This is a genomic window from Rhodococcus sp. B50 (assembly GCF_013602415.1).
Classification (GTDB): domain Bacteria; phylum Actinomycetota; class Actinomycetes; order Mycobacteriales; family Mycobacteriaceae; genus Rhodococcus.
The window spans coordinates 172,304-402,989 of sequence record NZ_WPAG02000002.1; the positions used below are offsets into that span (position 1 = coordinate 172,304).

212 protein-coding genes, 3 tRNA genes and 1 other RNA gene (2 of these 216 cut by a window edge) are annotated in these 230,686 nt (G+C 68.7%); 139 read left to right on the forward strand and 77 right to left on the reverse strand.

From position 1 onward, the window contains the following. Together lat and GON09_RS01085 are read left to right on the forward strand one after the other, a co-directional pair. Positions 1-772, forward strand: partial view of an L-lysine 6-transaminase gene (lat, locus tag GON09_RS01080; protein ID WP_213930226.1) — the 3' portion only. The gene continues 563 nt to the left of window position 1, outside the view; 772 of the gene's 1,335 nt are visible here — the last part of the coding sequence; its start codon lies off the left edge, out of view; the stop codon is at positions 770-772. A gap of 48 nt (positions 773-820) precedes the next feature. Beyond that, positions 821-1,651 (forward strand): tyrosine-protein phosphatase, encoded by an 831-nt coding sequence (locus GON09_RS01085; protein WP_213930227.1) that lies wholly within the window; start codon positions 821-823, stop codon positions 1,649-1,651. Between the two features lie 45 nt (positions 1,652-1,696). Here GON09_RS01085 and GON09_RS01090 read toward each other — a convergent pair whose 3' ends face one another. The 7 genes from GON09_RS01090 to GON09_RS01120 all read right to left on the reverse strand — a co-directional run bounded on the left by GON09_RS01090 (position 1,697) and on the right by GON09_RS01120 (position 7,827). Continuing rightward, positions 1,697-2,083: a VanZ family protein gene (locus GON09_RS01090; RefSeq protein ID WP_374195263.1), complete on the reverse strand. Its 387-nt coding sequence runs from the start codon at positions 2,081-2,083 to the stop codon at positions 1,697-1,699. Between the two features lie 3 nt (positions 2,084-2,086). Further along, positions 2,087-2,527 carry a DUF1707 SHOCT-like domain-containing protein gene (locus GON09_RS01095; protein WP_213930229.1) on the reverse strand — a complete coding sequence of 147 codons (441 nt, stop codon included), beginning with the start codon at positions 2,525-2,527 and terminating at the stop codon, positions 2,087-2,089. 104 nt (positions 2,528-2,631) lie between these two features. Next, complete coding sequence (locus GON09_RS01100; protein ID WP_213930230.1) at positions 2,632-3,012, reverse strand: DUF1707 SHOCT-like domain-containing protein; 381 nt, start codon at positions 3,010-3,012, stop codon at positions 2,632-2,634. Between the two features lie 125 nt (positions 3,013-3,137). Further along, positions 3,138-4,928 carry an acetyl/propionyl/methylcrotonyl-CoA carboxylase subunit alpha gene (locus tag GON09_RS01105; RefSeq protein ID WP_213930231.1) on the reverse strand — a complete coding sequence of 597 codons (1,791 nt, stop codon included), beginning with the start codon at positions 4,926-4,928 and terminating at the stop codon, positions 3,138-3,140. Between the two features lie 121 nt (positions 4,929-5,049). Continuing rightward, positions 5,050-6,516, reverse strand: a complete 1,467-nt coding sequence (locus GON09_RS01110; protein ID WP_213930232.1) for a condensation domain-containing protein — start codon at positions 6,514-6,516, stop codon at positions 5,050-5,052. A 7-nt stretch (positions 6,517-6,523) separates the two neighbouring features. Beyond that, on the reverse strand, positions 6,524-6,937 hold the full coding sequence (locus GON09_RS01115) for a SufE family protein (RefSeq protein WP_213930233.1): 414 nt from the start codon (positions 6,935-6,937) through the stop codon (positions 6,524-6,526). Continuing rightward, complete coding sequence (locus tag GON09_RS01120; protein WP_213930234.1) at positions 6,934-7,827, reverse strand: sulfurtransferase; 894 nt, start codon at positions 7,825-7,827, stop codon at positions 6,934-6,936. Before GON09_RS01120 ends, GON09_RS01115 begins: the two co-directional genes overlap by 4 nt. A 62-nt stretch (positions 7,828-7,889) precedes the next feature. Between GON09_RS01120 and GON09_RS01125 the strand changes: the two genes are divergently transcribed. Next, positions 7,890-8,306: a group III truncated hemoglobin gene (locus tag GON09_RS01125; protein WP_213930235.1), complete on the forward strand. Its 417-nt coding sequence runs from the start codon at positions 7,890-7,892 to the stop codon at positions 8,304-8,306. 13 nt (positions 8,307-8,319) lie between these two features. On the opposite strand, the gene GON09_RS01130 is transcribed toward GON09_RS01125, so the two are convergent. From GON09_RS01130 to GON09_RS01140, 3 genes are all read right to left on the reverse strand, one after another. Beyond that, positions 8,320-8,982, reverse strand: a complete 663-nt coding sequence (locus GON09_RS01130; protein WP_213930236.1) for a Maf family protein — start codon at positions 8,980-8,982, stop codon at positions 8,320-8,322. Position 8,983: 1 nt separating this feature from the next. After that, the gene (locus GON09_RS01135) at positions 8,984-9,310 is read right to left on the reverse strand and encodes an acyl-CoA carboxylase subunit epsilon (protein WP_213930237.1); all 327 of its coding nucleotides are present in this window, start codon (positions 9,308-9,310) and stop codon (positions 8,984-8,986) included. 147 nt (positions 9,311-9,457) lie between these two features. Beyond that, complete coding sequence (locus tag GON09_RS01140) at positions 9,458-11,098, reverse strand: acyl-CoA carboxylase subunit beta (protein WP_213930238.1); 1,641 nt, start codon at positions 11,096-11,098, stop codon at positions 9,458-9,460. A 116-nt stretch (positions 11,099-11,214) separates the two neighbouring features. On the opposite strand from GON09_RS01140, the gene GON09_RS01145 reads away from it, so the two are divergent. From GON09_RS01145 to GON09_RS01160, 4 genes are all read left to right on the forward strand, one after another. Next, positions 11,215-12,060 carry a biotin--[acetyl-CoA-carboxylase] ligase gene (locus GON09_RS01145; protein ID WP_213930239.1) on the forward strand — a complete coding sequence of 282 codons (846 nt, stop codon included), beginning with the start codon at positions 11,215-11,217 and terminating at the stop codon, positions 12,058-12,060. A gap of 55 nt (positions 12,061-12,115) precedes the next feature. Further along, positions 12,116-12,679 carry a PH domain-containing protein gene (locus GON09_RS01150; protein WP_213934205.1) on the forward strand — a complete coding sequence of 188 codons (564 nt, stop codon included), beginning with the start codon at positions 12,116-12,118 and terminating at the stop codon, positions 12,677-12,679. 75 nt (positions 12,680-12,754) lie between these two features. Beyond that, entirely contained in the window at positions 12,755-13,438 is a 684-nt protein-coding gene (locus tag GON09_RS01155) for a response regulator transcription factor (RefSeq protein ID WP_213930240.1), read from the forward strand. A gap of 10 nt (positions 13,439-13,448) precedes the next feature. Continuing rightward, positions 13,449-14,756 (forward strand): sensor histidine kinase, encoded by a 1,308-nt coding sequence (locus GON09_RS01160; protein ID WP_213930241.1) that lies wholly within the window; start codon positions 13,449-13,451, stop codon positions 14,754-14,756. A gap of 8 nt (positions 14,757-14,764) precedes the next feature. Here the strand turns inward: GON09_RS01160 and GON09_RS01165 are convergent, their stop codons facing one another. After that, entirely contained in the window at positions 14,765-15,298 is a 534-nt protein-coding gene (locus GON09_RS01165; protein ID WP_307854270.1) for a GtrA family protein, read from the reverse strand. 134 nt (positions 15,299-15,432) lie between these two features. Here GON09_RS01165 and GON09_RS01170 point away from each other — a divergent pair, with 134 nt between their 5' ends. The 3 genes from GON09_RS01170 (at position 15,433) to GON09_RS01180 (ending at position 17,692) form a co-directional block, all read left to right on the forward strand. After that, positions 15,433-16,707: a 5-(carboxyamino)imidazole ribonucleotide synthase gene (locus GON09_RS01170; RefSeq protein WP_213930242.1), complete on the forward strand. Its 1,275-nt coding sequence runs from the start codon at positions 15,433-15,435 to the stop codon at positions 16,705-16,707. Then, entirely contained in the window at positions 16,700-17,212 is a 513-nt protein-coding gene (purE, locus tag GON09_RS01175; protein ID WP_213930243.1) for a 5-(carboxyamino)imidazole ribonucleotide mutase, read from the forward strand. The genes GON09_RS01170 and purE overlap by 8 nt, the downstream gene beginning before the upstream one ends. Before the next feature lie 99 nt (positions 17,213-17,311). Further along, positions 17,312-17,692, forward strand: a complete 381-nt coding sequence (locus tag GON09_RS01180) for a hypothetical protein (protein WP_213934207.1) — start codon at positions 17,312-17,314, stop codon at positions 17,690-17,692. Here the strand turns inward: GON09_RS01180 and GON09_RS01185 are convergent. Both GON09_RS01185 and GON09_RS01190 read right to left on the reverse strand, forming a co-directional pair. Next, positions 17,670-18,380: a TIGR03089 family protein gene (locus tag GON09_RS01185; RefSeq protein WP_213930244.1), complete on the reverse strand. Its 711-nt coding sequence runs from the start codon at positions 18,378-18,380 to the stop codon at positions 17,670-17,672. The two genes, GON09_RS01180 and GON09_RS01185, sit on opposite strands and share 23 nt — an antisense overlap. 37 nt (positions 18,381-18,417) lie before the next feature. After that, a complete protein-coding gene (locus GON09_RS01190) occupies positions 18,418-19,911 on the reverse strand; it encodes an LCP family protein (protein ID WP_213934208.1) in 1,494 nt (497 codons plus the stop codon). A 322-nt stretch (positions 19,912-20,233) separates the two neighbouring features. Between GON09_RS01190 and rfbD the strand changes: the two genes are divergently transcribed. Genes rfbD through GON09_RS01210 form a run of 4 tightly spaced genes read left to right on the forward strand, consistent with a single transcriptional unit; the run spans position 20,234 to position 23,943 of the window. Next, a complete protein-coding gene (rfbD, locus tag GON09_RS01195) occupies positions 20,234-21,103 on the forward strand; it encodes a dTDP-4-dehydrorhamnose reductase (RefSeq protein ID WP_213930245.1) in 870 nt (289 codons plus the stop codon). A gap of 59 nt (positions 21,104-21,162) precedes the next feature. Further along, on the forward strand, positions 21,163-22,089 hold the full coding sequence (locus GON09_RS01200) for a glycosyltransferase family 2 protein (RefSeq protein ID WP_213930246.1): 927 nt from the start codon (positions 21,163-21,165) through the stop codon (positions 22,087-22,089). Continuing rightward, the gene (locus tag GON09_RS01205) at positions 22,079-23,164 is read left to right on the forward strand and encodes a sugar phosphate nucleotidyltransferase (RefSeq protein WP_213930247.1); all 1,086 of its coding nucleotides are present in this window, start codon (positions 22,079-22,081) and stop codon (positions 23,162-23,164) included. The genes GON09_RS01200 and GON09_RS01205 overlap by 11 nt, the downstream gene beginning before the upstream one ends. Positions 23,165-23,178: 14 nt before the next feature. Further along, positions 23,179-23,943, forward strand: coding sequence for an SGNH/GDSL hydrolase family protein (locus GON09_RS01210; RefSeq protein WP_213930248.1), 765 nt, complete (start codon positions 23,179-23,181; stop codon positions 23,941-23,943). A 42-nt stretch (positions 23,944-23,985) separates the two neighbouring features. On the opposite strand, the gene GON09_RS01215 is transcribed toward GON09_RS01210, so the two are convergent. The 3 genes from GON09_RS01215 to cofD are packed head-to-tail and all read right to left on the reverse strand — an operon-like array spanning position 23,986 to position 26,899. Next, positions 23,986-24,540, reverse strand: a complete 555-nt coding sequence (locus GON09_RS01215) for an NUDIX hydrolase (RefSeq protein ID WP_213930249.1) — start codon at positions 24,538-24,540, stop codon at positions 23,986-23,988. Positions 24,541-24,542: 2 nt separating this feature from the next. Next, the gene (locus tag GON09_RS01220) at positions 24,543-25,910 is read right to left on the reverse strand and encodes a coenzyme F420-0:L-glutamate ligase (protein WP_213930250.1); all 1,368 of its coding nucleotides are present in this window, start codon (positions 25,908-25,910) and stop codon (positions 24,543-24,545) included. After that, positions 25,910-26,899 (reverse strand): 2-phospho-L-lactate transferase, encoded by a 990-nt coding sequence (cofD, locus tag GON09_RS01225; protein ID WP_213930251.1) that lies wholly within the window; start codon positions 26,897-26,899, stop codon positions 25,910-25,912. The genes GON09_RS01220 and cofD overlap by 1 nt, the downstream gene beginning before the upstream one ends. A gap of 334 nt (positions 26,900-27,233) precedes the next feature. Here cofD and GON09_RS01230 point away from each other — a divergent pair, with 334 nt between their 5' ends. Continuing rightward, on the forward strand, positions 27,234-27,500 hold the full coding sequence (locus tag GON09_RS01230) for a WhiB family transcriptional regulator (RefSeq protein WP_167414258.1): 267 nt from the start codon (positions 27,234-27,236) through the stop codon (positions 27,498-27,500). 122 nt (positions 27,501-27,622) lie between these two features. Here the strand turns inward: GON09_RS01230 and GON09_RS01235 are convergent, their stop codons facing one another. After that, complete coding sequence (locus tag GON09_RS01235; protein ID WP_059382262.1) at positions 27,623-28,117, reverse strand: metallopeptidase family protein; 495 nt, start codon at positions 28,115-28,117, stop codon at positions 27,623-27,625. Positions 28,118-28,204: 87 nt separating this feature from the next. Between GON09_RS01235 and GON09_RS01240 the strand changes: the two genes are divergently transcribed. From GON09_RS01240 to secA, 16 genes are all read left to right on the forward strand, one after another. Next, positions 28,205-28,600, forward strand: coding sequence for a DUF3499 domain-containing protein (locus GON09_RS01240; RefSeq protein WP_213930252.1), 396 nt, complete (start codon positions 28,205-28,207; stop codon positions 28,598-28,600). A 77-nt stretch (positions 28,601-28,677) separates the two neighbouring features. Next, positions 28,678-30,048: a phosphomannomutase/phosphoglucomutase gene (locus GON09_RS01245; protein ID WP_213930253.1), complete on the forward strand. Its 1,371-nt coding sequence runs from the start codon at positions 28,678-28,680 to the stop codon at positions 30,046-30,048. A gap of 102 nt (positions 30,049-30,150) precedes the next feature. After that, positions 30,151-31,236, forward strand: a complete 1,086-nt coding sequence (locus GON09_RS01250; protein WP_213930254.1) for a tobH protein — start codon at positions 30,151-30,153, stop codon at positions 31,234-31,236. Further along, the gene (manA, locus tag GON09_RS01255) at positions 31,236-32,516 is read left to right on the forward strand and encodes a mannose-6-phosphate isomerase, class I (RefSeq protein ID WP_213930255.1); all 1,281 of its coding nucleotides are present in this window, start codon (positions 31,236-31,238) and stop codon (positions 32,514-32,516) included. Before GON09_RS01250 ends, manA begins: the two co-directional genes overlap by 1 nt. A 206-nt stretch (positions 32,517-32,722) precedes the next feature. After that, positions 32,723-33,967 carry an alkane 1-monooxygenase gene (locus GON09_RS01260; RefSeq protein ID WP_213930256.1) on the forward strand — a complete coding sequence of 415 codons (1,245 nt, stop codon included), beginning with the start codon at positions 32,723-32,725 and terminating at the stop codon, positions 33,965-33,967. Positions 33,968-33,969: 2 nt separating this feature from the next. Continuing rightward, a complete protein-coding gene (locus tag GON09_RS01265) occupies positions 33,970-34,137 on the forward strand; it encodes a rubredoxin (protein ID WP_213930257.1) in 168 nt (55 codons plus the stop codon). Beyond that, the gene (locus tag GON09_RS01270) at positions 34,134-34,319 is read left to right on the forward strand and encodes a rubredoxin (protein WP_016694878.1); all 186 of its coding nucleotides are present in this window, start codon (positions 34,134-34,136) and stop codon (positions 34,317-34,319) included. Before GON09_RS01265 ends, GON09_RS01270 begins: the two co-directional genes overlap by 4 nt. An 84-nt stretch (positions 34,320-34,403) precedes the next feature. Then, complete coding sequence (locus GON09_RS01275) at positions 34,404-35,009, forward strand: TetR family transcriptional regulator (RefSeq protein ID WP_213930258.1); 606 nt, start codon at positions 34,404-34,406, stop codon at positions 35,007-35,009. Positions 35,010-35,119: 110 nt separating this feature from the next. Then, a complete protein-coding gene (ahcY, locus tag GON09_RS01280) occupies positions 35,120-36,589 on the forward strand; it encodes an adenosylhomocysteinase (protein WP_213930259.1) in 1,470 nt (489 codons plus the stop codon). Positions 36,590-36,646: 57 nt separating this feature from the next. Then, a complete protein-coding gene (locus tag GON09_RS01285) occupies positions 36,647-37,312 on the forward strand; it encodes a dTMP kinase (protein ID WP_213930260.1) in 666 nt (221 codons plus the stop codon). Positions 37,313-37,317: 5 nt separating this feature from the next. Continuing rightward, positions 37,318-37,995, forward strand: a complete 678-nt coding sequence (mtrA, locus tag GON09_RS01290; protein WP_006550216.1) for an MtrAB system response regulator MtrA — start codon at positions 37,318-37,320, stop codon at positions 37,993-37,995. A gap of 68 nt (positions 37,996-38,063) precedes the next feature. After that, positions 38,064-39,713, forward strand: a complete 1,650-nt coding sequence (gene mtrB, locus GON09_RS01295) for an MtrAB system histidine kinase MtrB (protein WP_244865337.1) — start codon at positions 38,064-38,066, stop codon at positions 39,711-39,713. Further along, entirely contained in the window at positions 39,710-41,494 is a 1,785-nt protein-coding gene (gene lpqB / locus GON09_RS01300; protein WP_213930262.1) for an MtrAB system accessory lipoprotein LpqB, read from the forward strand. The genes mtrB and lpqB overlap by 4 nt, the downstream gene beginning before the upstream one ends. Before the next feature lie 76 nt (positions 41,495-41,570). Continuing rightward, on the forward strand, positions 41,571-42,215 hold the full coding sequence (locus tag GON09_RS01305; protein ID WP_213930263.1) for a ComF family protein: 645 nt from the start codon (positions 41,571-41,573) through the stop codon (positions 42,213-42,215). 235 nt (positions 42,216-42,450) lie between these two features. Continuing rightward, the gene (gene hpf / locus GON09_RS01310) at positions 42,451-43,119 is read left to right on the forward strand and encodes a ribosome hibernation-promoting factor, HPF/YfiA family (protein WP_374195264.1); all 669 of its coding nucleotides are present in this window, start codon (positions 42,451-42,453) and stop codon (positions 43,117-43,119) included. 183 nt (positions 43,120-43,302) lie between these two features. Next, positions 43,303-46,098, forward strand: coding sequence for a preprotein translocase subunit SecA (gene secA, locus GON09_RS01315; RefSeq protein ID WP_244865678.1), 2,796 nt, complete (start codon positions 43,303-43,305; stop codon positions 46,096-46,098). A gap of 64 nt (positions 46,099-46,162) precedes the next feature. Here secA and GON09_RS01320 read toward each other — a convergent pair whose 3' ends face one another. Continuing rightward, the gene (locus GON09_RS01320; protein ID WP_213930265.1) at positions 46,163-46,693 is read right to left on the reverse strand and encodes an Rv3235 family protein; all 531 of its coding nucleotides are present in this window, start codon (positions 46,691-46,693) and stop codon (positions 46,163-46,165) included. A gap of 181 nt (positions 46,694-46,874) precedes the next feature. On the opposite strand from GON09_RS01320, the gene GON09_RS01325 reads away from it, so the two are divergent. From GON09_RS01325 to GON09_RS01350, 6 genes are all read left to right on the forward strand, one after another. Then, the gene (locus GON09_RS01325) at positions 46,875-47,366 is read left to right on the forward strand and encodes an HAD-IA family hydrolase (protein WP_307854272.1); all 492 of its coding nucleotides are present in this window, start codon (positions 46,875-46,877) and stop codon (positions 47,364-47,366) included. After that, entirely contained in the window at positions 47,363-48,772 is a 1,410-nt protein-coding gene (locus tag GON09_RS01330; protein ID WP_213930267.1) for a WS/DGAT/MGAT family O-acyltransferase, read from the forward strand. The genes GON09_RS01325 and GON09_RS01330 overlap by 4 nt, the downstream gene beginning before the upstream one ends. A 3-nt stretch (positions 48,773-48,775) precedes the next feature. Continuing rightward, a complete protein-coding gene (locus GON09_RS01335) occupies positions 48,776-49,285 on the forward strand; it encodes a DUF6912 family protein (protein ID WP_213930268.1) in 510 nt (169 codons plus the stop codon). Between the two features lie 98 nt (positions 49,286-49,383). Next, on the forward strand, positions 49,384-50,514 hold the full coding sequence (locus tag GON09_RS01340) for a ferredoxin reductase (protein ID WP_213930269.1): 1,131 nt from the start codon (positions 49,384-49,386) through the stop codon (positions 50,512-50,514). A gap of 33 nt (positions 50,515-50,547) precedes the next feature. Further along, positions 50,548-51,834: a fatty acid desaturase family protein gene (locus GON09_RS01345; RefSeq protein WP_213930270.1), complete on the forward strand. Its 1,287-nt coding sequence runs from the start codon at positions 50,548-50,550 to the stop codon at positions 51,832-51,834. A 63-nt stretch (positions 51,835-51,897) separates the two neighbouring features. Beyond that, the gene (locus tag GON09_RS01350; protein ID WP_213930271.1) at positions 51,898-53,133 is read left to right on the forward strand and encodes a fatty acid desaturase family protein; all 1,236 of its coding nucleotides are present in this window, start codon (positions 51,898-51,900) and stop codon (positions 53,131-53,133) included. Between the two features lie 76 nt (positions 53,134-53,209). On the opposite strand, the gene rsgA is transcribed toward GON09_RS01350, so the two are convergent. Then, positions 53,210-54,229: a ribosome small subunit-dependent GTPase A gene (gene rsgA, locus GON09_RS01355; protein WP_213930272.1), complete on the reverse strand. Its 1,020-nt coding sequence runs from the start codon at positions 54,227-54,229 to the stop codon at positions 53,210-53,212. Next, on the reverse strand, positions 54,196-55,482 hold the full coding sequence (gene aroA / locus GON09_RS01360) for a 3-phosphoshikimate 1-carboxyvinyltransferase (protein ID WP_213934210.1): 1,287 nt from the start codon (positions 55,480-55,482) through the stop codon (positions 54,196-54,198). Before aroA ends, rsgA begins: the two co-directional genes overlap by 34 nt. 80 nt (positions 55,483-55,562) lie before the next feature. Here aroA and GON09_RS01365 point away from each other — a divergent pair, with 80 nt between their 5' ends. Further along, positions 55,563-56,321 carry an SOS response-associated peptidase gene (locus GON09_RS01365; RefSeq protein WP_213930273.1) on the forward strand — a complete coding sequence of 253 codons (759 nt, stop codon included), beginning with the start codon at positions 55,563-55,565 and terminating at the stop codon, positions 56,319-56,321. An 11-nt stretch (positions 56,322-56,332) separates the two neighbouring features. Here GON09_RS01365 and ybaK read toward each other — a convergent pair whose 3' ends face one another. Next, on the reverse strand, positions 56,333-56,830 hold the full coding sequence (gene ybaK / locus GON09_RS01370; protein WP_213930274.1) for a Cys-tRNA(Pro) deacylase: 498 nt from the start codon (positions 56,828-56,830) through the stop codon (positions 56,333-56,335). Positions 56,831-57,041: 211 nt separating this feature from the next. Here ybaK and GON09_RS01375 point away from each other — a divergent pair, with 211 nt between their 5' ends. Both GON09_RS01375 and rsrA read left to right on the forward strand, forming a co-directional pair. Then, positions 57,042-57,680 (forward strand): sigma-70 family RNA polymerase sigma factor, encoded by a 639-nt coding sequence (locus GON09_RS01375; RefSeq protein WP_213930275.1) that lies wholly within the window; start codon positions 57,042-57,044, stop codon positions 57,678-57,680. Next, the gene (rsrA, locus tag GON09_RS01380; RefSeq protein ID WP_213930276.1) at positions 57,677-57,958 is read left to right on the forward strand and encodes a mycothiol system anti-sigma-R factor; all 282 of its coding nucleotides are present in this window, start codon (positions 57,677-57,679) and stop codon (positions 57,956-57,958) included. The genes GON09_RS01375 and rsrA overlap by 4 nt, the downstream gene beginning before the upstream one ends. 86 nt (positions 57,959-58,044) lie before the next feature. On the opposite strand, the gene GON09_RS28950 is transcribed toward rsrA, so the two are convergent. After that, positions 58,045-58,119 carry a 50S ribosomal protein bL37 gene (locus tag GON09_RS28950; RefSeq protein ID WP_022597109.1) on the reverse strand — a complete coding sequence of 25 codons (75 nt, stop codon included), beginning with the start codon at positions 58,117-58,119 and terminating at the stop codon, positions 58,045-58,047. 95 nt (positions 58,120-58,214) lie between these two features. Between GON09_RS28950 and GON09_RS01385 the strand changes: the two genes are divergently transcribed. Together GON09_RS01385 and GON09_RS01390 are read left to right on the forward strand one after the other, a co-directional pair. Next, the gene (locus GON09_RS01385) at positions 58,215-58,430 is read left to right on the forward strand and encodes a biotin/lipoyl-binding carrier protein (protein ID WP_213930277.1); all 216 of its coding nucleotides are present in this window, start codon (positions 58,215-58,217) and stop codon (positions 58,428-58,430) included. A 34-nt stretch (positions 58,431-58,464) separates the two neighbouring features. Beyond that, on the forward strand, positions 58,465-59,940 hold the full coding sequence (locus tag GON09_RS01390; RefSeq protein ID WP_213930278.1) for a sensor histidine kinase: 1,476 nt from the start codon (positions 58,465-58,467) through the stop codon (positions 59,938-59,940). A 112-nt stretch (positions 59,941-60,052) separates the two neighbouring features. Here GON09_RS01390 and GON09_RS01395 read toward each other — a convergent pair whose 3' ends face one another. Then, positions 60,053-60,307: a WhiB family transcriptional regulator gene (locus tag GON09_RS01395; RefSeq protein ID WP_006550236.1), complete on the reverse strand. Its 255-nt coding sequence runs from the start codon at positions 60,305-60,307 to the stop codon at positions 60,053-60,055. Between the two features lie 259 nt (positions 60,308-60,566). Continuing rightward, positions 60,567-61,517, reverse strand: coding sequence for a diacylglycerol/lipid kinase family protein (locus tag GON09_RS01400; RefSeq protein WP_213930279.1), 951 nt, complete (start codon positions 61,515-61,517; stop codon positions 60,567-60,569). A gap of 47 nt (positions 61,518-61,564) precedes the next feature. Between GON09_RS01400 and GON09_RS01405 the strand changes: the two genes are divergently transcribed. Next, the gene (locus tag GON09_RS01405) at positions 61,565-61,987 is read left to right on the forward strand and encodes a hypothetical protein (RefSeq protein WP_374195265.1); all 423 of its coding nucleotides are present in this window, start codon (positions 61,565-61,567) and stop codon (positions 61,985-61,987) included. A gap of 6 nt (positions 61,988-61,993) precedes the next feature. Here GON09_RS01405 and GON09_RS01410 read toward each other — a convergent pair whose 3' ends face one another. Then, on the reverse strand, positions 61,994-62,479 hold the full coding sequence (locus tag GON09_RS01410; RefSeq protein WP_213930280.1) for a GNAT family N-acetyltransferase: 486 nt from the start codon (positions 62,477-62,479) through the stop codon (positions 61,994-61,996). 72 nt (positions 62,480-62,551) lie between these two features. Between GON09_RS01410 and GON09_RS01415 the strand changes: the two genes are divergently transcribed. Continuing rightward, on the forward strand, positions 62,552-63,349 hold the full coding sequence (locus GON09_RS01415; RefSeq protein ID WP_213930281.1) for a ParA family protein: 798 nt from the start codon (positions 62,552-62,554) through the stop codon (positions 63,347-63,349). Between the two features lie 12 nt (positions 63,350-63,361). On the opposite strand, the gene GON09_RS01420 is transcribed toward GON09_RS01415, so the two are convergent. Together GON09_RS01420 and GON09_RS01425 are read right to left on the reverse strand one after the other, a co-directional pair. Then, positions 63,362-64,573 (reverse strand): Rv3212 family protein, encoded by a 1,212-nt coding sequence (locus GON09_RS01420; RefSeq protein ID WP_213930282.1) that lies wholly within the window; start codon positions 64,571-64,573, stop codon positions 63,362-63,364. Between the two features lie 4 nt (positions 64,574-64,577). Beyond that, the gene (locus GON09_RS01425; RefSeq protein WP_213934212.1) at positions 64,578-66,245 is read right to left on the reverse strand and encodes a DEAD/DEAH box helicase; all 1,668 of its coding nucleotides are present in this window, start codon (positions 66,243-66,245) and stop codon (positions 64,578-64,580) included. A 207-nt stretch (positions 66,246-66,452) separates the two neighbouring features. Here GON09_RS01425 and GON09_RS01430 point away from each other — a divergent pair, with 207 nt between their 5' ends. Continuing rightward, positions 66,453-67,157, forward strand: coding sequence for a ferritin-like fold-containing protein (locus GON09_RS01430; protein ID WP_213930283.1), 705 nt, complete (start codon positions 66,453-66,455; stop codon positions 67,155-67,157). Positions 67,158-67,214: 57 nt separating this feature from the next. Then, a complete protein-coding gene (locus GON09_RS01435) occupies positions 67,215-67,445 on the forward strand; it encodes a DUF3107 domain-containing protein (RefSeq protein WP_006550244.1) in 231 nt (76 codons plus the stop codon). A 95-nt stretch (positions 67,446-67,540) separates the two neighbouring features. On the opposite strand, the gene GON09_RS01440 is transcribed toward GON09_RS01435, so the two are convergent. Continuing rightward, a complete protein-coding gene (locus tag GON09_RS01440; RefSeq protein WP_006550245.1) occupies positions 67,541-68,197 on the reverse strand; it encodes a TetR/AcrR family transcriptional regulator in 657 nt (218 codons plus the stop codon). Positions 68,198-68,391: 194 nt separating this feature from the next. Between GON09_RS01440 and GON09_RS01445 the strand changes: the two genes are divergently transcribed. From GON09_RS01445 to GON09_RS01480, 8 genes are all read left to right on the forward strand, one after another. Next, a complete protein-coding gene (locus GON09_RS01445; protein ID WP_374195266.1) occupies positions 68,392-69,450 on the forward strand; it encodes a DUF3152 domain-containing protein in 1,059 nt (352 codons plus the stop codon). A gap of 67 nt (positions 69,451-69,517) precedes the next feature. Beyond that, positions 69,518-70,750: an adenylyltransferase/sulfurtransferase MoeZ gene (gene moeZ, locus GON09_RS01450; RefSeq protein WP_244865339.1), complete on the forward strand. Its 1,233-nt coding sequence runs from the start codon at positions 69,518-69,520 to the stop codon at positions 70,748-70,750. Between the two features lie 75 nt (positions 70,751-70,825). Next, the gene (locus GON09_RS01455) at positions 70,826-71,680 is read left to right on the forward strand and encodes a TIGR02569 family protein (RefSeq protein ID WP_026061392.1); all 855 of its coding nucleotides are present in this window, start codon (positions 70,826-70,828) and stop codon (positions 71,678-71,680) included. A 122-nt stretch (positions 71,681-71,802) separates the two neighbouring features. Then, positions 71,803-73,257: a nitrate/nitrite transporter gene (locus GON09_RS01460; protein ID WP_213930284.1), complete on the forward strand. Its 1,455-nt coding sequence runs from the start codon at positions 71,803-71,805 to the stop codon at positions 73,255-73,257. A 30-nt stretch (positions 73,258-73,287) separates the two neighbouring features. After that, positions 73,288-75,804, forward strand: coding sequence for a nitrite reductase large subunit NirB (nirB, locus tag GON09_RS01465; protein WP_213930285.1), 2,517 nt, complete (start codon positions 73,288-73,290; stop codon positions 75,802-75,804). Positions 75,805-75,894: 90 nt separating this feature from the next. After that, a complete protein-coding gene (nirD, locus tag GON09_RS01470) occupies positions 75,895-76,329 on the forward strand; it encodes a nitrite reductase small subunit NirD (protein WP_213930286.1) in 435 nt (144 codons plus the stop codon). Next, positions 76,326-77,465, forward strand: coding sequence for a uroporphyrinogen-III synthase (locus tag GON09_RS01475; protein WP_213930287.1), 1,140 nt, complete (start codon positions 76,326-76,328; stop codon positions 77,463-77,465). Before nirD ends, GON09_RS01475 begins: the two co-directional genes overlap by 4 nt. Beyond that, positions 77,462-78,220, forward strand: coding sequence for a sirohydrochlorin chelatase (locus tag GON09_RS01480; RefSeq protein ID WP_213930288.1), 759 nt, complete (start codon positions 77,462-77,464; stop codon positions 78,218-78,220). The genes GON09_RS01475 and GON09_RS01480 overlap by 4 nt, the downstream gene beginning before the upstream one ends. A 1-nt stretch (position 78,221) precedes the next feature. Here GON09_RS01480 and GON09_RS01485 read toward each other — a convergent pair whose 3' ends face one another. Further along, the gene (locus GON09_RS01485) at positions 78,222-79,958 is read right to left on the reverse strand and encodes an NTP transferase domain-containing protein (RefSeq protein ID WP_213930289.1); all 1,737 of its coding nucleotides are present in this window, start codon (positions 79,956-79,958) and stop codon (positions 78,222-78,224) included. A gap of 71 nt (positions 79,959-80,029) precedes the next feature. Between GON09_RS01485 and GON09_RS01490 the strand changes: the two genes are divergently transcribed. Genes GON09_RS01490 through GON09_RS01500 form a run of 3 tightly spaced genes read left to right on the forward strand, consistent with a single transcriptional unit; the run spans position 80,030 to position 82,375 of the window. Next, positions 80,030-80,434, forward strand: a complete 405-nt coding sequence (locus GON09_RS01490; RefSeq protein WP_213930290.1) for a DUF6412 domain-containing protein — start codon at positions 80,030-80,032, stop codon at positions 80,432-80,434. Then, positions 80,367-81,020: an ABC transporter ATP-binding protein gene (locus GON09_RS01495; protein ID WP_244865341.1), complete on the forward strand. Its 654-nt coding sequence runs from the start codon at positions 80,367-80,369 to the stop codon at positions 81,018-81,020. The genes GON09_RS01490 and GON09_RS01495 overlap by 68 nt, the downstream gene beginning before the upstream one ends. Further along, entirely contained in the window at positions 81,011-82,375 is a 1,365-nt protein-coding gene (locus GON09_RS01500; RefSeq protein ID WP_213930291.1) for a DUF6297 family protein, read from the forward strand. Before GON09_RS01495 ends, GON09_RS01500 begins: the two co-directional genes overlap by 10 nt. On the opposite strand, the gene GON09_RS01505 is transcribed toward GON09_RS01500, so the two are convergent. Both GON09_RS01505 and GON09_RS01510 read right to left on the reverse strand, forming a co-directional pair. Then, positions 82,334-82,675: an MGMT family protein gene (locus GON09_RS01505; protein WP_213930292.1), complete on the reverse strand. Its 342-nt coding sequence runs from the start codon at positions 82,673-82,675 to the stop codon at positions 82,334-82,336. The genes GON09_RS01500 and GON09_RS01505 overlap by 42 nt on opposite strands. A gap of 3 nt (positions 82,676-82,678) precedes the next feature. Further along, complete coding sequence (locus GON09_RS01510; protein WP_213930293.1) at positions 82,679-83,464, reverse strand: alpha/beta fold hydrolase; 786 nt, start codon at positions 83,462-83,464, stop codon at positions 82,679-82,681. Between the two features lie 172 nt (positions 83,465-83,636). Here GON09_RS01510 and GON09_RS01515 point away from each other — a divergent pair, with 172 nt between their 5' ends. The 4 genes from GON09_RS01515 to GON09_RS01530 all read left to right on the forward strand — a co-directional run bounded on the left by GON09_RS01515 (position 83,637) and on the right by GON09_RS01530 (position 92,457). After that, positions 83,637-86,963 (forward strand): ATP-dependent helicase, encoded by a 3,327-nt coding sequence (locus GON09_RS01515; protein WP_374195373.1) that lies wholly within the window; start codon positions 83,637-83,639, stop codon positions 86,961-86,963. After that, the gene (locus GON09_RS01520) at positions 86,960-90,331 is read left to right on the forward strand and encodes an ATP-dependent helicase (RefSeq protein ID WP_213930294.1); all 3,372 of its coding nucleotides are present in this window, start codon (positions 86,960-86,962) and stop codon (positions 90,329-90,331) included. Before GON09_RS01515 ends, GON09_RS01520 begins: the two co-directional genes overlap by 4 nt. 73 nt (positions 90,332-90,404) lie before the next feature. After that, the gene (locus GON09_RS01525; protein WP_213930295.1) at positions 90,405-91,661 is read left to right on the forward strand and encodes an IS701 family transposase; all 1,257 of its coding nucleotides are present in this window, start codon (positions 90,405-90,407) and stop codon (positions 91,659-91,661) included. Between the two features lie 109 nt (positions 91,662-91,770). Beyond that, complete coding sequence (locus tag GON09_RS01530) at positions 91,771-92,457, forward strand: alpha/beta fold hydrolase (protein WP_213934217.1); 687 nt, start codon at positions 91,771-91,773, stop codon at positions 92,455-92,457. Positions 92,458-92,521: 64 nt separating this feature from the next. Here GON09_RS01530 and GON09_RS01535 read toward each other — a convergent pair whose 3' ends face one another. Continuing rightward, positions 92,522-93,586, reverse strand: a complete 1,065-nt coding sequence (locus GON09_RS01535; protein ID WP_213930296.1) for an NAD-dependent epimerase/dehydratase family protein — start codon at positions 93,584-93,586, stop codon at positions 92,522-92,524. 60 nt (positions 93,587-93,646) lie between these two features. Further along, the gene (locus GON09_RS01540) at positions 93,647-94,036 is read right to left on the reverse strand and encodes a DoxX family protein (RefSeq protein ID WP_213930297.1); all 390 of its coding nucleotides are present in this window, start codon (positions 94,034-94,036) and stop codon (positions 93,647-93,649) included. Between the two features lie 121 nt (positions 94,037-94,157). On the opposite strand from GON09_RS01540, the gene GON09_RS01545 reads away from it, so the two are divergent. Next, the gene (locus GON09_RS01545) at positions 94,158-95,246 is read left to right on the forward strand and encodes a potassium channel family protein (RefSeq protein ID WP_213930298.1); all 1,089 of its coding nucleotides are present in this window, start codon (positions 94,158-94,160) and stop codon (positions 95,244-95,246) included. 9 nt (positions 95,247-95,255) lie between these two features. After that, positions 95,256-96,155, forward strand: coding sequence for an NAD(+) diphosphatase (nudC, locus tag GON09_RS01550; RefSeq protein WP_213930299.1), 900 nt, complete (start codon positions 95,256-95,258; stop codon positions 96,153-96,155). Between the two features lie 66 nt (positions 96,156-96,221). On the opposite strand, the gene GON09_RS01555 is transcribed toward nudC, so the two are convergent. Continuing rightward, entirely contained in the window at positions 96,222-96,476 is a 255-nt protein-coding gene (locus GON09_RS01555; RefSeq protein ID WP_213930300.1) for a mycoredoxin, read from the reverse strand. A gap of 112 nt (positions 96,477-96,588) precedes the next feature. Between GON09_RS01555 and GON09_RS01560 the strand changes: the two genes are divergently transcribed. Further along, a complete protein-coding gene (locus tag GON09_RS01560) occupies positions 96,589-98,730 on the forward strand; it encodes an ATP-dependent DNA helicase UvrD2 (RefSeq protein WP_213934218.1) in 2,142 nt (713 codons plus the stop codon). 19 nt (positions 98,731-98,749) lie between these two features. Here the strand turns inward: GON09_RS01560 and GON09_RS01565 are convergent, their stop codons facing one another. Next, positions 98,750-99,109 carry a VOC family protein gene (locus GON09_RS01565; protein WP_213930301.1) on the reverse strand — a complete coding sequence of 120 codons (360 nt, stop codon included), beginning with the start codon at positions 99,107-99,109 and terminating at the stop codon, positions 98,750-98,752. Positions 99,110-99,207: 98 nt separating this feature from the next. Between GON09_RS01565 and GON09_RS01570 the strand changes: the two genes are divergently transcribed. Beyond that, positions 99,208-99,438: a hypothetical protein gene (locus GON09_RS01570; RefSeq protein ID WP_213930302.1), complete on the forward strand. Its 231-nt coding sequence runs from the start codon at positions 99,208-99,210 to the stop codon at positions 99,436-99,438. A gap of 156 nt (positions 99,439-99,594) precedes the next feature. Continuing rightward, positions 99,595-99,918, forward strand: a complete 324-nt coding sequence (locus GON09_RS01575) for a WhiB family transcriptional regulator (RefSeq protein ID WP_213930303.1) — start codon at positions 99,595-99,597, stop codon at positions 99,916-99,918. 19 nt (positions 99,919-99,937) lie between these two features. Here GON09_RS01575 and GON09_RS01580 read toward each other — a convergent pair whose 3' ends face one another. From GON09_RS01580 to GON09_RS01590, 3 genes are all read right to left on the reverse strand, one after another. Further along, positions 99,938-101,263 carry an ABC1 kinase family protein gene (locus tag GON09_RS01580; protein ID WP_213930304.1) on the reverse strand — a complete coding sequence of 442 codons (1,326 nt, stop codon included), beginning with the start codon at positions 101,261-101,263 and terminating at the stop codon, positions 99,938-99,940. After that, a complete protein-coding gene (locus GON09_RS01585; RefSeq protein ID WP_213930305.1) occupies positions 101,260-102,153 on the reverse strand; it encodes a TOMM precursor leader peptide-binding protein in 894 nt (297 codons plus the stop codon). Before GON09_RS01585 ends, GON09_RS01580 begins: the two co-directional genes overlap by 4 nt. A 95-nt stretch (positions 102,154-102,248) precedes the next feature. Next, positions 102,249-103,694: a zinc-dependent metalloprotease gene (locus GON09_RS01590; RefSeq protein WP_213930306.1), complete on the reverse strand. Its 1,446-nt coding sequence runs from the start codon at positions 103,692-103,694 to the stop codon at positions 102,249-102,251. 181 nt (positions 103,695-103,875) lie between these two features. Between GON09_RS01590 and GON09_RS01595 the strand changes: the two genes are divergently transcribed. Continuing rightward, entirely contained in the window at positions 103,876-104,901 is a 1,026-nt protein-coding gene (locus tag GON09_RS01595) for a YlbL family protein (RefSeq protein ID WP_213930307.1), read from the forward strand. Positions 104,902-104,947: 46 nt separating this feature from the next. Here the strand turns inward: GON09_RS01595 and GON09_RS01600 are convergent, their stop codons facing one another. Then, a complete protein-coding gene (locus GON09_RS01600) occupies positions 104,948-105,553 on the reverse strand; it encodes a PPA1309 family protein (RefSeq protein WP_213930308.1) in 606 nt (201 codons plus the stop codon). Between the two features lie 192 nt (positions 105,554-105,745). On the opposite strand from GON09_RS01600, the gene GON09_RS01605 reads away from it, so the two are divergent. Next, positions 105,746-108,760, forward strand: a complete 3,015-nt coding sequence (locus GON09_RS01605) for a UPF0182 family protein (RefSeq protein ID WP_213930309.1) — start codon at positions 105,746-105,748, stop codon at positions 108,758-108,760. Positions 108,761-108,853: 93 nt separating this feature from the next. Here the strand turns inward: GON09_RS01605 and GON09_RS01610 are convergent, their stop codons facing one another. Beyond that, positions 108,854-109,372 (reverse strand): transglycosylase family protein, encoded by a 519-nt coding sequence (locus tag GON09_RS01610; RefSeq protein WP_213930310.1) that lies wholly within the window; start codon positions 109,370-109,372, stop codon positions 108,854-108,856. 468 nt (positions 109,373-109,840) lie between these two features. Between GON09_RS01610 and GON09_RS01615 the strand changes: the two genes are divergently transcribed. Further along, positions 109,841-109,917: transfer RNA gene (locus tag GON09_RS01615), tRNA-Met, on the forward strand. Between the two features lie 49 nt (positions 109,918-109,966). Here the strand turns inward: GON09_RS01615 and GON09_RS01620 are convergent. The 4 genes from GON09_RS01620 to hisN all read right to left on the reverse strand — a co-directional run bounded on the left by GON09_RS01620 (position 109,967) and on the right by hisN (position 115,449). After that, complete coding sequence (locus GON09_RS01620) at positions 109,967-111,670, reverse strand: acyl-CoA synthetase (RefSeq protein WP_213930311.1); 1,704 nt, start codon at positions 111,668-111,670, stop codon at positions 109,967-109,969. Positions 111,671-111,874: 204 nt separating this feature from the next. Next, the gene (locus GON09_RS01625; RefSeq protein WP_213930312.1) at positions 111,875-113,089 is read right to left on the reverse strand and encodes an acyl-CoA dehydrogenase family protein; all 1,215 of its coding nucleotides are present in this window, start codon (positions 113,087-113,089) and stop codon (positions 111,875-111,877) included. A 28-nt stretch (positions 113,090-113,117) separates the two neighbouring features. After that, positions 113,118-114,512, reverse strand: coding sequence for an acyl-CoA dehydrogenase family protein (locus tag GON09_RS01630; protein ID WP_213930313.1), 1,395 nt, complete (start codon positions 114,510-114,512; stop codon positions 113,118-113,120). Between the two features lie 151 nt (positions 114,513-114,663). Beyond that, the gene (hisN, locus tag GON09_RS01635; RefSeq protein ID WP_213930314.1) at positions 114,664-115,449 is read right to left on the reverse strand and encodes a histidinol-phosphatase; all 786 of its coding nucleotides are present in this window, start codon (positions 115,447-115,449) and stop codon (positions 114,664-114,666) included. Between the two features lie 87 nt (positions 115,450-115,536). Between hisN and prfB the strand changes: the two genes are divergently transcribed. The 14 genes from prfB to GON09_RS01705 all read left to right on the forward strand — a co-directional run bounded on the left by prfB (position 115,537) and on the right by GON09_RS01705 (position 126,676). Next, positions 115,537-116,655: a peptide chain release factor 2 gene (gene prfB, locus GON09_RS01640; protein WP_213930315.1), complete on the forward strand. Its 1,119-nt coding sequence runs from the start codon at positions 115,537-115,539 to the stop codon at positions 116,653-116,655. Between the two features lie 21 nt (positions 116,656-116,676). Beyond that, positions 116,677-117,564 (forward strand): mechanosensitive ion channel family protein, encoded by an 888-nt coding sequence (locus tag GON09_RS01645; protein ID WP_307854279.1) that lies wholly within the window; start codon positions 116,677-116,679, stop codon positions 117,562-117,564. Next, positions 117,561-118,031: a hypothetical protein gene (locus GON09_RS01650; protein WP_213930316.1), complete on the forward strand. Its 471-nt coding sequence runs from the start codon at positions 117,561-117,563 to the stop codon at positions 118,029-118,031. Before GON09_RS01645 ends, GON09_RS01650 begins: the two co-directional genes overlap by 4 nt. Before the next feature lie 55 nt (positions 118,032-118,086). Continuing rightward, complete coding sequence (ftsE, locus tag GON09_RS01655; RefSeq protein ID WP_213930317.1) at positions 118,087-118,776, forward strand: cell division ATP-binding protein FtsE; 690 nt, start codon at positions 118,087-118,089, stop codon at positions 118,774-118,776. A 49-nt stretch (positions 118,777-118,825) separates the two neighbouring features. Further along, positions 118,826-119,731 (forward strand): permease-like cell division protein FtsX, encoded by a 906-nt coding sequence (ftsX, locus tag GON09_RS01660; RefSeq protein WP_213930318.1) that lies wholly within the window; start codon positions 118,826-118,828, stop codon positions 119,729-119,731. A gap of 69 nt (positions 119,732-119,800) precedes the next feature. Beyond that, positions 119,801-120,277, forward strand: coding sequence for an SsrA-binding protein SmpB (gene smpB / locus GON09_RS01665; RefSeq protein ID WP_026003226.1), 477 nt, complete (start codon positions 119,801-119,803; stop codon positions 120,275-120,277). Beyond that, the gene (locus GON09_RS01670) at positions 120,274-121,131 is read left to right on the forward strand and encodes a DMT family transporter (RefSeq protein WP_213934220.1); all 858 of its coding nucleotides are present in this window, start codon (positions 120,274-120,276) and stop codon (positions 121,129-121,131) included. The genes smpB and GON09_RS01670 overlap by 4 nt, the downstream gene beginning before the upstream one ends. A 157-nt stretch (positions 121,132-121,288) precedes the next feature. Further along, positions 121,289-121,657: a transfer-messenger RNA gene (gene ssrA, locus GON09_RS01675) on the forward strand. A gap of 439 nt (positions 121,658-122,096) precedes the next feature. Further along, positions 122,097-123,725, forward strand: coding sequence for a phosphoglucomutase (alpha-D-glucose-1,6-bisphosphate-dependent) (gene pgm / locus GON09_RS01680; protein ID WP_213930319.1), 1,629 nt, complete (start codon positions 122,097-122,099; stop codon positions 123,723-123,725). Positions 123,726-123,785: 60 nt separating this feature from the next. Then, the gene (locus GON09_RS01685; RefSeq protein WP_213930320.1) at positions 123,786-125,003 is read left to right on the forward strand and encodes an MFS transporter; all 1,218 of its coding nucleotides are present in this window, start codon (positions 123,786-123,788) and stop codon (positions 125,001-125,003) included. A 26-nt stretch (positions 125,004-125,029) separates the two neighbouring features. Continuing rightward, entirely contained in the window at positions 125,030-125,521 is a 492-nt protein-coding gene (locus tag GON09_RS01690; RefSeq protein ID WP_213930321.1) for a MauE/DoxX family redox-associated membrane protein, read from the forward strand. Between the two features lie 40 nt (positions 125,522-125,561). Continuing rightward, complete coding sequence (locus tag GON09_RS01695) at positions 125,562-126,311, forward strand: DsbA family protein (protein WP_213930322.1); 750 nt, start codon at positions 125,562-125,564, stop codon at positions 126,309-126,311. Between the two features lie 146 nt (positions 126,312-126,457). After that, a tRNA-Ala gene (locus tag GON09_RS01700) sits at positions 126,458-126,530 on the forward strand. Positions 126,531-126,603: 73 nt separating this feature from the next. Continuing rightward, positions 126,604-126,676: transfer RNA gene (locus GON09_RS01705), tRNA-Ala, on the forward strand. 85 nt (positions 126,677-126,761) lie between these two features. Here GON09_RS01705 and GON09_RS01710 read toward each other — a convergent pair. Both GON09_RS01710 and GON09_RS01715 read right to left on the reverse strand, forming a co-directional pair. Beyond that, the gene (locus tag GON09_RS01710) at positions 126,762-128,606 is read right to left on the reverse strand and encodes a siderophore-interacting protein (RefSeq protein WP_213930323.1); all 1,845 of its coding nucleotides are present in this window, start codon (positions 128,604-128,606) and stop codon (positions 126,762-126,764) included. An 87-nt stretch (positions 128,607-128,693) separates the two neighbouring features. Continuing rightward, positions 128,694-130,271 (reverse strand): AMP-dependent synthetase/ligase, encoded by a 1,578-nt coding sequence (locus GON09_RS01715; RefSeq protein WP_213930324.1) that lies wholly within the window; start codon positions 130,269-130,271, stop codon positions 128,694-128,696. Positions 130,272-130,411: 140 nt separating this feature from the next. Between GON09_RS01715 and GON09_RS01720 the strand changes: the two genes are divergently transcribed. Then, positions 130,412-131,689 carry a LuxR C-terminal-related transcriptional regulator gene (locus GON09_RS01720; RefSeq protein WP_213930325.1) on the forward strand — a complete coding sequence of 426 codons (1,278 nt, stop codon included), beginning with the start codon at positions 130,412-130,414 and terminating at the stop codon, positions 131,687-131,689. Between the two features lie 39 nt (positions 131,690-131,728). Here the strand turns inward: GON09_RS01720 and GON09_RS01725 are convergent, their stop codons facing one another. Next, entirely contained in the window at positions 131,729-133,501 is a 1,773-nt protein-coding gene (locus GON09_RS01725) for a cutinase family protein (RefSeq protein ID WP_213930326.1), read from the reverse strand. Positions 133,502-133,833: 332 nt separating this feature from the next. On the opposite strand from GON09_RS01725, the gene GON09_RS01730 reads away from it, so the two are divergent. The 3 genes from GON09_RS01730 to GON09_RS01740 all read left to right on the forward strand — a co-directional run bounded on the left by GON09_RS01730 (position 133,834) and on the right by GON09_RS01740 (position 136,646). Then, a complete protein-coding gene (locus GON09_RS01730; RefSeq protein WP_213930327.1) occupies positions 133,834-134,919 on the forward strand; it encodes an S-(hydroxymethyl)mycothiol dehydrogenase in 1,086 nt (361 codons plus the stop codon). Beyond that, entirely contained in the window at positions 134,916-135,551 is a 636-nt protein-coding gene (locus GON09_RS01735) for an MBL fold metallo-hydrolase (protein WP_213930328.1), read from the forward strand. The genes GON09_RS01730 and GON09_RS01735 overlap by 4 nt, the downstream gene beginning before the upstream one ends. Before the next feature lie 72 nt (positions 135,552-135,623). Further along, complete coding sequence (locus tag GON09_RS01740) at positions 135,624-136,646, forward strand: CobW family GTP-binding protein (protein ID WP_213930329.1); 1,023 nt, start codon at positions 135,624-135,626, stop codon at positions 136,644-136,646. A 15-nt stretch (positions 136,647-136,661) separates the two neighbouring features. On the opposite strand, the gene GON09_RS01745 is transcribed toward GON09_RS01740, so the two are convergent. The 4 genes from GON09_RS01745 to GON09_RS01760 form a co-directional block, all read right to left on the reverse strand. Beyond that, the gene (locus tag GON09_RS01745) at positions 136,662-138,095 is read right to left on the reverse strand and encodes a DEAD/DEAH box helicase (protein WP_213930330.1); all 1,434 of its coding nucleotides are present in this window, start codon (positions 138,093-138,095) and stop codon (positions 136,662-136,664) included. Positions 138,096-138,318: 223 nt separating this feature from the next. Continuing rightward, complete coding sequence (locus GON09_RS01750) at positions 138,319-138,732, reverse strand: molybdenum cofactor biosynthesis protein MoaE (protein WP_213930331.1); 414 nt, start codon at positions 138,730-138,732, stop codon at positions 138,319-138,321. Beyond that, the gene (gene moaCB / locus GON09_RS01755; RefSeq protein WP_213930332.1) at positions 138,725-139,723 is read right to left on the reverse strand and encodes a bifunctional molybdenum cofactor biosynthesis protein MoaC/MoaB; all 999 of its coding nucleotides are present in this window, start codon (positions 139,721-139,723) and stop codon (positions 138,725-138,727) included. The genes GON09_RS01750 and moaCB overlap by 8 nt, the downstream gene beginning before the upstream one ends. Continuing rightward, the gene (locus GON09_RS01760) at positions 139,720-140,910 is read right to left on the reverse strand and encodes a molybdopterin molybdotransferase MoeA (RefSeq protein WP_213930333.1); all 1,191 of its coding nucleotides are present in this window, start codon (positions 140,908-140,910) and stop codon (positions 139,720-139,722) included. The genes moaCB and GON09_RS01760 overlap by 4 nt, the downstream gene beginning before the upstream one ends. Positions 140,911-141,039: 129 nt before the next feature. Here GON09_RS01760 and moaA point away from each other — a divergent pair, with 129 nt between their 5' ends. Next, complete coding sequence (gene moaA, locus GON09_RS01765) at positions 141,040-142,098, forward strand: GTP 3',8-cyclase MoaA (protein ID WP_213930334.1); 1,059 nt, start codon at positions 141,040-141,042, stop codon at positions 142,096-142,098. Then, positions 142,091-142,369, forward strand: coding sequence for a MoaD/ThiS family protein (locus tag GON09_RS01770; protein WP_213930335.1), 279 nt, complete (start codon positions 142,091-142,093; stop codon positions 142,367-142,369). Before moaA ends, GON09_RS01770 begins: the two co-directional genes overlap by 8 nt. On the opposite strand, the gene nadE is transcribed toward GON09_RS01770, so the two are convergent. Next, positions 142,366-143,202 (reverse strand): ammonia-dependent NAD(+) synthetase, encoded by an 837-nt coding sequence (nadE, locus tag GON09_RS01775; protein WP_213930336.1) that lies wholly within the window; start codon positions 143,200-143,202, stop codon positions 142,366-142,368. The two genes, GON09_RS01770 and nadE, sit on opposite strands and share 4 nt — an antisense overlap. A 74-nt stretch (positions 143,203-143,276) precedes the next feature. On the opposite strand from nadE, the gene GON09_RS01780 reads away from it, so the two are divergent. Together GON09_RS01780 and GON09_RS01785 are read left to right on the forward strand one after the other, a co-directional pair. Further along, complete coding sequence (locus GON09_RS01780) at positions 143,277-144,053, forward strand: fructosamine kinase family protein (RefSeq protein WP_213930337.1); 777 nt, start codon at positions 143,277-143,279, stop codon at positions 144,051-144,053. Next, positions 144,050-144,598 (forward strand): nucleosidase, encoded by a 549-nt coding sequence (locus tag GON09_RS01785; protein ID WP_213930338.1) that lies wholly within the window; start codon positions 144,050-144,052, stop codon positions 144,596-144,598. The genes GON09_RS01780 and GON09_RS01785 overlap by 4 nt, the downstream gene beginning before the upstream one ends. A 6-nt stretch (positions 144,599-144,604) precedes the next feature. On the opposite strand, the gene GON09_RS01790 is transcribed toward GON09_RS01785, so the two are convergent. Genes GON09_RS01790 through GON09_RS01800 form a run of 3 tightly spaced genes read right to left on the reverse strand, consistent with a single transcriptional unit; the run spans position 144,605 to position 146,477 of the window. Then, a complete protein-coding gene (locus tag GON09_RS01790; RefSeq protein ID WP_213930339.1) occupies positions 144,605-145,021 on the reverse strand; it encodes an META domain-containing protein in 417 nt (138 codons plus the stop codon). A gap of 24 nt (positions 145,022-145,045) precedes the next feature. Further along, on the reverse strand, positions 145,046-145,834 hold the full coding sequence (locus GON09_RS01795) for an META domain-containing protein (RefSeq protein ID WP_213930340.1): 789 nt from the start codon (positions 145,832-145,834) through the stop codon (positions 145,046-145,048). 4 nt (positions 145,835-145,838) lie between these two features. Then, positions 145,839-146,477, reverse strand: a complete 639-nt coding sequence (locus GON09_RS01800) for a TetR/AcrR family transcriptional regulator (RefSeq protein WP_374195374.1) — start codon at positions 146,475-146,477, stop codon at positions 145,839-145,841. Between the two features lie 134 nt (positions 146,478-146,611). Here GON09_RS01800 and GON09_RS01805 point away from each other — a divergent pair, with 134 nt between their 5' ends. From GON09_RS01805 to GON09_RS01820, 4 genes are all read left to right on the forward strand, one after another. After that, positions 146,612-147,169: an NAD(P)H-dependent oxidoreductase gene (locus GON09_RS01805; RefSeq protein WP_213930341.1), complete on the forward strand. Its 558-nt coding sequence runs from the start codon at positions 146,612-146,614 to the stop codon at positions 147,167-147,169. A gap of 201 nt (positions 147,170-147,370) precedes the next feature. Continuing rightward, positions 147,371-147,964 carry a 2Fe-2S iron-sulfur cluster-binding protein gene (locus tag GON09_RS01810; RefSeq protein ID WP_213930342.1) on the forward strand — a complete coding sequence of 198 codons (594 nt, stop codon included), beginning with the start codon at positions 147,371-147,373 and terminating at the stop codon, positions 147,962-147,964. Beyond that, positions 147,961-148,962 (forward strand): FAD binding domain-containing protein, encoded by a 1,002-nt coding sequence (locus GON09_RS01815; RefSeq protein ID WP_213930343.1) that lies wholly within the window; start codon positions 147,961-147,963, stop codon positions 148,960-148,962. Before GON09_RS01810 ends, GON09_RS01815 begins: the two co-directional genes overlap by 4 nt. Further along, a complete protein-coding gene (locus GON09_RS01820) occupies positions 148,959-151,082 on the forward strand; it encodes a xanthine dehydrogenase family protein molybdopterin-binding subunit (RefSeq protein ID WP_213930344.1) in 2,124 nt (707 codons plus the stop codon). Before GON09_RS01815 ends, GON09_RS01820 begins: the two co-directional genes overlap by 4 nt. Here GON09_RS01820 and GON09_RS01825 read toward each other — a convergent pair. The 5 genes from GON09_RS01825 to GON09_RS01845 are packed head-to-tail and all read right to left on the reverse strand — an operon-like array spanning position 151,062 to position 155,997. Continuing rightward, entirely contained in the window at positions 151,062-151,529 is a 468-nt protein-coding gene (locus tag GON09_RS01825) for an ATP-binding protein (RefSeq protein WP_213930345.1), read from the reverse strand. The genes GON09_RS01820 and GON09_RS01825 overlap by 21 nt on opposite strands. After that, the gene (locus GON09_RS01830; protein WP_213930346.1) at positions 151,519-151,854 is read right to left on the reverse strand and encodes an STAS domain-containing protein; all 336 of its coding nucleotides are present in this window, start codon (positions 151,852-151,854) and stop codon (positions 151,519-151,521) included. The genes GON09_RS01825 and GON09_RS01830 overlap by 11 nt, the downstream gene beginning before the upstream one ends. Continuing rightward, on the reverse strand, positions 151,851-153,806 hold the full coding sequence (locus GON09_RS01835; protein WP_213930347.1) for a glycosyltransferase family 2 protein: 1,956 nt from the start codon (positions 153,804-153,806) through the stop codon (positions 151,851-151,853). Before GON09_RS01835 ends, GON09_RS01830 begins: the two co-directional genes overlap by 4 nt. Continuing rightward, on the reverse strand, positions 153,803-155,041 hold the full coding sequence (locus GON09_RS01840) for a PP2C family protein-serine/threonine phosphatase (protein ID WP_213930348.1): 1,239 nt from the start codon (positions 155,039-155,041) through the stop codon (positions 153,803-153,805). Before GON09_RS01840 ends, GON09_RS01835 begins: the two co-directional genes overlap by 4 nt. Continuing rightward, positions 155,038-155,997 (reverse strand): glycoside hydrolase family 26 protein, encoded by a 960-nt coding sequence (locus GON09_RS01845; protein ID WP_213930349.1) that lies wholly within the window; start codon positions 155,995-155,997, stop codon positions 155,038-155,040. The genes GON09_RS01840 and GON09_RS01845 overlap by 4 nt, the downstream gene beginning before the upstream one ends. Before the next feature lie 393 nt (positions 155,998-156,390). On the opposite strand from GON09_RS01845, the gene GON09_RS01850 reads away from it, so the two are divergent. The 5 genes from GON09_RS01850 to GON09_RS01870 all read left to right on the forward strand — a co-directional run bounded on the left by GON09_RS01850 (position 156,391) and on the right by GON09_RS01870 (position 163,877). After that, complete coding sequence (locus GON09_RS01850; RefSeq protein ID WP_016933773.1) at positions 156,391-156,621, forward strand: redoxin NrdH; 231 nt, start codon at positions 156,391-156,393, stop codon at positions 156,619-156,621. 106 nt (positions 156,622-156,727) lie between these two features. Beyond that, positions 156,728-157,180 carry a class Ib ribonucleoside-diphosphate reductase assembly flavoprotein NrdI gene (nrdI, locus tag GON09_RS01855; RefSeq protein WP_213930350.1) on the forward strand — a complete coding sequence of 151 codons (453 nt, stop codon included), beginning with the start codon at positions 156,728-156,730 and terminating at the stop codon, positions 157,178-157,180. Positions 157,181-157,347: 167 nt separating this feature from the next. Then, complete coding sequence (gene nrdE, locus GON09_RS01860; RefSeq protein WP_244865706.1) at positions 157,348-159,429, forward strand: class 1b ribonucleoside-diphosphate reductase subunit alpha; 2,082 nt, start codon at positions 157,348-157,350, stop codon at positions 159,427-159,429. A gap of 50 nt (positions 159,430-159,479) precedes the next feature. Beyond that, positions 159,480-160,481 (forward strand): class 1b ribonucleoside-diphosphate reductase subunit beta, encoded by a 1,002-nt coding sequence (gene nrdF / locus GON09_RS01865; RefSeq protein ID WP_213930352.1) that lies wholly within the window; start codon positions 159,480-159,482, stop codon positions 160,479-160,481. 120 nt (positions 160,482-160,601) lie between these two features. Next, positions 160,602-163,877 (forward strand): arabinosyltransferase domain-containing protein, encoded by a 3,276-nt coding sequence (locus tag GON09_RS01870; protein WP_374195267.1) that lies wholly within the window; start codon positions 160,602-160,604, stop codon positions 163,875-163,877. On the opposite strand, the gene GON09_RS01875 is transcribed toward GON09_RS01870, so the two are convergent. Genes GON09_RS01875 through GON09_RS01885 form a run of 3 tightly spaced genes read right to left on the reverse strand, consistent with a single transcriptional unit; the run spans position 163,871 to position 166,503 of the window. After that, positions 163,871-164,344: an NUDIX hydrolase gene (locus tag GON09_RS01875; protein WP_213930353.1), complete on the reverse strand. Its 474-nt coding sequence runs from the start codon at positions 164,342-164,344 to the stop codon at positions 163,871-163,873. The two genes, GON09_RS01870 and GON09_RS01875, sit on opposite strands and share 7 nt — an antisense overlap. A gap of 49 nt (positions 164,345-164,393) precedes the next feature. Further along, positions 164,394-165,452, reverse strand: a complete 1,059-nt coding sequence (locus tag GON09_RS01880) for an iron-siderophore ABC transporter substrate-binding protein (RefSeq protein ID WP_374195268.1) — start codon at positions 165,450-165,452, stop codon at positions 164,394-164,396. 40 nt (positions 165,453-165,492) lie between these two features. After that, positions 165,493-166,503, reverse strand: a complete 1,011-nt coding sequence (locus tag GON09_RS01885) for an ABC transporter substrate-binding protein (protein ID WP_213930354.1) — start codon at positions 166,501-166,503, stop codon at positions 165,493-165,495. 272 nt (positions 166,504-166,775) lie between these two features. Between GON09_RS01885 and ctaD the strand changes: the two genes are divergently transcribed. The 3 genes from ctaD to GON09_RS01900 all read left to right on the forward strand — a co-directional run bounded on the left by ctaD (position 166,776) and on the right by GON09_RS01900 (position 170,764). Then, positions 166,776-168,536, forward strand: coding sequence for an aa3-type cytochrome oxidase subunit I (ctaD, locus tag GON09_RS01890; protein ID WP_213930355.1), 1,761 nt, complete (start codon positions 166,776-166,778; stop codon positions 168,534-168,536). Between the two features lie 172 nt (positions 168,537-168,708). Then, positions 168,709-169,938: a phosphoserine phosphatase SerB gene (serB, locus tag GON09_RS01895; protein ID WP_026003575.1), complete on the forward strand. Its 1,230-nt coding sequence runs from the start codon at positions 168,709-168,711 to the stop codon at positions 169,936-169,938. Positions 169,939-169,954: 16 nt separating this feature from the next. Beyond that, positions 169,955-170,764 carry a peptidyl-tRNA hydrolase gene (locus tag GON09_RS01900; RefSeq protein WP_213930356.1) on the forward strand — a complete coding sequence of 270 codons (810 nt, stop codon included), beginning with the start codon at positions 169,955-169,957 and terminating at the stop codon, positions 170,762-170,764. Between the two features lie 27 nt (positions 170,765-170,791). On the opposite strand, the gene glgX is transcribed toward GON09_RS01900, so the two are convergent. Further along, a complete protein-coding gene (glgX, locus tag GON09_RS01905) occupies positions 170,792-172,924 on the reverse strand; it encodes a glycogen debranching protein GlgX (RefSeq protein ID WP_213930357.1) in 2,133 nt (710 codons plus the stop codon). Between the two features lie 73 nt (positions 172,925-172,997). Between glgX and GON09_RS01910 the strand changes: the two genes are divergently transcribed. Genes GON09_RS01910 through GON09_RS01930 form a run of 5 tightly spaced genes read left to right on the forward strand, consistent with a single transcriptional unit; the run spans position 172,998 to position 177,698 of the window. Beyond that, positions 172,998-173,828: an ABC transporter ATP-binding protein gene (locus GON09_RS01910; protein ID WP_213930358.1), complete on the forward strand. Its 831-nt coding sequence runs from the start codon at positions 172,998-173,000 to the stop codon at positions 173,826-173,828. A 44-nt stretch (positions 173,829-173,872) separates the two neighbouring features. Continuing rightward, positions 173,873-174,706, forward strand: a complete 834-nt coding sequence (locus GON09_RS01915; RefSeq protein WP_213930359.1) for an NUDIX hydrolase — start codon at positions 173,873-173,875, stop codon at positions 174,704-174,706. A gap of 24 nt (positions 174,707-174,730) precedes the next feature. Then, positions 174,731-175,510: an enoyl-CoA hydratase-related protein gene (locus GON09_RS01920; RefSeq protein ID WP_213930360.1), complete on the forward strand. Its 780-nt coding sequence runs from the start codon at positions 174,731-174,733 to the stop codon at positions 175,508-175,510. 52 nt (positions 175,511-175,562) lie between these two features. After that, entirely contained in the window at positions 175,563-176,540 is a 978-nt protein-coding gene (locus tag GON09_RS01925; RefSeq protein ID WP_213930361.1) for a class I SAM-dependent methyltransferase, read from the forward strand. Then, positions 176,541-177,698 (forward strand): THUMP-like domain-containing protein, encoded by a 1,158-nt coding sequence (locus tag GON09_RS01930; protein ID WP_213930362.1) that lies wholly within the window; start codon positions 176,541-176,543, stop codon positions 177,696-177,698. A 15-nt stretch (positions 177,699-177,713) separates the two neighbouring features. On the opposite strand, the gene GON09_RS01935 is transcribed toward GON09_RS01930, so the two are convergent. Continuing rightward, positions 177,714-179,030: an outer membrane protein assembly factor BamB family protein gene (locus tag GON09_RS01935; RefSeq protein ID WP_213930363.1), complete on the reverse strand. Its 1,317-nt coding sequence runs from the start codon at positions 179,028-179,030 to the stop codon at positions 177,714-177,716. 93 nt (positions 179,031-179,123) lie between these two features. Here GON09_RS01935 and GON09_RS01940 point away from each other — a divergent pair, with 93 nt between their 5' ends. Continuing rightward, the gene (locus GON09_RS01940) at positions 179,124-179,882 is read left to right on the forward strand and encodes an acyltransferase (protein ID WP_213930364.1); all 759 of its coding nucleotides are present in this window, start codon (positions 179,124-179,126) and stop codon (positions 179,880-179,882) included. A 32-nt stretch (positions 179,883-179,914) separates the two neighbouring features. Beyond that, positions 179,915-181,417 carry an amidase gene (locus GON09_RS01945; RefSeq protein ID WP_213930365.1) on the forward strand — a complete coding sequence of 501 codons (1,503 nt, stop codon included), beginning with the start codon at positions 179,915-179,917 and terminating at the stop codon, positions 181,415-181,417. 13 nt (positions 181,418-181,430) lie between these two features. Here GON09_RS01945 and GON09_RS01950 read toward each other — a convergent pair whose 3' ends face one another. From GON09_RS01950 to GON09_RS01965, 4 genes are read right to left on the reverse strand one after another with little or no spacing between them, the layout of a single operon-like run. Continuing rightward, a complete protein-coding gene (locus GON09_RS01950; protein ID WP_213930366.1) occupies positions 181,431-181,970 on the reverse strand; it encodes a GNAT family N-acetyltransferase in 540 nt (179 codons plus the stop codon). Further along, positions 181,967-183,214 (reverse strand): glycosyltransferase family 4 protein, encoded by a 1,248-nt coding sequence (locus tag GON09_RS01955; protein ID WP_213930367.1) that lies wholly within the window; start codon positions 183,212-183,214, stop codon positions 181,967-181,969. Before GON09_RS01955 ends, GON09_RS01950 begins: the two co-directional genes overlap by 4 nt. Continuing rightward, on the reverse strand, positions 183,211-184,731 hold the full coding sequence (locus GON09_RS01960; protein WP_213934224.1) for a 1,4-alpha-glucan branching protein domain-containing protein: 1,521 nt from the start codon (positions 184,729-184,731) through the stop codon (positions 183,211-183,213). Before GON09_RS01960 ends, GON09_RS01955 begins: the two co-directional genes overlap by 4 nt. Before the next feature lie 26 nt (positions 184,732-184,757). Further along, the gene (locus tag GON09_RS01965; RefSeq protein WP_213930368.1) at positions 184,758-185,558 is read right to left on the reverse strand and encodes a class I SAM-dependent methyltransferase; all 801 of its coding nucleotides are present in this window, start codon (positions 185,556-185,558) and stop codon (positions 184,758-184,760) included. A 223-nt stretch (positions 185,559-185,781) separates the two neighbouring features. Here GON09_RS01965 and GON09_RS01970 point away from each other — a divergent pair, with 223 nt between their 5' ends. The 8 genes from GON09_RS01970 (at position 185,782) to ligA (ending at position 194,954) form a co-directional block, all read left to right on the forward strand. Then, entirely contained in the window at positions 185,782-186,567 is a 786-nt protein-coding gene (locus tag GON09_RS01970) for an electron transfer flavoprotein subunit beta/FixA family protein (protein WP_213930369.1), read from the forward strand. 45 nt (positions 186,568-186,612) lie between these two features. Then, the gene (locus GON09_RS01975; RefSeq protein ID WP_213930370.1) at positions 186,613-187,569 is read left to right on the forward strand and encodes an electron transfer flavoprotein subunit alpha/FixB family protein; all 957 of its coding nucleotides are present in this window, start codon (positions 186,613-186,615) and stop codon (positions 187,567-187,569) included. Positions 187,570-187,715: 146 nt separating this feature from the next. Beyond that, the gene (locus tag GON09_RS01980) at positions 187,716-188,546 is read left to right on the forward strand and encodes a GNAT family N-acetyltransferase (protein ID WP_213930371.1); all 831 of its coding nucleotides are present in this window, start codon (positions 187,716-187,718) and stop codon (positions 188,544-188,546) included. Next, entirely contained in the window at positions 188,543-189,418 is an 876-nt protein-coding gene (locus GON09_RS01985; RefSeq protein WP_213930372.1) for a lysophospholipid acyltransferase family protein, read from the forward strand. Before GON09_RS01980 ends, GON09_RS01985 begins: the two co-directional genes overlap by 4 nt. 56 nt (positions 189,419-189,474) lie before the next feature. After that, entirely contained in the window at positions 189,475-190,710 is a 1,236-nt protein-coding gene (locus GON09_RS01990) for a cysteine desulfurase family protein (protein ID WP_213930373.1), read from the forward strand. Beyond that, positions 190,707-191,786 (forward strand): tRNA 2-thiouridine(34) synthase MnmA, encoded by a 1,080-nt coding sequence (gene mnmA / locus GON09_RS01995; protein WP_213930374.1) that lies wholly within the window; start codon positions 190,707-190,709, stop codon positions 191,784-191,786. Before GON09_RS01990 ends, mnmA begins: the two co-directional genes overlap by 4 nt. Further along, positions 191,783-192,808: a methionine synthase gene (locus GON09_RS02000; RefSeq protein WP_213930375.1), complete on the forward strand. Its 1,026-nt coding sequence runs from the start codon at positions 191,783-191,785 to the stop codon at positions 192,806-192,808. Before mnmA ends, GON09_RS02000 begins: the two co-directional genes overlap by 4 nt. 37 nt (positions 192,809-192,845) lie before the next feature. Then, on the forward strand, positions 192,846-194,954 hold the full coding sequence (ligA, locus tag GON09_RS02005) for an NAD-dependent DNA ligase LigA (protein WP_213930376.1): 2,109 nt from the start codon (positions 192,846-192,848) through the stop codon (positions 194,952-194,954). Between the two features lie 33 nt (positions 194,955-194,987). Here ligA and GON09_RS02010 read toward each other — a convergent pair whose 3' ends face one another. Next, entirely contained in the window at positions 194,988-195,629 is a 642-nt protein-coding gene (locus GON09_RS02010) for a hypothetical protein (RefSeq protein ID WP_213930377.1), read from the reverse strand. A gap of 172 nt (positions 195,630-195,801) precedes the next feature. Here GON09_RS02010 and GON09_RS02015 point away from each other — a divergent pair, with 172 nt between their 5' ends. From GON09_RS02015 to GON09_RS02035, 5 genes are all read left to right on the forward strand, one after another. Next, positions 195,802-197,082 (forward strand): metal-dependent hydrolase family protein, encoded by a 1,281-nt coding sequence (locus GON09_RS02015; RefSeq protein ID WP_213930378.1) that lies wholly within the window; start codon positions 195,802-195,804, stop codon positions 197,080-197,082. Positions 197,083-197,140: 58 nt separating this feature from the next. After that, on the forward strand, positions 197,141-197,932 hold the full coding sequence (locus tag GON09_RS02020) for a hypothetical protein (RefSeq protein WP_307854282.1): 792 nt from the start codon (positions 197,141-197,143) through the stop codon (positions 197,930-197,932). Between the two features lie 3 nt (positions 197,933-197,935). After that, positions 197,936-199,921, forward strand: a complete 1,986-nt coding sequence (locus GON09_RS02025) for a YhgE/Pip domain-containing protein (RefSeq protein ID WP_213930379.1) — start codon at positions 197,936-197,938, stop codon at positions 199,919-199,921. 70 nt (positions 199,922-199,991) lie between these two features. Further along, the gene (locus tag GON09_RS02030) at positions 199,992-201,371 is read left to right on the forward strand and encodes a glutamate decarboxylase (protein ID WP_244865346.1); all 1,380 of its coding nucleotides are present in this window, start codon (positions 199,992-199,994) and stop codon (positions 201,369-201,371) included. Positions 201,372-201,686: 315 nt separating this feature from the next. Beyond that, positions 201,687-204,176 carry a LuxR C-terminal-related transcriptional regulator gene (locus GON09_RS02035; RefSeq protein ID WP_244865347.1) on the forward strand — a complete coding sequence of 830 codons (2,490 nt, stop codon included), beginning with the start codon at positions 201,687-201,689 and terminating at the stop codon, positions 204,174-204,176. Between the two features lie 55 nt (positions 204,177-204,231). Here the strand turns inward: GON09_RS02035 and GON09_RS02040 are convergent, their stop codons facing one another. Next, positions 204,232-204,882 (reverse strand): amino acid-binding protein, encoded by a 651-nt coding sequence (locus GON09_RS02040; protein ID WP_213930381.1) that lies wholly within the window; start codon positions 204,880-204,882, stop codon positions 204,232-204,234. Between the two features lie 366 nt (positions 204,883-205,248). Between GON09_RS02040 and gatC the strand changes: the two genes are divergently transcribed. Together gatC and gatA are read left to right on the forward strand one after the other, a co-directional pair. After that, a complete protein-coding gene (gatC, locus tag GON09_RS02045) occupies positions 205,249-205,548 on the forward strand; it encodes an Asp-tRNA(Asn)/Glu-tRNA(Gln) amidotransferase subunit GatC (RefSeq protein WP_213930382.1) in 300 nt (99 codons plus the stop codon). After that, a complete protein-coding gene (gene gatA / locus GON09_RS02050; RefSeq protein ID WP_213930383.1) occupies positions 205,545-207,020 on the forward strand; it encodes an Asp-tRNA(Asn)/Glu-tRNA(Gln) amidotransferase subunit GatA in 1,476 nt (491 codons plus the stop codon). The genes gatC and gatA overlap by 4 nt, the downstream gene beginning before the upstream one ends. 69 nt (positions 207,021-207,089) lie before the next feature. Here gatA and GON09_RS02055 read toward each other — a convergent pair whose 3' ends face one another. Continuing rightward, positions 207,090-208,361, reverse strand: a complete 1,272-nt coding sequence (locus GON09_RS02055; RefSeq protein ID WP_213930384.1) for an alpha/beta-hydrolase family protein — start codon at positions 208,359-208,361, stop codon at positions 207,090-207,092. Continuing rightward, on the reverse strand, positions 208,361-208,969 hold the full coding sequence (locus tag GON09_RS02060; RefSeq protein WP_213930385.1) for a hypothetical protein: 609 nt from the start codon (positions 208,967-208,969) through the stop codon (positions 208,361-208,363). The genes GON09_RS02055 and GON09_RS02060 overlap by 1 nt, the downstream gene beginning before the upstream one ends. A 134-nt stretch (positions 208,970-209,103) precedes the next feature. Between GON09_RS02060 and GON09_RS02065 the strand changes: the two genes are divergently transcribed. The 5 genes from GON09_RS02065 (at position 209,104) to GON09_RS02085 (ending at position 214,906) form a co-directional block, all read left to right on the forward strand. Next, positions 209,104-210,303, forward strand: coding sequence for a sensor histidine kinase (locus GON09_RS02065; protein ID WP_213930386.1), 1,200 nt, complete (start codon positions 209,104-209,106; stop codon positions 210,301-210,303). A gap of 11 nt (positions 210,304-210,314) precedes the next feature. Beyond that, complete coding sequence (locus GON09_RS02070; RefSeq protein WP_213930387.1) at positions 210,315-210,992, forward strand: response regulator; 678 nt, start codon at positions 210,315-210,317, stop codon at positions 210,990-210,992. Between the two features lie 103 nt (positions 210,993-211,095). Beyond that, a complete protein-coding gene (locus GON09_RS02075; protein ID WP_213930388.1) occupies positions 211,096-212,124 on the forward strand; it encodes a 6-phosphofructokinase in 1,029 nt (342 codons plus the stop codon). A gap of 42 nt (positions 212,125-212,166) precedes the next feature. Further along, positions 212,167-213,675: an Asp-tRNA(Asn)/Glu-tRNA(Gln) amidotransferase subunit GatB gene (gene gatB, locus GON09_RS02080; protein WP_213930389.1), complete on the forward strand. Its 1,509-nt coding sequence runs from the start codon at positions 212,167-212,169 to the stop codon at positions 213,673-213,675. Between the two features lie 25 nt (positions 213,676-213,700). Then, entirely contained in the window at positions 213,701-214,906 is a 1,206-nt protein-coding gene (locus tag GON09_RS02085) for a cation:proton antiporter (RefSeq protein WP_213930390.1), read from the forward strand. Here GON09_RS02085 and GON09_RS02090 read toward each other — a convergent pair whose 3' ends face one another. Then, entirely contained in the window at positions 214,907-216,052 is a 1,146-nt protein-coding gene (locus tag GON09_RS02090) for a PQQ-dependent sugar dehydrogenase (protein ID WP_213930391.1), read from the reverse strand. It lies immediately after the preceding gene. A gap of 77 nt (positions 216,053-216,129) precedes the next feature. On the opposite strand from GON09_RS02090, the gene GON09_RS02095 reads away from it, so the two are divergent. Further along, positions 216,130-216,885 (forward strand): DoxX family protein, encoded by a 756-nt coding sequence (locus GON09_RS02095; protein ID WP_213930392.1) that lies wholly within the window; start codon positions 216,130-216,132, stop codon positions 216,883-216,885. 81 nt (positions 216,886-216,966) lie between these two features. Here the strand turns inward: GON09_RS02095 and ilvD are convergent, their stop codons facing one another. Both ilvD and GON09_RS02105 read right to left on the reverse strand, forming a co-directional pair. Continuing rightward, a complete protein-coding gene (gene ilvD / locus GON09_RS02100; protein WP_213930393.1) occupies positions 216,967-218,808 on the reverse strand; it encodes a dihydroxy-acid dehydratase in 1,842 nt (613 codons plus the stop codon). 141 nt (positions 218,809-218,949) lie between these two features. Further along, positions 218,950-219,471 carry a PH domain-containing protein gene (locus GON09_RS02105; protein ID WP_213934227.1) on the reverse strand — a complete coding sequence of 174 codons (522 nt, stop codon included), beginning with the start codon at positions 219,469-219,471 and terminating at the stop codon, positions 218,950-218,952. 265 nt (positions 219,472-219,736) lie between these two features. Between GON09_RS02105 and GON09_RS02110 the strand changes: the two genes are divergently transcribed. From GON09_RS02110 to GON09_RS02135, 6 genes are all read left to right on the forward strand, one after another. Then, the gene (locus GON09_RS02110) at positions 219,737-221,677 is read left to right on the forward strand and encodes an acetolactate synthase large subunit (protein ID WP_213930394.1); all 1,941 of its coding nucleotides are present in this window, start codon (positions 219,737-219,739) and stop codon (positions 221,675-221,677) included. Next, positions 221,674-222,177 (forward strand): acetolactate synthase small subunit, encoded by a 504-nt coding sequence (ilvN, locus tag GON09_RS02115; RefSeq protein WP_006554535.1) that lies wholly within the window; start codon positions 221,674-221,676, stop codon positions 222,175-222,177. The genes GON09_RS02110 and ilvN overlap by 4 nt, the downstream gene beginning before the upstream one ends. A 50-nt stretch (positions 222,178-222,227) precedes the next feature. Continuing rightward, on the forward strand, positions 222,228-223,229 hold the full coding sequence (gene ilvC / locus GON09_RS02120) for a ketol-acid reductoisomerase (protein ID WP_213934228.1): 1,002 nt from the start codon (positions 222,228-222,230) through the stop codon (positions 223,227-223,229). A 133-nt stretch (positions 223,230-223,362) separates the two neighbouring features. Beyond that, positions 223,363-225,135 (forward strand): SulP family inorganic anion transporter, encoded by a 1,773-nt coding sequence (locus GON09_RS02125; RefSeq protein ID WP_213930395.1) that lies wholly within the window; start codon positions 223,363-223,365, stop codon positions 225,133-225,135. Positions 225,136-225,263: 128 nt separating this feature from the next. Then, complete coding sequence (gene serA, locus GON09_RS02130) at positions 225,264-226,856, forward strand: phosphoglycerate dehydrogenase (RefSeq protein ID WP_213930396.1); 1,593 nt, start codon at positions 225,264-225,266, stop codon at positions 226,854-226,856. A gap of 80 nt (positions 226,857-226,936) precedes the next feature. Beyond that, entirely contained in the window at positions 226,937-227,947 is a 1,011-nt protein-coding gene (locus tag GON09_RS02135) for a 3-isopropylmalate dehydrogenase (protein WP_213930397.1), read from the forward strand. 72 nt (positions 227,948-228,019) lie between these two features. On the opposite strand, the gene GON09_RS02140 is transcribed toward GON09_RS02135, so the two are convergent. Then, a complete protein-coding gene (locus tag GON09_RS02140) occupies positions 228,020-229,216 on the reverse strand; it encodes an MFS transporter (RefSeq protein ID WP_213930398.1) in 1,197 nt (398 codons plus the stop codon). Between the two features lie 110 nt (positions 229,217-229,326). Here GON09_RS02140 and GON09_RS02145 point away from each other — a divergent pair, with 110 nt between their 5' ends. Continuing rightward, positions 229,327-230,103, forward strand: a complete 777-nt coding sequence (locus GON09_RS02145) for a fumarylacetoacetate hydrolase family protein (RefSeq protein WP_213930399.1) — start codon at positions 229,327-229,329, stop codon at positions 230,101-230,103. Positions 230,104-230,169: 66 nt separating this feature from the next. Beyond that, positions 230,170-230,686: the 5' end (the start) of a glutamate--tRNA ligase gene (gene gltX / locus GON09_RS02150; RefSeq protein ID WP_213930400.1), read on the forward strand. Its footprint extends 956 nt past the window's final position; 517 of the gene's 1,473 nt are visible here — the first part of the coding sequence; it begins with the start codon at positions 230,170-230,172; its stop codon lies beyond the right edge, outside the window.

The following is a 230,686-nucleotide window of genomic DNA, read 5'->3' on the forward strand; positions in this document are numbered from 1 at the left end:
GTTCGACTGGCCGCGGATCGACGCGCCCTATCTCGCCGAGGACCGCGACGTCGCCGCGGCCGAGGAGAAGGCCCTCGAGCAGGCGCGACGCGCCTTCGCCGACCGTCCCCACGACATCGCGTGCTTCATCGCCGAACCGATCCAGGGCGAGGGCGGCGACCACCACTTCCGCCCCGAGTTCTTCCGCGCGATCGCGCAGCTGTGTCGGGAGAACGACGCCCTGGTCGTCTTCGACGAAGTGCAGACCGGCGCCGGCGCGACCGGCACCGCATGGGCCTACCAGCAACTCGGTGTCACCCCCGATATCGTCGCCTTCGGCAAGAAGACGCAGGTCTGCGGGATCATGGCCGGCGGCCGCATCGACAAGATCCCCGACAACGTGTTCACGGTGAGCTCGCGGATCAACTCCACGTGGGGCGGCAACCTCACCGACATGGTGCGGGCCCGCCGCATCCTCGAAGTCGTCGAGGACGGCCGGCTCATCGACTGCGCGCGATCGAGCGGAGCGCACCTGCTGTCCGGGCTGCAACAACTCGCCGCCCGGCAGCCGCTGGTCGCCGAGCCGCGCGGACGCGGATTGATCTGCGCCGTCGACCTCCCCACCCCGGAGATCCGCGACGAGGTGCTGCGACGGCTGTACCGCGACGAGCACGTCCTCGTGATCGGCACGGGCACGCGGGGCATCCGCTTCCGGCCCCCGCTCACCGTCACCACCCACGAGCTCGACGAGGCCCTCGCCGCACTCGACCGGGTGACGGCGCAGTGCGAATGAGGGGCCGGATCACCCTGTTCCGCGCCGGACGACGGTAGCTTGTCGGATATGGCCGATGCACTGGACGAGACCGTAACCGGCGGCGAATCCTTCGCGATTCCGTCGCTGGTCAATCTGAGGGACATCGGCGGTTGCCCGAGTTCGTTCGGCGGCGTGGTCCGCACCGGAGTGGTGTTCCGCTCGACCGATCTCAGCCGACTGACCGACACCGACGTCGAGACCCTCGACGCCCTGAGCATCACGACGGTCCTGGACCTGCGCACGTTCGCGGAACAGGAGCGCCGTCCCGACCGCGTACCCGACGGCGCCCGGCATCTCGGGCTCGACGTCCTCGCCGACCGAGAGCGAGGCTCGATCGCGGCCGCCCTGCCGGAACTCGTGTCCGACCCGGAGTTGGTGGCGCAGACGCTCGGCGACGGTCGCGCCGTCCAGTACCTTCTGGAGAGCTACCGCGAGTTCGTTACGCTGCCGAGCGCTGTGGCGTCGTACCGGACCCTGGCGAGCACCGTCGCGCACGGGGCCGTCCCGGCACTCGTGCACTGCAGTGCCGGCAAGGACCGCACGGGCTGGGCGGCGGCGTCGCTGCTGATGTTCGCCGGAGCGGACGAGGAAGCTGTATTCGCCGACTACTTGCGCACCAACGACGAACTCCTGCCGCACTTCGACGATTTCTTCGCCCGCTTCGCGTCGCTCGGGGGCGACCCGGACCTGATCGTGCCCCTGCTCGGGGTGCGCCGTGAGTATCTCGAGGTGGCGATCGACGAGGCGCTGGGCAGGTACGGAACCATCGAGCAGTACTTCGCTGCCGGACTCGGGCTCGACGACGACACCCTGCAGGCCCTGCGGACCCGGCTCGTCGATCCGGACGCGACCGCCTGACCGTAGCGTCGCCGCCGGCGCGGAGGAGGCTACCAGCGACGGTGATTACGACGAATCACGGGTTGCTGGTTTCGGCCTCGACCCCGCGCGGAAACGTGATCCGGCGACCGCCGCGACGGCCAGACCGATCGCGACGCCGACGAGGTCGGCACACCAGTCCCAGAACGAACCGGAGCGACGCACGGCCACCGTGGCCTGAAGAATCTCCGTGAGCACGCCGTACAGACCCAGCCACACGACGGTGAGCACCGGGGAGATCCGGGCGTAGCGGGAGCAGAGCGCGAGTGCCACGAACATCAGCGCGTGCGTGACCTTGTCGGCATGAGGAGGACCGCTCGGCACGGTGCCGCCGGGGGAGAGCAGCATCGCGGTGATGACCACGACCGCGACGATCAGGGGCAGGGCGTGGTGCCTCAGAAGCATGGCCGGCACGAGTCAGGCATTCCGCTTCTCGTCCGGACGGGCGTCGAGGCCGCGTGTGTCGGTGCTGTGCCCGTCCCGGTCGCGGCCGGCGAACAGGACGATGCCCACCGCGGGGATCAGCAGGAAGAACAGCCACGTGTCGAAGGTGAAGAACAACACGAGCGCGACCAGCGGCGTCAGTCCCATCACGACCTCGCGCCAACGCGCGGGACCCTTGTTCGGAGTGATCACCGGAAGGTCGTCCCGGGTCGTGGCGGAGGAATCCGTGACGTGGGCGGGCAGGTCGGTGAACAACACGTCGAGATCACCGCGCGTCGTGGCCGCCGACGCCTTCGCGCTGCGCTCGTCGAACTCCGGCAGCGTCAGCCGGCCGAGCGCGAAGTGTTCGCCGAGCAGGTCGAGCGCCCTGCTGCGTTCGGCGTTGCCGATCCGGATGGCGGGATGTTCGGACATGCCGGTCACACTAACCTGTGGCGTCGGACCGGCGACAGGCACGGGCATCCCTCGCAATGCTGTGATATCCGCGACAGTGAAAGGCGTGGTCCGGCACCGCACGGTCAGGACGGGCCGCGTCCCTCACCGAGGAGCCGGTAGGCCCGGCGACCCGCGACGAACAGCACTCCGAAGGCGATGAGCAGCGCGATCGGATGCCGGAAGACCACGATCACGAGGAGCGCGACGAGCACGAACGGAACCAGCGTGAGCAGTTGTTCCGCGAGATCGCGGGGGCCGGGCGAGGAGGCCACCACGGCCGGTGCCGAGGGCAGGTCGGCGAAGAGGGGAACCAGATCGCCCCGCACCGTGGCCTGCGTCGCGAGCGCGACCCGCTCGTCGAACTCGGCCAGACCGAGGCGTCCCGCGGCGAAGTGCTCACCGAGCAGCGCTACGGCTTCTTCACGCTCGGCGGTGCCGATGCGGATCTCGGGGCGGTCGGCCATGTCTCCAGGCTAATCGCTTTCAGGCGGACCGTGACGCAATGTGATACCCCCGGATACGGCGAGGTCCCCCGCACCGGGAGCGATGCGGGGGACCGTCGGGGATCTGCCGTTGTTCGATCGCCGTGTTACTTGATCTCGGTGAGGACGGTGCCCTGGGTGACTGCGGCACCCGGCTCGACCGCGAGGCCGGTGACGACGCCCGCCTTGTGGGCGTTGACCGGGTTCTCCATCTTCATGGCCTCGAGCACGGCGATGAGTTCGCCCTCGGCGACCTCCTGGCCCTCTGCGACCGCAACCTTGACGACGGTGCCCTGCATGGGTGCGGTCACCGCATCGCCCGACGCCTTGCCGGCGCCGCCGCCACCGCGCTTGCGGGGCTTCGGCTTCTTGCGGATCGCACCGGCGCCACCGCCGTTACCACCGAGCGAGAACTGACCGGGCAGCGACACCTCGACGCGGCGTCCGCCGACCTCGACGACCACGTTCTGGCGCGGCAGTGCCTCGTCCTCGTCCTCGATGGGGGCACCGCCGGTGTACGGCTCGATGGTGTTCTCCCACTCGTTCTCGATCCACTTGGTGTAGACGTCGAACTTCTCGCCGTCGCCGACGAAAGCCGGGTTCTCGACGATGTGGCGGTGGAACGGGATGACCGTCGCCAGGCCGTCGACCTCGAACTCCGCCAGCGCGCGGGCGGCCCGCTGCAGCGCCTGCTCGCGGGTCTCGCCGGTGACGATCAGCTTGGCGAGCATCGAGTCGAACTGGCCGCCGATGACGTCGCCCTGGACGACACCCGAGTCGACGCGGACGCCGGGGCCCGTGGGCTCCTTGTAGACGGTGATCGGGCCGGGGGCGGGAAGGAAGCCGCGACCGGCGTCCTCACCGTTGATGCGGAACTCGAAGCTGTGGCCGCGCGGGGTCGGGTCCTCGGTGAGCTCGAGCTTCTCGCCGTTGGCGATGCGGAACTGCTGGCGCACGAGGTCGATACCGGCGGTCTCCTCGGTGACCGGGTGCTCGACCTGCAGGCGGGTGTTGACCTCGAGGAAGGACACAGTGTCGCCCTGCACGAGGTACTCGACCGTGCCGGCGCCGTAGTAACCGGCCTCGCGGCAGATGGCCTTGGCGGAGTCGTGGATGCGCTTGCGCTGCTCGTCGGTCAGGAACGGCGCGGGGGCCTCCTCGACCAGCTTCTGGAAGCGGCGCTGCAGCGAGCAGTCGCGGGTGCCGGCGACGATGACGTTGCCGTGCTGGTCGGCGATGACCTGGGCTTCGACGTGACGGGCCTTGTCGAGGTACTGCTCGACGAAGCACTCGCCGCGACCGAAGGCGGCGACGGCCTCACGCGTGGCCGACTCGAACAGCTCGGGGATCTCCTCGATGGTCTGCGCGACCTTCATGCCGCGTCCGCCACCACCGAAGGCGGCCTTGATCGCGACCGGCACGCCGTACTTCTTCGCGAACTCGACGACCTCGTCGGCGTTCTTCACCGGGTCCTTGGTGCCGGCCGCCATCGGGGCCTTGGCGCGCTCGGCGATGTGGCGGGCGGTGACCTTGTCGCCGAGGTCGCGGATGGACTGCGGCGAGGGGCCGATCCAGATGAGGCCGGCGTCGATCACGGCCTGCGCGAAGTCGGCGTTCTCGGAGAGGAAGCCGTAGCCGGGGTGGATGGCGTCGGCGCCGGACTTGGCCGCGGCGTCGAGGATCTTGTCGAACACCAGGTAGGACTCGGCCGAGGTGGTGCCGCCCAGTGCGAACGCCTCGTCGGCGAGCTTCACGAACTGTGCGTCTGCGTCCGGTTCGGCGTAGACGGCGACACTGCCGTAGCCCGCGTCCTTGGCGGCTCGGATGACCCGCACAGCGATTTCGCCGCGGTTCGCGACGAGCACCTTCGTGATCTGCGCGCTGGCATGACTGGGCACGGAGCCTCCTGTTGATCGATCGTTAGGTTATTTCCGTCGACGGGCAGTCTAAGCGCCAATCGGATCGACTATGTAACCGGATGGTCCTTGTACATTACGGCGGGCATTCGAGCGCGCAATGCTACTCACCGGTAGGTGGGACCGTGGCCGTTTCGGGCTGCGCGCTCCACGGCCCGCCGACCGCGACCTCGTGCATCAGCTCGCGGGTGCGGGTGATGAGGCGGGGGACGTTCTCGCCCGCGACCGTGTTGTCGGGGAATCGCGCCGACATGTTCACGCCCTCGGGGGTGCGGTTGATCCAGACGTACACGTCGTGGGTGAAGCTGCGGCTGCGCAGGGCCTGGGCGTTCCATTCGGGCCACTGGGCTGCCATGGGAACGAACCGTACGTCCATGTAGGACACGACGAACCGAGGACGGATGGGGACGCCGAGGAGTTCGCCCACCCGCACGAACGGCACCCGCGCACTCGCCCGGGTGCGGTGCAATTCGTCGCCGGCCCGCATCGCCAGGGTGTCGAAATCCGTTGTGCTCGTAAGGTTCAGATCGATCGGTCGAAGACCGACGAACCAGCCGAGCGAACCCGCCCAGATCGGCCCGGCACGGGTGTGCGCGGGCGCGACGGTCCGGAACCGCTCGGCTCCGGTGATCTCCGCGGTGGCCCGGCCGAAACACGCCAGCACGCCGGCGAAGAAACCCGTCCCCGCACGACGGCAGCACGCGGAGAAGGCACTCGCCTCGTCGTCGTCGAACCAGCGTTCGGACAGTCGCTGCTGAGGTGTCGCGTGCGGGGGTCGCGCACCGATGGGAAGGGGGAAGGCCGGTGGCTCGCCTCCGCATTCGGTCAGGGTGCGCCGCCAGATCTGCACGGCCTCGTGATCGTCGTCCAGATGTGCGGACTCGTCCCGTTCGGCGGCGCCGAAGTCGATATAGCTCCCCACCGGGAACAGGTCGGCCGCGCGACCGGTGCGCTCCTCCTCGTAGAGCGCCGAGATCTCGTGCGCGACGAGCACAACGGAGTACCCGTCGATGATGGAGTGGTCGGCGCCGAAGAAGACCGTGAATCGCTCGTGCGCGCCATCGGTACCGCCGGCGTCGTCCGTGCCGTCCGGGTGCTCGTCCGCTGTGCGTTCGAGCGTCGCGAAGACGTAGGAGGGCCACAGATGCGGCGTCGTGTAGTCGTCGAACAGGCCGAGCAGGTGGTCGCGGATCGTATCCGGATCGGCGGGATCGTGCCGGATGGGCCGCACCGACACCCTGCCCGGCGGTGCGGTGCGCCGCACCAGGCCGCCGCTCTGCTCCTCGGCGAGGTGGGCATGGCTGCGCAACGGTTCGTGCCGGTCGATCCAGCGTTGCAGGGCCCGCCGGAACCGCTCGGTGTCGAGCGGCCCGGCGACCTCGAAGGCCGTGCCGAGCCAGGAGTCGCGGCCGCCGCCGTACCGGATCCCCGAGGTACGCCTCAGATGCGCCTCGTGGATGTACGAGGCGGGACGGGGGTCCTCGCGCCAGTCGTCCTCGGCCGCGCAGGGCAGCCATTCGGTCAGAACGCCGGGCGGGATCCGGTAGTCGGCGAGCTCGGTGAACTCCATGACCGCGTCAGGTTCGGAGGTGCCGCTTGATGCGCGTGAGCATCGCGCTCATCCCGCGCAGCCGCAGCGGGCTGACCGCCTCGGCGAGGCCGAGCGACGCGTAGAAGTCGTCGGGCACGTCGAGGATCTCCTGCGCGCTGAGGCCGTCGAGTCCCTGGTGCAGGATCGAGGCGAATCCGCGCGTGGTCGGCGCCTCCGGGGGTGCACTGAAATGGAGCTTCACCTGCGACCGGTCGGATGCGTCGACGGACAGGAACAGCGGCGACTGGCACTCCGGCACCGGCTCCATCGCCGCTTCCTCCAGTTCGGAGGGAAGCGGCGGGAGCTCGCGGCTGAATTCGAGCAGCAACTGCAGCTTGTCCTGACCGTCGACGGCAGCGAAGTCGTCGACGATCTCGGCGAGCGGGGCGGGGATGCTCATGCGGCCGGCACTTCTCCGGGCTCGTCGCCCTTGGCGATGGGCACGCGGACCGCGTTGCCCCACTCGGTCCACGAACCGTCGTAGTTGCGCACGTTCGAGTACCCGAGCAGATGGGTGAGGACGAACCAGGTGTGGCTCGACCGCTCGCCGATCCGGCAGTAGGCGATCACGTCGGCGTCCTTCGCGATGTCGCCGTAGATCTCGTCGAGCTCGGCCCGCGCACGGAACCGGCCGTCGGGCGCTGCGGCCTTCGCCCACGGGATCGACACCGCCGTGGGGATGTGGCCGCCGCGCAGTGCCCCCTCCTCCGGGTAGTCGGGCATGTGGGTGCGCTCGCCCGTGTACTCCTGGGGCGACCGCACGTCGACCAGCGGACCCGTGCCCAGGTGTGCGAGGACGTCGTCCTTGAACGCGCGGATCAGCGCGTCGTTGCGCTCGACGACCGGGTAGCCGCTCGTCGTGGCGGACGGGATGTCGAGGGTGGTGTCGCGGTTCTCGGAGATCCACGCGTCGCGGCCACCGTCGAGAAGCCGGACGTCCTCGTGACCGAAGAGGGTGAAGACCCACAGCGCGTAGGCGGCCCACCAGTTGGACTTGTCGCCGTAGATGATCACGGTGTCGGTGCGACGGATGCCCTTGCGGTCCATGAGCGCGGCGAACTGCTCGCCGTCGATGTAGTCGCGGGTGACGGGATCGTTGAGATCGAGATGCCAGTCGATCTTCACCGCACCGGGGATGTGCCCCACGTCGTAGAGCAGGACGTCCTCGTCGGACTCTACGACCTTCACTTCGGGATGGCCGAGATGAGCGGACAACCACTCCGTCGACACGAGACGGCTGGGATCCGCGTATGCGGCGAACGAAGGGTTGCTATCGGGTGCGACGGGCACATGGGCTCCTGAGGCTGTGGTGGCAGGTGCGCCGTCGATTCTAGGCGGTACCGTGACGGGACGTGACCCGCAGCAACCCCCACGCCGACCGGCCGGCCCGCGCCGAGCTCGCATCGCGGGAGCACATCGACCTGCTGGTCCGGCGGTTCTACGAACGCGCACTCGACGATCCCGTGCTCGCGCCGGTCTTCGACGTTCTCGCCGTCGTCGGACTCGACGACCATCTGGTGGTCGTCGGCGACTTCTGGGAGCAGATCCTCTTCCGAACGGCCCGCTACCGCGGCGCGTTCGTTCCGGTGCACGGGGCGCTGCACGGACACCACGGACTGACTCCCGCGCGATTCGAGCGGTGGTTGCAGTTGTGGTGCGAGACCGTGGACGAGATGTTTCACGGGGTGGACGCGGACCGTGCGAAGACCAAGGCCGAGGCGATGGTGGTCTCGTTGCAGAAGTCCCTGTACGGCCGCGCGACCCGATAGGGCCGGATACGGCCTAGTTCTCGAGCGCCTCGACGGGGATCGCGGCGTTCTCGGTCCACAACCGCGCCACGGAGATGCCCACCTCGGCGAGCAGACGCCGCACCAGCGGGAGCCCGATGCCGATCACCGACGACGGATCGCCCTCGATGCGCTCGATGAACCAGCCACCGTGACCGTCGAGCGTGAAGGCGCCGGCCACGTCGAGCGGCTCACCGCTGTCGAGATACGCCTCGAGTTCCTCGTCGGTGGGGGTGCCGAAGTACACGACGGTGCCGCTGTGGTCGGCGGTCTCGGCGACGACCTCGTCGTCCCGGATGCGGAGCACGGCATGACCCGTGAGCAGCTCGCCGCTGCGACCGGCGATCGTCCGCCAGCGCTCGCGGGCAGCCTCGACGGTGCCGGGCTTGCCCTGCAGGTCGCCGTCGATCAGGAGCATCGAGTCGCAGCCGATGACGACGGCGTCGCGCAGACCCTGCTCGCGCAGGACCGGCAGGACGTCGGTGGCCTTGGCGCGGGCGAGTTCGGTGACGATCTGCGCCGGTGGGGTGTCGGGGCCCAGGGACGCGATGAGCGCGTCCTCGTCGACCTCCGACACCTGCACCAACGGCTTCACGCCCGCCGCGTGGAGAACCGCGAGGCGGGCGGGTGAAGCCGAGGCGAGCACGAGCCGCGGCATGTCAGCCGCGGTTCGGGTAGGAATACGGCGAGAACGGCGCCCACCGGCGGTGCATCCGCGTCGGATCACCCCAGGTCTCGGGCGGCCGGGTGTCGCTCACGTCCTCGCCGGCCGACGCAGCGGCAGCGGCGAGCACGGCGACGAGAGCCGCGATCTCCTCGTCGGTCGGATTGCCCTTGACGATGCGGAGGGCGGCCGCGGTCTCGGCGACCGCGGGACTCTCCTGGGCAGCTTCGGTCGCTCCGTCGTCGGGCGTTGCCTCGACCGTGGGCGGCTGCTCGTCGACGTCGAACTCGGTGATGATCTTGTCCTCTGTCGTCGCTGTCACAGGGCACCCCCCGGATACGCGTCCACACGGGCATCGGATGCCCACCGGGTCGCTGTCATGTCGATCCCTCTCTCGGGTTCATCGCACGTCGTCGGCGACGTGCTACGCCGTGCAGGACCGGGCTGCGCCCGGTCCTGCCGCGGAGCGTCACAGCGGAATGTTTCCATGCTTCTTCGGCGGGAGCGAAACCATCTTCCGCTCGAGCAGGCGCAGCGCGGAGACGATCTGGCCGCGCGTGTGCGACGGCGGGATGACCGCGTCGACGTAACCGCGCTCGGCGGCGACGTACGGGTTCACCAAGGTGTCCTCGTACTCGTTCTGCAGTTCGAGGCGCAGCGCGTCGACGTCCTCACCGTTCTTCGCGGCCTCGAGCAGGCGCTTGCGGTAGACGAAGCCGACGGCGCCGGAGGCACCCATGACGGCGATCTGCGCGCTCGGCCACGCGAGGTTGACGTCGGCACCCATGTGCTTGGAACCCATGACGTCGTACGCGCCACCATAAGCCTTGCGGGTGATGACGGTGATCTTGCCGACCGTGGCCTCGCCGTAGGCGTAGAGCAGCTTGGCGCCGCGGCGGATGATGCCGTTGTACTCCTGCTCGGTGCCGGGCAGGAAGCCGGGCACGTCGACGAGCGTGATGATCGGCACGTTGAAGGCGTCGCAGGTGCGGACGAAGCGAGCGGCCTTCTCGGAGGCGTCGATGTCGAGGCAGCCGGCGAACTGCGTGGGCTGGTTGGCGACGATGCCGACGCTGCGGCCGTCGACGCGGCCGAAGCCGACGATGATGTTCTTCGCGCGCTCGGCCTGCACCTCGAGGAACTCGTCGTCGTCGAGCAGACGACGGATGACCTCGTGCATGTCGTACGGCTGGTTCGGCGAATCCGGGATGAGCGTGTCGAGCTCGATGTCCTCCGCGGTGAGGGAGTCCTCGATCGAACCGACGATCGGGTCGGTCGGCGCGAGACGCGGCGCGGCGGCCTGATTGTTGCTCGGCAGGTAGGACAGCAGATCCTTGACGTAGTCCAGGGCGTCCTGCTCGCCGTCGGCGACGTAGTGCGCGACACCCGACTTGACCATGTGGGTGTGGGCGCCGCCGAGGTCCTCCATCGTGACGTCCTCGCCGGTGACGGTCTTGATGACGTCGGGGCCGGTGACGAACATCTGGCTGGTCTGGTCGACCATCACGACGAAGTCGGTGAGAGCGGGGGAGTAGACGTGACCACCGGCGGCGGGGCCCATGATCAGCGAGATCTGCGGAATGACACCGGAGGCCTGCACGTTGCGGTGGAAGATCTCACCGTAGAGGCCGAGGGAGACGACACCCTCCTGGATGCGCGCACCGGCGCCCTCGTTGATGCCGATCAGCGGACGGCCCGTCTTGATGGCCAGGTCCATGACCTTGACGATCTTCTCGCCGTAGACCTCACCGAGGCTGCCGCCGAAGACCGTGGCGTCCTGCGAGAAGACGCACACGTCGCGGCCGTCGATCGTGCCGTAGCCGGTGACGACGCCGTCGCCGAGCGGACGGTTATCGGCCAGGCCGAAGTTGGTGCTGCGGTGGCGCGCGAGGGCGTCGAGTTCGACGAACGATCCTTCGTCGAGCAGCGCCTGGATGCGCTCGCGAGCGGTCAGCTTGCCCTTGGCGTGAACCTTCTCGACTGCGGCCTCACCGACCGGGACCCGGGCCTGGGCTTGACGGTTGCGCAGGTCGGCCAGCTTGCCGGCGGTGGTGTGGATATCGGGCGTACTCGCCGCCTCGGGCGCGGACGGCTCCTGGACAGTGGTCATGGCCAGTCAGCTTAGCGATCGTCATACAAGGCCGCTGCATCGAGGTCCCGAAGGCCGGACGACGCATCCGGACCTACCGGCGGGTAGGGAGAGAAGGCCCACTTTAGGCTGTGTACATGGCATCCGACCGGCCCACGACCGATCTTCCCACCCTCCGCACACCGCTCGACGAGGCAGCGCTGCGCGATGTCCTCGTCGGCGCCGAGGGCGAGGGCTTCTACACCCGCCTCGACGTCGTCGCAGACACGGCCTCGACCAACGCGGATCTGCTCGCCGTCGCCGCTACCGGCGACGACCGCCGCGTGCTCCTCGCCGAGTTCCAGCACGGAGGCCGCGGCCGCCACTCGCGCACCTGGAACGGAGTGCCCGGCGCGCAGGTCATCGTCTCGGTCCTGCTGCGCCTGCCCGAGTGCCCGCTGCAGAATCTCGGATGGCTCCCGCTGCTGTGCGGCGTCGCCACGGTCGACGCCGTGCGGTCGGTCACCGGCGTCGAGGCACAACTGAAGTGGCCCAACGACGTTCTCGTCGACGGCCGCAAGCTCGCCGGCATCCTCGTGGAGGTCGCCACCACCTCGCCGGTGCCCACGGTGGTCGCCGGGATCGGCATCAACGCCACCCTCGGACGCGACGAGCTGCCCGTGCCCACCGCCACCTCGCTGTTGCTCGAAGACGCCGCCGAACTGGATCGCACTCCGCTCGCGCGGGCGCTGCTGGCCGATGTCGGCGAGCGGATCCGGGCGTGGGCCCGCGCGGGATGGGACACCACCGAGCTGGCCGCGGCGTACCGCGACCGGTGCAGCACGATCGGGCAACGCGTCCGCGCGATCCTGCCCGGCGACACCGAACTGCACGGTGTCGCGACCGACGTCGACGACCAGGGGCGCATCGTGATCCGCCCCGACGGCGGGGGAGACGCCGTGTCGGTCGCTGCGGGCGACATCACGCATCTGCGTCCGGTCTGATCACCGTGTGACCGCTCACATCGGCACGACACCGACATATGCCATCGTGGGCGCTATGGGATATCCGGAGGACGCCCTCGCACCCGAGGAAGAGCTGCTGCTGCATCGGCATCCGCACTGGAAGGCGCTCGTGCTGCCGACGGTGACCTTCCTCGCGGCCACGATGATTGCCGGATTCCTGCTGGGCACGATCCAGGCACGCCTCGACGGCGCGGCCGCGACCGCGTGCGCCGTCGCCGTGGCCGTCGCGTGGATCGGCATCGTCGGCTGGCGGTGCGTCCCCCGCTTCGTCGGGTGGCTGACGACGCATTTCATCGTCACCGACCGGCGCGTCCTCGTCCGCACCGGCGTCCTCACCCACACCGGTATCGACATCCCGATGGGCCGGATCAGCAACGTCCAGTTCCGGCACGGTCTCGTCGATCGCATGCTGCGGACCGGCACGCTGGTCGTCGTTTCCGCGGCCGACGATCCCATCGAGTTCGACGACATCCCCGACGTGCAGGAGGTGCATGCCCTGCTCTACCGGCAGGCCTTCGACGCGCAGAATTCGCATCCCGACGACCGCCACACCACCCGCTACCGGCGCGACGAACACGAGCACCGGAAGGCGTGGTGACGACGAGCGGAACGACCGTCGACACGACCCGCTCGTAATCCCGACAAAGCGAACCCCGATCCGTAGGCTGGCGTGGTGACTGCCGTTCTACTCGCCGAAGACGACGACGCCATCGCCGCACCGCTGTCCCGCGCGCTGGGACGTGAAGGGTACGACGTGACCGTCGAGGACAACGGTCCGGCCGCGCTCGAACAGGCACTGTCGGGCAGGTTCGAACTGCTCATCCTCGATCTCGGTCTCCCCGGAATGGACGGACTCGAGGTGTGCCGCCAGATACGGGCGAGCCGCTCCGATCTCGCCGTCCTCATGCTCACCGCCCGCACCGACGAAGTGGACTTCGTCGTCGGTCTCGATGCCGGTGCCGACGACTACGTCGGCAAACCCTTCCGCCTCGCCGAACTCATGGCGCGTGTGCGTGCCCTGCTGCGCCGGCGCGGCGGTTCGGAGAACGACGACGTCGTGGACGTCGCCGGGATCCGGCTCGAGCGCGCCGCGCGCCGGGTCCTCGTGGACGGCTCGGAGGTGACCCTCGCCAACAAGGAGTACGAGCTCCTGCGCGTGCTGCTCGAGCACGCCGGGCAGGTCGTCTCCCGCGACGCGATCCTCGAGGAGGTGTGGGGCGACGCCGACCTGCGCGGTTCGAAGACTCTCGACATGCACATGTCGTGGTTGCGCCGGAAGATCGGCGACGAGGGACCGGCCGGGGAACGCCGCATCGCCACGGTGCGCGGTGTCGGTTTCCGGCTGAACACCGACTAGCGTCTCCGGCGTGCGCAGCCGCATCCTCAACGCCGTCCTGGCGACCGTGCTGCTCGTCGCGCTGTTGCTCGGCGTGCCCCTCGCCTACACGGCCTTCCTGTTCGTCGAGGACACCGCCCGGCGCGACCTGCAGACCCGGCTCGAACGCATGGCCGACGAGATCATCGCCCAGGAGGGAACCGACGGATTCGTCGTCGGTGGGCTCGACACGAGTTCGCTGCGCCTGCTCGTCCCCACCGACGGACGGGCCGTCGTGGTCTATCCGACACCCGAGAACGTCGCGGCGCGCCTGGACATCGGCACGCCGGTGCTCGGGGCGTCGATCGTCGAGTCGTTGTCGATGGGCACGTCGGGCTCGCTGCTCATCGAGGTTCCCTCGGAGAGCATGCGCACTCTGCAGCAACAGGTGCTCGCCGCGGTGAGTCTGCTCGTGTTGCTGTCCGTCGCGGCCGGAGCGCTGGTCGCGGTGGCGACCGCCCGGAGACTCGCCGACCCGCTGCGCGACGTGGCGAACCGGGCGGCCCGACTCGCCGAGGGGGATTTCCGGCCGGTGGCCCGGCGGCACGGCATCCCCGAGCTGGATCGCGTCTCGGACGTGCTGGACTCGGCCGCTGTCGAGATCTCGCACCGCCTGCAACGCGAGCATGCGCTCGTCGGCGACGTGTCGCACCAACTCCGTTCCCGGATGACCGCGATCCGGCTGCGCCTGGACGAGCTGTCCACCCACGAGGATCCCGCCGTGGTGGAGGAGGCCGACGCGGCCATGGCCCAGGTGGACCGGTTGACCACCGCGATCGACGGGCTCGTCCGCCAGTCCCGCGACAGCAGCGCCGACCAGCGCACGGACGTCTCGGTGGTCGGCGAACTCACCGGCGTCATCGCCGACTGGCGTGGACCCTACGAGGAGGCCGGACGGGAACTGGTGCTGCGCGGCGACCCGTCGCTGCGGGCGGCGGTGACCGGTTCGCGATTGCGCGAGGCGGTCGCGGTGCTCGTCGACAACGCACTAGTGCACGGAGGCGGCACGTGCACGGTCTCGGTGCGGCACGTCGCCACCCGCGGCGACGTCACGGTGTGCGTCGAGGTCGCCGACGAGGGAGAGGGCGTCGGCGACGAGGTCGCCCCGTACGTCTTCGATCGCGGATTCTCCGGGGGTGGTTCGACCGGGGTGGGACTGGCGCTGGCGCGTGCTCTCGCGGAGGCCGACGGCGGCCGGCTCGAACTGCAGCGACGCCGGCCCGCACTGTTCGCCTTGTTCCTCGGGGCGCAGCGCGATCGGGACATGCAGTCGGCGAGCGGGACACGCGAACCGCGCTGACCCGGCGATCAGGACCGGTCGAGCTGCCCGGTGTGCTCGTCGGCGGGCGTGTCCGGAACCATCTCCTCGGGAAAGACGAACTTCCGGAAGCAGTAGAACCGGAAGATCATCTGCAGCAGGTTGCCGATGACGTACGCGCTGACGAAGTCGGCGATGTTCTCCGTCGCGAGGCTCACCTCGGGAACTCTCAGGTCGAAGACGTAACTCGAGATCCACAGTGGGATGAACGAGAGCACGACGCCGATACCGCTGACGAAGAAGAACAGGAATGCCTCGTGGGCGCGCTCGCGGCCACCGCGATTACGGAACGACCATTCGCGGTTGAGGATGTACGAGCAGATCACCGCGACGACGCCGGCGATGATCTTCGCCGTCACGGGTTTCTCGGAAAGCACTGTGAGCTTGAGCGTGTAGAAGATCGCCGAGTCGATCACGAAGGTCGTGCCACCGACGATGGCGAATTTGATCAATTCGCGATGCCGGAGCAACAGCCCCCGCAAAGGCTGGGGAACTCTGCTCAACGCTTCATCGACGACGGCCACTTGGAGAAGTGTACGAAACGGAGAGGTGAATTTCCGAAACCCGACCGCACATGTCGGCATTGCCACACGTCTCCGCCGCCGGACCGTGGTGCCCCGGGACGGCGTGACGACATGCTGTGACACCATGGACAGCCGTGACAGGCAGACCTGATTCGTCCCCCCGATCCGATACCCCTCGCACCCTGACGACCGGCATGCCCGTCGTCACGATGATCGGCGGAGGCCAGCTCGCGCGGATGACGCATCAGGCGGCCATCGCCCTCGGTCAGACGCTGCGCGTGCTCGCGGGCAGCCCGGACGAACCCGCCGCGCAGGTGAGCCCGAACGTGGTGCTCGGCAGCCACGACGACCTCGACGCCCTCCGCCGCGCCGCGACCGGTGCGCACGCGCTCACCTTCGACCACGAGGGCGTCCCCACCGAGCACCTCGAGGTCCTGCAGCGCGAGGGTGTCGCCGTGCTGCCGCCCCCGCAGGCCCTGATCTATGCCCAGGACAAGATCGCGATGCGTCAGCGGCTCGGTGCGCTCGGCGCGCCGATGCCGAAGTTCGCGGAGATCACCTCGGTGGAGGACGCCCGCGCCGCCCTGGGCACGCTCGGCGATCCGTACGTGCTCAAGGCCGCGCGCGGCGGCTACGACGGCCGCGGTGTGTGGATTCTCGACGATCACGCCGAACTCGACCGGGTCGTCGCCGAGCAGCTCGCCGCCGGTGTCCCGCTCCTCGCCGAGGAGAAGGTCGAGTGGACGCGCGAACTGTCGGCGATGGTCGCCCGGTCCCCGTTCGGTCAGGGTGCATCGTGGCCGGTCGTCGAGACCGTCCAGCGCGACGGCCAGTGTGCCGTCGTCATCGCACCCGCCCCGGATCTGGCCGAGGACGTCGCGACCGCCGCCGAGCAGCTCGCCCTGCGGATCGCGGGAGAACTCGGCGTCGTCGGTGTCATGGCGGTCGAGCTGTTCGAGACCCGCTCCGGTGAGCTCGTCGTCAACGAACTCGCGATGCGTCCGCACAACTCCGGCCACTGGGGCATGGACGGTGCGCGCACCGGCCAGTTCGAACAGCATCTGCGGGCCGTGCTCGACTATCCGCTCGGCGACACGAGCCCGATCGCCCCGGTCACGGTGATGGCGAACGTGCTCGGCGCTCCCGAGGCGCCGGAGATGAGCATGGACGAGCGTCTGCACCACCTCTTCGCCCGGATGCCCGATGTGCACGTGCACCTCTACGGCAAGGGTGAGCGCAAGGACCGCAAGATCGGCCACGTCAACGTGCTCGGCGCGCCCTCCGGATCGATCGAGGATCCCGAGTACGTCGCCGCCGTGCGCGAACGTGCGGAACGCGCGGCGCACTGGCTGTCGCACGGGGTGTGGACCGACGGTTGGAACGAACACACGGGAGAAAGCGGTGAGTGACGTGGCGCAGGGCGCACAGGTCGGCCTGATCATGGGTAGCGACTCGGACTGGCCGACCATGCAGGCCGCGGCCGAGGCGCTGGTCGAGTTCGGGATCCGCTTCGAGGTGGGGGTCGTCTCGGCGCACCGCACGCCTCAGCGGATGCTCGACTACGCGAAGGACGCCGCCGGCCGCGGCATCAAGGTCATCATCGCGGGTGCCGGCGGAGCCGCCCACCTGCCGGGCATGGTCGCCTCGGCGACCCCGCTGCCGGTGATCGGTGTTCCGGTACCGCTGAAGTACCTCGACGGCATGGACTCACTGCTGTCGATCGTGCAGATGCCGGCCGGTGTTCCCGTCGCCACCGTCTCGATCGGCGGCGCCCGCAACGCGGGTCTGCTCGCGGCGCGCATCCTCGGCGCCTCCGATCCGGCCCTGCGCGAACGGATGGAGCAGTTCCAGGCGGGTCTCGAGCAGATGGTGCTCGAGAAGGACGAGGCGTTGCGGCAGAAACTGCTCGGCTGAGTGCCGACGAATGGGGTAACGCCGTTCGCGCGCCGAACCGGGACTCGCCGCAGCTGTAGAGGCCGCACATCCCGGTTCGGCGCGCGAGGTTCCCGAATGATGCGCGCCTCGCGGGGTGTTCCCTCCGCGCGATTCGTCACCGCACTTGCACTGGTGTGGGGCAGAGCCTGGGGCGGATCGGTGTCCTTCGACGACGAGTTCGGCCTGTTCGTCTGTGCTGGCCTGCGCGGTGGATTCGCCCGCGGCGGCACGACCGTCGGCGGTGTCTTCCTCACCCGGAAGCCGCCCGCGCGCCCCTTACTGCGCCACGAAGCCGTGCATGCCGACCAGTGGGCCCGCTACGGCATCGGCTTCGCAGCGCGCTATCTGTGGGAGGAACTCCGTAACCCGGGTTCGCGCAACAGGTTCGAGATCGAGGCGGGACTCGCCGAGGGTGGTTACCGCGTGGACCGCGGGATCACTCGCCGAGACGAACCGTGATCTTCTCGCTCGCGACGCGGCGTTCGACGGAGTCCGGGTCGGGATTGCTCACCTGGACCAGCGACGCCCGAGCCGCGAGCACCGCGATCAGCCCGTCGACAAGCTCGTCGGGTTGCGACCAGGAACGGGACGACAACACGCGGTCGCCGGTGCCGATACCCGCACGCGACGCCGAATCCGTGGCCGCAGCAAGCACATCAGAGAGGGACCGGCCGTCGAGTGCCGCGTCGCCTGCGCCGGAGGACCGGAACTGGTCTCCGTGCATCCGCACGTCCGTCGCATAGTCCGTGATTCCGGGCGGTAGGTCGCGCACGGGGGCGCCGAAGGCGTCGAGCGACAATGCCGCGACCTCGGCGATCGCGTCGACCTCGTCCAGCCGGTCGGGAGTGACGAGAGCGAGATCGGCATCCGGATCGGCCTCGAGCACGACTTCGGTGCCGGCCCACCACGCACCGAGCAGCACCGCGGCACTCTGCCAGTGCGCGGGCAGCAGCACAGCGACGCGACCGCCGGGAAGGACACCGAACTGGTCGCGGATCATGTTGGCCGTCTTGGCGGCCCAGTTCGCAAGGGTCAGGGCCGACAGTTCGATACGCGCACCGGTCGCGTCGTCGTACCAGGTGATCCGCGGACCCGCCGGGTCTTCGGCGAGGATCGGGTCGAGCAGGGCGTCGGTCAGGTTGGTCACGGTTACCTTCTTCTCGGATCTCGGGTTCGCGCAGTTGTCAGTTCACGCAGCGCGGGCCGTCGGAACCCGCATCGATGGGCGGTGCGGCGGGAGCCGGAGTGGCGGTTCCACCGGCCGGGCTCACGCCGATCTCGGCAGCCGAGGCTGCGGTGGACGCCCCCGTATAGGACGACGAGCCCGGACCGGTGTAGTCGCCGGCGAGCACCACCCGCACCGTGCCGGCGGGGAGCGAGGGATCGGACTCGGTGTCGAGGCCGCCGAGTGCCGCGGCCACCGCGCGGGTCTCGTCGGAGTCCTCGTCGGCCCCGAAGACTGTCGAGGTCCCTACACCGGAACCGGTGTAGTTGCCCACCTCGCCCTCGACGTATCCCTCGGCCGACAGAGCCGCGGAGACCTCCGAGGCCAGACCGGACACCGACCCCGCATTCGCGACGTCCACCGTGACGGTCGACGCGTCGATGTCGGGGGCGGGCATCGGTGTGGAGGTGGTCTCGCTGCCGTCGGGCTCCCGGCCGATCAATTCGGCGACGAAATCACGCACCTCGTCCGGGTCGACCTGCACCACCGATTCGCCGTAGTCGGTCATCGCGTTGATGTCCTCCACCGGGATCGTCGAGAACTTCACGTCGCCCCCTGCCAGACCCTGCAACTGGGTGGCGAGCGCCATGATGTCCCAATCGGAGTCGAGCACCACGGACCGCTGTACCGCGGCGGTCAGCTGACTCACCTTCGACGGGTTGGACAGGGTCTTGGCGCTGAGCACCTTCTGCGCCAGCGACGCCATGAACACCTGCTGCCGCACGATCCGGTCGAGATCGCCACGGGGCAGGTTGTGACGTTGACGGACGAAGCTCAAAGCATCCGAACCCTGCAGGGTCTGCACACCGGCATCGAACTCTGCTCCCGAAAGTGGTTCGTCCACAGGCGCGTTCAGACACACGTCGACACCGCCGACGGCGTCGGTGAGCAACACGAACCCGAGAAGCCCGACCTCCGCGTAGTGGTCCACCGTCACCCCGGTGAGGTCGGCGACCGACTCGATCAGGGCTTCTCGGCCGGCCTGCGTCGACTCGGCTTCGAGCTCGGCCTCGCTCGTGTCGGCGTCCGCCTCGACGAGTTCGGTGCGCCGGTTCGCCTTCGTGGCGCCGTACGCCGCATTGATCTTCGACATCCCTATCTCGGGAACCTCGACGTAGGTGTCGCGCGGGATCGACATCGCGGTCGCCGACCGGCCGTCGTTCGGCACGCGGATCAGGATGATGGTGTCGGTGTTGTTCGCCACTTCCTCACCCGCGCGCAACGCGTCGAGTTCGCGCTGGGAGAGGGGATTGCCGTGTGCGTCGGTGCGACTGTCCGTGCCCACCAGCAGGATGTCGACGGCGCCGTCCTCTCCGTCGCCGAGCGCCAGTCCGCGGACCGACGCGAGCGACGACTGCAACGAGTCGATGCTGCGCCACGCCACACCGGTGACGACGAGAACGAGGCACGCCACGATCGCTACGGCGAGTTGCCACGGCCTGCCGCTGTACACCCGGACTTCTTGTGTCGCGGCCGCGACAGGAGGGGGCGGTTCGCGCCGGGCGGTACGCCGGGACTGCCCGGCAGCGGACTCGGGCCGGGACTGCCCGGCGCGCGGTTCGCGCCGGTACCTGCCGTCGGCAGCTGTCGGATCGCCCGCACGGGTGCGGCGTCCTGTCGAACTGGGACGCCTTCCGGTGCGGCGACGCGGCTCTGGCGGCACCTGGTGCTCCTCCTGTGGGTGTTACGGGTCGATGGTCGAGGCTCTCGATTGAAGGCTACTGGTGGGTGCGCTCGCTCGGCGCGCACCACTCCGGCGTGCCAGACTTCTTCGGGTGCGTAGCGTTCTCGTCACCGGAGCCCGTGGCCAGCTCGGCCGTCATCTCGTGAACCGTGGTACGGCGGCGGGAATACCGATCCGCGGTGTCGGGTCGTCCGAGGTGGACATCACCGATCCGCAGGCCGTGGCCGAGGCGGTCGAACCCGGGTCCGTGGTCGTCAACGCCGCGGCGTACACCGCCGTCGACGCCGCCGAGACCGACGAGGGCCGGGCCGCTGCGGTCAACGGCACGGGCCCGGGCGTGTTGGCGGCGGTGTGTGCCGACAAGGGCGCACATCTCATCCATGTCTCCACCGACTACGTCTTCGCCGGCGACGCGACCGAGCCGTACCGGGTGGACGCGTCGACCGGCCCGCGCACCGCCTACGGCCGCACCAAACTCGCCGGTGAGCGGGCGGTGCTGGAGTCGCTTCCCACCGCGCACGTCGTGCGCACCGCCTGGGTGTACACGGGCGACGGCAACGATTTCGTCGCCACCATGCGGCGGCTCGAGGGTGAGCGGGAGACCGTGCGAGTCGTCGACGACCAGCGTGGTTGCCCCACCTACGCGCGAGACCTGGCCGACGGACTGCTCGAACTCGCCGCATACGGCGACCGGATCCCCGGTGGGATCCTGCACGCCACGAACACCGGGGAAGCGACGTGGTTCGACCTGGCCCGGGCGGTCTTCGAGGAGATCGGCGCAGACCCGCAGCGGGTGCAACCGTGCAGCAGCGACGAGTTCGTCCGGCCCGCGCCGCGGCCGGCCTATTCGGTGCTCGACGACAGTGCCTGGATCGGTGCCGGCCTGACTCCTCTCCGTCCGTGGCGGGAGGCGCTGCACGAGGCGATCGCCGGTGACGGAACCGCGCCGCCCGCGCGATGACATGTGAGGAAGCGGCCCGTGAGATGTCGCACACCGCCGAGGTCGCTAAGGTGACCGGCGTGGATTCGACGCTGGCCGTGGTGACGGTGACCTACTCGCCCGGCGAGCACCTCGAGAACTTTCTCACCTCGCTCACCTCCGCGACCGTTCTGCCGACGCAGGTGATCCTGGCCGACAACGGTTCGACCGACGGTGCTCCCGAGGCCGCCGAGGCGGCACACGAGAACGTGCGACTGCTCCGGACCGGCGGGAACATCGGATACGGCGGGGCGATCAATCGCGCGGTCGCCGAGATCGACCCGTCCGCGGAGTTCGTGATCGTCGTGAACCCGGACGTCCGGTGGCATCCCGGTTCGATCGACGAACTGCTCGACGCGGCGCGTCGCTGGCCGCGCGCCGGCTCGCTCGGGCCTCTGATCCACGAACCGGACGGCAGCGTCTACCCCTCGGCGCGCACCGTCCCCACCCTGGCGTCCGGTGCCGGCCACGCGCTGCTCGGCACCGTCTGGCCCGCCAATCCGTGGACGCGCCGCTACCGCCAGGAGAACGAGGAGATCAGCGAGCGCCCTGTCGGCTGGCTGTCCGGATCGTGCCTGCTGCTGCGGCGCGCGGCGTTCGATTCGATCGACGGCTTCGATTCGCGATACTTCATGTACATGGAGGACGTGGACCTGGGCGACCGGCTCGGCCGGGCGGGTTGGCTCAACGTGTACGTGCCGTCCGCTGTGGTCACCCACGCCAAGGGCCACGCGGCCGGACGGCACCCGGAACTGATGCTCCCGGCACACCACGAGAGTGCCTACCGCTTCCAGGCGGACCGCCACCCCCATCGGTGGCAGGCGCCGCTGAGGTGGGCGTTGCGGGCCGGGCTCGCGGTGCGATCGCGGGTCGCGGTCGCAGCGGCCGTGCGGGAGCGTCGGAACGGGAGGACCGACCAGAACAGTCCGGTCGGCACGACAGTGAACAGGGGAGACGATGACGAGTGAGTCTGCACCGCACACCGATGCGGTGATTCTGGTCGGTGGACAGGGAACGCGGCTACGGCCGCTCACGCTGTCGGCACCCAAGCCGATGCTGCCCACCGCAGGCGTGCCATTCCTCACCCACCTCCTCGCGCGGATCCGTGAGGCAGGCATCAAGCACGTCGTGCTCGGCACCTCGTTCAAGGCCGAGGTCTTCGAGGAGCACTTCGCCGACGGCTCCGACTTCGGCCTCGAGATCGAATACGTCACCGAGACCGAGCCGCTCGGCACCGGCGGCGGTATCCGCAACGTGCTGCCGAAGCTGCGCGCCGACAACGTGATGGTCTTCAACGGCGACGTGCTCGGCGGCACCGATCTCGGCGCGGTGCTCGACACCCACATGCGGACCGAGGCCGACGTGACCCTGCACCTGGTGCGGGTGAGCGATCCGCGTGCCTTCGGCTGCGTCCCCACCGACGACGACGGCCGGGTGACCGCCTTCCTCGAGAAGACCCAGGATCCGCCGACCGACCAGATCAACGCCGGCTGCTACGTCTTCCGCCGCGAGATCATCGAGCAGATCCCCGAGGGCCGTCCGGTCTCGGTGGAGCGGGAGGTGTTCCCGGCGCTGCTGACGGAGGGCAAGAAGGTCTACGGGCATGTGGACGCGGCCTACTGGCGCGACATGGGCACCCCGGAGGACTTCGTCCGCGGCTCGGCCGATCTGGTCCGCGGTATCGCCCCGTCCCCGGCGCTCCCGCCGCAGCGTGGCGAGTCGCTCGTGCATCCGGGTGCCTCCGTGGCCCCGGGCGCGCTGCTCATCGGCGGCACGGTCGTCGGCCGTGGCGCCGAGATCGGGGCGGGTGCCCGCCTGGACGGCGCGGTGATCTTCGACGGTGCACGGGTCGAGGCGGGTGCGGTGGTCGAACGGAGCATCATCGGTTTCGGTGTACGGGTCGGTCCGCGCGCACTGATCCGCGACGGTGTGATCGGTGACGGCGCCGACATCGGTGCGCGGTGCGAACTGCTGCGCGGGGCCCGGGTGTGGCCTGGAGTGAAGATCCCCGACGGCGGTATCCGGTTCAGTACCGACGTGTGAGTCGAGAGGTCGAAGTGAGTTTCGAAAGGTACGTGGCCCTCGGTGATTCGTTCACCGAGGGAGTGGGCGATCCGGATCCGTCCCGTCCCAACGGGTTACGCGGCTGGGCCGATCTCGTCGCCGGCGAGTTGGCGCGCCGATCGGAGAACTTCGCGTACGCGAACCTCGCAATCCGGGGCAGGTTGCTGCGACCGATCATCGACGAGCAGCTCGAGACCGCCGTGGCGATGCGTCCCGATCTCGTGACGATCTACGCCGGCGGCAACAACCTCATGCGTCCGAAGCTCGACCTCGACGCACTCGCGGCGGAATACGAGGAGGCGGTCGGCAAACTCGCCGCAACCGGCGCCCGCGTCCTGATGTGGACGGCCTACGACGGCAGCTGGGCGCCGGTCTTCGGGATCCTGCGCGGCCGCTGGGCCGTGTACAACGAGCTCGTCCGGGAGATCGCCGACCGGCACGGCGCGACCATCGTCGACTTCTGGCGTTTCGACGAGTACCGGGATCTGCGCATGTGGGATTTCGACCGGCTGCACATGTCCGCGGCCGGTCACCACAACATGGCGATCCGCGTGCTCGACCTGCTCGGTGTCGAACACGATCTCGGGCCGGTGGAGTTCGACGAGGCACCCGTCGTCACCCGGGCCCAGGAACGTGCCGCGGACCGCGCGTGGATGCGCGAGTTCCTCGTCCCCTGGATGGGACGGCGACTGCGCGGAGTTTCCTCCGGCGACGGCGTCACCCCGAAGTACCCCGAGCTCGGACCGGTCCGGTTCTGACCTCCGCTCGTCCCGGCGGCTCCGCCGGGACGAGCGTGGGTCTCACGCCCGCCGGGCCGCCGCGAGCCGGACCATGTGCGCGATCGTCTCGTGCTCGGCCTTCTGCGGCAGCGCGTCGACCGGCCACCACTGCAGGTCGGTGGACTCGTCGCTGCGCACCGGCCGGGCGCCTACGGGTGCCGTCACCAGGAATCGCAGGTCGAGGTGCCGGGTGGGCACTCCGAGCGAGCACGTGATCGGATGGGTGTGCGCCGAGAGCAGGTCCGGATCGATCACCAGATCGGTGATGCCCGATTCCTCGGTCGCCTCGCGCAGTGCCGCGTCGACGACCGTCTCGTCCGACGCCTCGCAGTGACCGCCGAGCTGGATCCACCGGCCCACCCGCGGATGCAGGGTGAGCAGCACATTGCGGTGATCGGCGTCGAGGACGATCGACGACGCCGTGATGTGCCCGGGCACGTGCTCGCGCAGGCACCCGTCGGGCGCGGAATCGAGGAACGCCAGCATGGTGTGCCGCAGTGACTCTGCGTCCTCGGAGTCGGTGCGCCAGGCGGTGAGCCGGTCGATCGCGGAGGCGTGCAGGGAACGCGCCGACACGACTACAGCTCCACGAGGGCGTCGCCCGGATCCGCGGGTTCGCGCGGCTCCGGTTCGGTCAGCGGGTAGCCGACGGCAACCGCCCCGAGCGGCGACCATTCGGCGGGCAGCCCGAGCTCTTCGCGGACCACCTCGGGCGCGAAGATCGTCGAACCGATCCAGCAGCTGCCCAGCCCACGAGTGGACAGGGATACCAGCAGGCCCTGGACCGCGGCGCCGGCAGCGACGGTGAACATCGTTGCCTCCGCTGCGGTGCGACGCGCGTCGGGGTAGTGGTGTGCGCCGTCGGGCACCCAGAACGGGACGATCACCTCGGGTGCGTCGTAGAGGATCGCGCCGCGGGCGAGCCGGCGTTCGACGGCCACGGGGTCGAGTCCGTCGCCGTGGAGATCCTCGGCCCACTTCTCGCGCATGCGATCGAGGAGCCGCCGCCGGACCTGTTCGGTCCGCACCCACACGAACCGCACCGGGCGGGTGTGATGGGGTGCGGGGGCGGTCAGGGCCTCGGCGATCGCCTCGCGCAGATCCTCGGGATCGACGGGTTCGGCGGCGAACTGCCGTACCGAGCGGCGCAGCAGAAGTGCCTCGCGCCGGCCGCGTTCGAGGGCCTCCTCGGTACCGAGCCAGAACAGGTCGTCCTCGCCGCTGCGGATCAGGGCGCGGGCAGCGGAGCCGTCGTCCGGCAGGTCGAGTCCGCGCACCACGGCGACGGGTACACCGCCGAGCTTTCCCTTGACCAGATCGCCTGCCGCGGCGATCTCGTCGGCCACCGCCACGGACGTCACCTGCAGTTCGTTGCCCTGCGAATCGTGCGACCCGGCGTAGGCGTGGAGGACGGGGAGCCCGGACGATCCGATCGCGGCGTCGGTCTGGCCGTTGCGCCAGGCGCGACCCATCGTGTCGGTGACCACCACGGCGACCCGGACGCCGAGCAGCGCTCCGATGCGCTCGCGGAGGGCAGATGCGCTCGCGTCGGGATCCTCGGGCAGCAGCGCGAGTTCGGCGCTGTCGACGTTCGATCCGTCGATCCCGGAGGCTGCCTGCACGATGCCCAGCTTGTTCTCGGTGATGAGGGTGCGGCCCTTGCGGGCCAGCACGCGCACGGCCTCCTCGTTCACGAGGCGCCGGCGCAGTGCGTCGCGGGCATCGGGATCGGTGGGCGCGGCGACGATCCGTCCCTCGACCTTCGAGACCACCTTGCTCGTGACGACGAGGACGTCCCCGTCGGTCAGCCACGGTGCGGCCTGTGCGACGGCCGCGGCCAGATCGTCGCCCGGGCGGAACTCGGGAAGCCCGGGGACGGGCAGGATCTCGATCGGGCCGCCCGGCGCGTGATCGCGCACTGCGGGGTCGGCGACGGCGTCCGGCATCACAGGGTCACTCCGGCGAGCTCGAGGGCGACGCGGGCCATGTCGGCCGTCGCGTCGGTGTCGGTCATGAGCAGGGGAACGGACCGGACCTCGACGCCCGGAACCTCGGCGCGGTCGGTCGAATGCACGAGCCACCCGTCGAGAATGCCTGTGCCGGAGCGGGCACCGTAGTACCGGCCGACGGCCTCGGCGGTGGTCTCCACCCCGATGACGTCCAGGCATGCATCGGCCATCCCGCGCAGGGCCTTGCCGTCGATGACGGGGGAGAGACCGACGACCTTCGCGGAGGTGGTGCGCAGCGCGCCCCGGATACCCGGAATCGCGAGGATGGCGCCGACGCTCACGACGGGATTGGACGGGGCCAGCAGGACGGCATCGGCGTTCTCGATCGCCTCAACGACTCCGGGAGCCGGCTTCGCCTCCTCCGCACCGATGTGCGCGAAGCTGTGGGTCGGAACCTGGGCGCGGTGGCGGACCCACCATTCCTCGAAGTGCACGGCGCGCTGGTCACCGTCCTCGGGATCGGTGATGACGACGTGTGTCTCGCTGCGATCGTCGGAGACGGGAAGCAGGGTCACTCCGGGCTTCCATCGGGTGCACAGTGCTTCGGTGACGGCCGAGAGCGGATAGCCGGTCCGCAACATCTGCGTGCGGATGAGGTGTGTGGCTATGTCGCGGTCGCCGAGACCGAACCAGTCGGGGATCGCACCGTAGGCGGCGAGTTCCTCCTTCGCGTTCCAGGTCTCGCCCGCCCTGCCCCAGCCGCGTTCGGTGTCGATCCCACCGCCCAGGGTGTACATGCAGGTGTCGAGGTCCGGACAGATCCTCAGACCGTGCATCCAGACGTCGTCGCCGACGTTGACGATCGCGGTGATGCGGTGTGCCGCGTCCGGATTCGGCTCGACGCCGGGGGAAATATCGAGAAGCCGGCGCAAACCTGAGAGAAAACGCGCCCCACCGACACCTCCGACCAATACAGTCACATTCACGGCCCAAGCCTAAGCGGTGCGTCATCTACCCGGTCGCGCGCCGTCCGAAACGCGTTTCGGCAAAGCGGCCGATGATATGTGAACAACGCCGCTCCGCTTGACCGCGACACACCCGAAGTGTCTAATCACATACATGTCATTCGATAATCGAATTCGAGATCCCTTGCGGTGAACCCGCATTCGAACGAGTATTCGAGGGATGGCAGCGGGTTGATCCCCGGTCATGATTCGGCGCTGCAGGTGAGGAGGGACAATGGCCGGCGAGCGCGACAGCTTCGAGCTCATTCGAAGCGATACTGCAGTCGAGGCTGTCTGTGACTACCCGGACGTCGGGGTGCCCGTCCTGAGTTTGATTTCGGGATTCGGCGACCCTGCGGATGGCGAGGAGCAGTGGCAGGAGCGTGCGCTCTGTGCGCAGACCGATCCGGAGGCATTCTTCCCCGAGAAGGGTGGATCCACCAGAGAGGCCAAGCGCATCTGCATGGGGTGTGAGGTTCGGGACGAATGTCTCGAATACGCCCTCGCTCACGACGAGCGGTTCGGTATCTGGGGCGGGCTTTCCGAGAGGGAACGCCGTCGCCTCAAGCGCGGAATAGTCTGACGAGGAGTTCGGCCCGGTACGGGGAGTACGGGACCGAGTGAAACACCGAGTCCGACGACGAAGGTCGGGTTGCGGCCGTGGGGGACGAGCAACCCGACCTTCGTCATGTTTCCGGACGGTGTTCAGTCCTCGTCGTCCTCGCCGAGCGTCGGATCCACGACTTCCGGCTCGACGCCGAGATAGGTGGCCACCTGGTGCACGAGGACGTCGTGGACCAGGTCCGTCAGATCGTCCGGATCCTTCGCGCGCACCTCGAGAGGGCGACGGAACAACACGATCCGCGCCCGGGTGGCGGCGCCTCGTCGATCGATCCCCGCGGGTACGAGGCGGGACAGTGGCACCGGCCCGTCGGCGACCACTTCGTCGGGCCAGTTCACCGAATCGGGATCGCGCGCCCGGATCTTCGGGACCTCGTCCACGGCGATGTCGAGCTTGGTGAGCCGATCGTGCCAGCGCGCGTCGATCGGCGCGAACGCGCCGAGTACGAGCAGGTCGAACTTCTCGGCGCGGGTCTTCCAGGCCGGCAGGCTCTGCGGGAACAGGGGGCCGCGGATTCCTCTGCCGCGGCGTGCCACGGAACGGGACGACACAGGGCGGGAACGTCGTGCGCGGACCATGCCATGGACACTACGACACGAAAATCCGCCGCCCGTTTCGGTGTGTCCGAATAGTCCTGGAGCGCTCGGCGCGCTACGCTCCCAGTCGTGAGAACACTGCGTCGATGCTGCCGGCCTGGGTGCAAGAACCCTGCTGTTGCGACGCTGACCTACGTGTACTCGGACTCCACCGCCGTGGTCGGCCCCCTGGCGACCGTCGCGGAACCGCACTCGTGGGATCTCTGCGAGATGCACGGTTCACGCATCACGGCCCCCAAGGGATGGGAGCTCGTCCGGTACGAGGGAGCGTTCTCGTCGGCCACCCCCGACGAGGACGATCTGACCGCCCTCGCCGAGGCCGTACGCGAGGCCGGCCTGGGTGAGCGCTCCCGCTCCGACTCGGGCGACGACGATGCCGAGGAGCCCCAACGGGCCGTCGTGCCCCCCACCGCGCGCACCGGCCGACGCGGTCACCTGCGTGTTCTTCCCGATCCCACGTCCTGAGCCGTTCGCACTAGGCTGAGCGGGTGCGATGTCGCGGAGGACGGCATCGCACGAGTCGAGGTTCAGGAGTCAATACAGTGGCGAGAGCTGCCGAGTCGGTGTCAGCGGTCATCAAGGCGTACGACGTCCGGGGAGTCGTCGGGGAGCAGATCGACGAGGAGTTCGTCCGCGAGGTCGGAGCGTCGTTCGCACGTCTGTTGCGCAGCGAGGGCAGCGCCGACCGTGTGGTGATCGGGCACGACATGCGCGCCTCGTCCCCGTCGTTGTCCCAGGCTTTCGCCGACGGGGTCACCGCACAGGGACTCGACGTGGTGCTCATCGGACTCGCGTCCACCGACCAGCTCTACTTCGCGTCGGGTCTGCTCGACGCACCCGGCGCGATGTTCACCGCGAGCCACAACCCCGCGAAGTACAACGGCATCAAGCTCTGCCGCGCCGGTGCCAAGCCCGTCGGACAGGACACCGGTCTGGCGCAGATCTCGGCCGATCTCGTCGAGGGTGTACCCGGATACGACGGCGAGCGTGGCAGCATCACCGAGCGCGACGTCCTCGAGGACTACGCCTCGTTCGTCCGCGGTCTGGTCGACCTCGCGCAGATGCGGCCGCTCAAGGTGGCGGTCGACGCCGGTAACGGCATGGGCGGCCACACCGTCCCCGCCGTCTTCGGTGCCCTGCCCGTCGACCTCGTCCCGCTGTACTTCGAACTCGACGGCACCTTCCCGAACCACGAGGCGAACCCTCTCGATCCCGCCAACCTCGTCGACCTCCAGCGTCTGGTCGTCGAGTCCGGCGCCGACGTGGGCCTGGCCTTCGACGGCGACGCCGATCGCTGCTTCGTGGTCGACGAGCGCGGCGAGCCGGTCACGCCGTCGGCGGTGACGGCGCTCGTCGCAGCACGCGAGCTCGCCAAGGACCCCGGCTCCACGATCATCCACAACCTGATCACCTCGCGGGTGGTGCCAGAGCTCGTCACCGAGCAGGGCGGCAAGCCCGTCCGCACCCGGGTCGGCCATTCGTTCATCAAGCAGCAGATGGCCGAGACCGGCGCGGTCTTCGGCGGGGAGCACTCGGCACACTATTACTTCCGCGATTTCTGGGGCGCCGACTCGGGCATGCTCGCGGCACTGCACGTACTCGCCGCGCTGGCCTCGCAGGACGGTCCGCTCTCCGGGCTGATGAGCTCCTACAACCGGTACGCGGCGTCGGGGGAGATCAATTCGACGGTCGCCGACGCGACCGAGCGCACCGAAGCGGTCGTCGCGGCGTTCGCCGATCGCGCGGTGTCGATCGACCGGCTCGACGGTGTCACCGTGGACCTGCCCGACAACGCATGGTTCAACCTGCGCGCGTCCAACACCGAGCCGCTGCTGCGGCTCAACGTGGAGGCGCGCACGGACGGTGAGGTCGAGGCATTGGTCGAGGAGATCCTTTCCGTCGTTCGTGCGTAGACGGAGGGACAACGGGAATAATCGAAGTGCCGGTGCATGGCGTGCCGGGCTCGGTCAGGTGGCTCGCCGAGGTCGCGGCGGCGGAAGGAAGGTGATGCGGTCGTGACGGCACCCTCACCGCTGTTCGACTTCGACGATGCGGGCGGCCTGCTCGCCGCCGATGTCGACGGCATCCTCAGGAGCGCGGCTCTCGGCGGCGCTCAGATCCGCGCGGTCGCCGCGGCGGTCGACGAAGGTCTGCTCGGACGCCTCACCGACATGCATCCCCGCAGTGTCGTTTTCGTCGGCACCGATGCCCGCGCCAGATCGGCCGCCGAATTGATCGTCGCGATGTTCGGCGGCCAGGCCGGTGTACCGCTGGTCGCCGCTCCGGCCACTCCACCCTGGGTGGGTGCGCTCGACGTCGTGGTGGTCTCGGGAAACGATGCCGGCGATCCGGAATTGGCTCGCAGCATCGACGCCGGACTACGGCGCAGCGCGGAAGTCGTCGTCGACGCCCCGGACGAGGGTCCGGTGCGGGCGGTCGCGGCCGGTCGCGCGATGTCGTTGCCGCCTCGGGTCCGCGTCCAGACGCGGTACGTGCTCGCCCGGCATGTCGCGGTGTTCTGCGCGGTCCTCGGTGTGCTGCAGCGGGCCGTGCGGATCGCCGGTGTGCCGCTGCTCGCCGACGTGGCCGACACGGCCGACGAGGAAGCGGCGCGTAATCATCCGGAGAACGAGGTCTTCCACAATCCTGCGAAGTCGCTCGCGGTGCGCATGCAGTCGCGCCGGGTGGTGTTCGCGGGTGATTCCGCCGCGACAACGGTGCTCGCCCGGCACGCGTCGGAGTCCTTGCTGCGGGAGGCGGGCGTGGTCGCGGGCGCCGCGGCGCTCGGCGACGTTCTGGTCGCCCGCGATCGGCTCACGGCCGTCGTTGCCGCGAGCGGTGAGAACTACGACCCGTTCTTCCACGACGAAGAACTGGACGGGCCGGCGCCGATCGCACCGGCGCGGGTGTTCGTGCTCAGTACGGACCCCGACCGGTCGGCGGCGCAGCGGAGGACGGCGGCACTACCGGATGTGGAATTGATGTCCGTGATCGGAGAATTCGAGTCGAGCACGGTACCGACCGTGCTGGAACAGGTGGCAGTGTTGACTGTCCGCACAGAAATGGCGGCCGCATATCTCGGATTGGCGGGGGGGAGATAGTGCACCGACTCGAAGGGGCGGTGCGCTCGTACGCCTGGGGATCGCGGACCGCGATCGCCACTCTGCGTGGCCGGACTGTGCCGTCCCATCATCCCGAGGCCGAGTTGTGGCTCGGTGCGCACCCGGCAGATCCCGCCCGGCTGGTGGATTCCGACGGCGACGAGCACTCGCTGCTCGACCTGCTGTCGGCCGATCCGCAGCGACACCTCGGCGACCGCACGGTGGGGGCGTTCGGGCCCCGGCTGCCCTTCCTCCTCAAGCTCCTGGCGGCGGAGGAGCCCTTGTCGTTGCAGGCGCATCCCAGCGCCCGTCAGGCGGCCGAGGGGTTCGCTCGCGAGGAAGCGCTGGGAATCCCGATCGACTCGCCGGTTCGCAACTACAAGGACGCGAGCCACAAGCCCGAACTCGTGGTGGCGCTGACGCGATTCGAGGCGCTCGCCGGTTTCCGTGATCCGAAGCGGACCGTGGAGCTGTTCGAGGCGCTGGCGGTCCCGGAGCTCGACCCCTATGTGGGGCTGCTCGCGGGGCAACCCGATTCGAGTGGCCTGCGGGCGTTGTTCACCACCTGGATCACGTTGCCTCCGCCCGCTCTCGCGGCGCTGCTGCCGCGCGTGCTCGACGGCTGCGTGACCTATCTCGCCGCCGGCCGGGACGGCGAACGCGACTTCGTTCCGGAGGTGCGCACGGCTCTGCAGCTGGCGGATTTCTATCCCGGCGATGCCGGGGTGCTGGCGTCGCTGCTGCTCAACCGCATCACCCTGCAGCCGGGGGAGGGGCTCTACCTCGACGCGGGGAATCTGCACGCCTATCTGCACGGCATGGGTGTCGAGATCATGGCGAACTCCGACAACGTGCTGCGCGGCGGTCTCACGCCCAAGCACGTGGACGTGCCCGAATTGCTGCGGGTGCTCGACTTCGGCGCGGCGTCGGTGCCGGTCCTCGACGCTGTGCCGGAGGTCTCGGCGGAGACCGTTTCGGGCCAGGCCGGTCCGGTCGAACGCCGCTACCGCACTCCGGCGCCGGAGTTCGCGTTGTCGCGCATCGATCTCGGTGCCGGCGACGCCCTCGGGGTCGGTGCCGATGGTCCCCAGATCCTGCTGTGCACCGCGGGCGATGTCCGGGTCGAGTGCGAGGGCGAGTCGGTGACGCTGAAGCCCGGTGACTCGGCGTGGCTGTCGGCCTGCGATCGGCAGCCGACCGTCCACGGCTGTGCCGCGGACACACAGGTCTTCCGGGCCCGTCTCGGTGAGGTGCCGGCATCGGTGGTCGACGAGTCCTGATCGGGGTCCCGGTCGGGACCGATTCGAACGGAAGGCGAGCCCGCAGGGGCTCGCCTTCGTCGTTTCGGCCGCATGTCGTGAGATTTACAAATACCTCCAAATGTCTAGACCTCGGACGAATAGCGTTCTAGAGTCAAGGTATGAGTGGTGTGCGTCACCGAAGGGTGGCGTACCCGGCGTCATCGACGGTGATGAGGAGACCCGACATGAGTACGGCATCGGCGGATTCGGTGGATCGGCCCGATCTCCACTGGCGCGACCGCAAACGCCATCTGTGGCTTCTGGGATTGGTGCCTCCGACGGCACTGTTCGTCGCCACCGCGCTGGTGTGGGGCGGTAACGAACTCGGTCTGCAGAGCATCACCCCGGTCCTGTGGTGGATCGGCCCGCTGCTGATCTACGTCCTCGTGCCGATGCTCGACCTGTTCATCGGGCCCGACGGCGAGAACCCTCCCGACGAGTTGTTCGAGCAACTCGAGAACGACCGCTTCTACCGCTACTGCACCTACCTGTATCTGCCCTTCCAGTTCGCGTCGCTGATCTTCGCCTGCTATCTGTGGTCGGCCGACGATCTGTCCTGGCTCGGCATCGACGGCGGCCTCGGCGCGATCTCGAAGATCGGTCTCGCCATCTCGGTCGGCGTGGTCGCGGGCATCGGGATCAACACGGCGCACGAACTCGGCCACAAGAAGGTCGAATTCGAACGGCGGCTGTCGAAGTGGGCGCTCGCCCCTGCCTTCTACGGCCACTTCTACATCGAACACAATCGCGGGCACCACGTGCGCGTTGCGACTCCGGAGGATCCCGCCTCGGCGCGGTTCGGGGAGAGTTTCTGGCGTTTCCTGCCGCGCAGTGTGGTCGGCAGCCTGCGCTCGGCATGGCGTCTCGAGCGGGCCCGCCTCGAACGGCTCGACAAGCCGGTGTGGAGCGTGCACAACGACGTCCTCAACGCCTGGGCGATCTCGGTCGCGCTGTACGCGGTGCTGTTGGGTGTCTTCGGCCTGTCCATCGCGCCGTATCTCGTGATCCAGGCGATCTTCGGGTTCTCGCTGCTCGAGGTCGTGAACTATCTCGAGCACTACGGCCTGCTCCGGCAGAAGGCCGGTAAGGGACGCTACGAGCGCTGCTCGCCCGCGCACAGCTGGAACAGCGACCATCTGGTGACCAACATCTTCCTGTACCACCTGCAGCGGCACAGCGATCATCACGCCAATCCCACGCGGCGCTACCAGACCCTGCGCAGCATGGAGATCTCCCCGCAGTTGCCGGCCGGCTACGCGACGATGATCACCCTCGCCTACATCCCGCCGCTGTGGCGCAAGGTCATGGATCACCGTGTGCTCGACCACTACGACGGCGACATCACCCGCGTGAACATCGAGCCGCGTCGGCGCGAGAAGATCCTCGCCCGCTACGGAGTAGTGGATCACGCTGCCGCGGAAGGGAAGTGATCGTGTCGTCCTACCGCTGTCCCGTCTGCGAGTTCACCTACGACGAGAGTGCCGGCGCCCCGCGGGAAGGTTTCCCGCCCGGCACTGCGTGGTCCGAGGTGCCGGACGACTGGCCGTGCCCCGACTGCGGAGTCCGGGAGAAGATCGATTTCGAGGAGTACACCCCATGAGTACCGACTACCGCTTGTTCCGTTGTCTCGTGTGCGGTTTCGAATACGACGAGGCCGAGGGATGGCCCGACGAGGGCATCGAACCGGGCACCCGGTGGGAGGACATCCCCGACGACTGGTCCTGTCCGGACTGCGGTGCCGCCAAGGCCGACTTCGAGATGGTGGAGATCGTCCGCCGGTGAACCCCTGTCCGGTGAAGCCCTGCCCCGTGAACGGCAGCCTGCGTTGCTTTGACGAGCACATCCGGGCGTGAGAGCGTTCCCACCATGTCGAACGCGCGGGTTCCCTTCCACGAGGCCAGTCGGGTGCTGTTGCGCTCGACGATCCTCGACGCCATGCGCGAGCTGTTGCACGAACGCGACTGGTCGGCGGTCACGATGAGCGACGTCGCCCGGACCGCCGGAATCAGCCGACAGACCCTCTACAAGGAATTCTCCTCGCGGCAGGGGCTGGCTCAGGGCTACGCGCTGCGCCTGGTCGACGAGTTCGTCGACGCCGTGGCCGACTCGGTGTACGCGCACGTCGGGGACGCGCGCACCGCTCTCGTCGACGGCTTCGCGTTCTTCTTCGAGGCCTCCGCCGCCGACCCGCTCGTGCAGTCACTGCTGAGCGGTGAGGCCAAGCCCGACCTGCTGCGGTTGATCACCACCGACGCCGCCCCCATCCTCGAGCGGGGCGCGGGTCGCCTCACCGAGACCTTCCATCACAGCTGGATCGCGGCGTCCGAATCCGACGCGGGGATCCTGGCGCGCGCCGTCGTGCGGGTGGCGCTGAGTTTCGTCTCCATGCCACCGGCGTCGGGGCGCGACGTCGCCGCCGACCTCGCCGATCTGCTCGTGCCGTTCGTCGAACGGGCCGCCGTCCGCGGCTGACCGCCGGGCGGCCGGGCGGAACCGTCGTGAACGATCTGCTCGGCCGATCCTTGCGCAGGTTGTATAGCCTGGAACCAACATTGTCTGCCGACAGGAAGAGGCATCTGCACGTGTCTGACACCACGCTCGTCGCCGACCGGGTCAACGGTCTCGATTTCAAGGTCGCCGATCTGTCCCTCGCCGAATTCGGGCGCAAGGAGATCCGGCTCGCCGAACACGAGATGCCGGGCCTGATGGCGTTGCGTCGCGAGTACGCGGAGGTGCAGCCGCTGAAGGGCGCACGGATCTCCGGCTCGCTGCACATGACGGTCCAGACCGCTGTGCTCATCGAAACGCTCGTCTCCCTCGGTGCGCAGGTGCGCTGGGCGTCGTGCAACATCTTCTCCACCCAGGACCACGCCGCCGCGGCGATCGTCGTCGGCCCGCACGGCACCCCCGAAGAGCCCAAGGGCGTCCCGGTCTTCGCCTGGAAGGGCGAGACGCTCGAGGAGTACTGGTGGGCGGCCGAGCAGATGCTCACCTGGCCCGGTGAGCCCGCCAACATGATCCTCGACGACGGCGGCGACGCCACGATGCTCGTGCTCAAGGGCGCCCAGTTCGAGAGGGCCGGCGTCGTCCCGCCGATCGACGAGGAGCAGGACTCCGCCGAGTACCAGGTCTTCCTCGAACTGCTGCGCCGCTCGCTCGCCGCCGACTCGAAGAAGTGGACCACCGTCGCCGAGTCGGTCCAGGGCGTCACCGAGGAAACCACGACCGGCGTGCTGCGTCTGTACCAGCTGTCGGCCGCCGGTGAGCTCGCGTTCCCGGCGATCAACGTCAACGACTCGGTCACCAAGAGCAAGTTCGACAACAAGTACGGCACCCGGCACTCGCTGCTCGACGGCATCAACCGCGGCACCGACGTCCTTATCGGCGGCAAGGCCGCGCTCGTGTGCGGTTACGGCGACGTCGGCAAGGGCTGCGCCGAGGCGCTCCGCGGCCAGGGTGCACGCGTGTCGGTCACCGAGGTCGACCCGATCAACGCGCTGCAGGCCATGATGGACGGCTACGACGTCGTGACGGTCGAGGACTTCATCGGCCGGGCCGACATCGTCATCACCGCGACCGGCAACAAGGACATCATCACCTTCGAACACATGAAGGCGATGAAGCACCAGGCCATCCTCGGCAACATCGGTCATTTCGACAACGAGATCGACATGGCCGGCCTCGAGCGGGCAGCCGACGTCACGCGGATCAACATCAAGCCGCAGGTCGACGAGTTCACCTTCGCCGACGGACATTCGATCATCGTCCTGTCGGAGGGCCGCCTGCTCAACCTCGGCAACGCCACGGGCCACCCCTCCTTCGTGATGAGCAACTCGTTCGCGAACCAGGTGATCGCCCAGATCGAGCTGTGGACCAAGCCCGACGAGTACGACAACGAGGTCTACCGCCTGCCCAAGCATCTCGACGAGAAGGTCGCGAAGATCCACGTCGAGGCGCTCGGCGGGCAGATCACGAAGCTGACCAAGGAGCAGGCGGAGTACATCGGCGTCGACGTCGAGGGCCCGTACAAGCCCGAGCACTACCGCTACTGATCCCGGGCACTCGACGGGAAACGCGGAGCGCATGAGTGATCTGGAATCACAGGGCGCATGGGTGATCTGATCGTCGTCGAGGGTCTCGACGGGGCCGGCAAACGGACGTTGTCCGCCGGTCTCGTCGAGACCTGGCGCGAAGCCGGACGGAGGGTCGCGACACTGGCCTTCCCGCGTTACGGGCAGTCGATCCACGCCGATCTGGGTGCGGAGGCATTGCGCGGGCAGCACGGCGACACCGCCTCGAGCGTCGAGGCGATGGCGCTGCTGTGGGCCCTCGACCGCCGTGATGCGGCCGACGAACTGCGGAAGCTGCTCGCCGACAACGACATCGTGTTGCTCGACCGGTACGTCGCGTCCAACGCCGCGTACACCGCGGCCCGCCGGAACGAGGACGCGACGGGCCCGGCGGTGGAGTGGATCCGCCGGCTCGAGTTCGAACGGTTCGGGCTTCCGGTGCCCGATCTGCAGGTGCTGCTCCGCGTTCCCGTCGAACTGGCCGCGGAGCGTGCCCGTCACCGAGCCGCGACCGAGGCGGACCGCGACCGCGACGCCTACGAGCGCGACGCCGGTCTACAGGAACGCACGGGCGCGGTGTACGACGGGCTCGCGCAGCAACAGTGGATGTCTCCCTGGGAGGTCGCGGGCCCGCAGACCTCCGCGCGACAACTCGCCGTTCACATCTCAAATCTGCTTCACGACGGTGAAGGGGTGACACGATAGAGGCTATGAAGCCGAGGATTCTGGTAGTCGACGACGACACCGCGCTGGCCGAGATGCTCACGATCGTGCTGCGCGGCGAGGGATTCGAACCGTTCGTGGTGGGGGACGGCACGCAGGCGCTCGGTGCCGTGCGCGAGATCCGACCCGACCTCGTCCTGCTCGATCTCATGCTCCCCGGCATGAACGGCATCGACGTCTGTCGCGTGCTCCGCGCGGATTCGGGTGTGCCGATCGTGATGCTCACCGCCAAGTCCGACACCGTCGACGTCGTCCTCGGTCTCGAGTCCGGCGCCGACGACTACATCGTCAAGCCGTTCAAGCCGAAGGAACTCGTCGCGCGCGTGCGGGCCAGGCTGCGCCGCACCGAGCAGGAACCGGCCGAGGTCCTGACGATCGGCGACATCACCATCGACGTCCCCGCCCACAAGGTCACCCGCGGCGACGAGGCGATCTCGCTCACGCCTCTCGAGTTCGATCTGCTCGTGGCGCTCGCGCGCAAGCCGCGCCAGGTGTTCACACGTGAGGTCCTGCTCGAACAGGTCTGGGGCTACCGGCATGCCGCCGACACCCGGCTCGTGAACGTCCACGTCCAGCGCCTGCGCGCGAAGGTCGAGAAGGATCCCGAGAATCCCGAGGCGGTGCTCACGGTGCGGGGGGTCGGCTACAAGGCCGGACCGCCGTGATCCGAACCTACCGGCTTCGGCGGCGTATCACGCGTAGGACGCTGCCGCTGGTGAGGTGGTCGCGGTCGATGAGCAGCCGACTCGCGCACACCTGGCGACGATCGCTGCAGCTGCGGGTCGTGACCTCGACCCTCACGCTGTCGTTGATCGTCATGTTCGTGCTCGGAGTGGTACTCACGAGCCAGATCACCGATCGTCTGCTCGAAGTGAAGATCGATGCCGCGACCGAGGAGATGGAGCGCTCGCGCGCACTCGTCGAGGGACAGCTCGCAGGCGCCGACGACTCGGGCTCGCTCGCGGTCCGTCTCGACGGTGCCGCGGCGATCCTCACCAGCCGCGGCAGCGACGGGGGACAGGACACCGGCGTCGCCGGAACCTTCGACCCCGTCCTCATCGTCCCCGGCGACGGTCCGCGGGCCCCCACCTCGAGCGGGCCCGCCGACCAGATCCCGCAGAACCTGCGCGCGTTCGTCCAGAACGGGCAGATCGCGTACCAGTTCGCGACCGTCGCCGATCCCGACGGTTACACCGGGCCGGCCCTGATCATGGGTAGTCCCACCGACTCCGACATCTCGACGCTCGAGCTGTATCTCGTCTTCCCGCTCGGCGGTGAGGAACGCACCCTCGCCCTCGTCCGCGGCACTCTGCTCGTCGGCGCCGTGGTCCTGCTCGTCCTGCTGGCAGCGATCTCCATGATCGTCGCGCGGCAGGTCGTGCTCCCCATCCGGTCGGCCTCCCGAATCGCCGTGCGGTTCGCGGACGGGCGGCTCAAGGAACGCATGCCGGTCCGAGGCGAGGACGACATGGCGCGCCTCGCGATGTCGTTCAACGAGATGGCCGAGAGCTTGTCGCGGCAGATCACCCAGCTCGAGGAGTACGGCAACCTGCAGAAGCGGTTCACCTCCGACGTGAGCCACGAACTGCGCACCCCGCTTACGACGGTGCGCATGGCCGCCGACCTCATCCACGACGGAAGCGACGACCTCGACCCCGTCCTCAAACGGTCCTCCGAACTGCTCGTCGCCGAACTCGACCGTTTCGAGAGTCTGCTCAACGACCTGCTCGAGATCAGCCGGCATGACGCAGGTGTCGCCGAACTCGCCTCCGAGCGTCTCGACCTGCGGATGTGCGCGCGTGCCGCCGTCTCGACCGTGCGTCACCTGGCCCGCGAGACCGCCACCGAGCTCATCGTCGACATGCCGGACGAGTCCGTCGAGGCCGACGTCGACCCGCGTCGTGTCGAACGCATCCTGCGGAACCTCCTCGCCAACGCGATCGATCACGGTGAGGGCAAACCCATCCTGCTGCGGCTGCGCGCCGACGACACCGCCGCGGCCTTCGTCGTGCGTGATCAGGGCGTGGGCCTGCGACCGGGGGAGGAGAAGCTCGTCTTCAACCGCTTCTGGCGTTCGGACCCGTCGCGGGTCCGGCGCTCCGGTGGCACCGGACTCGGACTCGCCATCAGCGTCGAGGACGCCAACCTGCACAACGGCAAACTCGAGGCGTGGGGCGAACCGGGACGGGGTGCCAGCTTCCGGCTGACCCTGCCCCGCGAACGCGGCCGTAAAGTGGGTCGCAGCCCCCTTCCGCTCGTCCCCAGCGCAGCGAAGGCCGTGCAGGGCAAGCCCCCGTCGGGCGACGGCACCTCGGAGGAGCCGTCGAGCGGAAGGGCCCCGACCGACTCTGCGACCACACCGTCCGAAGGAGCCAGTACATGAGCCGCTCGACTCCGCGTGCAGCGGGCGTGCTCCTCGTACTCCTGACGGTGGCCGGACTTGTGCTGTCGGGATGTGCCACCCTGCCCGATTCGTCGTCCCCGCAGGCCATCGGAACCCTCGAACGCGGCCCCTCGACCACGGAGGTCGCCGCACCGGTACCGGGTCGCGAACCCGACCTGCTCCTGCGCGACTTCCTCCAGGCCAGCACGGATCCGACCAACCGCCATCGCGCGGCCCGCCAGTTCCTCACGCCCACGATGTCCGACACCTGGGACGACGCCGCGAGCGCGACGATCGTCGACAAGGTCGACGTCCTCGTCGAGGAGCGCGACGGCGACAGCGCCACCTACGTGGTGCGGGCGAGCACCGTCGGCTATCTCGAGGAGGGCGGCATCTACCGCCCCGCCGACGGGGAGTTCGAGGCGCGTTTCTCCCTCGTCCGCACCGACGGGGAGTGGCGCATCGACCGGCTGCCGGCCGGCGTCATCATGGACCGCCCCCGCTTCCTCAACACCTATCAGCGTCGCTCGCTGTACTTCCTCGACCCGACCGGCAACGCCGTCGTCCCCGATCCCCGGTGGATCACGGGCACACCCGAGCAGACGGCCTCCCAGCTGATCGGGTTGCTCGTCGAAGGTCCGAAGCAGGTACTCGCCCCCGCGGTGAAGAACCTGCTCGAGGACGTCACCGTCATCGGATCGGTGACGAAGGCCGACGGCCGCACGACCGACGTGGGGATCGGACTCGGCGGTATCCGCATCGACTTCCAAGGGGTCGGCTCGATGGGCCGGCAGGATCGCGAACTGCTCGCCGCACAGGTGATCTGGACCCTCGCCAATGCCGACATCAGCGGTCCGTACCACCTCCTCGCCGACGGCCAGCCGCTCGACGAACGCTTCCCGAACGGGTGGACCACCGCGGACGTGGCGTCGATGAACCCACTCGCCGCGTCGAGCGTGACGGTGGGTCTGCACGCCCTGCTCGACGGGGCACTGGTGAGCGTTGCCGAGACGGGCGTGACACCCGTCCGCAGCTTCTTCGGTGCGTCCGACGACCTCCAGTCGGTCGCCCTGTCGCTGGACGGCGAACTCGTCGCCGCGGTCGAGAACACCGGGAAACCGGAACCGGAACCCGCCGTGCAATTGATGGTGGGGGCCTACAGCGAGGGCGGTGCCGAGCCGGCGGTCGACGGCGAGTCGATCACGCGGCCGTCCTGGTCGCCCAACAACAATTCGGTGTGGGCGGTCGTCAACGGGACCGCGGTGGTGCGCGCGGTGCGCGAACCCGGCACCGGGCGGGTCACCGTCGTCGGGGTCGAGGCGGGGGCGATCCGCGGTCTCGGCGGCCGCATCACCGAGCTGCGCCTGTCGCGCGACGGTGTCCGCGCCGCCATGATCATCGATGGGCGAGTCTTCGTCGCGACCGTCGTGCCGACCACGACCGGCGAGTACTCGCTCACCAATCCGCGGGAGATCGGGTTCGGTCTCGGCGGTCCCGCGCTCGCCCTGGACTGGAGCACGGCCGACACGATCGTCGTCTCCCGCGCGTCGGCCGACGTGCCTGTCGTGCAGGTCGCGGTGGACGGCTCACGCATCGACGCACTGCCGAGCCGCAATCTCACGCCTCCGGTGGTGGCGGTCGAGGCATCGACGGCGAGCGAGTTCGTCGCGGATTCCCGGACGGTCTTCCAGCTCAACAACCGCGACCCCGCCGGTGACCGGTACTGGCGTGAGGTGCCCGGCCTCGCCGGGATGGCCGCGATTCCCGTCCTGCCGGGCTGAGCACGGTGCCGGTGGCACCGGCTGCCGGTGTCGGCGTCGATACCCGACTGTCGGTGACGTCCGGCACACTCCCGGTGTGCTGACGGCCCTTCTCGATCTCGTCCTGCCTGCCCGGTGCGGTGGATGCGCCGCTCCTGGGGTGAACTGGTGCCGGGCATGCGCGCGGGAACTCGGGGACCACCCCGTGGGGGTGACGCCCCGCGTCGATCCCGGGGTTCCGGTGTGGAGTCTGGGCCCGTATTCCGGTCCCAGGCGTCGCGCGGTGATCGTCGCCAAGGAACGCGCCCGGCGGGATCTCGCGGATCCTCTCGGGCTCGCATGGGCGGTTGCGATCACGCGGCTGCGGAGATGGGGCGAGCTGCCCGGCGGACCGCTGATCGTGGCGCCCGCCCCCACCCGGGCGCGGGCGGCGCGGGCACGCGGAGGCGATCCTGTCGCGCGTGCCGCCCGGGCCGCCGCGATGCACGACCGTCACCTCCACGTGCATCCGATCCTGGGCGTGGCAGCGGGTGTGCGCGACTCGGTGGGGCTCACCGCAGCCGACCGGCAACGCAATCTCGCCGGTCGCGTGACGGTGAGCGCCGACGGGTTGTCGCGAACGGTCCCGGTGCTCGTGGTCGACGATGTGCTCACCACCGGCACCACTGCTCGCGAGTCGGTCCGGGCGCTCCGGCATGCAGGTTTTCGTCCCCTCGGTGTCCTCGTGATCGCTCATGCGTGAGCCGTCGTCGAAGCCTCCGACGGGCCTCGACGCGGGGTCGACCGGCGACACGAAGTGAAATAGAGCGGGAACGGTGGCAGACCTCCGCGTTACGTACTACCGTCGCCATCAGACCCGGAAACAACAAGGTAGACGGGTGGAAACGCCTGTTCATCCCTTTCCGGGCGAGCGCCTTTTCGCGCTCATCGCTCACGCCGGCGCGCGGGCTGCGTCGGCCGTAACTCGGGAGGTACGCGTGACGACCCCTTCGAAGTCCAGAGGTTCCGTTGCAGAGGCCGATGCCGGCATGGAAGGTCCCAATGCCGACGTTGTCGTGAAAGGACGCAACGTCGAGGTCCCCGATCATTTCCGGATCTATGTCTCCGAGAAACTCGCTCGGCTCGAGCGTTTCGATCCGACGATCTTCATCTTCGATGTCGAGTTGCAGCACGAACGCAACAGACGTCAGCGGAAGAGCGCTCAACGAGTCGAGATCACAGCCCGCGGGAAGGGACCGGTCGTACGGGCCGAGGCCAGTGCCGACAGCTTCTACGCCGCCTTCGAGTCGGTGATCAGCAAGCTCGAATCGCGCCTGCGAAGGACGAAGGAGCGCCGCAAGGTTTCCTACGGTGAGAAGACGCCCGTGTCCGTGGCGGAAGCCACCGCGGCCCTCGCCCAGGACGACGAACTCGCGATCTCGCCCGACCTGTCGCTCGGCGACAGCGAGAAGGAACCCCAGGACGGTCCCGGTCGCATCGTCCGCACGAAGGAACACAACGCTGTGCCGATGACCGTCGACGACGCCCTCTACGAGATGGAACTCGTCGGTCACGACTTCTACCTGTTCCACGACAAGGAGACGGACAAGCCGTCCGTGGTCTACCGGCGCCACGCCTTCGACTACGGTCTGATCAGGCTCGTGTGACACTGCCGGGAGTGACCGAAGGCACTCGCCATCGCGGTCACTCCCGCGCAGCGCCTACCATGGAATCCGGCCGGGGTCCGACAAGGCCTCGGCCGGATTTCTTGTCCGTGCAGGTACCCGAGATTGAGGACGAACACACCAGTGCTGTCGCTGACGAAGCTGCTCCGGATCGGTGAAGGTCGCATGGTCAAGCGGCTCAAGCACATCGCCGAGCATGTCGATTCCCTCTCCCCGGACTTCGAGGCCCTGACCGACGCCGAACTCCGGGCCAAGACGGAGGAGTTCCGGAGCCGCTACCAGGACGGCGAGACACTGGACGATCTGCTCCCGGAGGCCTTTGCGACCGCCCGGGAGGCGTCCTTCCGTGTGCTCGGGCAGAAGCACTATCTCGTCCAGATCATGGGTGGCGCGGCGCTGCACTTCGGCAACATCGCCGAGATGAAGACCGGTGAGGGCAAGACCCTCACCTGCGTGCTGCCGGCCTACCTCAACGCGATCTCCGGCGACGGCGTCCACGTCGTCACGGTCAACGACTATCTCGCCAAGCGTGACGCCGAGTGGATGGGCCGTGTGCACCGTTTCCTCGGGCTCGAGACCGACGTGATCCTGTCCGGGATGACCCCGGCGCAGCGCCGCGCGGCCTACGCCGCCGACATCACCTACGGCACCAACAACGAGTTCGGTTTCGACTACCTGCGCGACAACATGACGCACTCGCTCGACGACCTCGTGCAGCGCGGACACAACTTCGCGGTCGTCGACGAGGTCGACTCGATCCTCATCGACGAGGCCCGGACGCCGCTCATCATCTCGGGTCCCGCCGACGCGTCGAGCAAGTGGTACTCCGAGTTCGCACGCATCGTGAAGCTGCTCAAGCCCGAGGTGCACTACGAGATCGACATCCGGAAGCGGACCGTCGGCGTGCACGAAGCCGGCGTCGAGTTCGTCGAGGACCAGCTCGGCATCGACAACCTGTACGAGGCGGCGAACTCGCCGCTGGTGAGCTACCTCAACAACGCCATCAAGGCCAAGGAGCTCTACGCCAAGGACAAGGACTACATCGTCCGCAACGGCGAGGTCGTCATCGTCGACGAGTTCACCGGCCGCGTCCTGTCGGGCCGCCGCTACAACGAAGGCATGCACCAGGCGATCGAGGCCAAGGAAGGCGTCGAGATCAAGGCCGAGAACCAGACCCTCGCCACGATCACGCTGCAGAACTACTTCCGTCTGTACGACAAGCTGTCGGGCATGACCGGTACGGCCGAGACCGAGGCCGCCGAGCTCCACCAGATCTACAGCCTGGGCGTCATCCCGATCCCGACGAACCGTCCGATGGTGCGCGTCGACCAGGGCGACCTCATCTACAAGACCGAGGAAGCGAAGTTCGCAGCCGTCGTCGACGACGTCGTCGAGCGTCACGAGCAGGGGCAGCCCGTCCTCATCGGCACGACGAGCGTCGAGCGGTCGGAGTACCTGTCGCGCCAGTTCACCCGGCGTGGTGTCGCGCACAGCGTGCTCAACGCGAAGTTCCACGAGCAGGAAGCGCAGATCATCGCGCAGGCCGGTCGCTCGGGCGCGGTGACGGTCGCGACGAACATGGCCGGTCGCGGTACCGACGTCGTGCTCGGCGGCAATCCCGACATCCTCGCCGACATCGAACTGCGCAAGCGCGGCCTCGACCCGGTCAACACGCCGGAGGAGTACGAGGCGGCCTGGGACGAGATCCTCGAGCGGATCAAGGCCGAATCGAAGGCCGACGCCGAGAAGGTGCGCGCGGCCGGTGGCCTCTACGTGCTCGGCACCGAGCGGCACGAGTCCCGTCGTATCGACAACCAGCTGCGCGGCCGTTCCGGCCGTCAGGGTGATCCGGGCGAGTCGCGGTTCTACCTCTCGCTCGGCGACGAGTTGATGCGGCGCTTCAACGGTGCGGCCCTCGAGTCGATCATGACGCGGCTGAACCTGCCCGATGACGTGCCGATCGAGGCGAAGATGGTCTCCAAGGCCATCAAGAGTGCCCAGACGCAGGTCGAGCAGCAGAACTTCGAGATCCGCAAGAACGTCCTCAAGTACGACGAGGTGATGAACCAGCAGCGCACCGTCATCTACGAGGAGCGTCGCCGGATCCTGCGCGGCGAGGATCTCGAGGGGCAGGTGCAGCACATGCTCACCGACGTCGTCACCGCCTACGTCGACGGCGCGACCGCCGAGGGATACGTCGAGGACTGGGATCTCGAGCAGCTGTGGACGGCGCTCAAGACCCTCTACCCGGTGGGTGTCGACCACAAGACGCTCGTCGCCGAGAACGAGGACCTCGACCGCGACGGACTGCTCGAGGTCCTGCTCGAGGATGCCCGCGCCGCCTACGCGCGCCGCGAGGCCGAACTCGAGGCCATCGCCGGTGAGAACGCGATGCGCGAACTCGAGCGTCGCGTGCTGCTGTCGGTCCTCGACCGCAAGTGGCGCGAGCACCTCTACGAGATGGACTATCTCAAGGAGGGCATCGGCCTGCGTGCGATGGCGCAGCGTGATCCGCTCGTCGAATACCAGCGCGAAGGTTTCGACATGTTCACCGCGATGCTCGAGGGTCTGAAGGAGGAGTCGGTCGGATTCCTGTTCAACCTGCAGGTCGAGGCTGCGCAGCAGCAGCCGTCGGCGGGTGTGGCGGTCACGGCGGCCTCGGCGGCAGCGGCCGCGCAGGCGGCTCCGAGCCTGGCCAAGGCGGCTCCCGCACAGACTGCGCGTCCGGCTCCGGCGCAGCCCGCGCACGCGGCACAGCCCGCACCGGCCGCGCTGCAGGCGAAGGGACTCGACGAGACCGAACGGCGCTTGACCTACAGCGGTCCCGACGAGGACGGCCGCGCCCACGTCGCGCGGACGACCGCCGGTTCCGATGCGGGATCCGCCCCGAAGCAGGCGGGCACCCGCAAGGAGCGTCGTGCCGCCGCGCGGCGCGACGCGAAGACCAACCGGCGCCGCTGACCCGGCCCGGTAAGGGCCGTACCGCGTAGCCGGCGCCCTACGTCCCACCTCACGACCCTGTGACTCAGCCGAGCCACAGGGTCGTGATCGTCCAGCGGTGCGGTGCGCGCGGACGGGGACGTTTGCGCACCATCCGCCCGGCGAATGCGAACACGCGCTCTCCGCGGGCGTAGCTGCCGAACAGTTCCACGGTGTCCGCGTCGACGGGGCGCACGCGCGTGCGCAACAGGATCGCGGTGCTGCGACCTGCGCGCAGCGTGCGGTGCGTGGTGATCGTGGAGACGAGCCGTGGGTCGAGGACGGTCGCCGACTGCACCGCGGGTCGGCGCCCGTCGACGACCTCGAGGACGAGGCGCACGGCCGACTCCGCCGCCCGTCCGACAGCCGGATCGACGGGGATCCCCGGCTGGTCGTTCGTGTTCACAGCTACGCCGGGACGCTCGGTTCCCTCGTGGTGGAACAGGATTCGTCCGGAGCGACCGTCGTGCGGGGTGGCCCGGCGGGTCGCGTGGCTGCGGGAGCGAACGCAGTTCTCCTCGACCGGAGGTTCGAGGTGGGTGAGGCGGCGCACGTAGCGCCCGGTGTGATGTGACATGGGCTCTCCCGAGAGTCGTGACGGCGGATCGGCACGGGTGACACCGTGACAGGGATCGGCACGGGTGGACCGGTGCCGAGGAATCGGTTCGGGAGAGGACGAACCGCGCACATGATGTCACACCTCCGGGGCGCCGGCGCGACACGACGCGATCGGGGTGCCCGGGACATACGGTGGTGTCGTGCTACGAGGACTCGTACTCGATGTCGGTGGCGTCCTGGTCGGGCCGGGAAGCGACCCCGGCACGTTCGGCGCGGTCGTGGCATTGCTGCGCCCGCGGGGTGTGCGGACCGCTCTGCTCAGCAACGACCCCGGTGGCCCCGGTGCGCAGTGGCTGCGCGATCTCGAAGGGGCCTTCGTCGACCGCGTGGTGCTCTCGGGCGACGCGGGCGTCGCCAAACCCGAACCCGAGAGCTACCTGCTGGTCGCGCGACTGCTCGACCTCGGGCCGGGCGAGTGCGTCTTCGTCGACGATGCGGTCGGCAACGTGCGGGGTGCTGCCGCTGCGGGGATGGTCGGCGTCCACCATGATGGTTCACACGACGCATCGGGCGAACTGGCCGTACTCTTCGATCTCGATCCCGAGGAGATCGGGAGCGGAGCCGCGGCCGGCGCCGAGCCGTGGTGGCGATGCTCGGGAGGTTCGGGTCAGGAGGGGGAACGGGGTCGATGACGAGCCGGATGACTGCGCAGGACGCGTCGTACTACTACCTGGAGACGAGCAACACGCCGATGCACGTCGGTTCGCTCGCGATCCTCGAAACCTCCGAGGGCGGCCTCGACTACGAGAGCGTGCTCCGACTGGTCGAGCAGAGGCTCCCCGAGGTGCCTCGGTACCGGAAGAAGGTGCGAGAGGTCGCATTCGGTTTGTCCCGCCCCGTCTGGGTCGACGACCGCGACTTCGACATCACCTATCACGTGCGCCGCTCCGCGCTGCCGAAACCCGGCTCCGACGAACAGCTGCACGACCTCGTCGCGCGCCTGGTCTCGCGGCCGCTGGACCGTACGCGGCCGCTGTGGGAGATGTACCTCGTCGAGGGGCTCGCGAACGATCGGGTCGCATTGTTCACGAAGTCGCATTCGGCTCTCGTCGACGGCGAGGAGGCCCTCGACATCGTGCAGGTGCTCTTCGACAAGGAGCCGGTGCCGCGTGAGGTTCCCGAGGAATTGTGGATGCCCGAACGTGAACCGTCGGAATCCGCTCTGCTCGTCGGGGCGTTCGCCGAACTCGTCGCGCGCCCGGGGGAGGGGGTTGCCGCCCTCCGCTCGGCCGTGGGGGACCTGACGGCGACCCTCACCGAGACCGTCGACGCCGTCGGCCGGCTCGCCCGCACGGCCGCGCAGTCGGCACCGGAGACGCCGTTGAACACGCAGATCTCGAGGAGCCGCCGATTCTCCGTGGTGCGGTCCGAACTGGAGCCGTACCGCAAGATCCACTCGCGCTACGGCTGCACGATCAACGACGTCGTGCTCGCAGTTCTCGCCGGAGCATTGCGCTACTGGTTGCTCTCCCGTGGGGAACCGGTCACCGAGGCCACCGTGGTGCGGGCGATGGTCCCGATGTCGGTGTACACCCAGGATCCGGACGACTGCGCCGACAACGACACGATCCAGGTCCATCCGCAGGGCGAGGTGTCGTCTTTCCTGCTGGACCTGCCGGTGGGGGAGCCGAACGCGGTGGTCCGGTTGTCGCATATCGCGCACGCCGGTGAGGCCTATTCGCGGCAGCGGCGGCGCGTGGCTGCCCAGACGATGGTCCGGTTGTCCGGCTTCGCTCCGGCGACGATGCACGCGGTGGGTGCCCGGGTTGCGATGGGCTTCTCGCAGCGGATGTTCAACCTCATGATCACCAACGCTCCGGGTCCCCAGCACCCGCTCTATCTGACCGGGGCCCGTCTCCTGGAGATCTATCCGGTCTCGCCGTTGCTGAAGAACCAGGCCCTGAGCATCGCGTTGACGTCCTACGACGGCAAGATCTACTACGGTTTGAATGCGGATCGTGATGCGATGCCCGATGTGGACGTGGCAGCGACGCTGATCCAGGAGTCTCTCGAGGAGTTGACGGATGCCGGCAGGTGAGAAGTGACGCGTGTCTATGTACCGGCAACGCTCGCGATGGTGCAGCGACTCGTCGCCGACGACGAGGTCGATCCGGTGAGCAGGACGGCCTTCGCGGTGACCCCCGCACTACGGGAGGCCTACACGGCGGGTGACGACGAGGAGCTCGCCGAGGTCGCGATGGCGGAGGCGGCACGCGCGTCGCTGAGATTACTCGCCTCCGAGGAACCGGGTGACCATCCGTCCTTCGCGTCCCGCCGCGTGGTGATCGCGGCCGACGTCGACGAGGTGACACCGCGGCCGGATCTCGACGATGCGGTCGTGCGCCTCACCGGCCCGATCCCGATGCGTGCGGTGGCCTCGGTGCACATCGACCTGCAGGAGGCGGAGACCGACGTCGCGCGGGCGCGCGAGGTCGTCGACGCGGCCGAATTGGGCGACGAGGAGGCGGAGTTCGTCCTCGGCGACGCGGAGGACCACGAACTGGCCTGGTACGCGGCCCAGGAACTGCCCTTCCTGCTCGAACTGCTCTGACCCCACCGTCGGTGTGACGGCAGTCTCGTCCCCAACCTACGCTTCCGTAACCTCTGGTAACCTACGGAGGCGTAACCGGAGTGAGGAGAAACGGTCGGATGGGCCTGAAGGAATGGATCGAGAAGCCCGCGGCACACGTCGCGCCAGGAGAGAAATCACTCTCCAACGTCCTGCGTGGCGCGGTAGCCCGGCTGACCACCCCTCTGCTCCCCGACGACTACCTGCACTTGGTCAACCCGCTGTGGTCCGCCCGTGAACTGCGTGGGCGCATCGTGTCGGTGCGCCAGGAGACACCCGATTCCGCGACGATCGTCATCCGTCCGGGCTGGGGCTTCGACTTCGGATACGCCCCCGGCCAATATATCGGGATCGGCCTGCACATCGAGGGTCGCTGGCACTGGAGGTCCTACTCGCTGACCTCCGCGCCCACCCGGGACGACAAGGTCATCTCCATCGCGGTGAAGGCGATGCCCGAGGGCTTCCTGTCGAGCCACCTCGTGGGCGGCGTCCCGGAGGGGACCGTCGTGCGCCTCGCCGCACCGCAGGGCGATTTCGTCCTGCCCGACCCGCCGCCGGCGAAGATCCTCTTCATGACCGCCGGCAGCGGCATCACTCCGATCATGTCGATGCTGCGCACGCTCGACCGACGTGCGGTCGCGCGCGAGATCGACCTGCCGGACGTCGTGCACATCCACTCGGCGCCGACGGCCGAGAACGTGATGTTCCGCTCCGAGCTCGAACGCTTCGACGCCACCCACGACCGGTTCCGGGTGCACGTGCGTCACACGCGCGAGAAGGGCAAGTTCGCGCTGTCCGAGCTCGACGAGGTGTGCCCCGACTGGCGCGAGCGCCAGACCTGGGCGTGCGGTCCACAGCAGATGCTCGACGACATCACCGCGTACTGGACCACGGAGGGAATCGAGGACCGGGTCCATCTCGAGCGATTCGCCGTCAGCCGCGCCGACACCTCGGGGTCGGGCGGAACGATCACGTTCGCGAAGTCCGGTAAGACCGTCACCGTGGACGGTGCGACAACGATTCTCGAGGCCGGTGAGAGCGTCGGCGCGCTGATGCCCTTCGGTTGCCGCATGGGAATCTGTCAGACTTGTGTTGTGCCGCTCGAGAAGGGGCACATCGTCGATCTGCGATCCGGCAAGGAACACGCAGAGGGCGAACGCGTCCAGACCTGCATCTCCGCTGCGGCCGGCGACTGCACGCTGGATGTGTAGTAGACACCGACAGCAACCTCCGAAGGATCCCGCTTGGCCATCACCGACATCCGCGCGTTCTCACATCTGACCGAAGACGATATCGTTGCTCTAGCAAACGAATTCGATGCGATCCGACGGGATGTGGAGAATTCGCGCGGCCCGCGGGACGCGCGTTACATCCATTCCGTCATCCGTCTGCAGCGTGTGCTGGAGGTGGCCGGACGCTGCGCGCTGTTCGGTTCCCGCCGCCGGTCGCGCTGGCTGATCGGTACCGCCGCGCTGTCGCTCGCCAAGATCATCGAGAATATGGAACTCGGGCACAATGTGATGCACGGCCAGTGGGACTGGATGAACGACCCGGAGATCCACTCCACGTCGTGGGAATGGGACCAGACCGGCCCCTCCGAGCACTGGAAGCGCGCACACAACTACGCGCATCACACGTATACCAACATTGTCGGGATGGACGAGGATGTCGGATTCGGCATCCTGCGCATGACCCGCGACGAGAAGTGGCGCCCGATCAACCTGCTGCAGCCGTTCGCCAACGTCGTGCTGGCGCTGACCTTCGAATGGGGAATTGCCCTGCACGACCTGTCGGCGAAGAAAGAAGCCGAAGGCGTCCCGCCCGCGCAATGGAACTCGGGACCCAACAGGGAATTCGCAGTGAAGGCCGGTCGGCAGGTCGTCAAGGATCTGGTGTTCTTCCCGGCGCTCACCGGCCCGGCCTGGCGCAGCACGCTGTCGGCGAACCTGACCGCCAACGTGATCCGCAACATCTGGGCCTATCTCGTGATCTTCTGCGGCCATTTCCCGGACGGCGCAGAGAAATTCACTGCCGAGCACTACGAGAACGAGACGCGCGGAGAGTGGTATCTGCGTCAGTTGCTCGGCAGCGCAAACATTTCGGGTGGGCGTGCGATGGATTTCCTCACCGGGAATCTCAGTTACCAGATCGAGCATCATCTGTTTCCCGATCTGCCGAGCAACCGCTACCCGGAGATCGCCGCCCGCGTGCGGGCGCTGTGCGGGAAGTACGACCTGCCGTACACCACCGGCTCGCTCGCGCGGCAGTACTGGCTCGCCCTGCGCACGATCCACAAGCTCGCGGTACCCGACCGATTCCTGAAGGCGACCTCCGACGACGCTCCGGAGACCTCCTCCGAGCGCAAGTTCGACAGGTGGCGCCCGGACGTGCCGGCACCGGCGACCGAAGCGTCCACCGGTCGGCACCGGGGATTGCTCACGGCCCTCCGCGTCCATGCCGAGCATGCGGTAGCAGAGCGTCGACGTCGCCGTGGCGAATCGCGCCGCCGACAGCGTTCCGCGGCTGTGTGATTCGCGCCACAGCCCCGAATTCGACTAACCTACGGAGCCGTAACCTACGGTAGGGTAGCTCCCATGGCGATATCGGATGTCAAGGAGTACGCGCACCTGACGGATGCGGACGTCGAGGCCATCGGCCGCGAACTCGACGCCATCCGGCGCGATATCGAGGAGTCCCGCGGTGAGCGCGACGCTCGATACGTCCGCAACACGATCCGGCTGCAGCGCGGCCTCGAGATCGGCGGGCGCCTCGTGCTGCTCGGCTCGAACAAGCGCCCCCTGTGGCTGCTGGGCACGGGCATGCTCTCCCTGTCGAAGATCATCGAGAACATGGAGCTCGGGCACAACGTGATGCACGGGCAGTGGGACTGGATGAACGACCCCGAGGTGCACTCGGCCAACTGGGAGTGGGACAACGTCGACCCGTCGGCGCACTGGAAGATCACCCACAACTACCTGCACCACAAGTACACCAACATCCTCGGCATGGACGACGATGTGGGATACGGCCTGCTGCGCGTCACCCGCGACCAGCGGTGGAAGCCGTTCTATCTCGGCAACGTCGCCTACAACGCGATTCTCGCGGCCCTGTTCCAGTACGGCATCGCCATCCAACTGCTCGAGCTCGGCAAGGTCATCCAGGGTCGCGACGACCGGGAGCTGACCAAGGCGCGCGGCAAGGAGGTGCTCGCCAAGCTCGGCAAGCAGCACCTGCGCGACTACGTCGTCTACCCGGCGCTGAGCGGTAAGTCGTGGAAGTCCACGATGAAGGCCAACGCGACGGCCAACTTCGTGCGCAACATCTGGACGAACGCGGTGATCTTCTGTGGTCACTTCCCCGACGGTGCGGAGAAGTTCACGAAGCAGGACATCGAGAACGAGACGCGGGCCCAGTGGTACCTGCGGCAGATGCTCGGGTCCGCGAACATCTCCGGCGGCAAGGTCATGGACTTCATGACCGGCAACCTGAGCTACCAGATCGAGCACCACATCTACCCCGACCTGCCGTCCAACCGGTACGCCGAGATCGCGGTGCGCGTGCGCGAACTGTGCGAGAAGTACGACCTGCCGTACACCACGGGTCCGCTCGCGGTGCAGTACTGGAAGTCGTGGCGCACCATCGCCAAGCTGTCGCTGCCCGACAAGTACCTCAAGGACGACCGCGACGCCGCCCCGGAAACCGCCTCCGAGCGGGGCTTCGGCGGAGCGCCGGAGATCGATCCGGCCACCGGTCGCCGCGTGGGTCTGGCCACCACCATCGAGAAGACCCGCAAGCGCGGATTCATCCGCCGCGCGCTCGGCATGCGGTAGCGACCACGAGAACGAGAACTCACCCCGGTACCCGAGGACGGTGCCGGGGTGAGTTCGTTCGATCGCCTCGGTTCGATCACCAGGATTCGTTGGATGCCAGAGCCGCGAGCAGTTCGCGCACGGCCATCGCGCGTCGCAGCGACTTGCCTTCCAGGGCGTCGAAGGCACACTCGGGGTCGGCCGGCGGACCGAGATGCGTGCATCCGCGCGGACAGTCCTCGACCGCCTCGGCCAGGTCCGCGAACGCCGCGACGACGTCGTCGGGGCCGATGTGCGCGAGCCCGAACGACCGGATGCCGGGGGTGTCGACCGCCCAGCCGCCCTCGGGGAGATGCAATGCCACCGACTGGGTGGAGGTGTGCCGTCCCTTGCCCACTCCGGAGACCTCGCCGGTGGCCCGGTCGGCGTCGGGGACGAGCCGGTTCACCAGCGTCGACTTCCCGACCCCGGAGTGCCCGATCAGCGCGGTCAGGCGACCGTCGATCCGGTCGTGCAGGGCGGTGAGATCGTCGTCCTGCCCGACGAGCAGTACCGGGATGTCGAGATCCGCGAAGTGCGCGGCGAACTCGTCGGGATCGGCCAGGTCGCTCTTGGTGAGGCCCAGCAGGGGAGCGAGTCCGCCGGCGTAGGCCGCCACGAGTGCGCGTTCGACGAGTCCGGTCCGGGGCGGGGGATCGGCGAGCGCGACCACGATGAGCAACTGTTCGGCATTGGCGACGACGATGCGCTCGAACGGATCGGTGTCGTCGGCGGTGCGGCGCAGGACGGTGCTGCGGTCCTCGACCCGGACGATGCGCGAGAGCGTGTCGGGACGGCCGGAGAGATCACCCACGACACCCACCTGATCGCCCACCACGATGGGGGTCCGGCCGAGCTCGCGTGCCCGCATCGCCGTCACGATCCGATCGGGATCGCCGCCGAGCGCAACACCCCACCGACCCCGGTCCACGGACACGACCATGCCCTCCTCCGCGTTGCGGTGGGCGGGACGGTCCTTCGTGCGCGGCCGCGAGCCGCGCCCGGGCCGGACCCGGACGTCGGACTCGTCGTACTCGCGCCGCCTCAGGAGTCGCTCCCCGTCAGCAGCGACTCCCACAGTGCCTCGAAATCGGGCAGGGTCTTGGCGGTGGTGCCGATGTCCTCGACCTCGATCCCGTCGACGACGAGTCCGAGGATCGCGCCGGCGGTGGCCATCCGGTGGTCGGCGTAGGAGTGCCAGATGTCGCCGTGCAACGGAGCCGGTTCGATGTGCAGTCCGTCCTCGGTCTCGGTGACCGAACCGCCGAGGCGGCCGATCTCGGTGGCGAGAGCGGCGAGTCGATCGGTCTCGTGACCGCGCAGATGCGCGATGCCGCGCAGGTTCGACGGCGAGGTGGCGAGTGCCGCGAGGGCCGCCACGGTCGGCGTGAGCTCACCGACGTCGTGCAGGTCCACATCGATGCCCGTCAGCTCGCGGGGTCCGCGCACGGTGAGCGTTCCGTCGACCCAGGACACCTCCGCGCCCATCTGCTCGAGGATTCCGCGGATCGCGTCACCGGCCTGTGTGGTCGACTCCGGCCAGAGGGGCACCGAGACGACACCTCCGGTGACGGCCGCGGCCGCCAGGAAGGGGGTGGCGTTCGACAGGTCCGGTTCGACGGTGACGTCGAGTGCCTTGATCGTCGACGGCGGTACGCGCCAGGTGTTCGCCTCGGACGTGTCGACGGGGACTCCGGCTGCCCGGAGCATCTCGACGGTCATCTCGATGTGCGGCATGGACGGCACCGGCTTGCCGTCGTGGTGCACCACCACGCCCTCGTCGAAGGCGGCGCCCGAGAGCAACAGACCCGAGACGAACTGCGAGGAGGCCGACGCGTCGATCGTCACCGCACCACCCCTCAGACCACCGCGACCGTGCACGGTGAAGGGGAGCCGGTCACCGTCGATGTCGGCACCGAGAGCGCGCAGCGCGTCGAGCACGGTGCTCATCGGACGGACGCGTGCCTGCTCGTCGCCGTCGAACCGCACGTCGCTGTCGGCCAGGGCCGCCAGCGGCGGCACGAATCGCATGACCGTGCCGGCCAGTCCGCACGCGACGTCGCCTCCACGCAGCGGCCCGGGGGTCACGTCGAGGGTGGTGCCGCCGTCCCGCTCGGTGACGGTCGCGCCGAGTGCGCGCAGGGCGCCGATCATCAGGTCGGTGTCGCGGCTGCGCAGCGCGCCGGTCACGGTGGACGGCCCGTCGGCGAGTGCGGCCAGGATCAGGGCACGGTTGGTGATCGACTTCGATCCCGGCAGCGTCACCGACGCTCGAACCGGGGACACGGCGCGGGGTGCTCTCCACAGACTCACCCGACCATCTTCGCCCATCCGGACCGGTGCGGGCACCCTCGCCCACCCGGCGTGCGCCGGTGTCGGTTCCGTCACCCGCCGATGCCACACTCGACGGCATGTGTGGAAGGTATGTCTCCACGGCCGACCCGGCGATGCTCGCCGTCGAACTCGACGCACTCGACGAGACCGGCGACGACACCGGTGCGGACAGGCGTGGGCCCGATTACAACGTCGCTCCGACCACCGAGGTGCTCACCATCGTCGCCAGGCACGACGGTGAGGGCCCCGACAGTCCCGTCCGCCGCCGTGTCCGCCGTATGCGCTGGGGTCTCGTCCCTCCCTTCGCCGAGGAGATCGGCAGGACCGCGCCGCTGATCAACGCGCGATCCGAGTCGGTCGCCACCAAACCGAGCTTCGCCCGGTCGCTGCGCTACAAGCGGTGTCTCGTCCCGATGGACGGCTGGTACGAATGGCAGCTCGAGCCGGCACCGGACGGCAAGCCCCGCAAGGTTCCGTACTTCATGTCGCCCGCCGACGGATCGCGGATCTGCACGGCCGGACTGTGGGCCGTGTGGCGCGACCCGCGGAACCCGAAGGCACCCCCGTTGTCGAGCACCGCGATCCTCACCGCGCAGTCGGTCCGGCAACTCGGCAACGTGCACGAGCGGATGCCGCTGATCCTGCCCCCGGAGCGATGGGACGCGTGGCTCGACCCCGACAGTCTCGGTCACCCGGATCTGATCGTGCCGAGCGTCGAGGCGATCTCGGCGATCGAAATCCGTCGCGTCTCGGCGAAGGTCAACAGCATCCGCAACAACGGTCCCGACCTGCTCGTGCCCGACGACGGGGCCGGTGATCAGATGGTGCTGCTGTAGGCAGTGCAGCCCTACGGTCCCGCCGTGATCGGGCAGACGGTCGCGGCGGTCAGCCGGATCAACTCGCGCGGATCCAGTTCGATCTCGAGTCCGCGCCGTCCCGCACTGCACAGCACACGGTCCCATTGCTCCGCGGAGGCGTCGATCACCGTGCGCAGGCGCTTGCGCTGCCCGAGCGGGGAGATACCCCCGACGACGTAGCCGGTCGCGCGTTCGGCGGCGGTGTGATCGGCCATCACCGCTTTGCCGCCCCCCAGTACCCCTGCCACAGCCTTGAGCGACAGTGTCGCAGGCACCGGGATCACCGCAACGCCGAGCGTGCCGTCCGACAGCGACACCACCAGCGTCTTGAAGATCTGCTCGGCGGAGACCCCGAGGCGCGCGCCCAGTTCCTCCACGGCCTCGGCGCCGAAGGACGCGGCCCTCGGGTCGTGCGCGTACTCGTGGACCCGGTGCGCGACCTTCTCGCGCTTCAGCAACACCGTCGCGGGCGTGGATGTCGAGGCCATCCGATCACTCTAGAAACGAGAGGTGGGGAACAAGCGGGGAGGGTGCGACGTTGCATTCCGACGGGTGGGTCCACCGGCCACCCGACACCCGACGATCGGAGAATTCGTGGCAGTGCTGTGCCCGCCTCGACCGGACGCCGTCCGACGTCCCCCCGATCCGGACGCCGTCGTACCGGTAGCCTTCTCGACAGACGTCGATGAAGGGATCGGTGTGGTCGAGGAGTCTGTGGAAGAACTGACCGAGCGGTTCGAGCGGGATGCGCTTCCCATGCTCGATCAGCTCTACGGCGCGGCGCTGCGGATGACCCGCAACCCCTCCGACGCCGAAGATCTGGTGCAGGAGACGTATATCAAGGCGTTCTCCGCCTTCCGGTCGTTCCGGGAGGGCACCAACCTCAAGGCGTGGCTGTACCGGATCCTCACCAACACCTACATCAACTCGTACCGGAAGCGGCAGCGGCAACCCGCGCAGTATCCGACCGACGAGATCACCGACTGGCAACTCGCCGCCACGGCCGAGCATTCGTCCACCGGTCTGCGGTCCGCCGAGGTCGAAGCGCTCGACGCGCTTCCCGACGATGACATCAAAGCGGCGCTGCAGGAACTTCCCGAGGAGTTCCGCATGGCCGTCTACTACGCCGATGTCGAAGGGTTCCCCTACAAGGAGATCGCAGAGATCATGGGGACGCCGATCGGCACGGTGATGTCGAGACTGCACCGGGGACGCAAGCAGCTGCGCGGCCTGCTGGCCGACGTTGCGCGCGATCGCGGATTCATGCGGGGGAAGGCCGTGGACGCGGCAACCGGAACAACGGATTCGACCGAGAGCGGAAAGAGAGCAGCGCAGTGAGCGAACCCGACTTCGATCGACTCGACTGCTCGGCGGTGATCGCGGACGTCTATCTGCTTCTCGACTCCGAGTGCGACGCCGGTTCCCGGGAGAAGCTGCAACGGCACCTCGACGAGTGCGGCACGTGTCTCGAGGCCTACGGGATCGAGGAGAAGATCAAATCGCTGCTGAGCCGCAAGTGCGGAGGCGAACACGCACCCGAGGGGCTGCGGGAGCGACTGATGCTGCAGATCCGCCGCACCGTGGTGGTCACCGAAACCGACATCAGGGAGTCGTAGCGGGACGACGCACGGGTTCCTGCCCGGGACGGCGCCGAACGTGACAGGGGCCGGAAAGCTGCTGCTTTCCGGCCCCTGTCCGCGTCTCAGGCGTTGGGACGCTTGCCGTGATTGGCGGCGTTACCCTTGCGGCTGCGCTTCTTGCGACCTCGCTTACCCATGGTGGGATCTCCTTTCTCGTTCATTACAGTGTTTCACGTGTGGTCGAGTGGTCCTGTCGGCAGGTCCACCGCCGGAGCGTGAAACGAGGTGTTCGATGGCGGAAGACATACGCGCGGAGATGGTATCGACCGTGTTCGAGGTCGTCGTGCGAGAGGGTGACGTGGTGGCCGAGGGCGACACGCTGGTGATCCTCGAGTCGATGAAGATGGAGATTCCGGTGCTCGCCGAGACAGCGGGCACGGTGACCTCCGTGGGCGTCACGGTCGGGGATGTCATCCAGCAGGGCGACCTCATCGCCGTCATCTCCTGACGACGGATATCTCCTGAGTACGAAAGCGGTTCCCGTGTCCACACTCAGTTCGTTGCTCGCGAGATACACCGATCTTCCGGGCGCCGCCGTCGATCATCTGCAGCGTGTCGTGGGCGAGTGGCAGTTGCTCGCCGACCTGTCGTTCGCCGACGTCCTCCTCTGGGTCGATGCCGCGCCGTCCGGAATCGTGTGCGTTGCGCAGTGCCGGCCCACCACCGCGTCCACCGTGATCCCCGAGGACGCCGTCGGCACGCTCGTCTCCGACAATGAACATCCTTACGTGCGTGAGGCTTTCGAGACCGGCACGATCGTCGACGTCAAGTCGTCGCCGGGTGCCGGGATCAACATCCGTCAGGCCGTGCCGGTGCGCTGGAACGGCCGGGTCGTCGCGGTGCTCAGCCGCGACGCCGCGCGCGTGTCGCGGCGGTCGGCCAGTGCTCTCGAAACGGCCTATCTCGGATGCGCCGACGACCTCTATCGCATGATCAGCGAGGGCACCTTCCCCACGCCCGAGGCCCGCTCCGACACCAAGTCGAGTCCGCGGGCGGGCGACGGGTTCATCCGGCTCGATCGGGAGGGCAAGGTCGTCTACGCCAGTCCCAATGCGCTGTCGGCCTATCACCGGATGGGTCTGAACTCCGACCTGATCGGCCAGGATCTCGTCGAGACGACCCGCGCGCTGGTCACCGACCCCTTCGAGAGCCGTGACGTCACCGACTACCTTCGAGGGGCCGTGGAGGGGCGCCTCGGGCAGCGCATGGAGGTCGAGGCACTCGGTGCCACGGTTCTGATCCGTGCGCTGGTCCTGAATCCGGGAGGGAAGATCCGGGGCGCCGCGGTGATCGTCCGCGATGTCACCGAGGTCAAACGTCGCGACCGTGCACTGCTGAGCAAGGACGCGACCATCCGGGAGATCCATCATCGCGTCAAGAACAATCTGCAGACGGTCGCCGCTCTGCTGCGACTGCAGGCGCGCCGAACCGGAAACACGGAGGCCCAGCAGGCCCTCGGGGAGGCGGTCCGTCGTGTCACGTCCATCGCACTCGTGCACGAGGCGCTGTCGATGTCGGTGGATGAGGAGGTCGACCTCGACGGTGTCTTCGACCAGTTGATCCCGATCGTCGTCGACGTGTCGACGGTGGGCAGTCAGATCCGGGTGGTACGGGAGGGGAATCTCGGTGTGTTCCCCGCCGATCGCGCGACGCCCCTGGTGATGGTGCTGACCGAGCTCGTCCAGAACGCGGTCGAGCACGCCTTCGATCCGGGCGTCAACGGCACGGTCACCGTCACTGCGCAGCGCTCCGCCCGCATGCTCGACGTGGTGGTGCGCGATGAAGGGAAGGGTCTTCCCGAGGGTTTCAGCCTCGAGGCGTCGAACCGGCTCGGTCTGCAGATCGTCCGGACGCTGGTGGCAGCGGAACTCGGCGGGTCGCTGGAGTTGACGGCCAACGCCACCGGCGGAACGGATGCGCGCCTGCAGCTACCGCTGGGCAAGGTGTCGCTCGCCTGAGGTTTCCGGCGACCGGCCGGTGATGTCCGGGCGGCTCGATGTGTGCAGGTCAGACGTTCGAAGGCCCGGTCTCCGTGAGGAGGCCGGGCCTTCGAACGTATGTCGGAGTTGCTCAGACCGCCGTGCGAGCGCGGGTGCGAGCGTTGCGACGCTTGAGGGCGCGGCGCTCATCCTCGCTCATGCCGCCCCACACGCCGGCATCCTGGCCGGACTCGAGTGCCCACGAAAGGCATTCGGCGGTGACGGGGCAACGGTTGCACACGAGCTTGGCATCCGCGATCTGCGCGAGAGCCGGGCCGCTGTTCCCCACGGGGAAGAACAGTTCCGGATCCTCGTCGCGGCAGATGGCCTTGTGGCGCCAGTCCATGCTTCTACTCTCCTTCGATGGTGCGGGTGCACCGGCTGATTGGTCAATGCGTGTTCACGCCTGCGGCACGGAGTGTTTCCGCGCGGTTACTTGTGAATGCTTTCACGAACGAGCGTGGAGTCAATAGAATCGACCACGATCGTGGGGAAGCTCACGCTGGTGTGAGCTACGAGTTCGCCAATCCCTCTTCCTACTCCCTTTCGGCCGAGAAGGTAGTGGTAATCACAGAATTCGTGCTTCTTTTTCGATCGCTGCCCCGCTATGGAGACTGTGGACGAGGCGCGACGACATCGAGGATCGACGGCACGGCCACGAACTCGACCTCGGTGCGGAGTCCCAGGTAGTCGCCGTCGACCTGAAGTCCGATCGGGCGTGATGCCCGGGCGCGCACGCGCGCGACATCGTCCGCACGCACCAGGTGCGGGGACGCCGGCTCGCCACGAGCGGCCAGGAGTTGCCTCACCACCCGCAGGCTCGGAAGTACCCGGGTCGTGGTCATGGCAAACACCCCGAGTCCGGTATCGAACGATGTGCCGGGATTCGTGTGCACCGGACGGGACTCGAGATAGGTCCACGGACTCGAGTTCGAGACGAACGCGTAGTGCACCCCCGGAACCGGATCGGATCCGGGCATCTCGAGCGTGAGCGTCGGCTCGTCGCGTTTCGCCGCGAAGAACCGGGTCACCGCATGTCGCACGTAGCGCGCCGTGGTCACCTTCTTGCCCTCCGCGCGGCTGACGTCGATGGCCTCACACACCTGGGCGTCCAGGCCGAGCCCCGCGTTGAAGGTGAACCATCGCCCATCGCAGTGTCCGAGGCCGATGCGGGTGCTCCTGCCCTCCCGCAACGACTCGAGCACCTGTCCGGTCGCCTCGAGCGGATCGGCCGACAGGCCCAGGGAGCGTGCGAAGACGTTCGCCGAGCCGCCCGGCACCACCGCGAGCCGGGGGAGTGTCGGGTCGGCGGAGCGGTCGGGGGAAGGACCGAGCAGGCCGTTGACGATCTCGTTGACGGTGCCGTCACCCCCGTGCGCGACGACGACGTCCATTCCGTCGCTGTGCGCCGACTGCGCGAGTTCGGCGGCGTGCCCTCGGTGGGTGGTGTGCGCGACGGTCAGGGCGAGCCGGTCTCTCAGTGCGTGAGCGAGGCGGTCGCGACCGGCAGGAGTGGTCGTCGTCGCATTCGGGTTCACGATCAGGAGGGCGCGCACGGAACATCAGCCTAAGTGGTGCCGGGCGGGTCCACTACGCTGGACGGGTGCCTCTCGAAACACCTCGCAGCAGCGTTCCGTCGACCGTGCGTGCCGCCGGCTGGCTTGTCGTCCTCGAGGGTCTGGTCGCGATGGGGTTCGCGGTGTACTCGATCATCCGCGCCGCCTCGGGCGAGCACGATCAGTCGGTGACGAACGGCTACGGCTTCGCGCTGTGGCTGATCGTCCTGTTCGGCGGGGTCCTGGCCGGCGGGATCGCGCTCGTGCGGGGCGTGCGCTGGGGGCGTGCCGTGGCGCTGCTCGCGCAGTTGCTGTTGCTGCCCGTGGTGTGGTCGCTGCTGACCGACTCGCACCAGCCGGTCGCCGGCACCGCGCTGGCGCTCGTGGTGGTTCCCACGCTCGTGCTGCTGTTCAGTCCGCCCACCTCGCGGTGGCTGGCGCACGAGTATGCGCCCGACGCCGACGAGTGATCCCGCTCAGCTCCCCAGAGCGCGCAACGCGGGCCCGCTGAGCCGGAACGTCGTCCACTCGTCCTGCGCGACGGCTCCGAGCGAGCGGTAGAAACCGATCGACGGCTCGTTCCAGTCCAGGACGGACCAGGACAGACGGGTGTAACCGCGTTCCACGCACTCGTGGGCGAGTGCCGCGAGCAGTGCACGTCCGTGCCCCTTGCCGCGGTGCTCGGGTAGGACGAAAAGGTCCTCGAGATAGATGCCGTGCACGCCGTCCCAGGTGGAGAAGTTCCGGAACCACAACGCCACCCCGACGACATGTGCCGGTCCGCCGTCCTCACCCGGCTCCTCGGCGACGTGCGCGTAGACGGCGGGCTGCGGGCCGAACAGGGCCTCCTGGATCTGCTCGGGGACCACTGTGCACTCGTGCCGGGCCTTCTCGTATTCGGCGAGGTCGTAGATCAGGCCGGTGATCGCGGGGACGTCCTCGGATATGGCTCTGCGGATCACGGCGGGCTGCCTCCTGGGTCTCGTGCGCGGATTCACCTCGCGCTGCGTCGCCGAGTGCGCGAGGATCGGGTCGTGGCAACGGTACTTGCAGTGGCAAATCAGAAAGGTGGCGTCGCCAAGACGACCACCGTCGCGTCGTTGGGTGCCGCGTTGTCGGCGCTGGGCCGACGGGTGCTCATCGTCGATCTCGATCCCCAGGGATGTCTGACCTTCTCACTCGGACACAACCCCGACAAGCTCGAACAATCCGTGCACGAGGTGCTCGTCGGCGGTGTCGAGACGAAGGACGTCCTGCTCGAGACGGCAGAAGGGATGTCGCTGCTGCCGGCGACCATCGACCTCGCGGGTGCGGAGGCGATGCTGCTCATGAAGCCGGGACGCGAATACACCCTCAAGCGGGCGCTCGCGTCGGTGGAGGACGATTACGACGTCGTCATCATCGATTGTCCGCCCTCTCTCGGCGTCCTCACCCTCAACGGGCTGACCGCGGCGCGGTCCGTGCTCGTTCCGCTGCAGTGCGAGACGCTCGCGCACCGGGGAGTCGGGCAGCTGCTGCGCACGGTCAGCGAGGTGAAGCAGATCACCAACCCGGATCTCGAGCTGCTCGGCGCGCTGCCGACCCTCTACGACTCACGGACCACGCACAGCCGCGACGTGCTCGCCGACGTCTCCGATCGGTACGACCTTCCGGTGCTGGCGCCGCCCGTGCCGCGCACGGTCCGCTTCGCGGAAGCGTCCGCATCGGGTGCCACGGTGCTGGTGGGACGGAAGAACAAGGGGGCCGAGGCCTACCGTGCGCTCGCCGAGAATCTGTTGCGCTACTGGTCGGGCGAGGCGGAACTCTCCACCTTCGAAACCGTCACGGACTGAACCGCCCCGCCGTCAGCGCAGCGCGACGAGTTCGTCGCCGCGCTGCTCGACGACGACGTCCCCTGCGACGGCGATATTCACCGACGACGCCGCGCCGCGCTCGATGTCTATGCGCGGTCCGCGCTCGCCGGTCCGTGAGTCGACTCCCACGAGGGCGTCCTCGACGGGGAGCAACAGTGAGCCGGCCATGATGTCGCCCGTGCCGAGTGTGTCCTCGACGGTCCACTGCGGAGCGAAATCGGTGGTGGACAGTGCGACGGTGTCGCGGCCGGTCCACCACACGAGTACACCGCCGCGTTCGAGTGCGGGAGCCGTGGAGGTCCCGGCGGGACGTGGCAGGGCGTGCGTGTCGACGAGGGTGCCCGCGCTGTCGAAGACCTCGATGCGCGGCCCGCCGATGTCGTCGGGCGCCAGGTAGACCGCCGTGCGGTCGCCGACCACGGCGACGACCCGGGCGTCGGAGTCGCGGTCGGCCTCCGGCAGCACCGACGAGGCGAACTCCTCGGGCTTCTGACTGTCCTCGGGGGTGGGATCGAGGAGTGTGAGCCGAGCGGTCGGCTCGTTCGCGCACTGTTCGAGGACGGCCAGCACTTCGGCTCCCGCACTTGCCGAGCGCAGTTCACAACCCGACCGGGGCTGGGCGTTCGGGTTCACCGGGGCGTCGACCCGCCCGTACTCGACGGTGCGCACCAGATCGGAACGCCACATCTCGAGGCGCGTGTCGCCCAGAGCGATCAGGTGTGAACCGGTGTCGATCAGCCGGATCGGATCGTCGGCGTCGCTCGACCGCTGCGCACCCCGAGCACCGCTACCGGCATCGAGCGCGGTGACCTGCCCGCATCCCCGCGGGTCGCGGTACACGGACACCACATCACCCCAGGCCTCGGTGGCCGCGCACAACGCCCGGTCGCGGTCGTACCGCCAGCGCTCCTCACCCGAATGCGGGTCGCGGCCGACGACCGCACCACCGTCGGCCGTGGCAATCGTGCCCCCGGACACCAACGGTGCGATCGTCGCGGCGCTCGGAGCGCGCCACAGTTCGGCGAGGGTCCGGGGAAGTGACCGGGCGGCCGCGGGAGTGGGGACGGGACCGTCCCAGGTCGTCGACGTGGTGCCTCGCGCATCCGAGGTCAGCCAGACGGCACTCGCCGCCACCAGAGCGGTGACGACGAGTGCGGCTGCGACGAGTACGTCGGTGCGGGTGCGGCGCTCGGGCGCTAGCACGTGGTTATGGGCTGGACGACGTCGAGACCGCTTCCACGTTCGACGTGTCCTGCTCTGCGCGACCGGCCGGGCCCTCACCCGAACGAGTGCGACGGCGGCGACGGCGACGACGCGCCGGAGCTGTCGCCCCGGTGTCCTCGCCCGTCTCCGGCGCGGCCGGCTGTGCCTCGGTCGCCGCCGCGTCGTCGGCGCCGGTAGGAGCGACGTCCGTCGCGGAACCGTCGGCCGACCTGCCGCGCACGGTGCGGCGGCGTACGCGGTTGCGCTTCGGGCGGGATCCCGCCTCGCGACCGGCGCGCTCGCGCTTCTCGCCGTCCTCGGTGGGAGGTGCGGCGGGGGTGGCCTTGCGGACACGCCCGGTGGCGTCGGTCGGGATGTTCAGCTCCTCGAACAGGTGCGGGGAACTCGAATACGTCTCGATCGGATCCGGGATGCCGAGACCGAGCGCCTTGTCGATGAGCTGCCAGCGCGGCACGTCGTCCCAGTCGACGAGGGTGATCGCGATACCGGTACGTCCGGCGCGACCGGTACGGCCGATGCGGTGGACGTAGGTCTTCTCGTCCTCGGGGCACTGGTAGTTGATGACGTGGGTGACGTCGTCGATGTCGATACCGCGGGCGGCGACATCCGTCGCGACGAGCACGTCGATCTTGCCGCTGCGGAACTTGTCGAGTGCCTTCTCGCGCGCGATCTGACCGAGATCGCCGTGCACCGCGCCGCACGCGAAGCCGCGCTCGACGAGATCGTCGGCGACCTTCTGCGCCGTGCGCTTGGTGCGCGTGAAGACCATGGTGGCGCCGCGGCCCTCGGCCTGCAGCACGCGGGCGACGAGTTCGGCCTTGTCGAGGGCGTGCGCACGGTAGACGAACTGCTGGGTGCGTTCGTGCACGGCCGACGATTCGGCCTCCTCGGCGCGGATGTGCGTCGGGCGGTTCAGGAACGTGCGGGCGAGGGTGATGATCGGGCCGGGCATCGTGGCCGAGAACAGCATCGTCTGACGGCGGTCGGGGACCATCGTGAGGATGCGCTCGATGTCGGGCAGGAAGCCGAGGTCGAGCATCTCGTCGGCCTCGTCCATGACGAGGACGCCGATCTTGCCGAGGATCAGATGACCCTGGTTGGCGAGATCGAGCAGTCGACCCGGCGTACCGACGACGACGTCGACGCCCTTCTTCAGCTCGTCGATCTGCTGCTCGTAGGGGCGACCGCCGTAGATCGACAGGACCTCGAGGCCGGACTTGCGGCTGCCGGGCAGGTACTTGGACGCGTTCACGAGGTCGTTCGTGACCTGGATGCACAGTTCTCGGGTCGGGACGATCACGAGCGCGCGGGGGGTGCCGTCGAGCGTGGTCGTGCCGGATCCCTCGGTGGCGATGCGGTGCAGGAGGGGAACGCCGAAGCCGAACGTCTTGCCCATACCCGTGCGGGCCTGACCGATGAGGTCGTCGCCGGCGAGGGCGAGCGGCAGGGTGAGTTCCTGGATCGCGAAGGTGCGTTCGATGCCGACCTCGGCGAGGGCGCGGACGATCTCGTCGCGGACACCGAGTTCGCCGAAGGTGGGGGGTACGTGGGTGGAATCGAGTTGCGCGGAGACGGTCGTCTCGCTCGCGTCGTCTTCGTGGTCGATGGTGATCTTGCTCAGGGGTCTGGCCTTCCTGGTCTCGGCACGCACGCACGAGGGGGAAAGGCGACCGGCCTGCACCTCAGCACGAGCGGTGTCGAACCGGGCTCGGCGAAGCGCGGCAGCGATCCGCAGTTCGGGTGCGCGCACATTATCTGGGAAGCTCGCGGGCCACTGTCGGCGGCTCGAAGCGCGGGCTTCCCGGACCATTGTACCGGTTCCAGCGCATTCCACGAGGTAGTACTACGCTTCGTCGCCATGGGAGCCGAAAAGTCGCCGTCCACAGCAGAGCCCGACCGGGCGCCGGAAGGGGCTGCAGTCCCCGCCGATCATCCCGGTGTGTCCGAGTTGTTCGCCGTGCTCGCGTACGGCGAGATCTCGGCGTTCTACCGTCTCGCCGAGGACGCCCGGTTCTCTCCGTCCCTGCGCGGCCGGGTCGCCCTCGCGAGCATGGCAGCTGCGGAGATGAGCCATTTCGAGACGCTCCACGACGCCCTCACCGAGCGCGGAGCCGAGATCTACGCGGCGATGGAGCCCTATCGCAAGGCGCTCGACGCGTACCACGCGTCGACCACCCCGTCGACCTGGCTCGAGGTGCTGGTCAAGGCGTACGTGGGCGACGGCATCGCCGCCGATTTCTACTGTGAGATCGCCGACATGCTCGCGCCCGAGGTGTCCACGGTGGTCCGGGAGGTCCTCGCCGAGACCGGCCACTCGGAGTTCGTGGTGCAGGAGGTCCGCGAGGTCGTCGAGCGGAGCCCGCTGCAGAAGGACCGCCTGATGTTGTGGGGACGCCGGCTGCTCGGTGAGGCCATCACGCAGGCGCAGTACGTGCTCGCCCAGAACGAAGAACTCGCCGAACTGGTGATTCTCGCGTCCGGCGACCTGACGAACATCGCGGCGCTGTTCGATCGCATGCAGGTCGAGCACGCCGAACGGATGTCGGTGCTCGGACTGCATTAGCCTGGGGCGGACAGCAGTACCCGCTCGGTTTTCATGCATGAGATTCGGAGGTCCACCGTGGAGGTCAAGATCGGCGTCGCGGACAGCCCGCGCGAAGTTGTCGTCGTCAGCGACCAGACGCCCGACGAGGTGGAGAAGCTCGTCCGGGCCGCGTTGAACGGCGCCGACGACGGAGTGCTCGCCCTTGTCGACGAGAAGGGCCGCAAGGTTCTCGTGCAGGCCGCCAAGATCAGCTACGTGGACATCGGTCCTGCCACGCTGGGCAAGGTCGGCTTCGCCGCCAACTGAGATCGACCGACGAAGAACGGGCCGGGGCTTTATCGCCCCGGCCCGTTCTTCGTTCGTACGGTGTGTCGTCAGCGCCGACGGTATTTGCTGTGTCGTCAGCGCCGACGGAGTTCGGGCTGCAGCGGCACGTGCTTGAGACCGCCCCAGGCGAGAGCGACCGTGGTGTCGACCGCATCCTCCTTGGGGATCGGGCGTGCGGCATCGAGCCAGTAGCGTGCGGTGAACTGACTCGTTCCCACGAGACCCACCGCGAGGATGCGGGCCCGGTACGGATCGAGCCCGGAGTCGTGGCTGACGAGGTCGAAGACGGCATCGACACACGCCTCGGTGGCCTGCTCCACGCGCCGCGACACCTGCGGTTCACCCATCAGATCGGATTCGAAGACGAGCCGGAATCCCTGGCTGTCGTTGTCGACGAAGTCGAAGAAGGCCTGCACCGCGGCGCGCACGCGCTGACGGTTGTCGGTGGTGGACCGCAGGGCCTGGCGTACGCCGTTGATGAGCGTGTCCACATAGTTCTGGAGCACGGCGCAATACAGTTCGAGCTTGCCGGGAAAGTGCTGGTACAGGACCGGCTTGCTCACTCCGGCGCACTCGGCGATCTCGTCCATTCCGGCGGAGTGGTAACCACGTGTGACGAAGACCTCGCTGGCAGCCTCGAGCAACTGGGCACGACGTTCGTCACGCGGCATCCGGGCGCCCCGTTTGCCGTTGGAACCCCGGCCGGATGCTCGTTCGGTGACGTCGGTCATGCTTGCTCCCAATCTGCACTACATCCGAACGTGGCCTGTACCACCTCGGCGCTCCTCGTCTCTGCACGTTACAGGTGAAGCCGCGTGTCGAACGGATCGGCCTACCGACCAGTATCCGTTCTCTGCGCACGGTTGGGGGTGCAGGTTCGGCGCTTCGGATATCGAAATGGTCTCGATATGACATCCTGACATCCGTGATCGAGCGTGGAGGAGTGCGCGAGAGCAGGGGTCCGCAGGGGTCCTCGCCGACAGATTCTTCCCCGACGCTGTCCGGTTCGTCCCGGTCGCGAGGAACGGAACGACCCGAGGCGGGCCGCCGGTCGCATCAGCCTCTGCGTGCCGTGTGGGATCCGGTGGGACGGCCGGACCGGCCGCCCCGCCGGCCGCGACCCGAACGGGACGTCCGCAAGCAGACCCGTGTGGGCAGGTTCGTCGCCACCTACGGCTGGCGCGCCTATGCCGTACCGATCCTCGCCGTCGTGACCCTGGTCGTGCTGTGGGACGCCGTACGTGGGGGAGGCGAGGACGTGCCCGCCGCGGCGGCCGTCGCGGGCGAGGTCACCGACATCGTCGTCGAAGTGCCGCGGCCCGAGGGGACCTTCCCCGAGTCGCTCGAGTCCGGCGCCCTGCCGGCCGGCGGCCCGTTCACGGAGGTCGGTGCCCGGCAGTGGCGGATCCTTCCCGGCACCACCGGACAGGCCGGTGCGGGGCAGACCCGCGTGTTCACCTACACGGTGGAACTGGAGGAGGGGATCGACACCACCGGCTACGGCGGCGATGCGGCGTTCGCGACGATGGTGGATCGGACCCTCGCCGATCCGCGCAGCTGGATCGGCGACGAGGCCCTCGGCTTCCGCCGGGTCGACACCGGTGAGCCGGACTTCCGGATCTCCCTCACCTCGCAGATGACCATCCGCGAAGGATGCGGCTACGACATCCCGCTCGAGGGTTCGTGTTTCAATCCCTCGATGAAGCGGGTGTTCGTCAACGAGGCGCGGTGGGTGCGCGGTGCTGTCGCCTTCCAGGGCGACATCGGGTCGTACCGCCAGTACCTCATCAACCACGAGGTCGGCCACGCCATCGGCCTGGCGCAGCACGACGCCTGCACCACCGAAGGTGGTCTCGCGCCGATCATGATGCAGCAGTCGTTCGGAACCGCCAACGACGACATCGCCCGCCTCGACCCGGACGGCGCCGTCCCGGCCGACGGACTGCGGTGCCGGTTCAATCCCTGGCCGTACCCGCGGGCATAGCTGTCGGGCACAGTTGCGGGCACAGCCGTCGGGAGGGCCGTCGGGGGACGCTTCCGCGAATGGCACGATGGACGGTGACGCACGACGCATCGCGACAGGAGAATCCGTGACCGCAACGACACCGTCAACGCGCCCGTCCCTTCCGCCTCTGGTGGAACCCGGCGCGGAGCTCGGTCGCGAGGAGGTCGCCCGGTACAGCCGTCACCTGATCATCCCGAACATCGGCGTCACCGGCCAGCGCCGCCTGAAGAACGCGCGGGTGCTGTGCATCGGCGCCGGCGGCCTGGGTTCGCCCGCCCTGCTGTATCTCGCGGCGGCGGGAGTCGGCACGCTCGGCATCGTCGAGTTCGACGACGTGGAAACGTCCAACCTGCAGCGTCAGGTGATCCACGGCCGATCCGACGTCGGACGGCCCAAGGGGGAGAGCGCCCGCGACAGCATCCTGGCGATCAACGACGGTGTGACCGTGCGCCTGCACGAGACGCGACTCGAGTCGAGCAATGCGGTGCAGCTGTTCGAGCAGTACGACCTGATCCTCGACGGCACCGACAACTTCGCGACCCGCTATCTCGTCAACGACGCCGCGGTCCTCGCGGGCAAGCCCTACGTGTGGGGATCGATCTTCCGTTTCGAAGGCCAGGTGTCGGTGTTCTGGGAGGACGCCCCGGACGGACGCGGCCTGAACTACCGCGATCTCTACCCCGAGGCACCGCCGCCAGGGATGGTTCCCTCCTGCGCCGAGGGTGGGGTGCTCGGCGTCCTGCCCGGCACGATCGGCACCGTCATGGCGACCGAGGCGATCAAGCTCGTCACCGGGATCGGCGAGCCGCTGCTCGGTCGCCTCATGATCTACGACGCGCTCGCGATGTCGTTCCGGACGGTGACCCTGCGTCGGGATCCGGGACGGGTGCCCGTCACCGAACTCGTCGACTACGAGGCCTTCTGCGGGATCGTTCCCGATGTCGCCGCGTCGGCCCGCTCGGTCGTCACTCCCACCGAGTTGCGCCGGATGCTCGACGAGGGTCGCGACATCGCGCTGATCGACGTGCGCGAACCCGTCGAGTGGGAGATCGTCCGCATCGACGGTGCCCGGCTCGTACCGAAGGACCGCATCCTCTCCGGCGAGGCCCTCGCGGACCTGCCGCAGAACACGCCGATCGTGCTGTACTGCAAGACGGGCATCCGATCGGCCGAGGCACTCGAAGTGCTTGCGCGAGCCGGATTCTCGGACGCGACACATCTGCACGGCGGTGTGATCGCGTGGGCGCAGCAGGTGGATCCCTCTCTGCCGGTGTACTGACGGTGACCTCGTTGTGACCTGAAACAGCGGAGTGCCTTCCCGATCCGGGCGGTGTGCGGAGGTAGGTTGAGCTGCGTGAGCTCACCCGAACCGCCCCAGCACGTGTGCTCCACATTCGGTCTCCGCGACGTCGAACCGGTCCCGCTCGGGCCCGACTGGGACGGAGGTTTCAGGTGTGGGGACGTCGTGCTGTCCCGAGTCGCCGATCATGCTCGCGCGGCCTGGTCCGCCAAAGTGCGGGAGACTCTGACCGTCGACGGGGTGCGGCTGGCCCGTCCGGTGCGGTCCACCGACGGTCGCTATGTGGTCTCCGGATGGCGTGCCGACACCTACATCGTCGGCACGTCCGAACCCAGGCACGACGAAGTGGTTTCGCTGTCGCTGCGGCTGCACACTGCCACCGCGCAGCTCGAACGCCCCCGTTTCCTCATGCAGCCCCCGGTCGCACCCTGGGAGGACGTCGACGTCTTCGTTGCGGCCGATCGCGCGGCCTGGGAGACCGTGCCGTTGCGCAGTGCCCGCGCGGCCGGGGCGCCCGAGACGGTGACACCCGACGGCCGCAAGAGCCTCGACCTGATCAACCAGCTCGCGACCTTCCGCAAGCCGGTGCACCTGCCCGACCAGCTCGTCCACGGCGACCTGTTCGGCACCGTCCTGTTCGCCGGGCGCGCGGCCCCCGGCCTGACCGACATCACCCCCTACTGGCGTCCGGCCTCGTGGGCGGCCGCTGTCGCCGTCGTCGACGCACTGTCGTGGGGCGGCGCCGACGAAGGCCTCATCGGCCGCTGGGAGGACCTTCCGGAATGGCCGCAGATGCTGCTGCGCGCCGTGATCTTCCGGCTCGCCGTGCACGCGCTGCACCCGCGCTCCACCGAGGACGCCTTCCCCGGCCTGGCACACACCGCCGACCTCGTGCGCTTCCTCCTGTAACACCTCACAGGGCGGCCGGGGCCGGGGTGAGCAACTCTTGACGCGACGGTCACCGCGGGCAGCACCGTAGCAACACCCGTTTCCTACCTTGGGGATCGACACGGACCCGAGGAGGAACGGCGATGACGACCTTCATCGAAAATGAAAGTCTCCAAGACAAATTCGCGCGCAAGCACAACATCGAGCGGTGGGACGCCGAGGATGTCGAGGCGTGGGAGGCCGGCGGCAAGCGGGTCGCCAAGCGCAATCTGATCTGGTCGGTGATCGCCGAGCACGTCGGCTTCTCCGTCTGGTCGATCTGGTCGGTCATGGTCCTGTTCATGCCCACCGAGGTGTACGGCATCGACGCCGCCGGAAAGTTCTTCCTCGTCGCGGTCCCCACGCTCGTGGGCGCGATCCTGCGCATCCCCTACACCGTCGCCACCGCCCGCTTCGGCGGTCGCAACTGGACCATCTTCAGTGCCCTCGTGCTTCTGATCCCCACCCTCGGGGCGCTGTACCTGATGTTGAACCCGGGCCACTCCTACACCACCTTCATGCTGGTCGCGGCACTCGCCGGGGTCGGCGGCGGCAATTTCGCGTCGTCGATGACCAACATCAACGCTTTCTACCCGCAGCGCCTGAAGGGCTGGGCCCTCGGACTCAACGCAGGTGGCGGCAACATCGGTGTCCCGGCAGTCCAGCTGATCGGTCTGCTCGTCATCGCCACCGTCGGCAACACCGAGCCCTGGATCGTGTGTGCGGTCTACCTGGTCCTGTGTGCCGTCGCAGCCCTGGGCGCCGCACTGTTCATGGACAACCTCGGTGATCAGAGGGCCGACCTGCGGGCCATGGGCGCCGCGCTGAAGTTCCGTGACTCGTGGATCATCTCCTTCCTCTACATCGGCACCTTCGGTTCGTTCATCGGTTTCAGCTTCGCCTTCGGCCAGGTGCTGCAGATCAACTTCCTGGCCGGCGGCGACACCCCCGCCCAGGCCGCACTGCACGCCGCGCAGATCGCCTTCATCGGCCCGCTCCTCGGATCGATCTCGCGCCCGCTCGGCGGCAAGCTCGCCGATCGCATCGGTGGTGGGAAGATCACCCTCTACACCTTCGTCGCGATGGCACTGGCCGCCGCGGTGCTCATCGTCGCCGGCACCCTCGACGACCGCACCACCGGCGCCGCGAGCGGCGGTGTGCTGACCGCGATGGTGCTCGGCTTCATCGCCCTGTTCCTGCTCTCCGGGCTCGGCAACGGCTCGGTCTACAAGATGATCCCCTCGATCTTCGAGGCTCGTGCGCAGGACCTCGACGGACTCGACCGCGACGAGAAGGCCGCCTGGTCGCGCAGCATGTCCGGTGCCCTCATCGGATTCGCGGGTGCCATCGGCGGACTCGGCGGCGTCGGTATCAACCTGGTCTTCCGCGCCTCCTACGGCGGGCAGGCCCAGTCCGCGACGATGGCCTTCTGGGTCTTCGCGATCTTCTACCTCGTGTGCATCGCGGTGACCTGGTTCGTCTTCCTCCGCCGCCCCCATCCGACCCTCACGAGCGAACCGTCCACCGAGGCTCCCGCCCCGGCCCGCGTCGCAGTCTGACCGATCCCCGGCACGAAGGAAGAGAACATCATGAGCCGCAAGAACGTCGTCGTCGTCGGACACGGAATGGTCGCCCACCGCTTCGTCGAAGCCCTGCGTGTCCGCGACGAGCAGGACAACTGGTCGGTGACCGTGCTCGGTGAGGAGGCCGACGCCGCCTACGACCGCGTGGGACTGTCGTCCTACGTCGGGTCCTGGGACCGCAAGGAACTCGCCCTCGCCGGAAACGACTACGCAGCAGACGATCTCGTCGACCTGCGTGTCGGCACCCGCGCCGTGGGAATCGACCGCACGGCCCGCACCGTCACCACCGCCGGCGGCGACGTTCTGCGCTACGACAGCCTCGTCCTCGCGACCGGCTCGTATCCCTTCGTCCCGCCGGTGCCCGGACACGACCTGCCGGACTGCTTCGTCTACCGCACCCTCGACGATCTCGACGGCATCCGCGCCGCAGCCGAACGCGCCGAGGCCACCGGCCGCGCCGGTGTCGTCATCGGTGGCGGTCTGCTCGGACTCGAGGCCGCCAACGCGCTGCGCCTGCTGGGCGTGACCCCGCACGTCGTCGAATACAACAACCGGCTGATGCCCGCCCAGGTCGACGAGGGCGGCGGCCGCGTCCTGGACCGTCTCGTCACCGACCTCGGACTCGTCACCCACCTCGGTGTGGGCACCGAGAAGATCGAACCCGGGCCGGAGGGGCTGCAGGTGAGCCTGTCCGACGGGAGCGTCATCGACGCTGGGCTCGTCGTCTTCTCCGCCGGTGTCCGTCCCCGCGACGAACTCGCCCGGGAGGCCGGACTCGAACTCGGTGGTCGCGGCGGTGTGCTCACCGACCGCGCCTGCCGCAGCACCGCGGACGAGGCCGTCTACGCGATCGGCGAATGCGCCGCCGTGGAAGGCACCTGCTACGGACTCGTCGCCCCGGGCTACAGCACCGCCGAGGTCGTCGCCGACCGGCTCGTCGGGGGCTCCGCGGAGTTCCCCGGCGCCGACCTGTCCACCAAGCTCAAGCTGCTCGGCGTGGACGTCGCGAGCTTCGGCGACGCACACGCGACCACCCCGGGTGCGCTGGAAGTCGTGCTGTCCGACTCCGCGAAGGGCACCTACGCCAAGCTCGTCGTCTCCGACGACGCGAAGACCCTGCTCGGCGGCATCCTCGTCGGCGACGCCTCGGCCTACGGCACGCTACGCCCGCTCGTCGGCCGCGAGCTGCCCGGTGATCCGGCCACACTGATCTCCCCGGCGGGGGAGAAGCCGGGCGCCGGCTCGCTGCCCGACGACGCCGAGGTGTGCTCGTGCAACGGCGTGACCAAGGGTGCGATCTGCGGGGCGATCGCCGAGGGAGCCTGCGACATCGCGCAGATCAAGTCGTGCACGAGCGCCGGCACCACCTGCGGCGGCTGCCTCCCGAGCGTCAAGCAGCTGCTCGCCCAGTCGGGTGTGCAGATGTCGAAGGCCCTGTGTGAGCACTTCGAACAGTCCCGGGCCGAGTTGTTCCAGATCGTCCAGGCCACCGGAATCCGCACCTTCTCCGCACTCATCGCGCAGTACGGCACCGGGCACGGTTGCGACATCTGCAAGCCGGTGGTCGCCTCGATCCTCGCCTCCACCGACTCCGACCACATCCTGCACCCGAAGCAGGCCGGCCTGCAGGACACGAACGACCACTTCCTCGCCAATATCCAGAAGAACGGCACCTATTCGGTCGTGCCGCGTATGCCGGGCGGCGAGTGCACGCCCGAGCAGCTCATCGTGATCGGTGAGGTGGCACGCGATTTCGGTCTCTACGTCAAGATGACCGGCGGCCAGCGCATCGACCTGTTCGGTGCCCGCGTCGAACAGCTCCCGCAGATCTGGAAGCGGCTCGTCGACGCCGGCATGGAATCCGGTCAGGCGTACGGCAAGTCGCTGCGCACCGTCAAGAGCTGCGTCGGTTCCACCTGGTGCCGCTACGGCGTGCAGGACTCGGTGGGGATGGCCGTCGCCCTCGAACTGCGGTACCGCGGACTGCGATCGCCCCACAAGCTGAAGATGGGTGTGTCGGGCTGCGCCCGCGAATGCGCGGAGGCGCGTGGCAAGGACGTCGGGGTCATCGCCACGGAGAACGGCTGGAACCTGTATGTGTGCGGCAACGGCGGCCAGTCGCCCAAGCACGCGCAGCTTCTTGCCGGTGGTCTCGACGACGAGACCCTCATCCGTTACATCGACCGGTTCCTGATGTTCTATGTGCGCACCGCCGACCGGCTCCAGCGCACTGCCCCCTGGCTCGAGGCGCTCGAAGGTGGGCTCGAGCACCTGAAGGATGTCGTGTGCAACGATGCCCTCGGTATCGCCGACGATCTCGAGGCCGCGATGGCCAAGCATGTCGGCGGTTACAAGGACGAGTGGGCCGGGGTCCTCGAGGATCCGGAGAAGCTGGCGCGGTTCGTGTCGTTCGTCAACGCCCCCGAGCAGCCCGACCCCACGGTCCGCTTCGACGACAGCGGCCCCCGCAAGGTGCCCGTCCTCGTGGGAATGCCGGGTATCGGACCCGGAGCAGGGGCCTGACGACCGCTTACCCCGAGGGAACGAGCGGGTAACGCGCTCGAAACACCAGGCACCCAAACTTCAGGACAGCAGTTTCAAGGGAGGACAATGATGACCGTCATCGAGACGCACACCGTAGGGGGGTCGACGCGCGACAGCGTGTTCGACGGACGGCTGGAATGGACCTCGGCGTGCCCGCTCAGCCATCTCATCCCGGGCTGTGGCGTGGCCGTGCTGCTGCGCGGCGGCGAGCAGGTCGCCCTGTTCCTGCTCGACGACGGAACGCTGAGGGCAGTGGGCAACTTCGATCCGTTCGGCCGCGCCGCGGTGATGTCGCGCGGCATCGTCGGCGACCGGGCCGGCGAGCCCACTGTGGCGTCGCCACTGCTCAAGCAGATCTTCTCCCTCGACGACGGCCGCTGCCTCGACGATCCGTCGGTGCGGCTGCCCGTCTACGAGGTGCGCGTGTGGGCGGGAGTCGTCCAGGTCCACAGCCTCGTTCCGCGCGACCAGCGGCACGAGGGCGCGACCGGAGAGGGTTCGTGAACGACGACACCGCACCGCTGCGGGGATTCACCATCGGCGTGACCGCGGCTCGACGCGCCGACGAGTTCGCCACGCTCCTCACCAGGCGCGGAGCCGAGGTCGTGCACGCCCCCGCCATCCGCATCATCCCCCTGTCCGACGACGACGAACTCGAGCGAGTCACCCGCTGCATGGTCGCGCAACCCCCGGACATCACGATCGCCACCACTGCGATCGGCTTCCGCGGCTGGATGGGGGCAGCGGAGGGATGGGGACTCGCCGACGACCTCGCGCAGGCACTCGGCACGAGCCGGATCCTTGCCCGGGGGCCGAAGGTGACCGGCGCGATCCGGGCCGCAGAACTCCGCGAGGAGTGGTCTCCCTCCTCGGAATCGTCCGCCGAGGTGCTCGAACTCCTGCTGAACGAGGGCGTCGCCGGCCGCCGCATCGCAGTGCAGTTGCACGGTGAGCGCACCGAATGGGAGCCCGGGACCGATGTGTGCGAGGCACTGCGCGCTGCGGGTGCCGACGTGGTGCCGGTCCCGGTCTACCGGTGGACGCCCCCGGAGGATCTCACGGCGCTCGACCGGATGATCGAGCAGATCGTCGAACACGGACTCGACGCCGTGAGCTTCACCAGCGCACCGGCCGTCGCGTCGATGCTCATGCGAGCCAAGGAGACCGGTTGGCTCGAGCCGATGCTGCGGTCGCTGCGCACCGGCGTCACCGCCGTGTGCGTCGGTCCCGTCACCGCGGCACCGCTCACCGAACTCGACGTGCCCGTGAGCATGCCCACCCGCTCGCGGCTGGGTTCGCTCGCCCGGCACATCGCCGAGGAACTGCCCCGGCGGGCCGTGCGGATCGAGGCCGGCGGCCACGTACTCAGCCCGCGGGGACGCTGCGTGATCGTCGACGGCACCGTCCGGTGCCTTCCCCCTGCCGGGATGGCCCTGATGCGCACGCTCGTCGCGCGCGCCGGTCTCGTCGTCTCGCGGGAGGAACTCCTCGCGGCGCTGCCCGGCGGGGGTGGCGACACCCACGCCGTCGAAACCGCGGTCGCGCGGGTGCGCTCGGCTCTCGGTGCACCGGCGATCGTGCAGACAGTCGTCAAGCGCGGCTACCGCCTCGCCGTCGACCCGGAAGGAATGCACCCATGACCGGTACACCTACCGACCCGGCCCTGCTCCTCGTCGCCCACGGCACCCGCAATCCGCGCGGTGTGGACATGATCGCAGCGCTCGCCGACGCCGTTTCCTCCCGTGTCGGCCCCACCCGCGTCGCCTTCGTCGACGTCCTCGGCCCGTCGCCGTCCGAGGTCCTGCGCGATACCGACCGTCCGACCGTGCTCGTTCCGGCCTTCCTCGCCTCCGGCTATCACGTGCACACCGACGTTCCGCGCGAGGTCGCGGCGGGTGGGAACGACGCGGTGACGATCACCCCCGCGCTCGGTCCCGACCCGGCCCTCGCCCGCGTTCTCGTCGAGCGGCTGCGGCAGGCCGGCTGGACCGAAGGCGACGAGGTCGTCCTCGCGGCCGCCGGTTCGTCGGATCCTCGTGCCTGCCACGATGTCCATGTGACGGCCCGGATGGTCTCGTCCCTCGTACGTACCCCGGTGCGGGTCGGATGGATCGCCACCGGCGAACCGCGGGTCGCGACCGTGGTGGACGAGGTCCGCGCACGTGGCGCACGCCGCGTGTTCGTGGCGTCCTGCCTGCTCGCCGACGGCCTGTTCCATCGCCGCCTGTCCGAGGTCGGTGCCGACGGTGTCGCCGCACCGATCGGTGTGGCCGAACCCGTCGTCGACCTCGTCGTCCGGCGCTACCGCTCCGCCGTCGACGCGATGCGCGCGGTTGCGCCGAACGAGGCGCTGCGCCACGCCGTGCCGGTGGGAGCGGCTCGCCACCGCGACTGAATCAGCGGGGGAGCGGTAACAACTCGACGCGATCGCCGTCCACGGCTCCCGGAGGCACCACCGCGATCGCGCTGCGCCCGATGAGACCGGCGAGATGCGCTGTGCGAATCGTGTTGTCGCACAACCACCGACCCTGTTCGTCCTGGCGGGCGGGAAGCAGACGTGTGATGTCGCCGACGACGTCCGAAGCATTGGCCAGCGGAGCCGTCACGGGCGCGGCGGGTGTGCGGAGCGTGCGGCCGTCGGCGATCGCGGGCAGCATCACCAGCAGGGTCGACACCGCCGCCACCGGGTTTCCGGGCAGCCCCAGTACGGCGCGGCCGTCCGGCAGCGTCGCCGCGACCTGCGACCCGCCGGGCTTGCACCGGACCCGTTCGACGACCACCTGCGCGCCGGCCCGTGCCAGCGCCCCGCGCAACTGATCGGCGGCGCCACCGCCCGTCGCACCCACGATGACGATGGCATCGGCATCGGTGCCCGCGAACAACGCGTCGAATCCGTCTGGGGTGTCGCGGAGATGCCCTTCGCCGACCACCACCGCGCCGCACCAGCGGACGAAATCGGGGAGCACCGGCCCCAGGGAATCCCGCGTCTGCCCCTCGCGGAGCGGCCCGGTGCGACGGATCTCGTCACCCGTGAGCGCGATGTGCACCCGCACAGGACCGCGCACCTCCATTTCCGTGACCTCACCGCTGGCAGCCGCGGAGACGACCGCGGGGCTCACGGCGGTACCGGCCGGGGCGAGAGTCGTTCCCGGCTCCCAGTCCTCGCCGCGGCGACGCGCGTCGTCGCGGACCGGCGTATCGGGCAGGCGGGCGACGAGACCGCTCTCGACACGGACGAATTCGTCGCGCACGACGGCGGTCGCGCCGGTGGGCAGGTGGGCGCCCGTCGCGATCCGGGCCGCCTCCCCGTCGTGCAGTGCGAGCGACCCGCCGTCGCCCGCATAACGGATCTCGTTGCGCAGCGACCACGGTCCGTCGCCGGCCACTGCGTAACCGTCCATGGCCGAGGTTCGCACACGAGGCAATGCCTCTGCCGCGACGAGCGGTGCCGCCAGCGTGGCGCCCCGCGCGTCCTCGACCGGAACGATGCGAGACGGCAACGGCGACAATGCTTCCCGCAGTATCCTGCGCGCGTGGCCGGGGTCGGTAGCGACCTGGACGGTCGTGGATCCGGCGCGCGCCGCCCGAAGATCGTCCGGGGTGTCGCAGTCGGTGGCCTCGGGCACCGCGACAGTGACGTACCGCTCGGGAACCAGTGCCTTCATGGGCCGATTCGCGACGTCGCCGCCGAGAGCGGTCACACGTGCGGCCAGTGCCGGTGTCCGCCATGCGGCGAGCAGGAACTGCACCCGCCCGGTCTCGTCCACCGCGAAGGCGGCCTCGGCCTTCGTGTCCTCGTTCAGGGCCTCGAGCAGCGCAGCGACGGTCTTCGGGGTGATGAACGGAAGATCGGCGGCGAGGGTGACCACGAGATCCGCGACCGGATCCGCGGCAGCCAGTGCCGCGACCGGACCCGCACCGGGCGGTGTCTCCTGGATCTGCAGCACGTGCCGGTCGAGATCGTCACGGTGCGGGCCGATCACCGTGACCCGTGCGCAACCCTCGACCGCAGCGAGTGCGGTGTCCAGCATCCTCCGGCCACCGACCGTCAGAGCGGGCTTGTCGACGCCTCCCATACGGGTCGCGCGGCCTCCCGCGACGATCACGGCTTCGACGTGCGTGAGCGTGCTCATGCCTTCATGCTGCCTCATCCGCCCTCACACGACCGCCCCTGCGCCCGTACTGCGCGGATAGACTGCCGGTCATGTTCTTCGGATGGCGGAACGGTGCAGCGATATGCGTCGTTCTCCTGTCCTGGCTCGTCACCACCGTCGTGCCGGTCACCGCGGTGTCCGCCGGCGAGACCGCCGGACTGCTCGTCGGACTGCTGGTGGTGGTCCTCGCGACGCTCGCGTTCGTCGCCGCCCCGTCGTTCGCCTTCGGCCGCAGTGTCCGAGGGCCGATCTCCGAGGAACGACGCCTGCGCGGCGGGTTCCGTCGCCACTCCCACCCCGACACCGCCGGACGGCCACGTCCACGCTCACCCGGTTCCGTCCTCGCCCTCGACACTTCGTCCGACGAGGACCACCGGGAGACCTTCCATGTCCGAGCCCATCCGATGCGGCGCACCCGCCGTGTCCGTCCGGAACGCTCGCCGTTCGTTCGGTGACCTGACCGTCTTCGCCGGGGTGAACGTCGACGTCGCCCCGGGCCGATGCTGTGCTGTGATCGGAGCGAACGGCACCGGCAAATCCACCCTGCTCAGATGCATCGTCGGCGCGGACCGGCTCGACGAGGGCGTCGTCGAGATCGACGGCGTCCCCGTCGACGAGAGCTCCCCGGCACTGCGCCGACGGGTCGCCGCAGTCCTCGGCGACGTCGCGACGTTCGCGCATCTCACCGCGCACGAGCACCTGCAACTCGTCGCGACCGGTCACGGTGTGACCGACCCGTTCGCCGCCGCGACCGGGGTTCTCGAGGAGGTCGGTCTCGCCGCGTCGGCGGATCGACTGCCGGTGACCTTCTCGAGCGGGCAACGCCGCCGGCTCGCCCTGGCCTCCGCGCTGGTACGACCGCGACGGCTGCTCGTGCTCGACGAACCCGAGCAACATCTCGACGACGCCGGTCGCCGGTGGCTGGCGTCCACGCTCACGGCCGAGAAGCATGCCGGCGGCACCGTGCTGATGGTCTCGCACGATGCCGGGCTGGTGGACGCGATTGCCGATCCGGTCGTGGAGGCGGACCGATGGCACTGACCGCGAGTGTCCCCAACGCGCGGGATCTCCGCGCGCTCCGGCGCAGCTTCGAGCGTCGCCACGCCCCGTTCGCGGATCGTCCCGCTGCGGTCGTGCTGATCCTCCTCGGCCTGTATGTGGGTGGGGGACTGGCGTGGTGGTTGTTCTCCCTGCCGTCGACGACGGTCGCCTGCTCGGCTCCGATCGAACGTGAAGCGGCGTGCACCTCGGCGTGGGGATGGGCGGTCGTCGCGGTCGCCGTCGCGGTGGGGGCGGCGTCCGCCCGGGCCGCCGGGCCGGTGACGTGCGGCGCCGAGACGGAGTTCTGGCTGCTGTCCACACCGATGGATCGCGGAGCGGTGCTGCGGCCCAGGGTCGCAGCGATCCTGATCGGTGGTGCGGTTGCGGGTGCCCTCGTGGGGCGGCTCGCGACCTTCGTGGCCGCCCCGCCGGATCGGATCACGTTTACGCTGCTCACCGTCGCACTCGGTGTCGGTGCCGTCGCCCTTCCGATCCTCGCGCAGTGCCGGGTGCTCCCGCCCGCCGTCGTGAGCGTCATGATCCGGCTGTGTTTCCTCGTCCTACCGGGCGTGGTGCTCGCCGCCGCCGCCGACGTGCCGGTGCCGCCGCCGGGCCCGGTGCTCGTCGCCGTCGTCTGGACCGTCGTTGCGGCACCGGTGATCTCGTCGCTGTTCGGGTGCGGCAGGATCGCCGCACCCGAGTGGAGGGCGGGAGCGGACACCGCGGTGGGTGTGTCGGCCTCGCTGACCGTACTGGACCCGGCACTGCTGGTCGACGTGGTCGAGCACAAGGCGTGGGTCCGCATCGGATCCCGTCGTTCGCGGGCACTGCCGCGCGGCCGGATCCCGGCGCTCGTCCGCTCCGACCTGCTCCGTCACGCCCGCCGGCCCGCACCCGTGCTCGTCGCGGGCGTCGCTCTGCTCGGCGTCGCGGTGCTCGTGTCGGTCGTGTCGCCGCCCGCCGCCGCGATCGTGCACCTCGTCACCGTCTTCGCCGTGGCTGTGGCATTCGGTGCGGGCCTGCGCGACGTGTGCCGCGACCGCGATGTCGCCGTTCTGCTCGGCGCGAGCGACTCGCAGCTGCGTCTCGCCCTCTCGGTGGTCCCGGGGTCGGTCGCGGTGATCGCCGTCGTCGTGACGACTCTCGCCGGGAGTGCATCGGTGGTGAGCGTCGCGATCGGGCTCGTCGGCGGATGCGCGGCCGCCTACCGGATGCGCACGCGACCTCCGATCGGGTACGACGGTCTGATTCTCGAGACGGCGGTCGGGCAGATCCCGGTCGACCTGCTCCGGCAGTGGGCCCGGGGACCGGACCTACTCGTCGTCTGCGCGTGGCTCGTCGCCGTGCTCGCCTGAGCCGCGCGGGAACCGGTGCCGTGCCCGGGACAGATCGACCCTGTCGCCGGAGATCGGGACGCCTTCGAGTTCGAGGCGTGCAAGCTGCCGTCGGGCGATGTGCGCGGCCGGTCGTCCGGAGGCCGGGACCACGCGATGCCACGGCAGGTCGGCGGAATCGGTCCGCATGATCCAGCCCACGGTCCGCGCACTCGACAGGCCCGCGGCGCCGGCGATGTCGCCGTAGGTCACGACCGTGCCCGCGGGCACCGAGGCCACGAGCTCCCGGACCCGCTCGATCTGCTCGTCCGTGGTGACCACCGGCTACACCATCCGGGCCACGAGCTCGGCGGTCTCGGCGGGACGCGCCTGATCGATCATGTGGTCGCAGTCGAATTCGAGCACGGTCAAGTCGTCGCCGAGCCGCTCCGCGAGGTCACGACGGAAATCCGCCGTGGTGTACGGGGGCTGCACCTTCCCGGCCCGCACGAAGATCGTCGGGATGCCGGACGGCGGCAGGACGGGTTCGCGGGCGAGCTCGCCCCACGAGGTGACCAGGGCCGGGACGCACAGCCGCCAGTTGACGCGCCCCGAGTCCAGCTCGACGAGGTGTTCGGCGATCTCCTCGTCGAGCAGCTCGGGTGCCACCTCACTCCAGTCGCCGTGGACCTTCTCTGCCCGGGCTTCGGCCTCGTCCGTGTAGTCGGGATGACGGTAGGTGAGGTCGGCGATCTCGAGCATCCGGTCGGCCGGGAGACCGATCGCCGGATCGAGGAGCACCAGGGCCCGCACCCGGTCGGGCGCCGCGGCGGCGAGGTGCAGTGCGAGTGCACCGCCGAACGAGTGCCCCACCACTGTGACGGGACCTGTGGTGTGCGCGTCCAGCACCGCCGTCAGGTCGGCGACGTGGGCTTCGAACGACCACGGGGGCGTCCACGGCGATCGTCCGTGCCCGCGCAGGTCGGGAGCGACGAACCGCAGGTGGGGCAGGTGTCGGTCCGCGAGGTTCCGCCAGCGCCGGCCGTGACCGGTGAGGCCGTGCAGCGCGAGGACCTGAGGTCCGTCGACGGGGCCGAACAGATGGGTGTGCAGAAGGTCCGTGGCGCTCACGCCGACCACTATCGCAGTCGTCGTGGCACTACGCACCGTCCACTACGCGCTGTGGACCGGATCTGTCGTACCGGTCTGGTGGGATGGGATCATGCTCGACGTCGATACCGGCACCCCCGGCCTGCACCCACCACGGGCGCAGGTCACCGACCTGCCTGCCACCGTCTCGCGCATGTCCGAACCCCAGGTCCCCGATCGTGTCCGTCGCCCGGCCGCGCGCCTGGTGCGCAGGTCCGGCGAGGCACCGGTGGCACGCGAGTGGCCCGACGACGTGCGCGTGGTGTTCGCCGACGCCCCTCCTGCTCTCCGCTGGCGGCCGTGGCAGGTCCTCGGCGGGCCCGGCACGGGCAAGACGTCCCTGCTCGTCGATCTCGCGGTCCATCGCATCGCGAACGGCGCCGATCCGGAGTCGGTGCTGATCCTCACCCATTCGCGGCGGGCGGCCACTGCCGTGCGCGAGGCGATCACGGCCGGCCTGATCGCGCTCGGCGACGGTGCCGTGCCCCGCGCCACGCGGGAGCCCCTCGTCCGTACCGTCCACTCGTATGCCTTCGCGGTGCTGCGCTTGCAGGCGTCGGCGCACGGCAACCCGCCACCCCGTCTGATCACCGGCGCCGAACAGGACGCCGTCCTGCGCGAACTGCTGCGCGGCGACATCGACGACGGCGCCGGCATGTGGCCCGAACGGTTGCGTCCGGCGCTCGGCATGACGGGTTTCGCCGTCGAACTGCGCGATCTCATGCTGCGGGCGAACGAGCGCGGTCTCGGTCCGGAGGATCTGGTCGCGCTCGGCGAGCGGCGCGGTCGTCCGGAGTGGGTCGCGGCCGGGCGTTTCGCGGAGCGGTACGAGCAGGTGATGCTGTTGCGCGGCGCCGTCGGGCTCGAGGCTCCCGAGGCCACCGCTCCCGCGCTCGACGCGGCCGAACTCGTCGGTGCGGCGCTCGCGGCGTTCGCCACCGATCCCGATCTGCTCGCCTCAGAGCGCGGCCGGATCCGCCATCTGCTCGTCGACGATGCCCAGCATCTCGATCCGCAGGCTGCCGATCTCGTCCGCGTGATCGGTACCGGTACCCGCACGAGCACGATTGCCGGCGACCCCGACCAGGCCGTCTTCGGATTCCGCGGCGCCGACACGTCTTTCCTCGAGAGCCTCGGCGAGGCCGACGGATCGCGCCGGATCGTGTTGGGCGTCAACCATCGCGCCGCTCCCGAGGTGGCGTCCCTCGCCGACGGTATCGCGCGCCGGCTGCCGGGTCTGCCGCCTCACCGCGGCATGGCCGCCCACCGCGAGCCGCAGGGCGATCCCGGCCGGGTGCGGGTGGCGGTGTGCTCGTCGCAGGCCAAGGAAGCGGCGCTGGTCGCCGACACCTTGCGTCGATCCCACCTGGTCGACGGCGTGCCGTGGTCGCGGATGGCGATCGTCGTCCGGTCCGTGCCCCGGGTGCTCGCACCGCTGCGCCGCGCGCTGCTCGCGGCGGGTGTCCCGATGACGACCGCCGCATCCGAACTGCCGCTGGCCCGCCAGCACAGCGTCGCGGGGCTGCTGCTCGTGCTGCGCGCGGTGTCCGGCAGTGGCTTCGGAGGCGAGGAAGCGCTGGCCCTGCTGTCCGGGCCCATCGGCGGCGCCGAACCGGTTGCGCTACGGAGGCTGCGGCGTGGTCTGCGACGGGTCGAGCTCGCGTCGGGCAACGACCGCGATTCCGCCGAACTGCTGCGCATCCTGCTCACCGCGGCCGACGACACCGCCGAGAACGCGCACCTCGTACGGGGGCTGACCGATGTCGAGGCGGCACCGTTGAAGAAGGTGCTCGGTGTGCTGCGCAAGGCCCGCTCGGCGGCGCTGCGCGGGGGTGGCCTCGAGGACGTGCTGTGGGAGGCATGGCAGGCCACCGGACTCGAACGGCGATGGGCCGTCGCGTCGGCCTGGGGCGGACCGATCGGTGCGCAGGCCGACCGCGATCTCGACGGGGTCGTGGCGCTGTTCGACGCCGCCGCCGACTACGTCGACCGTCTGCCCCGCGCGCATATCGCGGGATTCGTCGACTACCTCACCGAGCAGGAGATCCCCGCCACGTCCCGTACCCGCGTGGCTGCCGAATCCGAAGCGGTCACGGTCGTCAGCGCGCACTCCGCCGCCGGTCGCGAATGGGACGTCGTCGTGGTCGCCGGCGTCCAGGAAGGCCTGTGGCCGAGCCTGCGGGCCCGCGGCACCCTGCTCGGCATCGAAGCCCTACTCGACGCCGTCTCCGGTGCCGATGGTGGCGACGACGCTGCTGCGCGGCTGTCCCGCACCGCCCCGCTCCTCGCCGAGGAGCGGCGCCTTTTCCTCGTCGCCTGCAGTCGCGCCCGCACCCACCTTCTCGTCACCGCCGTCGACTCGGTGAGCGGCGACAGCGAACTCGTCCGCTCCCGTTTCGTCGACGAATTGCGCGGTGGCGACACCGATGACATCGACGCACCCGACGATCTCCCCGCAGACCCGGTGCCCGACGAGGTCCGCACCCGGGTGCTGGCCCTGCCTGCTCTCGTCGCCGAACTGCGCAGCGTGGTGTGCGATCCGGAGATCGCCGACACCGAACCCGAACGGCAGCGGCGGGCCGCCCAGCAACTCGCGCGGCTCGCACGCGCCGGGGTACGCGGCGCCCACCCCGACGAGTGGTACGGCACCGCCGACCCCAGCACCGCCGACCCGCTGTGGGATCCCGACGACGACGCGGTGCGGTTGTCTCCGTCCACGGTCGAGCAGCTCACGGCCTGCCCGCTGCGGTGGATGTTCGAGCGGCACGGCGGTTCCGACGGCGAGAACAGCCACGCCGTCACCGGCACCCTCGTGCACACCCTCGTCCAGGCGCTCGCCGGGCGCATCCCGCCCGACCGCATCGATCAGGCGCTCGAGAAGGCATGGGACTCGGTCGATCTGGGGGCCGACTGGTATGCGCGACGCGAACTCGAACGCACCCGCCGCATGCTCGACACCTTCTCGACCTGGTTGCAGGGCACGCGCGGAGAACTCACGGAGATCGGTGTCGAGGTCAAGGTCGACGGCATTCTCGAACCCGACTCCGACGACAAGCCTCGGGTACGGCTCCGCGGCCGCATCGACCGGCTCGAACGCGACGCCGAGGGCCGCCCGGTCGTCATCGACGTCAAGACTGCGAAGAACCCGGTGTCCAAGGACGCCGCGCGCGACCACGCCCAGCTCGCCGCCTACCAGGTGGCCGCGGCGGCCGGCGCGATCGAGGGCGAACCGGCCGCGACACCCGGCGGCGCGCGCCTGGTCTTCGTGGCGAAGCCGCACAACAAGGAAGGCGCGACGCAGCGTGTGCAGCCGCCCCTCGACGAGGAGGGTCTCGTGCAGTGGCGGGAGATCATCCACGATGCCGCGGCCGCGACCCGCGGCCCGCGCTTCGTCGCGAGGGTCAACGACGGGTGCCGGCACTGCCCGGTGCTGTCGAGCTGCCCGGCGCACGACGAAGGCAGGCAGGTGACCGGAGAATGAGCGCACCACGGGTGAGTGCGAGGCGCCTCGCGGAGGCACTGGGGCAGTTGCCGCCCACGACGGAACAGGCAGCGGTCATCGAGGCCCCGCCCGGACCGATGCTGGTCGTCGCCGGAGCCGGCGCCGGCAAGACCGAGACGATGGCGGCCCGGGTGGTGTGGCTCGTCGCCAACGGGCTCGTCGAACCCGAGCAGGTACTGGGCCTGACCTTCACTCGCAAGGCCGCGCAGCAGCTCACGGCCCGCATCCGGGCGCGTCTCGCCAAGCTCGCCGGGTCGGCGCTGCTCCGCGACCTCGACCCGAGCGGTGGGTTACGGGGCCGGATCCTGGGCAGCGAACCCGAGGTGAGCACGTACCACGCGTACGCAGGTCGTCTGCTCGCCGAGCACGGTCTGCTGCTGCCCATCGAACCGTCGGCGACCCTGCTGTCCGAGACAGAGCTGTGGCAGGTCGCGCACCGAGTGGTCAGCTCGTGGGACGGCGAGCTCGACACCGACCGCAATCCCGCGTCGGTGACCGAGGCCGTGCTCGCCCTGTCCGGTCAGCTCGCCGAGCACCTCGTCGAACCGGATCGGCTGCGCGACGCCCACATCGAACTCGAACAGCTCGTGCACACCCTCCCGCCCGGCCCGGGGCAGCGGGGAGCGCCGTCGAAGACCCTGCTCGGATACCTCGACACCCAGCACGCGCGTCTACAGCTGCTTCCGCTCGTCGAACGGCTGTCCGAGACCCTGCGTCGCGAAGGCGCCCTCGACTTCGGCAGCCAGATGTCACTCGCCGCGCGGGTCGCCCGCGATCATCCCGAGGTGGGCGTCGGTGAGCGGAGCCGGTACCGGGCCGTGCTGCTCGACGAGTACCAGGACACCGGGCACGCCCAGCGCGTCCTGCTCGCCGCGTTGTTCGGCGGCGGCGCCGATCCGGGCCTGGCGGTGACCGCAGTGGGCGATCCGATGCAGTCCATCTACGGCTGGCGCGGGGCCTCGGCCGCCAACCTGCCGCGCTTCGCGAGCGACTTCCCGGCGTCCGACGGAGCACCGGCGCCCACCCGTGAGCTGCTCACCAGTTGGCGCAACCCGCCGCAGGCCCTCGAACTGGCGAATGTCTCGTCCGAACCACTGCGCGATCGAGGCGTGTCGGTCAGCCGGTTACGTCCCCGACCCGACGCGACCGCCGGCGACGTCCGGCTCGCGGTGCACCCCGACGTCGCGACCGAACGCGACTGGGTGGCAGACCGGATCGCCGCCGAGTACGCCGCCGCACGCGAGGACGGGCGGAAGCCGCCGACGGCAGCTGTCCTGGTCCGCCGTAACGCCGACGCGGCGCCGATTGCCGAGGCACTGCGCGCCCGCGACCTTCCGGTGGAGGTCGTCGGCATCGGTGGGCTGCTGCACACTCCGGAAGTCGCCGATGTGCTCGCGATGCTGCGCCTGGCGGCGGACCCGCTCGCCGGAAGCGCGGCGGTGCGGGTACTCACCGGTGCCCGCTGGCAACTCGGTGCCGCCGACCTGAAGGCACTGTGGGAGCGCGCCCAGGAACTGGCCATCGCGGGCCGCTGGGGTGTCACCGGTGCGGTGACCGATCCCGACGCCCTCGACGACGCCCTCGATTCGGCGCTGCCCGGCGAATACGCCGACCAGGCCGGCCTCGCCGACGCGATCTCCGATCCCGGCGACAGTCACCGTTATTCGAAGTTCGGTCATGCGCGCATCGTCGCGCTGGGTCGCGAACTGACCTCCCTGCGGGAACGTCTCGGTCAGCCGCTCACCGAGCTCGTCGCCGAGGTCGAGCGGGTACTCGGTATCGGCATCGAGACCGAGGCCCGCGTGGGCAGCCGGCGCGGCGTCGCCGGCCGCGAACATCTCGATGCGTTCGCCGGTGTGGTCGCGTCCTATGCGGGACGGACGAACGCGACCCTTCCGGGTCTGCTGTCCTACCTCGCGGCGGCGGAGGAGATCGAGCAGGGTCTCGCGCCCGGTGAAGTGGAGGTCGACCCCGACCGCGTGCAGGTCCTCACCGTCCACTCGGCGAAGGGCCTCGAATGGGAGGTCGTCGCGGTCCCGCACGTCGCCGCCGGAGTCTTCCCGTCGTCCACGGCCGCCGCGACCTGGCTCGGATCCACGAGCGAACTGCCCCCGCACCTGCGTGGCGACCGGGTGCTGCCCGACGACGATCCGGGTAGTACCGACGGTGTTCCCGTGCTCGACCTCGGCGACGTCGCCGATCGCAAGATGCTCGAGCGGACCATCGACGCCCACAAGGACGCACTCAAACGGCGCAAGCTCGACGAGGACCGCCGCCTGTTCTACGTCGCCCTCACCCGCACCGAACGAGCCCTGTTCGTCTCCGGCCACCACTGGGGCGACACCGGATCCGAACCGAAGGGACCCTCGCCGTTCCTCGAGGAACTGCACGAGATCGTCACGGCGCGGCCCGAGCTCGGTTCGATCGACCACTGGGCGCCGGAACCCGAACCCGAGGACGAGAACCCCCTCACCGCGTCCCCCCGCAGCGCGCTGTGGCCGCGCGACCCGCTCGGTGCCCGGCGTGGGGACGTCGAACGCGGCGCAGCGCTCGTCCTCGCCGAGTTCGACGGCCCCGACCTCCCGACCGGGTACGACGACGATCCGGACGAGTGGGCAACCGACGTCGACGCATTGCTGGCCGAACGCGAACAGCGCGCCGAGCAGAGCGCCGAAGTGGTGTTGCCTGCGCAGCTGTCGGTGAGCCAGCTCGTCGACCTCGCTACCGACCCCGACGCTCTCGCGGCCCGGTTGCGACGCCCGTTGCCGTTCCGGCCCAACCCGCTCGCGCGTCGCGGCACGGCCTTCCACGCATGGCTCGAGCGCAGGTTCGGCGCGACTCGCCTGCTCGACCTCGACGAGCTTCCCGGCGCCGACGACGAGGACGGCGACGATTCGCACTTCGACCGGCTCCAGGAGGCGTTCCTGCGGTCGAAGTGGGCGTCGCGCAACCCCGTCGAGGTCGAGGTGCCGTTCGAAACTGCTCTGGGCGGCACCGTCATCCGTGGACGCATCGATGCGGTCTTCGACGATCCGGACGGAGGCTGGACGGTCATCGATTGGAAGACCGGCGCCGAGCCGGAAGGGGAGAAGCTCGCCGCGGTGGGAGTGCAGCTCGCCGCCTACCGTCTCGCCTGGGCGCAGTTGATGGCGGCACGCACCGAGCGGCTCACCGGCCGACCGGCCGAACTGCCGCTGCACAAGGTCCGAGCGGCCTTCCACTACGTCCGTACCGGACGCACCGTCGCACCCGAAGAGCTGCCCGGTGCGGCGATGCTCGAACGGCTCGTTCTCGAAGCGGGAAACCTGCGGCGCGAATCCACCGCGGATTCCGAGGCGGGCTACTAGTAGGACTTTGTTAGGTTTTTCACTTCGGGTGTGAGGGCTCGAGATTCGGCGTGATTCTCGAGACGATGACGGGGTGGATCCCGCAACCCTGACCGCTGTCGGTGAATGTCTCGATGCGTTTGTCGAGGAGGTGTTCTCCTCGCTCACACGCAAGGACCAGCGGGCGACAGCAGGGGTGTACACGCGGGGATTGATGCTCGACGGGCGCCGCAAATCGATGCAACCCATGGCCGAGCGACTGGGGGTCGATCACCAACGCCTGCAGCAGTTTGTGACCACGTCACCGTGGGACGTGGTCCCCGTCCGGAAAACACTGTCCCGCAGAACATGTGATCTGATCGAACCGGACGCGTGGGTCATCGACGACACCGGATTCGCCAAGGACGGCGACCGCTCCCCGGGCGTGGCCCGACAGTACTCGGGCACCCTCGGCAAGGTCGGCAACTGCCAGATCGCGGTCAGCGTGCACGCCGCCACCGACGTCGCCTCGGCCCCGTTGGATTGGCGCCTGTTCCTGCCCGAGAGCTGGGACGATCGGTCCACCACCGATCCGGACGCGGTCGCCGCGATCACCGCCCGCCGGACGCGGTCGGCGATCCCCGACACCGAGCATCATCGCCGCAAGTGGGAAATGGCGATCGAGATGATCGACGAGATGCTCGAGTGGGGCAGGACCCCACCGACGGTGGTCGCGGACGCCGGCTACGGCGACGCCACCGCCTTCCGCCTCGCGCTGACCGAACGGGGTATCGGCTACGTCCTCGCCGTCAAGGGCGCCACCACTGCGCATCTCGGCGACGCGACCGTCGAGACGGTGCCCTACCGTGGCCGGGGACGCCCACCGACACCCCGCTACGGGCCGCCATCGACCTGCAAGGACCTCGTTCTGGCGGCCGGAACCTCGGCGCTGACCGAGGTGACCTGGCGCCGTGGCAGCAAGGCCGACCCCGGCAACCGGACCGCGGCGATGCGCTCGCGGTTCGCCGCCATGCGGGTCCGCCCGGCAAACCGTGACATCACCCGCGCCGAGGACGGCACCCTGCCGCAGGGGTGGTTGCTCGCCGAATGGCCCACCGGCGCCGACGAACCCACCGATTTCTGGCTCGCCACCCTGCCGGCGGACACGTCCCTCGAAGAACTCGTCCGCCTCGCCAAGATTCGCTGGCGTATCGAGCACGACTACCGGGAGCTGAAAACCGGTCTCGGGCTGGATCATTTCGAGGGCCGCTCCTGGCTGGGCTGGCATCACCACGTCACCCTGGTCACCGCCGCGCATCTGTTTCTGACCACCTTGCGGTTGACCGGCCCAAAAGTGAATGGGCAGGACTGACCCTGTACGGAATCGTGCGCGAACTCCAACGCGCACTTGCCCGTTGGATCGGTACCTGCCCACTTTGTCACCACACCTTCCCAACCTAACAAAGTCCTACTAGGAACGAATCGTGGCGACCTTCGTGCTGCTCCCCGGAGCCGGATCCGACTCGTGGTACTGGCATCGGGTGATCCCGCTGCTCGAACGCCGCGGGCACCGCACGATCGCGGTGGACCTGCCCTATGCGGACGGGTCGATGGACCAGTACGACTACGCCGATGTCGTCGTCGATGCCGTCCCGGAGGCGTCGTCTCCGCTGGTGGTGGTGGCTCAGTCGATGTCGGCCTTCACGGCGGTGCTCGTCGCCGAGCGGTGCACCGTCGACGAACTCGTCCTCGTCGCGCCGATGATCCCGGCGCCCGGCGAGTCGCCCGGCAGGTGGTGGGGGAACGTCGGGCACGAGGACGCGAGGCGGGAGCAGGACGTCGCCGCGGGTCGCGATCCCGATGCCCCGATGGATGTGCGCGAGTTGTTCTTCCACGATGTGCCCGAGGACGTCGTCGCCGACGCGTTCACCCGTGACGCATCCGCCCCGGCCGATGCGGCCTTCGAGCCTGCCTGGGACGCCGATCGGTGGCCGAGCGTGCCCGTGCGTGTCGTCGCCGGGCGCCACGACAGATTCCTTCCGCTGTCGCTCGTGACGCGCCTGTCGCACGAGCGCCTCGGTGTCGAACCCGAACTCGTCGACAGCGGTCATCTGCCGGCGCTGGCACGGCCGGCCGAACTCGCACAGATCCTGTTGTCGTCGCGGTGATGGAGTTCAGGGGCACGGCCCGAATCCGTTCGGGCTCAGGGGCACGGCCCGAATCCGTTCGGGCTCAGGGGCGCTGCCCTACGCCGGTGGCCATTTCGTGAGCCCGGCGCCCGGCGGTGTCGGGTGCCAGTGGAGCGGTGGGCATTCCGGCTCCCTCCCGCAGACCCGACAGGAACTCCTCGAGGATCTCGGGCGGCGAATACCGGGGTTCCCAGCCCAATTCGGTGCGGGCGCGGGTGCTGTCGAGCAGCGGAAGTTGCAGCACGGTGTCGAGCAGGCCGGGCGAGGCCGGGACGAGGTGCGCGTGCCACGCCGCCCGCACCGCCGCGCGGAGGGCCGCACGCGGCACCGGAATCTTCCTGGCGGAGAACATCTCCGACAGGAAGGCGCCGTCCACCGGCGGCTCCGTCGCAAGGTTGAACGCGCCGCGGACCGGCCGGACCGTCGCGCGGACGAAGGCATCGGCCACATCGCTCGTGTGCAACACCTGGGCTCGCAGATCCTCGACCAGCGGCATGAGGGGCAGCAATCCGCTCCGCAGCAGATTCCCCGGCAGCAGGGGGCCCACGAACAGGCGCCGCTGCGAGGTCGCCGATTCGCGCTTGAAGATGAAGTAGGGCCGCATCCGCACGATGCGGGTCTCGGGCGTCCGCAGTTCGAGCGTGTCGAGACAGCGCTCCAGATACGACTTCTCGCGAGGATAGGCGGCGCCCGGCCACCCGTGCGTGGGCCAGTCCTCGGTGACACGATCCGTCGAGCGGCCGGGCGAATAGGCCGCCACCGACGACGAGTAGATCAGTGCGGGAACCCTCTCGGCGGCCGCCGCCTCGAATACCGAGATCGCGCCGAGCACGTTGTTCTTCCAGGTCACCTCCGGGCGGTGGGTGGGCTGGAAGAGCCACGCCAGGTGGATCACCGCGTCGGCGCCCCGCACGATCGGACGGAAGTCGTCGGTGGTGGTGTCGGCGACTGTGAAGGTCGCCTTGGGGGAGGTCCACTCCGTCGGCCGTCGCGCGACGCCGACGATCTCCGTGACGGCGGGCTCCCTGCCGAGCGCCTCGACGATGCCGGTTCCCAGATTGCCGGTCGCGCCGACGACGACCACTTTCAGACCACGTCCGGTGTCCATACCGACGCATACCCGCTCGCTGTGACCTCAATCACTGCGAGTGGTCGATCGGTGGATCGCTCAGCGGGCCGAGGTGCGGCGGATCTTCAGGGCCTCGGTGACGAGCGGGATCTGCAGCGGCAGCCGGGCGAGGGACAAGGCCTTGGCGGCAGGGGAGAGCTTCGGACTGCGCAGCCACGTCACGGCCATCTGCAGGTTGGCGGGGAAGACCGCCAGGAACAACGCCGCGGCCAGGGAACCGCCGAGGCGACGGGTGCGGGGCACTGCGAGCGCGCCGGCGACAGCGATCTCCGCCACTCCGGAGGCGTAGGTGTAGGTACGGGCATCACCCGGCAGGGCGTGGGGCACGATGCCGTCGAAGGGTTCCGGTCGCACGAAGTGCAGGATCCCGACGCCGAGAAGAAGACCTGACAGCCGGATCGCAGAACGCTGCGCCGCTTTCGTGGACATGCGTGCCACACTAGCGCGCGGCGGTACGCTGCGATCCGGTATCGGGCGCAGTCCGTTCGGTACCGCGACGACCGAGGGTGGCCGCCAGTAAAGGCCGACAGCAGGAAGGTGGGACACCGCGATGCCCGGGAGGTTGCGTGCGCGGTTCAGCCGCTCCGATCAGCTCACCGAGCGCCCCGACTTCGCGCTCGTCGGTGTGCTGCGCGTACCCCAGGAACAGACCAGTCCCGGACTCGCGATCGCCCGTCGCATCGGCTACGCGTTCGCGGCGCTGTTCCTCGCGGTCGTCGTGGTCTACCTCGATCGCGACGGCTACCGCGACGCCCAGGGCGACGAGCTGTCGCTTCTGGACTGCGTCTACTACGCCACGGTCTCGCTCTCGACCACCGGCTACGGCGACATCACCCCGTTCACACCCGAAGCGCGTCTGATCAACATCCTGCTGATCACCCCGCTCCGGGTGTTCTTCCTCATCGTGCTGGTCGGCACCACTCTGTCGGCACTGACCGAGAGTTCCCGGCAAGCATTCAAGATCCAGCGTTGGAGGCGCCGCGTGCGTAATCACACCGTCGTCATCGGTTACGGCACCAAGGGCCGTACCGCGGTCGACGCCATGCTCGGCGACGGAGTACCTCCGTCCGAGATCGTCGTGGTCGACACCGATCCGGTGGTTCTCGAGTCCGCTGCCGGGCAGGGCCTGGTGACGGTTCAGGGTTCGGCGACGAAGTCCGATGTGCTCCGACTCGCCGGGGTGCAGCACGCGTCGGCGGTGATCGTCGCGGCGAACCGCGACGACACTGCGGTGCTCGTGACCCTCAGCGCCCGCGAGATCGCCCCGCGCGCGAAGATCGTCGCTGCCATCCGCGAATCGGAGAACACCCACCTGCTGCGTCAGTCCGGTGCCGACTCCGTGGTCATCTCGTCGGAGACGGCGGGTCGCCTGCTCGGTATCGCCACGACCACCCCGAACGTCGTCGAGATGATCGAGGACCTGCTCACGCCGGAAGCGGGATTCGCCATCACCGAACGCGATGTCGAGCCCAGCGAGGTCGGGGGATCCCCACGGCATCTGAAGGACATCGTCCTCGCCGTCGTCCGCGACGGGCGGATGTGGCGGATCGGTTCGCCCGAGGTCGACGCGCTCGAAGCGAACGACAAACTGCTCTACATCCGGCTGGTGGGTTCGCCGCCGGGCGCCATGCGTGGCTAGGGTGCTGATGTGACCGGTTTCGCTCTGTCGGGTACCCCGCTGCTCTCACGTACCGTCGTCGACCGGGCGGAGGAACTGCGTTCGGACGAGGACGCCCTGCGGTCCGGATGGGCCGACGCGAAGCTTCTGCGGGTCGATCGGCGGAACCAGGTCCGCGTATCCGACGGCGCGCTCGTGCTCGGCGAGGCGTCCGAGCTCGGTCCTGAGCCGGTCGCCGGCGCGATCTTCCTCGGCATCCGCGACGGACACCACGTCTGGGCCACGCGGGTCCTCGCCCAGACGGGCACGGTGGCCGACCTGCGGCGTGTCGGCGAACACCTCGACGATGCCGACGCCGACCTGATGGTCAGCGCGGTCGCCTTGCTGAACTGGCACGACAACGCCGGCTACAGCGCGGTCGACGGATCGCCCACCCGCCCGACGATGTCCGGCTGGTCGCGGATCAGCACCGAGACCGGGCACGAAGAGTTTCCGCGCACGGATCCGGCGATCATCTGCCTCGTGCACGACGGGCACGACCGTGTCCTGCTCGCCCGGCAGCCGGTGTGGCCCGAGCGGCGCTTCTCCGTCCTCGCGGGCTTCGTCGAAGCCGGTGAGTCCCTCGAATCGTGCGTGGTCCGGGAGATCCGCGAGGAGGTCGGCGTCGATGTACGCGACGTGCGGTATCTCGGCAGCCAGCCCTGGCCGTTCCCCCGGTCGCTCATGCTGGGCTTCGCGGCGGTCGCCGATCCCGAGCAGGCGCTGGACTTCCGCGACGGCGAGATCACCGAGGCGCGGTGGTTCACCCGTGAGGAGGTCCGCGCGGCACTGGCGACAGGCGACTGGGCCTCGGCCGACGACGCCCCGCTGCTGCTGCCCGGCTCGATCTCGATCGCGCGCGGGATGCTCGAGGGCTGGGCCAAGGAATGAACCGGGTTCGGGAATGAGAGAAGGCCGGCCGCGACGAACGCGACCGGCCTCCGAACGAGCGAGAATCTACAGACCCAGAGCGCGCTGGACCTCGGCGAGCGACGGGTTGGTGGCGGTGCTGCCGTCGGCGTACTTGACGGTGGGCACCACATGGTTGCCGTTGTTGACGCTGCCGACGAACTCCGCGGCGGCCGGATCCGATTCGATGTCGATCTCGGTGTACGCGATGTCGTTCTGGTCGAGCTGGGTCTTCAGCCGCCTGCAGTAACCGCACCAGGTGGTGGAGTAGACGGTGAGGGCGGGTGCGTCGGTGGGGGTCATGCCTTCGAGAACACCACAGTTGCCGTGCATGTTCCGCGACCGGGGCGAGGTGTGAGGCGCACCACGCCCTCGGCGTCACCGGTGGCCTGCACTGTCGGCGGCCACTGTCATGATGGAGGCCATGTGTGCGGATGTGGTGGAGGGTCTGGATCCCGAGCAGGCAGCAGCAGTACTCGCCCCACGAGGACCGGTCTGTGTGCTCGCCGGTGCCGGCACCGGCAAGACCCGCACGATCACCCGCCGCATCGCGCACCTCGTCTCCGCCGGCCACGTCTCGGCGAGCCAGGTCCTCGCCGTCACCTTCACCGCCCGCGCGGCGGGGGAGATGCGGTCACGCCTGCGGGCCCTCGGCATCGGCGGCGACGGCACGCAGGTGCAGGCACGCACCTTCCACGCGGCCGCCCTGCGACAGTTGCGGTACTTCTGGCCGCAGGTCGTCGGCGACACGCCGTGGCAGTTGCTCGACCGCAAGTTCGTGGCCGTCTCCCAGGCGGCGCACCGCTGCGGTTTCCCGACCGACACCGACACCGTGCGCGACCTGCTGTCGGAGATCGAATGGTCCAAGGGCACGCTCGTCGCACCCGAGGACTATCCCGCCGCGGCCGCCCGCGCCCACCGCACCCCGCCGGCCGATCCCGAACGGGTCGCCCGCGTGTACGACACCTACGAGCAGCTCAAGAACCGGTCGGGCGACGGAATGTATCTCGACTTCGACGACCTGCTCCTGCACACCGCCGCCGCCCTCGAAGACAACATCACGGTGGCGCAGGAGTTCCGTGACCGCTACCGCTGCTTCGTCGTCGACGAGTACCAGGACGTCACGCCCCTGCAGCAGCGCGTCCTCGATGCGTGGCTCGGCGACCGCGACGATCTCACGGTGGTCGGCGACGCCAACCAGACCATCTACTCGTTCACCGGCGCCACCCCGAAGCACCTGCTCGACTTCTCCCGCCGGTTCCCCGATGCCACCGTCGTGCGCCTCGAACGCGACTACCGATCCACCCCGGAGGTGGTCGACCTCGCCAACCGCGTGATCGGTGCCGCACGAGGTCGCATCGCCGGAACACGCCTCAAGCTCGTCGGTCAGCGTCCGCCCGGTCCGGAGCCGACCTTCGCCGAGTTCGACGACGAGCCGGCCGAAGCGCAGGCAGTGGCGAAGGCCGTCGCCAAGCTGATGGGCAAGGGGGTGCCCGCTGCCGAGATCGCGGTGCTCTACCGCATCAACGCCCAGTCCGAGGCCTACGAGCAGGCCTTCACGCAGGCGGGTATCCCGTACCAGGTGCGCGGTGGTGAGGGTTTCTTCAACCGTGCGGAGGTCCGGCAGGCCGTCAGCGCCCTGCGCCAGACGGGTACGCGCGACGATCTCCCGGAGGACGCCGGGCGCGGCGCCGGGCTGCTCAGTCTCGTGCGGGCCACCCTGGTGCCGCTCGGCCTGACCGACACCGAGCCGGTCGGCACCCAGGCACGCGAACGATGGGCGTCGCTCGTCGCGCTCGTACAGCTCACCGAGGAACTGCTCGAGCACGAACCGGAACTCGACCTCCAGGGCCTGCTGCGCGATCTCGCCGCCCGTGCCGAAGCGCGACAGCCACCGACCGTCCAGGGCGTCACGCTCGCGTCCTTGCACGCGGCCAAGGGCCTCGAGTGGGACGCCGTCTTCCTCGTCGGACTCACCGACGGCACCCTGCCCATCACCCACGTCACCGGCGACAAGGACACCCCGCCCGACGAGGCCGGCATCGAGGAGGAGCGGCGACTTCTTTACGTCGGCGTCACCCGTGCCCGCGTGCACCTGCAACTGTCGTGGGCGTTGTCCCGCACCGCGGGCGGACGCCGGTCGCGGCGACGTTCCCGCTTCCTGCACGGGCTCATCCCCGACAGCTCACCCGCGTCCAAGATCGCCGAACCGGCCTCCCCGCGGAAGAAGCGCCCGCAGTGCCGCGTCTGCGGTAAGCCGCTGATGGGCACCACCTCGACCATGCTCGGCCGCTGCGAGGCGTGCCCGTCCGACCTCGACGAGAACCTGCTCGTCGCGCTCAAGGAATGGCGTCGGGAACGGTCGAAGGAGATGAAGGTTCCGGCCTACGTCGTCTTCAGCGACAACACCCTCGTCGCGATCGCCGAACAGCAACCGCGCGACGACCGCGCGCTCGTCGCCATCCCGGGGATCGGTGCGAAGAAACTCGAGCAGTACGGCGCCGACGTGCTCGCGCTCGTGCGGGGCGAGCGCACTGCCGACACCCTCGATCTCTGACGCCTGTCTTCGTCCGAATTCAGCAGGCGCACAGGCAGAAATAGTGCCCGGCCGGGTCGCGGAACACCCGGAACGTGCTCTTGGCCGACCCGTCGTCGGCGCGCAGTGCGTCGAGACCGAGGACGAGGCGTTCGGCCTCGTCGAGGTCGGGTACGTGGAAGTCGAGATGGGCGTGCACCCCGTCGGCCGGCCAGTGACGCGGCGTGAAGTCGGGGTCGCGCTGGAACGCGATGGCGGTCGAGTCGTCCCGGGTGAGTTCGACCCAATCCTCCCGGTCGTCGGTGATCGTCCATCCCAGCAACCGGCGATAGAAGTCGGCGAGCGCGCGCGGATCCGGGCAGTCGAGCACGGGCAGGAATCTCGTGGTCGCGAGGGCCATGCTGTCCGACTGTAGTCCCGAGACGGGAGGCGCGACATGAAACCGCAGGTAGAAAATCACTTGTGCCGATCGTGCCCGCGAATCTAGGCTGGATGACGATGTCACGGGAGACGGCCCGTGCGCGACGAGAAAGTGAGGTGGCCCCGATGCTCGGCTTCGACGCTCGTGCAGCGGCAGCGGCCCCTCGTGTCGCTGCGGCCGCCGCTGTCACCCGCACCGCCACACCTGTGGCTCTCGCGGTGGCCGCCGCGCCGCGTGCACGCCGTCGTGTGTACGCCGCCGCCGTCTCGTCCGTGGTCGGAAGTCGATCGGGAAGTATCTCCCGGTAGACCTTCGTCTCCTCCAGGCCACGGACCCCGCCCAGCGGACCGTGGCCTTTCTCGTTTCCGGGCCGGGTTCGCATCGCATTCCCACGAACCAACGAAGGAGCTCACGTGCCGAGCGAAAACCCGTCGAGCCTGTCGAACCGACCGGAAGGAGACGAGATGCGTCGTACCGACACTCTTCTGCCGTCTCACGGCGGTACCGACCTGCCGTCTCACGGCGGTACCGATCTGCCGTGCCACGACAACGACCCCGACCTGTGGTTCGCCGAGACCCCGGCAGAACTCGAGTACGCCAAGACGCTGTGCGCGGGCTGTCCGGTGCGGACCCGATGCCTCGATGACGCTCTCGAGCGGGAGGAACCGTGGGGCGTGTGGGGCGGGGAGATCATCGACCGCGGTGTCGTCGTCGCACGCAAGCGGCCGCGGGGCCGGCCACGGAAACATCCGGTGCCCGAACCCCGCAAGGAACTGGTCTGTGCGTGAATCCGGTTGCCCGGCTTCGTCACTCCTCGACGAAGCCGGGTAGCCATTCGCTCAGGATGCGCATGTACGGCGCCTCGGCGTCGAGTTGGGCGCAGATTCCGACCGACCCCAGCAGTACCCGGAACACACTGACGTATTCGGGCGGCAGGTTCAGCGTCCGAGCAGTCTTGAAGGTGGAACTCGAGAAGTCCGTGGCCGTTCCTGCCACCCGCTGCAGCCAAGAGCGGGTGAAATGGAACGACTCGGTGTGGATCGGATCGGTGAACGGCCGCAGGTAGTCGGCGATCTCCTCGTCGGTGACGGTACGGCCGGGCAGGACGAACTTGTTGTCGTAGAGGAGCCGGGTGAGCTCGTCGAATCGTTCGTCGAGGGCGAGCCGGACCATCCGACCGAGCACCGGCGGGAACCCGTCGGGCATCGCCGCGGTCGCGCCGAAGTCGATGACCCCGAGGCGGCCGTCGTCGAGAAGCATGAAATTGCCCGGATGCGGGTCGCTGTGGAGCAGACCGGCGCGTGCGGGCGAACAGAAATGGAACTCCGCGAGCAGTGCGCCGGCGCGGTTGCGCTGCTCGCGCGTACCGCCTGTGATGATCGCCGACAGCGGTGTGGCCGAAAGCCATTCGGTCACGACGACCTTCGGTGCGCTGGCCACGACGCGCGGGATCACGAACTTGTCGTCGCCGGCGAAGACCTTCGCGAAGGCCCGTTGGTTGTCGGCCTCGATCCGGTAGTCGAGTTCTTCCTCGGTGCGTGCGGACAACTCGTCGAGCAGCGCGCGCACATCGGCACCCGGCATCATCGTGGCGAACAATCCGGCGAACCGGGACAGCGTGCGCATATCGGCGCGCAGTGCCTCGTCGGCCCCCGGGTACTGGACCTTCACCGCGACCTCGCGACCGTCGGACCATACGGCCCGGTGCACCTGGCCGATGCTCGCCGAGGCGACGGGCACGTCGTCGAACGATTCGAAACGCTCGCGCCACTTGGTGCCGAGCTGCTGGTCGAGCACCCGGTGCACGGCCCGGGCGGGCAGGGGAGGGGCCTCGGCCTGAAGCTTGGTCAGCGCCTCCCGATACGGTTCGGCGAACTCCTCGGGGACGGCGGCCTCCATCACGCTCAGGGCCTGCCCGAATTTCATGGCACCGCCCTTGAGCTCACCGAGCACGCTGAACAACTGCTCGGCGGCCTTCGCCGTCATCTCGGCGTCGATCTCCTCCCGATCTCCGCCGGCGAGCCGACGGCCGAAACCGACGGCCGCGCGCCCGGCGATTCCCAAGGGGATGCTCGCGAGCTTGGCAGTGCGGGACGAGCTTCTGCGAGGGATGTCTGGCACGCCCCCCATCATGCCTGACCGACCGGAGCGATGGCCGAGCAGTCGCAATGGGGATGACGGAACCATCGCCGCGTGACGATGCGGTGGGTTCGCAGGTCGAGTTCGAGCGTGCGGTCGACTGCCGGAGTGACGGACGCATCGCCGGAGAGGAACGCTTCGACCTGGCCGACGGCCATCGCCGCGGTCGCCGATGTCACGACGCGACCCGCGTGACCCTGTCGTCCGTACAGTTGGCTCGCCAACCGCGGCCAGGACGGATCGAGATCGGTCCGCACCAGATCGGCGCAGCGCAGGCAACTGCTCCGCCCCGGAAGCACGAACGGGCCCACGACGCCGCGTCCGTCCCGGATCCGCACCGCGAGATGGGGGACACGGGCGCGCACGAGCGTGCTCACGAGGTGTGGATCGGGCACCTGCCGGTCGGCGAGCACGACACAGTCGGCGGGGCCCTGTGGTTCGTCGCCGGACGGCGACCGCACCCACCGCACGTCCCATACCGGAAGATCCTCGACGATCGCCGCGGCAAGCGGACCCGAGCCGTGCACCCGCACCCGACGCGGGCGCGTGGCACCGGCCGCGGGCACCGGGATCCGGTGGACGACGCCCGTCGCGGTGAGTTCGTCGAGCACCTGCCCGACCGGTTCTGGCGGGAGGCCGCGCACCGCGGCAGCGTCCAGCACCTCGTCGAGCGTGAGGCGCCCGTCGAGCAGTCGGACGAGGACGCCCAGGTCGAAGCTGTCCATGCCCTGTGGTGGAACGACGACCGTCGCGGTGTCGGGACCCCAGCCGAGCTGGATGGATCCGTCGGACCGTTCGAGCACGGCCAGTTCCGGATCGACCCGGACAACCGCTCGCTCCGGCGGTGCAGGGATCGTGGTCGTCTCGTGCGGTGCGGCGATCATGGAGACAGCCTGACAGCGCCTGCACCCGCGGACCGCTCACGAGGAGGAGTTGTCCACAGGGCGGGCGTGTCGGTCGCCCACCGGCGAGGGCCGATCTACGAGGTGCTGTCGTCTCCGGGACGATCCTCGCCGGGTCCGTCCTCGGCGGCCCGATCGCGTTCGGCCTGCTCGCGTTCCATCGTCGCCTGCAACTGGGCGATCGGATCCTCGAAGGCCCCGGTGCCGCCGCCGATCACGCGGTCGACGAAGGCCGCCGGGTTGTCGAGATCCGACGAGTCCGGCAGCAGGTCGGGGTGTTCCCACACGTGGTCGCGAGCGTCGGTGCCGGCGTCGGTGGTCAGGCGGCGCCAGAGCGCGGCGGCCTCGCGAACCTTCCGCGGCCGGAGTTCGAGACCGACGAGCGTGGCGAAGGTCTGTTCGGCCGGTCCGCCCGTGGCACGGCGCCGCCGCAGCGTCTCGGTCAGCGCCGATGCACCCGGCAACCGCTCGCCGAGCGCGTCCGCGACGACCGTTTCGACCCACCCTTCGACGAGCGCGAGCATCGTCTCGAGCCGTTCGAGTGCGGCCTTCTGTTCCGGGGTGGTCTGCGGTTCGAAGGCGCCTTGCTTGAGGATCTCCTCGAGTTTGGACGGGTCGCTGAGCGCCGACGGGTCGAGGCCCTGCGCGAGATCCTCGATCGACGACATGTCCATTCGGATTCCGCGCGCGTACTCCTCGACGGTTGCCAGCATCCGCTGACGCAACCACGGCACGTGGCTGTAGAGGCGCTGGTGAGCGGCTTCGCGTGCGGCGAGGAAGACGAGCACTTCCTGGGCGGGCTGCTCGAGTCCCTCACCGAAGCTCTCGACCGCGGCCGGCAGCAGAGCGGCGGTACCTTCCGGCCCGAGCGGGAGTCCGATGTCGGTGGAGGTGAGCACTTCCTTCGACAGCTGACCGAGTGCCTGGCCGAGCTGGGAACCGAAGGCGACCCCGCCCATCTGGGAGAACATGCCCATCATGGGTCCGGCCATCGCGCGGGCCTCCTCGGGCAGACCGCTCAGCATCATGCCGTTGACCTGTTCGGCGATCGGGTCGCACAGGCGCTTCCACGTCTCGAGGGTGTTGTCGAGCCAATCGATAGGTGTCCATGCGACGGCCTTCGACGCACCCGCGGGCAGCGTGGTGGCCGCGTCGAGCCACAGTTCGGCGAGACGCGCGGCGTCGGCCACGGCGTCGGCGGTGCGGGGGGAGACCGGTGTCACGGACCCGATCTGCTGACGTGCGAGTTTCGTCGCGATGTCGTAGTTGACCGGACCCGAGCCGCCGCCGGAACCCATGGCGCTGCCCATACCGGAGAGCATCTGTCCGAACTGGCTGAGCATCTGACCGAACTGCGCGGGATCGAAGCCCTGACCGCCGAACGGGTTGTCGCCTCCGCCACTGCCGGGAAGTCCGAATCCGAAGGGGATACCGCCACCGGAGCCGCCGCTACCGGATCCCTCGTCCTTCTTGCGGTCGGGGTCGTCGTCGGGATTCGAGAATCCGAAGGGCGTGTCGCTCATGCATCCAACGGTACAAGGCCTGCGGAGGCGGGACCGGCCTCGTGGTCACGCTGACGGCGAACACGGCGTGGTACGCCCTGATACTGCGGCGTGGTACGTCCTGATACTGCGGCGTGGTACGCGAGGGGACACGGCGTGGTCACGCTGAGGGTGGGTGTCGGCCGACCGCTACCCTGGCCGGGTGAATCGTCGCTACGTCCTGCCGCTCGCGCTCGTGCTCCCGATCCTCGTCATCGTGGTCGTGGCGTTCAACGTCCGGGCGCCGTACGTGGCGCTCGGCCCCGGCCCCGTCTTCGACACACTCGGCGAGGTCGAGGGCACGCCGGTCGTCGCGCTCGACGGGATCGAAGCGGACGAGACCGAGGGCAGTCTGTACATGACGACGGTCGGGGTGACCGACAATCTCACCCTCGCGCAGACCGTCACCGCCTGGCTCAGCGGACGGTACGGTGTCGCTCCGCGCGAACAGGTCTATCCGCCCGACCGCAGCAAGGACGAGGTGCAGGCCGTCGACCAGGCGCAGTTCGCCCAATCGGAACGGTCCGCCGAACTCGCCGCCCTGCACTATCTCGACCTGCCGGTGACCCTGCGGATCGCCGAGGTGGGCCAGGACGCCCCGGCCTCCGGGGTGCTCGAACCGGGCGACCGGATCGTCGCCGTCGGCGGCGAAGCGATGCGCACGGCCGGCCAGGTCCAGCGCGCGGTCGGCGAGGTCGCGCCGGGCGAGTCGGTGGACATCACCGTCGTGCGCGGCGACGCCGAGGAGTCGTTCGACGTTCCGGTCGGTCCTCGGCCCGGCGACGCGGACAAGGGTTTCCTGGGTATTGCGACCGAGGAGGTTCCCGAGGTGCCCTTCGAGGTCACCTTCAACCTGGCCGACATCGGGGGCCCGTCCGCGGGCCTGATGTTCAGTCTGGCTGTCGTGGACAAGCTCAGCCCGGGTCTGCTCAACGGCGGACTCAGCGTCGCCGGTACCGGCACGATCGACTCGGACGGTGTCGTCGGGCCGATCGGCGGGATCACTCACAAGCTCACCGCGGCGTCGGAGGACGGCGCGACCGTCTTCCTGGTTCCGGCCGAGAACTGCGCGGAGGCGCTGAGCGGCGCCCCCGAGGGGGTTCAGCTCGTGAAGGTCGACACGCTCGAGGGTGCGATCGACGCGCTGGAGGCGATCACGGACGGGCGCGACGCGCCGGCCTGCAGCTGATCCCACCGGTCGCCGGGGAGGACCGACAGCCCGAGCAGGCGACAGCTCAGTAGTCGTCGTCGCTCGCCTCGAGCGTCGCGTACAGCGCCGCCACGATGTGTGGGGCGAGGTTGTCGTAGGTCCGCAGTTCGGCGCCCGCGAACGGATCGTCGTCGTCGAGGGGACGCAGCTGGAGGAGCGAGAGCGACGGCCCGTCGCGCAGCACTGCGGAGATGAGTCGGGCGGCGCGGCGTTCCGGGTGCCTGTGCGCGGCGAGTCGTGCCGCCTCGTCGGCTGCGTGGGCGTCGGCGAGCAGCGGCGCGAAGGCGTCGTCGAGTTCGTTCTCGGCGCTCGGCGGTAGCACGACCACCTCCTGTACGAGCGCGCACCCGGCGACCGAGCCGGGCCAGGTGGTGGTGGCGAGGAACTCCTCGAGTGCGGGACTGCCGCCCTCGACGTCGTCGGGGAACGATTCCTGCGCGATCGGGGTGTACTCGTGACCTTCGTCGAGTTGCTCGGCGAGGGTGGGTTCGGCCGCTGCGAGAAGCACGGTCGGGACGAGCGCGAACATCACGGGAGGGCGGTCCCAACCGTCCGCATCCGCGAAATCGATGATCTCGTGGACGGCGCGCGCGAGTGCTTGTTCGGAAGGTACGGGAAGACGTTGGCTCACCGGCCTATCCTGGCACCCGTACGCGGGTGTGCGCTGCCGGACCTGCGTCGTGCGACCCCCGCTACGAGGATTCCGTAGAGTGGGGCGAAACGGTCACTCCGTGAGAACGAGGCGTGTTCGCACACGTTCGTCGAGCGCGAGATGTACAGATGCGGTGCGTTCGCGCCGCCGGACGAGTTGGGAGCGTGGCACGTGGGCATGAGGCCCCCGACCGGAGTACCTACATTGTCGAAGCGGAGCAGAGTTCTGCTGATCCTGGCAGTGGTGGCGGCTGTGCTGCTCCTGCTGGGACCGCGGTTGGTGGACACTTACACCAACTGGCTCTGGTTCGGCGAGGTCGACTTCCGGGACGTTTACGTCAAAGTTCTCCTGACCCGGATCGCACTGTTCCTGGTGGTCGGGTTGTTCATCGGCGGTGTCGTCTGGCTCGCGATGCTGCTCGCCTACCGGTCGCGCCCGGTCTTCGTGCCGACTACGGGTCCCAACGATCCGGTGGCGCGCTATCGCACCACCGTGATGACCCGCATGCGTGCCTTCGGGATCGGCATCCCGGTCGTCCTGGGTGTGCTGTCGGGCCTGGTCGCCCAGGCCGGCTGGGTCACCGTGCAGATGTTCTTCAACGGCGGCGATTTCGGCACCACCGATCCGCAGTTCGGCCTCGACGTCGGCTTCTACGCCTTCGACCTGCCGTTCTACCGTTTCGTGCTCAACTGGTTCTTCGTCGCGATCGTGCTCGGGTTCATCGCGAACCTGGTCACGCACTACATCTTCGGCGGAATCCGTCTCGCCGGTCGCGGCGGAAGCATGTCGACGGCCTCGCGTGTCCAGCTCGCCGTCCTCGCCGGTCTGTTCGTCGCGTTCAAGGCGGTCGCCTACTGGCTCGACCGCTACGAATTGCTCTGGAGCAGCCGCAAGGAACCGACCTTCACAGGCGGTGGCTTCACCGACATCAACGCGGTCCTGCCCGCCAAGCTGATCCTCCTCGCGATCGCCGTCATCTGCGCGATCGCATTCTTCGCCGCGATCTTCCTGCGCGACCTGCGGATTCCTGCGCTCGCGACAGCGTTGCTCGTGCTCTCGTCGATCCTCGTCGGTGCGGTGTACCCGCTCATGGTCGAGCAGTTCTCGGTCCGCCCGAACGCTGCCGACAAGGAGAGCGAGTACATCGAGCGCAACATCGCCGCGACCCGCGAGGCGTACGGCATCACCGACGACAAGGTGACCTACGAGGACTATCCGGGCGTGGGCACCACCTCACCCGAGAGCATCCCGGCCGACATCACCACGATCGCGAACGCCCGCCTGCTCGACCCGAACGTGCTTCCCCGTACGTTCACGCAGCAGACCCAGCTGAAGAACTTCTACGGCTATCCCGAGTCGCTCGACATCGACCGGTACGAGCTCGACGGTCGTATGGAGGACTACATCGTCGCGGCGCGTGAGCTCTCACCCACGAGCCTGACCGGCAACCAGACCGACTGGATCAACCGCCACACCGTGTACACGCACGGCAACGGTCTCGTCGCAGCGCCGGCCAACCGCGTGAACGCCGCCGCGAGTGCCTCGGCGGAGGAGGCCGCGAACAGCAACAGCGGCTATCCCGTCTACTTCGTCAGCGACCTGGCGTCGCTCGCCGCGGAGAACCAGGTCATCCCCGTCGAGCAGCCCCGCATCTACTACGGCGAGGTCATCGCGGAAGCCGATCCGGACTACGCGATCGTCGGCAACAGCGCCGATTCGTCCGGACCGCGCGAGTACGACACCGACACCGAGAAGTACACCTATACAGGTTCGGGCGGCGTCGACATCGGCAACTGGTTCAACCGCCTGGCTTTCGCCGCGAAGTACGGCGAGCGCAACATCCTGTTCTCGAGCGCCATCGGCAGCGATTCGAAGATCCTCTTCAACCGCGACCCGCGTGAGCGCGTGACCAAGGTCGCCCCGTGGCTGACCGCCGACGGCGACGCCTACCCGGCGGCGATCGACGGCCGCATCAAGTGGGTCGTCGACGCGTACACCACGCTCGACTACTACCCCTATGCGCAGCGTGCGTCGCTCGAGGGACTCGTCGAGGACAGCATCGACCAGAACACCGGCAGACTGCTTCCGCGCAAGGAGGTCTCCTACATCCGCAACTCGGTCAAGGCCACGGTCGACGCGTACGACGGCACCGTCACGCTCTACCAGGTCGACGAGCAGGATCCGGTCCTGAAGGCGTGGATGGGGGTCTTCCCCGATGCGGTGACCCCGCAGGACCAGATCTCCGACGAGTTGCGCGCGCACTTCCGGTACCCGGAGGATCTGTTCAAGGTGCAGCGCGAGATGCTCGCGAAGTACCACGTCGACGACCCGCGCGAGTTCTTCACGAACAACGCGTTCTGGTCGGTGCCGGCCGATCCGACGGTCGACACCAGCGCGAACCAACCGCCCTACTACCTGTTGATGGGCGATCGTGAGACGGCGGATCCGCGGTTCCGCCTCACCTCGGCGATGGTGGGCTACAACCGGCAGTTCCTGTCGGCGTACATCTCGGTCGAATCCGATCCCGAGGACTACGGCAAGTTCACGATCCTGCAGCTCCCGACGGATACGCAGACCTTCGGTCCGGAGCAGACCCAGAACGCGATGATCTCCGACACCCGAGTGGCCTCCGAACGGACCCTCCTCGAACGGTCCAACCGGATCCAGTACGGCAACCTGCTCACCTTGCCCATCGCGGACGGCGGCATCCTGTACGTCCAGCCGATGTACACCGAACGCAACGCGACGGCGGGCAGCACGTCGACCTTCCCGCAGCTGTCGCGTGTGCTCGTCAGCTATCGGGAGCCGGGTGCCAGCGGCGGCGTCCGGATCGGTTACGCGCCCACTCTCGCAGGGGCACTCGACCAGGTCTTCGGATCCGGTGTCGGCGACGCGGCCACCGCTCCCGGTGGTGAGGCGCTGCCGACGGCCGAGGTCGAGGACGAGACGCGGGGTGAGGTGATCGAGGGCACCACGGACGAGAACCGGCCTGCCGATCAGCAGCAACAGCAGCCGGCTGCGCCGGCTCCGACCGCGCCGGCGAACCGCGATGCTGCGGTCGCCGAACTCGACTCGGCGCTCGCGGAGCTGTCCAACGCTCAGACCAGCGGCGATTTCGAGGCCTACGGGCGTGCGCTGCGACGGGTGCAGCAGGCGGTCGACGCCTACGAGTCCACCGGCGGCTGATCCGGGAACGAATCGGACAGGACGGAATCGGATACGACGAAGGCCCGCGGTTCGCACCGCGGGCCTTCGTTGCGTTCGTCGAGGCGGTCGGTGTCAGCGACCGGCCAGCGTGATGTCGACGATCTGCGCGAACTCGGCGCCGAGGCCGTACTGCTCGGCGAGCTGGTTCGCGGTGTCGACGGCCTGGGTGACCTCGGCCGGCAGTGCGGGGGCCGGAGCGGCGGGCGCCGGGGCCGGAGCCTCGGGGGCGGGCGCCGGAGCCTCGGGCGCGGGCGCCGACTCGGTGGTCAGGTATTGACCGCAGACGGGCCACGCACCCGGACCCTGTGTCTTCAGGGTGTTCTCGGCGACGCGGATCTGCTCGGCCTTGGAGGCCTGGTCGGCGCGGCCGCTGCCGCCGTTGGCCTCCCAGGTGCTCTGCGAGAACTGCAAACCGCCGTAGTAGCCGTTGCCGGTGTTGATGGCCCAGTTGCCCCCGCTTTCGCACTGGGCGACGCCGTCCCAATTGTGCGAGGCGGCGGACGCGGTGCCGGTGGCGAGCGCGAACGGAACCGCGGCGAGTGCACCGGTGACGACGGCAGTGCGGAATGCACGCGTGCTGAAGATGGTCATGCTGTGGAGTCCTTCCCGCGCTCGCGGAAGCGCGACGGCCCTCGTCGATCTCGGACGACGGAGAGTGTCTCCGTCCGGATCGGGGACCGTGTCGATCGCGTCCCTGCCCCTCGGGTCTTCGTAGGCACCGGATCCCGCGGGGCAGAACTGGCGGCGGCGGGCCGGTGGTGGCTCGGCTGTTTCGAGCCGGGACCGACAGTACAAAGCCCGTCGCGGCTCGTCATCCCGCAACGTGAAGCCCCGGTGTCCACGTTGTGGGATGGGACCGTTGTGTTTGCGCTGCTCAGGGCGTAGATAACAGCGGGAGATGCATGATCGTTACACCTCCGTTATGTGGCGATAGTCATGACGGAACTGTGAACCGGGCCACCCGCGGGGGTCTCGATGCGAGTTGTGGACGCGGCGGATCCACGTCCGACGAGGCGATTTGCTTTCCGTTTCTGCGCTCGTGTAAGTTCGTTCATGCAACGCGGGGTGGAGCAGCTCGGTAGCTCGCTGGGCTCATAACCCAGAGGTCGCAGGTTCAAATCCTGTCCCCGCTACCACCACGAAGGCCGGTCGTCTCGGACGACCGGCCTTCGTTCGTTCGAGGGCTCACGCCCCGGCGGTGGTGTACTCGCTCTCCGGATCTTCCGGCACATCCATCTCCACCAGCACCCGGCGCAGCAGCTTGCCCGTCGCGTTGCGGGGCAACTCGTCGAGGAACACCACCTCGCGCGGAACCTTGTACCGGGCGAGATTGGACTTCACGAACGCTTTGATGTCCTCGGCATCGCGGGTCGACTCGGGGGAGGGGACCACGAAGGCGCGCAGGCGCTGCCCGAACTCGGGATCCGGAACGCCCACCACGGCGGCGTCGAGCACGTCCTCGCGTTCGGCGAGCAGGTTCTCGACCTCGAGTGGATAGACGTTCTCCCCGCCCGAGACGATCATGTCGTCGTCGCGGCCGTCGACGAACAGCAGTCCGTTCTCGTCCCAGTGCCCGATATCGCCGATCGACAGCAGCCCGTCGATGCGTTCCTTGTCGCGACCGTCGGTGTAACCGGCGAAGGACAGGCCGCTCGAGACGAAGATGCGACCGGGGACGTGCGGTTCGGTGATGCGGTTGCCGTCGTCGTCGAACAGGACCACGCGGCAGGTCACCGGTGGGCGCCCCGCCGTGCCGGGTGCTTGCCGGACGTCGCCGGGAGTCGCCACTGTGGCGACGGCGCACTCGGTGGATCCGTACAGGTTGTACAGCACGTGCCCGAAGGCCTCCGTCGTCCTGCGGCACACGTCGGGCGACAGGGAGGATCCAGCTGAGAAGACGATCCTCAGGCTCGAGGTGTCGTACTCGGCGATCTTGTCCGGTCCGAGGTCGAGGATCCGCTGCAGCATGGTGGGCACGACGACCAGTACGTTCGCGCCGTGCTGCTCGACGAGGCTCAACGTGTCGACGGGGGAGAAGCGCCGCATCATCACCACGGTCTGTCCGAGTGCGAGGGCGAGCGCGAACTGCGAGACGCCGGTGCCGTGGAAGGCGGGCGCCGCCATCAGCATCGTCTGTCCGGGTCGCAACGGCACGCGATCGAGGAACTGGGCCGACGCGAACGGCGACGTGCGACCGCGCGGCGCCCCCTTGGGGGTGCCGGTGGTGCCGCTCGTGAGCAGCACGAAGCCGCCGAAGACCTTCGGGGCGGGCAGGGACGAGCCGTCCAGTCCCTCGAACGAGTCGTCCAGCGTCGGGATGCCGGGAACCTCGTCGTCGACCCACGAGACGTACCGGCGCACGTTCTCCGGGAGAGCGGACACGACGTCGGCGAACTCGCTGTCGAAGACGAACGCCGAGACCTGCTCGCGGGCGGCGACGTCGACCAGCTGCCGGGGTGCGAAACCGGTGTTCATCATCACGAGCCGCACCCCGAGTTTGGCCGTGGCGAGCATCGTCAGCACGAGTCCGCGGTGGTTGCGGGCCATGATCCCCATGACCGATCCCGCTTCGATCCCGTCGCGCTGCCACGCGCGCACGAGGGCGTTCGATCGGGCTTCGAGTTCTTTGTAGGTGACATCGCCGGCCTCGTCGACCAGTGCGACGGCGTCGAGGCCGCGCTCGGCCTGCGCGTGTACGGCTCCCGCGAACGGCCCGTACTTGTTGGCCGCGAGGATGGTCCCGATGCTGTGGTCCACGCGTGGGAAATGCAGCAGACCGGCGCGATGGAGTACTGCGAGTGATCCGACGGTGTCCTTGACCTGGCCGATCGTGTCGTCGAGCGTGATCCGCCCGCCGGTGATCCTGCCGAGAATGTCCTGACCGAGCATCCGTCCCCCTAGCTGTGTGTCGGCGTCAGGACACACAGTAGCGGTGACGTAGCTCACATTCCAGGCATTCCTCCCGGCACGGAAGAACCCCCGCCGCGCGCGGCGAGGGTTCGTCCCCCGATGGATCCTCCGAAACACCCGGTTCCGTCGTCGGCTCGGGCCCCATCCACCCGGAGTGCGCCGACGGAACCCATGACCCGAGTGCTATTTCAGTTCGGAGGACGACTTGCCGAGCACCCGTCGAGCGACGATGAGCTGCTGGATCTGCTGGGTGCCCTCGAAGATGTCGAGAATCTTGGAATCGCGTGCCCACTTCTCGAGCAGCGGCCGCTGCGAGTAGCCGTAAGTGCCGGCGAGTTCGACGGCCTTGAGCGAGACCGCGGTACCGGTACGGCCGGCCTTCGCTTTGGACACCGACGCCTCGAGGGAGTTGGGCTTCTTGTTGTCGGCCATCCACGTCGCGCGCAGCGCGAGCAGGTAGGCCGCCTCCCAGTCGGCCTCGAGTGCGAGGAACTCGGCGGCCGCGGCGTGCTGGTTGTTCGCGGGGATGTCGTAGGAGACCTCCACACCGGCGTCCTTCAGGATCGACCGCAGTTCCTCGAGCACCGCGCGGCCGAGACCCACGGCCATGCCGGCCACGATCGGACGGGTGTTGTCGAAGGTCTGCATGACCCCGGCGAACCCCTTCTCGGTGTGCACCTCCGGGGAGCCGAGGATGTTGTCCTTCGGGATACGGCAGTTGTCGAGCACCAGCACGGCGGTGTCGGACGCCTTGATGCCGAGTTTCTTCTCGAGGCGCGCCACCGAGAGTCCGGGAGCCTCGCGCGGCACGACGAACGACTTGATCGCGGCGCGGCCCTGCGACCGGTCGACGCTCGCCCACACGACGATGTGCGTCGAACGCTCACCGGCGGTGACGAAGATCTTCTCGCCGTTGAGGACCCACTCGTCGCCGTCGAGCACGGCCGTGGTCGTCACGGCTGCGGAGTCGGATCCGAAGCCGGGTTCGGTGATGGCCATGGAGGCCCACACCTTGCCGAACCGCTCGAGCTGCTCGTCGGTGGCCACTGCGGCGATCGCGGAGTTGCCCAGACCCTGGTACGGGATCGACAGGGTCAGGCCGACATCGCCCCAGCACGTCTCGATGACGTTGAGGAGTCCGGCCATGTTGCCGCCGTTGGCATTTCCGGCGGGACCGTCGTGCTTGACCTTGCTGTCGCGGCCGAGCGTGGCACCGGCCGCGCCCTGACCGGAGTCGTTGAGTCCCTCGACCATCGCGGCCATCGTGTCGAGTTCGACGGGGTATTCGTGCTCGGCGAGGTCGTACTTGCGGGAGATCGGCCGGAAGATCTGCGCGGCGACCTGATGGGCCTGGTTCGCGGAAGCCTTGAGCTTCCTGGGAAGTTCGAGATTGATCATCACAGGTTCCTTGTTCGGGTCGGGCCGATCAGACGAGGACGACGCCCTCGGCGACTCCGATTGCTCGCAGGTCGCGGTACCAACGTTCGACGGGGTGTTCCTTGGTGTAGCCGTGGCCGCCGAGCAGCTGGACGCCGTCGAGGCCGAACTGCATGCCCTTGTCGGTGGCGAGCTTGCGGGCCAGGGCCGCCTCGCGGGCGAACGACAAGCCCTGCTCGGCCCGCGACGCACCGCGCAGCGTCACCAGGCGCAGACCGTCGAGCTCGATCCTGATGTTCGCGACCATGAACGCCACCGCCTGCCGATGACTGACGGGCTCACCGAACGCCTCGCGCTCGTTGACGTAGGGGACCACGTAGTCGAGCACGGCCTGTCCGGTGCCCGTCGCCAGAGCGGCCCAGCCCAGACGCGACAGCCGCACGGCGTCGGCGTACTGCTCGGCGCGCACGTCCGCGTCGTCGTCGCCCAGGCGCGCCGATGCCGGCACCGCGACATCCTCGAGCAGCAGGCGGCCCAGGCCGGCGGCGCGCAGGCCCATGCCCGGATCGGCTTCGATGACGACACCCTTGCTCTTCGCCTCGACGAGGAAGAGGGACGGCTTGCCGTCGAGTTCGGCTGCCACGACGAAGAGTTCGGCGCTACCCGCGGCCGGGACGAACGACTTCACACCGTTGAGCCGGTATCCGCTGGGGGAGCGCACGGCCTTGGTCTGCAGCGCGAAGGGATCGAACAGGGCGCGCGGCTCGGCGATCACGACGGATGCCTGGGGGACATCGTCGCCGGCGAAGGCCGGCAGGTAGGTCTTCTGCTGTTCCTCGGTGCCCCACTGGGTCAGCGCCACGGCTACACCGCTCGGCGCGAGGATCGGCAGGGCCAGGCCCATGTCGCCGTGGGCGAGGGCTTCGGCGACGAGCACGTTGGTGACCACGCCGCGCTCGTCGGCGGCGCCGTCGAATGCTTCGGGCACGTTGACCATGGTGATGCCCAGTTCGGCGGCGCGGGCGAGGAGATCGGCCGGAGCTGCGGCTGCCTCGTCGGCGTCGTGCGCGGCGGGCCGGAGGATCTCGGCGGCGAACTCCCGCACCGTCTCGGTGATCATCTGCTGATCGTCGGTGGGGGTGAGGTCGAAGAAGTCGGCGTTCTTCGCGGTCGCGAGACGCTGCGGGCCGTTCGCGCCGCCCGACATCTTCTTGAAGGTGCGCGTCGCGGCGCCGAGAGTCTTGAAACCCGTCTTCGTGGACTGGTACGTGATCCGGTCGATCGTCTCGCGGATCTTGTACCGATCCGCGAGCTCGGAGCCCGTGATGCGGGTGAGCACGCGCATGGCGGCGCCCATGGCGTCCCGTCTGATCGGGTTGAGGCCGACGGCGGACGTGTCGCGAGGCGTGTGGCGGGCCACGCTGTCTTGCTTGCTCATGATCACCAGAAGTCTCTCGATGCGGCAGCGGACGACACCCGATCTTACTCCCGAGTAAGGTTGCTGTCTACCGTGCGGTAAGTTCCGGCCACGCGCACGACGCGTTCGGTGGGTCCGGCCCCGCCGAGCGAGGTCGAACCCACCGACCGCGGCCGGATCAGGAGAGCCGTGAGAGCACCTCGTCGTGCAGCGTCCCGTTGGTCGCGACCGCACTGCCACCGTGCGGACCGGCCGCACCGTCGAGGTTCGTGAACCGTCCACCCGCCTCGCGCACCAGGACGTCGAGCGCCGCCAGGTCCCACAGCGACACCTCGGGTTCGAGCGCGATCTCGAGGGTGCCCTCGGCGAGCAGGCAGTACGAGAAGAAGTCGCCGTAGGCGCGCACCCGCCACACGTCGTCGGTCAAGGCGACGAAACGGTCGCGGATGCCGCGGTCGAGCCAGCCGCTCAGGCTCGAGAAGCTCAGCGACGACGATGCGAGATCGGCGACCTGCGACACCGAGATGCGGCGCGGCTGCTCACCGTCGTGCGAGACCCACGCCCCGCTGCCCGCGGCTGCCCACCACCGACGGTTCAGTGCCGGGGCGCTGACGACACCGACGACGGGCACGCCGTCCTCGAGCAACGAGATCAGGCTCGCCCACACCGGCACGCCGCGCACGAAGTTCTTCGTGCCGTCGATGGGATCGACCACCCACTGCCGTCCGCGGAAGACCGCGTCGCCACCGAACTCCTCGCCCAGCACCGCGTCGTCGGGCCGCTGCTCACCGAGCATCTCGCGGATGGTGCGCTCGACGGCGAGGTCGGCGTCGGAGACCGGGCTCAGGTCCGGCTTGTCGTCCACCTTCAGATCCAGCGCACCGAAGCGGTCGCGGGTGATGGAGTCGGACGCGTCGGCGAGTCGGAGGGCGAGGTCCAGGTCGGCGGTGTAGTCGGTGGTCATGACGGAAACGCTAGCCGCCGCCGGTCGGGGTCGAGCAGCTTGCCGCCCACGGCGGGGCGGTTCGTCGCTCCGGTAACCTGTTGAATCGTGCATCCCGATGTTTCCGCAGCCCTGGCCGAGCTCGACACGACCCTCCGCACCGTGGAGTCGGTCCTCGACGTCGAGGAGCTGCGACGGCGCATCGACGAACTCGAGCACCAGGCTGCCGATCCCGAGTTGTGGAACGACCAGGAGCACGCCCAGAAGGTCACCAGCGAGTTGTCGCACGCGCAGGGTGAACTGCGTCGCGTCGAGGGGTTGCGCCAGCGGCTCGAAGATCTGCCGGTGCTCTACGAGCTCGCCGAAGGCGAGGAGGGCGAGGACCGCACGGCGGCCATGGCCGACGCCGATGCCGAACGTGAGAGCCTGCGCGCCGACATCGAGGCGATGGAGGTGCGCACGCTGCTGTCGGGCGAGTACGACCAGCGCGACGCGCTCGTCAACATCCGTGCCGGTGCCGGTGGCGTCGACGCCGCCGACTGGGCCGAGATGCTCATGCGCATGTACATCCGCTGGGCCGACAAGCACGGCTACGGCGTCGAGGTCTACGACACCTCCTACGCCGAAGAGGCCGGCATCAAGTCCGCCACCTTCGCCGTCAAGGCGCCCTACACCTACGGCACCCTCTCGGTCGAGATGGGCACGCACCGGCTCGTCCGGATCAGCCCCTTCGACAACCAGGGTCGCCGCCAGACCTCCTTCGCGGAGGTCGAGGTGCTGCCCGTCGTCGAGACCACCGACCACATCGACGTCGACGAGAACGACGTCCGCGTCGACGTCTATCGCTCGTCCGGTCCGGGCGGCCAGTCGGTCAACACCACCGACTCCGCCGTGCGCCTGACACACATCCCGACGGGCATCGTCGTCACCTGCCAGAACGAGAAGTCCCAGCTCCAGAACAAGGTTGCGGCCATGCGCGTGCTGCAGGCCAAGCTCCTCGAGCGCAAGCGTCAGGAGGAGCGTGCCGAGATGGACGCGCTCAAGGGCGACGGCGGTAGCTCGTGGGGCAACCAGATGCGGTCGTACGTGCTGCATCCCTATCAGATGGTCAAGGATCTGCGCACCGAGTACGAGGTGAACAACCCGTCGGCGGTGCTCGACGGCGACATCGACGGATTTCTCGAATCGGGCATCCGCTGGCGTATGCGGGAAGAGCAGACATCGTGATCGGAAACTGGAGAGGGGCCTGTGCCGTTTCTTCCCGGAGCTAGACTGCTCGACTGGTTGTCGACGAGCGGGCTGCAGATCGCGCTCACGATCCTGGGTGCGGTTCTGATCGCCCGGTTCGTCTCCTGGATCGGCAGCCGCATCACGCGGCGCATCGACGAGCGCTACACGCAGTCCGACGATCTCGTGCGGTCCGAAGCGACGAAGCACCGTCACTCGGTCGCCCAGGTGGTCACATGGATGGCGATCTCGTTCGTCTACATCGTCGCCACTCTGAAGGTGTTCGACTACCTGCAGCTGCCCATCGGCAGCCTGGTCGCGCCGGCGACCGTGCTCGGCGCGGCACTGGGCTTCGGTGCCCAGCGCATCGTGCAGGACATCCTGGCGGGCTTCTTCATCATCACCGAACGCCAGTACGGCTTCGGCGACACCGTCCAAATCTCCGTGACCGGTGCGTCCGAGGACGCGATCGGCACCGTCGAGGACGTCACGCTGCGCGTCACCCGCGTGCGCAGCACGGCAGGCGAGGTGATCACCGTCCCCAACGGGCAGATCAACAAGGCCGTGAACCTGTCGAAGGACTGGGCGCGCGCCGTCGTCGACGTCCCGATCCCGGTGACCGCCGACATCGCCGACGTCACCGAGATCCTGCGCGAACTCGGCGTAGCCGCCTACAAGGAACCCCGCCTGCGCGAACTGCTGCTCGACGAGCCGAGCGTGATGGGCGTCGAGAGTCTCGAGGTGGATCAGCTCAGCGTGCGCATGGTCGCGCGCACTCTGCCCGGCAAGCAGTTCCAGGTGGGCCGGCTGTTGCGCGCGCGCATCGCGGGTGCGCTGCGTGAGCAGGGCATCACCGTCACGCCGCAGCTCGACACTGCCAGTGTCGTCGATCGTGTGGAGGCGCAGTGAGCGAGGAGAGGGAGCCGCACCGCAGGCGTATCCCGTCGCACCTGCTCGGTGGGCGGATGAGGACCACGACCTTCGCGTTGTGCAGCCTGTGGGTGGGGATGTGGGTGCTCTATCTGTTCCTGAACCAGCCCGAGGACACGCCAGCGGCACCGTCGAGCGCGGTGATCATCTCCGAGACCCCGTACGTGCCGTATGTGCCGCCGGCGGCAACCGTGCCACCTCAGGAATTCGCGCCGGAGATCACCGACACGCCCTACCCGCCGACGACCTCGTCGACGTTCCCGCCGACGACGCCGACGGGTGTTCCGGGCTCGCAACAAGGCGTCTCGCCCCCGCGCGTACCCACGACCACGGCACCTCCGACCACGACGACCAGGCAGCTCCCGTTCGACCTGCCTCGGATTCCCGGGCTGAACGAGGAGCAGAGCCGGACGGTCCCGCAGAACACCGATGCACCGTCCCCGTAGGGCTCGGACATGCCGCTGCCGTAGGTCACCGAACGGTAACGGTTAGCATGTCCACGTGATCCGGCTGGAGAATGTGTCCAAGTCCTACAAGACGTCCACGCGACCCGCACTCGAAGGGGTCTCGGTGCACGTCGAGAAGGGCGAGTTCGTCTTTCTCATCGGTCCCTCCGGATCGGGGAAGTCGACCTTCCTCCGGTTGCTCCTCCGCGAGGAGAAGCCTACGACCGGCGACATCCACGTGGCCGATTTCCACGTCAACCGGATCCCGGCGCGTCGCGTACCGAAGCTGCGGCAGAACCTCGGGTGCGTATTCCAGGACTTCCGGCTGCTCCAGCGCAAGACGGTCGCCGAGAACATCTCGTTCGCTCTCGAGGTGATCGGCAAGCCGCGCGGGGTCATCGAGCGGACGGTGCCGGAGGTCCTCGATCTGGTGGGGCTGTCGGGCAAGGCCGACCGGCTACCCGCCGAACTGTCGGGTGGTGAACAGCAGCGCGTGGCGATCGCGCGCGCGTTCGTCAATCGTCCGCTGGTGCTGATGGCCGACGAGCCGACCGGCAACCTCGACCCCGAGACGAGCCAGGACATCATGCTGCTGCTCGAACGCATCAACCGCACGGGCACGACGGTGCTCATGGCGACCCACGATCACCACATCGTCGACTCGATGCGGCGACGGGTCGTCGAACTCGATCTCGGACGCGTCGTGCGCGACGAGGCGCGCGGCGTCTACGGCGTCGGCCGGTAGATCCCGTCACCCGAGCACTCCCACCAGGCAACCGAAGGATTCCCACCCGATGCGTGCCAGCTTCCTGTTCAGCGAGGTCACCACCGGCCTGCGCCGCAACCTCACCATGACCATCGCGATGATCCTCACCACGGCGATCTCCCTCGCGCTGTTCGGTGCGGGTCTGCTCGTGGTCCAGATGGCGGGCAAGACGGAGCGGATCTTCCTCGACCGCGTCGAGGTGCAGGTGTTCCTGACCGAGGACATCTCCTCGCTCGATCCGGAATGCGAGCAGGACCTCTGCTCCGCCCTGCGCAGCGACCTGGAGAACACCGACGACGTGGTGTCGGTCCAGTATCTGAGCCGCGACGACGCGGTCCTCGACGCCACCGAACGCGTCTTCGCCGATCAGCCCGAGCTCGCCGAACTGGTGAGTGCCGACAGCTTCCCCGCGTCGTTCAAGATCAAGATGTCCGATCCGGATCGCTTCGCCGCGATCCAGGACGACTTCGGCGCCAGGCCGGGTGTCGACAGCGTCCTGAACCAGCAGGATCTCGTCGAGCGCCTCTTCGGTGTGCTCGGGGGCATCCGCAACGGTGCCTTCGCCATCGCCACGATCCAGGCCGTCGCGGCCGTGCTCCTCATCGCCAACATGGTGCAGATCGCGGCCTTCACCCGCCGCACCGAGGTCGGCATCATGCGACTGGTCGGCGCGACCCGCTGGTACACGCAGCTGCCCTTCCTCCTCGAAGCGGTGATCGCCGCCATCGTGGGCGCCGCGCTCGCCATCGGCGGCCTGTTCGTCGCCAAGAGCATGTTCGTCGACGACATGCTCACCGACGTCTACGACGCGAACATCGTCGCCCGCATCACCGACAGCGACATCCTTCTGGTCTCGCCGTTCCTGGTGCTCGTGGGGGTCGGAATGGCCGCGTTCACCTCGTACGTGACCTTGCGTCTGTACGTGCGTGAATAACGTGTTGTGCGAGGTTCCTATGCTGGACGGTGTTCTGTTCGATCGATCGTGGACCGGAAAGGCCTGCACGTGAAGGAAAAGGGCCGGAAGGTCATCGCGACCAACCGCAAGGCGCGCCACAACTACACCATCATCGACACCTACGAGGCGGGAGTCGCACTCGTGGGCACGGAGGTCAAGAGCCTGCGCGAGGGCAAGGCATCCCTCGTCGACGCGTTCGCGACGGTGGACGACGGTGAAGTATGGCTTCGCGGGTTGCACATACCCGAATACGGGCACGGCACGTGGACCAACCACGCCCCTCGTCGTACCCGCAAACTGCTGCTGCACCGACGGGAGATCGACGCGCTCGTCGGCAAGACCCGTGAGGGCAACCAGACGCTCGTGCCGCTGTCGATGTACTTCTCCGATGGCAAGGTCAAGGTCGAGCTCGCGCTCGCCAAGGGCAAGCAGGACTACGACAAGCGTCAGGATCTCGCACGCCGGACCGCCGAACGCGAGGTGACCCGCGAGCTCGGCCGGCGGGTGAAGGGCATGAGCCGCTGATCGCGGTCGCGCTCGCGCTGCTCGCCGCGGTCGGCTACGGCCTGAGCGATTTCGCGGGGGGCGCGGCATCGCGGCGCGCGAGTGCGCTCGGTGTCGTCGCGGTCACCTACCCGGTCTCGCTCGTCGTCTCCCTCGTCGCGGCGTCCGTCGTCGGTGGCGACATCACCGCCGAGTCGCTGGCGTGGGGTGCAGCAGCGGGCGTGGCCGGCGGGATCGCCGTCTGGTGGTTCTACCTCGCGCTGGCCGACGGGCCGATGTCGGTGGTCTCTCCGGTCACCGCGGTGGTCGTGGCGGGAATTCCTGTGCTCGTCGGCATTGCATTGGGGGATCGCCCCGGGCTGCTCGCCTATCTCGGCATCGTCGTCGCCGTCGTGGCGGTCGGGCTGGTCAGCCGCGAGTCCGACGAGACCGTCACGGGTGTCGGACACTCGCGCTTCACGTCGACGATCGCGTGGTTGACCGTCGGATCCGGTATCGCATTCGCGTTGTCGTTCGTCGGGCTCGGCCAGGTCGAGACCGGCACGGGGCTGTGGCCGCTCGCGGCGTCCCGCGCCACCGCCACGCTGGTGGTGTGGCTCGTGATCGCGTTCTCGTGGCGCGCGGTGGTGTGGCCGATCGGGTCCCTCCTGCCGATCCTCGTGGGGATCGGCATGATCGACGTGATCGCGAACGGTGCCCTGCTCTTCGCCTACCAGCACGGTCTGCTGTCCCTCGTGAGCGTGATCGCCGCCCTGTATCCGGCGGTGACGGTGCTGCTCGCCGTCATCGTGCTCGGTGAGCGGGTGAGCCGGGTGAAAATTCTCGGGCTGGTAGCGGCAGGATTCGCCGTCGCGCTCGTCAGCCTGCCGGGCTGATTCGCCCCGGAGGGGGTGACGCCGAGCCGGTACCGCGGCTGGAGAGGAGATGTGAGCAGGCTCATGACCCGGTCGCGAATCGTTTCGAGAAATGGGAATGACATCGTGCCTCGAGGTCGTTACAGTAGGTAGTCCTGCGACAGTCGCAGGTGCGTACGGGGCTGAACGGTTTCGACTGCGTACGTTGAGCAAGGGGAAGCGTGTCGGTGCAGGCAAGAGACCACCGTAAGCGTCGCTGCAACCAATTAAGCGCCGAGTCCACTCAGCGCGAGTACGCCCTCGCTGCCTAAGCGAGCGCGTCTCTGTCAGCCCGGGTTTGCTCTCGACCCGGATCCTGGCATCGACTAGAGAGCTCTACCGTGCGGCTCGGTCGCGGAGACGTACGGGACAGCAAACAGCGACTGGGATCGTCATCTCGTCTTGTTCGCGAGAACGGGAGATCCGAGTAGAGACATAGCGAACTGCACACGGAGAAGCCCTCGCAAGGCGGCGGAGGACCCGGGTTCGATTCCCGGCAGCTCCACCATCGACCCGGGTAGGAGATCGACATTCGATCACCTACCCGGGTTTCGTCGTTCGGGGATCGTTCCCGGCGGAGATGAGCGGCGACAGTGCTCGGTAGAAGCGGCAGGGCCTTGAGAAGAAACAGCAGTGCCCGCCGCCGAGACTCCGGTGTGAGAGTTGTCGACGGCGGGCACGGTCGCGCTGTCGGTCCCGGACGACGCCGAGACAGCGAGAGCGAAACGAAGGAATGTCCTCCCCGGCACGGCCTTCATTTCGATGTCTGAAGTTAGCCGACCGAATTATCGGTCGCCAACATGACTATTGAGTCAGATACTTTGGTCCCATCGATGTGATGACCTTTTCGTCCGGATCCGTATCGAAGCCGAGATCGGGGTACTCATCCCGCGCGTGCCGACAGGTCGGCGGGCAAGATGAGGACACATCGTCGACGAGGAGAACACATGGCGCACGAACGAGCGGGACAGCCGGCCACGGCAGCGGATCTCGAGGACCTCGCACATCTGGTCACCGCCTACTACACCGTGCAGCCCGATCCCGAGAACGTCTCCCAGCAGGTGGCATTCGGCACCTCCGGTCACCGAGGCTCGAGTCTCGACGGTGCGTTCAACGAACACCACATCCTTGCGACCACCCAGGCTATCGTCGAATACCGCGCGCAGCAGGGCACCTCGGGCCCGCTGTTCCTCGGCCGCGACACGCACGCGCTGTCCGAACCGGCCTGGGCGAGCGCACTCGAAGTGCTCGTCGCGAACGGTGTCGAGGTGGTGGTCGACTCCCGCGACCGCTACACCCCGACACCCGCGGTCAGTCACGCGATACTGCAGCACAACGCCGGATCCGGGGCCCGTGCCGACGGCATCGTGGTCACCCCCTCGCACAATCCGCCCCGCGACGGCGGGTTCAAGTACAACCCGCCGTCCGGTGGACCGGCCGACAGCGATGCGACCTCGGTCATCGCCACCCGCGCCAACGAACTGCTCGCCGCCGGACTCGACGGGGTGAAGCGGGTGCCGCTCTCCTCGGCCCTCGCCTCCGCCGGACGGCACGACTTCCTCGCCGCCTACATCGACGACCTGCCGAACATCGTCGACCTCGACGTCGTCCGTGCCGCGGGGGTACGGATCGGTGCGGACCCCATGGGCGGTGCGAGCGTCGACTACTGGGGCGAGATCGCCGAACGGCACGCGCTCGACCTCACCGTGGTCAATCCGCTCGTCGATGCCACCTGGCGGTTCATGACGCTCGATACCGACGGCAAGATCCGCATGGATTGCTCGTCGCCGAACGCGATGGCATCGCTGATCGGCAACCGGGAGGCCTACGACCTTGCGACGGGCAACGACGCCGACGCCGACCGGCACGGCATCGTCACCCCCGACGCGGGTCTGCTCAACCCGAACCACTATCTCGCCGTCGCGATCGACTACCTGTTCCGCAACCGGCCCGGCTGGGCGGAGTCGAGCAAGGTGGGCAAGACGCTGGTGAGTTCGTCGATGATCGACCGGGTCGCCGCCGGAGTGGGCCGCGACCTGCTCGAGGTGCCGGTCGGCTTCAAATGGTTCGTGCCCGGCCTGAGCGACGGCTCGCTGGGCTTCGGGGGGGAGGAGAGCGCCGGTGCCTCCTTCCTCCGGCGCGACGGCTCGGTGTGGACCACCGACAAGGACGGCATCGTGCTCGCCCTGCTCGCAGCGGAGATCACCGCGGTGACGGAGAAGAGCCCGTCCCGGTACTACGCAGAACTCGTCGACCGGTACGGCGACCCCGCCTATGCACGCGTGGATGCCCCTGCGACCCGCGAGCAGAAGGCGGTGCTGTCGAAGTTGTCGCCCGAGCAGGTCGGTGCCACCGAACTCGCCGGGGAACCGATCATCGCGACGCTCACCGCGGCGCCGGGCAACGGGGCCGCGATCGGTGGGCTCAAGGTCACCACCGAGAACGCGTGGTTCGCCGCCCGCCCCTCCGGCACCGAGGACGTGTACAAGATCTACGCCGAATCGTTCCGTGGCCCCGACCATCTCGCCGAGGTCCAGCAGGCGGCGCGCGAACTCGTCTCGTCCGTCCTGTCCTGAGCGCGGGCGCCCACCGCGCTGACCGGCGAGGTCGTGCGCCTCGCTAACATCGTGGGCATCATGCGGACACGTGACGCGGCGTTGCCGCGGGAAATCTGGGTTCTGGTCGTCGCGAGCTTCGTGATCGCGCTCGGCTTCGGTCTCGTGGCTCCCGCGCTGCCGCAATTCGCGCGCAGCTTCGACGTCGGTGTCACGGCGGCGACCGTCGTCGTGTCGTCGTTCGCGGCGATGCGACTGCTGTTCGCACCCGCGAGCGGATCGCTGGTGCAGAAGCTGGGGGAGCGGCCCGTCTACATCACGGGTCTGCTCATCGTCGCCCTGTCGACCGGGGCGTGCGCGTTCGCCGCGAGTTACTGGCAGCTGCTCGTCTTCCGGGCCCTCGGCGGTATCGGGTCGACGATGTTCACCGTGTCGGCGCTCGGGCTGCTCGTGCGGATCGCACCTGCCGATGCCCGCGGGCGCGTCTCGGGCCTGTATGCGACGAGCTTCCTCATGGGCAACATCCTCGGCCCGCTCGTCGGTGGTGCGCTGATCGGACTGGGTCTGCGCGCACCCTTCCTCATCTATGCCGTGGCGCTGCTCGTGGCGGCCTCGGTCGTGGGGATCAGCCTGCGCTCGTCCCATCTCGCCCGCCCCGACGCCGGGGACGGTGTGCCCGTCATGCGGCTGCGCGATGCGCTGCGCTCACCGGTCTACCGCGCGGCGCTCGGATCGAACTTCGCCAACGGCTGGGTGGTGTTCGGGGTCCGCGTCGCGATGGTGCCGTTGTTCGTCGTCGAGGCCCTCGACGAGGGGGAGGCGTTCGCGGGTGTCGCGCTGACGGCGTTCGCGGTGGGCAACGCACTCGTCCTCATCAAGTCCGGCAAGCTGTCCGACAGGTTCGGGCGACGGCCCTTCGTCCTGGCCGGCCTGGTGGTGTGCGGGGTCAGCACGATCGCGATGGGATTCACCGAGAGCGTCGTGTGGTTCCTCATCACCTCGTTCGTGGCGGGCATGGGCTCGGGACTGTCGAACCCCTCGCAGCAGGCCGCGGTCGCCGACGTCGTGGGCAGCAAGGCACGGGGCGGGCCGGTGCTCGCCGCCTTCCAGATGGTCGCCGACGTCGGCGCGGTGATCGGTCCGATCGCGGCCGGTTTCCTCGCGGACCGGTTGTCGTACTCGACGGCCTTCGCGGTCACGGGCGTGATCATGCTCGCGGCGACCGTGCCGTGGTTCGTCGCCGGGCGCACCCGCGTCGCCGAGCAGGCCGCACCGGTGACCGGCGACACGGCGCGGTGAGTCGACCGCCGAGTATTGTCGCCGGCATGTGGGTCGGTCTCGTCTCCACGCTCGCCCGATTCGGTCTGGCAGCGGTGTGGCTCGTCTCCGGTTGGGTGAAGTTCTCGGACCCGACACAGACCGTCGTGGCGGTACGGGCGTACCAGATCCTGCCCACCGACTGGGTGCGGCCGTTCGCCGCGGCCTTTCCCGTGCTCGAACTGGTCCTGGGGCTGGTCCTGCTGGTGGGATCGGCGACCCGCGTCGCAGCGCTCGTCAGCGCACTCGGGCTGGTCGCGCTCGTCGTCGCGATCGCCTCGGCGTGGGCGCGCGGTCTGTCGATCGACTGCGGCTGCTTCGGGGGAGGTGGCATGGTCGAGGGTGTCGACGGCCGCGACTACGCGATCGAGATCGCCCGGGACGTCGGCTTCCTGGCGATGTCGATGTGGCTGGTCGTCCGACCGCGCACCTGGTTCGCGCTCGGTCCGGGCTCGCGGACTTCCCTCTCAGCGGCCCCTCAGCCGTCGATGGCAGAGTGAGATCGTCTATCCCACCGACGAGCAGCAGAGGGCAGCATCCGTGAGCGCGAAGAAGGTCCCATCCGCCAAGTACACACCGGAGCCGACGTCGAACAGGTTCACCTACATTCTCGGCGGCATCGCGGTCCTGGTGATCGGTGCGCTCGTCGTCGGCGGTGTCCTGTGGTCCTCGGGTGGCAGCGACCCCCGCAACGACGGCTACGGCACCGTGCAGAACGCCGCGGTGGAGGTGTCGATCCAGGACGACGGTGCGATCCTGCTGGGCCGCCCGGACGCCATGAGGACCATCGACCTGTTCGAGGACCCGATGTGCCCGTACTGCGCCGAACTCGAGCACAAGCACTCGCAGGAGCTCGCCCAGGCGATCGACGACGGGCAGCTGGCGGTGCGGTATCGGATGCTCGCCTTCCTGGACGGGGCGTCGAGCAGTGGTGACTACTCGACCCGCGCGGTAGCAGCGGCGCAGTGCGTCGCCGAGAGCGGGGACGCCCGCGCGTTCTCCGCCTTCCACGACGCGTTGCTCTCGCCCGACAACCAGCCTGCCGAGGGCGGCAACGGCGACATCGACAACGCCGGTCTCGCGCAGATGGCCCGCGACGCGGGTGCTTCCGAGGACGTCACGCAGTGCATCACCGACGGCGCCCGGGTCGAGGAGGCCTCGGCCGACGCGGAGGCGGGACGGCAGTTGCTCGCAACGACCGGAGCGGCCGGCACCCCGGCCGTCGTGTACGAGGGAACCGTCGTCGACGCCCTCGGCAACGAGAACTGGGTGACCGAACTCGTCGGATAGATCGCACGGTGACGGGAGCGCGCGTCGGGCGCGTGCTCCCGTCACCATCGCGTCGTCTACCAGGCGATTTGTTGGCGCCGAGCGCGATGGTGTAGTTTTCTTTCAGCGCGAAGGGGTCACCGGAGCGCGACGGTACAACCGAATACGGGGCTATGGCGCAGCTGGTAGCGCACCACACTGGCAGTGTGGGGGTCAGGGGTTCGAGTCCCCTTAGCTCCACAAGATCGCTACAGGCGAGAGTTCACGCTCTCGCCTGTAGTCTTCGGTGGCGGTCCCCGTCAGGGCCGTGCAAGGGGCTATGGCGCAGCTGGTAGCGCACCACACTGGCAGTGTGGGGGTCAGGGGTTCGAGTCCCCTTAGCTCCACTCTTCGATAGAACTTCTTCGCACGAAGTTCCTCGCAGCGCTGCAGCGGCCCCGCCGGTCGCGAGGCCGCCGCAGTCGCACTGTCTCAGTCTGTCGAGCCGGCGGACGTGTACAGCGTCAGACCCCAGCCCACGGTCGTCCGCTCGGGTTCCGCGAGACCGGCGGCCTCGAACAACGCCAGGTGGTCCTCGTGCGTACGCCCCCCGCCACCGCTGAGCGCGAAGTCGATGAGGTCGTCCTCGTAGTCGTGCTCACCTGCGGTCTCGTCGAGAACGTTGCCGAAGACGAGGATCCGGCCACCCGGGTTCAGTCCGGCCGCCGCCTGCTGCAGGACGTGTACGGCATCGGCATCGGGAAGTTCGTTCAGCCGCCCGGTCAGCAGTACCGCGTCGACCGGTTCGGGCCGGGCGCCGAGCATGCTGCCCGGCGCATACGCCACGCGCTCGTGCTCGCCGTGGATGCCGCGCAGGACCTCGATCTCCGACGGCGCGGCCACGACGGTCACTCGTGCCGACGGATTCGCCGTGACCAGCGCGTGGGCGTAGGAACCGGCGGCCTCACCGGTGACCATCACGGTCGAGATGTCGGTGGGCACCTTCGCGGCGAGGGCGCCGGCGAAGTAGACCGCCATCTCCGCTTCCTGCTCGTACCGGTCCGTCAGCAGCGCGGTGTCGTCCGCGACACGCTGCGCGAAACTCTTCCCGAATCGCTGCGCATCGTCCCCGCGGCCCGTGCGGACGGCGGCGAGCAGCGCGAGCATGCCGGCCAGCTCCCGCTGCGCGTGCACGCCGTCGAGGCGGAGTTCCTCGATGTGGTGGTCGTCCTCGAGTTCACGGCCGACGCCGGTGAGGCGGAACCGGCTCTCACCGAGATCCTCGGCCACCCCGACTGCGGCAAGATAGCGCAGCAGTCTGCCCAGGCCGGCGCGGTCCGTCCCCGTCTTGGCGACGAGTTCGTCGAGGGTGCGCGGAGAGGCGTCGAAGGCTGTCGCCAGGCCGATGGTCGCCGCGACCCGCAGCGCGAAACCCGGTGCGATCTCGGCCAATTCGTCGAAGCGGTCACGCTCGTCCTCGGTCGCCTCGAAATCGGGCAGGGAGGCGTCGGTCTCCGATACCGCGACCTCCTGGCGACGCCAGTATCCGGTGACCTCCACCTGTTCCTTGGGCAGGCCCTTCTCGTTGCGCAGCCACCGCCGGATCGGGGTGAGCGTGAGGGTCTCCCCGGCCACCCAGGCGAAGACCTTTCCGTCCCACCACTCGGCGCCTTGGAGAGCGTCGAACAACAGGGTGGTCGTGCCCGGCTCGGCGCCGTCGCGGCTGAGCCAGGTCAGCTCGACCCCGTCGGGAACGGGCAACTCCTGACGATGCGACTCGTCGGCGATCTCGACGAAGACCTGACCGCGTGCCCCGTGCGGCCAGTTCTCGAGCCAACGCCCGATGGCCGGCAGTGCCGTCTCATCGCCCGCCACGAGCGTCCAGTCCACACCGACCGGGTGCCCGGCCGACGACTTCGGTCCGGCGATCTGGATCGTCTCGCCCGGCTCCGCACGGTACGACCAGCTCGACGCGGGACCCACGCCGTGGCGTACGAAGTCCACGTCGATCTCACCGGCGACCGGATCCCAGCGTCGCACGGTGTAGGTGCGCATGAGCAGCTTCGGATCGCGCGGCCAGTTCACCACGCCGTCGGCCTGGGTCGGGCCGAGGGCCTCGTCGAGATCCGGATGCTTGAACATCAACTTGAACTCGTCGTCGAGGCCGTCGGACCGGAACGCGCCGACCGGGCAGCCGTTCGGTGCGACGTGGGCCTGCAACTGTTCGCCCCCGAGGGTCACCCGCCGCATCCCGGGGCTCACGTCCGTCACGCGGAGCACCGTCAGATACCGCGTGGTGATCGGGAAGACCTCGATGGGGCGAAGACTACGGGCCATGTGTGTGTTCTCCTCGGCAAGGGATCGGGGTGGCGGGACGACCGGTCGTCCGGTCGTACGGCGACCTGCGCTTAGGCGAACCTTACTTCAGACGGCCTTCGATTGCCGCGTCCCGTCCTGCCCCGCGCGGCGGCCGTTCGCGTACAGCTCGTCGACGAGACGGGCGTACCGGGCGAGCACGCGATCGCGGATCGGGTGTCCGGCCGAGTCGAGATCGGCGTCGTCCGGTGGTGTGCCCACCGTGGCGAACCGGCGGACGCGTTCCCACGGATCCGAGCGGGCGTTGAGCTGCTCCACCGCCGCTGCAACCACCGAGTCGGGCGCCGTGGTGAACACGAGGCCGACGCAGTACGGACGCAGCTCCCCGGCCACGACGAGTTCACTGCCGGGGCAGACCCGCCGCCAGCGGTCGGCGAGTGCGGTCGGTCCGACGTATTTTCCGGTGCTGGTCTTGAAGGTGTCCTTGCGGTGGCCCGTGACGGTGACGAAGCCGTCGGCGTCGATCTCGGCGAGGTCGCCCGTGTGGAACCAGCCGTCGGCGTCGAGTGCGGCAGCGGTATCCGCAGCATCGTCGTGGTAGCCGGTCATCACCCCGGGACTGCGGATGAGGAGCTCACCGGTGTCGGCGATCCGAACCTCGGTGCCCCGCAGTGGCCGGCCGACGGTGCCGGGACGGCGCGCGTCCAGCAGGTTCACACACGACGGCCCGGAGGTCTCCGTGATCCCGTAACCCTCGAGCACCGGCACGCCGAGCCGTTCGAGCCGCTCGGCGATCGCATCGGGCAGCCGTGCCGAACCGGAGATGAGGAAGCGTAGTCGGCCCCCGAGTTCGTCCCGCTCGAGCCGGGCGATCTTCTCGAGGACGTGCGGGACCGATCCGAGGAAGGTCGGACGCACCCTCCGCAGGTTCGCGGTGACCCTGTCGGCGCGACCGTCGACGGCAGTGGTCGCACCCGCGTGCATCGCCATGAGCAGGAGCGACCGGCCGAACACGTGCGCGAGCGGGAGCCACAGCAGTTGGCGGTCGGAGGACGAGATCATGCCCGTCTGCGCCACGGCGCGGGCACCGTAGGTCGTGCTCCGATGGGTCAAGCACGCACCCTTCGTGCGTCCGTCCTCGCACGCGGTGTAGATCAGCGCGGCCGGATCGTCCGGAGACAGCGCCGCGATACGTCGCTCGACGACGTCGGGTGTGGTGTGCAACAGACTGCGACCCTCGGCGGCGAGCTCGTCGAGACGGTCGAGTCGCTGCAGGGAGGTCTCGAGGACCGGTCGATCGGCGATCGTCAGCACGGCGTGAGCACGCCGGATCTGGGCTCGCGCCTCGTCGTCGCGTGTCGCCGGATAGATCGGGACGGAGACGCCGGCCGCGCACGCCACGGCGAGGTCGGCGACGACGGACCGGTAGCAGGTGGTCGCGCAGATCGCGACGCGCATCCCGGGTTCGACACCGCGAGCGATCAGGCCGGCCGCGAGCTCGAAGACCTCCCGGCGCACCTCGGTCCACGTCGAAGGACGCCACCGATCACCCTCCGGACGCAGGTAGGCGACGGATTCGGGGGAGCGGGCGACCCGGTCGAGCAACAGATCCGGCACGGTGGTCGGAAATTTTTCGCGAGCGTCGGCCGGGGTCGTGCTTCTCGTCGCCGAGCGGGGGTTCGCCACTGTTCGCAGCACCTCCCACGGACGAAGAATCGGGGTCGCCCGGTACCCGCGGGCGCGTTGCCGGGTGTCGGAAATGTTACCGCCGGTCGAACCCCGAGGGGCGCAAGTGCGCAGTACACGGGCGCCGATATCGTGGGCACGTGAGTCCCACTGCCCGTCGTCCCGAGGTCCTGATCGCCGAGTTGCGCGACGTCCTGACCGGTCCGCTCGCGGAGATCGCTCAGCGCTTCTCCGTCTACGTCGGCGACCTCGCTCCGCACAGCGCCATGGTGATCTTCACGAGGGAATGCACCGGCCGGCCACGGAAGGTGGCGGGCGACCCGTCGATCGTCGACCGGGTGACCATCGCCGAACTCGATCGGGTGCGGAGCGAGCTCGCCGTGGGGGAGATCCGCCGCGGCAGCTTCCGTGTCGCGGGACGCGATCGCGAAGTGTGCGCGATCCTCGACAGCACCGACACACTGTTGCTGTTCGTGCCGCGCGGCACGCGGGCGACCGCCGCAGCCCTCGAACTCGTGCGCGCGGCGTTCGGCGTGGTCGCCACCGGAATCCGGCTGCAGGTGCACACCGCGAGTCCGGCATATCTTGCGGAGTCGAGGGCCGCCTCGGCGGAGCGGGCCCGCACCGTCGCCGAACTCACCGAGTCCCATGCCGTGACCCTCGAGACGATCCTCGCGACCCTGCGATCGAAGGATCTCGACGACACCCGAGCCCGGACCACGGCACGGGAGACGGCGACCGAGGCGCTGATCGGTCTGCGATCGGCGGTGGATCTGCACCGCGAACTCGCGGAGGAGGCGCTGACCACCGCGTTCGCCCGACTGCACGGCGAACTGCGCGATCTCGTGCGGCACCGGCCGCTCGACCTGCAGATGGTCGCCCCGCCGGTGGGTGGACGGGGACTGCCGGGCGAGGTCGCGCACGCGGCCCGCGCGATCGCCCGGGGGGCGGTGCTGGCGCTGTCGGGCCAGACCGACGTGACACGGGTCCGGGTCGCGTGGAGCTGCGACAACTCGACTCTGCTGGTGGACGTGCGCGACGACGGCACCGGCGAGATCGAGGTCGCCGAACTCGAACGTCAGCTCCGCGATCGTGTCGAAACCCTGGGCGGGGGAATCGAATCCGAATCGACTCCCGGCTGGGGGACGCGGATCGCGGTGAGCTTTCCGCTCGACCTGCCGGTTGCTGCGACGGACGGGCAGGCGCTCGATGCGCTCGCCGCTCTCGCGCCCCGGGAGATCGAGGTGCTCGAACATCTGGTCGCGGGACGCCGCAACCGCGTCATCGCCGAACGTCTCGGCGTGAGCGAGTCGACGGTGAAGTTCCACGTGGCCGGCGTACTACGAAAACTCGGCGTCAGCACTCGCGGCGAGGCCGCGGCTCTCGGTGCAGAGGCCGGGGTCCGCGCCGCGGGCTGACGCCGAGTTCTCCGTCGTCGGGTAGCCCGTCGAGGACGATCAGGCAGCCGGTGCCGGCGACGTGGTCGTCGTGGGGGCGACGGTCGTCGTGGGCGTCCCGGAGGAGGTGGTCGATCCGGCGGTGGTCTCGCCCGTCGCCGGAGTCGTGGTATCCGACGGTGCGGGGACCGCGGCCGTGGTGGTCACCGGGGTGGGCGTGGCTGCCGGCGCACCGGCTTCGGGTGCGAGCGGGGCCACCGGCGCGGCGGGATCGCCCGCGGGGGCCGGTACGCCGTCGACGGGGGCGGGCACGCTGCTGTCGACGACCGCCACACCGTCGGTCTCGGTCGCGGACGGTGAGGTCTCCGGTGCCGTGGACGCCTCCGCGGTCTCGGCCTTCGTCGTCTCCTCGGCGATCATGAGCACCGCGGCCCGGTCGACCTTCTTCGGATCGACCTTCTTGCCCTCCTTGGCTTCCTTGGCCAGGTGTTCGAGCCATGCGGCGGCGTACTCGACGGTGGACGTGCCGTTGCCGTCGATGTCGTCGTCCCAGTAGTCGAAGTGGTGACCGTAGTGGTCCCGGGTCTCCTCGTTGTAGCCGAAGGTCTGGTCGTAGGGGTCGGCGAGCACCACCGCGAGGGTGTTCTGGTTGCTCCGGATGAACCCGACGACCTCCTTGACGATCTTCTCCGGCAGGTATGCGAGATTCGACAGACGCTCCGCGGGGATGGGCGCCTCGGCACCGTCCTCTCCGGTGGCGTCGGCGTCGGCCGCCACAGGCGTGGTGGGGCGTGCGGTAGCGGGGTCGTAGCTCGGATCGGAGACCTTGATCAGCACCTCGAGGAAGGTCTCGTCCGACCGCATCCAATCCGGGTCCGCCGAGATGTCGGCGAGGGCGAGCAGCGCGACCCGACCGATGACCTGGGCCAGGTCGGCGCCGGTCGCGGGGGTGAGGCCCTCGCGCTCGAGCGCGTCGCCGTTGACCTGACGGCCGACGTTCGCGAGCAGTTCGATCAAGGCGATGTTCTCGGGTGCCGAGCAGGTGAAGTCGCCCTCGGAACAGAACGACGCGACCTTGCCGTCGAGGAGACCGAAACCGCCGTTCGTGTCGGGGAGGACGCCGCGGCCGGGAACCGCGGGGCTTCCCGGCTGGTAGGGGCGGTCGAAGCCGTCGGGATTGGTGCCGTTCTCCGCGCCGGGGAAGAAGCCGTCGCCTTCCTTGCGGCCGGCGTCGGAGAGGATGACGACGCCGCTGACGGCGTCGGGATCGATGATCTCCCAGGAACCGTCCTCGCCCGGCTCCTGCGCACCGATCTGCATCGCGGCGCGGCGCGCGACGTCGGCGCCCTCGCTGAACCCGACGATGGCGAACTGGGTGTCGGGGCAGGACCGCCGGATGGCCTTCATCACCTCGATGGTGTTCTCGGCACCCTTGTTCACGGCGTTCTCGTAGCTGGCGAGGTCGGCCGGGTACTCGATGTAGATGGCCGCGTAGCCGTCGCCGGCCTCGTGGTTCGCGAGCGGCGCGCTGATGACCGGCTCGACCCAGTGGCTGCTGTAGGCGCCCTGTTGGGCGGCGGGAAGCCGGTTGCCGTTCTCGTCGACGAGCATCATCGCCTCGTCGCGAGGGATGTCGCCACGACCGCCGATGCCCAGGCTGACCATGTCGTGACATTCGGTGGTCTTCGCGAGGCCGGCGAGATACGGGTCGGCAACGGTGGGGGTGTCCTGTTGCGGAAGCACGATCGCGGCCGCTGCCACGACTCCGAGTGCGGTGGGAGCGAAGACGCCGGCGAGAATTCGCCGACGCGACAGCGACTTTCGAAGTGCCATGGGCCTCTACCAATCCGTTTCTCACCGAGGAATTGCCGGCCCGCCGAAGTGCGGCGGGTCGTAACGGATTTCGTGAAGGTCGGTCGGAGCGTTACATCGACACAGGTTTGCCGAGGTGGCGACGGAGAATGCCGTCGCGAACAGCGGACCGCACAATGCAAGAGAAATACGCCGATCGGACAATTCGACGTCGGCGGGGTGCGACTGGCCGTTCGGCGGGGTCGGACCCGTCGAACGATCAGGAGCAGAGCGTCGCGGGAGTGGCTAGGGTCGGAATCACCGGAAGTCGGAATCACCGGACATTGCCGGTCGCATCACGAAACGGAGACATCATGTCGCAAACAGTCCGCGGAGTCGTCGCTCGCTCGAAGGGAGCGCCTGTCGAGGTCGTGCCCATCGTGATCCCCGATCCCGGACCCGGTGAGGTCGTCGTCGCGATCGCCGCGTGCGGTGTGTGCCATACCGACCTGCATTACCGCGAGGGCGGCATCAACGACGAGTTCCCGTTCCTGCTCGGCCACGAGGCCGCCGGCGTCGTCGAGTCGGTCGGCGAGGGTGTCGACTCCGTCGCCGTGGGCGACTTCGTCGTCCTGAACTGGCGCGCGGTGTGCGGCCAGTGTCGCGCCTGCAAGCGCGGTGAGCCGCAGTACTGCTTCGACACCTTCAACGCCACGCAGAAGATGACGCTCGAGGACGGCACCGAGCTCACCCCGGCGCTGGGCATCGGCGCGTTCGCCGACAAGACCCTCGTGCACGCCGGCCAGTGCACCAAGGTCGACCCGAGTGCCGATCCGGCCGTCGTGGGCCTGCTCGGCTGCGGTGTGATGGCCGGTCTCGGTGCTGCCGTCAACACCGGCGGGGTCACCCGCGGTCAGTCCGTCGCGGTCATCGGCTGCGGCGGTGTGGGCGACGCCGCGATCATGGGGGCCCGTCTGGCGGGTGCCGGCACGATCATCGCCGTCGATCGCGACGACAAGAAACTCGAGTGGGCCACCGATCTCGGCGCGACCCACACCGTCAACTCCACCTCGGTCGACGCCGTCGAGGCGATCAAGGAACTGACGAACGGTTTCGGCGCCGACGTCGTCATCGAGGCCGTGGGCCGTCCGGAGACCTACAAGCAGGCCTTCTATGCCCGCGACCTCGCCGGCACCGTCGTTCTCGTGGGTGTGCCCACCCCGGACATGACCCTCGAGATGCCGCTGATCGATTTCTTCTCGCACGGCGGTTCGCTCAAGAGCTCGTGGTACGGCGACTGTCTGCCCGAGCGCGACTTCCCGACCTACGTCGATCTGTACCAGCAGGGACGTCTGCCGCTCGAGAAGTTCGTCACCGAGCGCATCGGCATCGACGACGTCGAGAAGGCGTTCGAGACGATGCACCGCGGTGAGGTGCTGCGTTCGGTGGTGGTCCTGTGAGCACTTCGCCGATCCGCGTCGACCGGGTCGTCACGTCGGGCACCTTCGCGCTCGACGGCGGCGAATGGGAGGTCGACAACAACATCTGGCTCGTCGGCGACGACTCCGAGGTGGTGGTGATCGACGCCGCGCACACCGCGCAGCCGATCATCGACGCCGTCGGTGGACGGAAGGTCGTGGCGATCGTGTGCACACATGCCCACAACGACCACATCACCGTCGCGCCCGAACTGTCCGAGAAGCTCGACGCGCCGATCCTGCTCAACCCGGCCGACGACATGCTGTGGGAGATGACCCACCCGGGTGTCGCGCACGGCACGCTCGAGGACGGGGAGCGGATCCGGGTGGCCGGCACCGACATCCGGGCGATCGCCACCCCGGGGCATTCACCGGGTTCGACCTGCCTGTACCTGCCGGAAGCGGGTGAGCTGTTCACGGGCGACACGCTGTTCTCCGGCGGACCGGGTGCGACGGGCCGCTCGTTCTCGGACTTCCCGACCATCATCGGGTCGATCCGCGACAAGCTGTTCGCGCTGCCCGCCGAGACGAAGGTGCACACCGGTCACGGCGACGGCACCACCATCGGCACCGAGTCGCCGCATCTCGAGGAGTGGATCAAGCGCGGCAGCTGATGCCGCCGGTGCGCGGTTCCGGTAGCAGGCGCTACCGGAACCGCGCACGAGGGCACCGCTACTCTCACCTTCATGGCGAAGAAGCAGATCCCGGTGATCGTGGTGGCCGGATTTCTCGGCGCGGGGAAGACGACGCTGCTCAACCACCTGCTGCGCAACACCCGCGGTGCGCGGATCGGCGTGATCGTCAACGACTTCGGTTCCGTCAACATCGATTCCATGATGGTGGCGGGTCAGGTCGATTCGATGGTCTCGTTGAGCAACGGATGCCTGTGCTGCGCAGTCGATGTCAGCGACATGGACGCGATGCTCGACAAGCTCGCCCACCGCGCGTCCGATCTCGACGTCATCGTCGTCGAGGCGAGCGGACTCGCCGAGCCCCGTAATATGATTCGGCTCGTCGCCGGCTCGGAGAACGAATACGTCACCTACGGCGGCATCGTGCTCGTCGTCGACGCGGTGGAGTTCGACGCGACCGCAGCGCAGCATCCCGAACTCGAGCAGCACGTCGCTCTCGCAGATCTGGTGCTGATCAACAAGACCGATCGTATCGACGGCGACGCCCACGACGATCTGCTGACCCGCCTGTGCCGGCTCAACTCCCGCGCGGCGGTCGTCTCCACCGACCACGGTCGCATCGATCCGGCGCTGTTGTTCGACATCCCGGAGCGTCCCGGTCCCCGGCCCGGGGAGCAGCTCACCCTCGACGAGCTGCTCTACGAGCAGGACGAGCACGACCACACCCATCTGCACGAGGGCTACGACGCGATCACCTTCGAAGCCGCCGACGCACTACACCCCCGCGTGCTGGTCGATTTCCTCGAGAACCAGCCCGCAGGGGTGTTTCGTATCAAGGGATACGTGCATGTCACTGCCGGGTTGCACACCGCCACCTATCTGGTGCACACCGTGGGCGATCACATCCGATTCGACACGGTGGGTCGCGGGGACGATGTGCCCGGCGGGACGCAGCTCGTCGTCATCGGCGCCGATCTCGACGCCGACGACGTACGGGAGCAATTACGCCGCTGTGTGCCGACCGAACCGGTGTCCGCGGACGCGATGTACGCGATACACCGATTCACGCCTCGCTGACGCGGACGGTCGGGCTCAGCGTGCAGCAGAGGTGCGGCGCTGGGGACGGCGCCGACCACCGGTTGCGGCTGCGGCACCCTGACCGGCCGAACGCCGGCCTCCGGCCGCACGCTGTCCTGCCGAGGAGCGCTGTCCATCCGCGGAACGCTGTCCGCTCGAGGAGGAACGCTGCCCCGAACCGGAGCTCTGAGCGGAACCCTGACGGGGAGCCGACGAACGTCGACCGCCGCCGTTGCGCTGCGGACGCGACGGCGCGGCAGCCTGCTTCGGTGCCGGCGGAACGTGCGGCGCGATCTCGCCGACGAGCTTCAGCACATGCTCGGAATCCGCCGTCACTTTCACCGGGGTGACGTCGATCGCGGCCTTGCGCATGATGGCCGCGAGATCCCTGCGCTGGTCGGGCAACACGACGGTGACGACGTCGCCGGTGCTGCCGGCGCGGGCGGTACGGCCCGAGCGATGCAGGTAGGCCTTGTGCTCGGCCGGCGGGTCGACGTGCACGACGAGTTCGACGTCGTCGACGTGGACACCGCGCGCCGCGACATCCGTCGCGACGAGCACGCGGGCCTCACCCGACGAGAAGGCCGCGAGATTGCGGTCGCGGGCGTTCTGCGAGAGGTTGCCGTGCAGGTCCACCGCCGGAATACCGGAGTCGGTGAGCTGCTTGGCCAGCTTGCGGGCCTGGTGCTTGGTGCGCATGAACAGGATTCGGCGACCGGTACCCGACGCGAGGGTGCGGACGAGGTCCTTCTTGGCATCCATACCCGCGACGTCGAAGACGTGGTGGGTCATCGCGGCGACGGGGGAGGTGGCCTCGTCGACCGAGTGCATGACCGGGTTCTTCAGGAACCGCTTGACGAGCTTGTCGACGCCGTTGTCCAGGGTGGCCGAGAACAGCAGCCGCTGACCGTCTTTCGGCGTCGCCGTCAGGATCCGGGTGACGCCCGGGAGGAAGCCGAGGTCGGCCATGTGGTCGGCCTCGTCGAGCACGGTGACCTCGATGTCATCGAGCGCGACGAACTTCTGGCGCATGAGGTCCTCGAGGCGGCCCGGGCAGGCGATGACGATGTCGACGCCGCGACGCAGGGCCTCGACCTGACGCTTCTGCGATACGCCACCGAAGATCGTGGTGACCTTCAGCCCGGACGAATGCGCGAGCGGTTCGATCGCCGCGGCGATCTGGGTCGCCAGTTCGCGGGTGGGGGCCAGGATCAGGCCACGCGGCCGGCCGGCCGCCCGGGTGCTCCTGCCGGCGAGACGGGCAGCGAGCGGGATCGAGAAGGCCAGGGTCTTACCGCTACCCGTGCGGCCGCGTCCGAGGACGTCGCGGCCGGCGAGCGTGTCGGGGAGGGTGTCCACCTGGATGGGGAAGGGGCTGGTGATCCCGGCGTCGTTCAGTGTGGCGACGAGCGGGCGGGGCACCCCGAGATCGGAGAAAGATGTGGTCATGGAACAGCGCTGCCTTTCGATGCGGCGTGTGTGCACTCGGCGGGTCGTGCCCGTGGTGCTGTGCGATCGCCGCAAGGAAAGCCGGTGCATCTGTGCGTACTGCAGCTGCGCGTGCGGGCCGGGCACGATCCCGGGCCGCCGGTATCCCACGACGGTGGGCGTCGTCGTGACGCCCGAACCATGTCACCCTACCGCACGGGGTGCGTGCCTATCCTCGTCCCGGCTACAGACCCACCCATTCCGAGGCGCCCTCGGTGAAGTGCTGCCGCTTCCAGATGGGTACCTCGGCCTTGATGCGTTCGACCAGCTCGGCGCAGGTGGCGAAGGCTTCTGCGCGGTGCGGGGCGGCGACGGCCGCGACCAGCGCGAGATCGCCGATGGTGAGATCGCCCACTCGATGCACCGCCGCCACCGGCAGTCCCGATTTCGCCGCGACGTCCTCGCAGCACCGCCGCAGGAACGCTTCGGCATCGGGATGTGCCTGGTACTGCAGGGCGGTCACCGACTGCCCGCCGTCGTGGTTGCGGACGACACCGGTGAAGACCACCACGGCACCGTGTTCGGCGCCAGCCACCGCGGCGTCCACCGCCGCGGGATCGAGTGGCTCCGACGAGATCCTGGCCAGTAGTTCACTCATGAGCGCCGCCTCCTGCGACTTGGGCCAACAGATGGTCGAGGATCGGGTCGAGGGCGGCGAGACCGTCCTTGACCCCGCCGGGAGAGCCGGGCAGGTTCACGACGACCGTGCGGCCCGCGAGACCGGCGATCCCGCGTGAGAGCACCGCGTGCGGAGTGGCGGCGAGTCCGCGCTGCCGGATCGACTCCGCGATGCCGGGCAGCTCGCGATCGAGCAGTGCGAGAGTCGCTTCGGGGGTGGCGTCGGTGGGCGACGCTCCGGTACCGCCGGTCGTGACGACGAGGGCCGGACCCGGACGGACCGCGTCGGCGAGACCGGCGGCGATGTCGGCGTCCGCATGGACGAGGGGGCCGCGGACTGCGAATCCCTTGTCTTCGAGCCACGATCGGATGAGCGGGCCGGTGCGGTCCTCGCGGGTGCCCGCCGCGACACCGGTCGATGCGACGACCACCGTGGCGGAACGCCCCGACTGTTCCGGCAGTTGCTCCTCCCGCTCCGGCTTCCCGTCCCGGTGGGGAGCGTCGTCGCGGGTCCAGTGGCCGCGCTTGCCGCCCTCCTTGGAGACCAGCCGCACGCCGTCGAGAACGGCGGCCGGATCGACGGCCTTGACCATGTCGTGCAGGGTCAGGCCCGCGACGGCGACCGCGGTGAGCGCCTCCATCTCGACTCCGGTCGGGCCCTTGGTCTTCGCGGTGGCCTCGATCGTGATCGAGGTGTCGGTGAAATCGAACATCACCTTCACCGACGACAGCGCCAGCTGATGACACAGGGGGATGAGCTCCCAGGTGCGTTTCGCCGCGGCGATACCCGCGATGCGGGCCGTGGCCAGGACGTCGGCCTTGGGCATGTCATCGGCCCGGACGAGCGCGATCACCTCGGGGGTGGTGACGAGTTCGCCTGCCGCCACGGCGATCCGTGTGGTGTCGGTCTTCGCGGAGACGTCCACCATGCGGGCGCGTCCCTGGTCGTCCAGGTGGCTGAGATCGGTCACAGGATCCGTACTTTCACGAGGTCTCCGGCTTCGAGGGAGGTGGTGTCGGCGGGGATGTCGAGGAGCACGTCGGCGGCGGCGAGTCCGGCGACGAGATGCGATCCGTGCCCGCGGAAGGGGGTCACCCCGTTCTCGTCGAGCCGTCCCCGCAGGAACTGGCGGCGCCCCGGGATCGACGTGAGATCGGTGGTGAGCGGCAGCTTCTCGCACACGACCGGCGGATAGCCGGCGGCGGCCCGCAGCGCCGGTCGCGCGAACACCTCGAACGAGACGAGGGCGCTGACAGGATTACCGGGGAAGGTCAGGATCGGGACACCGTCGACCACCGCGGTGCCCTGGGGTCCGCCGGGCTGCATCGCCACCGACACGAACTGCCCGCCCTGGGGGCCGAGCGTGTCCTTCACGACCTCGAAGTCACCCTTCGACACCCCACCCGAGGTGAACACCACGTCGGCGACACCCACGGCGTGTCGGAGCATCGTCACGAATTCCTCGGGATCGTCGTGGCAGTGGTCGATGGTCACGACGTCCGCGCCGTTGGCCGTCGCGCTCGCTGCCAGCGCCGGTCCGTTGGAATTGAAGATCTGGCCGGGGCCGAGTTCGCTCCCGGCCGTGACGAGTTCGCTTCCGGTGGAGATGATCGCGACGCGCGGCCGTGCACGGACGGGAATCGAGGTGAGACCGACGGCGGCGAGCGCAGCGATGTGGCGGGCGGCGAGGACCGTGCCGGCCGGGAGCAGCAGATCGCCCTTGCGGACGTCGGTGCCCGCCTCACGCACGTAGGTTCCGGGCGCCACGCTGCGCTCGACGGTGACGGTGTCCGGGTCGGGGGAGCGGGTGTCCTCGACCGGGACGACGGCGTCGGCGCCGTCCGGGACGGGTGCGCCCGTCATGATCTTCAGCGCGTGACCCGGTTCGAGCGCCGCGACGGTGTCGCCCGCGGCCAGCACGCCCTGCACGGGCAGATCCGTGGGGGCCGACGCGAGGTCGTGTGCGCGTACGGCGTAACCGTCCATCTGGGAGTTGCGGAAGGGCGGCAGGTCCAGCGGGGACTCGATGTCCTGCGCGAGCGTGCGGTGCAGTGCGTGGGCGAGCGGCACCCGCAGCGGGCTCTTCTCCCACAACGGGCCGAGCAACTCCGCCACGTGCTGTTCGTGTTCCTCCACGGACCGCTTGCCGCTCGTCATGCCGCCATCCTAGGCACACGAGTGGCGCGCCCCACCCTCGACGACGCGCCGTGGGTGCCCCGTCTGTCCGGATGCGGTGTCACGATCATCGGTTGTGGGCATACTGGGCTGTATGAAAGCGATGGTCGTATGACAGCCGTGGACATGGGCATCCCGGTCGTGCGCGATCGCGCAGACGACGTGTCCGATCGGCCCGACGTGCCCGAGCTCCTCGACCGTTTCGGTCGTGTCGCACGAGACCTGCGGGTATCCCTCACCGAGAAGTGCTCGCTGCGCTGCACCTACTGCATGCCTGCCGAGGGACTTCCCGAGATCCCCCGCGACAAACTGCTCACGAGCGCCGAGATCGTGCGTCTGGTGGGCATCGCGACCGGTCGGCTCGGTGTCCACGAGGTGCGCTTCACCGGCGGGGAACCGCTCATGCGCCGAGATCTCGAGGACATCGTCGCCGGATGCGCGGAGCAGACGCCGGGCCTGCCGATCGCACTGACCACCAACGCGGTCGGTCTCCGACATCGCGCGCAGGCACTGGCGGACGCCGGACTGACCCGGGTGAACATCTCGCTGGACACCATCGACCGCGAGCACTTTGCGCGGCTCACGCGCCGCGACCGGCTCGATTCGGTGCTCGACGGCATCCGGGCTGCGGTGACCGCCGGGTTCGGACGGGTGAAGGTCAACGCCGTCCTGATGCCGGAGACCCTCGAGGGTGCGGCAGATCTCTTGGCATGGTGCCTGGACGAGGGCGTCGAGCTGCGGTTCATCGAGCAGATGCCCCTCGACGCCGATCACACCTGGGCCCGTTCGCAGATGGTGCCGGCGGAGCAGTTGCTCGACGTGCTCGGTCGACGGTTCACGCTCACCGCGACCGAACGGGAAGATCCGTCCGCGCCGGCCGAACGCTGGCTCGTAGACGGCGGCCCGGCGACCGTCGGGATCATCGCTTCGGTCACCCGTTCGTTCTGCAGCGACTGCGACCGCACGCGCCTGACGGCCGAAGGGACGGTCCGGTCCTGCCTGTTCAGCGACCGGGAGACCGACCTACGCGCAGCCCTGCGGGGCGGCGCCACCGACGACGAACTCGCCGCGGTGTGGCGCGGGGCGATGTGGAACAAATGGGCCGGACACGGAATGGACGCGGCGGACTTCGCGCCGCCGCAGCGGAGTATGGGAGCTATCGGTGGCTGATGTGACGACCGGAATCGAGGTGCGGTACTTCGCCGCGGCGGCGGACGCGGCCGGACGTGAGAAGGACACGATCGACCTGCCGGAGGACGCCGATCTCGGTGCGCTGCGTGCCGTTCTCGTCGATCGCTACGGACCCGGTATGGAGCGCGTCCTGTCCGTGGCGGCATTCCTGCTCGAGCCCGGCGACGGCGGTACGGGCGAACTCACCCGGGACCTCGGCCGCCCGGCCGGGTCCCGAGTGGACGTCCTGCCGCCCTTCGCGGGTGGTTAACCCTCGCGCCACCAGGTATCGAAGGGCGCCACGGGCATCACGCGCTTGTGCCGCGTGTCGAGGAACTTCGTCTCGAGCCGCTTGGCGAGGTCGTCGGTGACGTCCTTGCCTTCGAGATAGTCGTCGATCTCGCTGTAGGTCATGCCGAGCGCTTCCTCGTCGGGCAGCGCGGGGCGGTCGTCCTCGAGGTCGGCGGTGGGGATCTTGATCCAGGTGCTCTCGGGCGCCTCGAGCTCGCGCAGCAGCGCCGCGCCCTGCCGCTTCGTCAGACCGGCCAGGGGAGTGATGTCCACGCCGCCGTCGCCGTACTTGGTGTAGAAGCCGGTCACCGCTTCGGCGGCGTGATCGGTGCCGACCACGAGGTAACCGAGCTCGCCGGCGATCGCGTACTGGATCATCATGCGCTCGCGGGCCTTGATGTTGCCGCGCACGAAATCGCGCAGACGCGTCTCGGTGCCGTGCAGCGCGCGGGCCGCCTCCGAGGCGGTCGCGTCGGCTCCGGGCTTGACGTCGACGCCCAGCGTGCGGTCGGCACCGATGAACTCGAGTGCGACGAGGGCGTCGTGCTCGTCGGCCTGCTTGCCGTAGGGCAGACGCACCGCGACGAACTCCGCCGTGTGGCCCTCGGCGCGGAGCTTCTCCGCTGCGAGCTGGGAGAGCTTGCCGGCGAGCGTGCTGTCCTGCCCGCCGCTGATGCCGAGCACGAATCCCTTCGCGGGAGTGCTACGGAGGTAGTCGGCGAGAAACTGCACCCGCGCGTCGATCTCGGCGCGCGGGTCGATGGAGGGCTTCACCCCGAGTTCTTCGATGATCCGATCGCGAAGGTTCGTCATCTGCACGACACTAGCGTTCCCGTGTTACTGCTGCGATACAACGGCGAAGAGCGCGGGCAGGCAGACTCTTCGGCGTGAGCACCGGAGATCTCTTCCGCAAACACGACCCGCACGCGAACCCGGATTTCTTCCGGGCCGAGGCGGCCGGTCTGGCGTGGCTCGCCGAGGCCGGTATGCCGGTGGCGGCGGTGCGGTCGGTGAGCGAGCACCACATCGAACTGGACCGGATCGCCGAGACGTCCCCTTCCGCCGAGGCCGCACGGAACTTCGGCGCGGCACTCGCGCGGATGCACGACGCCGGTGCCGGCGGTTTCGGCGCGGCACCCGACGGTTACGACGGGCAGCTGTTCATCGGACGCCGTCCCATGAGCCGCACCGTGCACGACACCTGGGGATCGTTCTACGTCACCGAACGGGTGCTGCCCTTCCTGCGCATCGCGGTCGACGCGGGCAGCGTCACCGGCCACCAGTGCCGCGACATCGACGCCGCCTGCGATCTCGTCGCGGCGGGAGCCTTCGACGACGACGATCCACCCGCGCGGCTGCACGGAGACCTGTGGAACGGCAACGTGCTGTGGTCCCCGCAGGGCGTCGTCCTGATCGATCCCGCCGCGCACGGCGGACACCGCGAAACCGACCTGGCGATGCTCGCACTCTTCGGCTGCCCGCACCTGCGCCGGGTCGTCGAAGGCTACGAATCGGCGCATCCGCTGGGCGTCGGATGGGAGCGGCGGGCGCCCGTGCACCAGCTGCATCCACTGGCGGTACATGCCGCGGGATACGGTGCCGGGTACGGGCGGGAGCTGCACCGGGCGGCACTCGCGACCCTCGAACTCGGAGGCAGTACGTGAACGGGATCCTCGTCGTGTCCGCAACCCGCGCCGAGGCGGCGCACGTCCCGGAGCGCTACGAGACGGTGATCACCGGGATCGGGAAGGTGGACGCGGCGGTCGCCGTCACGGCGGCGCTCGCGGCGTATCCGGCCGACGCGCGGCCGCTCGTCGTCAACATCGGTACCGCCGGCGCGTTGCGCACGCATCACTCGGGGTTGTTCCTCCCGTCCGCCGTGCTCAACCACGACATCAGCAGCGAGATCCTGAAGAGCCTCGGTCATCCGGTGCGGGACGTTGTCGACATCGACGACGGGGACGGCAGTGTGCTCGCGACCGGTGATTCGTTCGTCTCGGACGCACAGATCCGCGACGCGCTCGCCGCCCGCGCCGATCTGGTGGACATGGAAGGTTTCGCAGTCGCCTACGCCGCTCGTCGTATGGGCGCGCGGTGCCGGCTCGTCAAGCACGTGAGCGATCAGGCCGACGACTCCGCGCTCGATTGGCCGAAGCAGGTCGACCGCAGCGCACAGGAACTCGCGCGGTGGCTCGTCGAGCGCTACTGACGCATCTCAGCGCCCATTCGTGCGTTCGGTGAGTGTGACGGTGACCGAACCGGTGGTCAGAGTGAGGATCTCCCCGTCGAGCGTCCACCGGGGTGCGCCCGCGAACAGCGTCCGCACCCAGTCGTCGGCGCCGTCGCGCGGGGGAGGGCACGCCATCCTCGTGGACGCCAGGGTTCCGGCACGGATCTGTCCTCCGGACAGGTCGGCGGTGCCGGTGAACCGGTTGCATCCGGCGGATGCGGCGAGCCGCTCCCGGGCGGGGAACGACAATTCCAGCGGGCCGCCTCCGGGGATGGGCCGCCCCGTGACCTCGGTGGAGACGTAGCGGCGGCCGATCGGATCGGACGGCGATGCTCCGATTCCGCATCCGGACAGCACCGCACCCAGAGTGAGGACGGCGACGACACGGACTGCTCCCGGCATGCGTCTCACGGTACCGAGAACGGATCAGCGGGCCGTGAACTCCAGTCCGTCGGTGCCGTTCGCCGCGATGAGCGTCATCGACGATCCCTCGATGCTGTAGGTGGTCTCACCTGCGAGCACGGTGAGGATGTGTGTCTCGATGTCGGTGACCTCGGGGTCGGCGCAGGCGGCACGGGTCATGGTGAGCGGTTCGAACAGGACGACGTCGTCACCGACTTCGGCGGTGCCGCCGAACTCGTTGCAGCCCGTGTTGCCGGTGACGGTGCCGTCCTCGGAGAACACGAGCGTCGGCGCGGCGCTCTCGAGTGCCACCGAGGTGGTTACGGCATCGGCGGTGCGCAGCGACGTCACCACCCAGTCGGTGCCGGCGATCGGACGGTCGGGGTCGACGACCTTCTCGTCCTCGAGAAAGACCGTGATGTCGTCGCCGGTCAGGGTGACGGAGTTCCCGTCGAGCGACCACCGGGGTTCCACGCCGAACAGGGCCGTGAGCCAGGCGTCGGCCTCTTCGCGCGCGGGCGGGCAGGCCATCATCGTGCTCGCCAGGTTCGATGTCTTCACCGTGCCGCCGGACAGGTCCACGCCGCCGACGAAGCGATTGCATCCGGCGGTCGCCGAGATACGTCCGTCCTCCGGGAACGCGACCACCAGCGGCCCGGCCCCGGGGATCTGTGCACCCGTCACGTTCGTCGACACGAAGGTGCGACCGGTGAGGTCGTCGGCCGAGTTGCCGGCCGAATCCGAATCGGTGCTGCACGCGGCGGCCACGGCCGCCAGGCAGATCAGCGCGCATACCCGGAATGTGCGAAACATGCCGTTACGGTACGGCGCTCGATCCGGATTCGTGGGCACCTCGGCCGGTGACGACGCGGTGTGCCAGTTCGGCCCAGTTGTCGGCGAGTCGGCGCAGCGGATAACCGAGTTCGCGCCACTGGTGGAGCACCAGCGTCGCCTCGAGCGACGCCATCAGCGAGGTCGCCAGCAACCGGGTGTCGCCGCCGATGTCGGCAGCGCGCAGTAGGGCGTCGACGTGGGCGAGCGAGACCAGGTGGGCGGGGGCGGAGTAGTGGGAGTCCCCGGCGGCCTCGGCCGCGCGAAGCAGTTCGCCCTGCACCTCGACGAGTTCGATGCGCGCACGGCCGAAGGCGATCAGCCGGTCGAGGGGTTCGCCGTCCGGGCCGAGCGGGGGCGGGCCGAACAGGAAACCGTGCTGGAACTCGCGCTCGCTGTGGTCGAGCAGTGCGCGGACGAGACCGGCGCGGGAACCGAACCTGCGGAAGACGGTGCCTTTACCGACCCCGGCCCGCGCCGCGACGGCATCCATCGTCACGGCGTCGACGCCGCGCTCGGCGACGAGCAGGGCGGCGGCGTCGAGCAGACGAGAACGATTACGTGCGGCGTCACCCCGTTCGGAGAGTTGCTCCTCCGCCAGGGGTAGCGCCCGAGCGCTCGCCAGGGGCAGTGCTCGACCGTCCGCGTCCGGCAAGGGGCGAGTGTTCACAAGGTCACACTCTAGCGGGGCGAGGAATAAAGCGGACCGCGGTCCGTTTAACCTTGCGTAGTCAACCACTTCGACCCGAGGATGTTCCCATGACCCGAGTTCTCGCCCTCGTCGGCAGCCTGCGCGACGGCTCCGTCTCCCGTCAGCTCGCCGAGACCGCCGCGGCGGTCGCCGCCGAGAACGTCGAGGTGACCCTCTACGAGGGCCTCGCCGACGTTCCCTTCTACAACGAGGACCTCGACGGCGAAGCGGCTCCCGCTGCTGCCGTGGCCCTGCGTGACGCTGCCGCCGACGCCGATGCCGTACTGGTCGTCACCCCCGAATACAACGGCACCGTCTCCGCAGTGCTCAAGAACGCCGTCGACTGGCTGTCCCGCCCCTACGGTGCCGGCGCGCTGAGCGGCAAGCCCGTCGCCATCGTGAGCCAGTCGCCCAGCCAGAACGCCGCGAAGTGGGCCCTCGAGGACGCGGTCAAGGCCGTCGGAATCGCCGGCGGCACGATCGTCGACGGTGGTTCGCTGTCCGTCGGTGAGACCTTCGGCAAGTTTGCGGGCGTCCACGCCAAGGAGCACGCCGAGACCGCGCAGCAGGTCGCTGCGGTTGTCGCGGCACTCGCCGACGCCACCAAGGTGCTCGCCAACGCCTGATCGGAGCGTCCGTCCTCCGGCGGACCGACCGGCCCCGACACCCGCGGTGCCGGAGACTCCCGAGGTCTCCGGCACCGCGGGTGTCCGCGTCTCTGCGCGTCCGTCGCATCGCCGGAAGTTCGGCTCGTCGCGCTCTCGACGGTTCGATACGGCCTGCAGCGGGAATGCCCCGGACACAGCCCACCGTTCGGAGGTTTGCCCATGACAACCGGGGACACGAGGACCGATCCCGGCCACCGACCCGATCTCGACATAGTTCTCCACGTCGACGGGGTGGAGCATCGCGTCCCGATCGACGTCCGCACCACCGTGCTCGACGCGCTGCGCGACCGCCTCGGGATCACCTCCCCGAAGAAGGGATGCGATCTCGGTCAGTGCGGAGCGTGCACCGTGCTGATCGACGGCCGCCGCACCCTCTCGTGCCTTTCCCTCGCCGTCTCGCACGGCGGCGCCGAGATCGTCACCGCCGCCGGACTCGCCGACGGCGAACTGCACCCGCTCCAGGCGCGGTTCATCGAGGACGACGCCTTCCAGTGCGGCTACTGCACTCCCGGCCAGATCTGCTCCGCTGTCGGGATGCTCGACGAATTCGCCGACGGGGCACCGAGCCACGTCACGGCGGACCTCGAACACGCGCCGGAACTCGACGACGACGAGATCCGGGAACGCATGAGCGGAAATCTGTGCCGCTGCGCCGCCTATCCCAACATCGTCGCGGCGATCCGCACCGTCGCGAGCAGCGACAGCCGGATCGTCGACGGCGACAGCCGGGTCGATACGGAGGAGGCGCGATGAGCTCCCTGCGTTACGAGAGACCGGCCGATCCCGCCGCTGCGGTCGCCGTCGTACACGAGACCCCGGGCGCGGTCTTCCTCGCGGGCGGAACGAATCTGGTCGACCACCTCAAACTCGGCGTCGCGGCCCCCGATCTCCTCGTCGACGTCTCGCATCTGCCTCTCGACATCGTCGAGGAGGCGGCGGACGGAGGAATCCGAGTGGGCGCCAACGTCCGAAACAGCGACCTCGCCGCCCATCCGTTCGTGCGGCGCAACTACCCGATGCTGTCGCGTGCATTGCTGTCCGGTGCCTCGCCCCAACTCCGGAACACCGCGACCACCGGTGGCAACCTGCTCCAGCGCACGCGCTGCTCGTACTTCCGGGATGTGACCACCCCCTGCAACAAGCGCGAACCCGGCACCGGTTGCTCCGCGATCGGCGGATACACCCGTTACCACGCGATACTCGGTGCGTCGGAGCAGTGCGTGGCCACCCACCCGTCCGACATGGCGGTCGCGCTGCTCGCGCTCGATGCCGAAGTCCTCGTCCTCGGCCCGGGCGGTGAACGTGCGATCGCGGTGGAGGACTTCTACCGGCTTCCCGGCGACACTCCCGAGCGCGACACCGTGCTCGAACGCGACGACCTCGTCGTCGGTGTGCGGATCCCGGCATCGCAGAGTTCGCTGTCCACCTATCGCAAGGTGCGCGACCGGGCGTCCTACGCCTTCGCGCTGGTCTCGGTCGCGGCCGAGATGACCGTCGCGGACGGGACGATCACCGGATGTCGCCTCGCGTTCGGAGGGGTGGCACACCGCCCGTGGCGGGCGCATCGGGCGGAAGCCGCACTTCTCGGGCAGCACCCCTCCGACGACGTCTTCGCCGCCGCGGCCGAGGCGGAACTCGCCCAGGCGAGCCCCCTCGACGGCAACGCCTACAAGATCCCGCTGCTGCGCCGAACCGTGGTGGCGACCCTGCGCGAACTCGACGAACGACGGGAACGAGGTGAATCCGCATGAGCCCCGAGCCGATCCGAGCGGGCGGACGCTCCACCGCGCGAATCGACGGACCGGCGAAGGTCGCCGGGACGGCGCCGTACGCCTACGAGCACCCGGTCGACGATCCCGTCTTCCTCGTGCCGCTCACCTCCACCATCGCCCGGGGGCGGGTCGAGCGGATCGACACATCCGCCGCCGAAGCGGTACCCGGGGTGCTGAAGGTGCTCACACCTTGGAACGCCCCGAGACTTACCGACGAGGCCGAAGGTGAGTACTCCGTCCTGCAGACACCCGACGTGCTGTACCGGGGGCAGATCATCGGAGCGGTCGTCGCGGAGAGCTTCGAAATCGCCCGGGAGGCGTGCTTCCTGCTGGAGGTCGAATACAGCGAGGAACCACACGATGCACTCTTCCGCGCCGACCATCCCGATGCCTACACGCCCGAGACGGTCAACGGCGGCTACGAGACCGATTCCGAGCGAGGTGATGTCGACGCCGCATTCACCCGTGCCGACACGGTGATCGACCAGTGGTATTCCACACCGGAGGAGCACAACAACCCGCTCGAACCGCACACCGTCGTCGCGGTGTGGAGGAACGACGTGGTTCCGTCGAACGGTGCGGACGACGAGTACGCCCTGACGCTGTACACCTCGACGCAGCATCCGCACGGTGTTGTCGAGACCCTCGCCCCGGTCTTCGGTCTGGACCCGGATCGGATGCGGGTGGTGTGTCCGTACATCGGCGGGGGATTCGGCTCGAAGGGTGGCCCCCACGCGCACGATGTGCTCGGCGGACTGGCGGCGCGGTCCCTCCCCGGAAGGCCGGTCAAGTTCGCGGTCTCCCGACCCGACATGTTCGCTTACGTCGGCTACCGGTCCCCGACGGCCTCGCGGGTCCGGCTCGCGGCCGACCGCGACGGCAGGGTCACCGGTCTCGTGCACGAGGTGTTCGCACAGTCGTCCCGGGTCACCGAGTTCGTCGAACAGGCGGCGGTGCCGTTGCGCAATCTCTACGACGTCGACAACGCCCGCACGTCCCACCGCGCGATTACACTCGACGTTCCGGCGCCCTTCTGGATGCGCGCTCCCGGCGAGGCCCCCGGCATGTTCGCGGGTGAAGTGGCGATGGACGAACTCGCCGCCGAACTCGGCATCGACCCGATCGAACTGCGCATCCGCAACGAACCCGAGGCCGATCCGGAGACGGGAAAGCCGTGGTCCTCACGGCGTCTCGTCGAATGCCTCCGCGAGGGCGCACAGCGATTCGGATGGGACCCGTCCGATCGCGAACCCGGCACCCGCCGGCAGGGCAACACGCTCATCGGTACCGGTGTGGCGGTCGCGACCTATCCGCACATGGTCAATCCCGGTTCGGAGGCACACATCCGGCATCTCGGGGAGGGCCGCTACTCCGTCCGCATCGGAGCGACCGACCTCGGCACCGGTGCGTGGACGGCCCTGACGCTCATCGCCGCCGACGCCCTCGGACGTCGACCCGAGGACGTGGACCTCGAGATCGGCGACAGCGCACTACCCAACGGTACCGTGGCCGGTGGTTCGTCGGGTACCTCGTCCTGGGGTACCGCGATCGTCACGGCCGCAGAGCAATTCGGCAAGCGATTCGGCGACGACCCGCCGGTGGGTGCCGAGCTGTCCGCGACCGCAGCCGAGAACCGCGAACTGGAGCACTACACCGCGCAGTCCTTCGGCGCGCACTTCGCCGAAGTACACGTCGACGCCGACACCGGGGAGATCCGGGTGCCCCGGATGTTCGGTCTGTTCTCCGTGGGACGGGTCATCAATCCGCGGACGGCACGCTCGCAGTTCATCGGAGGGATGTCGTTCGGGATCTCGATGGCCCTGTTCGAGGAGAGCATCCGCGACGCGCGCTTCGGGCACGTCGTCAACCACGATCTGTCCGAATACCACGTGCCGACCCACGCGGACATCCGTGGGATCGAAGCGGATTGGCTCGACGACGAGGATCTGCACGCCACGCCGATGGGCTCGCGGGGGATCGGTGAGATCGGGATCGTCGGCAGCGCCGCCGCGGTCGTGAACGCCCTGTGGCACGCGACCGGGGTGCGGGTGCGGCACCTGCCGGCCCGGCTCGACGACCTACTGGTCGGCTTGCCCTGACCCGTCGGACCGATAACAGACGAGTGTCCAGCGATTGATGCCCGCCTGACGGCGGTAACGCAGTTCGTCGAGCGCGGCGAGGGCGATGGCGAGCCCTCGACCGCGCTCGGCGAGTGCGTCGGGGAGTTCGACCGAACGCAGATCGACCCGGGCCGGGGCGCCGTCGTCGACGAACACGGCCTCGAGGCGATCGGGGTGGAGTTCCAGGGTGAGCGCGACCGAGACCGCGTCTCCCCGGCCGGCATGCTCGATGATGTTCGCGCCGATCTCGGCGACCGCGATCTCGAACTGCATGCGATCCGAGTCGTCGAGCTCCTCGGCGGCGAACATCTCGGCGGCCAGGTCCATGATCCGGTCGAGGGTGCCTTCACTCGTGGTGGCGGACAGCTCCCACCGTCTCGAAGGGCGCTCGGCGGGTTGTGCTTCGGGCGGCCGGTCAGTCGCCATCGAAAGCCGCGTCCGCGGAATCGTGTGTCGTCAGCACCCGGTCGAGCCGGGTGAGCGCGAGAACGCTCTGCACCTGGGCGGTCGGTGCGGCGATCCGCAGGTCGCCGCCCGCCTGACGGGCGGCCTTCAACCCGGAGACCAGTGCGCCGAGACCGGAGGAGTCGATGAAGTCGGTCCGGCTGAGGTCCACCACGAGTCGGCTGGATCCGTTCTCGACGAGACCACGTAGCTGCTCACGAAGGCGCGGTGCCGCAACCATGTTCAGGCGGCCCGTGGGCTGCACGACCGTGCTCGTTCCCACCTGGCGGGTTTCGTAGTGGCTCATCGATCTCCTTCGCTTTCGGGTCCACGGTAGCGAGCTGCCTGGATCACTACCGAGAGAATGAACAGGTCGAACACGACCCAGACGAGGTTCGCGGTGACTCCCAGCACCGAGATATCGCCGAGGAACAGCCGCACGGTGCCGGTGATCGCTGCGATCACCAGTAGCGCCATGACGAGCAGCTGCTGCCGGAACAGATACCACGGGACACCCTCACCCCCTTGGCGTGTCTTCGGAGTGACCGCGAAGTCCAGCGGCTTGTCGAAATAGACGTTGAGGAAGGCGGTCCAGCACGCTCTGATCCACACCGGGAACAAGGCGAGGCTGTACTGCTGGCCACGCCAGGTCGGCGTCCCACGGCCCACGATGAAGAACAGCAACTGACTCAGGATCAGGAATGGGACGAGTCGCGAGAAGAAGTCGAGGCTGTACGCCTCGACCGGCAGGATCCCGAAGACGAGATAGATCACCGGCGCCGCGAAATAGGCGAGCGCGGCGAAGCCGGAGAGATAACTCCACATCGTCGACCAGTACATCAGGCGCTGCGCGACGGTCATGCCCTTCTGGACGAGTGGGTTCTCCCGCAGCATCACCTGGATCGTGCCCTGCGCCCAGCGAAGTCGCTGGGTGACCATCGTCTTCGGATCCTCCGGGGCCAGCCCGTACGCGAGGATCTCGTGGTGGTAGACGGACTTCCAGCCGGCGCCGTGCAGACGCATCGAGGTGGCCATGTCCTCGGTCACGGAGATGGTGGCCAACGCGAGCATCGGCTCGGCCTCCTCCGCGCGGTCGACGTCGACCGCGCGGATCATCGCGCGGATGGATTCGAGCGCGCCGAGCGGTGACCACTCGCGGTCGGCGAGCCGTTCGAGGACGGTGTCGTCGATCGTGAGGGCGTCGGAGCCGTGTGCGTCGAGCGCTGCGATCTCCTCGAGATCGGCTCGGATGCTGCCGAAGTCGGCGTCGACGATGCTGCGTGCGGCGGCGTCGACCGTCTGCTGGAAGCGGAAGGTGACGTCGGCGAGTGCCGCATCGGTCCGGAGTTCGCCACGTGCGGTGCGCACGGCCCGGCGCACCGAGTCGAGTGCCGCGGCCACGTCCGGCTGGTCGGCGGGCACTTTCCGGCGTGCCCGGTCGACCACCCTTCCCGCGGTGCGCAGGGTGCGTTCCACACCGTCCTCGACGGCCTGGACATAGCCGGCGATGCCGAGCTGCATGAGTGCTTCACGTCGCAGGATCGCGTTGGACCCGCAGAAGAAGGCCGCGTTCCAGCCGTCCTTGCCCTGCTGGATCGGGCCGTAGAACAACGGGGCCTGACTGCCGAGCGGATCGGAGTCGGGGACATTGGTGAAGTACTGCGGGGTCTGGACCAGGGCCATGCTGTCGTCGGTGAAGTATCCGAGTGTGCGGTCGAGGATCTCGGGTTCGGGTACCTGGTCGGCGTCGAGGATCAAAAGGAACTCGCCGTCGGAGTGCAGCAGGGCGTTGATGAGATTGCCGGCCTTGGCATGACGGGGCTTGTTCGTCCAGCTCGCCGACCGCGTCATGTAATCGACGCCGAGTTCGGCTGCGGCCGCGGCGAGTTCGGGCCGGGCTCCATCGTCGAGGATCCACGTGCGGTGCGGATAGCGTATGCGTTGCGCGGCTGCTGCCGTGCGCAACACCAGATCCACGGGTTCGTTGTAGGTGGTGATGAAGACGTCGACCGTCATACCGGCGGGGGCGACGGGCGGCTCGGGACGTCTCCTCAACCGCCACATCGTCAACGCGAACAGCAGTGAGTCGATCAGGCTGTACGTCTCGGCGAGAACGAGCGGGACCGCGATCCACCACGCATCCCAGTTCACGGAGAACAGCCAGCGCCAGACGATGTAGTTCAGCCCGACGATCACGGTGAGGACGATGAGTACGCGCAGGAACGGGGACGGGTAGCCCGCCTTCGTGACCGCGTTCACGGCGCCACCCTTCGTCGTACCGCGACCACGGTGACGTCGTCGAGCGGCGGATCGCTCTCCGTCAGGGCTCGTGCAGCGGCCACCAGGGCCTCCGGGGTGGTGTGAGCGGCCACGAAACGACACAGGGCCGCCGGGTCGCTCTGTTCGTCGAGCAGGTCGAGCAGGCCGTCCGAGCAGACCACGAGCATGTCGCCCGGATCGAGCTGCGCAGTCTCGGACGTCCAGGTGGTCGCCGGGAAGATTCCGAGCGGAGGACCGCCGCCGTGGAGCGGTTCGACCTCACCGTCGGCGCGACGGATCGCAGCCAGACCGTGCCCGGCGTCGGCGTAGTCGACCTGTCCCGTGGAGAACTCGACCGCGGCGACGAAGGACGTGACGAATGTCCCGGTGTGCTCGAAGTCGTCGGCGAGATGTTCGGCACCGAGGGTCAGAACCATCCCGGTGTCGAGGACGCTGACGGGACGGCGCCCGAACCGATCGAGCACCCGACCTACCCCGCGCAGCGAGGAGCGCACGGCCGAGGACAGGATCGCGGCGCCGAGCCCCTTGCCCATGACGTCGGCGACGGTGATCACCAGACCCTCGCGGAGCCGATAGTGGTCGTAGAAGTCGCCGCCCACCATGAAGGCGGGCAGGCACGTCGTGGCGATCTCGTAACCGGGAAGATCCGGTAGCGGCCGGGGGAGGAGCTGGTTCTGGATCTCGGCGGCCCGGTCGAGTTCGTCGGAACGATCGAGCTCGCGTTGAGCCCACTCGGCCAGCTCCGCGAACGTGTCGAGCTGATCCGGGTCGAGGTTTCTCTCCTCGGTGTCGTAGATGCAGAAGGTGCCCACGGGGTGTCCGGTGGGGCCGAACAGCGGATAGCCGGCGTAGAACCGGATTCCACCTGCACCACCGATGCCGGGGATATCCATGAATGCCGGGTCGGACGCGGCATCGGGGATGACGAGTGCAGGGTCTTCCGGTTGTTCGTAGGCTCGAGCGATGGTGGTGCGGCACACCGTCCTTTCGCGCGGAACGTCGGAGAGCTCCAGTCCGAGGATCGATTTGAACCACTGCCGGTCGTGGTCCATCAGCGAGAGCGAGGCCATCGGGACGCCGAACACGCGGCACGCCATGCGGGTGATCTTGTCGAATCGCTCTTCGCGTGGAGTGTCGAGCAGTTCGAGCCGTTCCACATCACGCATGCGTTCGTCCTCGAGATGCTCGGGGAGCAGCGACGCCTCGGGTGTCATCGTGCGGTGTATCTCCTGTGCAGAGCGTCGCCCAGGGCCGCCGCGGACTCGGCCGTGCTGGTCAGGCGCCAGTCGGTTTCCTTGTTGTGATGGAACCACACGAAGGTCGTGACCGCGGGATGACTGTCCAAGTAACCCACCAGATCCCGGATCCAGTCCGGCTTGGATCCACCGGACTCCGCACTCGCGACCTCGGTGACAGCGAGGGGACGCCCCGGAGCGAGCCGGCCGAGTTCGTCGAAGGTCGGACCGAACAACTCCTCGGGGGACTGCCAGCGACTCCACGGTCGGGTGGTGCCCCAGTTGTAACCGTCGATCCCGAGGACGTCGACGTAGTCGTCACCCGGATACAGGGGAGCGACGGCGCTGCTGCCCTCGTGCGGGACGTTGACCGTCCAGATCCAGTGCACGTTGTCCGCCCCCTTGGACGCGAACAATTCGTGCACGTGCCGCCACGCCGCGACATACGTCTCCGGTGAGGTTCCACCGCCGGGACCCCAGGGGTACCAGTCCCCGTTCGGCTCGTGCGCGAACCGCAGGAAGACGGTGCCGCCCCACGCGGTGAGTTCGTCCGCCCAGCGATAGAGGTAGTCGTCGTGCACGCCGGCGGCGATGTCGCTCATCGTCACAGAGGTCCGGTCGTACGTGCCGTCGCCGCGCTGTATCCAGGGCTCCCACGTCACGATCGGGTCGGCACCCGACGCGCGGACGATGTCGAGGGCCCCGATGGGCGGAGGTGAGCGGAAATCGACGAACCACAGCACCGCGCCCGGGGCGGTGCCGACGGCCTCGGTGACCGCGCGGTACTCGTCGACGGCCACCGGGCCACCGGGGGTGCTGATGCCGAAGCGGGGGCACGCGGTGCTCGTCTCGTCGAGCGGGGCGACGATCGGTTCGCACGCGCGGCGCGAGTCGCAGGCGGTGCACAGAGACAGTGCCAGCAGGATGGCGGCCATCGCACGAACCGGGAGCACGAGGAGCCATTCTTCCCGCCCGCGGCCCCTTGCGCAGGCTGTCCTGAGAGGTCCCCACGGTGACGACCCGAAGTTGTCGGTGGCACCCGCCACACTTGTGCTCGAGGTCTCTCTCGGGCGCTCTGCGGCGACACGCCGCGACACACCCGAAACGCCGTGGAGGGAGGGTGACGACCTGGGAATATCACCTTTGTAAGTCACAACATCCTGGGTTCTGTGTATCCGGTGGGCACAAGGTGTAGTGTCTAGACCGCTGGAAGGCCACAAGTGCCGACGATCTCTCGGGGAAGCGGGATCGGACGGATTCGTGGGTTTCCGGGTAACGCACAGCAGTCAGTCGTCAGGCCGCCCACGGCCGTCGGAAAAGGGGCATTCATGAACATCACCGTCTACACCAAGCCTGCCTGCGTCCAGTGCACCGCCACCTACCGTGCCCTCGACAAGGCCGGCATCGAGTACGACGTCGTCGACATCAGTGAGAGCCCCGAGGCCCGCGACTACGTCATGGCGCTGGGTTACCTCCAGGCGCCCGTCGTCGTCGCCGGCGACGACCACTGGTCGGGCTTCCGCCCCGATCGCATCAAGGCTCTCACGGTCGCTGCCTGAGTCCGGGCCGCGTTCGCAGCGGCCCGATCGTCGTCGTCTCCGGGCGGAAATGTGCCGTGTCCGCCCGGGCCGGTCTTCGCAATCGAATGAAGAGTGGTGACTACCGATGGCTTCGCTGGTGTCGATCCAGGGAACGTCGCTGGTGTACTTCTCGAGTACATCCGAGAACACCCACCGATTCGTGCAGAAGCTCGGGATTCCGGCCAGCCGGATCCCACTGCACGATCGGGAGGGAAATTTCGAGGTCCACGAACCGTACGTGTTGATCGTGCCGACCTACGGTGGCGGGACGACCGCCACCGGTCGCGATACCCGCTACGTTCCCAAACAGGTCATCCGGTTCCTCAACAACGAGCACAATCGGAGCCTGATCCGCGGTGTCATCGCGGCGGGTAACACCAACTTCGGCGACTCGTACTGTTTCGCGGGCGACATCGTCGCGCGCAAGTGCAAGGTGCCGTATCTGTACCGATTCGAGTTGATGGGCACGACCGACGACGTGGAGCGTGTCCGCGACGGTCTCGCCCGATTCTGGGAGTCCGTTCTCCAGAACGCCTGAGCCACATCCGTATCCGTATTCGACGCGCGTCGCGGACGTGACTGCGCGGCCGTTTCCTAACTCCGACAAGTGGGGACAGCACTGTGACCATTACCGATCCCGCTCCCGCCACGAGCGCACACCTCGACGATTCGATCAAGGATCTCGACTACCACGCGCTCAACGCGATGTTGAATCTGTACGGCCCCAACGGCGAGATCCAGTTCGACAAGGATGTGGCCGCCGCTCGCCAGTACTTCCTGCAGCACGTCAACCAGAACACCGTCTTCTTCCACAACCTCGACGAGAAGCTCGACTACCTCGTCGAGGAGAACTACTACGAGCCCGAGGTGCTCGACAAGTACTCGCGTTCGTTCGTCAAATCGCTGTTCGACCATGCGTATTCGAAGAAGTTCCGGTTCCCGACCTTCCTCGGTGCGTTCAAGTACTACACCTCGTACACCCTCAAGACGTTCGACGGCAAGCGTTACCTCGAGCGGTTCGAGGACCGGGTGTGCATGGTCGCCCTGACCCTCGCCGACGGCGACGAGATCCTCGCCCGGCACCTCGTCGACGAGATCATCTCCGGCCGCTTCCAGCCGGCCACCCCGACCTTCCTCAACTCGGGCAAGAAGCAGCGCGGCGAACCCGTCTCGTGCTTCCTGCTCCGTATCGAGGACAACATGGAGTCGATCGGCCGCTCCATCAACTCCGCGCTGCAACTGTCCAAGCGCGGTGGCGGTGTCGCCTTGCTGCTCAGCAACATTCGTGAGCACGGCGCACCCATCAAGAAGATCGAGAACCAGTCCTCCGGCGTCATCCCGATCATGAAGCTGCTCGAGGACTCCTTCTCCTACGCCAACCAGCTCGGGGCCCGTCAGGGTGCCGGCGCGGTCTACCTGCACGCGCACCACCCCGACATCTACCGCTTCCTCGACACCAAGCGCGAGAACGCCGACGAGAAGATCCGCATCAAGACCCTCTCGCTCGGCGTCGTCATCCCCGACATCACGTTCGAACTGGCGAAGAAGAACGAGGACATGTACCTGTTCTCGCCGTACGACGTCGAGCGCGTCTACGGGAAGCCCTTCGCCGACATCGACGTCACCGAGAAGTACTACGAGATGGTCGACGACAAGCGCATCCGCAAGTCGAAGATCAAGGCGCGCGAGTTCTTCCAGACCGTCGCCGAGCTGCAGTTCGAGTCGGGCTACCCCTACGTCATGTTCGAGGACACGGTGAACCGGGCCAACCCGATCGCCGGCAAGATCACGCACTCGAACCTGTGCTCGGAGATCCTGCAGGTCTCGACCCCCTCGGAGTTCAACGACGACCTGTCCTACAGCCATGTGGGCAAGGACATCTCGTGCAACCTCGGCTCGCTGAACATCGCGAAGACGATGGACTCGCCCGACTTCGCCCAGACCATCGAGGTGGCCATCCGCGGCTTGACGGCGGTCTCCGACCAGACGACGATCTCGTCCGTTCCGTCGATCGAGCGTGGCAACAACGAATCCCATGCCATCGGCCTCGGTCAGATGAACCTGCACGGTTTCCTCGCCCGCGAGCACATCTTCTACGGGTCCGAGGAAGGCGTCGACTTCACGAACATCTACTTCTACACCGTGCTGTTCCACGCCCTGCGCGCGTCGAACAAGATCGCGATCGAGCGCGGTACGTACTTCAAGGGCTTCCCGGAGTCGAAGTACGCCTCGGGTGAGTTCTTCGACAAGTACACCGATCAGGTGTGGGAGCCGGCGACCGAGCGGGTCCGCCAGCTGTTCGCCGGGTCGAACATCGAGATCCCCACTCAGCAGGACTGGCGCGAGCTGAAGGAGTCGGTGCAGAAGCACGGCATCTACAACCAGAACCTGCAGGCGGTTCCGCCCACCGGTTCGATCTCGTACATCAACCACTCGACGAGCTCGATCCACCCGGTCGCGTCGAAGATCGAGATCCGCAAGGAGGGCAAGATCGGGCGTGTCTACTACCCGGCGCCCTACATGACGAACGAGAACCTCGAGTACTTCCAGGACGCGTACGAGATCGGTTACGAGAAGATCATCGACACCTACGCCGCCGCGACGCAGCATGTCGACCAGGGCTTGTCGCTGACGCTGTTCTTCAAGGACACCGTCACCACCCGCGACGTGAACAAGGCCCAGATCTACGCGTGGCGCAAGGGAATCAAGACGCTGTACTACATCCGCCTGCGGCAGATGGCGCTCGAGGGCACCGAGGTGGAGGGTTGCGTTTCCTGCATGCTGTGACCCGATCCACGACAGTCCTTGCATCAGCACACAATTCAGGTAGGTAACCGATGACTGCATCAGCACATTCGCCGGCCGACGGCGTGCGCGTCAAACTCATCGATCGCGTGTCCGCGATCAACTGGAACCGCGTCCCCGACGACAAGGACGCCGAGGTCTGGGATCGGCTCACCGGCAACTTCTGGCTCCCGGAGAAGGTGCCCGTGTCCAACGACATCCAGTCGTGGGGCACGCTCACCGAGTACGAGCAGGAATTGACGATGCGGGTCTTCACGGGCCTGACGCTGCTCGACACCATCCAGGGCACGGTCGGCGCGGTCTCGCTCATCCCCGACGCGATCACCCCGCACGAGGAAGCGGTGCTGACGAACATCGCGTTCATGGAGTCGGTGCACGCGAAGAGCTACTCGCAGATCTTCTCGACGCTGTGCTCGAGCCGTCAGATCGACGACGCCTTCCGCTGGTCGGAGGAGAACGAGCACCTGCAGCGCAAGGCGCAGATCATCCTCGACTACTACAAGGGCGACGACCCGCTCAAGCGCAAGGCCGCCTCGACGCTGCTCGAGTCGTTCCTGTTCTATTCGGGTTTCTACCTGCCGATGTACTGGTCGTCGCGGGCGAAGCTCACCAACACCGCCGACATGATCCGCCTGATCATCCGCGACGAGGCCGTCCACGGCTACTACATCGGCTACAAGTACCAGCGTGGCCTCGAGACGATCACGCAGGCCGAGCGCGACGAGCTCAAGGACTGGGTCTTCGAACTGCTCTTCGAGCTGTACGACAACGAGACCCACTACACGGCCGACCTGTACGACCAGGTCGGGCTCACCGAGGACGTCAAGAAGTTCCTGCGTTACAACGCGAACAAGGCTCTGATGAATCTCGGCTACGAGGCGCTGTTCCCCAAGGACGAGACGGACGTCAACCCGGCCATCCTGTCGGCGCTGTCGCCGAACGCCGACGAGAACCACGACTTCTTCTCGGGCTCCGGCAGCTCCTACGTGATCGGCAAGGCCGTCGTCACGGAAGACGACGACTGGGACTTCTGACGTAGACGGTGTGCATCACCGTCTACGAACGCATCGATCCCGTACACCGGCGCTGGAGCGCTCGGGTACGGGATCGCGTGTTTTTCGCGGCCCGGCCGGTCACCGATAGCATCGCTCCTCGTGACCGAGACAAGAGAAGCGTCGGGCTCGCCTCGGCCGGTGACATCGGAACGCTCGCCGTCCGGCGGGCGGGCGGTGGAGCAGCGGATCCGTCTGTGGGCGGTGCTCGCCGCCGTCGTGGGGATCGTCGCGTCGATCGCGATGCCGTTCCTGCCCGTGACCCAGACCACTGCGACCATCGACTGGCCGCAGAGCGAGAGCAATGCCGGGATCTCGGCGCCGCTGGTGTCCTACGCACCGGTCGATCTCGAGGCCACGATCGAGTGCCGTTCCGTGCGCGATGCGCTGCCGGACGGCGGCACCGTCTTCTCCACACTTCCCGCAGGTGCCCCCGACCGTGAGGGCTACGGGCTGATCGCCCGCGTCCGGCCGGCCGGTGACGACGGGCGGGCGATGTTCGAGGTGATCTCGCGCAACACGCTGCTCTCCTCGGCGCCGGTGGACGAGCTGACCGGGGACTGTGCGGTCACCCTGTCCTCGAACTCGGAGCGTACCGTTGCCGCGATCACCGGGTCGACCGCCGCGGCGGGGGAGCGGACCTTCGACCGCGACCTGCGACCCCAGCTGGTCGGCATCTTCACCGACCTGCCCGGTCCCGCGCTCGACGGCGTCTCGGTCACCGCGACCGTCGACACCCGATTCACGACGTCTCCGACGATGCTGAAGATCGTCGTGATGATCGTCGCGGTGCTGGCAACGGCATCGGCGTTGTGGACTCTCTCCCGGCTCGACCGCGCCGACGGCCGTCGTCACCTCCGCCTGCTGCCGGCGTCGTGGTGGTCGTTCACCCGGATCGATGCGCTGGTCGTCGGAACACTGCTGCTCTGGCACGTGATCGGGGCGAACACCGCCGACGACGGTTACCAGCTCGGAATGGCCCGTGCCGCGGGCGACGCCGGGTACATGGCGAACTACTTCCGGTGGTTCGGTGTGCCCGAAGCGCCGTTCGGCACCCCCTTCTACGACGTCCTCGCCTTGATGACCCAGATCTCGACGGCGAGTATCTGGATGCGGCTACCGGCCCTGACCGCCGGGATCCTGTGCTGGTGGGTGCTCAGCCGCGAGGTCGCTCCGCGTCTCGGCGTGGCGCTACGCCGCAACCGACTTCCGTTGTGGACCGGGGCCCTGGTGTTTCTCGCGTTCTGGCTGCCGCTGAACAACGGATTGCGTCCGGAACCGATCGTCGCGACCGGTGTCGTGCTGACCTGGTGTTCGGTCGAACGCGCGATCGCCACCCGGCGTCTGCTGCCGGCCGCGGCGGCGATTCTGATCGCCGCGCTCACCGTGACCGCCGGACCGTCGGGCATCATCTGTTTCGCCGCGCTGATCGCCGGTGCCCGCCCGATCGCCCGCATCCTCCATCGACGCGCGCTCAGCCTGGGATGGCTGCCGGTTCTCGCTCCCCTGGTCGCGGCCGGACTGGTGATCCTGGTTCCGGTCTTCTCCGACCAGACCCTCGCGGCGGTACTGGAGATGCAGCACGTGCACGGAGTCGGCCCGAACGTGCCGTGGTTCCAGGAGTACCTGCGCTATCAGTACCTGTTGCAGATCACCGTGGACGGCTCGCTGGCCCGCAGGTTCGCGGTCTTCACCCTGGTGCTGTGCCTGGTGGTGGCGATCGTGGCGATGCTGCGCCGCGGTGGGCGCATCCCGGGCACCGCGCAGGGCCCGTCCCGGCGCATCGTCGGCATCACCCTCGGTGCGCTGGTGCTGATGATGTTCGCGCCCACGAAGTGGACCCACCACTTCGGTATCTACGCCGGCCTTGCGGCTGCGGTGGCGATGCTCGCCGCCGTGGCCACCGGCCCCGCGGTGTTGCGTTCGCGACGCAACCGGGCGCTGTTCGCGGCGGCCGTGTCGTTCGTGGTGACCATGTCGTTCATCGGCCCCAACGGCTGGTGGTACGTCTCGAGCTACGGGGTGCCGTGGTGGGACAAGCCGCCGTCGGTCGCCGGATTCGGTTTCTCGACCGTCTTCTTCGCCGTGACGGTCGCCGCCTTGCTGCTCGCCGCTTGGTGGCACATCCACCCCGTCGCCTCGAGACGCACCGACTCTCCGTCCCGCTGGTGGGCGGTGCCACCGTTGACCGTCGCCGCCGCCGCGATGGTGGTGTTCGAGGTGCTGTCACTGGCCAAGGGTGCGATCGCGCAGTATCCGGGCTATTCGGTGGCACGATCCAATCTCGACACGCTCACCGGCAACTCGTGTGCGCTGGCGAACGACGTGCTGCTCGAAACGGATCCGAACGCCTCGGTACTCGCTCCGATCGGGGCCGACACGGCGACCTCCCTCGACGCCGGGGGAGGGGAGGGATTCACGCCGGGCGGTGTCGCTCTCGATCTCACCCCGGACGACGACTCGGCGTCGGCGGGCACCGCCAACACCGTCGATACGAATGACGACCAGGGCTCGACCGGTGGCACCGGGGGCACCGGCGGCGGTACCGGCAGTGTCGGGATCAACGGCAGCACCGTCGCATTGCCGTTCGGTCTCGACCCGGCGACCACCCCCGTGCTGGGTAGCCACGGCTCGACCCTCGGCGACGTCACGAGCGCGTGGTTCCGGCTGCCCGAGCCGGACGCGAACGGCTCCCGCGGGGATCTAGTCACCATCGCTGCGGCCGGACGGATCTTCTCGGTCGACGCCGACGGCACCGAAACCTACGGCCAGCGACTCGAACTCGAATACGGAACCACCACGGCGGATGGCAGCGTCACCGCGCTGGGAAGGGCGTTGCCGATCGACATCGGTCCGGCGCCGTCGTGGAGGAATCTGCGTGTTCCGATGCAGACGCTGCCCGGCGAGGCCGACGCGGTGCGGATCGTCGCCTCGGACAACGATCTGGCGCCGGAACAGTGGCTGGCGTTCACCCCGCCGCGCGTACCGCAGACGCGAACGCTGCAGCAGGTCGTCGGGAGCGACACACCGGTCCTGCTGGACTGGGCAGTCGGACTCAACTTCCCGTGCCAGCGTCAGATGATGCACCGCAACGGCATTGCCGAGATTCCCGAATACCGCATCCTGCCGGACCGGATCGGTGCCATCTCCACCGATTTGTGGCAGGACCATCACGGTGGTGGTCCGCTCGGCTGGACCGACCAGTTGCTGCGGGCCCGCACGATCCCGTCGTATCTCGATCACGACTGGGACCGCGACTGGGGAGCGATCGAACAGTACACACCGATCGACTCGGCCACGGAGACCGCGGAACTCGACACCACCACGGTCACGCGCAACGGGCTGTGGAGTCCGGGTCCGATCAACACCGCCTACTGACGGAACCATGCCTCCGCACGACCGGCGAGGGCCTTCCCGAGCCGCAGGCGCGACGTCTCGGTGAGCGGTTCGGGGAGCTCGTCCGTCGCGAACCACGCCACTTCGAGGTTCTCGTCGTCGGCGACACGCGCGTGCCCGCCGATGGCGCGCAACAGGAAGCACACGTCGAGGTACTGCGCGACGTCGCCGTTGGGATAGGTGATGGGCGCCGTGACGTCGACGCTCGTCAGCCGCACGAGTTCGGCGGTGATACCCGTCTCCTCGAGCACCTCGCGGACCGCGGCGACCGCCGGTTCCTCGCCGGGTTCGAGGATGCCGGACACCACCGCCCACATGCCGTTGTCGGCGCGGCGGGTGAGCAGGACGCGATCGTGCTCGTCCGTGACGATCGCGCTCACCCCCGGCAGCCACAGGGGAGCAGTTCCTACGTGTGAGCGGAGCTGGACGACGAAATCGGGTATCGGCACGCCTTCGTTTCTATACCGGCAGGCGTGCTGCCGCCGGACGAGCCGGCGATCAGTTGGAGTAGCCGTTGAGGGTGTAGGTCAGGTCGGTGAGGATCGCCCGCGCGGCAACCGGTCCGGGGGTCGACCACACGTCGTCGCTCATGGAGAACAGACGGCCGTCACGAACGGCCCCGAGATCGAGCCACTCGTCGGTCTGCATGTATTCGGTGCCGGCCCCCAGTCCGTCCTCACCGGCGAAGCGGACGAAGATCACATCGCCGTCGGCGGCCGCCGGGTCCTCCGCGTCGACGGCCTGCCACGGCCGGCCGTCGATCACCGCGAACCGCTGGGCCGGCGGACGGGCCGCTCCCACGTCTCCGAGCACCTGCCCCGCGAACGACGCGGAGCCCTCCACCCTGGGACCGTCGGCCGTGAACCGGACGATGGACGCCTGGGTCTGGGACGAGGCCAGCTCACGGCCCAGATCGCGGGCAGCCGTGGTGTAGTCGTCGAGGACGCGCCGGGCCGCCTCCGTGCGCCCGAGCGCCTCACCGACGCGCACGAACTGGTCTCTCCAGAACACCGGATCGGACCCGACCAGCACGGTGGGTGCGACCGTGCTCAGTGAGGTGTAGACGTCGGGATCGGCGGAGGAGCCGAGGATCACGTCCGGCTGCGCGCGCTCGATCGCCGCGACGTCCGGGGCGCCGGCAGCTCCCACGGCCGGCAACTCGCCGATCCCGGTGCCGAGGTATTCCGGTCGCCCGGAGATTTCGGCGCTCGCTCCCACGACGCGCTCCCACAGTCCCAGGGCGCACACCGCGTCGAGCGCCGCGGAGTCGAGGACGACGATGCGCTGGGGGTCGGCGGGCACATCCGACCGGCCTGCGGTGTGCAGGACCGGTCGGGTGCCGTTCGTGGGCTGTCCCGGATCGAGCGGGGAGGGGAGTGGGCACGCGGTCGACGTGTCCCGGTCGATACCCACGACCGAGGCCCCGGCGATGCGCGTCGTGGTGCGCACGATCTCGGATGCGTCGTCGTCGGGTGGTGTGGAGCACCCGGCCAGGGCTGTCGTCACTGCAGCGACGGCTGCGACGAGCACTGCTCGTGACCGGTGCACGGAAATCACGTCGGACCACTCCTGTAGGACGCTGCTCGGATCGGACGGCTCAGGCTATCGGGTCGTGGCGGTCGACTCCGAAGGTGTCCGCGAGGTCGTCGAGGATGCGGTGGGCTCCCTGGATGCTCACCGGCATCATCCACACGCTGTCGTCCACCTCGACCTTCCGTCCCTGCAGGTTCTGCCACAGGGGGTTGGTCACGAACGGCTGGGCGGCCGCCTGTGCCTTGCCGTCGCCGAGGTCGTAGGTGGTGACGAAGATGACGTCCGCCTCGGCCTCGGTGATCAATTCGGGGCTGACGGCGTTCATGATGCTCGACGGATCCGAGGGATCGGGTCCCTGGCTCGCCGGCCGGGCGAGACCGGCGTCCTCGAGCACGATGCCGCTGAACGAGGTGGTGCGGTACAGCCGGGCCGTCGGCTCGCCGGCGAAGCGGACGATCGAGATGGTGGGGTCGCCGGCCTTCGCGTTGATGTCCGCACCGATGGCCGCGGCGCGTTCCTCGTATTCGGAGATCTTCTGCTCGGCGAGGTCCTCCTTACCCAGAGCCTGCGCGACGAGCCGGATGTTGTCCTTCCACGTCGGTCCCGTGGATTGGGAGAAGACGGTCGGGGCGATGGCCGACAGTTCTTCGTAGTTCTCTCCGTCACGCACCTCCGCCGAGAGGATGAGATCCGGCTCGAGCGCGGCCACCTGTTCGAGGCTCACGTCCGCGGTCTTCCCGACCGACACGGCGTCGGTCGCGTACTCACGCGAGTCGCCGAGATAGTCGGGGAAGTCTTCGGTGCGGTAATCGACGTATCCCACGAGAGGTGCTTCGAGGAGCAGCACGGCGTCGGAGTAACTCGTGTCGAGCGCGACGATGCGGGTGGGCTCGCTCTCGATCGTGGTGGAACCGCGGAAGTGCTCGACGGTCCGGGGGAAGCCCGTGGCCGCGTCGGCTGCGGTGGCGGCGGAGGAGTCCTCGGAGCTGTCGGTCGAACTGCAGCCGGCGACGAGGAGTCCGGCGGTCAGCAGGGTGGCGGCGAACCGGGCGCGTCGGGAGGGGAATGGAGACACTGTCGTCCTTCTGTGGTCCTGCGGGGGGGAAGTGAACCCTAACCTGTGCTGCTCGCGCACGGTGTGAAGACGTCTCGCCGAGCCCGATTGTGAGGTGTGGCACAGGCGCCGATTGTGGTTGTCGGCTCCGCTGCAGGTAGCGTCGCAGGTCGAGTACGACAGTGAGTAGGACCCGGAGGGCGACCGTTTCGGGGAGGGTCTACGATTCGATGAGCGCAAGCCAGAGACCGTTCGCCTCCAGCCCGAGGTCGAGCGCGCATTCAGGAGGATTAGTGACTGCCGTAGCGCCCCAGCCAGTCCCAGAGATAGCTGCAGCAAGGCCGTACCCGCCGCGGCAGGGACCCAAGGGTTCGTTCATCCACAAGATGATCACGACCACAGATCCCAAGATGTTGGGGATCATGTACATGGTCACCTCGTTCGCCTTCTTCCTCATCGGCGGCCTGATGGCCCTGCTGATGCGCACCGAGCTCGCGGTCCCCGGCCTGCAGTTCCTGTCGAACGAGCAGTTCAACCAGCTGTTCACCATGCACGGCACGATCATGCTGCTGATGTACGCGACGCCGGTCGTCTTCGCCTTCGCGAACTACATCCTGCCGCTGCAGATCGGCGCTCCCGACGTCGCCTTCCCCCGGTTGAACGCCTTCAGCTACTGGCTGTACCTGTTCGGCGCGACGATCGTGATGCTCGGCTTCGTCACCCCCGGCGGCGCTGCGGACTTCGGGTGGACGGCCTACACGCCGCTCACCAGTGAGATCCACTCCCCGGGTGTCGGTGCCGACTTCTGGATCCTCGGCCTCGGCGTGATGGGTCTGGGCACCATCCTCGGTGCCGTCAACTTCATCACCACCGTGGTGTGCATGCGTGCACCGGGCATGACCATGTTCCGGATGCCGATCTTCACCTGGAACATCCTGATCACCAGCCTGCTGATCCTGCTCGTGTTCCCGCTGCTGACCGCCGCCTTCATGGGCCTGTTCGTCGACCGTCACCTCGGTGGCCACATCTACGACCCCGCCACCGGCGGCGTGCTCCTGTGGCAGCACCTGTTCTGGTTCTTCGGTCACCCCGAGGTGTACGTCATCGCGCTGCCGTTCTTCGGCATCGTCTCGGAGATCTTCCCGGTCTTCTCGCGCAAGCCGATCTTCGGTTACACCGGCCTGGTCTACGCCACGATGGCCATCGCGGCGCTGTCGATCGCGGTGTGGGCGCACCACATGTACGCCACCGGCGCGGTGCTGCTGCCGTACTTCTCGTTCATGACCTTCCTGATCGCCGTGCCGACCGGTGTGAAGTTCTTCAACTGGATCGGCACGATGTGGAAGGGCCAGATCACCTTCGAATCGCCGATGCTGTTCTCGGTCGGCTTCATCGTGACCTTCCTCTTCGGTGGTCTGACCGGTGTCATCCTCGCGAGCCCGCCGCTGGACTTCCACCTGCACGACTCGTACTTCGTGGTGGCGCACTTCCACTACGTGCTCTTCGGCACCATCGTGTTCGCGACCTACGCCGGCATCTACTTCTGGTTCCCGAAGATGACCGGACGCATGCTCGACGAGCAGCTCGGCCGCTGGCACTTCTGGCTGACCTTCATCGGCTTCCACACCACCTTCCTGGTGCAGCACTGGCTCGGTAACGAGGGCATGCCGCGTCGCTACGCCGACTACCTGCCGTCCGACGGATTCACCACCCTGAACACGATCTCCACCATCGGTGCGTTCGTGCTCGGTGCCTCCACGCTGCCGTTCCTGTGGAACGTCTTCAAGAGCTACCGCTACGGCCAGGTCGTCACGGTCGACGACCCGTGGGGCTACGGCAACTCGCTCGAATGGGCCACCAGCTGCCCGCCGCCGCGGCACAACTTCACCGAGCTGCCGCGGATCCGCTCGGAGCGCCCGGCCTTCGAGCTGCACTACCCGCACATGGTCGAGCGGATGCGCGCCGAGGCGCACGTCGGCCCGGGCAGCGACAAGCACAACGTCAACGTCCTCGAGGGTGCCGACCGTACCCCCGGCGACCATCCGCGCGCCTGAGCGCAGATCGACGATCGACCGAAGCCCCACCCGTGCACGGGTGGGGCTTCGGCCTTTCGAGGGGGTCCGGACCCGCGAACGGGAGGGACGGTTCGACCTGCAACAATGGACAGGCGAGCCGGTACGCGCGTGCGTCCGCGCGTACCTCGACAGACAAGCGATCGGAGACGTAGTGGCGTCTGACAGCACGGTGCTGGTGACCGTGACCGGACCTGACCATCCCGGCGTGACCTCGGTGCTCTTCGCAGCGCTGACGCGGCACGACGTCGACCTCCTCGATGTGGAACAGGTCGTGATCCGCGGGCGGCTCACCCTCGGCGTCCTCCTCGTCTGCCCGAACGATGTCGAAGCATTGCAGGACGAGGTCGAGTCCGCGATGGCCACGATCGGCATGCACGCCGACGTCCAGATCGGCGCCGAGCGCGGTGCACGCACCGTCTCGACGCACGCGGTCGTCGTGCTGGGCAGCCCGGTCAGTGCCCGGGCGCTGCGGTCGGTGGGGCGCACGCTCGCGTCTCAGGGCGCGAACATCGATTCGATCCGCGGTATCGCTGACTATCCGCTCACCGGCCTCGAACTGATGATCACCGCCGCCGACACCGGCGCCGAGGCCGACGCCGCTCTGCGGCACGCTCTCGTCGAACTCGCGGCGGGTCTCGACGTCGACATCGCGGTGGAGCGTGGCGGCCTCGCCCGTCGTTCCAAGCGTCTGATCGTCTTCGACGTCGACTCCACCCTCATCCAGGGTGAGGTCATCGAGATGCTCGCCGCGCACGCGGGTGTCGAGGACAAGGTCCGCGAGGTCACCGAAGCCGCCATGCGCGGTGAGATCGACTTCGCACAGTCCCTCGAGCAACGCGTCGCGACGCTCGCCGGTCTGCCCGCGACCGTCATCGACGAGGTCGCGGAGCAACTCGAGCTCACTCCCGGTGCCCGCACCACGATCCGGACGTTGCGCCGCCTCGGCTTCCGCTGCGGTGTCGTCTCGGGCGGTTTCCGTCAGGTCATCGACCCGCTCGCACACGAACTCGAACTGGACTTCGTCCGCGCCAACACGCTCGAGATCGTCGACGGCACACTCACCGGGCGAGTGGTCGGCGACATCGTCGACCGCGCCGCCAAGGCACGTGCCCTGCGAGAGTTCGCCGACGAGGCCGGCGTGGCGGTCGAACAGACCGTCGCGGTCGGGGACGGCGCCAACGACATCGACATGCTCGCGGCAGCGGGGCTGGGTGTGGCGTTCAACGCCAAGCCCGCTCTGCGCGAGGTCGCCGACACCGCCCTGTCGTATCCCTACCTCGATGCGGTGCTGTTCGTCCTCGGTGTCACGCGCGACGAGATCGAAGCGGCCGACCGCGTCGACGGAACCCTGCGGCGCGTCCCGATCGACGGCAGTGTCTGAGCTGCACCCAGAGTCGGTGCACCCCGAGCCTGGGGAGACGGCACCCGAGCCGGTCTTCGACCCTGCGTCGGACCCGGGTTTCGCCGACCGCCACGGCGTGCTCTCCCGCGGCTACGGGCACCGGCTCGACCCGGACGATCCGGCGAAGGTGCAGGCGATGCCGATCGTGCTGCACATCCCGAAGGTCGATCCTCCCGCCCGTAGCGCGGTGCTCGAAGCCGCAGCGGCGGCCACCGTGACACTGTGCTTCGACCCGCGAGTAGGCGTCGGCCCGGACGGTGAACCCGGTCCGTGGCGGGAACCCTTCCTCGCCTGGAACGACGCCCGGATAAGGAAGGTCGCCCGCCGCGCCCGCGGAGCGCACTGGCGCGCCGCGCAGGACGTCGATGGGGTCACCGTCGACCACGCCGGTGCCCAAGCCCGCGCATTCGTGCCCTGCCCCGTGGGGGAGCTCGACCCCCGCATCTCCCGCTTGCAGATCGGCGGCACCGACCTGCCCCATGACGATCCGCCCCCACCGGCGGACGGCGTGCCCGTCTTCTGGGTGCAGAAGGACCTCGAGATGACCGTCGGCAAGGCGGCCGCGCAGGTCGGTCACGCCGCGATGCTGTTCGCGGGGGCACTCGACGTCGACACCGCACGTGCCTGGGCGGCCGAGGGATTCCCGTGTGCCGTTCGCGACGCGGACGACGTCACCTGGCGCGAGCTGCTCGCCCGGGTGGAAGCGGGCACCGCCGTCGCGGTCCGCGATGCGGGCTTCACCGAGGTGGCGCCGGGCTCTATCACGGTCGTCGCGGTGCCGGGCACGGTCAGCGGACGAGCCTGACCTCCACCGGCGTCGTGCCGCTGTGGATCATCCGTGCTCGACCTCGTCGTCGTCCGTGATCCGGAAGATCAGCACTGTCGGACCGTCGACCGGGTACGCACTTCCTACCCGCATCGGTGAGGTGTCCGAGGGTCTGCCGTCGGGGGCGCTCGAATCGAACACGCACACGATGTCGCCGCGATACCACTCCGGCCCCCCGAGGGTGACCGTGGCGGCACCTCCCGAATGCAGAACGAACAGACCGCTGCTGTCCTCGAGAGTGACGCCGGTGCGGGTCACCGTGCCGAGTTGCGAGCCGTCGACCCAGCCCTGCAGCGTGCGGCGGCTGTCGTCGTGCCAGGCATCGTCGTCGAGTTCGATCCCTTCGATGCCGAACCACACCAGATCGGGATATCCCACGGACCGGGCACGCCCGTCGAAGAAGCGCCGCTGCCGCAGTACCGGGACGCGCTTGCGCAGGCGGAGCAGTTCGCGCACGTAATCCGTTCGCGCACGGTCGGCGTGGTCCCAGTCCAGCGGCCACGCATCGCGGACCGCGACGTCCTCGGGAACGCAGTAGGCGTTGTTGTTGCCGTGCTGCGTGTGGCCGAACTCGTCACCGGCGAGCAGCATCGGGGTGCCCGTCGACAACAGAAGCGTCGCCAGCATCGCCCGGACGTGACGGTCGCGGGCGGCGAGGACATCGGGATCGTCGGTGGGTCCTTCGACACCGTGGTTCACCGACTCGTTGTTGTTCGACCCGTCGCGACCCTCTTCACCGTTCTCGTCGTTGTGCTTGCGCTCGTACGACACGGCATCGGCGAGGGTGAAACCGTCGTGGGCGGTGACGAAGTTGACCGACATCCACGGTTGCCGGATGTTCCTGTCGTAGAGGTCCTCCGAACCGGTGAGCCGCGACGCGACCTCGCGGATACCGGAACGGCCGGCCCAGTAGCGGCGCACCGTGTCGCGGTACCGGTCGTTCCATTCCGCCCACTGAGCTCCGAAGTTCCCGAGCTGATAGCCGTGCGCGGTGGCGTCCCACGGTTCCGCGACGAGCTTGACGTCGCAGAGGACGGGATCGGTGACGATCGCGGTGAGCAGTGCCGCCCGCGGATCGAACGCCCCGCCGCGCGGGCGCGCGAGCGCACTCGCGAGGTCGAAGCGGAACCCGTCCACGCCCATCACGTCCGCCCAGTACCGGAGGCTGTCGCACACCATGCGCACCACGATCGGTGAGGACGCGTCGACGGTGTTGCCGCAGCCGGTGAGATCCACGTCCCGCCCGTGCGTGTCCAGCAGGTAGTAGCCGGGAGCGTCGAGGCCGCGCCAGGACAGGCTCGGGCCGTCCACCGACGCTTCGCACGTGTGGTTGTAGACGACGTCGAGCAGTACCTCGAGCCCGGCGCTGTGGAAGGCGTCGACCATCGTGCGGAACTCGGCGATCTCGTTGCCCGGCGTCACGGCGTAGGCGGGATGCGGCGCGAAGTACGAGGCGGTCGAGTAACCCCAGTGGTTGCGCATCCCCCGCGCACGGACCGACGGTTCGGTCACGAAGGCCTGCACGGGAAGCAGCTCGACGGTGGTCACCCCCAGTCCCACCAGATGGTCGATCACCGACCGATGGGCGAGTCCGAGATAGGTGCCCCGCAGTTCCGGCGGCACGAGCGGATGGCGGGCCGTGTACGAGCCGACGTGCAGTTCGTAGACGACGGTGTTCTCCCACGGCACCCGGGGTTTGTCGTGCATCGGTGTCAGGACGGGGGTCACCACCGACAGGGGTGTATGGCCGAGGGAGTCGACGGTCGACATCGGGCCGAACGGGTCGCCCTGGTGGGGGATCAGGCGGTCCGGGTCGCCGACGTCCCCGACGATCCGCCGTGCCCACGGATCGAGCAGGATCTTGTGTGGATTGGTGCGCAGCCCCCACTGAGGTTGCCATGGCCCGTAGGCGCGGTAGCCGTAGCGCTGCCCGGCACCGACGTCGGGAACGACCCCGTGCCAGACCCCGTAGGTGCGGTCCGGCAGGTCGACGCGATGCTCGTCCCCGTCGTCGTCGACGAGGCAGACCTGGACACGGTCGCTGTGCGGGGCGTGGACGGCGAAGCGTGTCCCACCCTCCACCGGTGTGGGTCCGAGTGGGAAGGCGGCCCGATCGGGGAGCGCGACCGAGCTGGACACGACGGCAGGTTCGGATGCGGAGGACGACACGGGAACCGATCCTGCCGCGTTTCGGGCTCGGACGTAAGAGAAGATGGTCGGCGTGGCACAACCTGATCCCGATTTGCTCATCGAATTCGACGACGTAGTGGTCCGACGCGGCGGGAACGTCCTCGTCGGTCCCGTGACCTGGAAGGTGGAACTCGACGAACGTTGGGTGGTTCTCGGGCCCAACGGGGCAGGAAAGACCTCGCTGCTGCGGGTCGCGGCGGCCGAGACGTTCCCCACCTCCGGTACCGCGCACGTCCTCGCGGAGACGTTCGGCCGGACCGATCTGTCCGAGCTGCGACCCCGGATCGGATTGTCCTCCGCGGCCCTGGCCAACCGCGTGCCCAACGACGAGAAGGTCACCGATCTGGTGCTCTCCGCGGGTTACGGCGTGCTGGGCCGGTGGCGTGAGCGGTACGACGACATCGACACGAGCCGCGCCGTGGAGATGCTCGAGAGCCTCGGGGCGGAACATCTCGCCGATCGTCTGTACGGGACGCTGTCGGAAGGCGAACGCAAGCGCGCTCTCATCGCCCGGGCATTGATGACCGACCCGGAGCTGCTGCTGCTCGACGAGCCGGCGGCGGGACTGGATCTGGGGGGTCGTGAGGAACTCGTGGCCCGGCTCGGAACCCTCGCAGCCGACCCGGATGCGCCCGCGATCGTGCTCGTCACCCACCACGTCGAGGAGATCCCGCCCGGCTTCACGCACGCGATGCTCTTGAAGGAGGGCGGTGTCGTCGCCCAGGGTCTGCTGGACGACGTGATCACCGCCGAGAACCTCAGTGCCGCGTTCAGTCAGTCGATCTCGCTCGACAAGGTCGACGACCGCTTCTTCGCCCGCCGCACCCGCCGGCCGGGACGGCACCGCAGGTAGCGCCGGGTCGGGTGGTGCCGGGACCGATCGGTTAGGTTGAGGCCATGGCTATCGATCGCTCGGCATCCACCTTCGATCCCACCGCGGTGCCCATCCGCGACGCGTCCACCGTGATGCTCGTGCGCGACTCCGCTCGCGGAGTCGAGGTGTTCCTGCAGCGCCGCGTCGTCGGAATGGACTTCGCCGGCGGCATGACCGTCTTCCCCGGCGGCGGTGTCGACCCCTCGGACACCGACGCCGAGGTGCGCTGGACCGGCCCGGACGTGGCGTGGTGGGCCGAGAAGTTCGGCATCGACGAGGCGCAGGCCCGCGCACTGGTGCTCGCAGCCGTGCGCGAGACCTTCGAGGAATGCGGCGTGCTGCTCGCCGGCCCCACCCCCGATTCCGTGGTGGCCGACACGACCGACTACGCCGAGGCGCGGCGCCTGCTCGAGGCGCGGGAGTTGTCGTTCGGTGACTTCCTGGAGAAGGAGCAGCTCGTGCTGCGCGCCGACCTGCTGAGTCCGCAGGCGAACTGGATCACCCCGCTGGGGGAGCGGCGCCGCTACGACACGCGCTTCTTCGTCGCCGCGGTGCCGGACGGACAACGGGCGGACGGGAACACCACCGAGACCGATCTGGTGCAGTGGCAGACCGCGGACGAAGCTCTCGCCGACTGGCGTTCGGGTCGGTGCATCCTGCTTCCGCCCACGTGGAGTCAGTTGTCGATCCTGTCGGGCTTCGCCACGGTCGCCGACCTCATGGCCGCCGATCCGGTCATCGAGCCGATCCTGCCCGTCATGAGCCGCCGCGACGGCGCGGTCCACATCGCGTTCGACGGGGACGACGCCTACTACGAGGTCGGTACTCATCCGTGGGCCCAGCGCTCCGACATCTAGGCTCCGACATCTAGGCTGAGGGCCATGGCTGAATTCGTGACCCTCGAGGTCTCCGACGGGATCGGCACCATCCGTCTCGACCGACCTCCGATGAACGCCCTCAACCGGCAGCTCCAGGAGGAGATCCGGGAGGCTGCGCGCGAGGCGACCGTGCGGTCCGACGTGAAGTCGGTGATCGTGTACGGCGGCGAGAAGGTGTTCGCGGCCGGCGCCGACATCAAGGAACTGGCCGACCTGAACTTCGTGCAGATGAGCGAGATCGTCGGCGACCTGCAGTCGGCCCTCGGCTCGATCGCCGACATCCCCAAGCCCACCGTCGCCGCGATCACCGGTTACGCCTTGGGGGGCGGCCTCGAACTCGCGCTCGGTGCCGACCGCCGCATCATCGGTGACAACGTCAAGCTCGGCACGCCCGAGGTGTTGCTGGGGATCATCCCCGGTGGCGGCGGTACCCAGCGACTCGCCCGGCTCGTCGGTCCGGCCAAGGCGAAGGACATCGTCTTCACCGGTCGCTTCGTCGGTGCTGACGAGGCCCTGTCGATCGGTCTGGTCGACGCGGTCGTCGCCCCCGACGACGTCTACGAGGCGGCGCGTCGCTGGGCCGGGCAGTTCACCGGCGCGGCCTCGCGTGCGCTCGCCGCCGCGAAGGCCGCGATCGACCAGGGGCTCGACACCGATCTGGACACGGGTCTGAAGATCGAGCAGCACGTCTTCGCTGCCCTGTTCGCCACGAAGGACCGCACGATCGGCCTCGAGTCGTTCATCGAGAACGGGCCGGGCAAGGCGCAGTTCGTCGGCGAATGACGCGACCGGCACTCACACTTGTCCACAGCTTACCGACGAGTAGGATCACCGCATGACTGCCAGCAGGACCGACGGGGTCGACCCCGCGCCGAATCCGCACGCCACGGCCGAAGAGGTCGCAGCGGCCCTCGAGGACACCAAGCTCGCCCAGGTGCTCTACCACGACTGGGAAGCCGAGACGTACGACGAGAAGTGGTCGATCTCGTACGACGAGCGGTGCATCGACTACGCAAAGGGACGGTTCGTCGCCGCTGCCGGTGAGCAGTCGCTGCCCTACGAGCGCGCACTCGAACTCGGTTGCGGCACCGGATTCTTCCTCCTCAACCTCATGCAGGGCGGGGTCGCGAAGACCGGTTCGGTGACCGACCTGTCGCCCGGCATGGTGAAGGTCGCGCTGCGCAACGCCGAGAACCTCGGCCTCGACGTCGACGGCCGCGTCGCCGACGCCGAGACCATTCCGTACGACGACGACACCTTCGATCTCGTGGTCGGACACGCTGTGCTGCACCACATCCCGGATGTCGAGCAGTCCCTGCGCGAGGTGCTGCGCGTGCTCGCGCCCGGTGGACGTTTCGTCTTCGCCGGCGAGCCCAGCACGATCGGCAACTACTACGCGCGCCTGCTCGGTCGGGTCACGTGGGAGGCCACCACCAACATCACCAAGCTGCCCTTCCTGCGCGACTGGCGTCGTCCGCAGACCGAACTCGACGAGTCCTCCCGGGCGGCCGCCCTGGAGGCCGTCGTCGACCTGCATACCTTCGACCCCTCGGATCTCGAGAAGCTCGCCTCGTCGGCCGGCGCCGTCGAGGTGAAGGCGTCGAGTGAGGAGTTCGCGGCGGCACTGCTCGGCTGGCCGGTGCGCACGTTCGAAGCGGCCGTCCCGCAGGAGAAGCTGGGCTGGAACTGGGCGAAGTTCGCCTTCGGCGGCTGGAAGACGCTGAGCTGGGTCGACGAGAACGTCCTCAAGCACGTCGTTCCCCGCAGCTTCTTCTACAACGTCATGATCACCGGTGTGAAGCCCGGCAAGTAGTTGGGCTACGACTTCACCCTCGCCGACGTCGCGTACCTGACGTCGGACGACGGTCGAGACGCTCTCGTACGCGTCGCCGGCCGGGAATTGTCGACGCGTACGCGCCTTGCCGACATCGGCTGGGTGCGTACGCATTTCGGTGATCGTGCGGGAATGCTCGTCGAAACCGTCATGCTGCGGCGCAAGGCGGAGGCGAAGATCGCCGGCGGGGCCGAGTGGGTTCTCACCGACGACGCCCTGCAGCAGTCCACGCCGACCCGCGTCGCGGCGCACCGTGCCCAGCGGTTGCGCGGCCGCACCGTGCACGATGTGACGTGTTCGATCGGCGCCGAACTCACCGAACTCGTCGGGGTCGCCGAAGCCGTGATCGGCAGCGACCTCGACGACGTGCGTCTGGCGATGGCCGCGCACAACGTCCCCGACGCGTATCTGGTGCGCGCCGACGCCCTGCGTCCGGTCACCAGGGGTACCACCGTCGTCGCCGATCCCGCACGCCGGTCGGGTGGCCGGCGCACCCACGATCCGGCGGCGCTGCAGCCACCGCTGCCCGATCTCCTCGACGCCTACGCGGGTCGCGATCTCGCCGTGAAGTGCGCGCCGGGACTGGATTTCGACTCACTCGACTGGGCGGGCGAGATCGAGGTCGTCTCGCTCGACGGCGGAGTCCGCGAAGCATGCCTGTACTCGCCGGGCCTGAGCACTCCCGGTGTGCTCCGCCGAGCTGCCGTACTACGTTCCGACGGAACCGGTTTCGAGATCACCGACGCCGAGGACGACGACATTCCCGAGCGTGAGCCGGGGGAGTGGATCGTCGACCCGGACGGTGCGATCGTGCGTGCCGGTCTCGTCCGCCACTACGCCGCCGCACACGGGCTGTGGCAACTCGACCCGCGGATCGCCTATCTCACCGGCGACCGTCTGCCCGACGGCGTGCGGGGTTTCCGGATCGTCGATCGTCTCAAGTACAGCGAGAAGACGCTCCGTCAGGCGCTCGCCCGCCACGACTGCGGCGCGGTCGAGATCCTCGTGCGCGGGGTGGACGTCGACCCGGCGGTACTGCGTCCGCGGCTCAAACTGCGCGGGTCTGCCTCGCTCAGCGTGGTCCTCACTCGCATCGGCCGGACGCCGGAAGCGTTCGTCTGCACGCCCTCACGCTGATCGCCCGCCACGCCCTCACACCGACTGTGGCGCCCGCAGCACCACCACGTCGCCGTCGACGGTGGTGATCACGAACTCGCCGTCCGGTCCGATCCCGGTGCCGACCGGCAGTCCGGTGGACGGCTCGAGGGGCTCTTCCTCGGTGGTCGCTCCGTCCGCGAGATCGAGTACCGCGGCGACGAGTCCCCGGTCGCCGTCGACGACCACGTAGGCCCGGCCGTCGGCGGTCACCGACGGGGCACCGTACGGCTTCACGTCCGCCCGCTCCCACTCGACGTCGGCGCCGTCGCCGTTGTCGCGCAACGCCGTGAGCGGCGCGCTGCCGTCGGCCGAGGCGAGGAGCAGCAGTCCGTCCTCGGTGACGGCGGGACCGAGTGCCGTGGGCCGGCCGGTGTCGTGGCTCCACCGCGCCTCGCCCGTCTCGGCGTCGAGCGCCCACAGAGCGCCGTCCCCGTCGTGGACGTAGACGGTGGAACCGTCCGCGGACAGCACCGGACTCGTCACCGCGCCGCCGGGGAGATCGGGCACCGACCACTCTTCGGTCACCACGGCGTCATCGCCGCTCGTGTAGCGCAGCGCCACGAGCGCGGACCGGTCGGCGCCCGGCCGCCACACGGTGACGAAGACGCGATCGGTGGCGGTGTCGACGGCCGGAGTGGTGGCGACCGGGCAGTCCTCCGACCCGCCGAAGCAGGCAGGTAGGCCGTGATCGCTCGCGAGTCGCGGCAGGTTCTGCCCGTCCGCGACGGTCGGTACCGGCACGAGATCGAACAAGGGCGCCTCGAGGTGGCCCGTCTGGGGATCGACGACGTTGACCTGACCGAAATGGGTGACCACCAACAGACTTCCGTCGGAGGTGAACTGTGCGCTGCGAGGACTGCCGCTCACAGGAATGCGCCAGCGACGCTGGCCGTGCTCGTTGAACGACAGCAGTCCGCCGTCCTCGCCGACGTAGATGTTGGCGACCGCGTCGGAGACGGGCGTGATCGTGGTGACGGCCGGTGCGAGACGCGTGCACCAGCGCTTGCGACCGGAATCCATCTGGAAGGAGAACAGATTGCATCCTGCCTCCGTCGCGGCCGTCACCGAGACCTGACCGTTGGCGGCGATGCCGGCGGGGGAGCCGGCCGCACCCCCCAGCGGACGGGTCCAGCCGGGTGCGAGATCGTCGACACCGTCGGCGGTCGCGGTGTTGCTGTTGCGGGCATCGGAGTGACGGCCCGGCCAGCCACCGCTCGACAACACGTCGTCGGTGCCGGCGCCACCACCGCACGCGCTCAGCGCGAAGACCACCGTCAGCGCCGGGACCGCGGTCCGCAGGACACCCCGCATCACTCAACTCCTCCACAGGCGAACGATTCGACGTGTCAGCGTATCGGGCCGGGGGTCGTGAGCCGCGAACGAGGCGGACCGTAGGCTGCCCCTATGACGAGCATGTGGGGTGCACCTCTGACGGCGAGGTGGCGCGGGTCCCGTCGCAGGGATCCCGAACAGGCACGATTCCTGACGCTGTCCTCTCTGAAGTGGGTGCTGGACAACAAGGCGTACACGCCCTGGTACCTGGTCCGGTACTACCGCCTGGCGAAGTTCCGGCTGGCCAATCCGCACGTGGTGCTGCGCGGCATGGTGTTCCTGGGCAAGAACGTCGAAATCCACGCGACGCCGGAACTCTCGCGCCTCGAGATCGGCAGATGGGTCCATATCGGCGACGGCAACGCGATCCGCTGCCACGAGGGCTCGCTCCGGATCGGCGACAAGGTCGTCTTCGGCAGGGACAACGTGGTCAACACCTATCTCGACATCGAGATCGGAGCGTCGACGCTGGTCGCGGACTGGTGCTACATCTGCGACTTCGACCACCGCACGGAGGACATCACCTATCCGATCAAGGACCAGGGCATCGTGAAGAGCCCCGTCCGGATCGGCCCGGACACCTGGATCGCCGCGAAGGTCACCGTGCTCCGGGGCACGCGCGTCGGCCGTGGTTCGGTGCTGGGAGCGCACGCGGTCGTCAAGGGCGACATCCCCGATTTCAGTATCGCGGTGGGTTCGCCCGCCAAGGTGGTCAAGAACCGTAAGGTGGCGTGGGAGAGCGCCGCAGCCGAGCGTGCTGCCCGGGAAGCGGCGCTCGCCGACATCGCACGGAAGAAGTCGGGAGACACGCCCGCGGACGTGCACCAGTAGCGACGCGGGCCGGACACTGTCGGGGGACAGCAATGGAGTACTCGGAGTATCGCAGTCACGACGCGACCGGCCTCGCCGAGCTCGTCGCTGCGGGGCAGGTGTCGGCGAGTGAGCTGCTCGAGACCGCGATCGCGCGGCTCGACACGGTCGAACCGACACTGAACACCGTCGTCCGCAGGCTCGACGACCGGGCCCGCGCCCGCGCTCGCGACTCACTCGAGGGTCCGTTCGCCGGGGTGCCGTTCCTGCTCAAGGATCTGGGGCAGGATCTGGCCGGTGAGCCGACGTCGAGAGGTTCCCGTGTTCTCGCCGACCTGCCGGTGGACGAGAACTCGGTGATCGTGGACCGGTGGCTCGGAGCGGGGCTGGTCCCGTTCGGGAAGACGAACACCCCCGAGTTCGGAGCGAAGGGCATCACCGAGCCCGAGGCCTTCGGGGCGAGCCGCAATCCGTGGGATCCAGCGGTGACTCCGGGTGGGTCGTCGGGCGGATCCGCCGCCGCGGTCGCGGCCGGCGTCGTTCCCGTGGCCGGAGCGAGTGACGGCGGTGGCTCCATCCGCATCCCCGCCGCCTGCTGCGGGCTCCTCGGACTCAAACCCGGGCGCGGACTCGTGCCGACCGGGCCTCGCGGTGGGGAGCCTCTGCACGGGGCCGCCACCAACGGGGTGATCTGCCGGACGGTGCGCGATGCCGCGGCCTTCCTCGACGTCATGGCCGGCTCGTACGCGGGCGGCCCGTATCTCGTCGAACGAGTGCAGTCGTACGCGGAGGCCGCACGCTCGGCTCCGAAGCGGTTGCGGATCGGGTACGAGACCGCGTCACCGATCGGGACGCCGGTGGACCCGGAGGCGGTGGCCGCAGTGGACGGTGCCGTCGCGGTGCTCGGGGAACTCGGTCATCACGTCGAACCCGCCTCGACGGGTATCGACGAACGGCGTCTGGCCGAGGACTTCCTCACGATGTGGTTCGCCACGGCCGCCGCAGAGGTTGCCGACGCTTGCCGCCTCACGGGGGCGCGGCCGGAGGACTTCGAGTTCGACACCCGTATCATCGCCGCACTCGGAAAGACGACTTCGGCGTCGGACTACATTGCGGCACATGCCCGTTGGGCCGAGTATGCGAGTGGTCTCGCGCAGTTCCACGAGCGCTACGATCTGCTGCTCACGCCGACGCTCGCATGCCCGCCGTCGCGCATCGGCGAACTCGACACGCCGCGCTGGATGCGGCGTGCCGGCGAGGCTCTCCTGCGGACCCGAACCGCGTGGATCGCGGGCCGGGCCGGTTTCGTCGACCGCGTGGTGGACGACAATCTGGGCCGCACCCCCTACACGCAGCTGGCCAATATCACCGGACGTCCGGCGATGTCGGTTCCGTTGCACTGGACGGCGTCCGGTCTGCCGCTCGGGGTGCAGTTCGTCGCGCCGCTCGGCGGGGAGGGTGTGCTTCTCGCTCTCGCCGGCGAACTCGAACACGCCCGGCCGTGGTTCGATCGGCAGCCGCCGCTCGCTCCGGCCGAGTTGTCCCCTGCCTCCTGAGCCGGAAGTCCACTCAGGAGGACAAAGATTTCCGGTACACGACCGTCTCGCACGGAACAGCAAGGGCGGAAACGAGTTCCGGATGCCGAGTATCGAGCGGAGTGGGTTCCTCCGGCACGTACCCGAGCCCGGTGTAGAGCCGGTCGAGGAAGACTTTGGACTCGTGCGAGGTGTCGCGGGGGCGGATCACCTCGAGTTGCATCGTCTCGAACCCCTGCTCGGCGCACTCCGACTCGACGGCGTCGATCAGGAGGCGGCCGACGCCCGTGCCGCGGACCTTCGGGTCGGACGCGAGCATCCCGAACTCGGCCGTCGTCCCGTCCACCGGCGTCACGCGGATGCACCCGACCACCTGCCCGTGGGAGCGGGCGATCCGGATACTGCCTTCCCGTGCGTAGCGGGTGATCTCGTCCGGGTCGGTCCGCGTGGTGCCCGGCACCCACATGCCGTCCTCGGCGACCGCGTAGACGGCGTTGAGCAGATCTGTGACGGCGATGACGTCGGATTCGAGCGGTTCGAGGCGCTCGACCTCGACCGTGTGCTGCCCGTTCATCCGCGATCCGGGAGTGGACGTTGCGGGATCGTGGGGCGTGCCAGCGGGTGACGCACCCGTCGCTTCGCCGACGAGTAGACCTGCACGGTCTCCTCGGCGACGCGGCGCCAGTCGAAGTCGTCGGTCAGGCGCGCGCGGGCGGCTCGGGCGCGTACCTGTGCGTCCTCGGGGTCGTCGAGGGTCTCCCGGACGGCCGAGACGAGCCCGGCCACGTCGCCGGGCTGGAACGACAGTCCGGTCACTCCGTCGACCACCGCTTCGCCCAGGCCGCCGGCGGTGGACGCGATCAGCGGGGTGCCTGCGGCCGCGGCTTCGAGGGCGATGATGCCGAACGGCTCGTAGCGGCTCGGCAGCACGATCGCGTCGGCACCGTGCAACCAGCCGAGCAACTCGGTGTGGTCGAGGTTGCCGAGGAAACTCACCGATCGTGCGACGCGGTGTACCCGTGCCTGTTCGCGGAGCCATTCGAACTGGGTGCCTTCGCCGGCGACCACGAGGGTCGTGCCGGGATGCGACCGGCGGATGCGAGGGAGGGCGGCGATCGCGTCCTGCACACCCTTCTCGTATTCGAGGCGACCGACGTACAGCAGCCGTGCCGGTCCGGGACGCGGTTCGCGTTCGCGGTACGACCAGGTGGTGAGGTCGATACCGTTGCGGATCACCGAGATCTCCGGCAGATCCGGTCCGTACAGTTCGGTGACCTCGTCGTGCATCGACGCCGAACACGTGATGAGCCGGTCGGATTCGTTGGCGAGCCACCATTCGACGGAATGCACCTGCCGATTGATCCGGCCCGACAGCCAGCCGCTGTGGCGACCGGCCTCGGTCGCGTGCAGGGTCGACACGAGTGGCACGTCGAAGTACTCGGCCAGCGCGATCGCAGGGTGGGCGACGAGCCAGTCGTGGGCGTGGACGACGTCGGGGTGCCAACCCTCGCCGATACCGCCGCGGCTCAATCCGATCCCGGCGCGGACCATCGCGTGGCCCATCGCCAGGGTCCACGCGATCATGTCCTCGCCGAAGTCGAAGTGGGGTGCGTCCTCCGCGACCGCCACCACGAGCACGCCGTCGGCGATGTGACCGACCGTGGGGTGGGTCGACGCATCGGTGCCGGTCGGACGACGCGACAGCACCACTACCTCGTTGCCGGCCGCGGCGAGTTCGGTGGCGAGATGGTGGACGTGTCTGCCCAGACCGCCGACGACGACGGGCGGGTACTCCCATGAGACGAGCAGGATCTTCATCGCGGGCCTCCGTGGCGTCCGGGCAGTCGTCGGGCGTCGAGTCCTGGGAAGAGATTGTCGGCGCGGTTCCATCCGTCGGCCAGCCGGTGCGCGGTGTCGGTGCGTCCGGAGTCGACCGCCTCGGCGATCTCGCGCAGTGCGTGGGCATGCTTGTGCGCGCGGTCGCGGGCGTAGGCGGCGGCGGTGTCCTTGCTGACCATGAACGCCCAGTCGCTGGACACCGTGAGCAGCGCTTCGCGCAGCATCTGATCGTGCACGCGGTTGCGGAGCGCAACCGGCGAGGTGTTCTGCTCGCGGGCCTTGTCGATGCTGTCGAGGGTCGTGCGCACCACCTCGCCGTTGAGACGCACGAGGTCGGCGACCTGATCGCCGGCCCAGACCCGCCAGTCCTTGCCCGAACCCCACGACGAATCCTCGAGATCGACGGAGGCGCCGACGTAGCCGCGGTCGCGGGCATCGGCCAGGGTTCCCACCTCGATACCGGCCTCGGGAAGGGCGCGCAGCAGTCGTTCGAGGAAGATCGGTCCCTCGAACCACCAGTGCCCGAACAGTTCCGTGTCGAATGCCGCGACCACGAGTGCGTCCCGGCCGATGCGGTCGGATTCGCTGCGCAGACGCTGCCGGACGGTCCCGACGAAGTCGGCGACGTGCCTGTCGACGGTCTGCGACGCGAGTTCGGGGTCGTAGGGCGCCTTCTCGTGCGAGGGCACCGTGCGGCCCGTGACCCGGGAGGGTTTGAGTCCGGTGTCGTGGCAGTAGGTGTGGAAGTCGCGGTAGGCGGAGTGGCCGGGGTAGCCGGACTTCGGCGACCACACCCGGTACGAGACCTGCAGGTCGCGGCCGAAGCACACGACGTCCGAGCCGTGGACCGTGCGGCCGAGCGAGGTGTCGCCGCGCAGTGCGGGGCCGTCGACCATGAAGTGCTCGACACCCGCTGCGGCGTAGCCCTTCTCCATACCCGGCGAGTAACCGCATTCCGGACCCCAGATGCCGCGCGGCCGATGGTTCCAGCGGGCGTGGGCGTCGGCGAGACCCTCGGACAGGGAGAACGCCCGCAGTCGCGGGTCGAGGAGGGGCTGGAAGGGATGGGCCAGGGGGCCACCGAGCAGTTCGATCGCGTCGGCGTCGATCAGCTGCCGGACGACGGGGGATCCTCCGTGGCGCCAATGGGTTTCGAAATCCTCGAGTGCGGCCGAGGCAGCGCGGTGCTCGCGAGCGCCGAGCGCGCGGTAGGACTCCTCCCGCATGCCGGCGGCCTCGTGCGCGCGGAGCTGCCAGTTGCCGAGCCAATGGTGCATTCCGGCGAGGCAGTGCGGATCGTCGAGTTGCGCGGCGAGTACCGGGGTGACGCCCAACGTGAGCATCCGGGTCCGGCCTTCGGCGGCGAGTCGCCGCAGGACATCGGTGACGGGCAGATAGGTCGCGGCCCACGACTGGTAGAGCCATTCCTCCCCGACCGGCCACCGACCGTGATGGGCGAGCCACGGAAGATGGGAATGGAGGACGAGCGCGAACATGCCGGGTTCGCGAGGTGATGCGGCACTCACGGCGCAGTGTCCTTCGCCGCGGGATCCTTCATGGCGATCGCGACGAGATCGAGGCTCGCATCGATGTTCCCGGGAACGATGGCGAAGTCGTCGACCGAGACCATGGCGACGTCGGCGGTGAGATCGTCCGGCCACGGCTGACCCGCGAGCGCCCGTTCGATCTGGGCGTCGATGAACGATCCGCCGTGCTTGGCGTCGAGAGCGCACAGTGCGGGACCGTGGTGCACGCCCGTCATGAGTTCGACGCGGAAGCCTGCTTCCTCGAGCAGTTCCGTCAGTTCGGTGGCGTTCAGTTCACGGGTGTGGAACGGGTTGAGCGGGGTGTCGCGCCCGGGGGAGAAGGTGATGCGGTTCGGCGTACTGATCAACAATTCGCCGCCGGGAGTGAGAACACGATGACATTCGCGTAGGAACTGTGTCTGATCCCACAGATGCTCGATCACCTGGAAGTTCACGACCGTATCGACCGATTCGTCCGCGAGGGGAAGTTCGGCGAGGTTGCCGTGGCGCATGTCCACGCGGGGGTAGCGGGCACGGATGTGCGCGACCGCGGTCTCGTCGTAGTCGAGCCCGATCACGCGCGTGGCGACGTCGGCGATCATGTCGGCGCCGTAGCCTTCGCCGGCCCCGGCCTCGAGCACGGTCCGGTTCTCGCAGCGGGAGAGAAAGTGCTGGTAGACCACCTCGTGACGTCGGAACCAGTAGTTCTCCTCGGCGATGCCGGGGACCGTCCGTTCGCCGGTGAGGGGGAGGGTGTGCGCGTCGTCGGCGCGGGCGGGGGTGTCGCTCACCGCCACGACATTAGACCCCTCCCCGGAGGCAAGGTCTCCGGTGTTCCAGATCACAGGTTTGGTCGTCCTTCCGTGCGGCTATGGTGAACCGGGAATCCCGTCAAGTTACCGGCCGGTAACTTAGCGGCTGATAATCTATCGCACACGCCGTGCGAAAGACACGAGTGCTCGGTTCAGGCAGCGCCTTGCCGACCAAAGGCAGCTACACACAGGAGGTCGACGCAGACCCATGACGAACATCGTCGTTTTGATCAAGCAGGTCCCCGACACGTGGTCCGAGCGCAAGCTCAGCGACGGCGACTACACGCTCGACCGTGAGGCCGCCGATGCCGTGCTCGACGAGATCAACGAGCGCGCTGTCGAGGAAGCTCTGCTCATCAAGGAGCGCGACGGCGGCGAGGTCACCGTTCTGACCGCCGGCCCGGACCGCGCGACCGACGCCATCCGCAAGGCGCTGTCCATGGGCGCCGACAAGGCGATCCACCTCAACGATCCCGCCCTGCACGGCTCGGACTCCATCCAGACCGCGTACGCGATTGCCGCCGCGCTCGGCCAGATCGAGGGCGTCGAGCTGGTCATCGCCGGTAACGAGGCCACCGACGGCCGCGTGGGCGCCGTTCCCGCGATCATCGCCGAGTACCTGGGCCTCCCGCACCTGACGCACCTGCGCAAGCTCACCATCGCCGACGGCAAGGCCACCGGCGAGCGCGAAACCGACGAGGGCGTCTTCGGCATCGAAGCTCCGCTCCCCGCCATCGTCTCGGTCACCGAGAAGATCAACGAGCCCCGCTTCCCCTCCTTCAAGGGCATCATGGCCGCCAAGAAGAAGGAAGTTCAGACCCTCACCCTTGCCGACATCGGTCTCGATCCGGAGATCTTCGGTGTTGCCAACGCGGCGTCCACCGTCACCGGTGTGACCCCGAAGCCCCCGCGTACCGCGGGTGAGCGCGTCGCCGACGAAGGCGACGGCGGCACCAAGATCGCCCAGTACCTCGTCGGCCAGAAGATCATCTGATCGCGCCCCGCGACAACATCTGACATATCTAGGAGAGAAGTAGTAATGGCAGAAGTACTCGTGCTCGTCGAGCATGCCGAGGGCGCGCTCAAGAAGGTCAGCACCGAACTCATCACCGCCGCGCGTGCGCTCGGCGAGCCCTCCGCCGTCGTCGCGGGTGCCCCCGGCACCGCCGACGCGCTGCAGGACGCCCTCGCGGCCGCCGGTGCGGTCAAGGTCTACGCCGCCGAGTCCGACGACGTCGACAATTACCTGGTGACCCCGAAGGTCGACATCCTCGCGTCGCTCGTCGAGTCCACCAGCCCCGCCGCTGTCATCACCGCAGCGTCCGTCGAGGGCAAAGAGGTCTCGGGCCGTCTCGCCGCCCGCATCGGCTCCGGTCTGCTCGTCGACGTCGTCGACGTCAAGGCCGACGGCTCCGCCGTCCACTCGATCTTCGGTGGCGCCTACACCGTCGATGCCAAGGCCAACGGTGAGGTCCCCGTGATCTCCGTGCGCCCGGGTGCCATCGAGGCCAAGCCCGAGGCTGCCGCCGCCGAGCGCGTCGCCGTCGAGGTTCCCGCCCAGGAAGAGAACGCCGTGAAGATCGTCTCGCGCGATCCGATCGTCGGCGGCGATCGTCCGGAGCTCACCGAGGCGTCGATCGTGGTCTCCGGTGGCCGCGGTGTCGGTTCGGCCGACAAGTTCTCCGTCGTCGAGGAGCTCGCCGACTCGCTCGGTGCCGCCGTCGGTGCTTCGCGCGCCGCTGTCGACTCCGGCTACTACCCGGGCCAGTTCCAGGTCGGTCAGACCGGCAAGACGGTCTCGCCGCAGCTGTACGTCGCGCTCGGCATCTCCGGTGCCATCCAGCACCGCGCCGGCATGCAGACGTCGAAGACCATCGTCGCCGTCAACAAGGACGAAGAGGCCCCGATCTTCGAGATCGCGGACTACGGCGTCGTCGGCGACCTGTTCAACGTCGCCCCGCAGCTGACCGAAGAGGTCAAGAAGCACAAGGGCTGATCTGCTCCGGCAGACCGATCCCTGCGCGGCCCCGCTCCTTTCGAGGAGCGGGGCCGCCTGCGTTCGACGGGAGTGTTCATCGGCGATGCATCACCGCGACACCCCGGCGCCGCCGGTACGCCTCCCGCGCTCGTTACACCTTCAGCATGACCACATCGTCGGTGCTGTACCGCCCGAGTGAGTTCACCGCCCCGATCCTGTCCGGCCCTCGCTATTCCCTCGTCGTCTCGACCGAACCGTCGATCCGCACGGCCGCGCAACGTCTGCGCCATCGGGTCTTCGCGAACGAACCGGGCTTCCGGCTCCCCGATTCCGGGACCGGCCTCGACGCGGACCGTTTCGACGAGTTCTGCGACCACATACTCGTGCACGACCGGGTCACCGACGACGTCGTGGGCTGCTACCGGATGCTGCTACCCGAGGCCGCGCGCGAGGCGGGTGGGTACTACACCGCCACCGAATTCGATCTCACCGCCCTCGACCCACACGGACGCGGCCTCGTCGAAATGGGTCGGGCCTGCGTCGATCCGGACCACCGCTCCGGGTCCGTGCTGACCCTCATGTGGGCCGGGATCCTGGTCTACCTCGAGAGGACCGGACACCGTGAAGTCATCGGCTGCGTGTCGGTGCCCATGCGCACGACGCCCGACGAACCCGAGGCGTCGAACGTGCGGGCCGTGCGCGACCTCCTGCTCGAGCGGCACGCCGTCGAACCCGCGTCACGGGTACGCCCGCTGAACCCGGTCGTGGTCGACGGCCGCACTCTCGACGAGATCGCACCGCCACCGCGCCCGGTCGTGCCGCCGCTGCTGCGCGGATATCTCCGACTCGGTGCCCGGATCTGCGGTGAACCGGCCCACGACCCGGCCTTCGGTGTTGCCGACTTCGTCGCGATACTCGCCGTGGACGGGGCGGACGCGCGGTATCTCGACCGCTTGCGGGCCGTCGCGGAGCGCAACGAGGGTGGTGCGCGATGACGCGGTTGCACGAGTGGATGCCGTCGAGCCCGTGTGGCGCTCGGTGTCTGCCGGACGACGCGGACCGTGTGGGTCTGCCGGCGGTGTGGCTGCGTATCGCGATCGTGGCGCTCGTGTTGACGGTTGTACCGCTCCTGCTGGCCGGCCGCGTGATTCCTGCGGCACGGCGGGAAGGCGCGCTGCGCCGCAGTGCGCGCGTATTGCTGTGGTGTGTGGGCATGCGCTTGTCGGTCGACGACAGGCGTGACCGGCGGGCGCACGCAGGGGGCGTGCTCGTCGTGGCACCGCACGTCTCGTGGACCGACGTGCTCGTCCTCACCGCGGTCGCTCCCGCCGCCTTCGTGGCACGGGCGGACTTGCTCGACTGGGGTGCGTGGGGCGCACTCGCACGCCGGATGCGTGTCATCGCCATCGAGCGGGAACGGTTGCGTCTGCTGCCCGACGTGATCGATCGGATACGTACCCGCCTGCTCGCAGGCGAACGTGTCGCGGTCTTCCCCGAGGGCACGACATGGTGCGGCCGGGCCTACGGCGGTTTTCGTCCCGCTCTGCTCCAGGCGGCGGTGGATGCGGAATGCCCTGTCCAGCCGGTCGGGCTGCGTTACAGCGACCAGGCGGGCGAGTCCACTGCGGTGCCCGCTTTCGTCGGGGACGAGACGATCGGATCCTCGATCCGGCGGATGATCCGGAGCCGTCGTGTCGTGGCCGAAGTCGTGCTGGCGCCGCTCGAATGGCCCGGACAGGACCGACGTGATCTCGCGGCCCGGTGCGACCGCGCAGTCCGCGCCGAACGTGTGGCCGATGCCATATCGTCCTTGCCGGTCGACCTCTCACCGGCCACCGGAGCGGCGCCCACGGCGGACGTCGCCTGACCGCCGACCCCTGAGCGCGGCGGGCACCTGTGCCCACCCGCTATCCTGGATCGGTCATGACCTCGCCCGCCGCCGGTCCCTCCGGTACCTCCACGACCGTCTACCTCGATCACGCCGCGACCACGCCGATGCTTCCCGCGGCTGTCGAGGCGATGACGTCGGTCCTCACCACCGTCGGAAACGCGTCGTCCCTGCACGGCTCGGGGCGCGCAGCGCGCCGCCGCATCGAGGAGTCGCGGGAGTCGATCGCGGCCGCCCTCGGTGCCCGGCCCTCCGAGGTGATCTTCGTCTCCGGTGGTACCGAGGGTGACAATCTGGCGATCAAGGGGATCTACTGGGGACGCCGCGCCCAGGACTCCCGTCGCCGCAGGATCCTTGCGAGCGCGGTGGAACATCACGCTGTACTCGACGCCGTCGAATGGCTCGTCGAGCACGAGGACGCGCTGGTGACGTGGCTTCCGGTCGACCGATCCGGACGTGTCGATCCCGCCACGCTGCGTGACGAACTCTCGCGCTACGCCGACGAGGTCGCCCTCGTGTCCGTGATGTGGGCGAACAACGAGGTCGGCACCGTCATGCCGATCACCGAACTCGCCGCCGTCGCCGCCGAGTTCGACGTCCCGATGCACAGCGACGCCGTGCAGGCGGTCGCTCATCTTCCCGTCGACTTCACTGCGAGCGGCCTGTCGGCGCTGACCCTGGCCGCCCACAAGTTCGGTGGGCCGCAAGGGGTGGGCGCGTTGCTGCTCGGCAGGCAGGTGCCGTGCGTGCCCCTCGCCCACGGTGGCGGTCACGAACGCGACGTGCGTTCCGGTACGCAGGACACCGCATCCGTCGTGGCGATGGCTGCCGCACTGCGGGAGGTCACCTCGGATCTGCCTTCGCGCACCGCCGAACTCGCGAGTCTGCGCGATCTTCTCGTCGCCGGTGTCGAGACGGAGATTCCCGACGCGATCCTCAACGGTCCGCGCGAGGCGGGACGACTGCCCAACAACGCGCACTTCACCTTCCCCGGGTGTGAAGGGGATTCGTTGCTGATGCTGCTCGACGCGGCCGGAATCGAATGCTCGACCGGTTCCGCGTGCACGGCCGGGGTTGCGCGCGCGAGCCACGTGCTCGTCGCGATGGGATCGGACCCCGTCATTGCGCGAGGGTCGCTCCGATTTTCGTTGGGGCACACAACAACCCGAAGCGACATCGAGAAACTGATCGAAACTCTCCCTTCCGTGGTGGACAGGGCTCGCGCCGCCGGACTGGCGAGCGCCGGTGGACGAGGAGGTGACCGGAGATGAGGATTCTTGCGGCAATGAGCGGCGGTGTGGACTCGGCGGTCGCCGCCGCCCGCATGGTCGAGGCCGGACACGACGTCGTCGGGGTGCACCTCGCGTTGTCGAGCGCGCCGGGTACGCTGCGCACCGGATCGCGAGGATGTTGCTCGAAGGAGGACGCCGGCGACGCCCGCCGCGCCGCCGATGTGCTCGGAATTCCTTTCTACGTCTGGGATTTCGCAGACCGCTTCAAAGAGGACGTGATCGACGACTTCGTCGCGTCCTATGCCGCCGGCGAGACCCCGAATCCGTGCCTGCGGTGCAACGAGAAGATCAAGTTCTCGGCACTGGCCGACCGTGCCGTGGCACTCGGCTTCGACGCCGTGGCCACCGGCCACTACGCGCAGTTGAACGACGGAGTGCTGCGTCGCGCCGTCGACGCCGACAAGGACCAGTCGTACGTACTGGCCGTGCTCACCGCGGAGCAGTTGTCGCGCGCGATGTTCCCCGTCGGCGACACCCCCAAGGGCCGGATCCGCGAGGAGGCCGCCGAGCGCGGACTCGCGGTGGCGAACAAGCCGGACAGCCACGACATCTGTTTCATCCCGTCGGGCGACACCCGCGCCTTCCTCGGTGCCCGGATCGGCGTGCGCCCCGGCGCCGTCGTGGACGACCGTTCCGGTGAGGTGCTCGCGCAACACGAAGGCGTGCACGGCTTCACCATCGGTCAGCGCAAGGGACTCGGCATCGCCGGACCCGGACCCGACGGCCGTCCCCGCTACGTCACGGCGATCGAGCCCGAGAGCGGCACCGTCCGGGTCGGCAGCGCCGAACAGCTGAAGGTCGACTCGATCCGGGCCGAACGCGCCGTGTGGACTTCGGGCACGGTTCCCGTCGGACCGATCGAGTGCGTCGTGCAGGTCCGCGCACACGGCGGATTGGCGCCGGCCGTCGCCGAAGCGGTGGGCACGGGCATCGACATCACGCTGCGTGAACCGCTCACCGGTGTCGCCGCCGGTCAGGCTGCTGTCCTGTACCGCCCTGATGCAGCGGGCGACATCGTTCTCGGCAGCGGCACCATCACGGCAGGGGAGCAGTGACAGCACCCGCCACCGGCCGCGCGGTGTGGTCCGGTGCCGCGACAGGCATCGGTTCGTGGCCGGGAACGGACCCGCGCGAGGCCGCGGCGGTCGTGGTCGGCGAACTCACCGATCTGCCCCATCTGGTCGAGTTGCCGGCGCGTGGGCTCGGTGCCGACATCATCGGGCGCGTCAGTGCCCTGCTCGTCGACATGTATCTCGACACGTCGACCACCGGATATCGCCTGGTGTCGCGGCGCGGCACCGTGGCCTCCCGGGCGCGCGACCTGCTCGCGCAGGACCTCGACGCGCTCGAGGAGGCCTGGGAACGCGCCGGGCCGGCCGCCACACGCCCGGTGAAGGTGCAGTCCGCCGGCCCGCTCACTCTCGCCGCCCACGTCGAACTCGCCACCGGGCGACGGGTGCTCACCGACCGCGGTGCCGTCCGCGACCTGGCCGAATCGCTCGCGGAGGGGCTGGCCCGGCACGCGGCCGAGATCACCCGTCGGCTCGGTGTGCAGGTCGTCGCGCAACTCGACGAACCGTCGCTTCCCGACGTGCTCGCCGGAACGCTGAAGGGCCGGACCATTCTCGAGACCGTGCCCGCCGTCCCGGATCCGGAGGCACTGGACGTGCTCGACACGACCATCCGGGGCAGCGGACTGTCCGTCGCGGTGCATTGCTGCGCGGACACCTTCCCAGCCGACATCCTGCGCCGCAGCGCCGCCGACGCGGTCGCTTTCGACGTCGGACGTGTGCGACGCTCCGACCTCGACGGACTGGGGGAACTCTTCGACTCCGGCACGGTCCCGATCCTGGGGCTCGTGCCTGCCGGCGCTCCGGCGTCGACGGGCTGGCGCGAGTACGCGGCACCGGCCGTCGATCTGATCGACCGGCTCGGCTTCCCCCGGAAGGTGCTGCACTCGGTGGCGGTGAGCCCGGTCTGCGGACTGGCCCCGGCGTCCACGGACGGGGCGCGAGCCGCCCTGCGTTCCGTGCGCGACGTCGCCTCGGCCTTCGCCGAGGAAGCCGAGACGCTCTGAGCATTCCTGTCGGTTCCCTCGACTAGGCTTGCAGGCTGTGAGTGAACCGACGGACGCACCCATCACCGCTCCTCCGGAGGCGCGTGAGCGCTGGCAGGATCTCGCCGAACAGGTGCGCGAGCATCAGTTCCGCTACTACGTGCGCGATGCCCCCATCATCTCCGACGGAGAGTTCGATGCGCTGCTCGGCGAACTGCAGACGCTCGAGGAGCAGTACACCGAACTCCGCACGCCGGATTCGCCCACCCAGCTGGTCGGCGGCGGATTCGCCACCGAGTTCGGCGCCGTCGAGCATCTCGAACGCATGCTCAGCCTCGACAACGTCTTCGCCGAGGACGAATTGCGCACGTGGCTCTCGCGCGCCGAGGCCGAGACCGGAACCCACCCCGACTATCTGTGCGAGGTGAAGATCGACGGCGTCGCGCTGAGCCTGGTCTACGAGAACGGCAAACTCGTCCGCGCCGCGACCCGCGGCGACGGTCGCACCGGCGAGGACGTCACCCTCAACGCCCGCACGATCGACGACGTTCCCGAAAAGCTCACCGGCAGTGACGAATACCCGGTTCCCTCGCTGCTCGAGGTTCGCGGGGAGGTGTTCTTCCGGCTCGAGGACTTCCAGACCCTCAACGCGGGCCTGGTTGCCGAGGGCAAACCGCCCTTCGCCAATCCGCGCAACTCGGCCGCCGGGTCCCTGCGGCAGAAGAATCCCGCCGTCACCGCACGGCGGCGCCTGCGCATGTACTGCCACGGCTACGGCCGGATGGAAGGCTTCGAACCCCGCTCGCAGTCCGACGCCTACGCGGCCTTCGCCGCCTGGGGACTGCCGGTCTCCCCGCACACCGCGCGTGTGCAGGGCAGCGAGGCGGTCGTCGAACGGATGCGCTACTGGGGCGAACACCGGCACGACGTCGAACACGAGATCGACGGTCTCGTGGTCAAGATCGACGACATGGGACTGCACCGCCGCCTCGGCGCCACGTCCCGGGCCCCTCGTTGGGCGATCGCCTACAAGTATCCGCCGGAGGAGGTCACCACCAAGCTCCTCGACATCCGCGTCAGCGTCGGACGTACCGGGCGCGTGACCCCGTTCGCCTACATGGAACCGGTCACCGTCGCCGGGTCCACGGTCTCGCTGGCGACGCTGCACAATGCGTCCGAGGTGGAGCGCAAGGGTGTGCTGATCGGCGACACCGTGGTCATCCGCAAGGCCGGCGACGTGATCCCCGAAGTGCTCGGCCCGGTCGTCGATCTGCGCGACGGCTCCGAGTACCCCTTCGAAATGCCGTCGCAATGCCCCGAGTGCGGAACACCTCTGGCCCCCGCGAAGGAGGGCGATGTCGATCTGCGCTGCCCCAATTCGCGGTTGTGCCCGGCGCAGTTGCGCGAACGTGTCTTTCACGTCGCGGGTAGGGGAGCGTTCGACATCGAAGCGCTCGGCTACGAGGCGGGCACGGCGTTGCTCGAGGGGAAGATCATCGCCGACGAGGGCGACCTGTTCTCGCTCACGACGGAAGATCTCGAACGCGTCCCGTTCTTCCGCACCACCAAGGGCGTGCTGTCGAAGAATGGCGAGCGCCTGCTGCAGAATCTCGACAAGGCGAAGGAACAACCGCTCTGGCGCGTGCTCGTCGCCCTGTCGATCCGGCATGTCGGGCCCACGGCGGCGCGTGCCCTGGCCACCGAGTTCGGCAGTCTCGACCGGATCCGGTCCGCGTCCGTCGAGGAGCTCGCGGCTGTCGAGGGCGTCGGTCCGACGATCGCCGCAGCGGTGACCGATTGGTTCGCCGTCGACTGGCACGCCGCGATCGTCGACAAGTGGGCGGCAGCGGGGGTGCGGATGGCCGACGAACGCGACGAATCCGTTCCGAGGACCCTCGAAGGATTGTCGATCGTGGTCACGGGCACGCTCGCGGGATTCTCCCGCGACCAAGCCAAGGAGGCCGTCCTCACGCGTGGCGGCAAGGCGGCCGGCTCGGTCTCGAAGAAGACCGCCTTCGTCGTGATCGGCGACAATCCGGGGTCGAAGGCCGACAAGGCCGCCGATCTCGGGGTGCCCGTGCTCGACGAGGACGGCTTCCGGATCCTGCTCGCAGATGGGCCGGACGCCGCTCTCGCCCACCTGGAAGGGCGCGAAGCGCAGAACTGAGACATCGCTCGCCTGTGTCGCGTGGGCGAACCCTCAGGAGGCCGTTGCAGATTCGGGTTCCTCGGCGCTGCGCCTGCCGAGGAACACCGCCGCCGCGAGGAGGAAGCAGATCGCGCCGACGAACGTGCCGGCGTTGGCGAGGCTCGGGTCGAGTGTGTTGCCGTCGTCGAGGACGAACGAACCGACGGCGGAGACACCGAACGCGATCGATCCGAGCATGTTCAACCACCCGCTGATCCAGTTCTTCGAGCGCGGCGCCCAGTGCGAGCCCGACCGCCACAGGATCGCGCACGCGATGGCGCTCGACGCCAGGAAGCACAGGGACCCTTCGAGATTGGGGTTCCACACCAGGTGCATCTCTCCCTTGACCGTGTGGGCGTGCAGTGCGGCTCCCGTGCTGACGTTGAACAGCAGCGTGCCGATGAACTGGATCAGCGACGCGAGCCAGTCGGCGCGGATCGCCGGGCTTCCCTTGTCGCAGACGGTCGCCGGTCCGCTCAGCATCAATTGAACGAATGCTGCACCTGTGAAGAACCAGGAACCCACGAAGAACGAACTATTTGCTCCGGCCGTGCCGAGAATCGTCGAAATTCCCGGTGTCGAACCCACTGCGAACAGGGCGGCCCCGATGACGAATCCCCAGGACTGCATACGCAATGTCGGGTGAATCAGCATTGGCGCAGTATAAGTCGAGGATTGCAACGCTGTTCGTTTTCGCCGAAAAATAGCCGGCAGGATAGGCGCAGTTCAGAGTGCGTTTTCGAAAGGGGTGAACGGCAGGGGTGAATTGCACCCAATATCTTTGGTTGGCGAGAAGCCGCGTTCGATGCACGTTAGCGTGCCAGCCATGACGGAGACCGGTAAGTCCACCCATCGCCTTCTTTTCCGTAATGTGCGCGTTTTCGACGGAATTTCCGGAGAGCTCGTCACCGGCGACGTACTGATCGACGGAAACCGTATCGTCGCCGTGTCCGCATCGCCGATCGGCGAAGAACCCGGTCGCGAAACCGACGTGATCGACGGCGGTGGACGGGTACTGATGCCCGGCATGTCGGACGCACACGTCCACCTCGTGGGAAATGCGAACTCCTACATCGACATGGTGATGGGCAGCGAAGCGCACATCGCGCTCAACGGCCTCGCCGAGGCCCGCAACATGCTCCTTCGCGGCTTCACCGCCGTCCGCGACATGGCCGGCGACACCGGAAGCATCAAATCGGTGATCGACAGGGGACTGTTCGACGGGCCCCGCATCTACCCGTCCCAGGCCGCGATCTCGCAGACGTCCGGTCACGGCGACTTCGGCTTCGTCTACGAATGCCCCACGGCCCTCGGGGGAAACCAGGCACGTGCCGAACAGATCGGCTTCATGCGGGTCGCCGACGGCGAGGACCGGGTCCTCGCAGCCGTGCGCGAGCAGCTCAAGAAGGGCGCATCGCAGATCAAGCTGATGGTCGGCGGTGGGGCGGCGTCGATGTACGACCCGCTGTACACGGTCCAGTTCATCGACAGGGAACTGCGGGCCGCGGTCCAGGCAGCCTCCGACTACGGCACCTACGTGGCCACCCACGTCTACAACGTCACCGGGATCCGCCGCGCGGTCGCGGCCGGGGTGAAGTCGATCGAACACGGACACCTCGCCGACGAGGCGACCGTCGCACTGCTCGCGGAGAAGGACGTGTGGTTGTCGATGCAACCCTTCGCCCTCGGCGACCATCACTATCCGGATCCCGACCGTGCGGAGAAGGACCAGCAGATCTGCACCGGCACCGACCGTGTCTACGAATGGGCACAGAAGCACGGCGTGAAGACGGCCTGGGGCACCGACCTGCTGCTCGAACCGCAGATCGCGCCGCGACAGAGCGAGATGGCTGCGCGGCTGGCCGATCACTACAGCACTCTCGACGCGTTGCGGATGCTCACCTCCGGCAACGCCGAATTGTTCCGGCTCGCAGGCGAACGCGACCCCTACCGGCAGGCCCGGTGGGGCGTGATCGAGAAGGGTGCCTGGGCCGACGTCCTCCTCGTCGACGGCAACCCGCTCGAGGATCTGAGCCTGATCGCCGATCCGGCGAAGAACCTCTCGGTGATCGTGAAGAACGGCCACGTCGTCAAGAACGTCCTGTGACCGTGCCGGCACATCGGACACGGCACGACGCCCTATTCGCTCGGCGCGAGGACGATCGGTGACCCACTACGAAACCCATACGGAAGCAACGGAATCGGACGATCTCGACACGCCTCCGTACGGCATGCCGGTCGTCGGGCAGGCGGTCGCCCGGCAGACTCCGGGCACGCTCGTGTCGGCACGCGGAATCGAACTCCACGGCCCGTGGGGGCACGTGTTCGGGCCGCTCGACCTGGACCTCGACGCCGGGGGCGTGACGGTCCTGGCGGCGCAGGCCGGTGCCGCGCGGACCGCACTGCTCATGGCTCTGTGTGGGCGCATGCGGCTGACCCGGGGATCGTTGACGGTCCTCGGCGAGGACCGGCCCCAGAAGGTGATTGCCCGATCGGCGATCGCGTGCATGAACGAGCTCGACGAGGTGCGTCCGTCTGTCACCGTACGCGACCTCGTCACCGAGCAGAAACGGTGGGATTCCCCGTGGTACAGGTTCGTTCCGCGGGTCGACGAGGGCGGTGTCGCCGAGATGTGCGGGGAGATCTTCGGCGACGTACCGCTGCCCCCGCTCGAGGCGTTCGTCGACGACCTTCCCGAACTCCAGCAACTGCTCCTGCGGATCTCGGTGGCCGACACCCGACGCCCGCCGCTGCTGGTGGTGGGCCGGATCGACAGGATCGCCGACGACGTCGAGCGCGCCACCCTGCTCGACCGGCTCGTCGCGCTCGGTGAGAACCGGTCGGTGATCATCGGCGACGTGAACCCTGTCGACCCCACCGTCGGGGTGCGGGCCGTGGTGGACATGCACGATCTGCTCGGACCCGGTGACATCGGCGTCCTGACGAGAAGGAAGTGACAGGTGCTCGCAGGCATCTCTCTCGGTAGCGACTCGAAACGATACTTCCGCGGCACGATGCCGCGCATCGCGATCGCGACGATCATCCTCATGCCGTTGCTGTACGGCGCCATGTACCTGTGGGCCTTCTGGAACCCGTTCGGTGCGGTGAACAAGATTCCCGCGGCGATCGTCAACAACGACACCGGTCGTTCGTCGACGGGGGAGCAGATCGACGCCGGTGATCAGGTCGTCACGTCCCTCATCGCTTCAGGACAGCTGGATCTGGCCGAGGTGTCGGAGGAGGACGCCGTCTCTGGCTTGGCCGACGGAAAGTACTACTACACCATCACGATTCCGGAGAACTTCACCGAAGCGGTCGAATCCCCCAACGGCGACAACCCCGAGAAGGCGAATCTGGTCTTCACCTTCAACGACGCGAACAACTACCTCGCCACGATCATCGGGCAGGACGCGTCCGAACAGGTGATCGGACAGGTGAACTCCACGATCGGCGCCCAGGGTGTCGGGACCGTGCTCACCGGTCTGGAGAGCGCCGGTTCGGGTCTGAAACAGGCCGCCGGCGGTGCCGGACAGCTCGCCGACGGTATCGACACCGCCAAGGACGGAGCCGACCAGCTCGCATCCGGCTCGCAGGAACTGGCGACGAACATGGTCACGGCGCGGGACGGGTCGGCGCAGCTCGCCGCCGGTGCGAACGAACTCGCGACCGCGGTCGACGGGGTGACCGGGCCTCTGCTCGGTGCACTCGACAGCGGTGCCCTCGCCGGCGTCGCGGGGCAGGCGGCCGACCTGCGGGCCTCACTCGACGCGCTCGAAGCGCGGGTGCCACAGACCGCGCAGTCGACGGTGAACCAGGCCGTGCAGCAGGTCGTCGACGTCCTGAATCGCAGTTCCGATCCGATCGTGCAGCAGGCGATTGTCGCGTTGACGCCGCTCACGGCCCAGCAGACGGTCTCCGATGTCGATGTCCTGCGTGCGGAGATCGTGCGGCTGCAGTCGGACGCCGAACAACTCGAATACCAGCTCGGCAATCCGAACAGTCCGCTGCAGGGCGTCCTGACGACGCTCTCCAGCGGTGGAATCGCGGCGGAAGTGAACCAACTCCGCAATGGGGTCGGCGAACTGAGCGCCGGCGCCGCCACCCTGAATTCCGGCCTCGTCCAACTCACCGACGGCAGCTTCCAGCTCGCCGACGGAGCGGGGGAACTGTCCTCGGGCATGGTCGAACTGCAGTCGGGTTCACAGGAACTCGCGCAGGCCTTGAGTCAGGGTGCCACCCAGGTGCCGAGCTGGTCGGACGAACAGCGCACCACAACCGCTGAAACATTGTCGACTCCGGTTGCGCTGCAACAGAACTACACCAACGAGGCGCCCACCTTCGGAACCGGTTTCGCGCCGTTCTTCCTGTCGCTCGCCCTGTTCGTCGGCGGCATCATCACCTGGATGCTGCTCACGCCGCTGCAGTCGCGACCCACGGTCGCCGGCCTCGGGGCCTACCGCACCGTCCTCGCGTCGTACTGGCCGGCTCTGCTGGTGGGCATCCTGCAGGTGATCGTGATGTACACGGTCGTCCACTTCGGTGTCGGACTGAACGTCGAGCACGTGGTGGGAACGGTCCTGTTCCTGATGTTGATCTCCGCGACGTACCTGGCCATGATCCAGGCGTTCAACGCGATCTTCGGTGTCGCGGTCGGCCGTGTGGTCACGCTGGCCTTCCTGATGCTGCAGCTGGTGTCGGCCGGCGGTATCTACCCCGTTCCCACCACTGCGAAGCCGTTCCAGTACATCCATCCGTTCGACCCGATGACCTACACCGTCAACGGTCTGCGGCAGCTCACCGTCGCCGAGCACATCGACTCGCGGTTGTGGATCGCAATCACTGTTCTGGCGGGAATCCTGCTCGTATCGTTGACCCTGAGTGCCCTGTCGGTCCGCCGCAACCGCCGCTACACGATGGAGCGGCTGTACCCGCCGATCGAGGTGTGAGGACCGCCCCGAGTATCCCGACGTCCACCGGATCGGACGAGTGTTCGATGCGCGAATTATGGAGGAAGCCATGTCAGATACCACCGCTCCTACCGAGACACTCGCACCCGCCTACACGGGCCGGCTCGGTACCGAACCGATTCCCGCTCTGAGACTGCCGAAGTCGGAGACCGAACCGGAAGCGGCCTACCGCTTCATCCACGACGAACTGATGCTCGACGGCAGTTCGCGGCTCAACCTGGCCACCTTCGTCACCACCTGGATGGATCCGCAGGCCGACCGTCTCATGGCCGAGACGTTCGACAAGAACATGATCGACAAGGACGAGTACCCGGCGACGGCGGAGATCGAGACCCGTTGCGTCAACATGGTGGCGGCGCTGTTCCACGCAGAGGATCTGTCTCCCTCCGATCCCGCCTCGGCCACCGGTGTCTCGACGGTCGGATCGTCCGAGGCCGTGATGCTCGCCGGTCTCGCTCTCAAGTGGCGCTGGCGTCAGGCCCGGCAGGCGGCGGGTAAGGATGCCTCCAAGCCCAACCTGGTGCTCGGCAGCAACGTCCAGGTGGTGTGGGAGAAGTTCTGCCGATATTTCGATGTCGAACCGAAGTACCTGCCGATGGAGCCCGGCCGCTACGTGATCACCCCCGACCAGGTCCGCGAAGCAGTCGACGAGAACACCATCGGTGTCGTCGCGATCCTCGGCACGACCTTCACCGGTGAACTCGAACCCGTCGCGGAGATTGCAGCGGCACTCGATGAGGTCGCTGCAGCCGGTGGTCCCGATGTGCCGCTCCATGTCGACGCCGCCAGCGGTGGATTCGTCGTCCCGTTCCTCCATCCGGAACTCGAATGGGACTTCCGTGTACCGCGAGTGGTGTCCATCAACGTCAGTGGCCACAAGTACGGCATGACCTATCCGGGTATCGGCTTCGTCGTATGGCGCTCGAAGGAACATCTGCCCGAGGATCTCGTCTTCCGCGTCAACTACCTCGGCGGCGACATGCCGACTTTCACCCTGAACTTCTCGCGCTCCGGAAATCAGGTGGTCGGCCAGTACTACAACTTCATCCGTCTCGGGGTCGCCGGGTACACCCAGATCATGGAGTCCCTGCGTGACACCGCCCTGATGTTGTCGCGCATGATCTCCGGGATCGACGACATGGAGATCATCACCGACGGTTCCGCGATCCCGGTGCTGTCCTTCCGGTTGGTGGGGGAGCCGGGATACACGGTCTTCGACGTCTCCCACGAACTGCGGGCCCGCGGATTCCAGGTCCCCGCGTACACGATGCCGGCCGATGCCGAGGACGTCGCGGTGCTGCGCATCGTGCTCCGCGAGGGATTCAGCCGCGATCTCGCCTACAAACTCGGCAAGGACATCGCCGAGGTGGTGGGTTATCTCCGCGAGGGTGTCGGCCGCGGCCACACCGGGCAGGCATTCGCGCACTGAGCGCTTTCACGTCCACGGCTCTTCGGTTCGGGGTGCTGCGCGAGGTTCCTCTCCGCGCCCACGGCGAAGGGGGAGAAACTCGCGGAGTTTCTCCCCCTTCGCCATGAGAATCGTTCGTGAACTGTCCGAATGGATGCACTCGAAATTGCCCGAATGTGATTCTCCACGCGGTGCGACAATTCCGGAGAAATCCGTCATTTCTCCCGCGGGCTGCTAAAGTTTGCGCACCCCGTGAGTTCGATTCGGGAAGATGCTGCCCTGGATGCGAAAGGGATTGTGAACGTGCCGAGAACGATGCCCTTGTCTCGTCGCCGTTTGTTCTCCGTTCTGTCGGCACACCCCGAATTGGTCGTGATCCATGGGGGTCCCTTCTCGGGCAAGACGACTCTCGTCGATACATGGCTGGCGACCGATCCGTGCCCCGATGCGGTGCCGGTCATCGTCCGCGCACCCGCTCCGGATGTCGTATCCGAGGCGTACTGGGCAACGGTGTCGTCGTCGCTCTGCAACTCTCTCGGGATCGGCGAACCCGTTGCGGCAGCGGGATCGTTCGAGGCACTGTGCTCGGTGCTCGTGCGGGACGTGCGACCGGTGATGTTCGTGCTCGACGGTGTACGGTCCGTCGACGCGATCGAGGAACGGGTCGGGCAACTGCTGCAACTCGGACCGCAGATCCGGGTCGTGGTGACGAGCCGGGCCGCGGGTTCGTGGGATGCCTACGTCGACGGACATCCCCGCAGGGCGATCGTGGACGCCGACGCCCTGGCGTTCACCGCGGACGAGACCGCTGCCTTGTGCCGGGTCTTCGGTATCGCGCGCGACGAACGCACCGTCGAGTGGATCAACCGCCGTACCGAGGGTTTCGCCGCATTCGTCGAGGCTGTCTGCGCGACGTTGCGGTCCCACACGCCGCAGTCGGCGACGTACGGCACCGAGGCTCTCGATGTACTCGTCGACTCGGCCGTCGATCTCGTCGTGACGCGATTCGTGGCCGCGAATCCCGCACTGGCCCGGTCGTCGCGCGCCGTTCTCGTCTCCGCTGCGCCGAACAGGGTGACGGCGTCGTCCGTTTCGGCCCTGCCGCAGGTCGCCGACGGCGACGAGCTCGTCGACGTCCTGGTCGTGTCGGGGTTGGTCGAGGCGTGCCCGGCGGACGAGGAGACGGCGTGGTGTTATCCCGAGATCGTCCGTGCATCGCTCCTGCGGGTGGGTAGCGCAGAATGCCCGGAGGAACTGTGGGATGCGCGGTCCGCTCTCATCGAGTACTGGTTGGGACGTTCGCGACCGGACCTCGCCCTCGAGCACGCTGTGGAGCGGCGCGACTGGCAGTCCGCGCTCGGCATCATCGAACGGAACTGGGTGGCGCTGTACGGGAGTGGTTCGCTTCGCTCCGTGGGATTCGTGTTGCTCGAGTTGTTACCGGACGACATCGCGGCGCACGATCGGACCGTCGCGTCGCTACGGGCCGTCGCCCGAGTGCAGAACGAGTCGAAGGACGCAGAGCAGGAATCGATTCCGTATCCGTCCGAAGGTGTGACGGACCTCTCGGTGCCCTCCGCGAAGTTCCCGCAGGCCTTCGAAACGATTCTCCGTCTCGGCAGCCTCCGGATGCAGGGTGCATACGACGAGGCGATGGAGGTGTGCGACGACCTGGCCTCCGACCAGGTGCCGGACGTCGGGCAGCTCGACGACACCACTCGGCACGCGCACGGACTGAAATACCTCAATCTCGGCACCGTCTATCTGCTCGGCGGACGTACCACGGATGCCGGAACGATGCTGCGCCACGCGCATACGGCGGGGCGAGGTGTGTTCGTCGAACGGGAGGCTGCAGGCAAGCTCGCCCTCCTGGAGGCCCTGCGGGGCCGGCCACACGAAGCCGTCCGATGGATCGAGGAGGAACGTCGACATCCGCCTGTCCTCGGTGAGGCCGAGGCGCTGGTCCGTACGGCGGGGCTCGCCGCGACCGCGCTCGTGGCACTCGATCGGCTCGACACCGGCACGGCCTCACGTGCCCTCGCCGAGCTCGGCACGCCCAGCCACGTCGAAGAGCTGTGGGCGGCCGCCATGTACGCACGGGGGCGTCTGGCGTTGCTGACCGGCGTGCCCGCCGACGGTCTGCTGTACATCGATGCGGAATTGCAGCGTTTCGCGCATCGCCTCACCGGTATGTCCGCCGTGCTGATCGATGCCGTACGAGCCGACCTCCATCTCGCGCTCGGCGAGGCCGGCGCGGTACGCGAGTTGCTGGACGGGTCGACGCATCCGCTCACGGCTCCGGCTCGTGCGCGACTGCGCCTGCTCGCCGGCGATCCCGGAGGCGCCGAGGTGATCGTGCATCGTGGCGACGCGGACCGTGAGCACTGTCCCGCCCTCGGTGCGGAACTCGCTCTCATCGGAGCCGTGGCGGCGTTGCGGCTCGGCCGACGCGCCGACGCGCGCCGACACCTCCAGCGGGCGGTCGTGCTCGCCGAACATGCCGGGGTGACGCGGCCGTTCGTTGCGGTCCCGCCGTCGGCCGTGCGCGACATCCTGTCCCTGGGCGTCGAACTGCCGATCGACCTCGATGCGGCGATGGCCGAGTACGGCATCTTCCGCGAGATCCGTGTCGTCGTGAGGCTCACCCCGCGCGAGCGCGCGGTCCTCGACGCGTTGCTCGCCGGTGGCACCGCGCGCTCGATCGCGAAGGACCAGTTCGTCGCTCTGAACACCGTGAAGACCCAGTTGCGTTCGCTCTACCGGAAACTGGGCGCGCATTCGCGGGAGGAAGCGATCGTGCAGGCACGCAGACTCGTCGTCGGATGAGGCTCACACCCGCGTGCACCGCGAGTGCACCGACAACACCCGAACAGGCCGGGCGCTAGCGGAGTACGGTGCCGACGATGCCCGCGAAGTAACCGATGCGCGCGATCTCGGACGGCCGGAATTCGGGTCCGCCGGGACGCCCGAGGACGAGGACGCGCTCGGATGAGCCGAGAGGAGCGGCCGCGAGCATCGTGTCCATGTCGCGCCAGAGCTGCGGCACCCAGTCGCCCTCGTGATCGAGCAGCGTGGCTTCGTCGAGCGGCATCCAGGGGACGCCGCTGAGGTGGGTCTCCGGCGAACCCGGGCTCCCCGCGATGCGGAAGATGCCGTTCGGGCCGATCCCGAGGACGGTCGCCCAGCCGACGCGCAGCACCCGAGGCGCGCCGTCGACGAGGATCTGGATCCGGTCGTCGCGCGCGGCGGCGACGTGATCGATCAGTTCGAGTTCGCGGTGTGTATCGAGGATCCCGGCGTAGGGACGAATCGAGTCGACCGTCACGCCGGGCAGGGCCTCGGCCGCGGTGAGGAGCGTGTCGGGTAGCTTGCCCGGTTCGACGTCGACGACGAGATCGTCGATCGCGAAATCACTGCCGCGTTCGACGACGTCGAGCGACAGGATGTCGGCGCCGACCGAACCGAGCGCCACGGCGAGCGAGCCGAGACTACCGGGACGATCGGGGAGCCTGACACGCAGGAGGTACGACACGTGAGTCCTTCCTCAGTCGGTTTCGTGCCGTCGACGAACGCCACATCGACGGCATGTGATGCGCCGGCATCCGCATTCCGGCGCCAAGGGCCGTATCGGCCTCTGGCAGACCACATCCTTGCACCTCGTCGACGGCGTCAGGGACGGTGCGGAACCGAAAATATGCCGAGCCCGCCGAAAATCCCCGGTGGCGACCGGGGATGTCACACGAATGCAACACAGCGTTGCGGAGCTTGCAACATCGGCCCGCGGAAAGCAGCACCGCGCGGGCGGCGAGTGATGTCGTCGAACCGCGTGCGCCGCCGCTTCCAGGACGCATTACCCTGGACGGGACGTTCACTCTCCATCGGAAAGGGGCCATTCACGGTGCCTGCCATCTCCCGTGACGAGGTCGCGCATCTCGCCCGGTTGTCCCGGCTTGCGCTGACCGATGACGAACTCGACGAGTTCGCCGGTCAGTTGGATTCGATCCTCAACCACGTCAAGGCGGTGTCGGAGGTGGCCGCGGACGATGTGCCTCCCATGGCGAACCCGAACGCCGTCACCAACGTGACGCGACCCGACGTCGTCGTTCCCGGCCTCACGCCCGAGCAGGCGCTCTCCGGTGCGCCCGCCGTGGAGGAAGACCGCTTCTCGGTCCCGCAGATCCTGGGAGAGGGCGAATGAGCGCCGATACGACACGTCTCGACGCCGCGACCCTGGCGTCGAAGATCCACGCCGGCGAACTGTCGTCGGTGGAGGTCACCCAGGCCCACCTCGATCGCATCGCCGAGGTGGACGGCGAGTACAACGCCTTCCTGCACGTCGCGTCCGAACAGGCCCTCGCCGCCGCGGCCGAGGTCGACCGGGCCGTCTCCGCGGGCGAGAAGCCGGCCTCGCCGCTGGCCGGTGTGCCGCTCGCGCTCAAGGACGTGTTCACCACCACGGACATGCCCACCACGTGCGGCTCGAAGATCCTCGAGGGCTGGCTCTCGCCCTACGACGCGACGCTCACCACGAAGCTGCGCGAGGCGGGCATCCCCATCCTGGGCAAGACCAACATGGACGAGTTCGCAATGGGCTCGTCCACCGAGAACTCGGCCTACGGACCCACCCGCAACCCGTGGGACACCAGCCGCATCCCCGGCGGCTCCGGTGGTGGTTCCGCTGCCGCACTCGCGTCCTACCAGGCGCCGCTCGCGATCGGCACCGACACCGGTGGCTCGATCCGTCAGCCCGCCGCCGTCACCGCCACGGTCGGCACCAAGCCCACCTACGGCACGGTCTCGCGGTACGGCCTGGTCGCGTGCGCGTCGTCGCTCGACCAGGGTGGCCCCTGCGGCCGCACCGTCCTCGACACCGCGCTGCTGCACGAGGTCATCGCCGGGCACGACCCGCGCGACTCGACGTCGGTGAACGCCGCCGTGCGTCCCGTCGTGGAGGCGGCGCGGCAGGGTGCGGCCGGCGACCTGAAGGGCCTGAAGGTCGGCGTGGTCAAGGAACTGCACTCCGACAGCTACCAGCCCGGCGTGCTCTCGTCGTTCGACGCGGCGGTCGAGACGCTCACGAAGCTCGGCGCGGAGGTCGTCGAGGTGTCGTGCCCGCACTTCGAGTATGCGCTCGCGTCGTACTACCTGATCCTGCCGTCGGAGGTGTCCTCCAATCTGGCCCGCTTCGACGCGATGCGCTACGGCATGCGCGTCGACGACGGCACGATGAGCGCGGAGCAGGTCATGGCCGCGACCCGCGCCGCCGGTTTCGGCAAGGAGGTCAAGCGCCGCATCATGATCGGCACCTACGCGTTGTCCTCCGGCTACTACGAGGCCTACTACGGTCAGGCACTCAAGGTCCGGAGCCTCATCGCGCAGGACTTCGACAAGGCCTACGAGCAGGTCGACGTGCTCGTTTCGCCCACGAGCCCGTTCACGCCGTGGAAGCTCGGCGAGAAGGTCGACGATCCGCTGGCGATGTACCTCTCCGACCTGTGCACGCTCCCGACCAACCTCGCGGGACACTGCGCGATGTCGGTGCCGTCCGGCCTGTCCGCGGACGACGGTCTTCCCGTCGGCCTGCAGATCATGGCCCCGGCCCTGGCCGACGAGCGCCTCTACCGCGTGGGTGCGGCCTTCGAGGCGGCACGAGGACCCATCGTCGCCTGATCCGCTGTCGTACCGCGACCCGCCGTGCCGTTCGTCGGCCGGCGGGTCGCGGTCTTCCGGGCCGTCGGATCATCTGGCGGTGGTGGTGCACAATGCTTGGTCGTCGCTGTAACGGTGGCCGTGGCCGGGTGCTGTTTCGAGCGAGGTGAGCAGATCCACCGTCGTGTGCAGGAACGACACCACGGGTAGCCACGGCGGGGTCGGGGCATCGGCGCGAGCGTGCGACAGGTCCGGCGGCGACCACAGCAGCGACGGTCGCCACCACACCACCGGGTCGGACGTGTTCGCCAGGACGCTCGCGCCGGCCGTGCGGACACCGGCGGGTGGCCCCGCGAGGAACAGTGTGCACGGCTCCGGGGCGATGTCGTCGAAGACGGCAGTCGCACCGGTCGCGCCCAGGGACTGCCCGTAGACGTGGAGGGTGGGACGTCGTTCGTGCGGCAGGGTGGACAGGTGGGCGCGCAGTGCGGTGACGAGGGCGCGAGCCTCCTCCGCCGCGGCACCGCGGTCGAGGACGAAGGTCGCCCAGCTCGGCAGGTCGGAGTACTGCTGGGCGACGATGGCGACGTCGTCGTCCCATCGCGTTTCGAAGCCGCGGACGGCGGCGGCATCGACCCAGCCCGAGCCCGTCGGCACGGTCACCACGAGATACGACCGGTCGAACGCTCCCGTCCTGCGGAGCTCGTCCACCGCGAGCTCGGCGCGCGCCGCCGGGTCCGGTGCGGCCGACAGCGCCACGTAGATCCGGATCGGAGATCCCTCCGCGGGCAAGGACACGAACCTTTGTCCCTCGCGCCCCAACCGGTTCCACGGCACAGCCGATCCTGCGCCCCCCGACAGGCCGGCCGACAGGGCAGTGGGGGAGGAGACGGTGTCGATCGTCTCCCCGGGGGACAAGGCGACCGTGGCGATCCCGATCCCCGACATCACGGCGACGGTCGCCGCCACCGGCCGCCGGGACAGGACGTGCACGAGGCGGGGAAGCGAGAGCAGCACCGCAGCGACCACGGTCGCGATCGTCAGCGCTTCGATCCAGTACCGCACATCCAGGGGCGGGACCGACATCGCCTCCCGCAGCCGGTTCTGCCACCGATGGGCACCGGCCGCCGCGACCAGCACGGCGGATCCACCGACGAGCGCGACGGGCAGACGGAGTTCGGGCCGCTCGGGAGGTGGAGTTCGCCCGGACCGGCGTCGCCGCACGGACACGACGAGGCGGAGCAGCGCCGGCGCCGCCACGACGAACAGCCCGGTGACGATGCCCTGCACGACCGATGGTCGCGGCAGCAGGGAAGGAGCGAGGGAGATCACCGTCGCGAGAACCACCGTGAGAACCGTCATCACCGTGCCTTTCGTGCCGCGTAAGCCAGGAGTGCCGAGCCCGCTGCGACGGCCGGGACCCACGGTGATTCCGGGACAGGAGTCCGGTGACCCTGTCGCCATGAGTTGAATTCCACTGCTGCAGAGGAGATCCCCGCTATGTGAGTGCATGCCGCGATGCCGGGTTCGACACGGCATGCGGTGTCGAGGTGCCGCGCGAACAGTGCATCGAGCGCGAGTCGGGCATCGGTGCCCGGTTCGCCGCCCGTGAGGCGCGCGTACCGGAGGAGGTCGTACCCGAGATCGTGGACCCGGCAAGCGGATTCGAATGCCGCCGGCAGGGGGATCGGGGTGGAGCAGTCGCCCTCCGGATCGGCGAGAGCGATCGTTCCGTCGGGTCGCTTCTCCACGGTCGGTGCGTAACCCATCACGCGGGCGAAATCATCGGGCAGGGACGACAGTGCCCCCGCTGCGTCGTCGGCGACGAGTGCGGTGATCGTCGCTGCGGCCGCGGTGTCGTCCGTCGCAGGTACGGCGGAGGAGGCGAGTGCACCCGGCACGGCGGCATAGGTGGCGGTCGCAAGGAACACGACCGAGGCGGCGCGGCCCACTGCGGATTTCACTGTCATGCCGGCGACGCTAGGAACGCGCAGCGCTGCACCGGGACCCGCGACGGAGGGATTTCGGTGAAGCCACCAGCACCCGGAGGGCTGTTCGGATCTCACCCCCAGGTATGAGGACAGTCGAGACGGCGGCTCCTAGCGTGGGTGAGGTGAAAGAGCTTGCACTGGCCGGCGTGAGAACGGCGCGGCGCTTGGGTCGGGGACGATGGAGTGTCGTCACCGTGGTCACCGTGACGCTGATCCTCTACGCGATCGCGTGGCCGACCCTGCCCCTGACCCACGACATCTCCCCACCGCTGTTGCCGCTGATCTCCGGGATGGCGGTGTTCCCCTTCCTCCTCGTGCTCGTCCGGCCGGGTCTCGGGTGGGCGGTGGCCGCGGCGGCCGGTCTCGTCATCCCGATCGCGTTCGACCGGCTTCCGGGCTACGACTATCCGTGGCAGGTCGTGCACATCCTGGTGACGCTCACGCTGGTGCTCGCCGTCGCGATCCGCGAGGAGATCCGCGTCGTGCTGGTCGTGTGGGTCGCGACCGTCCTGCTGTTCGCGGCCTTCGTTCCCGGCCGCAACGGCTGGGGATGGGGCATCGGGATCAGTGCGATCGTCGTCTTCGGGTTGCTGGTGCGGTGGCTGCTGATCTCCCGCCGGCAACTCGCCCGGGAGGAAGAGGTCAGCGAGCTCGAACGTGCGCGTCGCGCCGTCCTCGAGGAGAAGGCGCACATCGCACGCGACCTGCACGACATCGTCGCCCACCACATGTCGATGATTGTCGTGCAGGCGCAGAGCGCCCCCTATCGGCTTCCGGACGTGAACGACGACGTGCGCGCCGAATTCGAGGCCCTCGGCGCGACCGCGCGGGAAGCGCTGAACGACGTCCGCACCCTGCTCGGTGTGCTCCGCAGCGACGGTCGACTCCCCGAACACGAACCGCAGCCCGGCATCGACCGCATCGGTGAGCTGTTCGATTCCTCCCGCCGAGCGGGCATGAAACTCGAGACGGAGACGGTCGGCATCCCCGGGCGCGTCTCCGACGGTGTCGGGCTCACCGTCTACCGGATCCTGCAGGAATCCCTGGCGAACGCGGCCCGGCACGCACCCGGTGCCCGGGTGTGCGCACGGCTGCAGTGGGAACCGGCAACCGTGACGGTGGAGGTGACCAACGGACCGGCAGCGACCGACAAGCTCGACGACGCGGTTCGGCCGTCGGATCGCAGTGGCGGTAACGGCATCCTGGGCATGGCCGAACGCGCGTCCGTCGTCGGCGGCCGACTCGTCGCCCATCCACGAGCCGACGGAGGTTTCGAGGTCCGCGCGGTTCTCCCGGTACCGACCGGGGCCTAAGGTGGGTGCCGATGACCGAACCGCACCCTCCCATCACCGTGTTCGTCGCCGACGACCAGGCCATGGTCCGGCAGGGCTTCGGAGCGCTGCTCGGTGCCCAGCCCGACATCAGCGTCGTCGGCGACGCTCCCGACGGCCGGGCAGCCGTCGCGGAAGTCGCGCGCCTGCGCCCGGACGTCGTTCTCATGGACGTGCGGATGCCCGAGATGAACGGCCTCGACGCGGCCCGGCACATCCTCGCCGACACCCGTGAACCGCGGTCGAAGATCCTCATGCTCACCACATTCGACCTCGACGACTACGTGTACGAGGCCCTGGGGATGGGTGCGAGCGGGTTCCTGCTCAAGGACGCTCCCGCCGACGAACTCGTGCGGGCCGTACGGGTCGTCGCCGCGGGTCAGGCGCTGCTCGCGCCGACCGTCACCCGTCGTCTCATCGCCGATGTCACCAGTCGGCGCAGACCGGCGAGGGGACGCGATCGTGTCCTCGACCCACTCACGCCGCGCGAACTCGAAGTGCTCGAACTGATCGCGCACGGATTGTCGAACACCGAGATCGCCGAACGATTGTTCGTCGCCGAACAGACCGTCAAGACCCACGTCGGAAAGGTGTTCGGGAAGCTGCATCTGCGCGACCGCGCGCAGGCCGTGGTGCTCGCCTACGAGTCCGGTCTCGTCACACCCGGCTGAATCGGGCTGCCGTCGCGACGGTGAACGGGCAGGATGGCACTGCGGCACCCGTCCGGGCGGTACCGGTCCGGGCAGTACGGGTCCATGCGACGGGAGGTAGTGCGTGACGAGGATCGGAATTCTCACCAGCGGCGGGGACTGCCCCGGTCTCAACGCGGTCATCCGCGGTGCGGTGCTCAAGGGGACCGAGGTGCACGGTCAGGAGTTCGTCGGATTCCTCGACGGCTGGCGCGGTCTCGTCGAGGGCGATGTGATCCCGTTGGATCGCAGCCGAGTTCGCGGTCTCGCTCAGCAGGGCGGCACGATCCTCGGTACGAGCCGGTTCGGCCCGTACCAGGGACCCGACGGTGGAGCGCAGAACATCCAGAAGACGCTCGACCGCCTCGGTGTCGATGCCGTGATCGCCATCGGGGGAGAGGGCACCGCCGCCGCCTCGAAGCGGCTGTTCGGTGAGGGAATCCGCATCGTCGGTGTGCCCAAGACGATCGACAACGATCTCAGTCACACCGACTACACCTTCGGTTTCGACACGGCCGTCGAGATCGCGACCGTGGCGATCGACCGTCTCCGCACCACGGGCAACTCCCACAAGAGGTGCATGGTGCTCGAAGTCATGGGCCGGCACGCCGGGTGGATCGCGTTGCATGCGGGCACCGCAGGTGGTGCGCACGCCATCCTCATCCCCGAACATCCCGAGAGCCTCGAGCAGATCTGCGAGTGGGTGACCAGTGTCCGCGATCGCGGGCGCGCGCCGATGGTCGTCGTCGCGGAGGGCTTCACGCTCCCCGAGATGGAAGAGGCGTACTCCACCAAGGGGCTCGACGGATTCGACCGCCCACGCCTCGGCGGCATCGCGGAGGTGCTCGCACCGCTCATCGAGAAACGCACCGGCATCGAAACCCGCGCAACGGTGCTCGGGCACATCCAACGTGGCGGTGTCCCCACGGCATTCGACCGGGTACTCGCGACCCGACTCGGCATGGCCGTGACCGATCTCGTCGCCGAAGAGGACTGGGGCCACATGGTCGCGCTGCACGGCACCGACATCGCCCGGGTCGATTTCGACGAGCTCGCCGAGCCGAAGTACGTGCCCGACGAGCGCTACCAGGAGATGCGGGTCCTGTTCGGGTGAGGCCGCGCGGCGGCACTCGTGACGCCGTCTAAAATCGATATCATGACTGCCTCCGTGTCCGCTGACCTGCTCGCCTACGACGACGTGCTCGCGAAGTTCGAGCCCGTGATGGGCATGGAGGTGCACGTCGAGCTGCACACCGCCACCAAGATGTTCTGCGGATGCCCGACCGCCTTCGGCGCCGAACCGAACACCCAGGTGTGCCCGGTCTGCCTCGGCCTGCCGGGGGCGTTGCCCGTCGTCAACCAGGCCGCGGTCGAGTCCGCGATCCGGATCGGTCTCGCGCTGAACTGCTCGATCACCCCGTGGGGTCGCTTCGCGCGGAAGAACTACTTCTACCCGGATCAGCCGAAGAACTACCAGATCTCGCAGTACGACGAGCCGATCGCCACCGACGGCTATCTCGATGTCGTGCTCGACGACGGCACCACCTGGCGGGTCGAGATCGAGCGCGCGCACATGGAGGAGGACACCGGCAAGTCGCTGCACGTCGGTGGCGCCACCGGCCGCATCCATGGCGCGAGCCACTCGCTGCTCGACTACAACCGCGCCGGTGTGCCGCTCGTCGAGATCGTCACCAAGCCGATCGTCGGTGCCGGTGAGCGGGCCCCCGAGGTCGCGCGTGCCTACGTCACCGCGCTGCGCGACCTGCTGAAGGCCCTCGATGTATCCGACGTCCGCATGGACCAGGGCTCGATGCGCTGCGACGCGAACATCTCCCTCATGCCGATCGGCGCGAAGGAATTCGGGACTCGCACCGAGACGAAGAACGTCAACTCCCTCAAGTCCGTCGAGGTGGCCGTGCGCTACGAGATGCGCCGGCAGGCGGCGGTGCTGGTCTCCGGCGGCGAGGTGATCCAGGAGACGCGGCACTTCCAGGAGGCCGACGGCACCACCTCGCCCGGTCGTCGTAAGGAGACCGCCGAGGACTACCGCTACTTCCCGGAGCCGGATCTCGAGCCCATCGCCCCCGACGCCGCCTGGGTCGAGGAACTGCGCGCCACCCTGCCCGAGCTGCCGTGGCTGCGCCGGGCCCGCATCCAGGCCGAGTGGGGTGTGTCCGACGAGGAGATGCGCGATCTGGTCAACGCCGGTGCGCTCGAACTCGTCATCGCGACCACCGAGGCCGGTGCGCCCGCCTCGGAGGCCCGCTCGTGGTGGGTCGCGTACCTGGCCCAGCAGGCCAACACCCGCGGCGTCGAACTCGCCGAGCTGCCTATCACGCCCGAGCAGCTCGCCCGTGTCATCGCGCTCGTGGCCGAGGGCAAGCTGACGAACAAGCTCGCCCGTCAGGTCGTCGACGGTGTGCTCGCCGGTGAAGGCGGACCCGACGAGGTGGTGGCCGCTCGCGGTCTCGAGGTCGTGCGCGACGATTCGGCGCTGCAGGCCGCAGTCGACGCCGCCCTCGCTGCCAACCCCGACATCGCCGACAAGATCCGCGCCGGCAAGGTCCAGGCGGCCGGCAAGATCGTCGGCGACGTCATGAAGGCCACTCGCGGACAAGCCGATCCGGCGCGCGTGAAGGAACTTGTGATCGCCGCGTGCAGTTGATCTTGTGCGGCTAGAGTAGCCGCGCATGGACGCCGCCGTTGCCACCTCGCTGTTCTGGATCGTCGTCGCGGCGGTGCTCGCACCGCTCATCGCCGGCGTCGTTCCGCGTCGGCTGGTCCCCGAGGTCGTGCTGCTTCTGGTTGCCGGTGTCTTCATCGGCCCCTACGCGCTCGATCTCGCGGAGACCGGTAGCGAGATCGGCATCCTGCGCGAGCTCGGGCTGGGAATGCTGTTCCTGCTCGCCGGATACGAGATCGACCCGGCCGAGCTGCGCGGGCGAGGCGGACGCCGCGCGATGGTCACCTGGTGCGTGTGCATGCTGTTGGCCCTCGGTACCGTCGCCGTCCTCGGAATTGCAGGTCAGGTGCACGCCGAGATCGCCGTGGCGATCGCCCTGACGTCCACGGCACTCGGGACGCTCCTGCCGATCCTCGCCGACCGCGGGCTCGTCGCCACCCCGCTCGGACGGTCGGTGCTCAACCACGGTGCGTTCGGGGAGCTGCTACCGGTCGTTGCCATGGCGACCCTGCTCGGGGCGCGCGGCGCACTCGGGTCGCTGATCGTGCTGCTGGCCTTCGCGGTGGTGGCCGTGCTCGTCGCCGTGCTGCCCTCCTGGATCCTGCGGGACGGCACGCGGTTCACGCAGTTCGTCCGGCTCGGCTCCGAGACCACCGCGCAGATCCCGGTGCGCCTGACGATGCTGCTGCTCGTCGGGCTCATCGCGGTGGCCGCCGTCTTCGATCTCGACATCATCCTCGGCGCGTTCGCGGCCGGTTTCATCCTGCGCCGCACGATCCCGGCCGGCGACGAACGGCTCGAGAAGAAGCTCGACGGTCTGGGATACGGCTTCCTCATCCCCATCTTCTTCGTCACCTCGGGCATGGCGATCGACGTCGGTGCTGTCGTGGGTGCCCCCGGGATCCTGCTGGCCTTCCTCGGACTGCTGATCCTCGTACGGGGTGTGCCGGTGTTCGTCGCATCGCGCCTCGAACGCGACGCGACCGGGAACCGGATGTTCGGAACCGCGGAACAATTGCAGATCGCGCTGTACTCGACGACCGGCCTTCCGCTGATCGTCGCGGTCACGGGAGTCGCGGTAGCTGCCGGTCAGATGTCGAACGCGAGCGCGTCGATCCTCGTGGCGGCCGGCGCTGCCACCGTCCTGGTGCTCCCGATGCTCGCGGGACTGCTCCACCGCCCCGCGCCGGAGGAGACACCGGAGCGGGCCTGATCAGTCGAATCCGCCGCCACCGGCCGGGAACTGGATGCGGACGACGCGGTCGTCGTTCGGTCCCGGTTCGGCGCCCGACTTGTTGACCGTGGAGACCCACAGCAGGCCGTCGGGCGACGAGGCCGCGCCGCGCAGCATGCCGTAGCGGTCCTCCGCGGCGAGAACGGGGGCCGCCGTGACCGCCCCGGTTCCGGGGTCGGTGGTGACGACCGCGACGGCCTTCGCGTCGGTGAGCGAGATCGCGATCCCGTCAGGGGCCGCCGCGCAACCGGCGACGCCGGGCCGCTCGGGCCACGTCCAGGCCGGGCCGGTGCCGGTCGAGCCGTCCACACCGACCCGCTGGAGCCGGTCTTCGAGGGGAGTGCGGTCGGTAATCCACAGATTGCCGTTCGGATCGCGGCACACGTCGCCCGCGGTGCCGATGCCCGACAGCATCACCGACGGTGCGGGCGCCGCTCCGGGTGCCGGGAGCGGCAGTTTCAGGAGCTTGCCGGACAGGGCGTTCGGATCGTTTGCGGCAGAAGAGTTTCCGGCGTCACCGGTGAGGACGGCGATCTCGGTGGCCGAGACGAACTCGATGGCGCCGGCATTCCCGGTCGCGCCGCGGGGTATCCCCGTCAGCACGTCCTTGGGGGTGTCGCCCGCGGCGATCCGGACCACGCGGTTGTCGGAGGCCGTGGTGATGTAGGCGTAGAGCAACCGGTCCTCGGCGAAGGTGGGGGAGAGCGCCACGTCCAGCAGCCCGCCGTCTCCGGACCCGTCGACGGCGATCGTCGCGACCTCGACCGGCTCGGTGTCCGGCGCGACCTGCAGTATCCGACCCGTCCGGCGTTCGGTGACGAGCGCGGAGTTGCCGTCGGGCATCGTCACCAGACCACCGGTGACGTCGAGGCAGGTCGCGATCACCGCCGGATCGGGATCGACACACGGCCCCGGCGGCTTGGGGGAGGCGCTCGGAGTCGTCGTCTCGGAGGGGTCCTGAGGGCCCACACCCGGACCGGGATCGAAGGTGGGTTCGGGGGTGAACGGGCTCGACGCGGAGTCGTCGAAGCGGGCGCACGACGGGACCGCGAGGACTCCGACGGTCAGCGCCGCCGCTGCCGCGCGTACGCCCCACGAACCCGTCCACCGCGTACCCCGTGTCATGCTGCAAACGTTACCGGCACGACGCGCGCACCCGCGGATGCCGGGTGCCGGGGCGGCCACGGGCCTAGGCTGAGGACGTGGCCGACAACAAGAACGGTGGCATACCGGACGCAGGTTCGAGTCCCTACGGCAATCAGCCCGACGAACGCACCCTCGAGATGCACCGACCACGTGAGTCGTATCTCGGGTCCGACGACGACTTCGGCGGCGGGACTCCGCTGGGCAACGACGCATACGCCGCTCCCACCGAGCAGATGTACCGGCCGGATCCGGTCTACGGTGCGGATACGGGCGGCGCGGTGGTCGCCGGCGAGACCCCGGCGAAGGTGCGCCGCGGAACACTCGACCTCGGGTTGTTCGTCCTGCGCGCGGCGGTCGGGGCGATCCTCGTCGTCCACGGATTGCAGAAGCTGGTGGGGCTGTGGAACGGCCCGGGACTGGACGGTTTCGAGGCGTTGCTGAGCGACGCGGGATACCGGCAGCCGGCCGTGCTCGCGATCGTCGGCGCGGTCGGTGAGATCGTCGCGGGCGGGCTGCTCGTGCTGGGTCTGCTCACCCCGTTCGCCGCGGCCGCGATCGTCGCGATCATGGTCAACGCGGTGCTGTTCAAACACGAACTCGAGCCGGGACTCCAGTTCTTCGCCGCCGAATCGTCGGGCTTCGAATTCGAGGCCCTGCTCGTCGCGTGCGCGGTGGCACTCACCCTCACCGGGCCGGGACGTATCGCGGTCGACGGACGACGCGGTTGGGCGACGCGTCCCTTCCTGGGCTCGTTCGCCGTGCTGCTGCTGGGTGTGGCGGCCGGCGTGTGCCTGTGGATCTTCGGACGCTGACCCACGAACAACCGGGATACGACAGGGCGAAGGCCCCGCGATCGGATGATCGCGGGGCCTTCGCTCCCGTGCGGTGGGGTGTTACGGCACGCGCCGGACGGCGCCCTTGTCGGCGGAGGTTGCCAGCGCGGCGTACGCCCGCAGCGCCTTGGTGACCGTGCGCTCACGATCGACCGGCTGCCAGGGCCGCTCGGAGGCTTCCATCTTCGCGCGTCGCTCGGCGAGGACGTCGTCGTCGACGAGCACCTCGAGGGTGCGGGTCGCGACGTCGATGCGGATCCGGTCGCCCTGCTCGATCAGCCCGATCGCGCCGCCCGACGCGGCCTCGGGGGAGACGTGCCCGATGGACAGACCGGAGGTGCCGCCGGAGAACCGGCCGTCGGTGATCAGGGCGCACACCTTGCCCAGGCCGATTCCCTTGAGGAACGAGGTGGGATGCAGCATCTCCTGCATGCCCGGGCCGCCGGCCGGGCCCTCGTAGCGCACGACCACCACGTCGCCGGCCTTGATCTTCTTGCCGAGGATGACCGAGACGGCCTCCTCCTGCGACTCGACGACGTAGGCCGGGCCCTCGAAGTGGAACAGATCCTCGTCGATGCCGGCGGTCTTGAGGATCGCGCCGTCCGGCGCGAGGTTGCCGCGCAGCACGCACAGTCCGCCCTCGACGGTGTAGGCGTGCTCGATGTCGCGGATGCAACCGCCCGCGGCGTCGGTGTCGAGCGACGACCAGCGGTTGTCCGTCGAGAACGGTTCGGTGGTGCGCACACCGCCCGGGGCGGCGTGGAACAGTTCGAGGGCGGTCTCGGACGCCTTGCCGGACCGGATGTCCCAGGTGTCGAGCCACTCGTCGAAGTTCTTCGTGTGGACTGTGGAGACATCGGTCTCGAGCAGTCCACCGCGACGCAGCTCACCGAGGATGGCGGGGATTCCACCGGCGCGGTGCACGTCCTCCATGTGATAGTCGGAGTTCGGGGAGACCTTCGCCAGGCACGGCACGCGACGGCTGATCTCGTCGATGGTGGACAGATCGAAGTCGACCTCTCCTTCCTGCGCGGCGGCGAGGATGTGCAGCACGGTGTTCGTGGAACCACCCATCGCGACGTCGAGCGCCATCGCGTTGCGGAAGGCGGCGGGGGTCGCGATGTTTCGCGGCAGCACCGACTCGTCGTCGTCGCGGTAGTAACGCAGGGCCGCCTCGACGATCGTCGTGCCGGCGGTCTCGAACAGTGCGCGTCGCGCCTCGTGGGTGGCGAGGGTCGAGCCGTTGCCGGGCAGCGCGAGACCGAGGGCCTCGGTGAGGCAGTTCATCGAGTTGGCGGTGAACATGCCCGAGCACGAACCGCAGGTGGGGCACGCGCTGCGCTCGACCTCGTCGAGGCCCGCGTCGTCGACGGCCTCGCTGGCGGAGGCGGAGATGGCGGTGATGAGGTCGGTGGGGGCGTGCGCGACACCGTTGACGACGACGGCTTTGCCGGCCTCCATCGGGCCACCGGAGACGAAGATCGTCGGGATGTTCAGGCGCATCGCGGCGTTGAGCATGCCCGGGGTGATCTTGTCGCAGTTGGAGATGCACACCAGCGCGTCGGCGGTGTGCGCGTTGACCATGTATTCGACGGAGTCGGCGATGATCTCGCGGCTCGGGAGCGAGTAGAGCATGCCTCCGTGACCCATCGCGATGCCGTCGTCGACGGCGATCGTGTGGAACTCGCGTGCCACGCCGCCCGCTTCGCGCACGGCCTTCGCGACGATCTCACCGACGTCCTTGAGATGGACGTGACCGGGTACGAACTGCGTGTAGGAGTTCGCGATCGCGACGATCGGCTTGCCGAAGTCGGAATCGGTCAGGCCGGTGGCGCGCCACAGGGAGCGTGCTCCCGCAGCGTTTCGTCCGACGGTGGTGGTGCGTGACCTCAACGGGGGCATGGGCTGACTTCCTTGACGGTGGCTGTGTGCGCAATCGGCCGGGCCGCATCCGGTCGCCGGGCTGGGGCGGGCTCGGGCAGCGGCACCGACGAATCTACTCGTGTGCTGTCGGGTGCATCTATTCGCATCCGGTCGCGGGGTTCAGGAGGAGCGGTCGTCCTTCTTCTCGACGGTGACTGCGTCGTCGGCGGTTTCGGCACCGGATACCGCTTCGGACGCCGCTTCGGCACGGTGTGCCTCCTCCTCCGCGCGGCGTGCGGCCGCGTACGGATCGGGGATGCGGCCGCCACTGGCTTCCGACAGTTGCGGCAGGCGGCCGAAGGTGACGACCGGCAGTGCGACCTCACTGCCGTCGGTGAGCCGTGCGCGGGCCCAGCCCCGCTTCGGAAACCGGAGGCCGTCGAGGGAATCCCAGTCCAGGCTCGTGGTGGAGAAGGTCGCCCGCGCCACGATGCCCTCGGGGCCGACGACGGTGCGTACCCGCACGATCCACGCGGCGACGAGGAACGGGATGATCAACGTCCATGCGAAGGCCTCCGGCCACGCCAGCGCCGGGGAGGCGAGGGCGAGGAACAGCAGAGCACACGCCAGAAACGACAGTCGCGAGATCTGGATGACCTGCGTCGTCGAATCGGGCGTGTGGGATGATGGAGTCGGTGGCACGGGCTGCTGGGAAGATGACACCTCTACATCTTCGCACTGCAGCCGCGGCATCTCACATTCTGGGACGGTCGACCGCACCAAGTTGACTGTCTGGACACCATGCGCCTACCGTCGAGCGCGTGAATCAGAATGGGTTGCTCGTAATCGGCCGGCGCGTCGTCGCCTGAGCCGCATTCTGCAACTCGCCCACGACGCGCCACCCTCGTACAGCAGACTGCTGACGAGGGTTTTTTGTTGCCCGGAGCCAGAATCAGAGGAACTCGCAGTGAGCGCACCAACCGCACGGCCTCAACCCTCGCCGCGAAAGCCGGGGTCCGCCACCCCGACTCCCGCAGCTGCAGCAGCGCAGCCCGCCAACCGTCGCCAGGTCGCCCCCGAGCGGGTCACCGGCGCGCAGTCGGTGGTCCGCGCACTCGAGGAACTCGAGGTCGACACGGTATTCGGCATTCCCGGCGGCGCGATCCTGCCCGTCTACGACCCACTCTTCGACTCGCGGCGCGTGCGTCACGTGCTCGTCCGTCACGAGCAGGGCGCCGGACACGCTGCCACCGGTTACGCCCAGGCCACCGGCAAGGTCGGCGTCTGCATGGCCACCTCCGGTCCGGGCGCGACGAACCTCGTCACCCCTCTCGCCGACGCGCAGATGGACTCCGTGCCCGTCGTCGCGATCACCGGCCAGGTCGGTCGTCCGCTCATCGGCACCGACGCCTTCCAGGAAGCCGACATCTCCGGCATCACCATGCCGATCACGAAGCACAACTTCCTGGTCACCGACGGCGCCGACATCCCGCGCATCCTGGCCGAGGCGTTCTACCTCGCCTCTTCGGGCCGGCCGGGTGCCGTCCTCGTCGACATCCCCAAGGACATCCTCCAGGCGCAGACCACCTTCAGCTGGCCGCCGGAGATGCACCTGCCCGGCTACCGCCCCGTGACGAAGCCGCACGGCAAGCAGGTCCGCGAGGCCGCGCGGCTGATCGCCGACGCGAAGAACCCGGTGCTGTACGTCGGTGGCGGTGTCATCAAGGCCGACGCGTCGCCCGAGCTGCTCGAACTCGCCGAGCTGACCGGCATCCCGGTCGTCACGACGCTCATGGCCCGCGGCGCGTTCCCCGACAGCCACAACCTGCACTGCGGTATGCCTGGCATGCACGGCAACGTCGCCGCCGTCGCCGCGCTGCAGAGGAGTGATCTGCTCATCACCCTCGGTGCCCGTTTCGACGACCGGGTGACCGGCCAGCTCGACTCGTTCGCGCCCGACGCCAAGGTCATCCACGCAGACATCGATCCTGCGGAGATCGGCAAGAATCGGCACGCCGACGTGCCGATCGTCGGTGACTGCAAGGAGGTCATCGTCGAGCTGATCGAGGCCATCCGCGCCGACCTGGCGACCGGCACGAAGCTCGACTACTCGGCCTGGTGGGCCTACCTCGACGACATCCGTCGCACCTACCCTCTGGCCTACGACCGTCCCGTCGACGACACCCTGTCGCCGCAGTACGTCATCCAGGCCGTCGGCAAGCTCGCCGGTCCCGACGCGATCTACTGCGCGGGTGTCGGCCAGCACCAGATGTGGGCCGCTCAGTTCGTCGCCTACGAGAAGCCCCGTACGTGGCTCAACTCGGGTGGTCTCGGCACGATGGGTTACGCCGTGCCCGCCGCCATGGGCGCCAAGATGGGCCGTCCCGACGCCGAAGTGTGGGCCATCGACGGCGACGGCTGCTTCCAGATGACCAACCAGGAACTGGCGACGTGCGCCGTCGAGGGTGTGCCGATCAAGGTCGCGCTCATCAACAACGGCAATCTCGGCATGGTCCGGCAGTGGCAGACCCTCTTCTACGAGGAGCGGTACTCCAACACCGACCTGGCGACGCATTCGCTGCGCATCCCCGACTTCGTCAAGCTCGCCGAGGCCCTCGGCTGCGTGGGCATTCGCGTCGAGCGCGAGGAGGACGTGGAGCCGGCCATCCGCCGTGCGCAGGAGATCAACGACCGTCCCGTGGTGATCGACTTCATCGTCGGCAAGGACGCGCAGGTGTGGCCGATGGTCGCCGCCGGCACGAGCAACGACGAGATCATGGCCGCGCGCGACATCCGGCCGTTGTTCGACGACGACGCCGCCGCCGACGATCCCGCCGTCATCCACGAGACCATCGACGCGCTCGAAGCCCGCAGTGAGAAGGCTGCGGCCCAGGAGGAGACCAAGTGAGCACGAGCCACACCCTCAGTGTTCTCGTCGAGGACAAGCCGGGCGTGCTCGCCCGAGTCGCATCGCTGTTCTCGCGACGCGGCTTCAACATCGAATCCCTTGCCGTCGGTGGCACGGAGGTTCCCGACATCTCGCGGATGACGATCGTGGTGACTGTCGACGAGTTCCCCCTCGAACAGGTCACCAAGCAGCTCAACAAGCTCGTCAACGTCATCAAGATCGTCGAGCAGGAGGACGAGGCGTCCGTCGCCCGCGAACTCGTGCTCATCAAGGTGCGTGCCGACGCGAGCGTGCGCACCCAGGTCATCGAGACGGTGAATCTGTTCCGCGCCAAGGTGATCGACGTCTCGCCCGAGTCGCTGACCATCGAGGCCACCGGAACGCGGTCCAAGCTCGATGCGCTGCTGCGCATGCTCGAACCGTACGGAATCCGCGAGATCGTCCAGTCCGGTGTCGTCGCGGTCGGACGCGGTCCGAAGTCCATCACGGCTACCCGTTAGCCTTAACACACCCATACTTGCTGAAAGAGGTAATCACTGTGGCAGTCGAGATGTTCTACGACGACGATGCCGACCTGTCGATCATCCAGGGTCGTAAGGTCGCCGTCATCGGCTACGGCAGTCAGGGACACGCGCACTCGCTGAGCCTGCGCGACTCGGGCGTCGACGTTCGCATCGGTCTGAAGGAGGGCTCGAAGTCGCGGGCCAAGGCCGAGGAGGCCGGCCTCACCGTCGGTACGCCCGCCGAGGTCTCGGAGTGGGCCGACGTCATCATGGTCCTCGCTCCCGACACCGCCCAGGCGTCGATCTTCACCAACGACATCGAGCCCAACCTGAAGGGCGGCGACGCGCTGTTCTTCGGCCACGGACTCAACATCCACTTCGGTCTCATCACCGCTCCCGAGAACGTGACCGTCGCGATGGTCGCCCCCAAGGGTCCCGGCCACCTCGTGCGTCGTCAGTTCGTCGACGGCAAGGGCGTTCCGGCGCTCATCGCCGTCCACCAGGACCCCAAGGGTGAGGGCCAGGCGCTCGCGCTGTCCTACGCCAAGGGCATCGGCGGCACCCGCGCCGGCGTCATCAAGACCACCTTCAAGGAAGAGACCGAGACCGACCTCTTCGGCGAGCAGGCCGTGCTCTGCGGTGGCACCGAAGAACTGGTCAAGACCGGTTTCGACGTCATGGTCGAGGCGGGCTACGCCCCTGAGATGGCCTACTTCGAGGTCCTCCACGAGCTCAAGCTCATCGTCGACCTCATGTACGAGGGTGGCATCGCCCGCATGAACTACTCGGTGTCCGACACCGCTGAGTTCGGTGGCTACCTCTCCGGACCGCGCGTCATCGACGCCGGCACCAAGGAGCGCATGAAGGAGATCCTGAAGGACATTCAGGACGGCACCTTCGTCAAGCGCCTCGTCGCCAACGTCGAGGGCGGCAACAAGGAGCTCGAGGGTCTCCGCAAGGAGAACGCCGAGCACGGCATCGAGGTCGTCGGCAAGCAGCTGCGCGACCTGATGAGCTGGGTCGATCGCCCCATCACCGAGACGGCGTAAGCCCTCCCGATCCGGTCACGGCGGCCCGGTACCCCCTGCGGGGTGCCGGGTCGCTGTCGTCCGTGCGTCGTGAGAAGCGATGTCGTGAGCGATGTCGCCGCCACGAGCGGAGGCGGCGGAGGATACTTGGCTGATGTGGCTCCTCGCCGCGTTCGGGCGGCTGCCGGGTGTCGTCACCGCACGTGCCTATCGGCGGGGGTGGCTACGGAGCGACCTCACCGCGGGCCTCGCACTCAGCGCCCTGCTCGTTCCCACCGGCATGGGTTACGCCCAGGCCGCGGGCCTGCCGCCCTACACCGGTCTGTACGCGACCGTCGTGCCGATGCTCGTGTACGCGTCGGTCGGTCCGTCCCGGATCCTCGTGCTCGGGCCGGATTCCGCACTCGCTCCGCTCATCGCGGCAGCGGTGATTCCCCTCGCGGCCGAGGGCGATCCGGAGCGTGCGGTGGCCCTCGCTGGTCTGCTCGCGCTCCTCGTCGGAGCGCTCCTCCTGGGCGGGGGGATCCTCCGGTTCGGATTCCTGACCTATCTGCTCTCCACGCCCATCCGGATCGGGTTCCTCAACGCGATCGCGATCATCGTCGTCGTCGGGCAGCTTCCGCTCCTGCTCGGCACCTCGGCCGACGAATCCGGTGTCGTCGCCGAACTTCTCGATATCGTCGACGACGTCTTCGAGGACGGCGTCGAACCGATCGGGTTCTTCCTCGGCATCGGCACGCTGAGCGTCATCCTCGTGTTGCAGAAGTTCGTTCCCCGCGTACCGGCGGTGCTGGTCGCGGTGGTCGCCGCGGCCGCTGCGGTCGCGGTGTTCGGGCTCGCCGACTGCGTGGAGACGGTGGGGGCGTTGCCCTCCGGTTTTCCCACTCCCGCTCTGGGCGGCCTCGAACGGGGCGACGTGATCGAACTGCTCGGGCCCGCAGTGGCTGTCGCCGTCATCGCGTTCGCCGACACGGCGGTGTTGTCGCGATCGTTCGCACTGCGGCGGGGTGAGGACGTCGACGGGAGCTCCGAGATGCGCGCCCTCGGTGTGGTGAACATCGCAGCCGGAGTCACAGGCGGATTCCCGATCTGCGCCAGTGGCAGTCGGACGCCGGTGCTGGAACAGGCCGGAGCGCGTACCCAGCTCGCAGGCGCCGTCGGAGCCGTGACGGTGGCGATCTTCCTGCTGGCGGCACCGGGAGCAACGGCGTACCTGCCGCAGGCGGCGCTCGCTGCGGTGGTGATCGTCGCGGCGAGCGCGCTCGTCGACGTGAGGGCTCTCGGGCGGTTGTGGCGGGTCAACAAGATCGAATTCTGTTTGTCCTTCGCTGCATTCGTCGCGGTCGGTCTCGCCGGCGTGCTCCGAGGCGTGCTCGTCGCGATCGCATTGTCGCTGGCGGTCGTCGTCGTGCGTGCCTGGCGACCCCACCGGACCGAACTGGTCGAACTCGAGGACGTCGCCGGATACCACGACCGGGAGCGGCATCCCGAAGGTCACCGGATCCCGGGCCTCGTGCTCGTCCGGTTCGACGCCCCCCTGTTCTTCGCGAACGGGGTGATCCTCACGAAATTCGTCCGTGAACTCGTCCGTGAACGCGAGGATCGGGTGGAATGGGTGGTTCTCGCGGCCGAACCGATCACGGATCTGGACATCAGCGCGGTCGAGGAGATCGAACGCCTCGACGACTATCTCGCCCACCGCGGGATCCGGCTCGCCTTCGCGGCGATGAAGGGTCCGGTCAAGGACGGACTGCACCGGATGCAAACGGGAAATCGTTTCGGGGACGGACGATTCCACCCCACCGTCCGTACCGCTGTGGTTGCCTTCCGGCACCGGAACCAGCCCGGCATCGACCGCAGTGTGCTCGACGCACCCCCTCGGGACGTCGTCCCACCGCCGGGGAAGGAGGGGCCCGCAGCACCGTGATCCCGATCCCGGTGGCTCCGTAGCGGGGGCTGGGGCACTAAACTGTGGGCGGTCGCGGGTGCCCATGCATGCTGTCGGGCGCGAGCGCCGTCGACCACTCACACATTCACGACACAGGGAGTCCGCACGTGAGCCAGAATGGCCGTCCAGTAGTCCTGATCGCCGACAAGCTTGCGCAGTCCACCGTCGACGCGCTCGGTGACGGTGTCGAGGTGCGCTGGGTGGACGGCCCCGACCGCCCTGCCCTGCTCGCGGCCGTGCCCGAAGCCCAGGCACTGCTGGTCCGTTCCGCGACCACCGTCGACGCCGAGGTGCTCGCCGCGGCACCCAACCTCAAGATCGTCGGTCGCGCCGGTGTCGGTCTCGACAACGTCGACATCGCCGCTGCCACCGAGCGCGGCGTGATGGTCGTCAACGCGCCCACCTCCAACATCCACTCCGCTGCCGAGCACGCGGTCGCGCTGCTCATGTCCGCGGCCCGTCAGGTCCCGGCCGCCGACCGCACCCTGCGTGAGCGCACGTGGAAGCGGTCGAGTTTCAACGGCACCGAGATCCTCGGCAAGACGGTCGGCGTCGTCGGCCTCGGCCGTATCGGCCAGCTGTTCGCTCAGCGGCTCGCGGCCTTCGAGACCCACGTCATCGCGTACGACCCCTACCTGCCGGCCGCGCGTGCTGCGCAGCTGGGCATCGAGCTCGTCGACATCGACGAACTCGTCGCGCGCGCGGACTTCATCTCGGTGCACCTGCCCAAGACCAAGGAGACGGCCGGCCTGATCAACGCCGAGCGGCTCGCCAAGGCCAAGGACGGGGTCATCATCGTCAACGCCGCCCGCGGCGGCCTGATCGACGAGGATGCGCTGTACGACGCGCTCGTCGACGGCAAGGTGCGTGCCGCCGGTCTGGACGTCTTCGAGACCGAGCCGTGCACCGATTCGAAGCTGTTCGACCTCGACAACGTCGTCGTCACGCCGCACCTCGGTGCGTCCACCTCCGAGGCCCAGGACCGCGCCGGTACCGACGTCGCCAAGAGCGTGCTGCTCGCCCTCGCCGGTGAATTCGTGCCCGACGCCGTCAACGTCTCGGGTGGCCCCGTGGGCGAAGAGGTCGCCCCGTGGCTCGAGCTCGTCCGCAAGCTCGGCCTGCTCGCCGGCACCCTCTCGCCCGAGGCCGTGCAGAACGTGCAGGTCGTCGTGAGCGGTGAGCTCTCGGCCGAGAACACCGACATCCTCGGCCTGGCCGCCCTCCGCGGCCTGTTCTCGGCGAGCAGCGACGAGCCCGTCACCTTCGTCAACGCCCCCAAGCTCGCGGAGCAGCGCGGCGTGACCGTCGAGGTCGACAAGGTCAGCGAGGCCACCACGCACCGCAGCGCCGTCGAGGTCCGCGCGGTGGCGCCGGACGGACATGTCACCTCCGTCGCAGGTGCCCTCACCGGTCTGCAGCAGGTCGAGAAGATCGTCAACATCAACGGCCGCAGCTTCGACCTCCGCGCCGAGGGCCACAACCTGATCGTCCACTACCAGGACCGCCCGGGTGTGCTCGGAACGCTCGGCACCGTGCTCGGCAACGCGAGCATCGACATCCAGGCCGCGGCGTTGAGCCAGGACGCGGAAGGTCCCGGCGCGACCGTGATCCTGCGTGTCGACCGCGTCGTCGGCGACGCCGAGGTCGGACAGATCACCGAGGCACTCGACGCGCGGGTCGCCCAGGTCGACCTGTCCTGATCGTTCCGTTCTCCATCATCCGGTGGCCGCGACCGTCTGCACGGTCGCGGCCACCGTCGCACAGGAAGTGAGTAGTGCTCATGAAACTTGCGGTCATCCCCGGTGACGGCATCGGCGTCGAGGTCACGGCGGAGGCACTGAAGGTGCTCCGCGTGCTCGTCCCCGACCTCGAGACGACCGAGTACGACCTCGGTGCCCGCCGGTACAACGCGACCGGCGAACTCCTGCCCGATGCCGATCTCGCCGCGATCCGCGAGCACGACGCGATCCTCCTCGGCGCCATCGGTGATCCGTCGGTCACGCCCGGTGTCCTCGAACGCGGACTCCTCCTGAACATGCGGTTCGCGCTCGATCACCACGTCAATCTCCGCCCGTCGCGCCTGTACCCGGGCGCGAAGTCGCCGCTGGCCGCCGATCCCGAGATCGACTTCGTCGTGGTCCGCGAGGGCACCGAGGGCCCCTACACCGGCAACGGGGGAGCGATCCGCGTCGGTACGCCCCACGAGATCGCCACCGAGGTCTCGGTGAACACCTGGTTCGGCGCCGAGCGTGTGGTGCGGTACGCCTTCGAGCTCGCGCAGACCCGCCGCAAGCACCTGACGCTCATCCACAAGACCAATGTGCTGTCCAACGCCGGTGCGATCTGGACACGTGCGATCGAGTCGGTGGGCAAGGAATTCCCCGAGGTCACCACGGCCTACTGCCACATCGACGCGGCGACGATCTACATGGTCGACGACCCGTCGCGGTTCGACGTCATCGTCACCGACAACCTGTTCGGCGACATCATCACCGACCTCGCGGGCGCGGTGACCGGTGGCATCGGCCTGGCCGCGAGCGGCAACATCGACGCCTCGGGCACCAATCCGTCGATGTTCGAGCCCGTGCACGGTTCGGCGCCGGACATCGCCGGCAAGGGCATCGCCGACCCCACTGCGGCGATCCTGTCCACGGCCCTGCTGCTGCGCCATCTCGGACGCGAGGAGGAGGCCGCACGGGTTGAGCGTGCCGTGGAGGCGGATCTCGCCGCCCGCAGCACCGGTCCGATCGTGACCACCGAAATCGGTGACCGGATCGCGGCTGCTCTCTGAGTTCGGAGTTCTTCGTCACACCGCGCGTGGCGCCGGCGGGTACGTCCCGTCCGGCGCCACGCGCGTTCTGTATCAGTCCTTGGGAACGACGGGAACCGCGGCTGCAGGGGCCACCGCGGCCAACGCGAACGCGGCCGGGAACCCGAATGCGGCGATGAGCCCGCCGAAGATCGGTCCGACGGCCGCGGCGAAGACGAACTGACCGGTGTTCTGGATCCCGAGCGCGCGTCCTCCCCAGAACGGGCCGGCGATCTCCGCGACGGCCGTGAACGCCAGCCCGTTCGGAGCCGAGGTGAGGATCGACGCGACGAGCAGGACACCCACTGCGATCGCCGAATCCGTCCATGCCGTGACGGACAGAGCGACCATCGACACGACGACAGATGTCGCGACGAGGCGCATCGGTCCCAGTCTGCTGCCCACCCGGTCGGACCACGCGCCGGTGACGACACGCCCGATCGCGCCGAGGATCTGGGCGGCGGTGATGACGAGTCCGGCACCCACCTCGTCCCATCCGCGGTCGGCGATGAGCCAGACCAGGGCGTAGGTCCACACGACGTACTGCGGCACCACGAGCAGGATCGATGCGAGATGGATTCGCGTGAGGGACATCGAATTGCGGTAGGGATTACCGAGAGCGCCGGCGCGTTCGGCCTCCTCCCGGCCGGGTCGCGGCGGATCCACCACGCCGACGGCGCAGGCGAGGGCGGCCGTCCCGCACGCGAGCGCGGGGAAGGCGAGTGCCCATGCGATCCCGTGGCCACCCGCGAGGGTGGGAATGACGAGTGCGCCGGCCGCGACGCCGAGCGGCACCGACATCTGCCGGATTCCCATCGCCAGGCCCCGCTGGTGCGGAGGGAACCATCCGACGACGACCCGGCCACTCGCCGAGTTCGCGCTCACGGCCCCGGCTCCCGCACACATCAGCAACAGGCCCAGCGATCCGATGGCGATCGTGCGGGAGAGATCCATCGACGTCGTCACGCTCGCAAGGGACATCGCTACGGATGCGATCCCGAGCCCGGCGGCCAGGGCGAGACGTTCGCCGAAGCGGTCCGCGATCGCGCCCCACACGACGAGGGTGAAGACACCGCCGAGCAGTGGCGCGCCGGCGAGGGTTCCGGCCTGGGCCAGGGTGAAGCCGGCATCCTCGTTCAGGGTGGGGATGAGGAAGGCGATGCCGTTGATCACGGTGGCCTGCGAGGCCTGTGCGAGCACGCCGAGGGCCAGGATCAGCCATCGCCGCCGACCGATGTCCGGAGTGTACATACGTCTCACTATCTGAGATTCTCGTACCGTTATGTGAAATCTGTTCCGGACTCTATACCCGTGCCACCCGGGCGTCGATCGCAGCGCGTGCACACCGTTAGACTCCGGACATGCGCCTTGGTCGAATTGCCAGCCCGGATGGTGTCGCGTTCGTGAGCATCGAAGGGGAGGGGGAGTCCGCGACGGCGAAGGAGATCGCCGAGCATCCTTTCGGGAACCCCACATTCACGGGCCGGAGCTGGCCCCTCGCCGACGTGCGGATTCTCGCGCCGATCCTCGCCACCAAGGTGATCGCGGTGGGTCGCAACTATGCGGCGCACGCCGCCGAGTCCGGCAACGACGTCCCCGACGAGCCGATGATCTTCCTCAAGCCCAACACGTCGATCGTGGGTCCGGGTGCGCCTATCGTGATTCCGCCCACCACCTCGCTCGTCCACCACGAGGCCGAACTCGCCGTGGTCATCGGACGCCCCTGCAAGGACGTCCCTGCCGCGAAGGCACGGGAGGCGATCCTCGGATACACCGTCGCCAACGACGTGTCCGCGCGCGACCATCAGCGCAAGGACGGCCAGTGGGGTCGGGCCAAGGGGCACGACACCTTCTGCCCGCTCGGCCCGTGGATCGAAACCGACATCGACGCTTCCGATCTCGAGATCTCGGCGGAGGTCGACGGACAGGTCCGGCAGCGCAGCCGCACGTCGAAGATGGTGCACGACATCCCGAAGCTCGTCGAGTGGATCTCCGGTGTCATGACGCTGCTGCCGGGCGACGTCATCCTCACCGGCACCCCGGAGGGCGTCGGGCCGATCGAACCGGGGAACACCGTCTCGATCACAGTCGAGGGCATCGGTACGCTCACCAACCCGGTCGTCGCCAAGGGAGCCTGACCGGAGTTCGCGGCAGGGCGGATAGCCTGGGATGGTCTCCCGTCGATCCTCAACCCTGAGCGAGTCATGACCACCAGCGAAGTACGCGTACGTTTCTGCCCGTCACCGACCGGAACCCCGCACGTGGGTCTGGTGCGCACCGCCCTGTTCAACTGGGCTTTCGCGCGTCATCACGGCGGCACCTTCGTGTTCCGCATCGAAGACACCGACGCCGCACGCGACACCGAGGAGTCGTACCAGGCGATCCTCGACGCCCTCCGGTGGCTGGGTCTCGAATGGGACGAGGGTCCGGAGGTCGGCGGACCGTACGAGCCGTACCGGCAGTCGCAGCGACGCGACCTGCACCTCGCGATCGTGCAGAAGCTCGTCGACGCGGGTGAGGCGTACGAATCGTTCTCGACGCCGGAGGAGGTCGAGGGGCGGCACAAGGCCGCCGGACGCGACCCGAAGCTCGGCTACGACAACTTCGACCGCGACCTCACCCCGGAGCAGCGGCAGGCCTTCCTCGACGAGGGCCGCAAGCCGGTCGTGCGGCTGCGCATGCCCGACGAGGACCTCACGTGGAACGACCTCGTCCGCGGTG

Coding starts and splice junctions, on each gene's coding strand:
- GON09_RS01100 (WP_213930230.1), bottom strand. CDS start 3,012: ATGGCCGACCGCCCCGAGATCCGCATCGGCACCGCCGAGCGTGAAGAA.
- GON09_RS02030 (WP_244865346.1), top strand. CDS start 199,992: ATGTCAGATACCACCGCTCCTACCGAGACACTCGCACCCGCCTACACG.
- GON09_RS01260 (WP_213930256.1), top strand. CDS start 32,723: ATGAGTACGGCATCGGCGGATTCGGTGGATCGGCCCGATCTCCACTGG.
- GON09_RS01485 (WP_213930289.1), bottom strand. CDS start 79,958: ATGAGCACGCTCACGCACGTCGAAGCCGTGATCGTCGCGGGAGGCCGC.
- GON09_RS01945 (WP_213930365.1), top strand. CDS start 179,915: ATGGAGTACTCGGAGTATCGCAGTCACGACGCGACCGGCCTCGCCGAG.
- GON09_RS01545 (WP_213930298.1), top strand. CDS start 94,158: ATGCCCGGGAGGTTGCGTGCGCGGTTCAGCCGCTCCGATCAGCTCACC.
- GON09_RS02055 (WP_213930384.1), bottom strand. CDS start 208,361: ATGACGGTTCTCACGGTGGTTCTCGCGACGGTGATCTCCCTCGCTCCT.
- GON09_RS01130 (WP_213930236.1), bottom strand. CDS start 8,982: ATGCCGCGGCTCGTGCTCGCCTCGGCTTCACCCGCCCGCCTCGCGGTT.
- GON09_RS01145 (WP_213930239.1), top strand. CDS start 11,215: ATGGCATCCGACCGGCCCACGACCGATCTTCCCACCCTCCGCACACCG.
- GON09_RS01500 (WP_213930291.1), top strand. CDS start 81,011: ATGGCACTGACCGCGAGTGTCCCCAACGCGCGGGATCTCCGCGCGCTC.
- moaA (WP_213930334.1), top strand. CDS start 141,040: ATGACAGCCGTGGACATGGGCATCCCGGTCGTGCGCGATCGCGCAGAC.
- GON09_RS01180 (WP_213934207.1), top strand. CDS start 17,312: ATGCGCGCCTCGCGGGGTGTTCCCTCCGCGCGATTCGTCACCGCACTT.
- GON09_RS01850 (WP_016933773.1), top strand. CDS start 156,391: ATGAACATCACCGTCTACACCAAGCCTGCCTGCGTCCAGTGCACCGCC.
- GON09_RS01150 (WP_213934205.1), top strand. CDS start 12,116: ATGGGATATCCGGAGGACGCCCTCGCACCCGAGGAAGAGCTGCTGCTG.
- mtrA (WP_006550216.1), top strand. CDS start 37,318: ATGAAGCCGAGGATTCTGGTAGTCGACGACGACACCGCGCTGGCCGAG.
- GON09_RS01915 (WP_213930359.1), top strand. CDS start 173,873: ATGGCTATCGATCGCTCGGCATCCACCTTCGATCCCACCGCGGTGCCC.
- GON09_RS01515 (WP_374195373.1), top strand. CDS start 83,637: ATGTCCGAACCCCAGGTCCCCGATCGTGTCCGTCGCCCGGCCGCGCGC.
- GON09_RS01085 (WP_213930227.1), top strand. CDS start 821: ATGGCCGATGCACTGGACGAGACCGTAACCGGCGGCGAATCCTTCGCG.
- moeZ (WP_244865339.1), top strand. CDS start 69,518: ATGGACGGTGACGCACGACGCATCGCGACAGGAGAATCCGTGACCGCA.
- ilvD (WP_213930393.1), bottom strand. CDS start 218,808: ATGCCCCCGTTGAGGTCACGCACCACCACCGTCGGACGAAACGCTGCG.
- GON09_RS01690 (WP_213930321.1), top strand. CDS start 125,030: ATGTGGGTCGGTCTCGTCTCCACGCTCGCCCGATTCGGTCTGGCAGCG.
- hisN (WP_213930314.1), bottom strand. CDS start 115,449: ATGACCACCGACTACACCGCCGACCTGGACCTCGCCCTCCGACTCGCC.
- nadE (WP_213930336.1), bottom strand. CDS start 143,202: ATGACGAACCTTCGCGATCGGATCATCGAAGAACTCGGGGTGAAGCCC.
- GON09_RS01845 (WP_213930349.1), bottom strand. CDS start 155,997: ATGGCCGCCATCCTGCTGGCACTGTCTCTGTGCACCGCCTGCGACTCG.
- GON09_RS01560 (WP_213934218.1), top strand. CDS start 96,589: ATGGAGGCCATGTGTGCGGATGTGGTGGAGGGTCTGGATCCCGAGCAG.
- GON09_RS01940 (WP_213930364.1), top strand. CDS start 179,124: ATGACGAGCATGTGGGGTGCACCTCTGACGGCGAGGTGGCGCGGGTCC.
- GON09_RS01275 (WP_213930258.1), top strand. CDS start 34,404: ATGTCGAACGCGCGGGTTCCCTTCCACGAGGCCAGTCGGGTGCTGTTG.
- nrdE (WP_244865706.1), top strand. CDS start 157,348: ATGTTGAATCTGTACGGCCCCAACGGCGAGATCCAGTTCGACAAGGAT.
- GON09_RS01490 (WP_213930290.1), top strand. CDS start 80,030: ATGTTCTTCGGATGGCGGAACGGTGCAGCGATATGCGTCGTTCTCCTG.
- mnmA (WP_213930374.1), top strand. CDS start 190,707: ATGAGGATTCTTGCGGCAATGAGCGGCGGTGTGGACTCGGCGGTCGCC.
- nirD (WP_213930286.1), top strand. CDS start 75,895: ATGACCGTCATCGAGACGCACACCGTAGGGGGGTCGACGCGCGACAGC.
- GON09_RS01535 (WP_213930296.1), bottom strand. CDS start 93,586: ATGGACACCGGACGTGGTCTGAAAGTGGTCGTCGTCGGCGCGACCGGC.
- GON09_RS01685 (WP_213930320.1), top strand. CDS start 123,786: ATGCGGACACGTGACGCGGCGTTGCCGCGGGAAATCTGGGTTCTGGTC.
- GON09_RS01590 (WP_213930306.1), bottom strand. CDS start 103,694: ATGAGCGACACGCCCTTCGGATTCTCGAATCCCGACGACGACCCCGAC.
- GON09_RS01395 (WP_006550236.1), bottom strand. CDS start 60,307: ATGGACTGGCGCCACAAGGCCATCTGCCGCGACGAGGATCCGGAACTG.
- GON09_RS02125 (WP_213930395.1), top strand. CDS start 223,363: ATGTGGCTCCTCGCCGCGTTCGGGCGGCTGCCGGGTGTCGTCACCGCA.
- GON09_RS01140 (WP_213930238.1), bottom strand. CDS start 11,098: ATGACCACTGTCCAGGAGCCGTCCGCGCCCGAGGCGGCGAGTACGCCC.
- GON09_RS01565 (WP_213930301.1), bottom strand. CDS start 99,109: ATGGCCCTCGCGACCACGAGATTCCTGCCCGTGCTCGACTGCCCGGAT.
- GON09_RS01970 (WP_213930369.1), top strand. CDS start 185,782: ATGACGAACATCGTCGTTTTGATCAAGCAGGTCCCCGACACGTGGTCC.
- GON09_RS01320 (WP_213930265.1), bottom strand. CDS start 46,693: ATGTCACATCACACCGGGCGCTACGTGCGCCGCCTCACCCACCTCGAA.
- secA (WP_244865678.1), top strand. CDS start 43,303: ATGGTCAAGCGGCTCAAGCACATCGCCGAGCATGTCGATTCCCTCTCC.
- GON09_RS01935 (WP_213930363.1), bottom strand. CDS start 179,030: ATGCGGGGTGTCCTGCGGACCGCGGTCCCGGCGCTGACGGTGGTCTTC.
- GON09_RS01220 (WP_213930250.1), bottom strand. CDS start 25,910: ATGCCGGACGCCGTCGCCGACCCCGCAGTGCGCGATCACGCGCCGGGC.
- aroA (WP_213934210.1), bottom strand. CDS start 55,482: ATGGGCGAAGATGGTCGGGTGAGTCTGTGGAGAGCACCCCGCGCCGTG.
- GON09_RS01990 (WP_213930373.1), top strand. CDS start 189,475: ATGACCTCGCCCGCCGCCGGTCCCTCCGGTACCTCCACGACCGTCTAC.
- ilvC (WP_213934228.1), top strand. CDS start 222,228: ATGTTCTACGACGACGATGCCGACCTGTCGATCATCCAGGGTCGTAAG.
- GON09_RS01925 (WP_213930361.1), top strand. CDS start 175,563: ATGACTGCCAGCAGGACCGACGGGGTCGACCCCGCGCCGAATCCGCAC.
- GON09_RS01920 (WP_213930360.1), top strand. CDS start 174,731: ATGGCTGAATTCGTGACCCTCGAGGTCTCCGACGGGATCGGCACCATC.
- GON09_RS01790 (WP_213930339.1), bottom strand. CDS start 145,021: ATGCCGGGAGCAGTCCGTGTCGTCGCCGTCCTCACTCTGGGTGCGGTG.
- GON09_RS01520 (WP_213930294.1), top strand. CDS start 86,960: ATGAGCGCACCACGGGTGAGTGCGAGGCGCCTCGCGGAGGCACTGGGG.
- GON09_RS01570 (WP_213930302.1), top strand. CDS start 99,208: ATGTCACGGGAGACGGCCCGTGCGCGACGAGAAAGTGAGGTGGCCCCG.
- nrdI (WP_213930350.1), top strand. CDS start 156,728: ATGGCTTCGCTGGTGTCGATCCAGGGAACGTCGCTGGTGTACTTCTCG.
- GON09_RS01820 (WP_213930344.1), top strand. CDS start 148,959: ATGAGCCCCGAGCCGATCCGAGCGGGCGGACGCTCCACCGCGCGAATC.
- GON09_RS01840 (WP_213930348.1), bottom strand. CDS start 155,041: ATGACACCCGAGGCGTCGCTGCTCCCCGAGCATCTCGAGGACGAACGC.
- GON09_RS01580 (WP_213930304.1), bottom strand. CDS start 101,263: ATGATGGGGGGCGTGCCAGACATCCCTCGCAGAAGCTCGTCCCGCACT.
- GON09_RS02085 (WP_213930390.1), top strand. CDS start 213,701: ATGGACGCCGCCGTTGCCACCTCGCTGTTCTGGATCGTCGTCGCGGCG.
- GON09_RS01825 (WP_213930345.1), bottom strand. CDS start 151,529: ATGGCGACTGACCGGCCGCCCGAAGCACAACCCGCCGAGCGCCCTTCG.
- GON09_RS01480 (WP_213930288.1), top strand. CDS start 77,462: ATGACCGGTACACCTACCGACCCGGCCCTGCTCCTCGTCGCCCACGGC.
- GON09_RS01975 (WP_213930370.1), top strand. CDS start 186,613: ATGGCAGAAGTACTCGTGCTCGTCGAGCATGCCGAGGGCGCGCTCAAG.
- GON09_RS02060 (WP_213930385.1), bottom strand. CDS start 208,969: ATGACAGTGAAATCCGCAGTGGGCCGCGCCGCCTCGGTCGTGTTCCTT.
- GON09_RS01710 (WP_213930323.1), bottom strand. CDS start 128,606: ATGGCCCGTAGTCTTCGCCCCATCGAGGTCTTCCCGATCACCACGCGG.
- GON09_RS01095 (WP_213930229.1), bottom strand. CDS start 2,527: ATGTCCGAACATCCCGCCATCCGGATCGGCAACGCCGAACGCAGCAGG.
- GON09_RS01110 (WP_213930232.1), bottom strand. CDS start 6,516: ATGGAGTTCACCGAGCTCGCCGACTACCGGATCCCGCCCGGCGTTCTG.
- GON09_RS02135 (WP_213930397.1), top strand. CDS start 226,937: ATGAAACTTGCGGTCATCCCCGGTGACGGCATCGGCGTCGAGGTCACG.
- nirB (WP_213930285.1), top strand. CDS start 73,288: ATGAGCCGCAAGAACGTCGTCGTCGTCGGACACGGAATGGTCGCCCAC.
- GON09_RS01330 (WP_213930267.1), top strand. CDS start 47,363: ATGACGAGCCGGATGACTGCGCAGGACGCGTCGTACTACTACCTGGAG.
- GON09_RS01460 (WP_213930284.1), top strand. CDS start 71,803: ATGACGACCTTCATCGAAAATGAAAGTCTCCAAGACAAATTCGCGCGC.
- GON09_RS01985 (WP_213930372.1), top strand. CDS start 188,543: ATGACGCGGTTGCACGAGTGGATGCCGTCGAGCCCGTGTGGCGCTCGG.
- GON09_RS01810 (WP_213930342.1), top strand. CDS start 147,371: ATGACAACCGGGGACACGAGGACCGATCCCGGCCACCGACCCGATCTC.
- GON09_RS01625 (WP_213930312.1), bottom strand. CDS start 113,089: ATGATCAATCTCGAACTTCCCAGGAAGCTCAAGGCTTCCGCGAACCAG.
- GON09_RS01270 (WP_016694878.1), top strand. CDS start 34,134: ATGAGTACCGACTACCGCTTGTTCCGTTGTCTCGTGTGCGGTTTCGAA.
- GON09_RS01795 (WP_213930340.1), bottom strand. CDS start 145,834: ATGTTTCGCACATTCCGGGTATGCGCGCTGATCTGCCTGGCGGCCGTG.
- GON09_RS02090 (WP_213930391.1), bottom strand. CDS start 216,052: ATGACACGGGGTACGCGGTGGACGGGTTCGTGGGGCGTACGCGCGGCA.
- gatA (WP_213930383.1), top strand. CDS start 205,545: ATGAGCGCCGATACGACACGTCTCGACGCCGCGACCCTGGCGTCGAAG.
- GON09_RS01830 (WP_213930346.1), bottom strand. CDS start 151,854: ATGAGCCACTACGAAACCCGCCAGGTGGGAACGAGCACGGTCGTGCAG.
- GON09_RS01575 (WP_213930303.1), top strand. CDS start 99,595: ATGCGTCGTACCGACACTCTTCTGCCGTCTCACGGCGGTACCGACCTG.
- GON09_RS01910 (WP_213930358.1), top strand. CDS start 172,998: ATGGTCGGCGTGGCACAACCTGATCCCGATTTGCTCATCGAATTCGAC.
- GON09_RS01610 (WP_213930310.1), bottom strand. CDS start 109,372: ATGACCATCTTCAGCACGCGTGCATTCCGCACTGCCGTCGTCACCGGT.
- GON09_RS01815 (WP_213930343.1), top strand. CDS start 147,961: ATGAGCTCCCTGCGTTACGAGAGACCGGCCGATCCCGCCGCTGCGGTC.
- GON09_RS02070 (WP_213930387.1), top strand. CDS start 210,315: ATGACCGAACCGCACCCTCCCATCACCGTGTTCGTCGCCGACGACCAG.
- GON09_RS01495 (WP_244865341.1), top strand. CDS start 80,367: ATGTCCGAGCCCATCCGATGCGGCGCACCCGCCGTGTCCGTCCGGAAC.
- GON09_RS01440 (WP_006550245.1), bottom strand. CDS start 68,197: ATGACCGACGTCACCGAACGAGCATCCGGCCGGGGTTCCAACGGCAAA.
- GON09_RS01350 (WP_213930271.1), top strand. CDS start 51,898: ATGGCGATATCGGATGTCAAGGAGTACGCGCACCTGACGGATGCGGAC.
- GON09_RS02145 (WP_213930399.1), top strand. CDS start 229,327: ATGCGCCTTGGTCGAATTGCCAGCCCGGATGGTGTCGCGTTCGTGAGC.
- nrdF (WP_213930352.1), top strand. CDS start 159,480: ATGACTGCATCAGCACATTCGCCGGCCGACGGCGTGCGCGTCAAACTC.
- GON09_RS01620 (WP_213930311.1), bottom strand. CDS start 111,670: ATGCTCGGTCAGGACATTCTCGGCAGGATCACCGGCGGGCGGATCACG.
- GON09_RS01430 (WP_213930283.1), top strand. CDS start 66,453: ATGGGAGCCGAAAAGTCGCCGTCCACAGCAGAGCCCGACCGGGCGCCG.
- GON09_RS02015 (WP_213930378.1), top strand. CDS start 195,802: ATGACGGAGACCGGTAAGTCCACCCATCGCCTTCTTTTCCGTAATGTG.
- GON09_RS01955 (WP_213930367.1), bottom strand. CDS start 183,214: ATGAAGATCCTGCTCGTCTCATGGGAGTACCCGCCCGTCGTCGTCGGC.
- mtrB (WP_244865337.1), top strand. CDS start 38,064: ATGAGCAGCCGACTCGCGCACACCTGGCGACGATCGCTGCAGCTGCGG.
- lpqB (WP_213930262.1), top strand. CDS start 39,710: ATGAGCCGCTCGACTCCGCGTGCAGCGGGCGTGCTCCTCGTACTCCTG.
- GON09_RS02140 (WP_213930398.1), bottom strand. CDS start 229,216: ATGTACACTCCGGACATCGGTCGGCGGCGATGGCTGATCCTGGCCCTC.
- GON09_RS01805 (WP_213930341.1), top strand. CDS start 146,612: ATGACCCGAGTTCTCGCCCTCGTCGGCAGCCTGCGCGACGGCTCCGTC.
- pgm (WP_213930319.1), top strand. CDS start 122,097: ATGGCGCACGAACGAGCGGGACAGCCGGCCACGGCAGCGGATCTCGAG.
- GON09_RS01980 (WP_213930371.1), top strand. CDS start 187,716: ATGACCACATCGTCGGTGCTGTACCGCCCGAGTGAGTTCACCGCCCCG.
- GON09_RS01365 (WP_213930273.1), top strand. CDS start 55,563: ATGTGTGGAAGGTATGTCTCCACGGCCGACCCGGCGATGCTCGCCGTC.
- GON09_RS01730 (WP_213930327.1), top strand. CDS start 133,834: ATGTCGCAAACAGTCCGCGGAGTCGTCGCTCGCTCGAAGGGAGCGCCT.
- GON09_RS01950 (WP_213930366.1), bottom strand. CDS start 181,970: ATGAACGGGCAGCACACGGTCGAGGTCGAGCGCCTCGAACCGCTCGAA.
- GON09_RS01585 (WP_213930305.1), bottom strand. CDS start 102,153: ATGATCGCCGCACCGCACGAGACGACCACGATCCCTGCACCGCCGGAG.
- GON09_RS01115 (WP_213930233.1), bottom strand. CDS start 6,937: ATGAGCATCCCCGCCCCGCTCGCCGAGATCGTCGACGACTTCGCTGCC.
- GON09_RS01385 (WP_213930277.1), top strand. CDS start 58,215: ATGGCGGAAGACATACGCGCGGAGATGGTATCGACCGTGTTCGAGGTC.
- GON09_RS01340 (WP_213930269.1), top strand. CDS start 49,384: ATGGGCCTGAAGGAATGGATCGAGAAGCCCGCGGCACACGTCGCGCCA.
- GON09_RS01285 (WP_213930260.1), top strand. CDS start 36,647: ATGGGTGATCTGATCGTCGTCGAGGGTCTCGACGGGGCCGGCAAACGG.
- GON09_RS02010 (WP_213930377.1), bottom strand. CDS start 195,629: ATGCTGATTCACCCGACATTGCGTATGCAGTCCTGGGGATTCGTCATC.
- GON09_RS01540 (WP_213930297.1), bottom strand. CDS start 94,036: ATGTCCACGAAAGCGGCGCAGCGTTCTGCGATCCGGCTGTCAGGTCTT.
- GON09_RS01960 (WP_213934224.1), bottom strand. CDS start 184,731: ATGTTCGCGCTCGTCCTCCATTCCCATCTTCCGTGGCTCGCCCATCAC.
- GON09_RS01555 (WP_213930300.1), bottom strand. CDS start 96,476: ATGACCCCCACCGACGCACCCGCCCTCACCGTCTACTCCACCACCTGG.
- GON09_RS01740 (WP_213930329.1), top strand. CDS start 135,624: ATGGCGAAGAAGCAGATCCCGGTGATCGTGGTGGCCGGATTTCTCGGC.
- GON09_RS01205 (WP_213930247.1), top strand. CDS start 22,079: ATGACGAGTGAGTCTGCACCGCACACCGATGCGGTGATTCTGGTCGGT.
- GON09_RS01760 (WP_213930333.1), bottom strand. CDS start 140,910: ATGACGAGCGGCAAGCGGTCCGTGGAGGAACACGAACAGCACGTGGCG.
- ftsX (WP_213930318.1), top strand. CDS start 118,826: ATGCGTGCCAGCTTCCTGTTCAGCGAGGTCACCACCGGCCTGCGCCGC.
- ybaK (WP_213930274.1), bottom strand. CDS start 56,830: ATGGCCTCGACATCCACGCCCGCGACGGTGTTGCTGAAGCGCGAGAAG.
- GON09_RS01725 (WP_213930326.1), bottom strand. CDS start 133,501: ATGGCACTTCGAAAGTCGCTGTCGCGTCGGCGAATTCTCGCCGGCGTC.
- GON09_RS01745 (WP_213930330.1), bottom strand. CDS start 138,095: ATGACCACATCTTTCTCCGATCTCGGGGTGCCCCGCCCGCTCGTCGCC.
- GON09_RS01235 (WP_059382262.1), bottom strand. CDS start 28,117: ATGGTCCGCGCACGACGTTCCCGCCCTGTGTCGTCCCGTTCCGTGGCA.
- GON09_RS01750 (WP_213930331.1), bottom strand. CDS start 138,732: ATGAGTGAACTACTGGCCAGGATCTCGTCGGAGCCACTCGATCCCGCG.
- gatB (WP_213930389.1), top strand. CDS start 212,167: ATGACTGCCTCCGTGTCCGCTGACCTGCTCGCCTACGACGACGTGCTC.